The following is a 230,686-nucleotide window of genomic DNA, read 5'->3' as shown; positions in this document are numbered from 1 at the left end:
CCTATTACACGATGACATGGAACGATAATTGAAATTGGATTCCGGCTATTTGCCCCTCCTATCGCTCGTACAGCTTTCGTATTCCCAACCTTATCTGCAATATCTAAATATGAAGCACTTACGCCATACGGTACGGTGTAAAGTGCTTCCCATACATTCTTTTGGAATGGTGTTCCTTCAGCAGACAATGGAACTGTAAACTCTTTTCTTTTTCCTTCAAAGTATTCATCTAATTCATTTATACATTGTTCAACAAGTTCATTTTTATGTTCTTCTTTTCTTTCTTCAACAAATATAACAGACGTAATCCCTTTCGTATTCGCTGTAATTTCCAGCAAACCTAATTCACTTTCATAATAAGCCTGATACATATGTCATCCTCCAATTCAATTCATATTAGCCATTGTAACACGAATAGACAAAATTTTTCGTATAAGCGTTTTATTAGGGAAACAAAAAAGAGGATGATACAATGTAAGAAAATTCAATCAAGGGGGATATTTGATGGAGCTTCAACTTTTTTCACCTTATACAATTAAGGACGTTACGCTAAAAAACCGTATCGTTATGTCGCCTATGTGTATGTATTCATCAGAGAATGAGGATGGCCGAGTAACCAATTTTCATCTCATTCATTATGGAACCAGGGCTGCTGGCCAAGTAGGCTTAGTTATGATTGAAGCAACAGCTGTGTTACCTGAAGGACGTATTTCTAACAAAGACTTAGGCATTTGGGATGATAATCTAATTGAAGGCTTACATAAGACGACAGCATTTATACATGATAACGGCGCAAAAGCTGCCATTCAACTCGCTCATGCCGGAAGAAAGGCTGAATTAGAAACGGACGCTTTAGCTCCTTCAGCAATTCCGTTTAACGATGGAATGAAAATACCCGTGGAAATGAGTAAGCAACAAATTAAAGACACCGTATTAGCTTTTCAAAAAGCTGCGTTACGTTCAAAACAAGCGGGATTTGACGTTATTGAATTACATGGTGCTCACGGTTATCTTATTAATGAATTTCTTTCTCCGCTTTCCAATAAGCGGACTGATGAATACGGGGGCTCACCTGAAAATCGCTATCGTTTCTTACGCAAAATCATCGATGCTGTAAATGAAGTTTGGAACGGACCGTTATTTGTTCGTATTTCAGCAAATGATTATCATCCTGACGGGTTAACGGTTCAAGATTATGTGCAGTATACAGGATGGATGAAAGAACAAGGGGTAGATTTAATCGATTGTAGTTCTGGTGCTGTTGTACCCGCACATATTGATGTGTATCCTGGTTACCAAGTACAATATGCTAAACATATTAAGGGGCATGTTGACATCGCGACTGGTGCGGTAGGATTAATTACAACCGGATCACAAGCAGAGCAAATTTTAAATAATAGCGAAGCAGATTTAATTTTTATCGGACGCGAGTTACTTCGTAATCCATACTTCCCAAGAATAGCTGCCAATGAACTTGGCTTTGAATTAAAAGAACCATATCAGTACCGACGAGCACCCGGGAAAATTAAAACTAATAAATAAAACCGAGAAATTATTCTTCTCGGTTTTACTTATTTTATTTCTATAATATCGTTTGAACTATAAATATGAATACCAGATTCTTCACGTAGCGCTGTTATATACATTCCTTTCGCCACATCTTTAGCTGAAATTGGTTTATACTTTTTAAAAGCCCCTTTAAATATAAACGGAAGAATACGAGATAATTTCTCAGCCATTCTTTCTCCAAAACGATATTCTTGTCGATTTCCAACTAATAATGACGGCCTGAAAATATGTATGCCACCAATAACTAGCTTTTTCAGCTCCTCTTCCATTTTCCCCTTCACTTGCGAGTAAAAGAAAAATGATTTAGGTTTTGCTCCCATTGATGAAATAACAAGAAAATTTTGCACGCCTTGTTTTTCAGCTAAGCAGGCAGCTCGTAATGTATATTCATAATCTACTTTTTTAAAATTCGACTTCGACTTCGCTTTTTTTATCGTTGTTCCTAAGCAACTAAAAACATCATCTACTGCAAAAAATTCTTTGTATTCCTCTAATACTGAAAAATCCACCTGTTTCTGTTGCAATTTCTCATGCTGTAATTGTAATGGTTCCCTTACAAAAATAGTAACCGAATCGTAGTAATCTGAGTCAAGTAATAGTCGCGTTATTTCTTGTCCAACTAACCCACTTGCGCCAAGTACTAACGCTGTTCGCTTATTCATATATGTGTATACCTCTTTATTTACTATTCTCTCCTATAGCTAATCGTCGCTAACAGGAGTTTCCGTTCTCCCATTTTACCATAAGTAAAGCACTATGCGTATGCATAGTGCTTTACTTACTCTTTTCTCTTCTTTTTCTTCTGCTGGCAATTTTGTAATTGTTGTAGCATCCCCTAAATTACTTATTAGTCTTCTTAAAAAAATTAAAACAAAAGATAATGGCAAAACAACCGCAAGTATTAATAAGATAGCTTCCATGAAGTAACCCAAGCGCTCATCCCCTTTTTTCTGCTCCCTCCCAATATATGAAAGTAACATTGTCACATATGCACCAATCATAAAATTTAATACCTTTCTTTTTGACAGATTTATTACAAAATCAAATCGTAATGATTATTATTTATTGCAACTTTCATAAAGATGTATTATACTAGGTTCGCAAACTAAAACGTAATTATTCCGTTTTGTATCAAAACGATATTTTCTTCTTATATTTGGAGAAAATATAATTGTAAAAAAGAAAAGAGGAGAATTATATGCCTAAAAAATTAGCTCTATTTTCATTTATACTTATTTTCACACTCATCTTTGCTGGATGTTCTAACAACAAAGAAGGTGCAGCGAAAAAAGATGGGAAACTTTCTGTTTATACAACCATTTTCCCACTCGCTGACTTTGCAAAAAAAATCGGTGGTGATTATGTAAATGTAGAAACAATTTACCCACCTGGTGCGGATTCTCATACATTTGAACCAAGTCAAAAGCAGACTGTACAAGTGGCGAAAGCCGATTTATTTGTTTATAACGGCGCAGAATTAGAACCATTTGCCGAAAAAATGGAAAAATCATTAAAAAAAGAAAACGTAAAAATTGTAAATGCATCTAAAGATATCGAACTTCGTGCTTCATCTGAAGAAGAGCAGCACGATCATGGAGACGGTCATAAAGAAGCTGAACATCATCACGATAAAGACCCACACGTTTGGATAGATCCTACTCTTGCGATGAAACAAGCAGAAAAAATTAAAAATGCACTTGTAGAATTACAGCCTGAACATAAAAAAGAGTTCGAAAAAAACTTCGCGGCACTACAAACAAAATTTACTGATTTAGATGATCAATTTAAAGCAGTTGTTGCAAATGCAAAAACGAAAGAAATATTAGTTTCACATGCAGCTTATGGCTACTGGGAACAACGATACGGTTTAAAACAAATCCCAATCGCTGGAATTTCAGCATCTGATGAACCATCTCAAAAACAGCTTGCTGACATTACAAAAACAGTAAAAGAGCACGGTCTAAAATATATTTTATTTGAAACATTCTCTACTCCAAAAGTAGCATCCGTTATTCAACAAGAAACTGGCACAAAAATTTTACGTTTAAATCACCTTGCTACTATTTCTGAAGATGATGCAAAAAACAATAAAGATTACTTCACTTTAATGGAAGAAAACGTAAATACTTTAAAAGAAGCAACAAACTAATCAACTATATTTTCTAGGCAGCTGAATATGTCATTCAGCTGCCTTTTTATGTATTTATCCTTGACTTGATCGAAATAACAAGTAGAATTATCCATATTAGCTTGTAAGCTATACTAATTTAGAAGGTGAGTTGGAACTATGAATCTTCACATTTGTGAAGTAACAGCAAATAATTGGCGTTCAGTTGCTGCTTTAGACGTAGCAAAAGACCAACAGCAGTTTATTGAAAGCAATGCGTTTTCTTTAGCGGAATCATTATATGAAGAAAACGGAACGTCAGTAGGCTTATATGACAAAGAAACACTCGTTGGATACGCAATGTACGGTTGGTATTCCCAAAAACATGAAAATGTATGGTTAGATCGTTTTATGATTGACCAACAATTTCAAGGAAAAGGATACGCAAAACGCTTCCTTCGCTTACTAATTCAATTCTTGCAACAAAAATTCGAATGTAAAATAATTTATTTAAGTTTACATCCTGACAACAAACACGCAATGGGACTATATGAGTCATTTGGCTTCCGTTTAAATGGGGATATTGATGACGAAGGTCCAGTTGTAGGTGTTGTAATGGAATTACTTATAGATGAAAATACAAGCCTGTGAAAACAGGCTTTTTATTATGCATTTATCAATGTTATGTTTTCTATTTTTAGTTTCTTTCCCTTATATACTTCATTTTTGTAATCTAGTATTACCTCATTAAAATGCTCATAAAAAATAAGCCTGCGATTTACGCAGACTTATTTCACACATTCTTCAAAATGTTCTTGGAACCATTCTTTATTAATATCTCTTCCGATGAAAACTACTTCGCTTACTCGCTCTTCGCCCTCTTGCCACTCTCTATCGTACGAAGCAGCAAATAACGTATGCACACCTTGGAAAACAATACGTTTATCTACTCCATCAATAGATAAAATTCCTTTGTAGCGATATAAATGCTCCCCTAGTTCCTGAACGACAGCTGACATCCACTCATTCAATTTTTGTAAATCTAACGGACGTTCTTCACGTAGTACAAACGATTTTACACCTTCTAGATGGTTATGTTCTGTATGAGGGTAAATTTGCAGCGTATCTTTCGTTTTAAACGTTTGAATTTGTAATAACGATGGAATATCTACCTCACAGTTAGTCGCCTCGATTAACTTTGCAGTCGGGTTAATTCCTTGAAGTTCATGCAAGAGATTTTCTTTCTCATTTTCTTCAATTAAATCTAATTTATTAACTAACACAACATCAGCAAAGGCAATTTGTTCTTTTGCTTCTAGTCCCTTTTCAAAATGTTTATGTATATGATAGCTATCTACAACTGTTACAACACCGTTAATTTGGTATGCAGATTGAATAACTGGATCTAAAAAGAAAGTTTGAATAATCGGACCTGGATTTGCAAGACCTGTTGTTTCAATTACTAATCCATCAAAGTCCATTTTCCCTTCTGCTTTCACATCCAGTAATTGTTTTAAAGCAACAAGTAAATCTTCACGCACAGTACAGCATAAACAACCGTTTGTCATTTCCATAATTTCTTCTTCAACGTTCATAATTAATTGATTATCGATACCAATTTGTCCTATTTCATTTACAATCACTGCTAATTTCTTGCCGTGATCCTCTGATAAAATTCGATTTAATAATGTCGTTTTCCCTGATCCAAGAAAACCAGTTAATATTGTTACTGGAATCATTCCTTACATCTCCTTATAGCTATATGTTTCTACATTATAGCATATAGAGAAAAACGTTTTTGTAGCAAAACATATTTATTGTATGTACGACCCTGTAACTATATAATAATACGTAGTAAGAAAGCCTTTTCAAAAATATTATTCATTCATATAGGGGGTACTTATAGTGGAACGAGTTCAAATGGCCGAAACGCTAGAATTTTCTCGTATTATTCAAGGTTTTTGGCGTTTAGCAGAATGGGATATGCCAAAGCAAGAGTTACTTTCTTTTATTGAAGACTGTATGGATTTTGGGATTACTACTTTCGATCACGCTGATATTTATGGTGGGTATACGTGTGAAGGATTGTTTGGAGAAGCGTTACAATTAAAGCCTTCCTTACGCGAAAATATGCAAATCATCACTAAATGTGGAATCGCTCCCCCATCACCGAAATTTCCAGAACGATATGTTGCTCACTACAATACGAGTGCTGAACATATCATAAAGAGCGCGGAGGATTCATTACAAAACTTACATACAGATTATATTGATGTATTGCTCATTCATCGTCCTGATCCATTCACGGACCCAAACGAAGTGGCAGAAGCGTTCTCACGCTTAAAGCAAGAAGGAAAAGTTCGTCACTTCGGTGTTTCTAACTTTTTACCTTCTCAATTTAATATGTTAAGTTCATATTTAGATTTCCCGCTCATTACAAATCAAATTGAAGTATCTGCGATGCAAATGGAGCATTTTGAAAAAGGTACGATTGATTTATGCCAAGAAAAACGAATCAATCCAATGATTTGGTCACCTCTTGCTGGTGGAGAAATCTTTACTGGCCAATCAGAACGCGCCGTACGTGTACGTGAAACTTTACAAAAAATTGCTACTGAGCTCGGCGTTGATAGCATCGATACTGTTATGTATGCATGGTTACTTGCTCATCCAGCTAAAATGATGCCAATCGTTGGCTCTGGTAAATTAGATCGAGTAAAAACGGCTGCAATGGCAACAAAAGTTAATTTAGACCGCCAACAATGGTTTACAATTTTCGAAAGCTCTAACGGTCATCCTGTACCATAATAAACAAAAAGAAGAGCTGTTGTATTTTATCAAGACCTAATTTTAAAAAAGATAGAAAAATTAAAGGGTTCTACATATTAGATATGACTAATATGTAGAACCTTTCTTCTTTTACTAAAGCCCCCGTTAGTTGAATAAGTAATTTATCACTTTCGAATATATTTATATACGATATAAAAAAACACCTATTAGAAATATATAAGTCATCCCTAATGATTCTTCAACTTCTTTAAAGTCTTTATATTTCAATAGAATCAATTATTCCCCATTTTATTTGGTTAGAAATGCAGTACACAAGTGTCCTGTTTTTACTTTTAAATAATCAAAAAAAGCGAGTATTTTCTACTCGCTAGTTACCTCCACTGTTGGTTTCTGATTTTCCTCTTCCCTTATGCCCATATCAAATTGAATTTTTTTAGATGCCTTGGTATTACATAAACATATTCCAAAATTATCTCTGTAAATTTGAATAGGGAACTTACTAATTGTTGATCAAATTCCACATCATCACCGTGTGCAGCTTCGTTGCCAATATCTTTGATGATAGAAGACATTACTGAAAGAATCGGTGGGATTACACCATTATCTGATAAATATTTCAATTTACGATATAGATCTTTCCCTTCCGCACCTTTATCCTTACACATTCTTTCAAATGTTCTCCTTAAAGCCAGAGATGTTATAGCTCCATCAATATTTCTCACTTTATGTGCTGCTTCAAAAGCCTCTTTCACTCCGGAGGGAAACTTTATTACTTGAGATTCTATTAGAGGATATAATACCTTTTCGCTCCAATATTCTGTTCCATCTGGTCCGCACTCAAAAGTACTTGAGGATTTCAGTTCTAATGTAACTTTCTGACATACTGGACAAAGAAAAAGGTTATAAACATCCCAATATTCCCCGATTTGTATTTCTCCGTAACCTGGTTCATATTCAACTTCAGGAATATTATGTTTATACGTAGTCACTAACTCCATCTGTGTTTTATTTCCACAATGAAAACAAAGTCTAACTTCTTTCATTCCTCCTCACTCTCCTCTCATAAAATTTCTACAATAGGATAGTTTTCCTCTTTAAATATAAAAAAACGAGGAGACACCTATTTTTAGGTCAGTTAACTTGAACGTATCATAATAAAAGATACCCACAAATTAGAACATATCTAATATGTGGGTTATTTTCGGCTTTAAAATTCAACTAAAGCACTCCGTTAGTTGAATAAGAGTTGTAATATCATTACTAATCAAATTTATCTTTATTTAGAAAATACAATTAAATCATTCAATTACAATTACTTCTCCATCCCTTTCCCGTTTATTTGTAAGAGCCCCTCTTATTGGTTATACTAACTTTATTAGGGAAAGTAGTGTTGAGAATGAAAAGAAAAATCTTATTCGGTTCTGCTGCTATTGCCGTTATACTTATTGCCACACTTGGAGTTCGTGAATATGGGGCTCTTAAATATTCAAGCGACAAAGATGACTCAACAAATAGCAACATTGTAGAAGCATCTGAATCCCAAATTTATAATGCTGAAATCGGAGAATGGGTTTCAAAGATGAACGTATTACTTTCCGAACCGATGAACGACCCAAAATTGAAAAAAGCTAGTAACGATGAAGGTTTCGAGTATTACTTGAAGTCACTAGTAGTCAATGATGAATCACCAATCCATTTAATTAAAGGAAATAAAGAATTGGAAAAAGATTATATAAATTTGTTCCTTTTAACAAGTTATATATCTAATAAGCAAGTTGCCCGTACGGTACATTTAGATCCTAATGGTGAAGCAATGGAATCAACAGATTTAGTTAATCAATGGGCACCTACTGATGAAAATACGCGTATTGCATTCGAATACATGAAGCAAATTATCAATGATTTAGACGTTGCAATTAATCATAATGGAAAAGGTGAACTATATGGTGTGACGCATGTATTGAACACGCGTTTGGCTTCGCAACAAACGAAAAAAAAGCCAGTCCTATTCGCTGTAGGACTGGCTTTCGTGTTGTCTTGCTAAATTTCATAACGTTTCGCACTTAAAGTATATCATGATTTAATTTCTCAATCAAAAGTATTGAGTATTCTTTTATCATACTTGTTACGTAAAAAAAGAACCTCTAAGCATACAAGACTTGAATAATATTTTTGTATATGAAAGATTAGTTCTTTTGAAAAGTTTTTTTAATGTATCATCATATTGTGTAGTGTAGAATGAAAAGAAACCTTATCTAAGGAGAACAAAATGAAAATAGAACGTATGTTAACCATTATTGTGATGTTACTTAATAGAAATCGTATAACAGCCAATGAATTGGCTCAAAAATTTGAAGTGTCGGTTCGGACTATTTACCGAGATATTGAAACAATCAATCTAGCCGGAATTCCTATCATTTCCCACTCTGGAAACAATGGTGGATTCAGCATTTATGAAAATTATAAATTAAATCATCAAGTACTGACTCTTAATAATCTGTCCTCCCTTCTTTCTGTTCTCAAAGATATTAATTCCACGGTTGACGACATTGAGCTAGAATCATCCATAGAAAAGTTAGAAAATATCATTCCTAAAAACAAGGCAGATGAACTAAAGCTGCATATGGAACAAATCATCATTGATTTACATCCTTTTGGAGAATCTCTAGAACAAAAGTCATTAGTTAAAACGCTAAGAAAATCTATTACACAGACTGATATACTGACGATTGACTACAGAAATTATAATAATATTGTCAGCAAAAGACGAGTTGAACCTATGTCACTCATATTTAAAAATTATACTTGGTACTTATTTGCTTATTGTCTTTCAAAAGAAGATTTCAGAATATTTAAAGTTTCCCGTATAAGTGATTGTTATATCGAAAATCAATCATTTGAACGTCGAGAAAAATCGTATCATGAGATTAGGACATTATTAAATGAGCAAACAATAATGACAACAATTGTCTTAAAGATTTCCTCCATAATGCAGTCTCGTGTGGAGGATATTTTTAATAAAGAAGATATTTCGGTGTTAGAAACAGGTGAACTTCTTGTTAAAGCTACACTCCCCGAAAAAGAATGGTTGTTCTCTCTCATATTTAGTTTTGGAGAGCATGTAGAGGTCTTAGCTCCAAAAGAAATGCGTGAAGCAATTGCTTCAAAACTCAGATTGATGGCTGAAAAATATCGTTAATTGCGTTTCTCAAAGTTGACAGACTGTTGTCAAATCATCGTGATAATATTGTTGTTATAAGACACATTTATTTTAATTAGGAGGAACATTAAATGACAAACAATTATGAATTTCCAACACCAACACTTATCTCAGTTAACGGTGTGAAACTAGAAGTTTTTGAAGCTGGACAAAAAAATTGGGGGCGACCTATCGTTCTCTGCCACGGATGGCCAGAACATGCCTATTCTTGGAGACATCAAGTGACTCCTCTTGTAGAAGCAGGTTATCACGTTATTATTCCCAATCAACGGGGATATGGAGAATCTTCTTGTCCCAAAGAAGTTACAAAATATGATATTAAACATTTAACCGGTGATCTTGTTGCTCTATTGGATCACTATCAGTACAAAGATGCCATTTTTATGGGGCATGATTGGGGTGCAAGTGTTGTTTGGAGCATGGCTTTGCTGCACCCAGAACGTGTTCGTAAAATGATTAACTTATGCTTGCCCTATCAAGTTCGTGGAGAGAAACCTTGGATTGATTTTATGGAAGAAGTTTTTGGAGACGATTACTATTTTGTTCACTTTAACAAACAACCAGGTGTTGCAGATGCTATACTAGATGAAAATTCATCACAATTTCTTAATAACTTATATCGAAAGAATGCTCCATCACAAGTTCCTGGTAAAGGAATGGAAATGATTAATCTAGCTAAAGCAACCAAGCCATTAGGTAAACCTGTTATGAGTGATGAAGATCTTTCTGTTTATATCTCAGGGTTCAATAAGACAGGTTTCACTCCAAGCATCAATTGGTACAGAAATCTAAATCGTAATTGGCATTTATTAGGTGACGTCTCTCCTATTATTCATCAGCCAACATTGATGGTATATGGCGAGAAAGATATTATTCCGCCACTTCAAAATATAAAAGATTTTGTACCTAATATAGACGTTAAGAGTTTGGACACTGGTCATTGGATTCAAGAAGAAAGACCTGAAGAGCTTAATCAAATGATTTTAAAATGGCTGATAAAATGAGTGAAGCCTTATTTTTTATTAATCAAACAGAATTTATTGATTGGTTAGATATTCATCACCAAACAGCTAGTGAGATTTGGGTAGTTTTTTCAAAAAAAAAGACCAATAAAGCTAGTCTTACTTGGTCAGAATCAGTAGATTGTGCACTGTCGTTTGGTTGGATTGATGGGATACGAAAAACAGTTGATGAAGATAGCTATAAAATCCGCTTTACTCCACGTAAGTCTAATAGCCTCTGGAGTAAAGTTAACGTGCAAAAGGTGCATAAATTAATAGAACTTAATCAAATGAAGCCTGAAGGATTGACTATTTTTAATCAAAGAAATGATCAAACAGGTTATTCTTCCGCTAATAGGAACGTTACTTTAATAAAAGAATATGAGGATGAAATTAAAAAAAATCAAAATTCTTGGAAATTCTTTAATCAGCTTCCGGATTCTTACAAAAGAGATTCTATTTGGTGGGTAATGAGTGCCAAAAAAGAAGAAACTAGGCTAAGAAGATTGAATCGATTAATCGATTCATGGAAAGAGGGAGACATGTTAAGACCGTAGTTTTATCAATCAACAGCATTAATTTATATATACCTGGATTGTTTAGAGAGAAGAATATGTAGCTTTTGAATAAAGTTCGATTAAAAGTAAGTTGCAAACGCTGATTTTATACAGAAAGAAACCAACTGTTTTGAAACAAAGTTTGATCAAAACAGTTGGTTCTTTATTTATCTAGTTTGGTTTTTATAATAAAGATTGATTATTTCTGGTTGCGAATCTTCAATTAAAGCACCCTATAGTTTAAGTAGATTTCTTCACAAACTTGTCTTTTTTAAGCCTAATTAATTATTACTATCTAATTAACGAATATAATATGCATAGGAAAAGAGGATATATGCTCATATATTGAACATAATATCCTCTTATTAGTTTAGTCTATATAGTTCTTTACAGCTCTTCTTTTTCATACGTATTTCTCGTCATTGCAAATACACACATATCCCTTAATCCATTTCCATCCACCGCAACACTTGCGCTTTCTAAAGTACCCTCTAATTTAAAGCCTAATTTCTCTGGTATCGCTCTACTCTTCTTATTTAGAGAATCACAACGAATTTCTACCCGGTTTGCTTTCAGTTCAGTGAAAGCATAATCCGTTATTCCTTTTGCAGCCTCTACCATATAGCCCTTTCCACTAAACCTTGAATCAATCCAATACCCGATTTCAAATTGAGGTATATCCCAATTAATACGATGTAATCCGGCAGATGCAATAAATTCACCTGTTTCGTTCGAAAAAACTAGTAATCTCAAATCCTCACGCTGCAAAAATTGAATATGCGATTTTCTAATACTCTCTTCTATTTCTTCCTCTGTTTGCTCTTTTTGTGCAAAGACCATCCAAGGTTTTAATTCTTGTATTGAAGCTTGAATTGCGTCATATACAACTTTACCATCACCTGGTTTTGGCATTCGAATAAAAAGCCTGTCAGTATAAAATTCAGAAGGAAAATCGAATAATAACGGATTCACTGTAAACACTCCCTATAATTCTTTTATATATAATAATATCCATCTCAAGTTATACAGTAAAGAAATTTCTGAATTTTAAACTTTTTGATCATTCACTTCCATCGCCACACGCACTCCAGATTCAATCGCACCTTGAATCCATCCGTGATACAGCGTTGTATGATCTCCGGCAAAGTATATTCTCCCCTCAGGTTTTACAATGACTGGCTGTAATTCTGATTCTTGGCCAGCTTGAAATAGTGCAAACCCTCCAAGCGCATATGGATCTAATGTCCAACTCTTTGATATTCCAGACATGAACTCATCATATACTTGACCACCTAATATTGTTGCTAAATTTTGTAGTGTGTAATAGATACGATCCCCCTTTGATAACCCATCCCATAGTAATGCATCGTATGACCATGTATAACTCCCTAGCATAATGGCTGGTCCTTTTGAACCGATTCCATGACTTGGATAATACGCATAACGTATAGGAAGATCTGTTATAATTCTCCCACCTAATTGCCCTTGTTCCTCCCAAAAACGACTTTTAAATTGAATTCCTATTTTTGTAGCTGGCATATAATGCAATTCGCGAATTGTTTTCCACTTCGCATGAGATATCGAATCAAATGGATCTACTTCTACAAATCGCATTGTTGAAAAAGGAATTGTAACAATAACTAAATCCCCTGTAATACTACTATATTCAAAAGTTTCCTCGTTCCGGTAATAGGCTGTTACACCATTGGCTTGTTGATGAAGCTTCATTAATTTTTGATTATATATAATATTTTCTTCTAATTGTGGTAAAAAAGACTTTGGTAATCTATCATTCCCACCTATTATTTCACAAAATCCGCTCTCCTCTTGCATAATATATAAAAAACGTAACGTCTCAACGAATGACCTTTCTAAAAAACCTTCTAAATCTAATAGAACACCTATCATCTCAATCGTTACTGGCGAAAAATACGTATTATATTGATAAGGATGATATTTTAAAAATTGACCTGTAGAATATCTCCCAAAATCCTTTACTACAATATCCCAATTTTTCTCTGGGTTCTTTTTTATAAAATTTATAATGGGCTGTACCGCTAACATTAAGAGTTCCTCAGACGTTTTCCCAACTTCATTCATTTCCACAGGATATCTTAAAATACTTGGATCTTTTTCGTATTGTTTTAATGTCGTTTTCCGACCATTTACGTATATAATATCTGTCTCATTCCTATTAATAAAAGGGCTCACCTGTAGCCCAAACTTTCTTATATATGCCATCGTTAATGTATGCGAATACGGAATTCTCATCGCTCCAACATCTAAATATAATCCAGTATATTCCATCCTAACTGTCTCTATGCGGCCACCTACACGGTTGTTCGCTTCAAAAACCTTTACTTCATGCCCTGCTGCTTTTAATAAAGATGCCGAAACTAATCCAGCCATACCAGCCCCTACTACAATGATTTGTTTCGGACGTGTCGTCTTCTTCAATCCCTTATTTATAACTTTTAACGTTTCACCCATCTCATTGTTAAACATTATATCTTTCTGCACAATCCCACCCCTTACTTCATGAAATACAAATTAGTGGTTTAGTGCATTTTATTCATAAATTCACTTAAACATAACACCACCACAATTTGAAAATTCACTAAAAATACATAAGGTGCAGCTCTCCCCCTTCCACATGCTTCATATGATAAACATACAGATAGTAACTGTATGGAAAGGGTGGATACGCATGAAACGTACTTACGATTATCAGGCTACAAAAAAACATTTAGAATTAAAGAAACAGCAGTTATGTAAAAAACTCACTAGCGTTAAACTAACTGAAGAAGAACGCAAGCAAATACATTTAGAAATTGATAACTACGAATATATATTAAACTTAGTCGAAATGAATCATTATGAACGAGGGTTTTCTCATTAAAAGCGGATAAAAAATTATTCACTTTTCCTTTTGAGCATTTCATTACGCATTTTTCGTAAGTAAATATATAATAGGATGTACATTAAGATTGAGAGGTATATTCTATGATCAAATTAAGTGTATTAGACCAATCACCTATTTCAGATGGTAGCACAGCAGCCCAAGCTATTTCGCATACAGTTACGCTTGCACAAGAAGTTGAGAAACTCGGATTCACACGTTTTTGGGTATCCGAGCACCATAATTCAGTTAGCTTAGCTGGTTCAAGTCCAGAAATACTCATTTCACATATTGCCGCGAAAACTGACTGTATTAGAGTTGGTTCTGGTGGTGTTATGCTGCCACATTATAGTCCATATAAAGTTGCCGAGAATTTCCGCGTTTTAGAAGCACTTTATAAGGGCCGCATCGACCTTGGTGTCGGGAGAGCGCCTGGTGGTATGCCGATAGCAACTCGCGCACTTCAAGAAGGTAAAATGGTCTCACTTGATCAATATCCAGAACAAATTGCAGATGTTGCTATGTACTTACATGATCAAGTACCAGAAAACCATCATTATGCAAACTTAAAGGCTACTCCAGTTATCCCAACATCTCCTGAAATGTGGATGCTCGGATCTAGCGGAGAAAGTGCAATGATTGCCGCAAAGCAAGGCGCTTCTTTTGCATTTGCACAGTTCATTAACGGATACGGTGGCCCTGAAGTAATGAAGGCTTACCAAGAACAATTCCAACCTTCCTATTTAGGTGATAAACAAAAATCAATCGTATCTATTTTTGTTATTTGCGGAGAAACAAATGAAGAAGCGGAGAAGATTGCATCAAGCCTTGATTTATCGATTTTACTATTAGAACAAGGAAAACGGACTACTGGTACTCCTTCTATTGAAACTGCTCAAAATTATTCGTATAGTGCTTATGATCTATTCCGCATAAAAGAAAATCGTCAACGTATGATTGTCGGTGATCCGTCTTCTGTGAAAGAAAAAATATTAAACTTAAGCAAAGCGTATAATACTGACGAATTTATGATTGTCACGATTACTCATCAATTTGAACATAAATTAAACTCTTATCGCCTATTGGCAGATGCTTTTAATTTATAATAACGAAAAAGAGATGCATCACATATGATGCATCTCCTCAGGCTGTGGAGAAAGCCTTCTCCACAGCCTATTTTTGTGTCTGAACCTCTTTTTATGTGTCAACACTGATAAAAAAGAGGAAAAGGAGAGATTTCTTATGATGGGTGCTTTAAAAAATCATCGCGACGAGCGTGTATCTGTTTCTGTAGAAGAATTGGTTCCACAAGATCATTTCCTTCGTGCGATTGAAGCGACAATTAGTTTTGATTTTATTGAGGAGAAGTTACGCCCTTATTATTGTGAAAACAATGGCCGTCCGTCAATCCATCCTATCGTTTTATTTAAGATGATGTTTATTGGATATTTTTATGGTATTCGTTCTGAGCGTCAATTGGAAAAGGAGATTAAAACGAACATTGCCTACCGTTGGTTTTTAGGGTTCTCTCTATCAGATACAATTCCAGATCATTCTACAATCAGTTGGAATCGCCGTACTCGTTTCGTTCATACAAATATTTTCGAAGAAATTTTTGATGAGATTGTGAGACAAGCGACGGAGCGCCGTATGGTAGGAGGACGTGCGTTGATGACAGATTCCACACACATTAAGGCCAATGCCAATAAAAATAAATTTGTACATAAATATAAAAAAGAAAAGGCAAAGTTCTATATAGATGAACTAGAAGCTGCGGTAATCGAAGATCGTGAGGCGCACGGAAAAAAGAATTAAAACCTAGAAAGGAAAGTGATACCCCTACTAAAAAAACTCGGATAAGTACAACGGATCCAGATAGTGGATTTTTAATGAGAGATGGAAAACCGAACGGTTTTCATTTTTTAGATCATCGTACGACTGATGCGAAGTACAATATTATTACAGATACCTATATAACGGCTGGAAATATGGCAGATTCCGAGCCGTATTTAGCACGTCTACAAGCTCAAGTTGATAAATTCGGGTTTGAAGTGGAAGCTGTAGCTCTTGATGCAGGCTATTTTACAGGATATATCTGTAAGAAGTTATCAGAAAGAAATATATTTATGGTGATGGGGTATCGCCGATTTGGAAAGAGAAATAAAGAAGTACCGAAAAGCCAATTTAAATATGTAGAAGAAATGAATGCATTTGCTTGTCCGATGGGATGTATTTTAGAATATGCGACAACGGATCGCGAAGGATATCGTCAATATAAATCGAATCCAGAAGACTGCGCTGTTTGTCCGCTACGTGAGGTATGCTTTTCAAAGAAACAAAAACAAAAAGTTATCACCCATCATATATGGGAGAAATATAAAGATATCGCTAGAAAAAACAAACTAACAGCTACAGGGAAAAAGTTGTATAAAGTACGATGTTCAACTATAGAGCGAAGCTTTGCGGATGCAAAAGAACTACATGGCTATCGATATGCTCGGTTTCGAGGGCTGAAATCTGTCCAAATGCAGGCTTACCTCACCGCCGCTTGTCAAAACATGAAAAAAATAGCCCTCCATCTAACCAAAAAGGGGTTGGTGGAGGGCTATTTTTCTAAATTCTACTATTTTTTGTTGTTTTCTTTCGCTAAAATCAAAAAAGATTCCAGAGTGTTGGGAACCCTAAAGGGTTTCCCAACACTCTGAAGAGATGCATCACATATGATGCATCTCCTTTTCTTACTACCAATCAATTGTTTTTGCTTCCTATATATTCAATAGCTTCTTTTAATAACTCATCAAAATTATGAGGGTAATCATGATTTAAGTTAGGCACAACTTTATACTTATGTTCTATATTTTTATCCTTTAATAACTTTACAAATTGCTGTGTACCTTCAAAACAATCTTCATCTTGATCCCCACATATTATATATCCTTTTATGCTTTTATCATGCAATATTCCAATCATTTCTTCCCATTCTTCCATTTCCGGGAGCCACGGTGCCACAAAAATAAAACCGTTCACTTCTATTTCACCTTGTAACATGAAATGTAACGCTACTCTTGCCCCAGCAGAAAAGCCACCAATAATAATATTCTCAAATGGTTTATTCACTTTAATCTTATTGTAATGTCCTTTTAACTCTTCTCTTCCTCTTTCGATATTATCCCAAACATATCCATCTGAAAATTGAATTTGGGAAGATTGAGGCAATGCTAGCATAAAACCTTGTTCCATTACAGAGTTCCAATATGGTTCTATTATTTGTATATTTTCTTGATCCCCATGCAGTGTTATTAGTAGATTTTCAGTTTGTTTGCTGTATTTATATTTCACGTCTGCTTGTTCCGATTTCTTTGCTAATTCTTCTCTTTCTTTACATAATTGAACCATTCTATGAAACTCTTCAAATTTATGTAGTGGTTTTAAATCATCATCGGAAATTAAATACTCACTTCCGTACCAAAATCCATTTTCTATAATTGCTTTCTTCATTAAATGCAACGCTTCTTCTTCAAGTCCTGCTGCACTTGCTAATGCATATTTAAAATTATATATTTGCGCTTCATTACCCATTACATCTTTAGCATTATTCATTATATAAGAATACGCTTCAAAACTTCCTTTATTTGCATAACAATGTAACGTTTCATTTAATAACTTAATATAAGTCATATTATTTTCCATATAGGAATTCCCCCGTAACCTTTTATAATAATTGCTTCTCCAATCTTCCTATCATTCTAGGGTCACGGTATAAATAGTTAAATTCTACAATTTAACTTAACAATACCTGATTCTCAGAATGATATTTAATAGTTAATGTATGTATACGCATAATACACCACTCCTTCCTATCCACTAGTTGTAGTATAAAGCTGAATAAACTGAAAAATCAATATTTTAATAAAAAAAAGACAACAATAATATTATTGTTGTTCTCATAACATCTGCCCACTATTCTTTTTTTCTTATCTGGTTTACTTGAAACTAAATAATGCTTTTCTGAAATATATAAGTTTCTTTTTAATATACGATTTAAATATGGTCCTAGCTTCACTCCGCATATGAGGCGATCTTCGCTATCTTCAACAATTGGGAACATTTCTTTTTCTGTTACATATTGATCTACGGCCTTTTGTACGATATCAATTTCTTTAACTAGGTTTAAATTTTCTTCTGTATGTTCAAATACTTCAAGCGTTTCCTTCGTTATCAGAAAAAAATTTGTTGGAAATGCAGGTAAATAGGGCTTTAACAAATCATAATTTACTGTGTAATCATCATTTACTAAAACTGTATAAACGATATTAGCATTCGTTTCTAGAAACTTCGCCATCGCTTGTTCTAATTCATCTTTCGTAATTTCCCTATCTTCTTTTCCAGTTCTGAAAAAGCGAAACATTGTATCGCCTCCTTTTTACTATATTATAGCATAAAAGAAAACTGAAAAATTATAAAAAACTCTATTGAAAGAATTTTTCAATAGAGTTTTTCTTTAATCCATTTATGTTTATTTTAAGAATGCACTTAACATCCATACATGTTGTTCTAATGTCGTATGAATTGCTAATAGCATATCAGCCGATGTTTCATCATCAGCTTCATCAGCTACTTCCATACCTTCTTTTAATTCTTGAATAAGTGCAGAAAAATCGTTTACTAAAATTTGCACCATTTCTTCTGCAGACTCTTTGCTTGTCCCTTCGATTACAGTTGAAGTTGCTAAATACTCTTTCATTGTCGCTAACGGTTTTCCTTCTAACGCTAAAATACGCTCTGCTAACTCATCAATGTATGTTCCTGCTTCATTATAAAACTCTTCAAATTTCTCATGTAATGTAAAGAAGTGCGGTCCTGTCACATACCAATGATAATTATGCAGTTTGACATATAATACATTCCAGTTTGCTACCTGCTTGTTTAATACTTCAACAACATTCGTTTTCGTACTCATACAATCCACTCCTCTTATCATGTTACTATCTTTTAATGACCTAACTTCATTTTACCATACATTCCCTATTCTTTTGAATGAACAGCTTATATGTAACAAAGTTTTAACAACCTTAATATTTCCCTAATATCATATAATTCATGTATCCTTTCAACTACTTCATATGTCTAATTGTCCAAGCTCACACATATGCATAATAGTAAGTCAAGCTCATCATAGAAGAAAGAGGGATAACATGGACAATCAACAATGGCAAGTAGCAAAGAAAGTCGCTGCTACTTATATCGGAACGGTCGTTGGAGCTGGATTTGCTACTGGGCGAGAAATTGTCGAATTTTTTACAGTTAACGGATTGTACGGAACCATTGGCATATGTATAAGTGGATTTTTTTTTATTTGGCTCGGTACAAAAATGATGTTACTTTCATCACAAATCGGGGCATTTTCAGCGCAAGAATTTAATAAATATTTATTTGGGGATGTATTTGGAAATGTCGTAAATACTTTATTATTACTCGTATTATTTGGCGTAACTAGCGTTATGTTATCAGGAGCCGGGGCAGTATTTGAAGAACAACTTCGTCTCCCGAGACAACTTGGTATTTTCATCACAGTCATCGCCTGCCTCATTATTGGGAGCCGGGGATTACAAGGTGTTTTTGAAGTGAATACACTTGTCGTACCTATTATGATGATTTTCATTATCGGACTTGCTATTACAACCTTTATTCATGGTACAACTCCTATTATTGACACCGTTCCTACAGAAAGTTGGAATATGAAATGGATTACTAGCCCTATTACATATGTTGCATTAAATCTGTCTCTCGCCCAAAGTGTTCTCGTCCCATTGGCCAGTGAAGTAAAAGATCGAAAAGCTATTTTATGGGGTGGTATTTTAGGCGGCGCGGGGCTTTGCTTTATTTTATTATGTAGCCATCTAGCAATATTATCCGTTGAACAATTTTATCAATATAACATCCCAATGGCTGAAGTTGTAAGAAGGTTTAATGCAACTTTCCATTTTTTCTTTGTTCTTATCATTTTTGGTGAAGTATTCACAACATTAGTTGGGAATATATTCGGAATGACAAAACAAATGCAATCCATTACCGGATGGAAAAGTAATAACATTATTTACTTCATATTACTAATTAGTTATTGCTTTAGTTTCATTGGATATAGTGAATTACTTCATATTCTATACCCAATTATCGGTTGGGTGAGCATCATTTTACTACCGATTATTGCCTTTAAACAACTTCAAAAAACATAAAAAAACATCCGTGTATACGGATGTTTTTCATCTTCATTCACAGTCTTCACATACTTCCCAGTACGGCCCCATTTCTACTGCAAGATATGGCTTTAATTGCAAACGAATCATTCGACTTGGCATGCGTTCCAATACGAATTGAATGCCGTCTTCCTCTTCATCCAACTCAACTTTTGAAATAGCAATTCTTTGCATAGTAGTAATAGGGCTTCCATCTTTATATAAAGTGATTTTCACCTCATCATACTCATTAAAATACAATTCAACATTCATTTGCTTTTTTAACATTTCATCAACAATTTCATAATTATCATTTTGTTCCTGGATTATATATTTCCAGCCGCCTCTATCCAATTCTATCGGAGCAGCTTGGAATAATGTCATCAAATCCTCGTATAGCATAAGATAACCCCTCTCTTACTAAAAAAACGATGAGTATTTTATATACCCTTTATCTCTATCACTATCCATGTTTATTGTACCATATATCACGAATCTTACTGCATTCATTTGCTTTATATACACATACAAAACATATAGTATTTTCAGTTCACTCTCTATTCACTAGTACGTCCTCTTACTGATAACTTATCACTTTCCTTATTTCCTACACACTACTTATAACTCTTAAAAAACCACAAAAAAGAAGAGTAATTTATATCACTCTCCTCATAAGACTTTTCCTGTAGCTACTAATGCTAACACTATAATTAAACTTGCAAATAATAGTGATACAATTAAACTAAAAATCGGTAATATTTTCTTTTCATTCTTCTTAAATAATAACCTTAAACTAAGAATGATATTTAATGGAACAAATATAAAATAAAAGTATTTAACGATTTGTAATGAGCTATTTGAAAGTGTTTTAAATACAAACACTTCAATTAAAAAAGCAACAAAGAATAAAATGCTTAACCAAAACGAGACATAGCTAAGCCAAGAATGTCTTTTCGTTCCCCAATACACTCCCATACTGATCTCCTTTAAACGTAGTCTATATTATATTAATTATACACCCGCTTAACAAATTCCTCTATTTTTCGACAAACATTAAATACATTGAACCTCTAATCCGTTTATCAGCTAAAAGACTGTCTCTAATAGCACTAATGCTATTTTGAGACAGCCTCCCCTTTTTATACTTTAAATCTTTCAATTAATACTTGTAACTCTTCAGCCATTTGAGATAGTGTACCAGCCGCAGAACCAATTTCTTCCATAGAAGCTAACTGCTCCTCAGCTGACGCTGCAACACTTTGTGTACTCGTCGCATTATTTTGTGCCGTCATAGCAATTTGACCAACCGAAATAGATACTTCATTTGCACCTTTTGACATCCCATTAGCTGTTTCAACCATCGTTTTAATTTGGTCAGCAATTTCATTTGTAGATTGTAAAATTTCAGTGAAATTTTGTTTTGTTTCATTTGCAATAACAAGTCCAGATTGCACTTCTTCATTTACATTATTCATAGATTTTACTGTCTTACTCATATCATCTTGTATTTCACAAATTAATTTACTAATTTCACTTGATGATACACTAGATTGTTCTGCTAATTTTCGTACTTCATCAGCAACAATTGCAAAGCCTCTTCCATGCTCACCAGCTCTTGCAGCCTCAATTGCTGCATTTAAAGCTAGAAGATTTGTCTGATCTGCAATATTTTGAATAACTTCTAAAATATCACCAATTTGCTTTGATTTGTTATTCAACAACTGAATAACAGCATCTGACTGTGAAACAGATTCCGCAATAGATTGCATTTGATTTACTGTTTTTCCAACTAGCTTTCCACCATCTTCTGCTTTTTCGCGAGTGTGAGCAGAAGCAGTATTAATAGATGATGAGCTATTTGCTACATGCTGAATCCCTTCTGTTACATCAAACAGTAACATAGCACCATTTTCTACGCTTGCTGTTTGCGTCGTTGCACCACTTGATATTTCATCCATTGCTGATGTAATTTGTTCAGTCGCTTCACTCGCTTGTCTCACACTTGCTGTTAACTCTTCAGATGCAGCTGCAACATGCCCTGCTGAAGTATTAATTCTTCCAATTAACGTTCTTAGTGAATCTGTCATTTCATTAAAACCTTTTGCAAGTTGACCGATTTCATCGTTTGAATGAATTTCAATTGTTTGCGTTAAATCTCCTTCACTTATTTCTTTAGAAGTGGCAACTAATCTCTTTAAAGGTTTTGTAATAGAAAGAGTTACGAAATAAATAAGTGCCCCTCCTACAACTAATGAAATAAGCATAACAATTAACATATTATAAAATACAGGCTGAGCAGCTTCAATTACTTCATTTGAGTACATCGTTCCACCGATTTTCCAACCTGTTTTTAAGTTTGTAGCAAATACCATTTTCTTTTCACTACCATCATACGTGTATGAAAAAGTGCCTTGATTATCTTCGTAAATTCTCTTTGCCCAAGAATCAGCTGCTTTATCTCCTGGTTTTTCTTGAGGATGCGCAATTATTTTTTGTTTTCCATCTAAAATGAAAGTATATCCTTTTTTACCAATATTGATTAACTTTGTTGTTTTCAATAAATTCTCTAAACTTAAATCTACCGCAACAACACCATTTTTATCTTCTGTTTGTTTCGCAATCGTTACGACAATATGTCCATTTCCTTTCGCCTTATACGGTTCAGTGACCACGATTCCACCTTGTTTACTCACTGCATCTTTATACCAAGAACGAGTTGTTGGATCATAATCTGCTGCCATTTGTATATTTGGTTCTTGCACAAACTTCTTATCATTGCCGGCAACATATACTTGTTCAATATCTTTATTTAAATTAATATATTGAGATAATACCTTTCTTAATTCATCTTGATTATCTCCTTGATACATATCACTATGAATCACTCGTGCAAAGTTATTTACTTCGTTAAATTTCGCCTCAATCATTTGATTGATTAAATTATCTAATATTTTTATATTATCGTGAGCACTACTCGTAATTTGTGATTCAAAATTCTTTTTAGCCGTTTGATAAGACATTCCTCCAATAATAGAGACAGCCGCAATTAAAATTATCAAAAATGAAATTAATAGCTTTTTTGCTACTTTTATATCTCGAAACCACCTTAACAGTTTACTCATTATAAACCTCCTGTATTTAAATATTAAGTTTTAAAGATAAATAACCAATTATGAATATATCCCATTCCCTATCCTCTATTTTTACAATTCGTTTTTGATAAACACCTTGTAAAGTTTAAACAAATATCCCCCCTTTGTCTATATATATGAATAATATTATTATAAAATTTACAAATACAAAAAACCAAAGGAATAGTCCTTTGGTTTTTTACATTTTTTTATGTTGTTTAGAAATCTTCTTCCATCTATCTCGTTCCGCCCTTGCCAGAGTAATGTTTTGTTTTCTCATAACATATGCCAATTCTCTTTGCAGCTTTTTATAGCTTAGTAAGCGCTCTACGGGTATAGTTCCGTTATCTATAGCATTTCGCACTGCACATCCTGGTTCACCTTCATGTTTACAATCTCGAAAGCGGCAAGTATTTGCAAGATCTTCAATATCGGAAAATGTAGTTTGAATTGCCGTGCTTCCTTCCCAAAGCTGAAGTTCCCTCATACCAGGCGTATCAATTACTAAACCGCCACTCGGTAATTGGAACAATTCACGGTGAGTTGTCGTATGCCTTCCTTTACTATCTTCTTCACGTATATCTCCGGTTTTTGCTACATCTGTTCCTATTAATGCATTTAATAAAGTAGATTTCCCTGCACCTGAAGATCCAACTAAAGCAATTGTTTTTCCTGGTGAAACAAATTGTTGCAATAATTCTATTCCGACGTACACTAAGCTATCAACAACAAATATAGGAACACCGATTGCTACCGCTTCAGTTTCTGCAATTTTCTGTTCCACATCTTCACATAAACTACTCTTCGTTAAAACAATAACAGGCATTGCACCACTCTCATAAGCCACCAGCAAATAACGTTCCATCCTTCTTACGTTGAAATCATGGTTAAGTGCATTCACTAAAAATAGATAATCTACATTTGTTGCGATAATTTGTTCTTCAGTTCTGTTACCAGCTTCTTGTCTTGAAAAAGAACTTCTTCTCGGAAAAACACGGTGAATAATTGCCTTTTTCTCATTTTCTATTTTCTTTATATACACCCAATCCCCAACTGCCGGATAATCTCCCTTCGTTAACGCTTCATGACGAAACTTCCCAGACAGTTCCGCTACATATTCACCATCATTACAAATAATCCGATATATATGCTTATGCTCAAGTAAAATACGCCCTACTTCATAGTTCTCTACAGCTTGTTCTTCAAAAAAAGAATCCCATCCGAAAGATTCTAAAATATTTTGATCCAAATTGATATCCTCCCTAGTTTGAACTTAGTGGAAGGATTGTGCGCTCACTTATAGAGTATCGCCCTTTCCGTCCACCTTTGTATTTGATTTATTATTCATATAAGTTAATTTCGCCATAATACATCACCCCGTTCTAATTTTAATTACTCTCATTATATGGAATATCCCATTAAAAAGCTACCTTATTTAACGTAATTTTCAAATAACTTATTTTTCAGCATTTTAATTTGTCCGCGATGACTAATTTCATCTTCTAGCACATGAAACCAAAGGTAGTACTGATTATACGCTACGCCATTAGGCCACTTTCTTTCTGACATTAGCCATTCGTCATCCTGTTCACTCAAACACTTTAGTGTTTCTTCTCTCACTTTTTGCAAAAGTTGTACATAATACGGTATGTCATAGCCACGAATAGATTTCCCTGCTTCCCCTAAATACAGTGCATCTTCCCATATTTCTAATTCTTCTTTTGTAAAGTCACGCTTTTGAAATGAAATAAGCTGATGTGCTTTTTCAATAGCTGCAATATGCTTTAGTAACGCTCCGATGGAATTCCCTCCACTCGGCATAATTAAATCTAATTGCTCAACTGATAGATCGTTTATTTCCTGTAATGTTACAGCCCTCGTATGTTCCAGCATGCTTACTAATTCCCCTATATTTTTTGTATAACCATCTACACTTCTTATTCGATAATCTATATTCATATCACGCACCCCTTTCTACATTCATATTAAGGAATAACCGCTTCATATAATAGACTGAAATATATCAGATTTTTCTGTTAAAATTAAATTGAATACGGAATAAACCTAAACAAACTTTCTCAATATGCTTATATGAAATATTAAAAGGAATCAATATAAAATTATCGAATCTTATTCACTAAAAGGAGTGGATTCGATGGAAATGTATCAATGGCTAACCGCTGTTCTCGTTGGTGGCATTACTGGCTTCGTTTCCCATCTGATCAATAACCAAGGCAAGTTATTGCTTCCACGCCGTTTAAAAACTTTTTTTCATTTTGGATTTTTAACTGATATTTTTACAGGTAGCCTCGCCGCACTTCTTGGACTCGTTTTATTCGATGTCACCTTAATAAAAGAAATTATAAAAGTCTCCATTGTGACCGCTATTTCCGGTCAAACGTTTTTACTTCACCAAGCTCTTGGTGGTGAACAGGCTAAAAATACGCAAATTGGGAAAGCTGATGAGAAAATCCAAGAAATTGACAAACTATTACGACGTTAGTCTATACTTTCTCTAAAAATTATTGTTATAATAAAAAATAAATATTTTCTATTGCGTCGTTTGTCAGAAGAAAGGGTGTTTCGTATGACAAAAAAGAAAATAGAAGATTTCTTAACAAACACCGAAAAAGAGAAACTGCTAGAAAACTATAAATGTTTACGAGAAGCCCGCACAAAAAGCGAAGCTAACTATTTTGGTGAAGCAGTAAACCATCTATTAAATAAAGCAAAACAACGAATTATTAATGATGCAGGCATACATGATGAAAATGCAGCAACTGTTCAATCAAAGAGAAAAGCACTGTTTTAGCTAAAACAGTGCTTTTTATTACGGCATTTTTCACATTACTTTCACATCTATTTCACAAATATAAGTAGTCCTATATGTTAAACTAAGTATATCCTTTTCCAAGGAACTATATGCCGATATATAAATCCCTATCTCTTTAGGGATTTTTTATTTTTTGGGATTTCCCCGATTTATTTTTAAAGGCTTTATGATGCAATTCCTGTTTCACTATCTTCACTAAGCTTTTCACTTTTTCTAAACAAAAATAAAGCTCCTATATATAGTAACGCAGTAAAACTACCTACAAGTATAAAATTGTGAGATGCTGCAAATAACATTCCTGCTATTGCCGCTCCAATCATTTGGCCAATATACATAGAAGCATTAGCAAGAGCGGCTCCTGTTCCTCTTGCTATACTAGACATATTTTGTAAGCGCCCCATCATCAATACAAACAAAATTCCTGTCACAAAAAATAAAACAAAGAATAATAACTCCACAAATATAATGTTCTTTACATGAGGAAGTAATACATATAGCACAGCTGTAAATACAATTCCACCATAGAAAGAAAGGTTATAACCAATTTTATTTACGATTCTTGGGCCAAAAATATTCCCTGTTAAATTTCCTAACCCTAATACGAGCATAGCTGTTCCTATTTCATGAACTTGTAAGCCAAATTGAATGGAAAGCCATACACCAAAAAATGAAAATGCAGCAAAATTACCAGTTTGAAAAACAAAATATGCAAAATAAGAAAGTGAAACCTTTGAATCTGTAAGTAATTGTTTATAGCGCTTTAAGATGTTTGTTTTACTTCCACCTATATGAACCGGTTGTATTTCTGGTAATACTACATAAATAAGAACGACAAGTAGTGCTGATAATATACCAATGACGAAGAATGGTGTTGTATAATGTATCGTTGCTAAATATGCTCCAATTGGCAGACCTAAAATTTGGGAGATTGATAACCCTGCTGTTGCAATTCCAATTGCTTTTACAATTTGCTTCTTCTCTATAAGGAGCGGAATAGATGCCCATACTTGTGGAGATACAAAAGCTGCACTTACACCTGCTAAAAATCTAAATGTTAGCATCCATAAAAAACTCGGTGCCATTCCACACAAAAATGTACTTAATGCAAAAAAACTCATTCCTAATACCATCACTTTTTTTCTGTTTAAGCCATCTGATATAGGACCAGCGATAAGCGCAAATCCAGCGTATCCTAAAGCATATGAACTCACCATCCATCCTGATAATTCAGTTGATACATGATACACCTGTTGTAATGTCGGCAAAAGTGGTGAAATTAAGAAAGTATCTGTACCAATCATAAACATTATCGTAAAGAATACAGCTAGCACTCTTTTCATTTAAACCTTCTCCTTTTATATAAAAAGAGGGAACTATCCCTTTTTTCAACTAATCTTCTAAAATAGATTCAATCTCTTTCATAACTTTTTCATTCAATGAAACATCCACTGCTCTTACACTTTCTATTATTTGCTCTGCCCGCTTCCCGCCAGGAATAACAGTATCAATTCCTTTTTTGTTTAATAACCACGCTAAAGCTAAATGCGATACTTCGAGATTCTTTTCTTTAGATAAATCTTTTAACTTCTCAACTTTCTTAAAGTTACTCTTATATTTATTTTCTTCAAATAGATTTACACTTTGACGCCAATCCCCTTCATCCAATTTGAAATATTCTGTATATTTACCACCTAGTATCCCAAAGGCAAGAGGCCCGTACGGAATAAATGAAATACCTGATTCTATACAATATGGCAAAAGTTCTTCCCCAGCAGCACGATCCAACATATTATACGGTGATTGTACAACATCTATATGTCCGTGCTGATTCGCTTCTTTTAGTTGCTCTACATTTACATTAGATATTCCAATTGAACGAATTTTCCCTTCTTCTTTTAGGCGAGTAAGTTCTCCAATTGAATCTATGTAACTTGTTTCAGGATTTGTAAAATGTAAATAATATAAATCAATATAATCAGTTTGTAATCTTCTTAAGCTATTTTCCACAGCATTTCTTAAATAGCTTCGTTCATTATTAATATGAACCTCTCCATTTAATAAAGGCTGAATTCCACCTTTTGTAGCAAGTACAAACTCGTGGCGTTTTCCTTTTAATACTTCTCCTACCAATTCCTCTGATCTACCGAAACCGTATGAATCTGCTGTATCAAAAAATGTAATCCCTTGCTGAATTGCTTCTTCTATTAATCTTTTTCCTTCTTCCTCATTCACATCAGCATATAAATTATGTCCCCCAACAGCGTTTGTTCCTAACCCCAACTTCGAAATATTTAGTCCTGCCTTTTGTAATTTTGTATACTTCATTTTTTATCCCCCTATATTTCTATTGTTCGATTATATTCGAACAATAGAAATATACCACTTTATATGTTATAGTGCAAATATATTAACTTATACAAGTAGGTGAAAAAATGCGTACTCTCTATCATCCTAAACGAGAAGAAATTCAATTCTCTTCTGTCTTATACGCACTTAGCGATCAAATTCGTTTACAAATTGTAACTATGCTACTAGAGAAAAATGAACAATCTTGTGGCGCGTTAAACATTCCAATTGCGAAATCAACTTTATCTCACCATTTCAAAGTGTTACGTGAATCTGGTGTTATGTATACACGCCTTGAAGGCACACAACGTTTCATTTCAATTCGTGAAGATGACTTAAATGCTAGATTCCCCGGTTTATTAGACGTCGTAATACATGCAACAGAACCATACTAAAAAACATCTCATATAAATATGAGATGTTTTTTAGTAATTACTATTCTTTTAATAAATCTATTAATCCATTCCCCTCAGATGTACGTTCATACCCTAAAGGTACGGTCCTTTTTATAAGTTGCGCATATATTTCCGGCTCTGATAATTTTCTACCATACTCTCTCTCACACTGCTTTATGAGAAGTGCTAGCGCCCCAGCGACATGCGGCGTCGCCATTGAAGTACCACTTAATACCGCATATTTCCCCTCTGGATACGTAGACAGTATTTCATCACCCGGCGCTACTAAATCAATTTCTTGATTTGAATTACTAAAGCATGAAATTTTCCGCTCTAAATTAACAGCACCTACTTCAATTACTTCAGAATAAGCACCTGGAAAATCTAATTCTTCAGTATCATCGTTACAATCTCCATCATTTCCTGCAGCGCACACGACAAGTACGTCTTGTTTTACCGCATTTTGAATAGCTTCATGTAACTCTGGTACATCTTGCGGACCACCAAGTGACATTGAAATAATTCTCACTTTCTCTTTATTCGGTCCTCTCCAATTTACAGCATAATGAATGGCCTCAATAATTTGCTCATAACTTCCAGAACCATCTCCAGCTAATACTTTTAAAACTAACATTTTAGAAAGTGGTGCGACTCCTAGTACACCCACTCCATTTTCAGTCGCTGCAATTGTCCCCGCTACATGAGTACCATGCCCATTATTATCAAGATAAATATTGGGATTTCCTTCATAATCTTTTGTGAAATTTCTCCCACCAATAATACGATCTTTTAAATCTACATGATTTACATCACAACCTGTATCTAAAACAGCAACGACAATGTCTTTTCCTTTCGCGCTCTTTTCCCATACTTGCGGAGCATGAATCAATTGTACACCTGGTGGAATTTCATTTACTTGTTCAACCACTTTATTTACAGTAAACGGAATTAATTTAATGCCTTTTTGTTTATTCGCTGTACTACTATTCATCGTAATCCCTCCTGAAAATATATTATTTTCATTTCAGACCACTATTGAATGCGTTTAGATTTAACATTCGTTTTATTCGTTCCATTTCCCTTCCTCTCAAATATTTCTCAATAAACAAAAGAAAAGGACCCATTATGGTCCTTTTCTTTTCAGGCTGTGGAGAAAGCCTTCTCCACAGCCTATTTTTGTGTCTGAACCTCTTTTTATGTGTCAACACTGATAAAAAAGAGGAAAAGGAGAGATTTCTTATGATGGGTGCTTTAAAAAATCATCGCGACGAGCGTGTATCTGTTTCTGTAGAAGAATTGGTTCCACAAGATCATTTCCTTCGTGCGATTGAAGCGACAATTAGTTTTGATTTTATTGAGGAGAAGTTACGCCCTTATTATTGTGAAAACAATGGCCGTCCGTCAATCCATCCTATCGTTTTATTTAAGATGATGTTTATTGGATATTTTTATGGTATTCGTTCTGAGCGTCAATTGGAAAAGGAGATTAAAACGAACATTGCCTACCGTTGGTTTTTAGGGTTCTCTCTATCAGATACAATTCCAGATCATTCTACAATCAGTTGGAATCGCCGTACTCGTTTCGTTCATACAAATATTTTCGAAGAAATTTTTGATGAGATTGTGAGACAAGCGACGGAGCGCCGTATGGTAGGAGGACGTGCGTTGATGACAGATTCCACACACATTAAGGCCAATGCCAATAAAAATAAATTTGTACATAAATATAAAAAAGAAAAGGCAAAGTTCTATATAGATGAACTAGAAGCTGCGGTAATCGAAGATCGTGAGGCGCACGGAAAAAAGAATTAAAACCTAGAAAGGAAAGTGATACCCCTACTAAAAAAACTCGGATAAGTACAACGGATCCAGATAGTGGATTTTTAATGAGAGATGGAAAACCGAACGGTTTTCATTTTTTAGATCATCGTACGACTGATGCGAAGTACAATATTATTACAGATACCTATATAACGGCTGGAAATATGGCAGATTCCGAGCCGTATTTAGCACGTCTACAAGCTCAAGTTGATAAATTCGGGTTTGAAGTGGAAGCTGTAGCTCTTGATGCAGGCTATTTTACAGGATATATCTGTAAGAAGTTATCAGAAAGAAATATATTTATGGTGATGGGGTATCGCCGATTTGGAAAGAGAAATAAAGAAGTACCGAAAAGCCAATTTAAATATGTAGAAGAAATGAATGCATTTGCTTGTCCGATGGGATGTATTTTAGAATATGCGACAACGGATCGCGAAGGATATCGTCAATATAAATCGAATCCAGAAGACTGCGCTGTTTGTCCGCTACGTGAGGTATGCTTTTCAAAGAAACAAAAACAAAAAGTTATCACCCATCATATATGGGAGAAATATAAAGATATCGCTAGAAAAAACAAACTAACAGCTACAGGGAAAAAGTTGTATAAAGTACGATGTTCAACTATAGAGCGAAGCTTTGCGGATGCAAAAGAACTACATGGCTATCGATATGCTCGGTTTCGAGGGCTGAAATCTGTCCAAATGCAGGCTTACCTCACCGCCGCTTGTCAAAACATGAAAAAAATAGCCCTCCATCTAACCAAAAAGGGGTTGGTGGAGGGCTATTTTTCTAAATTCTACTATTTTTTGTTGTTTTCTTTCGCTAAAATCAAAAAAGATTCCAGAGTGTTGGGAACCCTAAAGGGTTTCCCAACACTCTGAAAAGAAAAGGACCCATTATGGTCCTTTTCTTTTTCAGTTTTTCAAAAGAATAATATAAAGTGAAACTATAATCAGTGGGGGGGGGTTCATCCCCCACTGATTATTAGCCCTCACCAATCGGGCTTTTACGGGCAGCCCGACTCCCACCCAACTTCTTTTCTTCAGCCGAGTTTTGAGGTGGGAGTTTTACTGCCCACAAATAGCTGGATAAATTAAGACTAAATCTTACTCTTGTTCAAAAACTGCTCAATTTCTTTTATTACATGTTTTGCGCCTTCTATACTAACAGTAATGTTTCCATTTGCTAATGAAATATTTTGGTCTGAAACATCACCTGTTATTTGACAAGCATTGTAAGGTTGATATTTTTGTAAAATGACTTTGTCTTCTTCTACAAAAATTTCAAGTGGTGATTTGATTTGTATTCCTAATACATCTCGTAATTCTTTAGGAATAACTATCCGTCCCAATTCATCTACTTTTCGAATAATTCCTGTTGCTTTCATGTTACTCCCCCCTTACTCTCTATTATTTTTTTCACCTCGCTATTTTCATTTTATCACTATACATTTGGTAATGCCTTACTCTTTTTAGAAAATATAGTACAAAAGTTAAAAAAACACATTTAACGAATATTCAATCTTTCTTTCAATTGTTTTAAATAACGCGATCTTATAATTAAGAAGTATACAACTTGAATACCTACGAAAATACTTAATACAATTGTATTTTCTTTAAACAGTGAGTACTCAAACATTTGTCCTAACGCAGTTAATGCTACTGCCCCGTGTAATGTTGCAACTCCAACTGGAACGAAGAATAAAAGCGCTAAGCGGATTGTGACTACTTTCGATAATTCCCCTCTCGTCAATCCAACTTTTCGAATCATTTCAAATAAACGAGTATCGTCCTCCAAATCTGAAAATAAACGGAAGTAAAGGAAGCTTCCTGCACAAACGAAAAATACAATACCAATAAAGAAACCTACAAATAAAATGGGTCCTGCGATTTGTAGACTTTGATTTTGATCGTACTCTTCTGCACTAAACGTTGAATGTTCTTCATAAGGCTTCATCTGAAGCGTAAGTTCCTTACCGACCTCAATTTCATCTTTCGCGGATTGTGTTTTATACATATAATCTTTTTCTTCTTTAAATCCATCTTGTAATGAATCATATTGATTTTTAGAGATTACATACACATTACCTCTTAGTATTTTACTTAATGAAGAAGTATTAACTTTTTTCACATTTAAAGGTTCATTCATATTTGGTAAAGTAATTTCTTTTCTTTCTTTCATCGGTGGTCCGGGTATTTCGACTGACAAAAATAAAGCCTCTTTATTTGATACACTATTAAATGGTTCTCCTGTTAACTTTGCATATTCTTTATAATCTAATTCTTTTATAAAAATGGCGCTTCTTAACGACTGCTCCTCCGTTTTCTTCGATGAAATATTTATTTTTGAAGCTGCTATATTATGTTTCTTTAATCCTTCGTCAATGATTTTCAGATGCTGTGACTCATTGCTATTACCTTGCTTAGACTGATAGTGAAACGCAATTGGTCTGTCCATAATTTCTTTCGTCATCGAAGCAAACCCAACTAATGTACCTATTGCTGAAAATGCTACAGTTGAAATAATCGTTACAATAAAGAACATCCTTGCATTATCTCTCATACGGTATGCTAAATCTGACAAAGTAATAATATTTGTCTGTGTCCAATAGAAACGTTTACTTTTTTTACATAATCGAATAATAAAGACACTCAACTGCTTGTACAGCAAATACGTACCAATAATGACTACCGTTGTAACAGGAATCATCATTATAAATACCATTGCACCATGTGACATAAGAGCTCCTGCATAACCAGCACTAAGCAATACTACTGCTAATATAGAAGAAATTATAGATGCCTTCGGTTCTGGCTTCGCCTCTGCTGATCCTCTAAACAATTTCATAATTTTATTTTTACGAACCATTCCTGCACTAAACAATGAAATGATCATAAATAATACGAAAAACATAATACTCGTTACCACAATCGCTTTCATCGGTATGTAATAGGATAAAGAGATATCTAGTTTTAATATCATCGGAGCTACAAATATTAATATCCCTGAAAACAACATACCTGAAAGAATCCCAAAAATTATTGCCCCTATTCCAATCATTATATTTTCAAAGAAGATAAGACGCTTTAATTGATATTTCGTCATACCTAGCATCATTAAAATTCCTAGTTCACGCTTTCTCGTTTTTAAAAACATTCCCATTGAATATAAAATAAAGAAGAATGTAAATAAGTAAATAATAGACTGCGCAAAAGACATACTTACGAATACGTACTGTCCTAATTCTCCAGCACTTAATGCCGGATGAAACGCAAAAAATGAATACACAAAAAAGGCCATAATTGCAAATGCACTACTCAAAAAATAAGCTGAGTATGTTCGTCTATTTCGCGTTACATTTCGAAATGCGAGTTCTCTAATGTTCATACTACTTCTCCGCCCTTCTACTAACTATACTTTTATATTAGTAAAGTTCGGAAATACCTTCCATCGATTCAAATGACAAAAACCTTACATTATTGAAAGGTTTTAAACAATTGCTTATATAAAACAGTTTCATTATAATGACTACATTCATACACGCATCCTATTGTATATTCGTTAGTTTTGCGAAATAATAAAGGATAGAAGTATGTACCAATATACATATAAACTTATTTACCGCTTTAATATGAATAGGAGGAAAACATAATGACATTACAAGAACAAATTATGAAAGCATTACATGTTCAGCCTGTAATTGATCCGAAAGTAGAAATTCGTAAACGAATTGATTTCTTAAAAGATTATTTAAAAACTACAGGTGCAAAAGGATTTGTACTTGGAATTAGCGGCGGACAAGACTCTACACTGGCAGGACGTTTAGCACAGCTTGCAGTCGAAGAAGTTCGTAATGAAGGTGGTAACGCAACGTTTATCTCCGTACGTCTTCCATACAAAGTACAAAAAGATGAAGATGATGCACAATTAGCATTACAATTTATTCAAGCTGATCAGTCTGTTGCTTTCGATATCGCTTCAACAGTTGATGCTTTCTCAAATCAATACGAAAACTTATTAGACGAATCATTAACAGATTTCAATAAAGGGAACGTTAAAGCGCGTATCCGTATGGTTACACAATACGCAATCGGCGGACAACAAGGGCTACTCGTTATCGGAACTGATCATGCTGCTGAAGCTGTAACAGGTTTCTTCACAAAATTCGGAGATGGCGGTGCAGATTTATTACCATTAACGGGATTAACGAAACGCCAAGGACGTGATTTATTACAAGAATTAGGTGCAGACGAGCGACTTTACTTAAAAATGCCAACAGCTGATTTATTAGATGAAAAACCAGGTCAAGCTGATGAAACAGAGCTAGGCATTACTTACGATCAATTAGATGACTATTTAGAAGGTAAATCCGTTCCAGCTGACGTTGCTGAAAAGATCGAGAAGCGTTACAAAGTGAGTGAACATAAAAGACAAGTACCAGCGTCAATGTTTGATGATTGGTGGAAATAGAACATAAAAAAGAAGCTAATCTCATTTAGCTTCTTTTTTATACGTTAACGATATACCCCTACTCTTTTCTCTAATAAATCCTGCAAGCAATCTTCATGTTGTTTATTAAACAATGGCGGCATTTTGTCTAAAGGGAAAAACTGCAAATCTAACGTTTCATCACCGTCTATTTTTGTATTCCCTCCAACGATTGAAAACTTAAAGAATATTACAATTGCCTGTGCCTGATCTCCATTCGGATATGTTTGAAAATATTTCGTATACACACCAATGAGCTCATCAATTTCCACATCATATCCTGTTTCTTCTTTTATTTCTCGAATCGCAGTTTCTGCCGCAGATTCCCCGACTTCCATTGCACCGCCCGGAAATCCCCAGGCATTAAAGTCTCCTCTTTTTTGTAGAAGCACTTCACCAAATTCATTAAATACACAACCACCTGCAAAATTCAAAATAACATAATCATGCCCTATTTTTTCACGTAATTCCTTTATATAATTCGCCATCTGCTTCTCCTTTTTATCCATCTTCCATTATTCTTTTTTATCTTTTTCAAGCAATTCAATAATCCGATCTAACTTCTGATTCATATTAATCACATGTTGTTTTTTCATAGTGTTTTTTTGCAATAATCTTTTAATGAATAGAGTAAATGATACAAAAAACAAAACGATAAGCCCGATTACTAGACAAAAATATATCAATGCAAATATATTATTTTCGAACAAATTCATTCAGCTATCACATCCTCTATTTTCAATTATTTTATCACGCAATTCTAAATAGTCAACGATATTATAAATCAAACACAAAAAGAGCACCTTTTAAAGATGCTCTTTTTCATTAATACGTAAATGTAATTGTCGCTAATGAATAACCTGCCATTGCACTATATGGCGCAACTTGATAAGATACACGCTTTGCACCTTTTGGCCAAGCTATTTCATCTAGTACTTTCTTTATATCTTGCATCGTTCCATCCATTGACTGCTTATATCGTACTTCTACTTTTTCTGGCCTGGAAGCAAATTGTTGCTGTAATTTTTTCTTAAACTCATTGTAATTTTCCGCTCCGTATTGTGCAGATAAATACTTTAAATTTGTTTCTTTTAACATTTGTTCATATACAGCAGTTTTTGAACTACCGGCTTTTATTTTGCTTGTTAATTCGTTGAAGTAGCTTGTAGTTGCCGCTGGATATTCACTACGATCCCATTCATGGTCTTTGCTTAATTGTTCATCAGACATATTAAAATATGAATATGTTACGCGCCCAGCTTTATCAGGTACTGGATCATCGAATGTAGTATCTAGATGGTACCACCTGTTATCAATGTTCACTAAATTCCATGCGTGAGCTTGTCCATTCCCTGTACCTGTTACAATATGATTTTGAATACCTGCTTCTTGCAATAATTGATATGTTAATAATGTATATCCTTGGCAAACTGCAGAACGATTCGCTAACGCTTCATACGCTGTATACGCTTGATAAGACGTATCATAAGATACATATTTTACAACGTAATCATGAATAGCTTTTACTTTCTCATGTTCATCCATACCTTGTTTAATGATAGAATTTACAATTGCTTTCGCCTGAGACTTTACATACTGTGTTTGCTCTTTTGATTCACGATACTCCACTTGTAATGTAAACGTATAATTCCCTGGCATCCCTTTTATAGAATACCTAGTAGATGCTACATTATATTTTACATACTCATCAGCATCTACCATTTTATTAAACTCGCCGTACAATTGGTCCATAATCTTTCTAGCATCTCTATCTTTTGTTTTATATGCGATTGTAATATTTTCTTCACGATTATCAATCTGTTTTTTTAATTCTTTTCTGAAATCATTTAACAACTTTGCATCTGATTGTGTTGTCACTGTAGTCGGATTCGTAGCCGCATAAGATACAGATGACGCTTGTAAGCCTCCCATTACTATAGTTGAACAAAGTGCGGCAGCTGTCACATACTTACTTGTCTTTCCCATCTTGTCACTCCTTACATTCTATAACTATACGAAAAAGTATCGTATAGTTTCAGAGTATACAATACTTTTCAAAATAGGTCATATGAGATTATGCATATTTAACATTGTAAAAAGGTTGTTCTTTTTACAAGAACAACCTTCTTCATTAACAAGTTTGTAACACACAACATGTATTTTCAAAACGTCGATTTTTCAAATCTTCATTACCAATACAGAAATATAGCATTCCTAATTCTCCCCAAACCATATTACAATTTTTATGATCTGAATCAATTTGGAATAAAAGCGTCATTTGCTGTGGATCTATCCCCATATATTGTCCAGTCTCGTACAATACCTCATCTTGTACAGAGAATGGTTCTCCAAACATTTGATGATTATCATAGTTGTCTGGGATTAGCTCTTCAAGTAATTGCAAGAAACGATCTGAATCCGCCTCATCTTCAATGAAAAGCTCCGGTAATTTATACGTCAGTTCAAAAGTAATTGCACACTGGTTATATTTCGCTTGTATTTCATCTGCTCTACGTAATTGCTCTACAGGGATATCATAATAAAGTACACGTCCAGCTTCGGTTGGATCCACATCTTCTTCAAAGTAATTTTCAATACTAAAGAAATATAACATCCCTGTCTTAGGAAGATTATGATCCATACCAACGTTTTGTAAATCACTTAAATTAAATTGTGCGATAAAACGTAACGGATTCTCTTTGTATGTTGGATATTCAAATGTATTTGGCAAATCAGGAACTCCGCCCATTTTCGAACTGCCTATCGCAATTATTTCCTGTTGTTTTGGCACAACTTTTACACAAGGAAATACAGTATTAATAAGTTCCTGTTTCAAATGTGTTAGTTCATATTTATCAATTAATATTTCAATTTTCTGTTCCATAAATTCTCCTTACATTTACATACTTATTTGTATCATAGCACAAAGATTATACTTCATTCATTGTAAATTCAACAAGCCCTCCAAAAAACGGGCTTATCCCTCGTACGCGAACAAGTTTAAAAAAGCATAGTATACATTGTTCCTACAAACACGATAGTTCTTTATTTCTTCCAGTACATTTTCCCCTCGTTCATTTTTATTTTTAATTTAAGGAGGAATTCCACATGGGTTACGGATATAGTTGCGGCGGTTACGGCGGTAGTTGTGGTGGCGGTTGTGGTTATGGAGGTTTCGCTTTATTAATCGTTTTATTTATCCTTCTAATCATCATCGGAGCTAGCTGTTGGGGCGGCTTTGTAGGCTGCTAGTAAACTTAAAAACTATTGTAAAAAAGCACGTACAATACGTGCTTTTTTTCCATTTTCATTTTTTAGAAAGGAAGTATGTTCAATGAAAATTGATGGTGTTTTTGAAGGAGGCGGTGTACGCGGAATTGCTCATGTAGGGGCAATTTGCGCGTTAGCCGAAAAAGGATATGAATGGGAACGTTTAGCTGGAACATCAGCCGGCGCTATTATTGCAGCTCTTCTAGCAGCAGGATATTCTTGTTCCGAATTAAAGACGATTGTAACAGACATTGATTATGAAAAATTCACTAAAAAAACTTTTCTTGATAGAATCCCCTTTATTGGTAAAGGATTAAGCGCTTGGTCTACTCTAGGTATTTATTCAAATGTATTTCTCGAAGAATGGCTAGAAGACCTGCTTAGAAAAAAAGGAATTCATTTGTTTACAGACTTACCCGATTTGAATAAACTCAAAATTATTGCTTCAGATATAAGCAATGGTAAAATGGTTATTTTTCCCGATGACTTACCAAACTACGGATTTTTAAATTATCGCTTCTCTATCGCTAAAGCAGTAAGAATGAGTAGTACAATCCCTTTCTTCTTTGAGCCAGTGAAATGGAGAACACCAAAATGGAAGCAGCCTTGTTATATGGTTGACGGCGGTATTTTAAGTAATTACCCAATTTGGATTTTCGATTCACCGACTTCTCCTCGCTGGCCTACCTTTGGATTTCATTTTGTAAAAGATGAGATTCAAGCTGATCCCGCCCACTATGACGAACCTATTTCCATGTTCAAAGGATTATTTAAAACGATGATGCAAGCTCATGATTTACGGCATTTAGATAAAGAATCAAAGGCTAGAACTATTACAATTCCAACAGGAAGCATTACCAGTACTAATTTTCAACTAACTAAAGAAGAGAAAGAATGGCTCTATAACTCTGGTTATAATGCAGCTAATAAGTTTTTACAATCTTGGAACTTCAGACAATATGTTGATGAATATAGAAATGGAAATCAAGATCGCAAAACCAATCGATTTTTCCGTCAACTTGACTCATAATACTTTTATTTTCATACGTGAAGACTTGACGCTTTAATAGTAAATAAGCCTAGTAATTTCATATATTACTAGGCTTATTTATCTCCTACGTACCACACACATTACTTAAGGATAAGTTAACCCTTCAGCTTCTTCCGCGGTAATTACTATGTAACGGTTTCCGGTTCTTAATCCTAACAGTTCTGCTTTTTCAATTGCATCCTGTTTTGTTTCCGCATAAGCAGCTAAATACTTATCTCCATCAATCATTTGGCAAATCACATATTGTTTCATGTTTTTCTCCTTTTACCCTTTAATTAATTGCGCGATCTTTTTTATTCCAACTTCAATTTCTTCTACAGTTGCATAGGAATAAGAAAGGCGCAAAAATTGGTTTGCACTTCTATCATACAAAGTACCCGGATTTAATAAAATCTTTTCTTGCAAAGCTTTGTCAAATAAACTACGATTCGAAATTGATAGATTTATATGTAGCCAAATGTAAAAGCTTCCTGCTGGCTCATGCCAAGTTGCAATGCCACTACAATACTTTTCTAAAATACTTATCATAAAATCTCTACGTTTTTTCAATTCACTTCTTACAAACTGTAAATGTTCATCATACAATCTATTTTCAAACCACTCCGCTGCAATCTGCTGGGATATAGAACTTGAACCATAATCAGTTTGCATTTTTATATCTGCTAATCTTTGAATAACTGATTCTGATCCAACAATCCACCCAATTCTTAAACCAGGACTAATGACTTTGGACATACTTCCAATATGTAGCACGATACCATTTTTATCATATGCCTTTAAAGGCTTTGAAACTGGTGCATCGAACCATAAATCTTGATATACCGCGTCCTCAATAATAGGTAATCCAATTTCATTACATATCTCCATCACTTCTTCCCTCTTCTTAGCGTTCATACTAAAATTGGTCGGATTATGAAAAGATGGGATTGTATATAAAATAGATGCGTTAAATTGTTTTTTATATCTTGTAATGTATGAAGTATTTATACCATTCTCATTCATTGGTATTCCAATCAAGCGCATTCCTGCTGATTGAAATACATTAAGCGAATATAAATATGATGGTTTTTCTAATAAAATTGACGCTCCTTTCGGAAGAAGCCCCATAGAAATAAGCTGCAATGCTTGAATTGCCCCTGAAACAATTAAAATAGAGTCAGGAGATACATATACCCCATGCCCTTTTAAATATTCCGCAATTTTTTCTCTTAAATGGAGATTCCCTTTCGGTTCCTCATACCCAAGTGGAACATTTGATTGTAAAATTTTATTAATAATACCCTTCATCTTTTTCTCAGGCAAGAGACTCGGTGAAAGTTCACCTGTTCCTAATCGAATTACATTAGGAGTAAATTCAGCTTGATTAATCTCTTGTACAGCGGGAAGATTCGGATAATGAAGTCCTGTTTCTACGTAAGACTGCCAGTTTGGAGGCGGGGCATATGTTGAAGTATTCTCACTATTTTTTATAACAATTGTTCCCTTCCGTCCATTCCCCTCAATATACCCTTTTGCTATTAACTCATCGAAAGCCATTACAATTGTACTTCGGTTCACTTCAAACGCATGCGCCAAAGCTCTTTGTGAAGGTAATTTAGTTCCAATTGTCCATTCCCCATTAACAATTCTCTCTTTTATATAAGATTCTATTTGTTTATACAAAGGAATAGATGAAGACATATTAGGTTTCCAAACGAGCCTTTCCATTATATCACCTCACATATTTTATGGTTGGTAACCTATCCAACCATATGGATGGATACAAATTTTCATTTCTTCTATACAATATAGACTATCATAATTAATCAAATTAAGTAGGAGGTAATCTGATGAGTGAAGCAATTATTCACGGTATCATCCTTGCATTTGGTCTTATCATTCCATTAGGTGTCCAAAATGTTTTCGTCTTTAACCAAGGCGCTAGTCAACCAAATATTTGGCGAGCTGCTCCTGTAGTCTTGACTGCATCTATATGTGATACATTATTAATATTAATTGCTGTACAAGGTGTCTCCCTTGTCCTCTTAACTTTCTCTTGGTTAACAACCACCTTGTATATGATTGGATTTTTCTTTCTTATGTATATGGGCTGGGTTATTTGGAGAAGCGATCCTTCAAATGATGTAAAACAAGAAAAAAGCATGCCTTTAAAAAATCAAATTATTTTCGCCGCATCAGTTTCATTACTAAATCCACACGCAATTTTAGACACAATTGGTGTAATCGGAACAAACTCTATACAGTACATAGGAAGTGAGAAATGGGCTTTCACTTTTGCAACAATTATAGTTTCTTGGATCTGGTTTATTAGTTTAGCTTTTGCTGGAAAATTTCTTAAAGGATTTGACTCGACAGGAAAAACGATTATAGTATTAAATAAAATTTCAGGGCTAATCATATGGGGAGTCGCACTTTATATGTTAAAACAAGTTATTTTTCCTAACTAATTAAAGAGAATTGCATGTTATGTAATTGGCATGCAATTCTCTTTCGCATTATGAAGTTGGTTCCGGTTTCTGTTTTAACATCATTTTATCTTTTGCTGGTTTAATCCAAATAATTGCTATGACAGCACCAATAGCAGCGAAGATGCTTGTTAAATAAAACACTTCATGGTCTGCCCCTTTCATAAAAAAAGAATACAGGGGTGGTCCAGCTGCTACACCGATAAATCGCATTGAACTATAAAATGACGTAACTGTCCCCCTCTGCTCTTTTTCAATCCCTTGTGTAATAAGAGCATCTAGACATGGTAACGCCATACCAATTCCTCCCCCCATAATAATGAGACAAAGAAGTAGCAAATAGATTCCTTTTAGAAATAAAGGTAAGAAGACAGATGCAGCAGCCAGTAAAAATCCAATATAGATACACTTTTTCATAATATCTTGTTTATCTCCAATTTTTTTACCAGCCATATATGAGCTAAGTGATAGTACAAGTAAAGGAATAGCGAGTACACACCCTTTCCATATACCATGAATATCGTACTTCGACTCCAGTATAGTTGACAGATAAAAAAGTATTCCGAATAAAATAAGCATAATAATTGCACCTAGTATAAAAATGGCAATTAACCATCTTCCCTTTTCTCGAAACGTAGAGATAATAGATTGAATAAATTCTTTAAGTGGTGGGGCTTCTTCTTCTTGTTTCTTCGCCTTTACTAGTACCAGTAGTAAAACAATCGATATTACACATAAAACTGGAATCGCCCAAAATGGTAAGAACCATACAATAGCTGCAAGAGCTGATCCTAATATGGGACTCAATACTTTTCCAAATGTATTTGACGTCTCAATGATTCCTAAACCTGCACTAACCTGTTTTTCATCTTTGTATAAATCACCGACACATGGTATGACAACTGGCATAGCACCAGCAGCACCTATCCCTTGAATTGCTCTTCCGATAAGAATCCAAACATAAGGGTTATCAACTTTCCATGATACCCATCCCGTTATCGCTCCTCCAATAGCTGCAATTAATAAACTTGGAACCATTACCATCTTTCGTCCCCATCTATCTGATAAATAACCAGCGATCGGTATAAGTATAATTGCAATGATAGAATAAATTGTAATTATCATGGATACTTGGAAAGATGAAATATGTAATTTCTTTTCAATGGTTGGCAGGATTGGAATAAGCATTGAATTACCTAGCGTCATAACAAGTGGAACTGATGCAAGTGCAATTAAACAACAGTTTTCTTTTTTTAACATGTTGATTTCGGAACCTTTCATCATATATTTCTTACCATATAATAGCCCTGCTGGAAATTATGTTTACATTCCACCAGGGCTATTTCATCTTTACTACTTTCCATTTACAACAAAAGAAATTGGGTAAAATATAGCATTACTCCTATTCTTTGAATCCTGTTCACAATATATCCATACCAATTAATTGAAAATAAAAAAGAAAGGAAGAATCCTTCCTTTCTCCTATAACCTTCTACATTTAGCGAGTATATCCGCCACCAAGCTGCTGTTCTGCCATCGCTACAAGGCGTTTTGTAATTTCACCGCCTACAGAACCGTTTGCACGTGAAGAAGTATCAGCCCCAAGCTGTACACCAAACTCTTGTGCAATTTCATATTTCATTTGATCTAGAGCTGCTTGTGCTCCATGTGATGCTAATTGATTAGCGTTACGATTTCTAGCCATTACCGATCACCTCCTTATATATATTAAACTGTATCAAATCCGAAATTAAATACATGGTAATTTTTGGTTATTGATAAAAATAAAAAAAGAGTCTCCTAAACGAGACTCTTTCATCATTTCACCTTATGAACTTACTACTTCTAATTTTCTATTCGTTAATACTTTCATTTCTTCTTTCAATATATCTTTCGCATTATGCCCAAACCATTCAAGCGAAGCAAAATGATCAGTATCTCTCACTTCCCGGATGATTTCATCATAGTTTACAATACCTTCAAATAATGGAACCATTCCTACACGACTTCCAGCAGCGGCATATACATTATTTGGTTCAAACACGTGTAAATACTCCGCTGATGATATATTCTTAAAATGGTAATGTTGTATCCACGGCTTTAATCGATGAAAACTATCTACAGGGTCTGCACCAGACTCCCATATATGAAGAAAATCAAGGTTTATTTTTAAATATGGATGATTTACTTCTTCTAACAATTTCAAAGTAGACGGCAAAGTATCCGTTAACGTATTTGGATGTGTTTCTAATAGTATATACATATTATGCGGAGCAAATAGATCACAAATCATGCGAATTCGTTCCACATACTCTTTTCTCTCTTGTTCCGAGAAATCCTCACTACCTTTTTGCCCGGCAAACGTACGAATTTTATTTGTATTAAACCAATTAGCTAGTATTACCAGCTGTTCACATTTTTCCATCGTTTTTTGAAAATCCGCTAATAATGATATGTCCAAGTAATCACTTATCATCGTAACTTCTAAATTTTTATCCTTTAAATAATCTATTTCTCGTTCTGTCGTTTCACGCTCTTGCATATATAAATTTTGTGCATGGGTCCCCCACAACTCAATTCCTTCAAAACCGTTTTCGTATGCAAATTGAACAATATCAGTAAATGAAATTAGTTGATGGCGAAATGAAATTGTACATAGCGAATATTTCATTGGTTTGAACTCCCTTATCTTAAATTCAATGAACTTGTATTAGTTAAGAAAGACTGATTTGTTATCATTTCTTTCCATAACAGAAACTGTTTCTCTAGTTCATCCTTAATTTGCAGTTCAATTGTATTCATTTCATCAAGTTTCTCAACAATTGGTAATAACATATCTTTATTATTTGTCATTGCCATTTTAATAGCACGGTACTGTACATTTGTAAATCCTTGTACAATGTCTTCCACTCGATTACACCAATAATCAAATTCTTGCTCCGAATATTGTAAAGTTTCACGGAAGTATGCAAAGGCATGTTCATAGCTATATTTACGTATTGCCAATACGGGTATTTGCTTTACTGCCGTTACGAGCCCGGAAAGTGAATACCCATCCTCTTCGTTTACCATTTTTATTATTAATTTTTTTAATTCCATTGTTAGTTCATTATCATCTTTTTTGAATGTTTCCATGAAATAACTTTCTACCATCTCTTGTGTTGGCTCCTGAATTCCTTCTATATCAATGAAATAGCCTCCACCAAATGGGTTGTCTTTAACAGAATGGAGCACTTTTTCTCTTTCCATATTCCCTTCCCAGCGAAAATCAGGATCAAGCATGAACCATTCCTCTTCTTTCTCTGTCTTCGATATCATTAAGTAATGCGGAAACGGTTTTTGATGAAACTTATTTTCTCTCTCAGGCAATAAAGACATATCAACCATTACAATTACGTAACGATTTTCCGGCTTATTTTCTACTAATTCTAAAAATGTTTCTACATTGCTACTTTTATCTTTTGAATGATCGTACCATTCGTTCACTTTAATGCCATACAATTTTTCATACCAAAGTAAGTAGTTATCATGATTAATGTTTTCGGAATGATAAGAAATAATCCCGCCTTCTGTTATATCAAAATCTCCATCCCATAATCCGAAATAAAATGGACGGAAATCTATATCGCTACGCCTTTTTATAATTTCACAAAAACAACTCACTAAACAGTGAACTTTAATTGAAGTCATACTCTCATCCACTTTCCTAAAAGGTTAGTTATTCACATTTATTTCGTGTAACGGCTGTAACTCTTCCATAAAGTCAAGCAAAGATCCTACAGTAAGAAACGCCTTTGGGTCTATCTCATCCTCTGGAACGCATAGCTTTAAATCCATTTCTATGTATACTATAAGCTGTAACATCATTACCGAATCTATATATAAGTCTTGATTTAAACGCATCGTTTCTTCTAAATACGTTACATTTTTCAGTTCCATTTTTTCTCTCATAATACTTAAAACTGCTTCTTTTAACATTTCACGACTCATGTTGTTATCTCTCCCATCTCTAATAACTTCCGACTTACTTTCCCTGTTTTATTTTTCGGAATCTCTGCTACATTTTCAATTTCATGTGGCACTTTATAAGACGGTAAATGCTGTATGCACCATTCTCGTATTTGTACTGGTTCAATACGAGCGACTACTTTCGCTTTTACTATTTCTCCCATCACAGGATGCTTGCCCCGGTATACAATCGCCTCCTGAATACCTTCTAATCGAAGTATCGTTTCTTCCACTTCTATAGGAAATACCTTTAGACCGGACACATTAATAACATCATCTATTCGCCCCATGAAATGAAGGCCTTGCTCAGATCTATAACCTAAATCTTTTGTATAAATCTCCTTTTCAGCAATTTTCACTACGATTTCTTCAGGTTCATCTTCATTTGAACCTATGTTAATACTTACATGAGGAAGTGGCTTTCCTAAATCCAAATGTGTTTCCATAGCATGACATATACTAATGCAACCAGCTTCAGAACAGCCGTACTGCTGCATCATGTATTTCGTCATGCCCTTTAACTTATAAAATAGCGTTTCTGGCAAAGGTGATCCTGATGTCATAATTTTATGAAACTGAAAAGTCCCTTGTGGAAAACTCCCCATAATATGTAACATAAGTGGTACTGCGTATATGATATGTTTTTCGGTATTACGAACTATATTTAATGCGAATTTAGGGTTTTTATTTGTAATGATTATAGGCTTACTACCTCTCGTAATTGCTGATAACGTGCCACAAATTAATCCGTATGAATGTGAAACTGGAGCCATTACAATTGGCACTTCGTCTTCTTCACATTTTAAAGCTTCATTGTAAGCAGCAATTTCTGTTTCAATTTCCGTCCATGCTCTACGAATCAGTTTTGGCTCTCCTGTTGTACCTGAACTATACTGCAATAAAGACGGTTCTTCTTGTAATAGATTTGGAACTTCTAATTTTGTAAAGTCGTTACTTTCTCCGTATAAAAGTGCAGTACACTTTGCGCGCTTTGCCATTTCAATAGCTGTATCCTTTGGCGTATCTTCATGAATAAGTAGTACAGATGCTCTTTTTTCTTTTAGGAAAAACACAAGCGTAATAATATCGAATGGATTTTTCAGACAAAGTGCAAATCTATTTCCTTCTGCTTCTTGAAATTGTTCCACTCCCTCGTAACCTTGTAATCTCAATTCAAAATCATATTTGCTAAATTCTTGTTTATTAACGATTAGCATGATTTCCCCCTGTAACAACTGATTTTTGTATTGTAAGTTGCTTTGCTCTATACAATGGATTTGGAACTTCATGAACAAGCGATTCCACATCCATATATAAACGACGCTTCGTTAATTGCTCTGCATGAAATGTAGGTGCATATAATTGTAATGCTTCAAAACGTTCTTTCAAATGCGAAAATCTTTCAAAATGATCTTCTATTTCTTCAACAAGAATGATCCAAAATTGTTCCTCTTTCAACTGATACTCATCTGCCAGCACGAAAGCCAGTTCACCTAGATTGAATAGGAAAAGCGCATCTAAAACCATTTCTTGTAAACATTCAATACGGTCCATTTCAAAGAAATCATTCATTTGACCATTCGCATATGTTTTATGCATTTTAGTAAAGTCTGGACATTTTTCGAGTTCTTTCAAAAATGGACGATAAAACTCCAGTCCTTCATGAAAATCTTTTAGTGCAATACGAACTGGTATTCCCTCTTCATGAACTAAAATCATGTTTTGTCCATGTGATTCTAATGCGACTCCATGCTCTACAACGAGGTGTACAACTGGGATAATTGCTTTTTGAATAAGCAATTGTAACCAGCTTTCTACTCCATATCTCTTTAACCACAAGTCAATAGTTGGTGTCCCATCTTTTCCCTTGGCATATAAACCGTTAAATGGGATTGCCTCTTCTTTCTTATCTAAATATTTGTGAACGCTTTCGCGCCAAATACATCCTAATGAGCCATACGTAGCTTTTTTATTCGCATCGTACGTAACACTCGAAAATTCATTTAACAAAATTAAACGCGATTCATCCCTTAAATAAGGGTCATGATTTACTATATCTTTTAACCAATTCGATATAGCAGGTGCACTCACAACCGAATGTGGTTTTAATGTACGGATAGTTGAAGTATTGAGTAAATTCATTGATAACTTTATATATGGTTTCTCTCGATTCGTAACATTTCTTAATGTCCGCATCGACTGCTGCGCGCAATAATCATCTTCTGATTTCCCTAAATAAATAATATATTTACCCTGTATATGGTCAGTATAATTCGGAATAATAAAGTTCTCCCACTGCCAAGGATGAACAGGTATAAACATGTACTTCTTCGAATCACAGTCCATTGTTCGAATACGATCCATATACTCTTCGATTTTCTTTTCACCAATTTCTTCTTTAAAGGTACAATTATAACTCTCTTCACTTTCATATCCTACAGTCGTATATTTCTCATGAACTGCAATCCATATAATTTTCATTGGTTGCATAAATTCAAATCCATATTGAAAATTATCACGATATTGAAACCCAATGCGTGCTTTATAACTAGGATGATACGGGTGTCCATCTATTAAATGACTTTCAAGCTCATCATAAGATTTCGCAAGATAGTCTTCTTCACAACTTCTCTCATATTGTGCAATCGTATCTTTAAAGATTGTTTGTTCTAATTCTTGAATAAAAGAATCCAATTTTGTTCGATCCACTTGAACAATCCGAAAAATCTCCTGTAAAAATTGTGAAACTGATTGTATTTCTTCTTCCTCATCTTGAACTCTCATTATTAATGAGTCATGTAAACAAATACGCCCAAATGTCATACGTTCTTGCCCATAGCATTGGTACATTACATTTTGATCCTTTTCATCAAGACCTTGTATAATAAAAAGTATTTGCTCTCCCTTTTGTATACGAATCGGCGTAATGATTTCTTCATAAATTAACGATTCTACTAATTGCCGGAATACTCTTCTTCTTACTGAAATGTACTCTTTTGATTGGAGTGCCTTCAATATTTTTATGTGATAAACTTCTTCTTTCATAAATCCCTCCGCTATAATACGGAATATCAAATTCCATTATTTGTATTACGTGAAATTTTAGCACTACTTATGAACGAACAGCCACTTCTCTAACGAGTGGATTATCTACTTGTACATAAATTGCTTGCTCTAAAGGATTTGTCAGTTCATCAACATCGAAAAATCTCGTTAGCAAATTTGCTTTACATGCCAATTTATTTTCTTCCAACAATTCACTTAAAAATGTAGAAGGTTCGCGGTTATATGGAAGGAAAGCTTCAAGTACAGACCTTAATTCCGAAAGAAGAATTTCCTCCTTTATTAATCCTGCTGTACCAAAACCGTTAATTAGTCCAAACATATGATTAAAAATTAAATAGTAACGAAATCTTTCATCTACAATGTAATCGTCATATAAATTCCCAGTACGTTCGCCAATACCCGCTAGTTCATTATCTAGCACTGACTTCATTGAATTGCAGAAATAAAAACCTTGATTATCACGGAAGTAAAACTTAACTGGATAACCATCTTTCAATTGAACAACACTATTTTGTTGATGCGCTTCTAATGCAACGCCATAACGTAAATACATCCATACCATCGGCTTTAAAGAGATATTCATATATCGTCTAAACCACTCTAAACTTACTTCTTCACAGCTTCTACCTTCTAAATTCGCTAAGCGGTGGATAATATTTGCTAAACGAGTTCTTTCACCCGGAATTGCATCTTGTACTAATCCAGCGATAAGCGTTGCATCATTTTCATTTTCACTATAAAATGTGTTTTCTCGAATAATCACTTCAAATCCAGACTCTTGTGCCCCGTATTTTAAAGTAATAAAGGCCGGATCACATATAAAATCAAATCCTGGAAACTTTTCTAGCACCTCTCCAATTTTAGTATTCAATATTTCCTTACCTTCAAGTCCACTCTCAAGTTCCTTCAATTTATTAATACGCATTGAATTCGTGACCTTTACAGGGAATGAAAACTTGAACATATACTTCGAATGAGGATGATATAGCGTTCTAAGTGATGATGTCGCCATATAACACTTACCTACTGGACCGATATATTCAAGTACACCTTGATTCATCCAATTTTGCACATAAGATTGATGTAATAGCCATTCTGCTTGTAGCGGATGGATTGGAATTAATGAATATTCATCTTCTTGACAGTACTCTTCAATAAATTCTTGACCTACCTTTTCATCGTTCTTTAATTCCTTTTTTATCATCGCCGTTGTAGAATCTTGTAACAATGACTTTTCACTTACTATACTTTTATGTGCCCGAAAATAGTGAAGTTGGCACTCCCCTTTTAATTCAGGAGAATACATTGAACTTTTCCAATCCAATATACCTTGTCTACTCTTTGGTGTAGGATGAGTTAAATGTCCAAATAATAAAGATTGCTCCGCCTCTATAAAAGTCGTATGGAAACCATATAATTCAGCTGTATCCTGCTCCCTTCCTTGTATAAACTTCTCAATATTTTGACAACTACAGATAACTCGAAGCATAAGTTCATCAGGATTCGTACCTTCTCCATAGTTAATAGACATTTCCTTTATTAAAAACATAATAACCGTAATATAATCTGCTTTAATAACATTTTTATTTTCGCCAATTTGGTAATAAAATTGTTCTCCAAATAGATGACGGTCCGTTGACGATCTATATATAACTTCCCCATACAAAGTAACGTTTTGTGCCGATAAAGGGCAGCATAAATAAGTGGGGATAGCGTCTCTTTGAAATGAATGGCAGAAAATATTTTCTATCCTTTTATCCTCCGTAATCCATTCTCCACTTCCTGTTTCTCTTAAATAACAATTTAAAAAGCTTTGTATTGTTGCATGTTCCGCGATTTGTTTCGCATGCTGCATACTGCTCCTCCTCTTTTAGACGAACACTATCATTTTTTTGTGAAACTTCTGACAGTTGAATTTTATTATCAACTATGATTTTAATTGATAATGATAATCATTTCAAGATATATTTCAGAATTTTTTTATCTAGCTAAACTTTTCACCTTTTCAAAACATTTAATCCGTCAACAAAAAAATACACCAATATAATAATTGATGTATTTTTTCATTCTCGTAAATTAAGTTTACATAATAACATTATCGTTTTCTAGATTGATAGTGATTTGTATAAACAATCCATATCTCGCCAAGCATATGCTATTTCTTCTACATTTAGTCTTTCTAAAAGTTTCGTGTCAATTTTTTCCGGATTATATTTTTCATAAAACTTTTTAGAAGGGTTATTAGCAACAACCCAAACTAACAGAGATTGCATATTATCTTTTTTACATTCCGATAGCAATGCTTGAAATAATCTTTGTCCTATCTTCATTCCTTGATATTTTTGTAAAATGTATATTGCATATAATTCTCCATCACAATTATATGCACCTGTTCTTTCAACTCCTCCATCGATAAATCCAATTATTTTACCATTTAACGTTTCTGCTAAAAACCTAAATTGATGCCCGTCTTCTTTTTGAAATATACTTTCCCATAGCTTTTCTCGTTGGTCATACGTTATATTGTCTAAAATTTCATTAGAGAATATCCCCTTATACGTCGTTTTCCAGCTTTCCACATGCACTTTCGCAATTGCCGAAATATCAGCTTTCATTGCCTTTCTAATATGTATCTCCACCATACTCATCCCCCTTAGAAAATAATTATAGCAAAATGTTTTGTGTGCATTAAAAAAAGAGTGAATTTTCATCACTCTTTTTATCTACTTTCAACTTCTACTGAAACAACATGATCGATTTCTTTTAAAGAACTATATAATTCAGTTGTATATAAATCTTCTGGAGCTAAAATGACCATTTCCAATTGCTGAGATGCCCCATTATCAATATCTTTAATTTTCACTCGTTTTACTTGCATATTTAAATTTTTAATTTGCTTAAAGATCCCGTCTAACTCTCGATGTTTGTTTACGGTAATTTTTATAGATAAGTCCTTTTGTCTTAATGAATAAGGGCCTGCAATTTTCACAATTTGCGGAAGTACGTTAATCGCTAATATAATTAAAATCATAGCAACCGTCGCTTGTATATAAAACCCTGCACCAATCGCAATACCTAGTGCTGACGCGGCCCATACCATAGAAGCCGTCGTTAATCCTGAAATAACGTCATTATTTCTTCGTAAAATTACCCCTGCTCCAAGAAAACCGATCCCACTAACAATTTGAGCGGCGAGACGCATTGGGTCCATGTTTGTATGACCCGGTACAGAATAAACATTCACTGATTCAATTGAAACCATTGTAATTAAACAACTCGCTACGGAAATAACCATACTTGTTTTCACACCAAGCGGTTTATTCTTTAGCTGCCTATCTATTCCGATGAATAATCCTAAAAAGAGTGCTAAACCTAATTTAAATAAAAATTCATATGACATATTTCATTCTCCTTACTTTACAATGTTTCCCTTGGAACAATCCACTATAACTCTTTTATGATATCAATTCCAGTCTTTTCTATTCATTTAAAGTAAAAAACCGAAAAAACATTTTTGACAATGTTTCCCCGGCTTTTTATTATAATTAAGATCTTTCTTTATTTTTGTTCTTTAATTTTAATTTGTGCATCTTTATAAAATGCTAATTTATTATCATTATACTCTTTTGTATGTTTATTAAATTGTTCTTTCGCCTTTTGCGCTTCCACATTTAACTCATTAACAGTTTTAACTTTTTCACCAATTTCTTTTAACTTCGTTTCTTTTACTTTTAATTTTTCATACAGTTCTTTTTCAGTCGCTAACGCCTTCGTGTAATTCTCATTCATCTTTTGGAAGGCATCATAACGATTTTTATACGATTCTTCTACTGTTTTTGCTTGTTTTTGTAATTTCTTATCTTCGAGTTTTTCAATATTATTTTGAACGGATGTCGTTTCTTTCTGTGCTTTTTCTAACTGTTCCTTCTCGTTTTTCAATACTTTTTCACGCTCGTCTACATTTGCAGTAGCTTGCTCTATTTTCTTTGAAACTGCTTCATTATGCTCTTTACCTTCTTGTAAAATTTGAGAATAAAGTTCTTGTCCTTGCTTTTCTAACTTCTCTAATTTTTTTGTGTCATCTGCTAAAGCTTTTTCCTGTGTAGATGCTGCTTCAAAAGCCGTAAATAAATTTTCTTCTGGCTTTTCACCGAAACAACCTGATAATAATCCTACTGATAATGCTCCAACTACTGCTACTTTTCCATATTTCAACTTCAATTCCTCCATTACATACGGTTATCATGCCAGAGGTTCACGGGGAAGTGATTCTCTTCATGATATGCTTCAAACTCATAACCCTTTTCTTTTAGACCCTTTAATATTGCTGGCACAGCTGCGACTGATTGCGGATGAATATCATGCATTAAAATGACTTCTTGAGGATTTGTTGCACCAGCTAATACATTTTGAGCGATTTGTGCTGCCGCTGCATCGACTGGTACTTTGTTGTATTTCCAGTCTAAAGAATCAATTGTCCAGTCCCATACTTTAAGACCACCCTCTACTACTTTGTTTCGAAGGTCTTCATTTAAACCAGGCTTCGACCCGTATGGTGGACGTGTTAATTGAGGTGATTTTCCAATAATATTTGCGATTAAGCTTTGATCTTCTTTCATTTCATTAACATATTCACCATTTTTATATAACTTCGCAAAATTGTGTGTCATACTATGCATTCCAACATAATGACCCTCTGTATTTTGACGTTTTACTAAATCAGGAAACGCTTTTACATTCGCTCCGATTAAAAAGAATGTCGCCTTCGCATCATGCTGTTTTAACATATTTAATAATTCAGCCGTATATTTTCCTGGCCCATCATCAAATGTAAGATAAGCAACTTTTCTTTCCATTCCGTTAAAACGACTTGGCGCCGTTTTATTCATTTCAACTTTCGATTGTTCACTTGCAAGCTGCACTATATTTTCTTGCTTAGCAACAGCTTTTGCTGGTGAAGTAATAGATTGAAACATGAAATACCCAATAGCTACTATTGCAATCGCTACTGAAACAACTGCAACTCGTTTAATTTTAAAAGCCTTTTCCATTCTATCGAATTCCTCTCCCTATTAATCTTATATATAAATCACCCAATATAATTATACATCTATTTATTTTATTACACTATATAAACAATCTAAAATATGAATTATAATGGGAGTTTTATCAAAATTGTTGTTCCTGCCTCAACAAACTCTTTATTCTTTTCATACCAATTCTTGATTGCACTATGTACAACTTTCAAGAAGATTTGTTTTAACCTGTTTGATCTTCATCTTCTATCAATTCAATTCGCTTTCAACTTACAATGAGATGAATTTATTTTCTCTATTTTAGGAGTTAATTACCAAATTCTTTCCTCTAGTATATCGTACAATTACACCTTTTGTTTATATAAATTAAAATGATTTAACTGTAGACGTGAAAAAACTAGTAGCCCTTCTACTAAAAATAAATGAAGCAATCCATTTCCATAAAAAAAGATTGGCTGGGGCCAACCTTTTTTTATACTTATTCATTTCGAGTTGGTTTTGGTGTAACACCTAAATGCTCATTTAACTTAGTCGAAATATCTTTCACATTTTTTTCGTTTGGAATGTAATAATAAATACCACCAATACGTTTATCCGTTCCTTCTATTTGCATCTTTTCCATTTGCAAATCTGATCCTGCCATATTTTTCGTAATAGCAAGCATATCATCAAACGTTAAGTTTGTTTTCATATTTTTATCAACTGCATCAAGTAGAGAGCCCATTTTACTAATAGATTGAACAGACATTGCTTTTTTCGCAATTGCTTCAATTACAAGTTGTTGTCTTTGACCACGCATTGCGTCACTGTCAATTTTACGCGTTCTCGCAAGTGCAAGGGCTTGTTCACCATTTAAATGTTGGTAACCTTTTTCTAAATGGATCATACCTGCTTGGTCTTTACTATCTTGTTCTGTGAAAGTAACCGGTACATCAATATCAATACCACCAATTGAATCTACAATTTGTACAAATGACTCAAAGTTAAACTTCACATAATAATCAACTGGTACATTTAAAAATCTTTCCACTGTATCTCTTGTACTTTCAACACCACCAAATACGTGTGCGTGTGTAATTTTATCTAATTTCTTTCTAGATGGAATATAAACGCGTGAATCACGCGGAATACTTACTAATTTAACGGATTTATCATCTTTATTAATTGTCGCTAATAAAAGTGCATCTGTCCGAACTGCTTCGCCGTATTGGCTTTTTCTCATTTCACTTCCGTCTACACCCATGATTAAAATCGAAATATTATCCTTTAAAGGTTCCACTTCTTTGTCCCTTTTTGATGACTTATCAATTTTTGCATATGCATCACTTACAACCGCTTTTGCTTTGTTATATATAAACGATCCATATCCTACTCCTCCAAAAATAAGTAGGAAAAATGGAATTAAAATGAACCATTTTATTGACTTTCGTTTAGAACGTTTTTTATTGCTTCTCGTATTTTGTTCTAATTCAGAGCTCATACCCATTCGCCTCTCTTTCTCTTTCCCTAGTATAATGTAAGTCTATTAATCTTCATATTGAATTTCCTTTCAATTACCTTACATTTTTGTAAGGTTACTTCATGAATCCAACATGTATTCCATTTCACATTATACTCTTGTGCTTATTTTTGGCAAGTCACTATTTATCAACTTAAAAAATCCGATACTTCGGAATATTCGAATTTACATATTTATTATTCTGTTATTTGCAGGTAGTAAGATTTTCACCTCACAATTTAGCAAGAATAAAGAGTCAAGTTTGTGCCGTACCATCTTGATTGGTGATGACTAATAATCAGTGAGGGATAAATCCCCCACTGATTAAAGTTTCACTTTATTATTTCTCATTTGGTGTGTATATCATTTGCTTCCCATTATTATTAATTAAAGCTGACTTTGCTTTTATTTTCGTTTTTTCTATTTCTACATCTTTATTTGAGAAATTCACAATGATTTTAATATCTTTTCCATATGAAGTAGATTGTACTAGCTTATCTTCTGACAGATATGCAAAGTTCGTCATTTCTTCTTTTACTGCCTTTTCATGAACTTCATTCCAAACTTTCAGATGCTCTGTAATTTCTTTTTTATGCTTATTCCACTCTACTTCATCTAAATGGTACAACGGAGGAACATTATACAATAACTCATATAACATACGATTTCCAACCTCGTCCTTTACCTTCAAACTTCCCCATTCCCAGTGGTGCGTTGTAATAACCGAATCATTGTATACTAGTTTATATAATGGCACCGAATATACTGGATTTAAATATACTTGCTTATATTCTTCTTTTAACGGTACTTGTTTTGCATATTTTTCTGGAACATTTTGATTTGGTGACCAATATCCACCGACATAATACGGGCTTGTTTTATTTTTTCTCATATCTTCATCGTCCCACTTAATAACTGGTGTTTCAATTCCATGAGCAAATGCAATCGTACTACTTGCAAAATCATTTCCGCCCTCAGAGCCAACTACCATACCTTTTTCTTGTGCAATATAATCCATTCGTTGCAACCTTGCTTGTAAATCTTGTTCTTGTGTCGTTAAATGTTTGGCCGAATAATCATCATAAATTTCGCCCGTCGCGTCACAATCAATAAACCATGAATTATATTTAGGGCCATTTTGTAATATATCGTTCATTCGTTCTTTTACACTAGGAAGTGATAATGTCGGATTTAATTTTCGGCCTCTCCCTAAAAACCCTTGCACTTTCTCACCATTTTTCTTCGTTACAGTGGCTTCTTCATATAACGATGGGTCATTAAAAGAAGCTGTGTTCCAATTTTTATCACCTTTTTCGTGAATAGAATGGTAAGAATCATACGGACCAACTAAATATCCCATTTCCTTAGCTTCTGTAACGAAATTAGGCTGCATAAATCCTTGTTCCCAGTTCGGTAGACCAATCCACGCTTTGTCTATCCCTACTTTTTTCATTTCCTTTATTATATCCGTTCCATCTGCTTTACCCCATTTACTTACTTCTTCAACTGCATCACCGAGTACTGACTTTAATAAATGTTTATTTAAGCTATACAGCTCTGTCTTCGATAAGTGATCTACACCTTTCTTTAATAACACACTAGCTTCCTGATTAACTTTCGGGAAAATATCCTCTTTATACAATTCCTTCATAGATAATACTTCGTTTGTATAGCGTAAAATAACATTTTTTTGGTACTTATCGATAAAGTCTTGTTTACTCACCTGCTCAAATACATTCAATTCCCCAGGCTCTGAACTATTCTTTTGAATAAGGTCTTTTATATGGCTAAACACCGGGCTATTTATTTGCTCTCTTAGCTTCGGCCAATTCACGTTACTTTCTGATAAACCATTTTGATTCCAAAAGTAAAAATGAGCTGCCCCGTAAAGTTTTTCGATTTCTTTATTTTTTCTTGCCTTTTCTTGTAATGTTTTAAATTCACCTTTTCGAGCAATATTATCCTTATACAGTTTAGCAATACTTACTGCATCATTATTTGTCACATATAATTGAAATCCATATGTTTTATTTTTATTTATACTCGGGAATTCATGTGTAAAATCAAACCCTATTTTCGGATCTGAATGAAATTTCAATTCATTATTAAACATATTGTTCGCAATATATACGATCGAATATTTAGAACCATTTAATGCAAAAAACTTCATAGAAAATGATTCAGCAAATGAATATGCATCATCCTTTAAAAACTTCTTCCAATTCTCATCATTACTCGGAATTTGCTTACCTTCCCATAACGGAAGTGTATAATTTTCAGCTTGCACTTTTGGCCATGTAAAACTTTCTGCACCAGTCGATTCCACTTCAATATTTAAGTGGTCTTTTTTCTTTTCTAAATTTACTTTTACTTTTTGATCCGGATATTCCCATGATGTATGATCCTTGTCTTTTTTCAAATTCGAAACCTTCATTTTTGGTAACGGTTGTGATGCCTGTTCTTTTACACCATCATGTTCTACAGTTAACGTAAAAGTCTCAGGATTTACATCGTAAGTAAAATCTTTATACGTCGCTTTCTTTATTTTAGACTCTTGTAAAGCATCATTACCTTTTACATCACACCCGACTAAAGTCGAAAGTGACAATGTTGTAAGAAGACATATCGCTATCATTTTTTTCATCTTCTGCACCTCCACCACTGAATATACAGGAGGTTTGTTACAGGAATATGGCAAAAAATAATAGAGCTAGCATTATGCTAGCTCTATTATGAGCAAAAAAATTTACGTATTACTATAATCTGTTTAAAGAAAATATGTAATACAGGGAGACTTTAATCCTTTTTTTATTCTCACTAATAATTAGATCAAGCAAATCTAAATTCCATCAAGCTTTCCTTAACTGAAAAAGTAACTATATATAATATATCCTAAAACTAGCAATAAAATTAATATCCCTGTACCTTTCCAATTCATACCACCTGTCATATCAGCGTGGCTACCTGATTCCGCCCTGTTGAGTCCATCATTCAAAGAACCGGTAGGATTATTTTTCAATTCACTTTGTCTCATGCGTTCTCTTTTTTCTTCTGGTGACTCTTTTGAACTCATATAATCACCTCTAAAATTAATGTTTATTCCGAAAAATCCCCTTTAAAATAGATTCTCCATAACGTAAAGAAAGCTAGCGATGCTAGCTTTCTTTATAATCCAATATGTTCTTCCTTATTTACAGTAATCCCTTTATGATCAATTTCAAGCTCACATACTTTCATAGCTGCAAATACTCTCGCTAATTGGTCAGCTATTTCTTTACGCTTCTCGTACGGAGTTAAAATAAAAATGGATGGTCCCGCACCACTAAGCGCTGTTCCATATGCTCCGAATTCTTTTGCACATTTACGAATTGATGGTAATAACGGTACAAGTTCTAAACGATATGGCTCGTGGAAATGATCTCTTTCCATCATTTCACCTACAACTTCCCACTTCTTTTGACATAACGCAGCTACTAATACGTTACTTATCGCACTAGCCTTAACCGCTTCATGAAAAGGAAACATCTCTGGTAATACAGATCGACTTTCATCCGTATTTAGCTCTTCATTCGGAATAAGAGAAATTACACCTAATTCCTTACTTTCAATCCTTACAACCGAAACATTTTTTCCATCAAGTGCTCCGATTACAGTTCCACCTAAAATAGAAGCAGCGACATTATCTGGATGTCCTTCAAAGTTTGTAGCAATTTGAACCTTTTGATCAGTTGTTAAATATAAATTTCCAAGTTGATTCGCAAGCTCTATTCCTGCTACAATCGCTGATGCGCTACTTCCTAGCCCTCTTGTCAGCGGAATATTACTAGTAACTTCTATTATATGGGGTGATAAAGAAGGACATACTTTACATGCCGTGCTAACAATTAAATTTTTATCATCTTTTGGAATTGAATCGTCAAAAGAATGTATCACTTGCCACTTATCAGCTTCTTCCTTTACACTTACTTCTAAATATAATGACAAAGCTATTCCAACAGAATCAAATCCTGGTCCAACATTCGCTGTACTAGCAGGAACACGAACTCTTAATGGTATCACGACATAATCACCCCTTTAATATGATCTTTAATTTGTTCTATATCATTTGACACACTTGCAATATCAAATTTATTAGAAGAAATTGCGATATCAGGATCTTTTAAACCATTTCCAGTTAAAACTGCAACAACTGTTTCGCCTTTTTTGATTTTTCCAGATTGAACATGTTTAATTACGCCCGCTAATGAAGCATTTGATCCTGGCTCTGCGAAAACTCCTTCAGTTTTTGCTAACAATCTATACGCATGTAAAATCTCCTCATCTGACACCATATCTATTTCACCATTAGACTGTTCGGCAGCCTCTACTGCATACGACCAACTTGCCGGATTACCGATGCGAATCGCTGTTGCAATCGTTTCAGGTGCCTCAATGACATGTCCTTTTACAATTGCCGCCGCTCCTTCCGCTTCAAAGCCGTGAATTCTGGGCTTCTTATAGCCTTTTTCTTTCTCGTATTCACAGAACCCTTTCCAATATGCTGTAATATTCCCAGCATTTCCAACAGGGATAGCTAGAACATCTGGTGCGTTTTGCAACTGGTCACAAATTTCAAATGCCGCTGTTTTTTGCCCTTCAATTCGGTAAGGATTTACTGAGTTTACTAATGTAATCGGCTCTTCTGCAGCAATATTTCTTACAGCCTTAAGTGCATCATCGAAATTCCCTTCTATTGAAATGATCTCCGCTCCATAAGCAACTGCTTGCGCTAATTTCCCATGCGCAATCTTTCCTTCTGGTATTACGATAATACATTTCATTCCGAGGCGTGCCGCATATGCGGCAGCTGATGCCGATGTATTACCTGTAGATGCACAAATAATTGCCTCTGCCCCTTCTTCTTTCGCCTTTGCAACTGCCATTACCATGCCACGGTCTTTAAAAGAACCTGTTGGATTCGCTCCTTCATATTTCCCGTATAACTGAATTCCTAATTGCTTTGATATATTTAATAATGGAATCAGAGGTGTATTCCCTTCCATTAAGCTGACATCAGGTGTGTTTTCATTCACTGGTAAATAAGAAGCATACTGTTTTAATAGTCCTTTATACATATTGTTTTTCCTCCTCAATAATGTAGTAACTGTTTATTTCACTTGCGACATCTTCTATCGCCCCTAAAACTTGTTCGAATTGATATTTTGAAGTTCGATGCGTCACAACAACGACTTCTGCAAGTTCGCGATTTAAAGGTAATTGAATAACTTCTTTTAAACTTACAGAATAATTAACGAAACATTCCGTTACTTTTCGCAACATCCCTGGCTCATCTCGTAATGAAATACGTAAGAAATATTTCGAAACTACTTCTTCATCTCCTTGTAATTCGTAAGGCTCTGGTTCTTTTAACGCACTTTTATTTTTCGGAACTTGATTCATATTTTTAACGATTGAAATAATATCACTTACTACAGCAGAACCAGTTGGTAACTTCCCAGCTCCAGGTCCGTAAAACATCACTTCCCCTACTGCTTGACCGTGAACATACACCGCATTGAATTCATTATTTACATTCGATAACGGATGATGCCTTGGTAATAAAGTCGGTTCTACACTTAAATGAATGGCTGATCCTTGTTTCTCTGCTTTACCAATTAATTTCATTGTAAATCCTAATTTTTCGGCCATCTCTAAATCTTCTTTTTCAACCTTTCGAATACCTCTAACTTGAACATCATCTAAAGAAACATTCATCGAAAAACCTAAGTTTGCAAGAATTGCTACCTTTCTCGCAGCGTCTAGTCCATCTACATCCGCTGTCGGATCTGATTCTGCAAACCCTAATTTTTGCGCTTCCTGTAAAGCCTCTTCATACGACCATCCATTTTGACTCATCTTTGTTAACATATAATTTGTTGTTCCATTTACGATTCCCATTATTTTTTCAATTTGATCTGAAGCTAGCCCGTCTGATAATCCTCTTAATATTGGAATCCCACCGGCTACACTCGCTTCGTAACATAGGTCACATTCATTTTTATTTGCCAGTTGCAAAAGCTCCGCACCGTATACGGCCATTAAATCTTTATTTGCTGTTACAACATGTTTTTTATTTTGTAAAGCCGTAACAATATGCTGTTTTGCTTCTTCAATTCCGCCCATTACCTCTACTACAATATCAATATTTGAATCATTTAGAACTTCATCTACATTACTTGTTACTACGATTCCATCAATGCAAACATCACGTTCCTTTTCCAAATCACGTACAACGACTGTCTTTACCTTTACTTCATATCCTGTATCAAGAGCGATCTTTCGATAATGTTCTTTCAAAATATGGACAACACCACTTCCGACAGTACCTAATCCTAATACCCCAACATTAATAACGTTATTCATTTTCTAATCTCCTCCTAAATAGTTTAATTGTTACACCTGTGAATCACCTTACTCTGCTTTTTAATCATGCAGATGGTGGTTATTTCCGTACGTACTAATCGTTTCATGTTACCGCACCTCCTTTCAAAGTAATAAAGTGAAACTTTAATCAGTGGGGATTTTGTCCATTCCTCACTGATTATTAGTTGAACCAATCGGGCTTTTACGGACAGTTGATCTCCCGTCTTACTCCCTCGCATCCGCCAAATTTTGAGATGGGAATCTTACTGACCGTTAATGCGGGATAAAAAAACACACTCATCCCTAGGAAAGGGACGAATGTGTTTTCGTGGTTCCACCCTTGTTCCAACCTAGACTTACTTTCTTCTAGATTGCTCAAGTTCAGATAACGGCTGATACCGTCAATAATTACTAGATTACTCGTTCACTATTGAAGTTCAAAGGTGGTAAGATCATTTCTCGTGTTAGGAAGCTCACAGCCTTGGCCTCCCTCTCTGTAAACCGTAAAAATGTTCTCATGTCCTTATCGTTACTTTTTCGCTCATGTTTATTTGTTAACTCATTATACTCGCATAAAAAACAAAATCAATGCTATTTTTTAATTATTTTAAATTTTCAATCTTAAAAACTATAAAAAACACACTCATCCCTAGGAAAGGGACGAATGTGTTTTCGTGGTTCCACCCTTGTTCCAACCTAGACTTACTTTCTTCTAGATTGCTCAAGTTCAGATAACGGCTGATACCGTCAATAATTACTAGATTACTCGTTCACTATTGAAGTTCAAAGGTGGTAAGATCATTTTTCGTGTTAGGAAGCTCACAGCCTTGTCTTCCCTCTCTGTAAACCGTAAAAATCATCTCATGTCCTTATCGTTACTTTTTCGTTCATGTCTATTTGTTAACTTATTATAGTTATCAACTTTTTAAAAAGCAAGCCTATTTTTCTTCACAATTTTTAAGAATATGAATAATTATATTTTAAAATAATAAATCATCTAATACAGATGTATTCTCTTGCACATATATTCATCACATACAAATTAACAATATTCATAGTTAAAGTCTCACTCTAAAACGTTTAGAGTTTCATACTTCAACACTATATTTAAAAAATAATTTTTAATACAATCTTTCCCTATAACTTTCTTCTAAAGAACGTGAAACTTCCTCTTCTGAAGCATTCACTTTCGCATGCTCCATTAACATTTTCGGTGCTGAAGGTAGCTCTGTTTTATTTAACCATGACTCTGGATCCCACATTTTTGAACGAATAAAAGCTTTTGCACAATGAATATAGCATTCTTCTATTTCAACAACAATTCCAAGTAACGGATTGCGTCCATTCGCCTGCATTTCTTTCAAAATTTCTTCATCGTTCGTAATATATGCTTTACCGTTTATTCGGAGTGTTTCCCCAAGACCCGGAATAAAAAAGATTAACCCTACGTGCGAATTTGAAATTATATTTAAAATAGAGTCTATACGACGATTACCCGGTCTTTCTGGGATGATAATTTTATTTTCATTTAATACATATACAAATCCAGGTGCGTCTCCCCTCGGCGAAGCATCACACTCTCCGAATTTATTTGCAGTAGATAATACTAGAAAAGGCGATTTAGACAGGAAATCTACACAATGGTGATCAAGTGATGAAATAACTTTTTTCAAAGCCCGTTCACTTGGTTGCCCCAATATTTGTCGTAATTCTTCCTCAGTTGAAATTATTGATTTTATTTCCTTATTCTCTATCTTCACTAATAATCACTCCTTTTTCTTTATTTTCCCAAAATTCAATACAAATATTGTATAATAAAATTTGCAGAAAGGGGAATTAAAATGACAGAGTGGTTAACAATATTTGATCCTGAAAGAAATACACTTGGAAAGAAATTACGTGATGACGTGCATCGTGACGGTGATTGGCACGAAACATTTCATTGCTGGTTTGTAGAAAAAGATGCTGAGGATATGTTCTTATATTTCCAATTACGCTCTAAAAATAAAAAAGAAGCTCCGAATATATGGGATATTACATCAGCTGGACACATTATGCATGATGAAGATGTACAAATTGGCGGTCTTCGTGAAATTGAAGAAGAATTAGGACTTTTCTTTCAAACTACTGATCTAACATACAAAGGAATCTATAAAATAGATTATGAAATTTCAAATCTTACTGATCGTGAATTTTGTCATATGTATTTTCACAATGTAATAAAGCCACTTCCATTTGCACCAGGTGAAGAAGTAGACGATGTGATGAAAGTACATGCAACTTCTTTTCTACAACTATTAAGAAGAGAGATTTCATCTTTAACGACTAATTCTGTTTTAAACAGTAATCCGATAACGATAACATTTGAAGATATTTATCCTTATGCTCTTGAATACTATGAATTTGTTATAGTGCAAGGACAAGAATTGCTAAACAAAAATAGTTTATAAAAAAATAGGACTCCCAGCTTACTTTATTCGGGAGTCTTATTTTTTTATTGCTCAAGTATCTTTAATTTTTTCTCTACTCGTATAAATAATCGTATAATTAACAACAGCATAACAATCATAATCGCTATCATTGTATGTGGATATCTAAACAGTATACTAATAACACTTCCAATTAACATCATAATGAATCCATTTTGTTTCATCACTTCTGCACTATACTTGTTACCTGCATCCCATAATTCCTTATTTTTCATAGACCGTTTCGTACGGTAACCATATGCTGCGTTAATATCCGTCGGTGGATTTTTTTGAAGAATAAGTGCCGCAAGTATAAATATAATACCAATCAATATGCTCATTCCTACGTTTACTAGTGCATCCATCAATTATATCCCCCCTAACTTACACCTTCATTATACTATACAACTCTTAAAATCCCAATTATTAACATTTTCATTTTCTCTCTTTAGATGTCTGGAACATACTTGGAAGTGTTACAAAACGTGCCCCTTTCGTTTTTAACTGCGGAATGATTTTGTCTAGTGCATCGACAGATCCTTGCAAATGTCCACCTGGAGTCGAATGTTGAAGTATGACACTTCCTGGAAATGAATTCCCTAGCACATTATTTGTAATCGTATCCGCACTTACCCCTTTCCAATCAACTGTATCAACACTCCACTGTACAATCATAAAATTTTGCTCCGTCGCCCACTTCAATTGATTTTCAAGTATTTCACCATACGGTGGACGTATAAATTTAGGAGCATAACCAGCTAAACGATTTAATATTTCTTCCGTTTTTATAATTTGATTACGGTACTCAGCCTCATTTACTTTCGCTAAATTCGGATGATTATACGTATGATTACCAATTACATGCCCTTCATTCGCGATACGCTTTACTACATTCGGAAACTTTTCTGCATTTTCACCAAGTAAGAAAAAAGTAGCTTTTACATTATATTGTTTTAACTTATCTAAAATTTTTGGCGTAAATACTAAATCTGGTCCATCATCAAATGTAAGAGCTACTTCCGCTTTATTGTATGGTCCTGAAAATGCATACGCATATTTTTCAACCCATGAAAAAGGTGTCCATGACCCCCGATTCTCTTCCTTCACTTTGACTTGATCATTTTGCGGAACATTTAATACATACGGCACTGCGTCTATATAGTTTCCATAATAAAATGAATGATATGGCATATAAGCATACGAAATATTGCGTTCTAGCCCCAAAGGAAATGGAACGAACATTTCTGGCGCATAAAAATAATACATGATAAAAACCTCCCTAAAATTTCATATGTGATTCATCTGCACTTTGTTAGAGAATTTCTTATTCATGAACAAAAATAAGACTGTCCGTAATTAGGACAGTCTTACTGCTTTATACAATTAATAAAGTGAAACTTTAATCAGTGGGGGTTTTACTGCCCGTTTATGCGGGATAAATCGATGTACTATCTTTCGGCAAAACTTTCACATGTTTTAAATAGCTTGTCACTTTGTCATCATCATCTTGCGGGTATTGATATCCATATGTGTTAGCAATTTCGTTCGCAACTTCCCTAAATAAATCACCCATTACAAAGAATGACTCCCATATATTTTCATATTCTGCATTTGAAAATGTCTTTCTAAATTGCTCCCACGTATCTTTTTCAACATATTGCTCGAAATGCTTACCAAACTTTCCGGTATTCACTGTAAAATTTGTTTTCATGCCAATATGCCATTCTATCATTACGATTAACATATCTCGCATTGGGCCTTCCAGCATTCCTTTCGCATAAGAAAGTTCCTCTCTCCATAACCCTTTCCCTACATTTGTGCTGCACCACCAAAATTCATTACAGCAATCGAAAAACTCTTTTTCTGTAGGATTTTTTATAACGTAATCTTTATCACTTGCTGGCGGAAATTCTCCAATACAATTGTCTTTATCCAGTAGTAATTCACTTAAACTATCCTGTCCAATAAATTTATTTATTAAATCAACTGGAACTAGCATTAAATCAATTCGATTCCCATCCATGAACTGCATTAAATACGGAAATTTCCCGTCTTTATCAGCTGGAAGTAACGACATTTCTTCCGGCATTTGCACAATCATTATTTCTCCAAATCTATTAATCCAACTATGATTACACGTAAAAGATTGTATATCTTTTACAACATAAATAATATCATAGTCTTGAAAACAATCTTTTTTCACATTTGGATTCACACGTGACCCATTCATGATGACAGCTCGAATTCTTTCATCCTCTTTTGCTGTATTTATAATTAAGTCTAACATTTCTTTTTCAGTTCTCATCTTCTTATAGCCTCCAAGTTTTTAATATATAATATAAAGCTATGTAAATTGGAGGTCCACGAGCTAAATTCGTTGTACAAGATACACGTTATAATTTTTGAAACTTCTTTTTCATCCCTTTTTCCTCCTTACATTACTCTGTTACGACTGCCATTACAAACCCATCGTACCCTTTACTTCCTACAGTTTGAAGCGCAGTAGCACTTACACGCGGCTCAGCAGCTATTAGCTCATAGAAATGGCGTATCCCTTGTACACGAGGGTCATTACTAGTATTGTCAATAACTTCACCTTCACGTACTACGTTATCCCCAATAATTACAGTACCAGGGCGTGATAGTTTCAGTGCCCATTCAAAATAAGCAGGGTTATTTTGTTTATCCGCATCTATGAAAATAAAATCAAATGGTTCATACTTCTCATTTTCTATTTGTTTTAAAGAATCTAACGCTAATCCTAATCGTATTTCAATTTTATCATTCAAATTGGCACGCTCAATATTGCTCCGTGCAATTTCAGCATGCTTTTCACTTGCTTCTAATGTAACAATTCGCCCTCCAGATGGCAATGCTCTTGCAAGCCATATTGTACTATATCCGCCTAGAGTGCCAATTTCTAATATGTTACGAGCTCCTTGGATTTGTACTAATAGTTGTAAAAACTTCCCTTGCGTTGGCGATACATCATGTGCCGGCAAATTAGCTGAAGCATTTGCTTGAAGAACTTCTTCTAATGTAGAGTCTTTCGGTATTAATACATCACTCATATATTGATCAACAGCCGTCCATTTCTCAATCGTACTCATGGAAATACCATCCCCTTCAAGTTTTTCATGCTTTTCTACCATTCACTTCACATTATACCGACAATTCTGCTTTACATACAAAAAAATAAAGAAGGGACACCCATTCCATTACAGAATAGATGTCCCTTCTTTGTTTATAAATTTACCCCTTACGGATTAGTAGACCAAAGTCCTGCTGATTTAATAAATGTACGTTTATTTAATTTCAGCTGCGCTACGATAAACTCTGCAATATCTTCCGCTTGCATTACTTTATCAGGGTTTCCATCAGTTAATCCTAAGTCTACAGCCATGTCAGTTGCTACTGTACTTGGTGTTAAAGCTGTTACACGGATATTATGTTTACGAACTTCCATCGCTAACGATTCTGTTAAACCAAGAACACCAAATTTAGAAGCACTATATGCACTTGTTACAGGTGCACCTTTTTGTCCTGCTGTAGATGAAATATTAATAATATCACCAGATTGTTGTTCAATCATACTTGGTAAAGCTGCACGAGTTGCATAGTATACACCCATTAAGTTTACTTGAATGATTTTTTCCCAATCAGCAACTTCTAATTCTAAAAACTTACCGAATTTAGAAATACCAGCGTTATTAATTAAAATATCGATAGATCCTAAACCGTTTTTTAATGTTTCAATTGCAGTAGTTACCTCTTCATATGAAGATACGTCAGCAGTCGCAATAACAGCTTTTACGCCTTCTGCTTCTACTTCTTTCGCAACTGCTTTTAAGTTTTCTTCTGAACGAGCTAAAAGACCAACATTTACGCCTTCTTTCGCTAATGCGATCGCTACAGCGCGACCAATCCCTCTACCTGCTCCTGTAATTAAAGCATTTTTTCCTTGTAATAATTCTGCCAAGTGTAACACTCCTTAATCTTCTCAGTTGTTTATTATATTAAAAGTGTAGCTATGTTTATGTAAAAAGGCAATGATGCACTTTTATGTGCGTAGGTTACTTATAGGTAACTATAGTAATGGTAAATGCATTTTTCTTCATGATTTGGAATACGCACAATAAATTCTGTACCATTTCCTTCTACACTCTCAACTTTTATTTTTCCTTGATGAAGGTCGAGTACTTTTTTTACAATTGCTAGACCTAATCCACTTCCTCCATAAGCACGGTTTCGTGAAGAATCCGCTTTATAAAAACGTTCAAAAATATGTTGTTTCTGTTCTTCGGATATACCAATTCCCGTATCATGAATACTTACTTCCAGGAATTCTTTATGTTCTTTTAAATGAATTGTAATCGTGCCACCATTTGGTGTGAATTTAATACTGTTATGAATTAAATTAATCCATACTTGGCTCATACTTTCTTTGTCTGCAGTAACACACACTTTATCCATATCCAGATCTAGCTCAAGTCCTTTTTCATCCCAAAGAGGCTCACTATTTAACACAATTTGTTTCAACTGTTGATCTAATCGATAAGTAGCTCTTTCTGGTGAATACTCCTCTGACTCTAAAAGTGTTAGCTTCAATAAATTTTGACTCAATTTAGATAATCGCGTTGTTTCAGTTTCAATAATAGTAAGATAATGTTTTCTTTTTTCAACTGGTAGATTATCATCTTGTAGCGCTCGAGCAAATCCCTTAATAGATGTTAATGGCGACTGTATTTCATGAGAAACATTCGATACAAATTCTTGTCTCATTTTCTCCATTGCATTAAGTTCATCCGTCATATCGTTAATACTTTTTACAAGCACACCAATTTCACCATCATACTTTTCTTCATTCCGTATTTTTACAGAGAAGTCCCCTTTTGCAATTTTTTGTATCGGTTCAATGATCGTCCAAATCATCGCCTCTCGCTTCGGTCTCATTAAAATTCCGATTAATGTCCAAATAAGAACGATAAAAACAAAGCCGACCATATCACTAATTAGAAAAGTAATAAAAGGCGATACGTTTATTTCAAAAGCTTTCATTACACTAGACGATACAAAAAAGGCTATTGACCAAATTATAGTAAGAAAAGCAAAGAGCGCTACTATCGCCCCCATTACTTTTAACATCTTCATCTTACTCATTCTTTCTCTTTTTCTCATTTACTTACCTCTAAGCGATACCCTAAGCCCCTTATCGTCCTTATACTAAACTTTGATAGCTCTTCTTGAAACTTTTCACGCAACCGATTAATATGAACGTCTAGCGTGCGTTCATTCCCTTCAAAATCATATCCCCATACGTCTTCTATTAATTGCTCTCTTGAACAAGTTCTTCCCGCTTTAGATCCTAATGTAAAGAGCAACTCAAATTCTTTTAGCGGCAGCGTCACCGTTTGTTCTCCAACGTTAACTTCAAATGTTTTACGATTTAACAGTACATTCCCAACTTGAATAGATTGCGATACTGTAATTTGGTAACGTTTCAATAATGCCTTCACTCTCACAACTAATTCTAAAGGATCAAATGGTTTTACAAGATAATCATCTGTTCCGAGGTGAAATCCTTTTACTTTTTGAGATGTTTCACCTTTAGCAGTCAGCATAAGAATTGGGATATCATAGTATTTTCTTAATTCATAACATAAATCAAACCCATCCATATTTGGCATCATAATATCAATAATCGCCATTTCGACTTTCACTTCTTCTATTTTTCGAAGAGCATCTAATCCATCAACGGCCTCATATGTTTGAAAACCTTCTCGTTCCAAAAATACAGAAACAAGTTCTCTAATGTGCGGATCATCATCTACAATTAAAATTTTGGGTATCAAGGAATCATATCCTTTCTGCTTAACATACTTTTTAGCACTCTAAAATCAACAAACAGTGAAGTGCCCCTTCACTGTTTGTTTTCATTCTATAATGCTCCTTCTTTAATTTTCAATTGTTGCATTGCAAATTCACGGTACATGTCATGTGTCCGTAATAACTCATCATGTGAGCCACTTCCTGTAAGATTCCCTTTTTCAATAAAGATAATTTTATCTGCATCTACAACAGTAGAAAGTCTATGCGCAATAACTAAAGTTGTTCTACCTTTCATTAAGTTATTTAACGCCTTCTGAACAACCGATTCCGATTTACTATCAAGACTTGAAGTCGCTTCATCTAACATAAGGATTTGCGGATTTCGTAGTAACGCTCGAGCAATCGCAATTCGTTGTCTTTGCCCTCCAGAAAGCTTCACACCACGCTCTCCAACTTCTGTTGCGTATCCACTTGGTAAATCATGAATAAACGCATCAACATACGCCATCGCTGCTACTTTTTCAATTTCTTCATCCGTCACTTCACCCTCAACACCGTAACAAATATTATCACGAATCGTTCCATCAATTAACGGACTATCTTGTGAAACGTAACCAATTTGACGTCGCCATGATTGTAATGAATATGCTGTAATTGGTTCTTTCCCTAATTTTATGAAACCACTAGTTGGCTCATAAAAACGTTCTAACAGCGAGAATAAAGTTGTTTTTCCGCTACCACTTGGTCCTACAATCGCCGTTACTTTTCCAGATTCAATCGTGAAGTCGATATTTTTCAAGATTTTCTCTTCTTCGTTATACTCAAAATGTACATTTTCAATAACGATCGGCTGCTTCGCATTTGTAACATTCATACCTGTTTCATGATCTTCTACTTCATATTCTAAAATCGTATTAATTCTTTCGGTTGCACCAATTGCTTTTTGGAACTGAGTAAAGAACATAGATAACTGACTCATCGGCATAATAATTTGAACTAAATACAAAATAAATGCTACAAGTTCACCTGTTGTTAATGCACCACTAGAAACTCGCATTCCACCATACCCTACGATAATAACAAGCAATGCCATTAAAACAAACGACATAACAGGTGAAATTAATGCTTGCACTTTTCCTTCTTTCAAACCAAATTGCAATAATTTTTGGATACCTGTATTACCTGTTTCATATTCTTTTTTTTCCGTATTTGAAGATTTTACTAAACGAATTTCTGATAGTACTTGTGTTAATACACTAGTAAAAGAAGCCGTTTCATCTTGAAGTGCTTTTGAAATCTTATACATTTTCCGTCCAAGTGGAACTAAAATTAGTACCGATAATGGAATAACCGTTAAAAGTAAAATTGTCATTTTCCAGTCTAAAACAAATAATACAATTAATGACCCAATAATTGAGATACCGCCTGTTAATAAGTTTGACAAATGCTCAGAAATTAATGTTTTAACAACACCTGTATCATTTGTCATACGACTAATTGTATCTCCCGTTCTGTTTTGATCATAATAAGACACTGGTAAAATAAGTACCTTTTTCCACAATCGTTCTCTAAGTCCAGCTACAATTTTTTGTCCAATATAATTCAGTAAATAAATTGACAATCCTGCAGCAATTGTTTGAATAATAAAGAATGCAATTAATCCAAAAATTTGTCCCGTACTAATTGAAGAAAGTGAAAAATTATCAACTAAACCTTTTGTCAGCATTGGAATAAACAAACTCGCTCCAGTAGAAAGTAAGCTCATTATTAATGCAAAAATAAGAATGCCTTTCGGTGGATTTGTATCTTGAATGAGACGTAAAAACTGCCTCCAATTCCCTTTTTTCTTTTCTGTATTCCTAACTTCCATTGTCGTTCATCTCCTCGTTATAAACAAAACTATTCTTTCTAAAACTAGAATACGCTATAAATGTAAACTGAATGTAAACACACTTTTTTCTAATTTTACAAAATATACATATAAACTCATCTTTACAACAAGTATAAATATCTGATATTATTACCTGGTACTTATTATTATTCTATGTAAATTATAGACTACGCATAGAAAATATATAACTAATTTTATTAATTAGCTAATTTAAAACACTATATAAATCTCCAGCATTGAAAGGAGTATCCTTTTTGCAAACAAATAAACATTCCGAAAAGGAAACAATCATTTTTATTCATGGATTAGTTGGAAATCGCCGCGCCTTCAAAAAAGAGCATAAACGATTTTCTGCCTCCTACAACATTATAACTTATGATTTATTAGGTCACGGCGACGATAAAGGAGAAGCTATCGACTTTTCAATACAGCGCCTCGTAGATCAATTATTGAACTTGTATGAAAAAGAGGGAATTAAAAAGGCTCATATTTGTGCTCTAAGCTATGGCTGTTATATCTCTACGACATTTGCACAAATGCATCCAGAAAAAGTATTGAGCATTTGTCATATTGGTGGACATTATAATAACCCTTCTCGTTTATATAATGTTTTTCAGAATTTTTGGGAAAAACGTGGTGATGAATATTCATCTTGGCTTTCTCAGTATGCTAGTACTATTTTTCCAAGTGGAATACTAAGGGCAAATCCGTTCGCTGTTATTTCCCGAAATATTTATTACCGTTTCGGATTACAATTACACTCGTCCATTATTGCTGAGTCATTACGACACCGCTTAGAATTCGACTTAAAATCTAAATTAAAAGCACTTCCCCATCCTATATTATGGGTGATGGGAGAACATGATCATCTCTATAAATCGTGTCTCTTTGATTTGAAGTCCATTCTTCCGAACGTTTTATATAAAGAAATTCCATTAGCAGGTCATGCAGCAAACTTATTCCGTCCAAACTATTTTCATGATTTATATGCTAAGTTTTTGCACGGGAAATTGACATAAAGTCAATCTTTAATGAGTGGGATTATCCACCCCCACTCATTATTTTCCCGAACCCCAATGAACTTTGAAGCGTGATAAACACTACTATACTATTAGTTTATCTAAATATGAAAAAGGCTTCCCAAGTTTCCCTGGAAAGCCTTTTCTCTATACGAAAAGTAGTATATAAACTACTTTTTCTTAGTATGCTTTTGTGTAACCTGTTAGGTGTTTAGCCCAGTAAGAGTTATTAATTGAACTAATTCTTACACCAACATTTTCATTCTCTGCACTAATGAACTGACCGTTTCCTAAGTAAACACCCATGTGAGAAAGACCTGATTTATAAGTGTTAGAGAAGTATACTAAATCACCTGGTTGTGGATTGCTAGTTTTTGTTTTAGAGCTCCAGTATCCAGCAACTGTTTGACGAGCGCCTTTATGACCAGTTTGATTTAATACGTAGTGAATGAATCCACTGCAGTCAAAACCAGCAGGTGTTGTACCACCAAATACATATTTTGAATTGTTTAAAGATCTAGCGAATCCAGCGATTGAAGATGTATCTCCACCTGTTGGTGCTGTTGGTTTTTGTACTTGATTAGTACCTTCGTTACCACCAGTAACTACATTGTTCACTCCGCCTTTTACAAACTTCACAAAGTCTGCACTTACGTAACCTGTACGGCCGTTATGGTTAATTTTATACCAACCATTTTCAGCGCCAGTAACGTTTAATACTGTACCGTTTGTTACCCCACCAATTACAGGGTTATATGTAGCTGGACCTGTACGTACTTTTAAAGCTCCTGTATTAACAACATATGAACCACCAGTTTGAACTGTAGTAGTATTGTTGTTGTTGTTTGTAGTTGGTTGCTGTGTTTCGTTAGATACAGCTGAACCACCTTTTGTTACGAAGTCTTTACTTACGTATCCAGTTCCACCATTGAAGTTAATTTTAAACCAATCTTGAACTTCACCTACAACTTGAACTGTTTTCCCTTTATTTACAGAACCTAAAACAGTATGAGATGCACTTGGGCCTGTACGTACATTTAGTGAAGAAACGTTTACTGTGTAAGTACCTGTTCCTTGTTGAACAGTAGTTCCTTTATTGCCACCAGTTGTTACGAAGTCCCCACTTACATAACCTGTTTGACCATTTACACTAACTTTGAACCAACCGTTTTCTTGTCCAATTACTTGAAGTACTTGACCTGCTTTTACTTTAGAAATAACGTCATGTCCTGTACCAGCACCTGAACGTACATTTAATACATCAGCTGTTACCGTGTATTTTAATTCAGAAGTTGTTTCTACCTTTTTTGTTTCAGTTACAGTCGTTTGAGTTTGAGTTTGAGTTTGAGTTTGTGTTTGTCCATTAATTTCTTTTAGCGCATCATTTGAAACTTGTGCATGAGCAGAATCCATTCCAGGAACTGCTACACCTACTACAGATGCTGCTGCTAAACCTGCGATTACTTTTTTCATAAGTTGTCTTTACTTCCTTTCCCTACTATCCTCTTGAGAAAACTATAAACTTAGTACTTTACAATATTATCAAAGTAAAATATTCATCCAGTTCCATTTTTTAGCAAGAGTTTTATTTTTCACACATCGTTTATTTTAAACGATTGAAGTGAATTTAGTGTGAACTTCATGTGAACTTTATCATTAAACAGTGTGTTTTTGCAACGATTTTTTCAAATTCCTTATGTATTACATCAAAATTTAAAATTTCATACGTTATTTCAATATAGATTTTACACTTTCTATCTAATCTGAAAATTCCATTAATCTAATACATAAACACAATATATTTTTCTAGAAAGTTCTTTTTCATGAGGCACACTCTTATCATGACAAAAAACACTTTATTAATCAATAGTATAATATTTTAAGAAAATGAATTCTCTATACTATGTATGATTTTAAACAACGCGATGATTTGTAAGATTTCACGCCCCCTCGAGAGCACTCCCATCCTAAAAACACAATTGACTATTTCGTTTCTCTACTAAATATGGAATTATTAGGGTTTTATTGATAGAATATGTATAATCACATAAAAAGAGGAGTTGCATTTGTGGAAAAAATAATAGACGATTACATGAATAATAATATCGAACTTTACTCTGCTCTTACTCACTTATTATCGCTTACAACGTTTAAAAAGGTAACAATCATTGAAACAAAGAAAAACGAACTAAAAGAGCAAATGAAAACAATTCAGCATAAAAACTCATACCATGTATAAAAAGGTGAACAGATTATATCTCTGTTCACCTTTTATTTTTTATTTTATTTATAAATTTTCACACGAGTTTCTAATGGCTGATATTCTTTATCTCCTGCAGAAACTACTGGTTTACCAAATGGCATTTGCGCAGTTAACTTCCAGTTTTCAGGTACATCCCATTCTTTTTTTACTTCCTCATCAATCAACGGATTATAATGCTGTAGTGTAGCACCAAAACCTTCAATCTCTAATGCTGTCCAAATCGCAAATTGCAACATTCCAGAAGATTGCTGAGACCATGTAGGAAAATTATCTTTATATAGTGCAAAGTTCTCTTGCAAACTTTCTACTACTTTACTATCTTCGAAATACAAAACTGTTCCATAGCCACTTTTAAATGCATTCATTTTCTCTTCAGTAGGTGCAAAATTATTTTCAGGCACAATTTTTCGTAACGTTTCTTTCGTAACATTCCATAATTTGTCGTGTTGTTCACCTAGTAATACAACAACTCTTGCACTTTGAGAATTAAAAGCCGAAGGTGTATGTTTCACAGCATGATAAATCACTTCTTGAATTCTTTCATCAGAAACTACTTGCTCTTTACTAATCGCGTAAATAGATCTTCTGTCTTCAATTGCTGAGTAAAAATCTTTTGCCATTACAATTCCCTCCAATTTTCATTTGAGGCAGTATCATATGTACGAAGCATATAATGCCTCTCAAACTTATTATTAATAAGTTCTTAACTTAATAATATCAACAAACAAAAACAAACTCAAATGATATCACTTGAGTTTCCCCCCCATACTCCCAAAATTTAAAGAACAGCTTATTATCACCAAAATCAAGGTTCAAATAAACTGTCTGTCTCTTTTTATAGCAATTAACTTAATTCTTCACCTAATTAACCAATTGAAAAGCATAGGACATCAGCTTCTGTGTTTCTGTAAAACGTTTTGTTTTACTTTTTGTCCCCATAACAACTGTAATAATACGATTATCGCCTTGTTTTGCAGTACCTGCAAAACAATACCCTGCGCTATCTGTAAATCCTGTTTTTAATCCGTCTATTCCTTCTATATATAAAGCTTTATTATTTTTGTTTAACATCTCATTTGTGCTTGTAACATTAACATTATTAAATGCTAACTGACTTTGACGTAAGTGAGTCACTTCTAATATCTCTGGATAGTCTTTTATAAGATGATACGCTAATTTTGCTACGTCAGCTGCTGTCATTTTTGTTTCACTTCCGTCGGGCTCCTGCAATCCGGAAGCATTCGCGAATTTAGCTTTATCTGACATTTCTAACTGCTTTGCTTTTTCATTCATAAGTTGAACAAAGTTTTTTTCTGTCTTAGCTACATGTTCCGCTAAAGCGACAGCCGAATTATTAGCCGATTCAATCATTAACGCATGATATAAGTCCTTAACAGTTAATGTATCATTTGCTTGCATCGGGATTTTTGCACCCTCTGTTTGTGCCGACTTTGCACTTATTTTCACTGGATCTTCCCAGTGGACTTTCCCATTATGTATACTCTCTAAAACGAGATATGCTGTCATCATTTTTGACATACTAGCAGGGGCAACAGCTTCATTTTCATTATTTTGATAAATAACTTCTCCATTACTCGCATCGATAATAATAGCTGCTTTTGCATCAATTTCTGGTGGTATATATTTTGGTGGAACTACTTTTTCAGATAGCCCTGTTTTAGGTAGCTCTGCCACTTGTAAAGGCTGAGTATCTACTTTTGTTTCACTCTTTTGAACCCCTTGGAAAAAGAACCAACATATACCCAGAATTACTACTAATAGGATTGTTAATCTTCCCCATTTTAACCGCTTCATTCTAAAACTCCTTTAGCAAACCTTTTATACACTCATGTTTAACCATAACAACAATTACTTTATATCGTCAAGGTAAAAAGTATATTTATTCATCTACAGCAATTATAATTTCAACCTCGTTCTCTTTTTCATATGTGTTACACTAAAAACAACGAAATATAAGAATATTCAATTACATTTAAACACAAAAACACTATATAATAGAAAGGATTTATACAAATGATACTTCCAAAAGCATTAAAATATGGCGATACCATTGGCATCTACTCTCCCTCTTCACCAGTAACCTATACTTCTCCAAAGAGATTTGAGCGCGCAAAATTATACTTACAAAAGAAAGGATTTCATATATTAGAAGGTTCACTAACAGGTCAATATGATTATTATCGTTCCGGGAGCATTAAAGAGCGTGCTGAGGAATTAAATGACTTGATTAGAAACCCTAACGTCTCTTGTATCATGTCGACAATTGGGGGACTGAATTCAAATTCATTATTACCTTATATTGATTATGAGACTTTTCAAAAGAATCCTAAAATAATGATTGGCTATTCAGACACAACAGCATTATTACTAGGTATTTATGCAAAAACAGGAATTCCTACATTTTATGGTCCAGCACTTGTTCCTTCTTTTGGTGAATTTGAGCCTTTCGTAGATTGCACGTACAAATATTTTGCGGATACTTTATTAACTGATCAACACCTTCCTTACAACATAAACCAGCCGTTATTTTGGTCAGATGAATTTATTAATTGGGAAGAAAAAACGAAAGAAAAAGATCTTCGACCGAACAATTGGATTTCAGTAATGGGCGGAAAAACTACTGGACGTATTATTGGTGGGAATTTAAACACTATACAAGGTATTTGGGGTAGCCCCTATATGCCACTTATTCAAGATGGTGACATTCTCTTTATTGAAGATAGCTCAAAAGATGCAGCTACTATCGAAAGAAGTTTTTCATTACTTAAAATTAACGGCGTTTTTGATAAAATTTCAGGTATCATCCTTGGAAAACATGAGCAATTTGATGATTGTGGTACAAATAGAAAACCTTACGAAATATTATTAGAAGTATTACAAAATCAAAAACTTCCTTTTCTAGCCGATTTTGACTGTTGTCATACTCATCCAATGATTACTTTGCCAATAGGTATTCAAGTAGAGATGGATGCAACAAATAAAACGATACAAATTATAGAACAGTGGAAAATCTAACTCTACTAGCTCTATTATTTTCAGCTCTAAAGCTACGCATTGCCTTCTATTGTTTTACATTAGAAGACATGATACTATATATTTTGGAATGTGAAGAAATAAACAAAAATCATTTCAATATGCCTTTTATATATAATAAGAAGCTATTGATTATATACATCGAGTTTACATACGTGTATATAAAGTAAAAGAGAGTGAATATATGAAACCAACTATTAAAAACTATGTATTTTTACATGTGGCCTTCTTGATATATTCTATCATTATGGTTTACATGAAATGGGCATCTCAATTCCCTATTGCATCAATTTCATTTTTTATTGCTTACTTCGGACTTGTTGTACTTTTATTCGGATATGCAATTCTATGGCAACAAGTCATTAAGAACTTTGAAATTTCTAGAGCATATTCACACCGTGGGATTATCATACTATGGTCAATGCTTTGGTCAGTATTCCTGTTTGGAGATACGATACAGTGGAATCACATACTTGGCGCAGCTATTATTATCGTCGGAATTGTGGTGGTGACAAAAGATGAATAGTTATATGTTATTATTGATATTTGGGATAATTTTAGCCAATTACTCACAAATATTATTAAAAAAGGCTACTTTACAACAATACGATTCTAGAATAAAAGAATATGTGAATCCTTATGTTATCATCGGCTACTTTTTATTTGTAATTAATGCCGGATTAAATGTGATCGCCTTAAAGGGCATGGCATTAAAGCAAGCATCTGCATTAGAATCATTAAGTTATATCATCATTTTAATTTTCAGTTGGTACTTCCTAGGGGAGAAAATCACGAAACGAAAAATCATTGGCAACATTATTATTATCATTGGTGTAATCATCTATTGTATACAATAACAAAAAGATCCGTTTATGATAAACGGATCTTTTTGTTATTGCCCTAAATTTTGAACCTTATCTTTCAAATCACGAACTTGTTCTATCGTCTGCATAAGCTCAGAGTTTTTAAACTGCTCTACATTCATTTTCCCTTCCTCTATCTTTGTCATAGATGTATCAATTAATGTATTTAACTTTTCATTATACCCGACGATTTGCTGGTGAAGATCCTTCGCTACATCTGGTGGTGTTAATTCATTAAAAGCTGGTATATCTTGTTTAATTTCAGTAAGTTTCGTTTCTAGTTCTTTCCGGGCTTCCCCATCATTAACGGCCTTTTCTGCTAATGCTGGCGCTTCATTTGCAAATGCACTTATTTCATTTACATAGTCTGTCGCTTTTTGAGCGTAATCTATGGAGTTCTTCCCTTCCTCTACTAGCGAACATCCCATCAAACCAATTGAAACTACAATTGAAAGTAACATTGTTTTTGTAAACTTCATTTTTACCTCCTAAATAATTGCCATACTTTTATTCATTTATAAACACTTTATTTTCTTCTTATACACTTTATCACATCATATCTTATTTTTTTTAACCTTCCTCTTATACATTCTAGAAAAATCATTATTATCCTGTTCAACATGTACCTCGAAACTATCTTCATTTAAATATAAAAACAGACATACTTATTTTAAGTACGTCTGTTTTCCAGGTACGTATAGCTCTCACTAATTAAAGTTTCTCTTTATCCTCTCACATGCCCTATTACTGTTATAATATCTATGTCTATATGTACACTAATAATATCTTCTATAATGTCCGTATATCCTTGACCTAAAGGTGTTCCGTAATGTAATAAAATTTCTTTTTTTTCATAAACTGACTTCGGTACTGTAAAAATAAATTTCCTCATATTCCGCTCATCAGCAGGCTCCAGTATTAAAACAATGCCATCCTCTTCAAACATATAATCACGCCTTCCAACAATCCATTCACTATGGCTCAAGTATTGCCTTGAAAGGATAGGTTTTAAACACCCTTTCTAACAATATATAACCATTTCATGATCAAATAGCTTATACGGCTTATATGATTTCACCACAAATACAAAAAAACACAAACCTTGAACTACCAAGAATTTGTGTTTTTTGGCATTTCATTCTTATATACCTTTATCAAGCTCATATAACCTACGATATTTCTCATTTTCTTTCAGTAGCTGTTCGTGACTACCTTGCATAGCGATTTGGCCACTATCAAGGAAAATAACTTCATCTACATGTTCAATTCCTACAAGATGATGTGTAATCCAAATAACAGTCTTTTCTTCTGTTGCAGAAAACATTGTTTCTATTAAGGCTAATTCCGTTTTAGGGTCTAAACCGATAGTCGGTTCATCAAGTACAATGATTGATGTTTCTTGCATAAGAGTTCTTGCAAATGCTACCCTTTGCCTTTCTCCGCCAGAAAACCTCTTTCCCATTTCATGCATTTTTGTTTGTAATCCATCAGGAAGAGAAGCAATGTGCGGTGCTAGCTGTACTTTCTCTAAAGCTCTCCATATCTCTTCATCATTAGCCTCTGGTTTACCGATCCGCACATTATTTCCAATTGTCGTATCGAATAAATGTGGTTTTTGGTTTAATACAGAAATATATTTTGACAAAAAATCCGTATGAGCTTGTTCACCATTCAATATAATTTGGCCACTTACCGGACGTAATGCCCCAGTTAACAGTTTTAGTAAAGTAGATTTTCCTGTTCCACTTCTACCTAAAATAGCAATTTTCTTTCCTGCCTTTATTTGCAATGATACATCTTTTAATACAGGTTCATTACTATCCGGGTAATTATACGACACATTACTCAGTTCAATATCTATATGTTTTAGTGCAACGTAATCTTTATCTCCAGGTAACTCATTTCCATCTTGCAAAATGCTATCACTTTCTACGCTTTTAAGCCTATGAGCAGATTCTACATAAGATGGAATTCGATCAATAGCATCTGATATAGGGATAAGCGCATTTGTCACAGATAATGTCATTAATACGAACGCTGCAATAACTGTAGGTGCAATCTGTTCACTTGCTGCTTGATTTCCAGTCCACATAATCATTGAAATAACTACAATGCCGACTATTAAATGAATGATACTGTCTCGAATATGGTACCAGCGTTTCACTCTCTTTTCTGTCTTTAACAGCTGGACATTTTGCTCTACATATGCATTAATAAATTCATCTTTTCTACCACTCGCCTGCCAATCAGATAACCCAAATACAGCATCTGTCAATTGTTGATACAAACGATTTCTTCCTCGCTTCAAAGCAACATGATGTCGTTTCATCAAAAGTAGTGATACGAATGGGAGAAGAAAAACAATAACAGCTAACATACAAGCTGCGATAAGTGCAAATACTAAGTCAAATGCACCGATAACAATTACGAAAATGCTATATACAACTAACGCTAATATACTAGGGAATATTGTACGTAAATATAGATTCTGTAAATGTTCTATATCATCAGACAATACACCTAGTACATCACCAGTTTGAAAGCGTGAGCGGAAAAATAACGCCTGTGGTTCTACAATTCTATATAGTTTTGTTCTCATTTTTTCTAAAATTCGTAGAACGACGTCATGCCCTACTAAACGCTCTAAATAATGAAAGACAGCTTGCCCTATACTAAACGCACGCGTTGCAACTATAGGAACATATACAGCCATTACATTTTCTGGTCTGAGAGCAGATTTAGAAATTAAATAACCTGAAATGAAAAGTAGCATCGCACCTGAACTAACTCCAAGAAGCCCGAGGAAAATAGTCAACGTCATTCTACCTTTATTTTGCTGTATATAAGGTTTAATCCAATTACTCATCGCTCTCCCCTCTCTTCCCTATGAAAATGTAATGTCTCATTCTTTAAAAGTTCTTCATATGTTCCACTTTCTTTAATTTCCCCTTTATTTAAAATAAGAATATGATCCATTTGCTTCATCCAATGTAGACGATGCGTTGCAAGAAATACTAACTTACCTTCAAACAGACGTAACATCGATTGCTTTATTTCAAATTCAGTTTCAATATCAAGATGTGCTGTAGGTTCATCTAATAAAATGATTGGCTTTTTACTTAAAAGTGCACGTGCCATAGCGACACGTTGTTCTTGTCCGCCACTAAGCATACGTCCACCTTCTCCAATTCTTTCGTACATCCCATGTGGTAATGATGCAACGAGCGAACGAAGACCAACTTCATTAATAACTCTCTCAACTTCTTCATCAATTGTATTCGTTTCATAGAAACAAATATTATCTTTTAATGAAAGCGGAAAAATATAAGGTTGCTGCGGAATATAAGCAATATTTTTTTGCCAATCTTCTCGAGTAGATTCACCAATTTCCACACCATTTACTAACATCTTCCCACCCGAAGGCGGTAGAAATCCTGCTAACACATCGATTAACGTTGATTTCCCTGCCCCACTTTCACCAATAATGCCTATAGCACCGTTACCTTGCCAAGTAAAATCAATTCCCTCTAATATAGCCTTTTCAGATTCATCATTATTTACCTTTACATCTTGTAATTTCAAACTACTAGAAGAATTCCATACTATATCTACATTTGAATCTTTCTTTTCTATTTCTTTTTGTTTCTGTAAAATTTCTTCTATTTGCTCCATTGCAAGTTGTCCATCTAATGTAGCATGATAATTCGCTCCAACTTGCTTAATCGGCAGAAAATATTCCGGCGCTAAAATTAAAATCGTAAGAGCTGGCAACAGTATAATTGTCCCATCTATTAACCGTATCCCTAATCCAACTGCTACAAATGCAATTGATAAACTCGTAAAGAAATCTAATGCAAAAGAAGAAAGAAAAGCAACTCGCAAAGTACGCATCGTTGCTTTTCTATATCGTTTACTTACTTTTTCAATCTTTTCTTCGTGCTGTTTACTTTTCCCTAAATACTTTAATGTTTCTAATCCTTTTAACGTATCTACAAAATGATTAGAAAGTACACGATATGTCTCATATTGGCTATCCGCCATTTTCTGCGCTGCTAATCCTAGAAGGATCATAAATATGATCACAATTGGAATCGTTACAACTAAAATGATTCCAGACTTAATGTCCAGTGTAAAAACATATAGAACAATTAGCCCCGGTACGATACTACTTCTAATCATTTTAGGAATTGTCAATTCAATATATGTTTTAAATTTCTCAATACCTTCTATCGATAAAGTAACCAGATGACCAGTCCCATTCGTTTGGACAAATCTCGGCCCTAACGTAAAATATGCTTCTATTAACTGTTTACGTAATGCAAATCCTGTTTTTTCAGCGAAACGCTCAACCAATATTTGCGATGTTCGCACTAACATTTGGCGTGCTGCAAACGTGATCCCAAAATAAACAGTTTCATTTAGCACAGCTTGCACTGTTTCTCCATGAAATAAAAATGTGATTGCTCGTGCTAAAAATACTGTCTGCGCAATGATACTACACGCCTCTAAAATGCTAATAAGACTTAAAGTTACATATAAAACTCGGCTACCAGGATACGACGGAAGTCCTCTTTTTCTTTTCATTAGTACTCCAAATCTTTGTCTGACTTAACAGGTTGTCTAAATACATAGAAACTCCATATTTGACTACCGATAACAAACGGTAAAATAGCAAGAGAAAAATAGCTCATCAATTTTAATGCATAAGGTCCTGATGCCGCATTATAAATTGTCAAATCATTTACCGCTCCTAATGAGCTAATCATGACACGCGGGAACATACCGATGAACACACTTGCACTTAACAAAATGATTGTTAAACTCGTCATAAAGAAAGCCCAGCCATCTCTTCTTCTTTTATTTAATAAAGTAGAAACAAATAGCGCTACAAAAGCTCCAATTGGAACCATTAGCCACTCTGAACCATGTGCGGTGAAAATATCTGTTTTCCATAACCCTACAGCTGCAAAAACAAGAAGTGTTATTAATGCAAAAGGTGCAATCTTTGTCGCGGCAATACGTGCGCGTTCTCGTAATTTTCCTGTTGTACGTATAGTAAGGAATTGCAAACCATGAACAATACATAGAAGAAGAAACATAACTCCCCCAAGTAACGCAAATGGGTGAAGTAATTTCATAAATCCGCCTACCATATTTTTACTTCCATCAATTGGTACACCTGTCATAAAGTTTGCGATTGCAACTCCCCAAAGTATAGGAGGTAGCAAACTTCCAATAAACATGCCCCAATCCCAGAAACTCTTCCATTTATGATTTTCTATTTTCGCACGGAATTTAAAGGAAACACCTCTTATAATTAATGCAAGAAGCATAAACACAAATGGAATATAAAACCCACTAAATAAAGTTGCATACCAGTGCGGGAATGCCGCAAACATAGCGCCACCAGCACAAACAAGCCATACTTCATTTGCGTGCCAAAACGGCCCAATTGTATTTAAATATATACGTTTTTCCAAATCGTTTTTCCCTAAAAACCTTGAAACGATTCCTACACCAAAATCGAAACCTTCAAGTACAAAGAAGCCAACGAATAAGGTTGAGATAATTAGAAACCACAACTCATTAAGAGATAACATACTCTTCCTCCTTATCAAATGGATCATGGCTTTGATAATCCTTTTTCGTTTTCTTATTCGCATGTCCTTTAATGATACGAACGAATAAGTAAACAGTAATTCCTCCAACAATTAAATATAGTGATGTGAATGAAACAAGAGAGAATAATACTTCTCCAAATGAAACGTTTGGAGATACAGCATCTTCTGTTTTCATAACACCGAAGACAACCCAAGGCTGACGTCCCATTTCAGTCATAATCCAACCTACTGTATTACCGATAAACGGTAGTGCAATTGCATATACCATTATTTTTAAATACCAAGGGTTTTCAGTTAAGCGATCTTTTCTTGATAAGAACCAGCCGTACATTCCTAAAAGAAGCATGAATGTTCCACTCATTACCATCGCTCTAAAACTCCAGAACATAGTATGTACTGGCGGAATATAATCTCCAGGTCCATATTTTTCTTCATATTGTTTTTGAATTTGATTCATCCCTTCAACTTGACCGCTAAATTTATCGTATGACAATAGACTTAGCATATAAGGGATTTGAATTTCAAACGAATTTTCTTTCTTCTCTGTATCAATTTTTGCAAATACTGTAAATGGAGCTGGATCCTCACTCGTATTCCATAACGCTTCAGCTGCTGCCATTTTCATCGGATGTGTCTTAATTAAATTTTGTGCTTGTGCATGACCGAAAAATAATACTAATGCTGTTGTAATTGTTCCAACAACGATAGAAACTCGGAACGATTTTTTAAACACCGCAGTTTCTTGACCTTTTGATATTTTCCATGCACTTACACCTGCAATAAAGAATGCACCAGTTGCAATTGCCGCTGTAATTGTATGCGGGAATTGCACCCATAATTGTGGATTTTGAATAATCGCCCAAAAATCATTCATCTGTGCACGTCCATCTGCTGCCATTTCATATCCTACTGGGGCATGCATAAATGCACTTGCAGTTAAAATCCAAAATGCTGATAACATTGTTCCTATTGAGAGGAGCCAAATACATAAAAGGTGAACTCGCTTCGGAAGTTTATCCTCACCGAATACCCATAAACCTAGGAATGTAGACTCAATGAAAAATGCTAATAAACCTTCAATTGCAAGTGATGGTCCGAAAACATCACCAACAAAACGTGAATACGTTGACCAGTTCATACCAAACTGAAATTCTTGTAAAATACCTGTTACAACACCTACCGCGAAGTTAACAAGGAATATTTGTGTCCAAAACTTTGTCATCTTCTTATAAATTTCTTGTCCCTTTACCACATACAACGTTTGCATTAACGCAATGATAAAAGCTAAACCTATAGACAGCGGAACGAAAAAGTAATGAAAAATCGTTGTTGATGCAAATTGTATTCGTGCCAATTCGAGCGTTTCCATGCTAAAGTCACTTCCTTCATATTTTTTTATATCGTAATATCGATTGAATTGTATGAATTCACTTCATAACGAACAATTCAATCATTTGGAAATACAAAAAGATAAATTCGTTTATGTACTTTCTGAAAATATAGATTGTCAGTTTTTTAGATAATTACAAAAGAACTTTCTTCATACGATTTACCTTTTCACTATTTCAGTAGTGTTTTATTCGTTAATCGAATTGTATAATATACTTACATAATAAATTCAGGTGATTTTTGACGTATTATTGACAGGATTTTGTCTGAAATATGTCTTTTGTAATTTTTTTGAATTAGATTTCTCACATTTTAAAAACGTACTTTTCAAACATACAACACACTCTTATATCAATTGTTATTATGTTTTTCTCTTCATACGCTTGACTTTCCCTTTGAAAAATGTCCTCGAACCAAACCTAAAAACACGTTACATTTTTGTCAAGAGAAAAATGTATTTCCAAAATTCAAATCAACAATATTGTTATTCACAAATAGAAAAAAACTCCCCTTTCTCTAGACATAAAATTCGTTTTTTTGTCATTTTTCAAACTGACTAAATAAAAAAGTACCGAGAATAGATTATACTCCCGGTACTTTTTTCATTATTTCGTTGTATATTTTCTAACAGCCGGCATAATTTCAGTAGCAATTAATTCAATGTTTTTCTCAATCTTATCAAATGGTACACCGCCAAAATCAATCTGTGCCATAAAACGTTGCTGTCCAAATAATTCATATTGATAAAGCATTTTTTCAATAATTTGTTGCGGGCTACCAATCATTAACGCATCACGGTGATCTACTGCGTTAGTAAATTGTTGTTTTGGATACCCACCACCGCGTAGCGCAAGCATACCAGCATTAATATGAGGATAATATTCACTAAGTGCATCTTGTGAATTTTCTGCTGTATAAAATAAACTTGTTGTCGCAATTGGTAATGTTGCTGGATCAAAACCACTTTGCTCAGCTGCTTCACGATATGCATCAACCGAAACTTTAAAATTAACAGCTGGGCCACCAAGTGTCGTAAGCATCATTGGTACACCTGCGCGTCCTGCCTTAATTGCACTAGCAGGTGGCCCTCCAACAGCACGCCAAATTGGCATATTGTTATTTTTAGCTCTCGGTATAATTGCCGCATGTTCAAGTGGCGTTCTAAACTGCCCTTTCCATGTTACACTTTCTTCTTTATTTATTTTTAATAAAAGATCCATCTTCTCTTCAAATAGTTCTTCATAATAATTTACATCGTAACCAAGTAAACTATATCCCCCAATACGAGATCCACGACCAGCAACGATTTCAGCACGACCATTAGAAATTAAATCAATTGTGGCAAAATCCTCATATACACGAACCGGATCTGACGTGCTTAATACTGTTGCAGAACTCGCGATTTTAATGTTTTTCGTAGCTTGCGCAATAGCTCCTAAAATAACTGTATGAGCTTGCGTTGTAAAATGCGCTTGATGACTTTCACCGACAGCAAACACATCAATTCCAGCTTCATCTGCTAACTTAGCTGTTTCAATTAGTTCATGAATTCTTTTTTCTGCACTTATTTTCGAACCATCATGCGGATTTAAAATATGATCTCCAATTGAATATAATCCAAATTCAATTCCCTTACTTGTATCAATACGGTATTTTTCCATAGTTGCTCTCTCCCTTTTAATAAAGCGGTATTAATTTCTCTTCAATCTCTTTTCTTCTCTCTTCTAAAAATGGTGGTAAATCCAGCTCTTTTCCTAATTCTTCAACTGTTGAATCTACTGTAAATCCTGGGCCATCCGTCGCAATCTCAAATAAAATGCCATTTGACTCACGGAAATATAAACTTTTAAAATAAAAGCGATCGATAATCCCTGTTGATTGGAACCCTTTATCTTTCACCGCTTCATTCCAATAACTCAGTTCTTCATCATTTTTCACACGAATAGCTATATGATGAATACTTCCTTTTCCTGGTCTTTCACTCTCTCCATCTTGCTGTTTCACCAAAATTTCTCCAAAAGATTGACCATCGATAGATTGATAAATCCCCTCATCGTCTGAACGAGATACTTCTTTATAACTAAACAAACCTGTTAATGTTTTTGATAATTTATTTAAACTGCGCACTGTCATTTCAACTGTTCCCATGCCTAAAATACGATGATTCTGCTCTACAGAAGATTCATCCCATGCAGTCCAATATTCAGGCACCTCTTCATCTTTATTATTTAACAGCACTAACCGTAGACCATCTGGATCTTCAAAGTGCAGTGCGTCTCTTCCGGCGTAAGTTGTAATTTCCCCATGCGCCACCTGGAGTGACTCAAAACGTCTCTTCCAAAATGTAAGACTTTCTATTGAAGGTACGAGCAAGCCTATTTGTGTTATTGCATTTGTACCACGGATTGTTCTACCTACATTCGGCATTTCAAAAAATGATAATTCAGTTCCGGCACTCCCTGTTAAATCACCATAAAACAAATGATACATAAATGGATTATCTTGATTGACTGTCTTTTTCACCCGGCGTAATCCTAAAACATCTCGATAAAAATTATTATTCGTTTTCGCATTTTTAGTCACCATAGAAATGTGGTGATGTCCTGGAATTGTATACATAAAACTTCCTCCTCTTTATCACTTGATTAGTCAATTGATTAAGTAAAAAAAATTACTCATTCGGTAATTCTTTTTTTTCACTATGCTTATGAACTTTTGACATCAACTCGTATAGTATTTTCTGCTCTTCTTCATTTAATACATCATCAAAAAATGATGATTGAAATGCAAGTTGCTCTGGCAATGCTCTTTCTAAAGCCGCTTCCCCTTGCTCTGTAAGACTAATTGTTTTCGTTTTCCAATCTTGTTTTCGTATAATATATCCTTCTTTTTCAAGACGTGTTAACATTCGAGAAATACCGCCTTGTGTAACGGTAACCTTTTCTGCTAACTCCATTTGTGTTAATGGCTGATAAGTCCGTATTTGCAAAAGCACATCAAATTGGGCTGTTGTTAAATCAAAACGTTTTAAAAACTCATTTGACATTTGATTACTTTGGTTCGTAAATCGTATTAAACGTAGCCATATTAACGATCCTATCGTATTTTCACGCATGTTTCATCACTTCCTAGCGTTGATCTTACTATCACTTTACCACTCAAGTGATAATAATGCAAGTAGAAATATGTTAAAAATGCCTCCCAAAATCATTATTCTTAACTTTCCATTTCACTCATTGCTATATTTAAAGCTGCCACAGCTTTTGGCCAACCAACGTAAAAAGCCATATGTGTTATTAATGCAACTAATTCATTCTCCATTATCCCATTTTGTTTAGCTAGCTTCAGATGAAATGGTAATTGTTCTGTATTACCAAGACTGATTAGTGCCGACAATGTACATAAGCTTCTTTCTCTTAATGTTAAAGCGGTATCCCGCCACACTTCCTCAAATAATATATCTTCACTATAATGAGAAAATACAGGTGCTACTTCTCTCATTTTCTTTGGAATATAGAATTCAATTGGTTCATTCATCATTTTGCTCCCTTCATTTTTACCAATTGTGCCATCCCTTGACCAAATGACCAGTTTTCAGCAGCTATCTCATGTAATGTAATAAAAATGTCAGTAACTTTCACATTAGAACATGCTGAAATTTCAAAGGATATAGATTGATACAAACCTTTTTTCTGTTGCACTGTTCTTCCAGGTCCACATGTAATAGAAACATGAATCATATTCTCAGTTCTCATTTCTCCTCTTTCCAACAAATAATATGGATTATACAAAAATTGATTTTGTTGATAAGGTAAAAATATTTGAAAATAATCATTTTCAGGGATGTCGAAATGTTCAATTAATGAAAGATGGATACATTCACCTATCTTTTTCAACTCTTCTTTATTTAATATATCTTCATGATAATAAACGTTCACAAAAGGCATAGATTTTCATTCCTTTTTCTTAATTTAGCATTCAACAACATATCCTCGTGAAATATGTAAAATCTCATAAATAGTAACATCGTCCATTACATCTATTTCAGGCTTTTCCTTATAAAAACTGAATTGACTATATCCCCACTTATCCGGATTATAAACTATTACATTCCCTAAACATTTTTCTATGTTTTGCACATTTTCATTTACTTTATTTAATTGCGTCCCAATCAGCGATTTACTTTGAGAAATACTCCCTGCATATTCAACAGCATATCTACTTTTTCTAAAATCATTACTTAAATTAACAACTAATGGAACACCTATATTTATTTGTTGCCACCCAAACGATTGCAAAATATTATCGTAATACCCTTCAAAGATAAATTTATTCATCCCTTCATGACCATTCCAAATATATAAAGGTGCATAACAATTATGGAAACACCCATCCTTACCTGCCTCAGCAATTAAATAAGCCTTAAAATTCAACCCTTGAAAACCATCCGTTTTATAACCATTCTTTTTCACCCTTTCTCTAATAGTCCCCATATCATAATCTTTTGGCAAAATGACCTTATATTGCATACCAATCATGTTTATCACTCACTTTCGATCTTATATATATAATGATAAACCGATGATCGGCTGACGTAAAATAGGTATAAATTATGTTTGATATCATTTATAATGATACCGTATAAGGAGCTGAAATGAATGGAAATAAATGATCTTATCATATTTAAAACTGTAGCTAACGAAGGATCTATTAGTAAAGCCGCTAAAGAGCTAGGCTATGTACAACCAAATGTAACTGAGCGAATCAAAAAATTAGAACAAGAATTAGAAACGCCTTTACTACATAGAGATAACAAAGGTGTCTCCCTGTTACCTTCTGGTGACATTTTATTAGACTACACGAATAAAATATTAGCTCTTTTAGAAGAAGCCAAAGATGAAATTAAAACAAGTGCATCTTCTTATGTAATAGCGACGTCACAATCTATTTTGACTAATTATTTAAGTATGCGTATTAAAGAAAATTTCAGGAATTATCAAATATATATAGAAAGTAGTAGCCATTTACAAAAACTACTACAGCAACAAAAAGTTGATATGGTCATAACTTATGAGGATTATCCCGACGCAGCGTTTAAAAAAGTATTCACCACTTCAATTTCTGTAGGCTTATTAAAAGCGAAAGAACAGTGTAACCTTGACTTTTCAAAAGAACTTTTCTTTGTTAGTAACGATAAAAAGTGCCCTTTTAGAAATATGACAATACAATTTCTAAAAGAAAACAATCTATCTCAGCATCAACTTCAACAGTTAGATTCTTATTCGCTTATTGAAGAGTTTATTGTTGAGGGAAATGGGATAGCTTTTTTACCGATTAGAAATGATAAATTAGTTCCAGTTGAAAATGTCGCGGTTGAAAAACTACCTATTAACTTCTTTACAACTCGAGACTTAGATAAAGTGATTCCAGGTGAACTATTTAATTAATAAAGAGGCTACACTTGTCGTATTTTACGGGTAAATAGATATCCCTTGTCGAATCGCTAATATAACTTCATATACTATCGTACGGCCTAATAAAATAAAAAGGGATGTTACCTAGTTAATATGTTTAACTACTAGGACATCCCTTTCCATCTTGAAGACTTATTTCACACGTTCTGCTCCACCCCTGTGCTCTTCTCCTTCTTGCCCCTTTTAAAATTCTTCAACTTCTTAACTGTTCCAACTAACCCTTTCGGAAAAACTAGAAGCACGATAATGTATAATAAACCAAGAATGATCGTCCATCGTTCAAAAATCGGATATTCCGTCGCTAATTCGGATAAATAATATTTCAATGATTCAATAATCCCAGCTCCAGCGATTGCTCCGATTAAAGTTCCAACTCCCCCAATCATTGTCATCAATAATGCATTTAATGTCATTTCAATTGAAAATACAGTTGTATTAACAAAGCGTAAAGTGATAACAAATAAACCACCGCTAATCGCTGCAACTACTCCTGCAACAACACTAGCAATAATTTTATAATGAAGAACTTTATAGCCAAGTGCTTCAACTCGTTGTTCATTTTGTGAAATCGCCTTTAACACTTTCCCAATTGAAGATTTTGTGAAAAGACGTAACAAAATGAAAATACTGATTAGACATATAAATGTTATATAATAAAATGTAAAACGATCACGGAATATATCTGGTACACGAAATGTAAATCCATCTCCTCCATGAGTCAGTGAACGCCATTTTTCAGCAAGTACAAAAAACAGCTGGGAAATAGCGAGCGTTAACATTGCATAAAAATGACTTTTCAGCCGTAAAGAAAGCAAACCGATTATATAACTAACGATGGCTGATACAATAATTGCGGCTGCTATTCCTATAAAAAAGTTTGTGATAGACACCCCTTGTCGATCAAATAAAAGTGCTACCCCATACGCCCCTATACCAAAGAACATACAATGACCGAATGAAACAATACCTGTATATCCAAGGAGAACATCAAAACTCATAGCGAAAATAGCAAAGATGAAGATTTGAGTGAACAAAATTAACAAGCTCCGTGAATCATTTACGAATGGAAATACACTTAAACAAATGAGCATAAATACTCCGAAGTATACTTTAATTCGATTTGATGTGCTGTTCACCATTTCACCCCTTTTCACCAACAAGTCCCGTTGGCTTCACTATTAAGAAAAATAGTAACATTAACATATTGATTGCAAGAGATAAATCTGGCAAAAAATACGCTGTAAAAGCACCGGCTAATCCGACAATTAAAGATGCTAGCGCTGAACCTTGTACGCTACCTAATCCGCCAATAATAACTACTATAAAAGCTAAAATTGCGTACTGCATACCCATCTCAGCAAAAATAACTCCTGAATATGGTGCTAGTAGAAAACCACCTAACGCCGCCATCCCTGCTCCTAATAAAAAAACAAACGAGAATATCGCTTTTACGTTAATTCCGAGAGCTTGAACCATCTCTTTATCCATTACACCAGCGCGAATCATAAGTCCTATCTTTGTTTTTTTCAGCAGCAATAGTAAAGCGATGTAAATTAGTATCCCAACTAAAATAACGAATAGGCGATATTTTATTAAGATAACTCCTCCAAATGTAAAACTGCCTTGAAGCCATAACGGTAATTTTGCAGCAATTGGATTAGGACCCCAAAATATTTTGATGCACTCGCTAAGAACGAGCATTCCTCCGAGTGTCACGAGTAGCTGCCGCACATGGTTTCCATACACTGGTCTAATAAGAAATCTTTCTAAAATGAAACCGAGGAACATACCCATAGCGACTGCCCCAATTAGCGCTAATAAATAACTATCTGTCATATTAAATAACCAAACGCCTGTAAATGCTCCCCATGCAAATAAACCGCCATGCGCAAAATTTAGTACGCTCATTAAACCGAAAATAAGTGATAGACCAGACGCTAATAAAAAAATAAGCATCCCTGTCGAAACGCCATTTACAAATAAGTTAATTAGCACATCCACGTTCTATCCCCCCGTATCAATGTTAAGAAATACCTAAATATTTATGACATGTTTCCTTATCCTCTCGCAGTTCCTCCATGAAACCGTTATGCACAATGCGCCCATTATCCATAATGTAAAAATAATCACCGATTTGACTAGCCATCATAAAATTTTGTTCAACAAGTAAAACAGTCGTTTTTTCCTTCATTTTCAAAATGGCTATCATTAATTTTTCTATCATAATGGGCGACAAGCCTTTACTCGGCTCATCAATAAGTAATAAACCATCACTATTAATAAATGCTCTTGAAATTGCTAGCATTTGCTTTTGCCCTCCGCTTAAGAGTCCGCTTTTTTTGTGCCAAAATTGCTTTAAATCTGGAAATAATTCAAGCATCCAGTCTATTTTTTCTTCCGCTTCTTCTCCCTTCCCCCTAGCAAGAGCGAATGTTTCTTCTACTGTCAGGTCGTGAAAAATACCTTGATTTTCTGGTACATACCCTATTCCTTTCCTTGAAATTAAATGTGTAGATAATCCATTTACTTGTGTACTATCATAATAAATTTCACCATGTGCGATATGGTGAAATCCCATAACCGAACGTAATGTCGTAGTCTTCCCTGCCCCATTTCTTCCAAACAGTACAGTAATCGTTCCTTTCTCAACAGTAAGAGATACCCCTTGTAAAATATGAAACTGATCTAAATACGTCTCTATATTATTCACTTGTAATAGTGCCACTATATAATCCCCCTAAATAAGCACTTTGTACACGCTCATCTTTCATCATTTCTTCGGGCAAACCTTCAGCCAATAACTCTCCATGGAATAAAACGATAAGATGGTCTGACAAACCTAGTACCATATCCATTTTGTGTTCAATAAGTACAATTGTACTCTCTGGATGTTTCTTAATATTTTCAATCACTTGTAAAATAGCCGGTACCTCCTCAACTGATATACCTGCCGTCGGCTCATCAAGTAGTAACACATCCGTTTTTAAAGCTAATAACATCGCAAGCTCTAACTTTCGTTTTTCCCCATGCGCTAGATCTTTCGCTAATACATGTTCTTTCTCGTGAAGTAATACTGTTTTTAAGAAACGTCTCGCCTCTCCAACTTGTTGCTTAAATTTTGCCGAACTCGGAAAAAAACTATAGTAATCTTGCACAAATGATTGAACACTTAAACGAACATTTTCAAGTACCGTTAACTCTGGGAATATATTTGTAAGTTGAAAAGAACGACCAATTCCTAATCGAGTACGATCCGAAATTGATAAATTTGTAATCTCTTGTCCTTTAAAATATACTTCACCCTTTGTTGGAGAAATTTGTCCACTTAGTAAATTGAATAGCGTTGTCTTTCCAGCACCATTCGGTCCAATTATTGAAATGAGCTTTCCTTTTTTTACCGTTAAATTAACATCCTTAATAACATGATGATCCCCAAAAGATACACAAAGATTTTTTGTCTCTAACAAATGTGTCATAAAATCCCTCCCACTGAAAGCCATGTTTATGAAAGAAACAAGTATAAAGAGGGTATTCCCTCTTTATACAAAGACAACAGAAAATTCAGTCTATTTATTCTGAATTGATGGTTCTGTCTCTTTCATCGTTAATTCTCTCTCTAACACTGGTACTGGATAATCAACACCATCTTGCTTTTTCAGCGTTATAGAATATAGAGTTTGTAATGCTTGATGATCCTTCTCTCTAAATTTCATCTTTCCTTTCGGTGTCTCAAATTCCATTCCTTCCATTTTCTTAATAAGTGTATCTACATCTGTATCGCCCTTCGTTTTCTTTAAAGATTCGACGATAGAAATTGCCGCTGACATTCCTCCTGCTGTAAACAGATCTGGAACAGCACCATTAAAACGTTTTTTATGTTCTTCTACTAGCCAATCGTTCACCTTATTCTTTGGAAGTGAGTGATAATAAACAGAAAACCCTTGCATCCCTATTAGCGCATCCATCGTTTTTAATGCTGGTATATCAGGTGCACCAGTAGAAATTTTAATACCTTGCGCTTCCACATTCATATCTTTCAACTGTTTCCATGGTGAATTCGCACCTGCCCAAACGATAAATAAATAATCTGGCTTTGAGCTAATAATATTTTGAATATTTGCAGTGAAATCAGTTGAATTCGTATCCGCGTATTGCTCGTTTACAATATTCGCACCTAATTTCTTTGCTCCCGCTTTAAATGCTGCAATCCCTTCACGACCGAAAGCATTATCTGGAGCAAACGTCGCAATCTTTACATCTTTTTTAGCAATTGAGGCAGCCCCAGCAATCGCATCTTGCGAAGAGTTTCTTCCTGTTCTAAAAATATATTTATTCCAGTTCTTCCCGGTAATACTATCAGCAACTGCCGGTTCTACAACCATAATTTTTTCATATTCTTCAGCTAGTGGTAAAACTGCTAATGTATCACTTGAACTAGATGATCCGACTAAAAAATCAACCTTCTCTTCTTCTAATAATTTCGTAGCTTTCTTAACCGCTACATCGGCTTTCGTTTCCGTATCTTCTACAACAAACTTAATCTTCTTCCCTTCCACTTTCCCAGTTCCACCAGTTGCATAATCTAACCCTAATTCAAACCCGTTCACTGTTTGTTTTCCATACGATTCCAATGGACCTGTTAACGAAGCAAGAACCCCTACCTTAATCGTTTTTTCATCTTCTGTACTTGTCTTCTTTCCCGAACAAGCTACTGTTACTAATAATGACCCTAAAACACAACCAGTAACCACCGTTCTTAGCCATTTACGTTTTTTTATCGACATTGTGATCCTCCCCATACTTTACTTTCTGATAGAATCAAACACGCCAAATTCCCCTGTCCGTAATCATGACTTTAAAATTGGTAATGGAAAACTCTTGTAGTAACCTCTACATTCGGCACAAATCTATAATCACCTTCCTATTAAATGGAAACGGACATACAATCAATATATATTCCGTTGTTCAAATGAAATTACTGTTTCATTACAGTAATCATCACGCAAAAAGCTGCAAATAATTAACTTAATTCATTAAGTCAATTATTTGCAGCTTACCTAAAAAAATGATTAGAAAAACCGATTAATTATTTTCGACTTTCTCTAACCCCTCAACCAATTGCTTCTTATCTAATCCTTCCCCTATTACTACCAAATTTGTCGGGAAACCGAAGTCTTGTTCCAGTAAAGTTGGTACGCCAAATGAATATTGGAATAAGTGAGGGTATTTATCTCCATGGAATTTCACAAATCCTTTTACACGATAAATACTATCTGGTAAATTCCAAAGCCATTCGTATAATTTATCTTGATCAATCGATTTCGTAAATTGATACGTCATCGTTTGTATATGTAAATGCTGTTTGACATGTAGTGTCTCATGTTCCCCATCATTCGTAAATTCAGCTTCTTCTATGTCTTCTAAAGATATATTACAATATTTTGTTTCAAACAATTTCGCATGATTATTTATTGCTTTCACGTCTTCAAGTACTTTGTTCTTATCCGAATCTGTTAATAAATCTGATTTATTAATAAGAATATGACTTCCATATTTCATTTGCTCATGTAATAGCTGTTGTACATTTGCACTTAATATACTTCGGTTTAACCATCTTACTGCATCTAAAACGACGACAATTGATTTCACTTCAAGGAAAGGAGCTAAAATTGGTGATACACATGCATCTAACACTTCAATTGGATGTGCGACACCTGTTGTTTCTATATAAATTACATCTGGTCTTTCTTGTTGATATAAAGAATGTAATTGAATTTCAAGCTCTTCTTTTAACGTACAACAAATACATCCTTTCAGAAGTTCCCTTAACACATTCTCTTTTCCAATAATATCTGTATCTACCGAGTATTCACCGATTTCATTCATCAAAACTGCAACTTTTCGATTTTTCTTCTTTTCTGCTAATAATAAATTTTGCAGCAATGTTGATTTTCCGCTACCTAAAAAACCACCTAATATATGAATTTCCACTTTACTCATTCGACCGACCATCCATTTCTCTACTTCAAATTTCTTCAAAGCGTAATTATTACGATTTATATTTATCATTTTATTAAAAGAATACCTATTTGTAAACAAAAATGCTAGATTATCGTTTCATTTTCCATTCACTTCATGAGCAACTCTAATTCCAGACTCGATTGCCCCTTGCATCCATCCATGTGTTAATGTCGTATGTTCTCCTGCAAAGTGCACTCTACCCGCTGGCGGCGTAATATATGGAAACAATTCAAGCTCTTGCCCTGGTTCAAAAGCTGTAAATGCTCCGCAAGAATACGGATTTTGACTCCAGCTAAAAGATTCTCCCGCAACATACTCACTATAAACCACATTTCCATATATTTGCGCTAAATTTTTCAACGCATAACGAATACGTTCTCTATTCGAGAGACTATCCCACGTTAACGCCTCATCTGCCCACGTATAACTCACTAAAACGATAGCCGCCCCTGGTGTATGAATGCCGTAGCTCGGATAATATGTAAAGCGGATAGGTAAATCTGTAATTGACTTACCACCATATTGTCCTGCTCTTTCCCAAAATCTACTTTTAAACTCTATCGCAATTTTAGTTGCAGCAATATAATTTAATTCACGAATTGCCCGCCTTTTATAATAAGAGAATAAATGATATGGCTGAACTTCTACAAATCGCAAAGCTGAAAATGGAATTGTGACAATAGCGATGTCACCAGTTACTATAAATGAATTTAACGTTTGTTCATGTGTTACTTGCATCATTACTTTATTATCTTCCTGTATAATTTTTTCTACTTTATACGACATAAAAATATTATCCTTTAGCTCTGGTAAAAATGAATTTGGTAATTTATCCATTCCGCCCGTTATCTCATAATATTTCGTCGTTGAAGTGAAAAAGATCATTTCGCGTAATACTTCAATTAATGACATTCCCATGTATGCTTCCATATCAAGAAGTACTCCGATCATATCTATTGCCCCATCTGAATAATACTCGGTTAAAAATGAACCGAGCGAATATGTTTTATACTTTTTTTCAACAATAATCCAGTTTTTATTAGGATTTTTCTTAATATAATTTAGTATCGGTTCCAATACCTCTAACATTAACCCTTCTGCTGTTTTCCCTCTTTCTTTATCTAAAACTGGATATCCAAGTACACTTGGATCCTTTTCAAACACATCCAATCTCGTTCTTTTGTTATTCGTATAAATTATATCTGAAGAAGTTTTATTAATAAAAAGGTTTAACGGTAGTTTAAATTTATGAATGTAGGCTAAAGTTAAATCATGAGTATCCGGAATACGCATAGGGCCTGCGTTAAAATATAACCCTGCGCTAAATGGTTCACGAATCGTATACACCCTGCCACCTATTCTGTTATTCGCTTCTATAATCGTTACCTCGTGTCCAGCCTCTTTTAATAAAGATGCTGCAACTAATCCAGACATCCCTGCACCGGCAATTGTAATCCGTTTGGGGTTATTTGTTTTGGCAAGCCCTTCATGAATAATTTGAAGCATTTCTTCCATCGATAATGGATTCCCCATGCCAATTCCCCTTTTATGAAGGATTTTACTGAATTATATTCGTTTAACAGGATTCCTATGTTTCATTCAAGTAATTGAGCGGATACATTTTCAATTACTTGAATATCTTTTATAAAATGTAATAAAATAGATATGAAACTATAGAAGTAAGACGTATTATCTTACATAATAAAATTAATGAAATTGCGAGGAATTTTGAAATGAAAAAAGGTATTAACCGTGTTGTATTAGTAGGAACAGGAGCAGTTGGGTGTAGTTATGCTTACTGCATGATTAACCAAGCTGTAGCTGAAGAATTTGTTTTAGTGGATGTAAATGAAGCAAAAGCTGAAGGAGAAGCAATGGACTTAAGCCATGCCGTTCCTTTCGCACCAGCTCCAACAAAAGTTTGGAAAGGTAGTTATGAAGATTGTAAAGACGCAGATCTTGTTGTAATTACAGCTGGATTGCCACAAAAGCCAGGTGAAACACGCTTAGATTTAGTTGAGAAAAACGCTAAAATTTTCAAGCAAATTGTTCGTAGCATTATGGATAGCGGCTTTGATGGCATCTTCTTAATCGCAACAAACCCTGTAGATATTTTAACTTACGTAACTTGGAAAGAATCTGGTTTACCGAAAGAACGCGTAATCGGTTCTGGTACAACTCTTGACTCAGCTCGTTTCCGCTATATGTTAGGTGAGTACTTCGATATTGGACCTCATAACATTCACGCTTATATTATCGGAGAGCATGGTGATACAGAACTGCCTGTGTGGAGTCACGTATCAATTGGTATTCAAAAACTACAAACGCTTCTTGAAAAAGACAACACATATAACCAAAAAGATTTAGATGATATTTTCGTAAACGTTCGTGATGCAGCTTATCACATTATTGAACGAAAAGGTGCTACATACTACGGCATCGGCATGTCACTTTTACGTGTTACGAAAGCAATCTTAAGCAATGAAAACAGCGTATTAACTGTATCAGCATATCTTGAAGGTCAATACGGCCAACAAGATGTTTATATCGGCGTACCTGCTGTTTTAAACCGCGGCGGTGTTCGTGAAATTTTAGAAGTTGAACTAAGTGAAGAGGAAGAATTAAAATTCGATCACTCTGTTCAAGTGTTGAAAGAAACAATGGCTCCTGTTCTTTAATCATATTTTTCAATCAAAAAAGCAATCCGATTTATATTGGATTGCTTTTTTATATTTTTATAGTTCCCCCTCAATTTAAACGGTAATATTATCTATAAAAAGGGGTGATTTCATGAATGATTCTTTGACGATTGCAATCCTCTTGCTAGCTGTAGCATCCTTAATACTTTTCCTCTTCTTAATCATCAGAACGCTATTTCCAACTAAAAAATATGATAAGAATCTCGGATTGATTCTAATTATTTTAAGCTTGTTAGCAATACCGATAAGTATCTTCCTTGTAGGAGGATGGGCAGGTATGGGAGTTAGTGTAATCGCAGTCTTTATTTTTGCTGCTGTTATTATAGCTTTAATTGCAAATACCTTCATTAAACTACCTCCTCCAAAGAAAAAATAATAAATGACCGATGTTTTCATCAAGAGAAAACATCGGTCATTTTCTATCACTTATTATCTTTAATCGGTTCATCATTATTTACATCAAGTACATCTAATAAAAAGATAAAGATTGGAATCCCAATAATAAGCCCCCATATTCCGAGGAAATGCTCTGAAAAGATAAGAATCATAAATGTATAAAAAACAGGTAAATTCGTTTTTGCAGACATAAATTTTGGATTTAATAAATAACTTTCAAGAGCGTGGATTACTGTAATGAACACTAGTATGTAAACAACATACACAACCCCGCCGACGTTATAGGCAATGATACAAAGTGGAAACAAGGAAATAATAACACCAGCAACCGGAATCAAACCGAGTAGAAAGACCATGACAGCCAATACAAGAAGCTGTGGAAATCCTAAAATGACAAGTGCAATTACAGTGAGTACACAATTTACAACCGCAATTAAAAACTGTGCTTCAATCACTTTTCCGAACGATCTCGCAAACCTTTCACCGAAATATGCAATCTCCTCATAAAAAATTTTCAGCTTACTATCTTTAAATTTCGAAGTAAATGCTATAATGCGTTCTTTTTCTAATAGGAAAAATAAGCTTAAAATAAGAGAAAGTAGTATTTGTAAACTGACTTTTCCTATGTTTGCTATCGATTGATAAATGACATCTACACCTTGTTCGATATATTTCGATACTTCCATTCCATTAATTGTCGAAAGTGCATATTTAATTATCTCGTTATCAGGTGGGTTTTGAAAAAACAATTTAAATTGATAAATTAATTGTGAAATTTGTATCGTTAGTACAGGCAAATATTTATATAGTGTAGTTACAATAAACGTCACTAACACAATATATAAACAAGCAATAACCACTTTCCTATTTACTTTCAATTTTTTTGAAATAAACTTTTGAAATCGATCCATCAAAAACGTGAGAATAAACGTAATTAATATTAAATTAATCATACTTTTTAATCCATACAATACAAGCACTAATATTATTAAAACGAGAAACCGTTGAAACCCTCTGCTTCGAAAGAAATTTTTCACTTCATTCATTAAGAATTAACCTCCCCCTTCAATGGATGGAAATTGGATATATTACATTTTATGAACTTCTATAGACAATCTTTCTTACTAATTGGAAAGAATCCTTTTTTTCTTTTTTATTGTCGGATTTTTTTATCTACTACTTTTCTAAAAACTACTTTATCAACTCTATATTTTAGGAGATCGTCTATTTTTAGATTGCTGTTCATACGCATATCCAATATTAAAAAGTTCTTTTTCACCAAACTGTTTCCCAACAAACACTACACCTACCGGCTGACCATCAGAATCATATCCTGCCGGCACTGCTAATTCTGGATAACCAGCCACAGCTGATAGAAGAACTTCATCGTTATTAATCATCACAAGAGCATCCAAACCTTTTTCTACTAAATACCTATCAAGCTCTTTTCTTGCATTTTCTTGACTCGTTTGAACTATTTTTTCAAACTCATCTTTCGTTATAGCAGATTTCTCAGAACCCTCAATTAATGTTTGTCCATACTTTATTCGTCGTTTACTATCCTTTTTATTAAACGCTATAATCTCTTCTAACGATTTTACTGGCACATTTTTTTGCCGTGAAAGATAATCGTTAACATTATGCTTGAACTCATATTCTAATGTTTGCAGATTATCTACACCCTCGCTGTTTAACTGAACATCATCAGTCAATATTGCACCTGCATCTTCAAGGTCCTTTCTAATCTTTTTCGCTACTGCTTTTCTAATTTCATCTTGTTGTTCTATAGAAAAAAGAATCCCTATCTTTTTCCCTTTTAATCCATCTATCGATAACTCCTTCGTATAATCCATTCTATCTCTATCTTTCATTTTTTCTATCATAGCATCTTTTCCATCATAACCTACCATTGAATTAAATAGCGTTGCTGCATCTTTGACCGTTCTTGCCATTGGCCCTGCTGTATCAAGTGTTTCAGCTAACGGGATAATTCCTGTTCTGCTAACCATACCTAAAGACGGACGTAACCCAACTACTGATTGTTGCGTTGCCGGTGCTACTATGGATCCCGTCGTTTCCGTCCCGATTGCAAGCGGTGCAAAATCAGCTGCAACTACTGTAGCAGATCCTGAACTCGATCCTGATGTATCAAATGTAATCGGGCCATATGGATTTAAATTTTGTCCTTTCTTCCCACTATATCCACTTGGCATTGTAAAAGATAAATAATTTGCCCATTCAGACATATTCGCTTTTCCTAAAACAAAAGCACCTTCTTCTTTCAACTTCTTCACGATCGTCGCATCTTCATCTGCAATCCAATCTTTTAATACATAAGTTCCTGCGCTTGTCGGCATCACTTTTTCCGTTTGTATATTATCTTTTACAATGAAAGGAATGCCATATAAGTTCGATTTCTTCTTTAACGCTCTCTCTTTATCTAACTTTCGTGCTACTTCCATCGCATTAGGATTAATCTCTGTAACAGCATTTAATGTCATTCCATTTTGATCATGTTCTTGTATTCTAAAAAGATAAATACTCGTTAATTCTTCATATGATAATTTCCCATCATCAACCATTTTTTGAAGCTCATCCACAGTCGCATTTACAACTTCTTTTTCTTTTATCTTTATATTATCTATGTCGATCCCTTCAAGCTGATTATGTATCGGTTTTAACACTCTGTCTTTATCATATACAATACGCTCAGGTTCCTTTGGAAAATAATTTTTATACACGTAATATCCTCCGGCACACGCCAATAGAACAATACCTCCGGCGATAGACAACGTTATCTTTACCCATTTTTTCATGTTGCTTCCTCCACTCTAAAAGTTGCTCATTTATATAAAAAAGAGAGTTACCTTTTACTTAACTCTCTCCAATCAAAATGCTAAATGAAAAAATGAAAGATTTCAATCTAATTACTTTTTTTTTGCATTTGCTTTGCTAACAATTCCTTCACCTGATTATATGTTAATCCTGAATTTTTATTTAAACGTTTCACTTCATCAACATCAGTACCTACCACTGTATATTTTTTCTCATCATTCATTTTTCTACTTCCTTTCTCACCGGATTATTTCTTATATTTCTTCCCTAAACTCTTATAAATTAACACAAATACAAATAAGGAAACTACACTAAATTCAATAACTAAAAGGAGTTCTGTTGCGTAAGAGGAATAGATAAAAATATGTCGAATTTATATACTTATTGAATTTAAGGACATGGAGGATGCATTTTGAAAACATATGAGTTTAAACATAACATTCCAACATTGGAAGAGTACAAATATTTGTGTGATTCTGTTGGATGGACTAATTATATGAATTTTGAAGTAGCGGATACTTCACTGAAGCATTCTATTCACTGCATCACGGTCAAAGATAATGAAAAAATTGTGGGCATGGGGAGAATTGTTGGTGATGGATCTATCTATTTCTATATTCAAGATATAGTGGTTCATCCGGATTATCAGAAACATGGTATTGGGAAAAAAATAATGCATCTTTTGGTTGCATACTTAAATGAGAATGCCCCTGATAAGGCGTTTGTCGGTTTATTTGCATCACAAAGTAAAGAATCGTTCTATGAAAAATTTGATTTTAAAAATTACTCACCAAACATGACGGGGATGTTTACTGTCATTTCAAAAACATGATAGATTTTTAATTGTAGGGAAAACTTCGATTCATATGAAAGAAATTATTCTTGCAGTAACCTTTTCCACAATCGCATTTAAACATTACATACGAAAGGAGAGTACATATATAGCTATATATGTACTCTCCTTTCATTTATTTAACTCTGTATATATTAAATTTCTTAATAAAATTTCACTACATCTTCAGTAGGTAAGAATGTTCTTTCCCCTGGTTGTTCATTTGGCTCACCAAATGGCATTTGTCCTACTAAACTCCACTCCGCTGGAATATTCCATGTTTCTTTCACTTCAGCATCTACGATTGGATTGTAATGTTGTAATGATGCGCCAATTCCTTCAGCTGATAATAACATCCATACAGTATGTTGTAGCATTGCATTTCCTTGATGAGACCAGAATGGGAACTGATCTTTATATAATGGTGCATTTGCTTGCATTTTTTCTACTGTTGCTTGATCTTCAAAGAATAGAACTGTTCCTACACCTGCATGGAAGCCTTTTAGTCTTTCTACTGTTGCTTCAAAATTTTCTGCTGGCACGCGTGATCTAAGTGTTTCTTTTACGATATCCCAAAACTTTTCATGCTCTCCATCCATTAATACGACCATACGGCCACTTTGCATATTGAAAGAAGTTGGTGCGTGTAAAGCTGTTTTTAAAACTTCTTCAATTCTTTCTTTTGTTATTGTAGCACTTTTTGTTACTTTACGAATTGAACGACGGTTCACGATTGCTTCTTTTAAATTTGTTGTAGTTGCTGACATTTTAATTCCTCCAAATATATGTTTTATTATTTTTATTTAAACAAATAAACTTGAGCCTTTCATGCAAGACGAATTAGCAATATCCATCCGTCTTACATTGCATACCTTCAAATGAATTTGTTTTATCCTTTTCGATTTCTTTATCAATTACTCTTTCTAGCGTTTCTTTACTAGCAAGTCCTTGAATGACTTCATCTCCAATCATGACAGTTGGAACAGCCATAATATTTGCTTCATCATATGCATGCTGAATTGCTTCTTGATGTTTTTCTTTATATTTACGATTTACTAAAGCATCTTTAAATTCAGCTTCAGGAAGCCCTACTTCTACCGCTAATTTCGTTAATACATCAATATCTTCAATGTTTTGCTCTTCTTGAAAAAACGCAGTAAATACTCGGTGATGATACTCATTTCCAAGTCCACGCTCTTTCGCGAATTGGCACCCTTCAAAAGCTAAATGTGTATATGGATGCGGAGAAACGCGTGGCAGACGCATTTCAACCCCTAATTTTTTTGCAGTAGGAAGAATGAAAGAATCCCATGAGCCTAACTTATCTGGCTCGTTCCAAGGATCTATTTTAGAATATGGACTTGGACGCAATTCAAATGGCATCCATTCGATTTCTACATCTTTCTCTTTCGCTACTTCATCTAATGGGCCTTTTGCTAAAAAGCAAAACGGGCATATAAAATCTGAGTACACTTTCATTTTTACAGTCATATCTTTTACACCTTACCTTCTTTTTATTTTTAGATGTAACCAAAACAGTTACAATTTTAAGAAAAAAATATGCATTCTCTTTTAGAGACTTGCAATTATCATATTATGCTTTCATTTTTTGTTGTAAAGATTCAAATAACTGCCCCATCGTAATATTTCTCAACACTTCTTCCATCGCAGATTGCGCCTGAACTAAAATAACCTCTAAAACAGCTTGAATATTCGCCCCAATTGGACAGTCTGGATTCGGTTTTTCATGAATGTGAAATAGTTTGTCTTCTTCCACTACATTCACTGCATGATACACATCTAATAATGTGATTTCATGTAAATCCTTTAATAATCCCGCGCCACCTGGTCCGCGATTTACGTAAACAAATCCAGATTGTTTCAAGTAAGACATTATTTTACGAATGACTACCGGATTTGTATTTACACTTTCGGCCATATAGTCCGAAGTACAAACTGAAGATGGATTGTTTTTCAAAATAGATAAAATATGAACAGCTATAGAAAAGCGGCTACTAATTTTCATTGTGATTACCACCTCGATGTAATCATTATAGTTACAACGTGAATATAAGTCAATCCTTTTTACAAATTTTTTAAAGCAAATAAAAAAGTGCCCCATTACAATATATGAGACACCTCTTCTTATTCTGCAAACAAGTCTTGAAATTCTTCAATAAATAGCTGCACAGCGATTGAAGAATCCTTTAATGAAGGAACAGCTAAAGCAATCTCTCTCCATACTTGTGGTTCCAATTCTCTCGTTTGTATATTCTTTGGTAAACTCGTTAAAGATAACTCAGCCAAAATTGCGATTCCTAATCCTTCTTGAATCATATTTAAAGCTGTTGTAACTGTGGAAATTATATATTCAGCCCGAAGTGGTACGTTCGCTTGTTTAAACATATCGATAATGGGTGGTTCGTACCCACCCTTACATAATATGATTGGTTCATTCTCTAAATCACCTATTGTAATAGAATCGTTCTTACAAAGAGGATGATCCTCTCTTAAGACGACAACCATTTTCCCCTTCGTTAAGGGCACGATCTCCATATCTTTATTAGGCAAAATAACAATTCCTATATCAACAACCCTCGATACTAACCAATCTTCAACTTCTTTAATCGTGCCTTCACAAAGAACGACTTCTAAGTTCGGATACTTCTCCTTAAATAGATTTATCATTTTGGGTAAGAAATGTGCAGAAGCACTCGGAAAACTCCCAATTCGAATCGTCCCAACTTCGTGCCCTTTCTCCATCGCTACTTCTTGTTCAATCTTCTCAACGCCGTTTAAGATTTCTCTAATATGTACAAGAATTCTATTTCCAACATCCGTAACGATTAGCCCTTTTCGTTTATCGCGTATAAGAATGGTAACTCCTAACTCGGACTCAATGCTTGAAATCGCATGACTTACAGCTGGCTGTGTCATATTTAACATCCCAGCAGCCTTCGTAAAACTCCCTAATTCAACCGTTTTAATTAAAACTTGAAGTTGTGTAATGGTCATAACTAATCACTTATACTCCTTATAAAAAATATTCATTTTATTTATCATAGTCGATATCATATCATAGTGAAATGGAATACAACAAGGAGGGATTACAGTGACACAGCTTTCTCGAACTAAGACGGCCATAATCCTTACATTTCTCGTTATTATGTGGGGAATTAATTGGCCGTTATCAAAATTCGCTCTGCATTACACACCACCCCTACTCTTTGCAGGGATTAGAACATTAATAGGAGGATTTATCTTACTTACTTTCGCATTACCGAAATACAAACAATTAAATTTAAAGGCAACTTGGCATTTATACTTTATTTCATCTTTACTCAATATTATTTTGTTTTACGGACTACAAACTGTCGGACTTCAGTATATGCCCGCCGGACTCTTCTCCGCAATCGTATTTCTCCAACCTGTCTTACTCGGCATTTTCTCATGGATTTGGCTTGAAGAATCTATGTACGGCTTGAAAATTTTCGGACTTATTCTTGGATTTATTGGTGTTGGGGTTATTAGCTCTAGTAGTTTAACTGGACATATTTCTATTATCGGTGTACTACTTGCTTTAGGGTGCGCTATCGGCTGGGCACTCGGCACAGTATTTATTAAGAAAACTGGACACCGCGTTAATGCCATTTGGATGGTAACACTTCAGCTTATTATTGGCGGACTTTGCTTAATCGGATTTGGTTCAGAATTTGAGAGCTGGTCTAACATCGCTTGGAGTATACCATTTGTAAGTGTACTACTATTCATCTCGTTCTTTGTTATTGCAATGGGATGGCTCGCTTACTTTACACTTGTAGGAGCTGGTGAGGCAAGTAAAGTTGGGGCTTATACGTTCCTTATCCCACTGATCGCTATTATTGTAAGCTCTATTTTCTTACATGAGGCCATTACAATTAGCTTATTCATCGGACTTTTATTTATTATCGTAAGCATTTGTTTTGTAAATATAAAGCCGAAAGCACTTGCTGTAAGGCAGCAAGTTGAAGTGAAATAAATAGATATGAGAAAGAGTCTACCACTTGTAGGCTCTTTCTTTTTTACCATTTTATGAGTACAGTCACTTAACATCTTAGCAAAAGGAAAATTTTTCTTTTTTATTGTATGATGATAATTAAGTAGAAAATATTATCTCTAATACATATGTATGGACTAACAATTCTAATCATAAGGGGGAATTATATGGTTTTACAGTATAAAGAATTTGGAGATTCAAGCTCTCCACTTATGGTTTTTATTCATGGGGGCGGAGTCAGTGGATGGATGTGGGACAAACAAATTAAACATTTTACTAACTTTCACTGCCTTGTTCCTGATTTACCCGAGCAAGGGAAAAATAGTAGTAAGGATCATTTTTCAATACACTTTAGTGCTGAAAAAATCATTGAATTAGTTGAAGAAAAAGGACAAGGTAAAACTGTTATAGTAATCGGTTTTTCGTTAGGTGCTCAAGTATTAATTGCAATGCTCAGTATGAAACCAAACTTAATTCAATACGCTATGATAAATAGCGCATTAGTTAAACTAATTCCTTTCGCTAAAACATTAATAAGATCCCTTGGCTTAACCTATCCACTTATAAAGAGTAAGACGTTTTCCAAAATACAAGCAAAATCAATGTACATAGATGAAACACAATTTGATAACTATTATCATGAAAGTTGTCAAATAAGTAAAAATACATTTGTGAGGATATTAGAAGAAAATATGTCGTTTACAATACCAAAAGGTTTCGAGAATGCTAGTAGCAATATATTAGTGACTGTTGGAGAAAACGAAAAAAGAATCATGAAAGACTCGATGACTGCAATCCTTGAAAGCAATCCTAATTGCACAGGTATTATCATTCCTAAAATCGGTCATAGAATCCCTTTAGCAAATCCCCAACTATTTAATACTTTAATTGAAAACTGGCTTAAGCATGATAACCTACCAGAAGAAGTAATGACAGTCAATTGAGTTCCTTATCTTAATAAACCATGTTGTATTTGTAGCTCTAATCCCCCTCGAAGCTGCTTAATCTCAAAATTTTATTAACAAAGGTCTCATTACTTTCAATGAGACCTTTCAATGTTCCCTACTTTTTACGACGTACTACAAAAACACACGTACCTACGGAAGATACAATCGCTAAAACTGATAAGACAATTGCTATTGTTTGCATATTACTTGTACCTTCATTTTTTTCCACACTAGATACTTCACCATGTTCTCCTGTTAATGATGTACCTTTTGCAATCGTAGTAAGTGAGTGGGGCTTTTCAGCTTTCTCATCGCCTGTCCATTCAACAATTTCTCCATCTTTATATTGTTGATATGCATTCCAAGCTATTTGTTGCTCTTTATCTGGATTTTTAGCAACGAAAGTAAATCGTTGGAACTGACCAGGTAAAATCCCTTCTCCTGTTGCTTCCCATATTACAGTTTTAACTTTTCCAGCTGCATCTTTTTGTTCTTCCACTTTCCACCCTGGCACTGGCTCGTACTGTTGAAACTCGACTCCAGACGGTATTTTCAGTGTGACTTTTGTTGTTGCCATATTCTTTTCAACAGGTACCTTTATTGTATAAGTCTCCCAAGAGCTAACGTCAGAAGTTGCTGGTTTCACAGTTACGTGAGCACTAACAGGTAACGAAAAAATCCCCATTGCAATTATTGTTGCGATCATTGTTGTTCCTAATTTTTTTATACGTTTCATTTTCTATAAACTCCTTTTCATTTATAACTTCTTTTTTATCTGCCACCTACAATAAATTTATAATCCGTATCGAAACTATCAAGAGATTTTGTTAATCCGTGAACTTGTATATTCCAGTTTCCTGTCATGTTAATATACATACCTTCCGCTTCATATTCTCCCGGTGACACTGCCGAAACTTTAAATGAACCTTTGCCCATATTCATATCTAAAGATTGAGTCGTCAATACAATTTGTTCCATATCAGTAACAGGCTGTCCATTCTCATCCTTCAAAGTAATATGAAATGTATTCTGTCCTACCTTATTAGGACTTACATGTAAAGTAAGTTCATATCCACTATCTAATTGTTTGCTCTCTGTAAAAGGTCCCGTAGGAGGCATCGGCGGCGTTTGTACATTTGTCATAAAAGCTACGATTACGAAAACGATAATTCCAATGATAAACTCTACTTTCACCGTAGCTCCTAACCTTTGCTGCGCTCGCATTCTCCCTTTCACATAATGAATAATTCCCAATATCCCCATACACACGAATAAAAGTATCTTTGCTAATAAGGCCAATCCATACTTCGTATCAAATAAGGAATGGATCGTGGGAATAAAAAATGTACTGTTAAAAAGACCCGTTAATAAAATCACAATGACAGCACCTGTTGCCCATGGCGAAAAACGCTTAATCGCATCCCAATACATAGTCCACTTGTCATCCTCTTTACGTAACAGAAGAACAATCGATGATAGCCCCCCCATCCATAACGAAGCTGCGAATAAATGCAGAAAGTCCATAACGACAGCAATTTCTTTAAACTTTAATCCATATGCATGACTATTGAAGGCTTTCATAACAAGTAACCCAATAAATAATACAATTGGAATGCTCCATACTTTAAACGACGAAAGCCTCTCACTCTTCACTGCAAAATATGTAACAATCATAAGCGTACTAATAAGAGCCATTTGAGTGATCCATACATAACCAAAAACAGATAGCTGTAATGTTTCTTTTAATAATAAAGGATCGAATGCTTCTAGCCATGAAACATCAGCATTTATTTTCGCTTGCAACGGTAAATTGAAAAGTAAACTAATGAATATCCCAAATAATGATATCCATATTATTTTCTTACTCCTCGACTGAACTTGACTTGCACTTCCTTTATAAAGGATAAGATTAAATAATAGAACACCGATAAATAGAGAAAAATTTGTATATAAAATTCCGCGTTCCATAATCATATCGATTTGGGGAACATAGCCCATCTCTTCTACTTTTATATCATCTGTTCCCGCTTCTGCTAATCCAATACGGAATGGAATAACTCCTTGAATCGGATGTCCATCAGCTGAAATAGCTTTCCACTGAATAGAGTAGAGACCATTTTTGAGATTCTCTTTTAACCCAGCCTCTAATATTTTTTTGTTTTTCTTATCAATATGAGCATCTTTTAAATCTACTCTTTTACCTGAGGTGTCTCTTACGAACAATGTATTAAAACTTGAAACTTGTATGTCCTCATCGAATTCAATTTTCACAACAGATGGTGCTTTCTTTAACGTTTCATTTTCAGCAGGATTTGATTTCACAACATACGCATGAGCAGATGCGCTTTTTGGTATCAATATGATAAACACGCACGCTATTAATAGCCATGCCCCTAACCTTCGTATTACTTTCACAATCATTTCACTTCTTTCTTTTTCGTCACTACACTTTCATTACTTTTTACTTCCCAAGTTTTATTTCTTAATAAAATATTAACCTGATTAAGTATAAGGATCTATTTAGTATCACTCTCTATTTATTCCTCACCTCTACACTTCTAACAAAATAGTAGCTACTTATATATATATTACTTATATTTTTAAAGTAGATTATCATTATAGCATAAAATATATTTATGTAAGTTTCTAAAGAAGAAAAGTTATCGTGAATCATTTATGAAGAAAATGTGAAATACATAAAGTGAAACTTTAATCAGTGGGACTTTTACGGGCATTCGATCTCCCACCTAAATCCCTCGCATTCTCCGACTTTTGAAGCGGGAATCTTATTGCCAACAAATAGCGGGATAAATAAAAAAGGTATTACGTTATTACGCAACACCCTTTCTCCATAATACACTTCCTTTACTTCTCTTCCGGATAATCACAGTAATTAATGATCGTGCCCTCTGTATCCGCTAGGTTAAGATAAATTAATCTTCTACCATGCTTATTCATTCGAAGTGTATGCTCTTCCATTCAAATACCTTGTTCTTTAAATATGTTGTGTTTCAACACATTCTTTCCCTATTTTTAAATTTCATTTTCTTTTTTAGGGTTCATTTCAATTATTTTTAACAGCTGTTGTACCCTTTTATCATATGTATGTTCGATTAGCGTTCTCTTCAGCCCTTCCATCGCAATTTTCTTTCTTTGTGCCGGGTTCGATAAATATCTTTCAGCTTTCTCTATAAAATCAACCGCTGAGGTAAATGTCTCAATTTGTACCCCTGGAATATAACACTTTTCTAAATCTGAACGAATATCCGTCATTTGAAAAGAACCTGTACTAGCTATTTCGAATGTACGATTATTAATAGAACAAGCATTTACTTTTACTCTATTTCTATTAAATGTTAAATCCTCTATCGAGCGATGTATATTCATGTTGATTTTACTTTTTTTGTAATATCCTATACTGTTTTCGTAAACCAAAAATGGTAAAAGTAAAATTTTATCTTTCAATAACTCATAACTTTTTAGTCTATCCCAATTACAACCTATAATTAGAGTGTTTTTAGTCACTAAGTACTCTGCAATTGAATCAATAAATGCGAGCCGATTATCAAAAGCAGTCCCTATGAAACTAATATCAAATATGTATTCCTCTTCCCTAAGTATCGGTGTATATACAGGAGGTTCTGCTGCTAAAGGCAAATAATATACATTATCACAACCTAAATCTTTATAAAAATCAATACATCCTGTATCTTGCGTAAACACATAATCATAATCAAGCACTAAGTTTTTCGTCACATCTGTAAAGTAAGGGTCATCTGTAAGCCAGAGTGCAGTTTTAAAGTTGTATTGTTTTAAATCTTGAATTCCCTTAATTATCCCTTCTTCAAAACCATGAAATACAATAATGAGTGCCGGTTTTATCTTTAAAGCCGTTTTCACCAAGTTTTCGTATGTTACCATCGTTACATTACGAATTGCCTTTTTCAAACTATTATATATAGATTCCTCTAGCACCGGAAAATAGACAGGAACACTAGATGTAACAAATAATACATTAAAATTTTCAGCACTATTTGAAATCTCCACAGATAACCACTCTCCAATACATGAAATTCACAATTTATATTATATGTATTGCATAAAATATATAGTTGGTTATAAAGCACTCTTTTTCTTTCATATATTACTGTGCAAAATGAGGATTGCTTACCCTATAGTCGGCTCCATTTGCTCGCAAATACTAAAAAAAATCATGCCCACTCCTACAGGATAGTGGATAGCTTCTCATAATATATATTCAACATTCCGAAATACTTTCGTCGAAATATTGAAAAGTATACAAATAAAAAGGCGTTACATTAGTACGTAACACCTTTCACAAAAATACACTTCCTTTATTTCACTTCCGGATAATCACAATATTCAATAATCGTCCCTTCCGTATCCGCTGGGTTAAGATAAATTAACCTTCTACCATGTTTATTCATTCGAAGCGTATGTTCTAACGTTCGAATACCCTGTTCCTTTAATTCTTCTAAAGCTACATCTAAATCATCTACACGATATGCAACATGATGGACACCTTTCCCTTTTTGCTTTATAAATCGTGCTATTGGAGAAGTTGTGTTATTCGTCGGTGCAAGTAATTCGATTCTATCACCATCAACTTCAAGAATGGCTACTTCGCTTTCAACACCGGGTGCTTCACTTACGTATCGATCTATTAAAGTCCCTGATAAAACCTTTTCATAAAAATGTATCGTACTATCTATATCACGAACTGCGATCCCGATATGGTCAATTGTTTTTTTCATTTTATTTCCCCTACTACTTTATTTTTTCTATTCTTATCAATAGTAACAAAAAAAGTTATAGAATCAAATTCTATAACTTTTTTCATTTAACTTATTTTCTTATTTGCATCAGCTGCTGGTTGCACTCCATTTTTCGTTTTTACAACGCTAATACCATAGCCGATAAATCCACCGATAATCGCTGGGAAGATCCATCCTAATCCTACTTCCTGCATCGGAAGGAATTTAGTGAACACTTGGCTTACTACTTCAATGTTAACTCCAGCTGCACTTAATCCATCGAATAAGCTGATGATAAATGTTACGATTAAGCTCACTTGATAAACTTCAGCTCTACCTTTGAATAACGAGTGGAAGAATGTTAAGAAAATCAGCACGATTGCTAGTGGATAAATTGCTGTTAATACTGGAACAGAAACTGCGATTAATTGTGTTAATCCTACGTTTGCAACAATAGCACTAAACACACATAACGTAATTGCAATTACCTTGTAAGGAACATTTGGGAATAGCTTATGGAAAAATGAAGAACACGCTGATACAAGTCCCACACTTGTTGTTAAACAAGCAACTGTAATCATTAACCCTAATAATACCCCGCCATATGATCCGAAATAGTAGTTAGAAACTTTTGCTAATACTTCTCCGCCGTTTTCTAAATGTCCAAGCTTCGCAACGCTTGAAGCTCCCATATAAGAAAGAGCTGTATAAATAATTGCTAAAATAGATGCAGCGATCAGTGTTGCTTTTGCACAAACAACCATAATTTGTGTTTTCGTTTTCGCACCTTTTTCTTTAATTGCATTAATAATGATGATCCCAAATACGAACGATGCAAGCGTGTCCATTGTTAAGTATCCTTCTTGGAATCCTTTGAAAAATGCATGTGATGTATATCCTTCAACTGGTGCTTGCATTTCTCCAATCGGATGAATAAAAGCAACGATTACTAAAATACCGATGAATGTTAATTTAATTGGCGTTAAAATTTTTCCAACAATATCGACAATTTTCGCAGGATTTAGCGAAAAAAAACAAGTAATACTAAAGAATATAATTGTAAAAAGAATTAACGGTGTAGAACCTAATCCCTCTGGCATAAACGGCTTAAGACCAATTTCATAAGAAACATTTCCCGTTCTTGGTATTGCAAATAACGGACCGATTGCTAAGTATAAAACTGTTGTAAATACAATCCCAAACACTGGGTGAGCACGACTTGCTAATGACTGTAAATCATCTTTACCTGAAAAACCAAATGCTAATACACCTAGTAATGGTAAACCTACTCCTGTTACTAAAAATCCAGCGTTAGCAATCCATACATTCTCTCCTGCCGATTGACCAAGCATCGCTGGGAATATTAAATTTCCTGCTCCAAAAAATAGTGCAAATAACATTAATCCGATAACTACTATGAACGAAAACGGTACTTTATTCGCCATAATATAACCCCCATTCAAATTTCCTTATCTTATTTCCAATTTTAACTAATTGAATTTTCTGAATATTTAATTTAAGTATCAACTATTCTTGAACTCATTATAGTTTGATATATAATATTTTGCAATACTATTTTCAAACTTTTCATTTATTTTATGAATATACATTTTTTAACATGGAAACCAGACTAAAAAACCAACATGGTCATCCATGTTGGTTTTACATTTACTATCATTAATTAAAATTTCGCCGCTACTTTCTTAACGTTCTCTAAACCTTCTTCAACAATTTGCTGTGAGCGATCTGGATATTGATTGTGTCCTTCAATTACAACTGTCTCTGGATTTGCAATTCCCCAGAACCCAAGTACGTTTGTAACGTAATTAACAGCCATTTCCATAGGAGCCATTTGTTCAGAAGAGTAATCTGAACCACGAGCACCTAAAACAACTACTTTCTTATCACCAACTAAACCTTCTGGACCGTTCGCTGTATATTTAAACGTTTTTCCCGCTTGAGAAAGATATGAAATATACGTGATTAATGGTGCTGGTACTGTAAAGTTCCATAATGGGAATGCAAATACTACTTTTTCAGCTTCTAAAAACTGGTTTAAGTACTTATCCACTGTAGCAACTGCCTTCTCTTCTTCAGCTGTTATCTCCATTCCTTGACTACGTTTATATCCACCTGAAATAGCGATATTTCCGTAATACGGAAGATCTAATGCGAATAAATCTAACTCCGTAATTTCTGTATTCGGATTTGCTTCCTTATAAGCACTTACAAATGTTTCATACATTTTTGAACTAATTGCTTGCTCCGCTGGACGATCGTTTGCTTTTACAAATAATACTTTTGACATTGTTTTATTCCCCTCTACTTTTGTATTTTCTTCTTTTTTACCAAATAACGAGCTAAATAATCCCATTTTCTTCACCTAAACTTTCTTATCATATTCATTATTCATCATCATAAAAATTCTTATTCTAATAAAAAGTTCCAATAGATACCTTAACCTAAGTAACTCAAAACTTTTTGTTATTTAATTACCTTATGTAAGTGATTGTAATATATCTACTTACTTTAGTCAAGTAACTTTTAAAAAATAAAAAAATCTTGAATTAAAAACATTTAACATAGATATTTCCTCAGTCAAAATGATTAATTCAAAAACACATAAGGGAAATACCTTGTATAATACAACTAGAGAGGGATATTCATCTATAGAGAGGATTAGTTAATGAGTACTTTAGAAAAGATTCAAACCTTTATCATTCTTGCAGCTGTTATATTCGGGGTTATATTAGGACAATTTAATATGATACATATGTATTCGGAAAAATTTATTGTTCCCTTCTTATTTTTCATGCTTTATGGATTATTCCTCAGCATCCCATTAAAGGAAATAAAAAATGGATTCCGCAACTTAAAATTCGCTGGAACAAGCCTAGGTATTAACTTTATATGGACACCTTTTCTTGCTTGGGGATTAGGCGCGTTATTTCTTTCAGATCACCCAGCACTTTGGGTCGGCTTTATTATGTTAATGGTTACTCCGTGTACAGATTGGTACTTAATCTTTACTGAAATAGCGAAAGGAAATGTAGCACTTTCTACTGCAATTTTACCTGTAAATTTAATATTGCAAGTACTACTCCTTCCCATTTATTTATTTTTATTTGCTGGTGTCATGAAGACTGTAGCGGTTTCTGTTTTAGTGGAAAGCATTGTTATCGTAATCGTCTTACCATTTGTACTTGCACACGCTACAAAATTCATTATGCATAAAATGAAAAAAGTTGAAACACTGGAGAATAAACTCATTCCATTTTTCAGCTCTGCTCAAATTGTATTTTTAAGTTTAGCAATAGTAGCGATGTTTGCCTCACAAGGTAAGTACTTATTACAAAATATGAATGTTGTTTTATTGTTACTTATACCAGTATTACTGTTCTTCATAATTAACTTTATACTAGGACAGTTTGTAGGACGTATGATGCATTTATCTTATGAAGACACTGTAAGCCTAAGCTTAACAACATTAGCGAGAAACTCGCCTGTTGCACTCGCAATTGCTGTAACAGCTTTTCCAGACGAGCCTCTTATCGCACTTGCGTTAGTCATTGGACCTTTAATAGAACTACCAGTACTAGCTTGTGTGTCACAGGTGTTGTTGCTTATTAAGAAAAAACAGCAATACACATAATAAAAAACGTCCTACTTTGGGACGTTTTTTATTTTCGAGAAATTATAGAAGTAACGATAATTATCCGCTCTAAGGATTTTATACATTATAGAAAATTAACTTGTCGTTAGATTAACAAAGCCTTTCTATTTAAACATTATAGGAAAAGTAAATATAACGAAAGCTGCCCAAAGTCCGTAGATTGGCAAATACTTCGTAACGGCATCTTGGATAGCTGTCGGTCCTGATTTGTTTTGTAGAAAACGCATATAGGAGAACATAATCCAAATGAGATTTGCCCAAATCAGTATGTTTACGCCTAAAACAGCAAGTCTATTAGGTGTAATCCCGTAAGAAGAAAGTCTGAATACGATAGCTGATAAAGCCACAGTGTCAATAATAAGCGCAAGAACAATTAAGGCAAAATTGATATAATCTGAAATGTTCTTTCTCTCGTCTGAATCACTCTCAACAATGGAAAATATGGTAACAGCCAATACACCAAGGAGTATTCCGTTGAAGGCCATTAGGAAATTGCGGTCCAAGAACGGATTTTTCCCGACCCATATAACCGTTATAAGATAAATCAACAATGTGATCAGTACGAGAGGACTAAAAATTTTAGATATGTATGGTGTAATATTCTTAGCAAGTTTAAGATTCATTGATGCCAAGTATGCAGCCACAATAGCGAGAGCGGCAGCACCAAATAAAATAACATTACTAAAATAGAAGTCTTCTATATTCAAGTCAACAAACCTAAATAACTGCATGGTTAATGCCGCTAGTATCATTCCGCTCACTGCCATGCTCGCGTAGAGAAGACAATATTCTAAATTAAATTTAATATACGCTAATCTTGTACTGCCTTTTGAATATTCATTTCCTGTAAACGCAAGTCCCAATAAGACCCATAACAATATAGGAAGATGTAAATACGCAAGGATACTGCTGTCTTTATAATTTAATGGCAACATATTAAGATACAACCCGGCAATTAAGAACAACGCTGCAAGAAAATAAATAATACTTTTTTTCGGAGTATTATTGTAAATAAAATAAGCAGCAATAAAGGGAATTACACCAAAAGCCAAGTTAATTGGAGCAATTGCTTCCTGCTCGACAAAGTGGAAAATGATTCTAGTGCTTAGCCCAGCTAGAATAGCTAACATGCCCATGAATAAGAATCCTTTTTGAAACAGCGATATTTTTTCTTTATTTGCCGTCTCCTTGAAATTCAATCTTTCATACCAAGCAGCTAGAAGCTGAGAATCAGGGTTTTCATCCCATGCTTGTGAGAATGACTTTTTAAAAGCATTCGGGTCTTTTCTATACATTCTCTCCAACTCATGAGGGTTATCCATATTTTCAATAATCAAATTGTTAATGTCCATAGTTATACCTCCTCTAATTTTAAAAATAACGTTGTTACCTTTTCAATAAAAAGCATCAAACTTATTTATTCTGTTTTTGATTTTAATATAAATTTTATCGTTTTACAATAAAATTTTATTATTTTGAGCGATATTTTTATTGCGTGTTTTTTATACAAAAGAAATAACACAGATAATATCACCGTCGTATTTAATACTACCTTTTCAAATATTTTTTATCGTTTGTGTAGCTTTAAAATAAAGTTTGATTAAAAAATACCTTTCAATCCCTATTTAATAACAAATAGAAAAACTCCATTTTGAAAAAAGATTAATCAAAATGGAGTTTCTTTTATAACTAGGAGGCAACTAGATACGATTTTTTCATAAAAAAGTTTGATCCAAAACAGCTTGCAAACCAATATGTTACTGTAATTAAAAAAGCATCCATTTAGAAAAAAGTTGATTAAAATGGATACCTTTCCAGCAGGTTTTAATTGGATTTTCATAAAAAAATTTGATCATTTTATACATGTGTATCTTCCTCAATTGCGCCCAATTGTTGAATAATGAAATATGGAAAAATCTTTATAAATAAAATCTCAGTTATTGACGTTAGATAATTCTCTTTCAACTATCCCTCCTTCCTAAAAAAACGTTTAAATATGCTAAACTCTCCTGTAAAAAAGTTTGATGCTTTTCAATACCTCTTCTTTTACACCAACCAATTGCATTAAACGCATCGGTAAAGCGATAAAACGGTAAAACTTCTTGTAAATCAATCAGTGGACGAATGGACTCATAGCCTTTTTTATACGCATCCCATGTTCCAGGATATTTCATTAAAATATCACTATTAATTTTTATAAAATCCATTTCGGTTGCACCAATTCGTGCACTTTCAAAATCAATGATGCCGACTACTCGATTTTCATGAACTAAAATATTACCTGATCGAAAATCCATATGTATATAACTAGGTCCATCTGGAGATGGAAGTAATTTCACTTGACGGTCAAAATGCTTCAATGATTGTTCGTATAAACAGGGATCAATCACTTCTTTTACATCTTCTGCAAAGGAATAAAATTGTCGCTCAATAAACTCAGACCGTTGACCATATACATTGGAAATGGCACTTTTGAAATCCTGCTCATTTGGAATGATTGCATGCAGCATTGCGTGGTGTACTCCGATATCATAAGCTAAAGCTTTATCCACCTTCTCAGTAATTGGCACACCGTTGATTTCGGATAATAATAAAGCTCCAGTGACATCTTCATTACCTTCCCAATAGTCTAATATTTCTGGTACGGGTAGCTCATTGCATAATCGTTTAAGTACAGTATACTCACGTTCAAGTTTCACTTTGGAATAAGGAATTTATATATATACCGTACGATGATCAATTAGCTTGATTTTATATACAATCGAACTAAAAGACTCAGGAACGTTCTCAACTGCTAACACATTCAACTTAAATTTATCTATTACTTGTTGCAACATATCCATTTAAAAAAACCATTTCTGTACAATTTATCCTCTTCACTATCTCTAACAATATAATATATATTCATTATTTTTTGAAGTCTTACTCCATTACATGTCCCGTTTTCGGGGTTCACTTCATAGAACAGTGCGCTTTTCATTTTAAATAATAATTCCATAAAAACATTTAAAAGTTCTTTCATTTGTTGTTTAAAAACAATACTTATGAAAACAAATAAGTTTCTTGTGCCATACCGCTCATTCAAATGTCAATCTCTAATACGACCTCCAATAATTTTTTCACTTTCCGCATCCACATATACACCTATATTTCCCAGGATTTCACTCTTTTTAGATTTATAATTAATTAAGTAAACTTCTTCATTTAAATATGATTTATCTTTTATACCTCTCATCATTTCTTCTGTTAAAACCACCTTATGTATTTCTGCTTTCTTCCATCCTCCTATCACTTCACTTTTTTGAGAATCAGTTAATTGATCCCACACTCTTTTTTTAGTTGAATTTCACTATCATTTGTATCAACATTACATCCAGATAAAATAAATATCACTGCCCCTAAAGTTAAAAATATAAATTTCAATTTTTCCATTTATATCTTCCTTTCTTTTATTCCAATCATACAATATATTTTTACTTTATATACACGCAATTTGATTCTGAATGTTAAAATATTATTAAGAAATATAAGGTGAGTTTTACACCTATATACTTTATCTTAAATTTCAGTTATTATAATATATGAATATATATTTCATTCTATTTTCTTACACTTTATTACAATTTCAGGAGGTTTTTGTGTGAAAAAGATGAAAAAGTTGATTGGTTTTTCTTTGGCATTAATTTCTGCTGCAGCTATCACTCTACCATCCTCTGCTTCGGCGGGCACCCATTTTGGAACATTCGGTTTCAGATTAACAAGCGGAGTTGGAGACTGGGGAAACTCGACTCAGTATTATTGGATTGATAGTTCCGCATCTGGAGAAACATCTAGAATTAACGATTCTATGAGTGCTTGGGTGCATACAGGTCACATTTTGTCTACACCTATTTCATTTAGAAAAACTACTAACAAGCCTTCCAGTGTAATGGATATTTACAAAAGGAATTATTTCCCATATTCAGAACATACACTAGGAATAGCAAGGTTTTACAAAAGCGGGAGTGAAGTTAAACCTTATGAAGAAAACTATTCTTGGACGAAAATATTGATAAATGCACCAAACTATAATGAATTCAATGATTTTTATAAAAGAGGTACTCTTGCACATGAAATGGGACATGCTTTTGGTCTTGCTCATAATAATGCGGAAGGTGACTCTATTATGTGCCAGCTAGATTCTGGTGAACCTGGTGATGCAAAAAGATATGTGAATACACCAGACTTAGGCTCACTGTACGGGATCAACTCATTATATTAATTTTTTTATTATCTTACGGATGGAGATGTATATATGAAAAAGAAAACTATTAGTGCAGGAATAATAACTGCTGTAATAACTTCAGTAGCATTTTATATTTATAGTGGCAATGAAACTAAATTTGAACAGCCAACAATAAAAGCATCCGCCAATACAGTAAAAAATGTTGAGCAAGTTATTACATCTGCTGATTTCGCCAAAGGATTCAGAGATGCAAAAGCATTAACAATAGAGTCTGATGTGATTGTTGAAGGGAAAGTTTTGGATTCCGAATACTTTGACTTTAATACGAATACATTTACTCGTTCGAAAATTCAAGTTTCAAAGAGTTTTAACGATGCTGTTAAAGCTGGAGATATAATTCAAATTGTTGAAATCGGTGGAAAAACAACAAAAGGAAAATTACAAGAGTATGATCCTGAAAAATTAAAAATACCTAAAGATGAATTGAACACAGAAGTTGAAGTTCTATTTGATGGCGCTCCAACTTCTAAAAAGGATGACGAGGTTTTAATATTCGCTAAAGAGGATAAAGAGGACTTTTTTGGTCTTAAGGAAAAAGTATTTATTACTTTAAACTCTTATCAAGGTAAATTTACAATTGATAAAGATAAAAAAGTTAAACGCTATGCTCCAAAACATAATTTGATCCCAATCAAAAACGGAAATAAGAATAATCCTAATAATGCTAGCCCTATAAAAAATGAAGAGTTCAGTTCTTTAGAAACTACATTATCTGACATGGAAAACCAAATTATTAATAATTTAAAGAAATAGGAAGAGTTATTCGAACTCTTTTTCGAAGCTTGTAAATTAGGGTGTTGCAAGACAATAAAAAGTACAAATTAAACACCAACTAACGGTTTGTTTTTAAAATAGAAAGCACTCTATTAATTAGAGTGCTTTTCCAGGCTGTGGAGAAAGCCTTCTCCACAGCCTATTTTTGTGTCTGAACCTCTTTTTATGTGTCAACACTGATAAAAAAGAGGAAAAGGAGAGATTTCTTATGATGGGTGCTTTAAAAAATCATCGCGACGAGCGTGTATCTGTTTCTGTAGAAGAATTGGTTCCACAAGATCATTTCCTTCGTGCGATTGAAGCGACAATTAGTTTTGATTTTATTGAGGAGAAGTTACGCCCTTATTATTGTGAAAACAATGGCCGTCCGTCAATCCATCCTATCGTTTTATTTAAGATGATGTTTATTGGATATTTTTATGGTATTCGTTCTGAGCGTCAATTGGAAAAGGAGATTAAAACGAACATTGCCTACCGTTGGTTTTTAGGGTTCTCTCTATCAGATACAATTCCAGATCATTCTACAATCAGTTGGAATCGCCGTACTCGTTTCGTTCATACAAATATTTTCGAAGAAATTTTTGATGAGATTGTGAGACAAGCGACGGAGCGCCGTATGGTAGGAGGACGTGCGTTGATGACAGATTCCACACACATTAAGGCCAATGCCAATAAAAATAAATTTGTACATAAATATAAAAAAGAAAAGGCAAAGTTCTATATAGATGAACTAGAAGCTGCGGTAATCGAAGATCGTGAGGCGCACGGAAAAAAGAATTAAAACCTAGAAAGGAAAGTGATACCCCTACTAAAAAAACTCGGATAAGTACAACGAATCCAGATAGTGGATTTTTAATGAGAGATGGAAAACCGAACGGTTTTCATTTTTTAGATCATCGTACGACTGATGCGAAGTACAATATTATTACAGATACCTATATAACGGCTGGAAATATGGCAGATTCCGAGCCGTATTTAGCACGTCTACAAGCTCAAGTTGATAAATTCGGATTTGAAGTGGAAGCTGTAGCTCTTGATGCAGGCTATTTTACAGGATATATCTGTAAGAAGTTATCAGAAAGAAATATATTTATGGTGATGGGGTATCGCCGATTTGGAAAGAGAAATAAAGAAGTACCGAAAAGCCAATTTAAATATGTAGAAGAAATGAATGCATTTGCTTGTCCGATGGGATGTATTTTAGAATATGCGACAACGGATCGCGAAGGATATCGTCAATATAAATCGAATCCAGAAGACTGCGCTGTTTGTCCGCTACGTGAGGTATGCTTTTCAAAGAAACAAAAACAAAAAGTTATCACCCATCATATATGGGAGAAATATAAAGATATCGCTAGAAAAAACAAACTAACAGCTACAGGGAAAAAGTTGTATAAAGTACGATGTTCAACTATAGAGCGAAGCTTTGCGGATGCAAAAGAACTACATGGCTATCGATATGCTCGGTTTCGAGGGCTGAAATCTGTCCAAATGCAGGCTTACCTCACCGCCGCTTGTCAAAACATGAAAAAAATAGCCCTCCATCTAACCAAAAAGGGGTTGGTGGAGGGCTATTTTTCTAAATTCTACTATTTTTTGTTGTTTTCTTTCGCTAAAATCAAAAAAGATTCCAGAGTGCTTTTCATATACAATACTAATCCCGTTAAAGCACATTAAAAAAACTTGTCATGGGCAATAAAAGATTTGTTATTTCTTACACAACATTTACCATCCTTGAACATACACGTTCTCATCAATCTTTTTTACAAATCAACAGTTTGCATATAAAATAAAAAAGCATGACATAAAATTGTCATGCTTTTTCTTTTCTATCTATATTTTCAAACCTAATACAGCACATTTTACTCGGGAAAGGGCTTTTTCATTTGTTAAAACCACTTAATTCTCAAACACAAAATTAATCTTATTATCTTTCCACTCTAACTTCGCATCAAACGTTTTCTCGCCTTTTTTAAAGCCTTTAATTAAATCGGTCTTCTCACCTTTTAATAGTTTCGTCATGTTTTTTTGCGAAATAGCTTTGCTTAAAATCTTCTTCGAGATGGTAAAGTCACATTGTGTTGTATTGTAGTTAGAACAACCGTAAAACGTCGACTTATCAATAACATCGCCATCGCATTTTTTACAGTTCCCGACCTTTTTACCTGTTGTAAATTTCGATCCTTTTCGCTCAATCGATTCAACATGTAATCCGGTGAAATCCCATTTCTCCGACATTTCTACCGCGTCTTCAATAATTTTAGCTGATAGCTTTTTCGTTTGCTCCATAAATGTCGCTGGTGAAGCTGTACCTTCTCCAATTTCCGCAAGGCGTTGCTCCCATTTTGCTGTCATTTCTGGTGAAGCTAGTATTTTATCACCGATTGCTGTAATTAATACTTTCCCTTTGTCGGTTGCGTACACTTGGTTTTTCTGTACATCTATATATTTACGGTCTTTCAGCATCGTAATGATACCGGCACGAGTCGCTTCCGTACCTAAACCTTCTGTTTTCTTCAATACTTTCTCAAGCTCTTCATTCTCTAAATACTTACCGGCCGTTTTCATTAACGTAATAAGTTGTCCTTCTGTATAACGTTTCGGTGGTTGTGTTTTCCCCTCTTTCACTTTCACCTTTACAACTTTCCCTTGTTCACCTTCAGCTACAATTGGAAGAATCGTTTCGTCATCTTTATCGTCTTGGAAAATGACTTTACGCCATCCTTCTTGAATTTGTTGTTTTCCTTTCGAAATGAACGCAGCACGTTCGTCTACAAGAGTTGTAATCGTTGTGTAGTCAAAGATTGCTACTTCATAATGCGCCGCAATCAGCCTTCTTACGATCATATCGTAAATTTTCTTTTCATCACCTGATAGTTTGCTTGGATTTGTAACTTGCTCTGTCGGTATAATTGCGTAGTGATCTGTAACTTTCTTTTCATTCACATAACGCTTATTATTCATAATCGATTCAATTGGTGCTGGCAATAAACCTTTATATTCATCAAACTGACTTAACTTCTGTAAAATATCAGGGAACGTCGCTGCCTCTCCTTGTGTAACATAGTTAGAATCCGAACGAGGGTAAGAGACAATCCCTTTTTGATATAGTGCTTGCGTTATATCAAGTGTCTTTTTCGGTGAAAATTTAAAGGCTTTATTCGCCGTTGCTTGCAGTGCTGATAAATTAAATAAAAACGGCGGCTGAAACTCTTTACGCTCCGTTTTCATTTCTTTTACTACAGCCGGTTTGTTTTGACAAAACGCTGCAATTTTATTTGCCAAATCAGGGTCATTTAAGCGGGACTCATTATCTTTCTCCCATTTCCCCTCATATTTCTTTCCTTCTATATTAAAGGTTGCGAACACTTCCCAAAACGGCTCTGACTTAAAGTTCTCTATTTCTTTTTCACGCTTTACAATGAGTGCTAATGTTGGTGTTTGTACACGACCAGCGGAAAACACATCATTCATTCCTTTTTTCTTTAGCAAAATACTAAAGACACGCGATGCATTCATACCAACGACCCAGTCAGCGCAAGATCTTGTATATGCTTCGTAATACGTATTAATCGTATCTGCTTCATCTAGTAAGTTTTTAAATCCTTGATAAATAGCTTGCTTCGTTAAAGATGAAATCCAAAGACGCTTCATTGGCTTTTGCACGTTGCAAAGATTAATAATATTTCTTACAATCAGTTCCCCTTCACGCCCAGCATCGCCCGCGTGAATAATTTCTGTTACCTGTGGATTATGTAACAGCTGTTTCACAACGTTAAATTGCTTATACTTTGACTTTGTTACCTCAAATTGAAAACGCTCTGGAATCATCGGCAATGTATTAAGTGACCATTTCTTCCACTCAGCGTGATAATGTTCTGGATTACATAACTGCGTCAAATGACCAATTGCCCATGTACAGTACGCTCCATTTGGAAATAACTCATTTGCTTCTACTTCTAAATACCCATCTTTCCGGCGATATTTAAACTGTGAAACAAGAGCCAAACCTTGATCTGGTTTCTCGGCAATAATTAATTTCATCTTCTAACTCCCTATCTGTATTCCAGTGTTACTTTCATTGTCTATCTGTTTAGAAGCGATGATAAAACAACCATCTTATTTATCATTCGCGGTTTGCCTCACAAATGAGAGACCTATAATATTATACGCTTATTCTTTATGGCTTCACAATAGAAACTCATTATATAACACTTTCTTTCTCATGCTTATAGACAAAAAAGACGCTCAAAAATCGAACATCTTTTCCATTCACTACTACTTGCTTACATATATTCTTTCAAAATATAAATACAACAATTCTTTATGAAGCATCGTCCACTAAGAGAACCATCATTATTTGAAAATTATATTGAACTTACCTTTTTTAAATTGTGCAGATAATTTGCAGATATATATTAGCATAAGTACTCTCCATTTGAACATATGATGAAGTGAATGATAGGACAGGGAGGTATCATGATGTTCGCTTATACGTTAACTGCCTTAACACTTTGTTGTATCTCGATTATTATTACATCATATATTTCTAAACGTAAGGGTACCCTAATGGAGTATATGGTATTTATTATGTCTTTTAGTATGTGTATCGGTTTAAGTATAGGTTTTTATTTAGGGATTCTCTTCAAAGGAGAATTACTATATTCTACTTTGCTTGCTATTTTGATTAGTGGGTTTATCGGTTTTTTAGTCGGTCTACGTTTTCACCTATATACTGCTTTAGAAGGACTGTTCTCTGGATTAATGGCAAGTATGATGGGAGCTATGATTACAGAAATGTTAAACGCTCAACAAGCCCACAGTATACTGTTCATTAGTCTTTTACTTACTATAACAATAACTATGTCATGTATAATTCAACTTTTATCAGAAACCTTTTCTACTTTTATCCAACGGCGTTTTTTATTATTACTTTCAATTAGTGTGGTAATTATCGTTGCCGTGTTCGTGACATTCCCCGATCATACTCCCCCATCTTCATCCGGGCACGATCAACATATGCATTAACACTTGCAACGAAAATAAATAAGCAGCTATCCATAGGATAACTGCTTCATATTATTCTGGCTTATTAGGAATGTTAGGGTTTGGAACATAATCAGATTTATAATCTGTATATTTCACTTCTGTTACCATCCCCGCTGAAGCATGGTGTAAATCATGACAGTGGAACATCCATTCACCCGGATTGTCTGCTACAAAGGCTACTTCATATTCTTCTCCTGGTTTTAAGTTCAAAGTATCTTTCACAATTGGAGAACCTTCTACCGGTTTTCCATCTTTACTTAACACCTGGAAGAAATGACCGTGTAAATGCATCGGATGATCGTCCACTTTAGAGCGATTTACTAATTTTACTTTTACTAAGTCACCCTTTTTCACTGAAATTGGGTCAATATCTGGGAATACCTTTCCGTTAATTGTATATACCATTTCATTTCCATTCATTTGCGTATTCAAGTCCATATTATATGTGGCAATATACTGTTGATTTAACGTGAAACTACCTGGTTTTTTAGCACCATATTTCGTCATATCTAATTTCGGTAATTTTTCTTTTTCATCTGCTTTGTCTTTCATCTCTTTGCTGCCATCATATTCAATAACAGCTTTCATTCCTTTTGCACCTTTACTTTCTGAATGGTCTTCAACGTACCATTTTCCAGTATTATTAGCAGTAAATTCAATATCATAACGTTCACCCGGTGCGATTGAAATTACTTTGTCTTTTATAACTTTTGGATCGTTAATTGGTTGACCATCTGTCGCAATTACTTTTATATCATGACCGTGAACATGTATATCATGTGATAGATAACCAGCATTAACGAGTCGAAGACGAACTTTATCCCCTTCATTCACTTTTAACAGCTCTACTAAATCTCCGCTTTTACCATTGATTGTGAATAAGTCATACATACTCATATCATGACCTTCCATCTTCATATTTCCATGGTCCATTCCTGCCATATTACTAGAGTCTTTTTTATCACTGTCCATACCGGAATGATCCATACCTTTCATATCATCATTCTTTTTCGTATTTTCATTACCCTTAGATTTATTACCTGTTGGCCCTTTTGTCATTTCTTTTAACTGCTTATTAATTTCTTCTTTATCTGTAACCCATTCATCCAACATTAATGTGTAATCTTTATCATATTTTTCATTAGTATCTTCTACAATGAGAGCACCATATAAACCTCTATCTAGTTGATTCACAGAATCTTGATGCGAATGATACCAATATGTTCCTGGTACGTTCGCTTCAAATTCATAGGTGAAACTCTTTCCAGGTTCAACCGCATCTTGCGTCACACCTGGAATTCCATCCATGTTATTTGGGACAGGATACCCATGCCAATGAATAGATACTGGTGCAGATAATTCATTTTTTAATGTCACTTTAACCTTTTCACCTTTTTTCACTCTGATTTCTGGACCTGGGGATGAGCCATTAAATGTCCAGACTGGAACAATAACACCGTTACTTAGCTTTTGCTTTTCTTCTTTCGCTACTAAAGTAACTTCTGGCCCTTTTACAACTTTCAATGGTTTTGTAGCCGTTTCAGTCTGTGTTGTTTTTTTATCGTCCATATTTTTATGATCATTTGTTGTATTTGTGGTCGCAGAACATGCAGCAATTAAAGATATTACGGAGACTGTAACTGCTGTTAATACAAATCTCTTCATCGAAAACCCCTCCCTTTTCTTTTTCAAAATCATTATAAAAGATGATTTTCAAGAAAATATGGAGATGTGCAATGGATCAAATAAAAAAACGCCCAAAATTGAGCGCCTCTACTAATGATTATTTCGTAACAACTTCATCTTCTTTTACATTCACATTATTTTCACTCATAAACTCTTCAATCTCTTCAACTTCTCTAATAATATCTTTTGACAAGTTTTCATACCCATCTTTTGTTACAAGGATATCATCTTCAATACGAATTCCAATTGATTCTTCTTCAATATAAAGACCAGGTTCGATTGTTATAACCATACCTTCTTCTAACACTCTATCTTTGTATGTTCCTACATCGTGAGTATCTAAACCAAGGAAATGGCTGACGCCATGATAATAGTATTTTGATAACTCTTCATCTTCTTGAATTAAGCCAATTTCTTTACACTCTTCTGCTAGTACCTTTTTTGTATGCTCATTTAATGCAGCAAAATTTAATCCTGGCTTAATAAGCTCCGTTGTTTCTTTCAATGCTTTTAACACGATATTATATATTTGTTTTTGGCGACTAGAGAATGTTCCACTAGCTGGGAATGTATAACTAATATCAGCGTTGTAGTAATCTTTTTGAGCACCTAAATCGAGCAGCACTAAATCACCATTTTGAATTTGTGCATCATTATCTTCATAATGAAGGACTGTAGCATTTTTACCACTCGCCAAAATTGTATTGAATGCATGATGTTTAATTCCAGATGATTTAAGCGTAAAATCAAAATGAGCTTCTAATTCATATTCCATCACATCTGCTTTTGCATGCTTCAGCACGTTATAAATACCCTCTTTAGTTACAGCAATCGCCTCTTTAATGATTTCAATTTCTTCTTCCGTTTTAAACACTCGTAATTCACAAATATGCGGATATACATTACCAATTAAAACGTGTGGATACTGTTCTCTTACATATTTAGCAAACGCTAACGTTTTCGTCTCAGTACCCTTCCACTCACGACGCTCTAAATCTAAATACAGATGCTTCACATTTTCTGTGAAAAGTGTATTTGCCATTGTCTTCTCAAAGCTTTCTATATATACAACTTTTTTTATGCCTGAAATTTGTTCTGCATCTTCTTTAGAAACTGTTTTACCGTCCCATTTTTCCATTACTGGATCTGATTTTTCAATGAAAAGAGTTTCTTCCACACTATTTCCAAACTTTTTCAACATGAAAATAACATTTGGCTCATCGATTCCCGTTAAATAGTAAAAATTTCGATTCGGCACAAATTTATAATGTGCATCGGCTGACATATGAGGTGCTTGCCCAGCAAATAAAATAGTAATAGATTCATCCGGTAATGTGTTTACTAATCGTTCTCTATTTTGAGCAAAAAATGTTGATTTCATAATAATCCCCCTAGCGTTCTATGTATAATTTTGAAACTGATTATCCAATATAATTCATTCTATTATTGTTATAATTTTTCGTCAATTAATAGTACTCATAGAGAAAAGAAAATCTTCATTACTAGGGCCCCTTCCACTCTAAATTATGCATACCACTCCACAATTTCTTGACATTTATTCCATATACTTAAAATCTCATATATATGGAAAGGAGTCTACAAAAGTGAAACATTATGTAGCAACAGGGTTAGCAATTACTTCTTTATTCATAATTTCAGGATGTTCTAGCAATGCTGAAACAGCACCAGCTAAAAAAGAAACCGTGCAATCTCAACCCAAAAATAAGGAAACAGCAAATACGATTCCGCAAAACTTTTATAAAGAAATTACATCTGGAAAAATCGAACACATTCATGGAATTGGCTACGCGGGAAATATGCCTGGGGTTTCTATCGCAACTCACAGTGGTATAAAAGTTTATCAAAATGGTAAATGGTTTGAAACTACTACACAGTTACACGATTATATGGGCTTTCAGACAACAAAAAATGGATTTTTTGCTAGCGGGCATCCTGAACCAGGAGCAAACTTAAAAGACCCTTTAGGATTAATGAAAAGTTCTGATGGTGGTAATACCCTTGAAAAGCTAACCTTTTATGGAGAATCTGATTTTCATAACCTTGCTGTCGGATATAATACGGAAGCAATTTATTTATACAATGAGCGTCCAAATTCTAAATTACAACAAGGTTTTTATTTCAGTACGAACAACGGACAAGATTGGAAAAATAGTAAATTAAACGGTCTTTCAAGTACAATCCATTCCTTTTCAGCACATCCAGATCAATCTAGTGTAGTCGCGGTAAGTGCTAAAGACGGTGTATATTTGTCTACAGATTATGGAAATACATTTGAACTATTTTCTAAACCAGTTGAATCGACCGCAGTTACATTAAGTAATGAAGACATTATCTATGCCTCTATTAATAAGCAAACTGAGCAACTGATTACGAAGAAATCAATTGCTACAAATGAAGAAACAAACTTACAGATTCCATCTTTAGATTCTAAAGATACAATTATGTACATATCACAAAATCCTCAAAATTCAGCTGAAATAGTTTTTGCTACAATGAAAGCAAATGTGTTCCTCTCTACAGATGACGGTAAAACGTGGAAACAGCTTACTAAAAATGGAACTTATCAGGTATTATAAAAGGAAGAAGTTTCTTCTCTACCATCTTCCCTATCAAATTTATACGAAAACAAAATGAAGTCAGCTCATTTTCACTTGGGTTCTTCTTTTCTTTAGCTTTCTGTCCGACTATGTTTGTGCTATTTTTCGGAACGTTAATCCCTTTATCTTTATCATATAATTATGGGTACTTATTTCCGACATTCTTTTCAATAGGAACCGCTCTACCTATCGTTGTACTTATGTTCATCATCTCCTACCTTGGATTAAATGGAGCACTACTTAAAAAGAGCCGAAAAACAGGAAAAAACATTCAGCGTATAGCAGGGGTACTACTCATTTTAATCGGACTTTATGATATATCCTTATATTGGGTATAAATAAAAAAGGCAAGTTCAAGTGAGTCGAACTTACCTTTTTTACAAACATGTTATTATTTTTTCTTTTTTTGTAACTGCGCTAATAAATTCATAGCAAACGTCAGAAACAATGGGTCATTTTCTTTTTTAGGTGACCATTGCATAATAAGTTGTCGTGGAATTTTAATTTCTATCGGTTGCACGATGAAGTCATGAATAATTTGTTTATGAAGTCCTGATAATGGAACGATTGTTATTCCTTTAACTTGTAAAGCCAGTGCTAACGCCGAACTAATTGTCTCTGATTCCATCACTTTATTAACTACTATTTCATTTTTCGTCAAATATGGTTCAAGTACTTCTTTACAACCAGAGAGCGGCATTATAAAAGGATAATTTTTCAACTCTTTCATTGTAAGACCAGATGGAACTGACTTAGAAGAAACCATAACATACGGATCTTCACCAATTACATCATAATGAAATCCTGGTATTAAATTTTCTTTTATAGAAATAGAAAAATCTGCACTTCCAGAAGACAGCCAATCTAACACTTCTTGATAGCTTCCTTCTCGAACTGCAAGCACATACTGACTTTGATCAAAATTACCTAGTTCGATACACTCCGCCAAACAATATACAGTAACTGAAGGATATGTAGCTAATACAATCTTATACAAGTTATTATTTTTTAATTGTAAAGCTGTTTCTTCAAGGTTTTCATACTCCATTAGAAGTCGATCTACACAAACTAAAAATTCCTTTCCATTTTCAGTTAACATCGTTCCTTTTCTAGAGCGATCAAATAAAGTTAAAGCATATCGTTTCTCTAATTTGTTTATGATATGAGTTATAGCCGGCTGTGTCATATGTAATTCTTTCGCTGCTAAACTAATGCTGTTCAACCGAGCCACATTTTTAAAAACTTTAAAATCAAAAACGTTCATTCTGTTCTCCTTATATAAAAGATATTTATATCATCTATAAATAACCTTCATTATATTTATCAAACCACTTCCTATACACTAAGTATACATCATCAATATCACGAAAGAATAAATCTTATAATCATTAGAGGAGTGTTGGTTAAATGAGTACTTACGTTTTAGTACATGGAGCATGGCAAGGCGAATGGGCATGGGAATTTGTAAAACCTCAACTAGAGGCTTTCGGACATACAGTTGTTACACTAGACTTACCTGGAAGTGGAAAAGATATGACTCCATCACAAAATATAACGTTAGATTCTTATGTTAATGTAGTAACAGCTACTATAGATCAACAAAATGAAAAAGTTATTCTTGTTGGACATAGTATGGGTGGAATTGTGATCACTCAAACAGCTGAACTTATACCAAATAAAATCGATAAATTAGTATATCTTTGTGCATTCTTACCACAAAGCGGAGAAAGTCTTGGTAGTAAATTAGATGGTGAAGCTGGTCCACAATTCTCAATTAATGAGAATGACATGACTGCAGAACTTATACCAGAGTTGACTGAACAAACATTTTTAAATGCTACAGAAGATGCAGCTATTAAAGAATCTTCTTTCAAACAAATGCGTCCTCAACCACTAGGACCATTCCAGCAAGAGATAAAAATATCTGAAGAAAACTTTGGAACTATAGATCGTATTTATATCGAAACGACTCTAGATAGAGCAATTCCGATTGATTTTCAGCGCCGAATGAATACAGAAACTCCTTGTGTGAAAATCATTACTTTGGAAGCTGATCATTCTCCATTCTTTTCTAAAACAGCAGAACTTGTTAGTCACTTACATGAATTAAGCTAAACCTTATATTTTCCTTGTAGACACCCACTTACTGTAATACGGGTGTCTACTTTTCTTTTACCCTTCTTGACATATTCATATGAAAAAGTTAAAATAACTATAAATTAGTAAGTAACTAATTTAATTTAAAATAAGAGGTGAACAAAATGCAAAACATTTTATTCCGTATTAACGAATTATCAAAAAAGAAAGAACATCTGGATTAACAGTTGATGAAAAACAAGAACAACAAATGTTGCGTCAAAACTATACAAAAACATTTCGCGGGAGCTTAGATTCCATTTTATTAAACACAAAAATTGTTGATCACAATGGTCTTAATGTTACACCAGTTGCATTACAAGATGCTCAAATACGTTTAAAATTAAGCAAATGAAATCAAAGCTAAAAAAACAATCGTATAAAACATAAAAAGAGCTGAAATTCCTATATAGAAATTCCAGCTCTTTTTATTGTCTTTTCTAATTTAGTAAACGAGCGATACATCGCAATTCTCCACGATACAATCATCGCAAATGCGAGTAAGAAAAACATCCCGCTTAATTGTGCTAAATCAATTGATTGACTTAAATATGATTTTAATGCTACCCGGACAGCTAATAAACCAACTAAAATAAATATGAACGCTTTTGATGGTTTCATATATATGTCTTCGCCTCTTATTTCGAACTTAGATGTTTTAATAAGAAATATAGAGAAAATAAGTCCTACGCTAATTGCCTCTACTATTTCTAAAGACGTTAATCGAAACTCTGGTAAGAAGTACATCATTGCACCAGTGCTCATAAAAATTGGCGGTAATATAATTTTCTTTTTCGTTACCGGTTTTTTCGCTGACTTAAAGCGAAGAAACATAACTCCAACGGCCATACAAACCGCTACTATACTTGATAAAAGTGCTAAACTCATACTCTCCACTCCTATCTATTTAAAAGATTTTTTGAGCAAAATCATAAACCAAACGAGCCCAACACTTATAATGACATGACCTAATCCAGCCATATGGCTTAAACCATTAAAGTCAGTTCCATTCACTTGTAGAATACCTCTAAATACCATTGTAGCGATTGTAAAAATAAGTCCTATGTTATAAACAACAAACCACGCACGAAAACTTTTTGTTTCACGGACATTAAATACTTTAAATAGAGCTAAAGCGATCAAAAAGAATACGAAGCCGAGCACTAATACGTGTGTATGCACTAATTGCAACATAGTGGATCCTTTAATTCCTTGCGCTTTCATATACTCTCTAGCAAATACACCTGATAATAAACCAATAATTAAGTAAATGAATGCTGCATTATATAATTTCTTCATCATATTCCTCCTGCTGTAGAACGACAATTCATATTGTCATTTTCTTTATTCACTGCAATCATTTTACGCAAAGTTTATGAACGGAATATGAACAGATTATTACATTCTATTATTGAAAATAAAAAAGGCCATTCCACAACTATTAATTGTGGAATGGCCTTTTAACTTATTTTAAATCTTCAATTGAAAAGGCACCAGGCAGTAACTGCTCTACAGTCACTTCTTTTTCATCGCCTTTTACATTTGTTAGTAAAACTGGCATTTTCGGATTACAAAATTCAGCAATAACTTGTCTACATGCACCACATGGTGAAATCGGTCCGTCTGTTTCGCCTGTAATGACTAAGTAACTAAAATCGCGCTCACCTTCTGATACTGCTTTAAAGATCGCTGTTCTTTCTGCACAGTTACATAAACCGTAAGAAGCATTTTCTATATTACAACCAGTATAAATTTTACCTTCTTTCGTAACTAATGCTGCGCCAACAGGAAATTTAGAATACGGAATATACGCTTTCGATAACATCTTATTTGCTTCTTCGATATATTTTTTCTTATCCATATTATTTCCTCCTCAAAGTAAATGTAATTATGATTAGTCAGTAATAACTGTATGAACTAATTTAGGAGCCACTGCTGTTTCAGCGATAGAAATGTTCTCATAGATTTTTGCTTTTACATCTTCTACATTTTCGCGATTTGCATAGATCGTTACGAACGGCTCGCCTTCTTTTACTGCATCGCCAACTTTTTTACGTAACATTAATCCTACCGCTAAATCGATTTCATCTTCTTTTGTCGCACGACCTGCACCTAATAACATAGCTGCGATACCGATTTCATCTGCAACAATGTTTGAAATCACACCTGAAGTTTTTGCAGGTACATCAATTACATACTTCGCTTGTGGCATTTTTTCTGGATTGTCTACAATCGAGCTGTCTCCGCCTTGGTTGCTTAAGAACTCTTTAAATTTCTCAGTTGCTTTTCCATTTTTCATCACTTCAATTAGCATTTCACGAGCTTCTTCTAATGTATTTGCTTTTTTCGCAAGTACAACCATTTGGCTACCTAATACAAGTACTAATTCTGTTAAATCTTCTGGACCTTCGCCTTTTAAAGTATCAATTGCTTCCTTCACTTCTAGAGCGTTACCAATCGCAAAACCAAGAGGTTGTGACATATCTGAAATTACTGCCATCGTTTGACGTCCAACATTATTTCCGATACGTACCATTGCATGAGCTAATTCTTTTGCATCTTCTTCTGTTTTCATAAATGCTCCTGCACCTGTTTTTACATCAAGTACGATCGCATCAGCACCAGCTGCTATTTTTTTACTCATAATTGAACTTGCGATTAAAGGAATCGAGTTTACTGTTCCTGTTACATCACGAAGTGCATAGATTTTTTTATCTGCAGGTGTTAAGTTTCCTGTTTGTCCGATAACAGCCACTTTGTCACGGTTTACAATATCAATGAACTGTTCTTTCGTAATTTCAACGTGGAATCCTTCTACCGCTTCTAATTTATCAATTGTCCCGCCCGTATGTCCTAAACCACGACCAGACATTTTTGCTACTGGTACATCTAAAGCAGCGACTAATGGTCCTAATACTAATGTTGTTGTATCACCAACACCGCCAGTTGAATGCTTATCTACTTTAATGCCTTCAATTGCTGATAAGTCAATTGTTTCTCCAGACTCAACCATTGCCATCGTTAAATCTGCACGTTCACGATCCGTCATATCTTTAAAGAAAATTGCCATTGCAAGTGCACTCGCTTGATAGTCAGGAATACTTCCGTCTGTATAACCGTTAATAAAGAAATTAATTTCTTCAGTTGTTAATTCTTTTCCATCACGTTTTTTCGCAATAATATCTACCATTCTCATTACAATCACCATTCCTTTTTATATTATATGAATCTGTTAAAATAATAAGCCAACGATTGTTGCTGATAAGAAACTTACTAACGTTGCACCGAAAAGTAATTTCAAACCAAATCTTGCGACTACATTCCCTTGTTTTTCATTTAAGCTCTTAACTGCCCCAGCAATAATTCCAATTGAGGAGAAGTTTGCAAATGAAACTAAGAATACAGATATAATCGCTGTCGTTCTATCTGAGAAATTAAAGTTTCCTTGTGCTAAATCTGTCATCGCAACAAATTCATTTGATACAAGTTTTGTCGCCATAATATTCCCTGCGTTAACTGCTTCATGCCATGGAACACCCATAATAAATGCAAATGGTGCAAATACATAACCAAGAATTTCTTGGAATGAGATACCGATTACACCTTTAAACACTGCATTAATGAATGCGATAAGGGCAACGAAACCGATTAACATAGCTGCTACTGTAATCGCAACTTTAAATCCATCTATAATGTATTCCCCTAATACTTCAAAGAATGTCTTTTTCTCTTCTTCTTGTACTTCTAACATATCTTCTTCTTCAGTAACTTCATACGGGTTAATGATAGACGCAATAATAAAGCCACCGAATAAGTTAAGCACTAAAGCGGTTACAACATATTGCGGTTTTAATAACACCATATATGATCCAACGATAGACATAGATACCGTAGACATTGCAGATGCACATAATGTATACATTCTTTTCTCTGGCAATAATCCTAGTTGTTTTTTAACTGAAATAAACACTTCAGATTGTCCTAAAATCGCAGAAGCTACCGCGTTATATGATTCGAGTTTCCCCATCCCATTTACTTTACTTAATACTAGACCGATAGATTTCACAATAATAGGTAATACTTTAATGTGTTGCAAAATACCTATTAAAGCTGATATAAATACGATTGGCATTAATACACTTAAAAAGAATGAAAACTCTTTTTGATTTACTAATCCACCAAATACGAAATTCACACCATCAGCGGCATATTTTAATAATTCTCCAAAACCATCTGCTATTCCGCTAATTAATATATTCCCTACACTTGTATTTAATAATAAAAACCCCAAAATGAATTGTAATATAACCATCGTTATGATTGGGCGATATTTGACTTTCTTTCTATCATTACTAGCAAGCCAAGCGATACCTAAAATCAATACGAGGCCTAAAACACCGATTAAGTATTTCATAAGCCTTCTCCTCCCATTCGTATCCGCTTACATTCTTTTCAATTGTTAAAGCAATAGATACACTTTACTTTAAACGTGTATCTATTGCTTTTCACACTTTATTGATTAGTAGTTATCTGTAGCACCTTTTGCATCATTTAATACGATTGCAACACTAGCACTTGCTCCAACGCGAGAAGCTCCAGCCTCTACCATTTTGTCTGCATCTTCACGTGTACGAACGCCGCCAGATGCTTTCACGCCAACGTTTGGTCCAACTGTTTTACGCATTAACGCGATATCTTCAGCAGTTGCTCCGCCAGTTGAGAATCCAGTTGAAGTTTTTACGAAATCAGCGCCAGCTTTTACTGATAATTCACAAGCACGAACTTTTTCTTCATCTGTTAGAAGGCAAGTTTCAATGATTACTTTTACAAGAGCTTTTCCTTTTGCTGCTTGTACTACTTCATAAATGTCTTTTTCAACGAATTCGTTGTCGCCATCTTTTAGAGCACCTACGTTGATTACCATATCAACTTCAGTTGCACCTTTTGCGATAGCATCTTTTGTTTCGAATGCTTTTGTTTCAGTAGTGCTTGCTCCTAATGGGAAACCGATTACAGTACAAACGTCTACATCATGTCCAGCTAATTCTTCAGCAGCTAGCTTTACCCATGTAGGATTAATACAAACTGAAGCAAATTTGTATTGCTTTGCCTCTTCGATTACTTTCATAACATCTTCTTTTGTAGAATTTGGTTTTAAAATTGTATGATCAATTAACTTTGCAATGTTCATTATCTTCACTCCTCATATCTTTTAACAACTTCATTCTAACCCTTAGTTGAACAAATGTAAATACACTTTTGAACTTTTGTTCATTCTTTTTCAGAAGGGAATTTCTTGTAATACATTGAAAGTAGTATACGCTTGTAAATAAAGGATGTGAACCACTTGTTTAAGTCAAAATTCTTTATATTCACATTGCTAGTATGCACCTCACTATCCATATTTATTTTTTATAAAAGGGATGTTATTTTCCAAGAAGGAAACCCAGTTCCATTTGCTTTAGCTATGTCTAAGATGGTTATTCAAGATAAAGAAATGGTGGAAGTAGAACCGATAGATAATCAATACCCCTACTTAGTAAAGCGCGGAAAAATGGAACCTTTTATCGATATGATGGAGCAAGATGGATGGAGTTTTGTAGATAGAGATATTATGGCTAACTCACTAATTTTTGAAAAAGGAGATCAATCAAAGAGCGTTCCTTACAAATACTTTACAAGGTACTACACATTGATTTATTCATACTAAAAATAAAAGGCTTTCTCAAAATTAATATTTTGAGAAAGCCTTTTATTTCTAACCTTTTTGATAATGTAACAATTCTTTCGCTGTATGCTGATCTATAATTAGTACATTTGCATACCCGCCACGTAACGCACCATCAATTGCTTTTATTTTTCTATTACCACCTGCAACTAAAATAGAACGTTTCTTTAATTTAAGTTCCTCTAACTCAATTCCAATTGTACGCTTATTAATTTCTTCACTACTAATATTTCCATCTCCGTCAAAGAAACGTGAACAAATGTCACCGACAGCTTGTTTTTTCAAAATGTTCGTTTCATCCATATCTAAATATCCTAATCGGAATAATAACGCTTCATCACGCACTGTTCCGACAGTAAAAATTGCAATATTCGCTTGTTTTCCCATTTCAATAATGTGATGAATATGTCGATCCTGCTCCACTAATTCTTTTGTCACCGCATTATCAAATATAACTGGAAGAGGTAGATTTCTTGGCGTCGTTTGAAAAGCATCTGCAAATAACGCGATCGTTTCATTCGCATATGTATTTACACTTGAGTGACTAATGCCACCTTTTAACTGGACAACCTCTACACCTTTTACATGTTGCGGTACGATTTTCCTAGCGATTTCATACATCGTCATTCCCCAGCTTACACCAACGATATCACCAGTTTTCACTGTCTTTTCCATATACTCAGCTGCATATTTACTAATATACTCAGTAATCGTTGCATATTCTGGCACTGGAGAAAATACAACATGCGCCTCTAACAAGTTGTACTTTTCTTTAAGTAAGTTCCCGACGTTATCTAAATCAGCAAACGGATCAGCTATACTAATTTGAACAAATCCTTTTTCTTTCGCGTACTTTAATAATCTTGAGATTGTCGGTCTTGAGATATTTAATTTGTTAGCAATTTCTTGCTGACTATAATCTGATTGATAATATAATCTTGCAACTTCAACGCTTAATTGTTGTTTATCTTTTTCCATAGTACCTCATTACAAATCCTTTCCTGTATTTCCCTTTCGTTACAAGCATTATACAGCTTTATGCAAGAAATTTCGACTCCCTTATTTATCAACCTAAACTTCTACTCCACTTAGGATTTACAATGAAACTTTTATTTTTCAGCTTCATACACTCGATACAAATGATCTTGAATCAGATAAAGTGAAACTTTAATCAGTGGGGGTTTTGTCCATCCCCCACTGATTATTTTCCCTCACCAATCGGGCTTTAACGGGCAGTCCAACTCCCACCTAACTTCCTCGCATTCACCGAATTTTGAGGTGGGAGTCTTACTGCCCGCAAATAGCGGGATAAATCGATTCATATTTAATTCATTCTTTTTGTTCTTTCTGTAGTAACAATAACAAAACCCTCCAATAACAAACATTAAATATCGTTTATTGAACTTCCTTAACGTACGGTAAAACCAAGTTTTTTAACATAGAAATTCCTTAGCGTGCGAAATTCACGTTTTGATGGCGAGACTCCATAGCCATCAAGCTAAAATTTTATAGTACCCCCAGAACGAAATTTTGTGCTACTTGTAACAAAAAAGCACATTTTTTCGTTTTGGGGAGCAACCAAATTCTTAACTTGATGGTGATGGGATATTTACTTTTCTGAGCTTGATAGCGATGGACGATATCCCTATTACGTAATGATTGTTAGACGTCCAATTTGATTACACTCTTCAGCGAACCAAAGATCGCCATCCGGACAAAACGTGATACCATGTGGCTCTGCATTATTTGTAGGTATCGTATATTCCTTAATAACTCCTTCAACTGTAATACGGCTGATTTGGTTACCTCCCCATTCTGTGAACCAAAGATCTCTGTTCTTCCCAGGTATTATGGCATGAGGACGAGCGTTCGGCGTCGGTATAACAAATTCTTTGATCTCACCTTCGAACGTAATTCTACCAATTTTATTGCCTATGATTTGCACAAACCATATTGCTCCATCTGGTCCGCTCGCAATTCCAACTGGCCCGGAGTTGGGTGTTGGGATTGGATATTCTTTGACCTCACCTTTAGTGGTTATTCTCCCAATCCTATTGTTCTGATTCTGTGTAAACCATAATGCACCGTCTGATCCCAGAGTAATAAAAGAGGGAAATGATTTGGAGTTAGGCAATTCAAACTCGGTGATTTCCCCTGACTTTGTTATTCTTCCGATCCTACCATTATTCATTTCTGTAAACCATATTGCTCCATCTGGGCCTTCCGTTATGCCAAAAGGTGCAGCGTTCGTTGTAGGGAGTACATATTCTTCAAAAAGACCGTTCATCGACATTTTACCGATCTTGCTTGAGTTATATTCCGTAAACCATAAGTCACCGGTCTGGTCCGAGATAATTGACATAGCTCCTGCATTTGCTGTCGGAATGGGAAAAGAATTTATTTCACCAGTAGCATTTATTCTACCAATTTGATTCCCTTTCTGTTCCGTAAACCACAATGCTCCGTCTTTTCCTACGGTTATTCCATATGGTCCTGAATCTATTTCATTGACCACATATTCTTGTATCGTGATCCTCATATCATTTCCTCCCATTGAAAATTTCGAGTCTTGTTTTTCGGTATAATTTAGTTTTAAAAAGGACATTCCTGGTATTACAGTGGATGCCCTTTTTGCTAAATTATAAGATATTTTGTTAGAATTCAAAGTCTAGAATCATTTTACTGGTTTGACCTGTAAACTTATAATTATAGGACCCTTTCAGGCTTTCTAATTCACCAGTAGCTTTGATGATTGTTGCAGGGGAATCTAGATTTCCTTTATCAAATATCCCTTGCTCTATAGCTGTAAATGTCCCTCGTTTTCCCTTATAAATTCCTTCGAAATGTAAAAATCCAGAAATTTTAGCAGTAGCCAAGTGACCATCATCTATAGTTGATTCTAAATAATATAATAAATATTCAACAAAAGCTTTTCCTTTTAATTCACCGTCAATATCATATTCGACATGGGCAATATTAATAGGGAAATCTTTTCTAGTGTCATTGACTGGCTTTTCATCCCATTTACTTACTGTAAATGTTACTTCCATACGCGTAAACCTCCCTTCATCATTAGATGAGTAATCTACCTCCAGTATATCACCTAAAAAATACCATCAATAATTATATCTCATAGGAGTGTTTCTAAAGTAACGGATGCCGCTGGTAAGACCCTGTTAAGAGCAAAAGACGACTTATTTTTTGTTCTTCTTATATGACATTGAAAGTAAATTTTTATTTAACAGTTTACTTTCATTTTTATTAAAAAAGAACACGTAGAAATTACTACATGTTCTTTATGAGACGGTTCATTTTTAAATATTACGTATCTTCTAGACTTTTCTTATTATATAGTTGTGTCCTTCTATTTCTTTTCCCTCATTTCAACAGCAAAGTTCATGATCTCTTCCTCTGTTAATTTTTCTTCAGTGGTTAAGATCGGACGGATTACTCTATACGTTTCTTAATTATTTCAATTGTACTAGAAATTGTGAATTAAAAAAGAGAGCCGTAGCCCTCACTTTCAATTAATAGCAATTAAGGATGCTTCGAGGGTATTTAATAGCCTACATTTTAAGGAATGTAGGCTAAGTAATATAAGTTAATCTGTTATTAATTTTGAATAAATACTTAGATCAATAAACTTTTCACTAGATTTTTCACACTTTCTCATTGTCCCTTCGAATGTAAAGTTTAACTTTTGTAAGACTTTTATTGAATTGATGTTTTCAGATTCAACTTTTGCTTCTATTCTATTGAATTCTAAAGTACTAAACGCATAATCCATTAAAGAGAGAATGGCTTCTGGCGCATACCCCTTACCCCAAAAAGCTTTACTAATATCGTAACCAATTTCTGCTTTGGCGTTTTTGAAATCAAATGAATTATAACCACAAGAACCGATAATTTCATTTGATTCTAATTCAATTATTGAATAACGAATAGCTCTGTTTTCCCGAGATAACTTATCAAGCATTTTAATCATATCTACCGCTTGGCTTTCATCAGTAAAACTATTGATATTCATAAATTTTGTAACTTCTGGATCCGCCCAAATTGTAAACATGCTAGCTGAGTCTGATACTTTCATTTTTCTTAAAACTAATCTTTCGGTTTGTAGTTCTGTAATCAATATTTTTACCTCCATTATGTTTTTATTTTGGGGTCAAGATATTGATATCTGCGCATAGTTCAGTCCCTTCGTGTTTCAAGATAATATTATTATAAAAGCTATAAAGGATGAACCAATAAATTTCAAAAATTTGGTTATGTCACAGTTTATGCTAACTGCGTAATAAAGAAAAATGAAACAATTGTATTGTGATTTTTTAACATCTTTAATTTTATTCTTATTTACCGTTCGTTGAGAGCAATTATTTTTTAGTTGCTGTATTTCCCATTGCAATAGAAATTCTATTCCAACTGTTGATTTGATTAATTACCAGAACAAGGTCAACATATTGTTTCTCGTCATAGTGTTCACGTACTCGCTTATATAGGTCTTCAGGAACTCTTTTAGTGGGAATTAGAGTAATATGCTCAGATAGTTCAAGAGCAACTTTCTCTTCAGGTGTATAAAAATCACATTCATTCCAAGCATTCAAGCAATAAATTCGTTGTTCGGTTTCACCTATCTTACGGGCATCTGATGTATGCATATCCATGCAGAAAGCACAACCGTTAATTTGAGAGACTCTAATCTTTATAAGTTCTCTAGTAATTCGATTAATTGTAGATTTCTTAGTGTACTTCTCCATATCCATCATAATTTTCATGCCATCAGGTGCAACATCATAGTAGGAAATTCTTTGACTCATAAGGCAAGACCTCCTTTGATTTTAAGATACTTATAATTATACCTTCACACGAACATTAGTGCTATTTTTTTGTTTGTAAGGCATTCGAAATCAAAGAGAATTTCAGTTATAGACAGTGTAATTAGTTGTTTCATGGTACGTAAATATCGCAAATGAGTAAACGTATTTTCCAAACAAATATTTTCACTTTTTAATTACTTTATTATTACCGTCAGAATAAATTGAATAACTTTATTAATTTTTAAATGATTTTATTATAAATGAAACAATTTTATTATCACCAAACAACTACATAATTTTGATCAAACTTTATTCGAAAGCTACAGTGTTTTTATCTTCCTATAGTTATTTATGGGGATTTAGTTAATTTTTTCGTTTTGGAGAACAACTAATTTCTTAGCTTGATAGGCATGTGACGAGACCCCCTGCCCGTCAAGCTAAAGTTTTAATGTACCCCCAAAATAAAAATTTTCTTTCACTACAGTTAATTACTTTGAGAAGTAAGCGAATTTTAACTTAAAAAAGTCGAATTCCTGTACGTTAAGTGAAGTGGCATTTCATTCACATAATCCCTATTATCTGAAGTTAATAAAGTCTGTTACACTCTCTTCTTTAAAAACGTTTCCATAATATCCTTCTTGAATCTTTCATAATCAAGCTGAAAAGCTACATTATGCGCTTTATAGCCTGGATTAGTAGCAAAACGAAAGTCTGCAATACTTTGACCAAATCCTTCTCCTTGATCAGGAATTACTTTAATGGGTACTCTTGAAAGGCCAACAGCCTCTTGATTCAGCAAATACCACACTGTTACAAAATCATGCATAGGGCTTCCACTTATACCAGGATTAGACTTGGAGTAGAATTTATAATAATAGTCTAACATAGGTTTGATGATGAGTCCTGCAAGGTCCTGTGTATTCCGATGAAATGCATCAATTTGCTGGACCATTTCGGGTGTAACAATCGCATGTTGAGTCACATTTAAAGGAATAATTGTCAAGTTCTTTGCATGCTGCAGAATTAAGTTTGCTGCATAAGGGTCTGAGTAAAAGTTAGCTTCAGCCACAGCAGTTACGTTACCTGGATAGAAAAAAGCTCCCCCCATGCAAATGCATTCTCTTACGTTTCGCATTGTTTCTAAATTCAACACAAAAGTCGTAGCTAGCGAAGAAAGTCTTCCTAAATTGATAATTGTAAGATCTTCTAAATTTGATTCTATAATTTGATAAATATCATTTAAAGGATAAACTGGATATGAAATTTCAGGGGGAATGATAGGTCCTAATCCGACTTTTCCATGTACCTCAGGGAAATACTGAATCAATATACCTGTCAACGGTACAGAAGCACCAAGGAATACGGGTATCTCTTCTCTTCCCGCAATGTACTTCAAATAGTTAATATTTCTTATTGCATTTTCTCTGGATACATTTCCATAATCGGCTACAATTCCTACAAGTTGAATGTCTTTACGAAAAAAAGTGTACAGTATAGCAAACGCATCATCAATCCCCAAATCTGTAAACAGGAGAACCTTTTTTTTCATATCTCTTCCTCCAAAATCTATAGAATCCTACTTTCACTAATGATGTAGTGATCAGACTAAGCTTGTATGTATATATTTTATGTATTCTTAAAGAGTGGATTCTATTCACTTGAAATAGCTTTGCTCATCTAAATTTGATATTATGTTCAAGCGTAAGTTTCTGTTCTTAAGTTCATAGGCATGGTGTGCTATCCCATGCCCATCAACTTAAGAATTTTTTAACACCCCAAAACGAAAAAACAAGTTAAATTCTCATAGATAACTATCTTATAATCAATTATATAATTTATTTTTCAGATATAATGATATGAAGATATTACTCTTAAAAGGGGGGATTCAAATTGGTTAAAAACTTACCTTTATACTAATAGTTATTTTAATACTAGATGTAAGTTCTTCTACATTAAGTACGAACGGATACTTTTCTCCAGTTATAGAATGGTCTTTAATGATTATAAGTATTATTTTAAACATTACTGCAGTTATAGGCTTATCACTACACGTCTTTGTATATCAACCTATGAAAAGATTTGAAAAAATTAAAATGAAATCTTCAAATAAAATAATTATATTTGAGGTAACACCACCTCGCCATCGAGTGTTGATTTAGAAAAAAGTTTAATTATAAATATTTTATGATATTCAATAAATTTAACTTATAAAAATATTTTTATTCAACTATCCTGCCCCGTTAGTTTAAGTACATTTCTTCACAATTTTTACAGTGATAGTAACATAAATACCCAACAAAAAATCATCTCACCTCTAGAAATCTATAATGGTAGTTTTAGAATAAGTGAATAAGAGAAATAACCACCATTGATTATTTCTCTTTTCATATACATATTTATTTTTGGAAAAACAATCTAACTCCAAATACTAATAATACTGTGCCAGTAATACCTTCTATTGTACGGTTCACTTTTTCTTTTCTTAAAAAAGTTCTTAATTGACGTATTAGTGAGATATAAAGTAAATACCATATTGCTGTCAAAGTCGTAAATGTGAGTCCTAACAAAAGAAATTGGAAGAGATGACTTTGATTGCTCACAATAAATTGGGGTAGAAAACTTAGGAAAAACACAGCAGTTTTTGGGTTTAAGATTGCCGTGGTAAATCCTTGTCTAAAACTTTTAATCGTTCCAATATCCTTAGAGTTCATTTCCACTGAACCTGACATATCTTCTTTTTTATGTAAGGCACTTTTAATTGACTTTACAGCTAAGTAAATTAAATAAAAAGCTCCAGCATATTTTATAAATGTAAATAACATAGAGAATTTCATTAGGATGGCAGAGAGTCCTAGCGTAGCCATTATTGTATGAATCATCATTCCAGATACCGTTCCTAAGACGGTCTTTATCCCACCATTTTTACCATGCGAGATAGTGTTTTTTGTAACTAAAGCAAAACCGGGACCAGGCATTATTATGATTAGGATTGCTGTAAGGATAAATAACAAATAATTTTCCATGTTCTAGTATTTCCTTTCCAATTTTTAGTTTTGCCTATAGTATAGCTTTTTTACTTAAAATATTAAATATAAAAAGCGTGATCAAGAGTTTATCAAGGTTATTAGTATCAATTTGACCAAACATTATCCTAAAGTTACATTGATAAAATGCACGGCAAACTTATGGGTAAAATTACAAGCTCTCTCTCACAAAAAACGGGATAAAAAATAAACAGCGGAACTAGTCCACTGTTTATTTCGTCACACCCTCATGTAATTTTTCTGTATAATCTTTTACATCCTTCCAGCTATCTTTCGCTGTATTTAAATCTTCTTTTATAAACGTAAATTCTTCTGGACTCATTCCTTTTACGTTTTGTAGTAAATTATTATATTTCGCACCTACCGTATACCACTGATTTGATATGTTTTGCAGTGCTGTAATTGCTGCATCAATTGTTTCTGTCATATTAGTCGTTTTATTTTTCACATCTGTCAAAATTGCCACTTCTGCTTGTGCTCCTGAAATTCTATTCTTTAAACTGGCTATTTCTCGTTCTGCATTTGCAATATCTTTTTTCGCAATCGCAATCATCGGTCCGCCAGCAAGACATGTTATTAGCGCTACGCAAAGTACACCACCAGCGATAACCATATCATTACTCTTTTTAATCGAATCATTATATGTATTTATTTGTTGCTCTAATGCTGGAATACCAGCATTCGTACTTGCCAAAATCGCTGTTAATTGATTTGTATCCTCTTTAAAACTATTTGTGTCTTTCGCCATTCTATCGCGAAAAGCTTTCAAATTCCCTAATAATACATCTACCTCATTTTGATTCTTTAAAATGTCCGCATACAACTTTTCTAAATCCGCTTTTAACTTTACGCTATCTTTTTGATCAATCGCTAATAGCATGTCACTATAGTACGCTTGAAAAGTATTGTTGTAATCAATAATATTTTGATCCGTTTTCATAATTTGAGGCTTCATATTATTTAACCAATATGCCGCATTAATTTTTGCATCTTTTTGATGCTGAATCATATTCCCTCTTAAATTACCATTAATTGAACTTATTTTACTCAAATCAGTCTCTTGTTGATTTTGAATTAATTTTGCATATGAATCCATTGCGAATATGCTCGATGTCGTTTGCCCCATTACATCTTGGAACCCTGCTGGTCCGAGAGAATAATTTTTCGCATTTTCTTGCAATGTTTTTACGTTTTGTTCCGCTGCAAAAGGATGTAAAGGAAGCACATTACTCGTTGCCACTCCAGCAATCATTATTGCTAAAAGACATTTCTTATAAAATCTTTTCTCCATACTTTTCACCTATTCTCTTTAAAGGATATCAAAAGCTCCTGCTCACAACTGAACAGGAGCTTCAACTCATTCATTAATACTTAACGCTCTTACGATTCTTATTCAATTATGCTTTTTTCGTATCTACTACTTTAATATCTTCAGCATAAATCTTTTCTGCATAGTCTTTAATGTTTTTCCAGCTATCTTTAGCTATATTCAAGTCTTCCTTAATGAAAACAAGGTCGTTTGGACTAATAGAGTCTACATTTTGAAGTAATGAATTATATTTCGATCCCATTGTATACCATTGGTTTGAAATATTTTGCAACGCTGTAATTGCTGTATCAATTGTGTTTGTTAAATACTCAGTTTGTGTTTTAATGTTCGTTAGTCCTGCCACTTCTAATTGGGCAGTTGTAACTTGTCCTGTTATCTTTTGAATTTCTGCCTGTGCATTATCAAGCTCTTTCTTCGCTAATACGATTCCAGCTGTTCCACCACCTACAGCTGCTGCACCACCTGCAATTAACGCGACTCCTAGCGGCGTTCCTGCACCTGTAGCAATAACTACTGCACCACCGATAATTGCAATTGGCCCTAGAGCTGTCGCAACTGATGAACCGATAATAATTGCATTATATTTACTAATCGCTTCATTGTACGTTGTAATTTGATTTTGCAGAAGCGGAATTCCAGCATCTTGACTAGCTAATATAGATGTAATTTGATTTGCATCTCCCTTGAAATTTTGAGTATCCGACGTCATTTTATTTCGGAATTTCTTTAAGTCTTCTACTAACTGATCTACTTGCGCTTTATTTTCAGTAATACTACTTGATAATCTAGTTAGACCTTTCGTAAGAGTTGCTTTATCCTTTGCATCAACCGCAGCAACTAAAGTATCATAATAGTTTTGGAATTTCGTATTGTAATTAATAATATTTTGATTCGTTGAAATAAGCTGTGGTTTTAATACATCTAACCATTGCTTCGCATTTCCTCTAGCTGTATCCTGGTGCTGAATCACTTTCCCTTTTAAAGCCGCATCAACAGACGATACATTACCAAAGTTAACATTACCTTGTTTAATAATTGTTAAAGCGTACAGATCCATTACTAAAGCGTTTGAACCTGTTCTTTCCATTGCATCTTTCAGGCCTTCTGGTCCTAATGAATATTCTTCGTAGTCATTATAAGCTTTTGCTACAGCATGAACTGGAGCTTGTTTCACTGTACTTTCAGCTGCATACGTATGGGCCGGCATAATATTCCCTGCTGCAAATACTGCCATAAGTGCTGATAGAGCCATTACTTTATATGGTTTTTTTGTCATTTTTCTTCTCTCCCTATATCGCTAATTATTTTTCTGTTTAATGTACTTCAACGTTTGTAACGTAATCTTCAAATTGATTTGTTTGCTTATTCATTTCATCACTTACTTTTTTAAGTTGATTGAAATGTTTTTGAAGTAAACTACTGTCTGTATACGTGCCTTCTTCAATATTTGTTTGAATTTGGATCATATTATTATTTAAAACTTTCCAATCCGTTAATAACGTTTCTAAAGTTGTAATTTGGCGATCAATTAGTTCTGTAAAGCTGCTTACTTGATCTTCAACAAATGTAATTTGAGTCGCCTCTAATTCAGTTTGTGATAACTTCTGAATTAGCGGTAATAACTCTTTTTGCTTTTGTTGAATACGAAGAGCTGCTTCCCTCGTTTGACTATCTGCAGCATTTACAATTTCATTACTTAAAGTACCGATAGAAACAAAGTCGATTGTTTTCGTTTGTGCAGTTTGATTTGTAATTGTAAATACTTGTTTACCGATATTAATAGAACCTTTAATAATTTCTTGTGGTCTATTCAAAATAGTAGTTAGTTCAGCTTGAATTTCCCCTTGAATTCTTTTTATGTCTTCTCTTAATTTCACAATATCTCCACTTGATCCTTGCAGTGTTTTTATTGCTTCATCAGCTTTAGTTGATAAGTTATTACTATCTTTGTCTAATACCGTTTTAAATCGATTTAACTCTAATAAATCTTGCTCCATACTCTCTTGAATGCTTTGGACTTGCAATTGTAATTTTCCATATGCGTTTGTAAAATCTGCTTTTGCCTGTTCATCTTCATTTACTTTTCCTGCTAGTTCATAGAGCTTACTATAATAGCTATTAAATCTAGTGCTGTATCTCATCATCTCTTGATTTAAGTCGATTAGCTTCGGATTATATTCATCAATCCACTCTCGTACATTCGTTTTTGCAAATTTTTGATGATTCGTTAAACTACTCATAGCGTTTACCTTAATGTCTGGCTGTTGCAAAATAACTAATCCGTATGCTTGTATAAGCGGTGACTGTGATCCTAACATTCTAATTGAATTGGATAATGTATTTGGAGCAATTACATTTTGCGCATATACTGTTTTCACTTCTGTTTGCCCCTCCTTAGCGTAAGCGCTTACAGGAACGAAGCAACTCGTAGATACTGCTGTAACCAATAACCCTGTAATTAAAGTCTTTTTCACTTTAACTCCTCCTATGTATTAGCAACTATTACTATCGCATTTTAGTATTCTATTTTCTTGCAAATGATTTGAGATGGTTAAAAATAGAGAACGTTCTCACCGTGAGTTATGTACGAACCACCTCTCTCAAACTTTATTTCTACAGTACTTACTTATTGTTATAAAACACTTCATAACTTTTCATATGTGCTTAGTATGAATAAAACTGTATAAATTTTCTATTTTATTGCGATTTCCACATTCACACAGTGAATATATTACATGAAAATATTATTCATTTTAAACTAATTAACGTGTGAAAGTATGAAATTTCGTTTTGTTTTCATGTAAGTTTTGTACTGTAAGGTCATTTAAACACAGCTATTTATATAACGTAAAGAAGTATTTTAATTCCCTTTATTTTCAAGCTCTCATGTCCTTATCCCAAAATAAAATTCAATTCACTTTCTCGATTAAACTATCTATATACCACAACAGGAAACACTACATATTCATAGCTATTAAAATTATACTAATATATTTTTTAAATCCATATGCAATTATGCATAGCATATACACAAAAAGGATAACTTCACTTTCGTGAAGTTATCCTTAAAAAATTCCCTTACTTTTTCAAATGATACGGTACTGTCGTAATAACAACATTTCTTTTATAGAGTAAATACGCACGAATGAGTAAACTAGACTGATTATGAAGAATGTTATGCCAACCTTTTTTCGGAATAAACTGTGGTATAACGACCGTAACTCGGTAATTTGATTCACTCGCTTTATATTGCACTGTGTCAATAAATTTTGTAAGCGGCTGAATAATGCTTCTATAATGAGAATGTAATGTAACAAGCCTTACTTCAGGTTGCCACTTCTCCCATTTCTCTTCAAATTTCTTTTCCTCTTCTCTGTCAAAAGCAACATATACAGCGATAACTTGATCTGCAGAAAGAGCCTTAGCATAGTTCAATGAATTTTCTACTACATGAGTCATACCAGCTACTGGAACGACAATTACATTCCCTTTAATCGGAACAAGTGGTTCACAAGTTTTTAAACTTAATTGATCGCCCACTGCATCATAATGCTTCTTAATTCGATGGAACAAGAAGATAATGAAAGGTAAGAAAATAAGGATTGACCAAACTTGTGCGAACTTAGTTAAAAAGAACATGCTCATAACGATAAAACTAATGACTGCACCAATTAAATTAACCGTTAATCTTAAAGCCCATCCTTCAGGCTTTTCACGAAGCCATTTTAGTACCATTCCAGTTTGAGAAAGTGTAAACGGAATAAATACCCCTACTGCATATAGCGGAATCAAGTGTTCTGTTTTCCCCTGAAAAGCTACAATTAAAATAATCGAAGAAATCCCAAGTATAATAATACCGTTTGAATAACCTAGGCGGTCTCCTCTAATCGTAAACATTCTCGGTATGAACTTATCTTTTGCAAGATTAACCGCTAATAGTGGAAATGCAGAATAACCTGTGTTAGCCGCAAGAATTAATATTAAAGCTGTTGTACCTTGTATGAAATAGTACATGAAATTACGTCCAAAAGTTTGTTCAGCAATTTGTGAAACGACTGTTACTTCCTTACTTGGATTAATTCCGTAATAATAAGCTAAAAAGACAATTCCAGAAAATAAAACTGCAAGTAATGCACCCATTGCAAGCAATGTTTTCGCTGCATTGTTAGGTGCAGGATCTTTAAAGTTTGGAATTGCGTTAGATATCGCCTCAACACCCGTTAAAGCAGAGCTTCCTGAAGCAAATGCTCGTAACAGTAAGAACAAACTAATTCCCGCAACTGGTGTTCCAATTGGCGAATGCAGCGTGGGTGAAACGTGACCAGTCAAAATATTATATATTCCTACACCAATTAATATAAATAATGCTACAACGAATAAATAAACCGGATATGCTAAAACGGAAGCTGATTCCGTTACGCCTCTTAAATTTAAGATGGTAATCAATATGACAAATATAATCGCAATGATTACATTATGTGCATGTAAACTAGGAAAAGCTGATGTGAGCGCATCTGTACCTGCGGACACACTTACTGCAACAGTTAAAATGTAATCGACTAATAAAGATCCTCCAGCTATTAATCCCGGATTCATCCCTAAATTTTCTTTTGATACAACATATGCTCCGCCGCCATGAGGGTAAGCAAAAATAATTTGTCGATAAGATAAAATAAGAGCTGTCAATAATACTAATACCCCAACAGCTATCGGAATGGAATACCAATAAGCTATTGCTCCAAGACCTGCTAGTGCAATTAATATTTGCTCTGGTCCGTATGCAACCGATGACAATGCGTCAGAAGATAAAATGGCTAGCGCCTTCGTTTTATTAAGCTTTTGCTCTCCTAACTCAGTTGATTTTAACGGTCTTCCAATTAAAAATCTTTTAATAGATGAAACCAATGCTGTCCACTCTCCAATAATTTTGTACGAACGATTCTGCTAGTTACAGCGATAAACTATTTCTTCAGAAAACAAAAATGTCTACAAGCCATAACGAAATAGACTTGTAGACATTATTTTTTTTGTCGCACAAGCTCCACCTTCCTTCTCAATATAACGCTTACGAGGTTAGCTGTCGGATTCGGGCCTATGAGTAGCCCTACCTTTTTCAAGGATTCACCCCATTGGATTATGTACTAATCCATAAGAACGGGTCCCCCGCACCATGCGGCTTCAGCGATTTAGAAAATTGAAACTGTGGATTATAATACTCCTTTATTTTCAAAAAGTAAACAAAAATTTTAAAAAAGAAAAAAATTAAAACGATTGCGCATAATCCACCGAAAAATATACATAATGAATACTAAAAATCCACAAAGGAGTCCCGTATGTCTAAAGAAAAGAAGCCACTTTTTTCCGATTCCTATTTAGATGCAGTAGCAAATGAAATTAATCAGCTATATGGTAAACGTGAAAGAGAACGAAATACGACAGATAAACCGAAAAGAAACGAATAAATTGTCAAAAAGAAACAAAAAAAGGATAGCAACATTTATATTTTGCTATCCTTTACTCTTTTTCATACCATTTCTTTAGTAAAAATCATTTTTTCATATACCTTTAAATTTTGATACACAACACTTAATAAAGGCACATCTATAGACATTTCCTCTGCTAATTTCAATAAGTATCCTTGTAAATGCTTCCCTTCAATGAGCGAACCTTTTTCCATATCCCGTTGCATCGATGACTTCATGTCATACGAAATTTTATCAATCGTTTTCATATGTTCCTGGGCGATATTGTCCTTAACTGGAGCCCCCATAGATTTCATGATTTGCACTGATTCTTCAAATAAGTTCCTAATAAATTCTCGGCCTCCATCACTCTCACGAATCGGTCCTATCGGCGCACGCATTAATGTTGTCACACCTGACATTACGGTGATAAATAAATATTTATGCCACATATCTTGCACAATATTTTCACTTAAAACAAAACTAGCTTTTGTATCTGCAAATGTTTTAGAAATAAGCTTTATTCTCTCTGAATCTTGAGGCTTAATTTCCCCAAATACAAGTCTGTTGGCAGCACTCGTTTGTACAATTTCTCCCTGATCGTTTAATGTCGTCTCGATAAAGCATAGACCGCCAATTACTTTCTCTTCACCGAATTCCTTTTGTAATAGTGATAAATGAGCGATACCATTTAACAATGGGATTATTACAGTATTTTTACCTACAAACGGCTTTAAATCTATGGTCGCCTCGTGTAAATGATACGCTTTTGTTGAAAATAAAATCACATCAAATGGAGTCGTTCTATCTTCTTTCGTTACCAATTTCGGTTGAAATGAAAAATCTCCATTAACACTACGAATAACAAGGCCTTTTTCTTCTAATTGCTGTTTTCTTTTGCTGCGAACGAGAAATGTAACATCTTCTCCCTTTTCTACTAATCGGCCACCGAAAAATCCGCCAACGCCCCCAGCTCCTAATACTAAAATACGCATACAACATCCCCCTTTTTCTAACACAATTATACTAATTTTAGTATACATAACATTATACATGTCCCTTGTTAAATAAGCTGAATTTTCATTCTTAATCTAATGAACAAGAGAGGTTATTTTCAAGAAAAATTGGGCATGTTGTTTCTATAGCTTATACGGAAAGGAAACAATGTAAATGGAGGCAATACAAACAATCGAGGAAAAAGATGTAACAACAGCTATATTTCAATTTATATTCCCGTTTTCGTTTAAAACTGGATATGAACAAAATATGTTCCCTTTCTTACAAAAAAATGATTTTCGACCTTTTCGACTCGATCATCTTGAAGATGAAAATACATATTACGGGAAATTTCAAGTTTCACATCAAAATATGGAAGCATACTATCTTTCCTTTACAAATAAAATTCTCTTTCCTCATTCAGAACATCAAAAAGGATTACAGCGCTATTCTAAAGACCTTAATTTAAATGGACATTTAACAACTAACCTTATTTCCGTTCCATTCAAGATACATTCTATTGATGTAACACTTTGTCCTTATGAGCTTGGGTTCTTAACAATTCGGACAGAAATAAAAACCGCTCCTAACATGACATTATCAGAAGCAATTGAATTCGCGGCTCGCTTCCGTGTACTTGAAACTAAAAGTGATACGACTGAGACTATTTGTATTGAATGTGATGGAAAAAAATATTCACAAGTAGAAAAACTTATATTCGGTGATTTATTTCATGGTTTAACAGACTTCTTTGAGAACAAGAGATTGCGGAGTTCTTACTTTCAAACATTCCCTTTCTTTGAAGACCAGCGAATGTATGTACAAACTCTATTATCCATAAACAAAGAGTCAGACCTTCATATAATCGATGTATATCGAGCTTCCAGTCTTTCTGGATTATCAGATGATGGTAAGCCATATATTAGTGCAAATAATGTTCCTTATATTCACAATTATTTAACAAAACATTCTTATCAAAGATGGGCTCCTAACCGTTACTTTATTATGGAAGAACATATTTTCACATGTATTACAAATGAAGGTGAACAAGCAGTCACTAAACTTGCTAGCCAAATGTACGGGGAGTTTTATTACGCTTTATTATTAAATTTATTTCATAAAGTTGTTTTATTAAAGATGGCAAACGCCTATGCTGAATTAAATATTGAACAAGATACAAATGAGATAGAGAAATTAATTTATTCAATAAATTCGTTTACAGCTAATTATTTTTCTTTAGAATTAGTATCCCAATCACAAAGTGAAGATATTTTCTTTCGTCTAAGAAAACTTTTTAACATTGAAGTACTGTACACGAACGCGAAACAAAATCTCGATAGTTTATTTAAATATCAAGAAAATGTTGCTTCAAAAAAAGATAGCCTCTTATTATTAATTTTAACGCTCTATTCTGTTGTAGGCCAAATGTTAGGGTTTACTATGATTGACCTTTTAAGAAACACCGATTCAAACAAAATATCATCGCCTTTTGAATTTTTCGCTCTATTAATAGCGATTAGCGGTATAGTCATTTCACTTATTTTAGGTATACAAAGTTTATACCAATGGAGTGTACAACATAAAAGAAGAAAAGCATGGGTAAAACAAACTGTACTTTCTGCTGTGAAAGAGAAGGATAGTACAAAGTAACTAAAAAACAGATGGCAGCACGATAATCTGTACCCTTTGTAAAGGACATTTTTAAAAAAGTTAGGCAACATCAAGAAGATGATTTCTGTATCCAACAGGAGTCATCTTTTTTAAATTCCATTGATATCTATAGTGATTATAGTACGTCATATATTTCTTAATCTCTTGTTTCAACTCAGTAAAAGACTCGCAAGGTTTTATATGTGCTTCATCTTTCAGATGACCAAAAAATGATTCTTGTGGAGCGTTATCCCAACAGTTCCCTCTTCTTGACATAGATTGTCCGAGCTTTAGCTTTTTGACTAATTTTTGGTAGGTAGGGCTTGTGTAGTGGGCTCCTTGATCTGAATGAATATATGCACCTTCAGTCAATCGAATCCTCTTATTCCGTTTTAGTTTATGAAGAGTTGTTGTTACGAGGTCTAATGTCATCTGTTCTGAAACATGGTAAGCTAAAATTTCATTGGTTGAGCCATCTAAAATTGTAGATAAATAAGCTCTTTTATTCTTACCGTAAACTAAATAAGTGATATCTGTAAGAAGCGTTTTTCCTGGGGTGTTTTGTTTAAATTCTCGATTTAATTGATTCGGCACTACTCGATGTTCTTTTGAAGCTTTCAGCATTCTTTTATAAGGATTTGCTTTCCGAATCGGACAGACAATCTCATATTTTTTCATGATTCTACGGATACGCTTTAAATTGTAGACAACTTGAAAATGACCCACCAATGTCATTTTTATTTGACGAGCCCCTTTCTTTCGATTTCTAAATCGAAGTGCTTTTAATATGATTTCTTTCACGATTTCATCTTGATTGTTCTTTTGTTTCCGTTGTTCTTGAGATGAAATGGAAAAATAATTATAGTATCCCGAACGGGATACACCAGCTACTTTACACAAATAATTCACCATATTTCTTAAGTTATATTTTATGATGACAGAACGAATCAGGATATATTTCTGACTAGGTGATAACGTTATTTCCTTCTCATCCTCCCTTCCATAAGTTTGATCTTTTTTAACAATTCATTTTCTGCCTTTAGTAAGTTCCGTTCGGCTTCTAAACGAGCATACTTCTCTTCTAACGTAAGCTCTCTCTCAAGAGTTCTTCCCGCGCCCGCGTTTTGGGTGCGTGTATCTCGCAAACCAAATACACCATTTTTTCTGTAAGCAGCACGCCACCTACTTCCTGATGACATAATTCGTTTCATTCCAATCATATCTATATCAAAACCACATTCTTCAAAAATATTTCGAGGTAGTTTTCCTTTCTCATTTTCCTCAATAAAAATACGCTTAAATTCATCTGTATAAGTGATACCTTTCTGACTTACAGATTTTATGTAGGGGTTATTTGATAGAATTTGAATGTCTCTTTCTGTAAATAGCTTTTTTGTCATTTTGAACTTTCTCCGATCCCAATTTTCTCTCATTATACAAGAAATACCCTATAGAATAGACTTTTTTTTCAGTGTCTATTCTGTAGGGTACATTTTACGATGCTACCATCTGTTTTTTTATTAAGCTAATTTTGCTTACTTACCTGCTTCGATTTTTTCTAATGTAGCAGCTACTTGCTCTTCTGTTAATTCGTGTTGCACGATGTAACGGTTACGTGGGTGTACACGACATTCATGAGAACATGCACGTAAATGTTTTGCTTCACTTTCTTCAGAACATAAAATTTTCTTGTTACATTCAGGGTTTGCACAGTTTACATAGCGCTCACAAGGTTCACCTGTAAAGTGATCTTTACCAACGATAACATGTTCTCTTTGGTTTACTGGTACAGCGATACGCTCATCAAATACGTAACATTGACCATCCCAAAGTTCACCTTGTACTTCTGGATCTTTTCCGTACGTTACAATTCCGCCATGAAGCTGACTTACATCTTCATAACCTTCACGAACTAACCAACCAGAGAACTTCTCACAACGAATTCCCCCTGTACAGTACGTTAAAATCTTTTTACCTTCAAGTGTTTCTTTATTTTCTCTAATCCAATCTGGTAATTCACGGAATGATTCAATATCTGGTTTAATCGCACCTTTGAAGTGTCCTAAATCAAATTCATAATCATTTCGTGCATCAATGATAACTGTATCTTCTTGTTTCATTGCCTCATAAAAATCTTTTGGTTCTAAATACTTCCCGGTAATTTCTTTCGGGTTAATGTCGTCTTCTAGACGAAGTGTAACTAACTCTGAACGAGGACGTACGTGCATTTTCTTGAATGCATGTTCATCCGCCTCATCAATTTTAAACACGATTCCAGCAAAACGTGGGTCATTGTTCATCGCTTCCACGTATTTTTCTGTTTGCTCAACAGTACCAGAACAAGTTCCGTTAATTCCTTCTGTCGCTACAAGAATTCTTCCTTTTAACTCAAGTGATTTACAAAATTCTAAATGCTGTTCAGCAAATTCTTCTGGGTTTTCAATTGTTGTGTACATGTAATATAGTAATACTCTATATGGTTTTGTAGTTGCCAATGTATTTCTACCACCTATCTAAATTTTAAAATCATGTATAAGTTAACGTTCATATCAAAACATATATAATAAGAAAATATATACAAAATTATACGTAGCCTATTTTCTTCTATTTACAATTTTTTCTATAAGTTAACAGAAATAAAAACAAGATTACAGAACAAAACACTACGGTTAGGTTGTAATCCCAATATATTATATATCATACAATTTCATTTCCATCAATTAATATGCTGTAATATAGGCTGTATGTTCACATAAATTTCAAAAACAACCCTATAATTTATTATCTTCTCCCTTATTCAGCAACCATAAACTCCCAAAATATTTTTGTATCGTCACACCATTCATTGCACACAGTCATATAATTTGCATTAAGGAAACTTTTATGTTCAAATGAAATTGCCACATCATATATCTAAACGTATTGAAATAACGAGTAAGAATAAAGTGAAACTTTAATTAAGTTAAGATTTCAAAGGGGAATACTAATATGAATAAAGATATAACAAAAAATGAACAAGTCCCTTCTCAAAGTACAACAGTTCAATCAGCCCATTTAGCGTTAAGTGGACAAACAAAAGGCTTTAAAAGACTGTTACCATTCTTAGGACCTGCTTTCATCGCATCAGTTGCTTATATTGATCCTGGGAACTTCGCTACAAATATCGCAGCTGGATCACAATATGGGTATTTATTGCTTTGGGTAATACTCGCTTCTAATTTAATGGCTGTATTAATTCAAACTTTATCAGCTAAATTAGGAATCGCTACTGGGAGAAATCTTCCTGAAGTAGCTCGCGAAAACTTCCCCAAACCAGTTTCCATCGGTTTATGGATACAAGGGGAACTCGTTATTATGGCTACAGATTTAGCTGAATTTATCGGGGCAGCACTTGGCTTATACTTACTATTTGGAATTCCGATGTTACCAGCTGCTTTAATTACAGCAGTTGGATCATTTATTATTCTTGAATTTCAACGCAGAGGCTTTCGTCCATTAGAAGCTATCATAACAGGTATGATTTTTATCGTTGTTATCGCTTTTGGTATCCAAGTCTTTTACGCAAAACCGGAATTAAGCCCTCTACTCTCCGGACTTTTCACTCCAAAATTCCAAGGTGTAGATAGCATCCTTTTAGCAGCTGGAATTTTAGGTGCGACAGTGATGCCGCACGCGATATATTTACATTCGGCCTTAACGCAGCGCCGTGTAGTCGGAACAAATGATGAACAAAAGAAAAAGATTTTCCGCTTCGAATTCATCGATATTATTATTGCAATGGTTATCGCTGGAGCAATTAATGCAAGTATGTTAATTGTAGCAGCTGCACTATTCTTTAAAAACGGCTTGCACGTTGAAGACCTTGATGTTGCTTTTAACCAGTTCAGTAATTTAGTCGGTCCTGTATCGGCTGCATTATTTGGGATTGGACTTTTATCAGCAGGTTTATCTAGTTCTTCTGTTGGTACGATGTCTGGTGATATTATTATGCAAGGATTCATTCGAATGCATATTCCGTTATACTTACGCCGATTTATAACAATGATTCCGCCTCTCGTTATTATCGCTTTAGGTGTAAATCCAACTTACGCTCTCGTTATGAGTCAAGTTGTCTTATCTTTCGGTATTGCCTTTGCATTAGTACCACTTATTATGTTTACAAGTAATAAGAAGATTATGGGTGCACTCGTCAACCATCGCATTACAACATTTATCGCGTGGTTAATCGCTGCACTTATTATCGTTTTAAATATTTTCTTACTGTATCAAACATTTGTAGGTTAATAAAAAAGGGTATTCCAAATTTGATTTGGAATACCCTTTTTGTATGAAATGATTTCCTTCTACTTACCACTTATGTATGTCCCTCTTTCCGGCATTATCGCACCTTTTTCAGTTCGAAAATAAAGTGGTAAGCCTTCAGTGAAAAACATACTCACCTTGGATGGATCCTGCCTTTGATGATGGATATGTAAATGTGGTTCACTTGAACTTCCTGAGTTACCGACTTGTGTAAGAAACAAAAATACCCCCGATTCATCTAGTCGTAAATAAATATGATTAACAGCCATAGATTCAAAATCATCCTTACCCCTTGAATAATCTTTATTTTCAGATTAAATTATATAATAACAAATACATTCTAGTTTCATAAGAAATGGAGTGAAAGCATGTTTCCTATATTAAAAACCAACCGACTCATTTTACGAGAACTTACCGACGAAGATGCACCGAGTATATTACAGTGCTTTTCTAATACCGATGTCCTGCGCCATTATGGCCAAAAACCATTGCAAAATTTGGATCAAGTAAAACAAATCCTTACTAATTTTAAATTGGGGTACAACGCAAGAAGCGGCATTAAATGGGGAATCGAATTAAAAGACAAGAAAGGGCTCATCGGAACAATTGGTTTTCATGATTGGTCTTCCGAACATAAACGAGCAAATATAAGTTATGCCTTTTTGCCTGAACACTGGGGAAATGGATATGCTACTGAGGCAGTTTCTGAAATTATATCTTATGGCTTCCATACGCTTCATTTAAAACGTATCGGGGCAATTGTATTTCTTGAAAACGAAGCTTCAAATAAAGTGCTATTAAAATTAGGATTTGAAAAAGAAGGGATTCTAAAAAACTATATGTATCAAGATGATATCCCATATGATACGAATTTTTATTCTTTATTAAAATCCGTTTAATAGATATAATTCCAAAAAAGAAACCTCACTTTTAAAAGTAAGGTTTCTTTTTTGATTAATAGTTTTACTTATTATCGATATAAGCATTCTTATAAGTATAAACGCCACCAAATTGATGCTTTTCAATTCCTTTTACATAATCCTTTTGTACATAAGCGGAACCAATATGATAAAGCGGTGCTACCGCAGCGTCCTCTAATATGACCTGCTCAGCTTCTCGCAACGCTTCCCATCTTTTCTTTTGATCTAGTATAAGATCATTTTTAGCTTTTTTATTAGCTCATCGTAATGAGGATTAGAATAATTCATTTTATTATTTGGATTATTTGTCGTAAATAGCTCTAAATAACTAATTGGATCTTTATAATCTGGTCCCCAATTTACCATAGATATATCGTAATCACCTGTTTGTTCTAATTGTAATTTCTGCTTAAATGGCTGTTGTTTAATTTGTATCGTTAATCCATGCAAATTCTTCTCTAAGTCACCTTTTATATATTCCGCCATACGTTTTGCGTTATCTTGTTCAAACGTTAAAAACTCGAGTTTTATTTGTTCTACTCCAAGTTCTTTTTTCGCTTCTTCCCAAATCTTTTTCGCATTTTGCAAATCATATGGAGAAAGATCTCCGTTTTCTTTTCTAAAATCTTTACCAGTCTCTTCATTTACATGACCAACTGGTACAAGTCCACTTGCAGGTTTTGCCCCGTTATTAATAAAGTGAGTAACAAAATCCTTCTTATTTAACGCTAATGAAATAGATTGACGTACTTTCTTATTTGCTAACGCATTATTTTTCTCATTAAAACGTAGCATAGCAATTCCAGGATCGCTTGACATATGTAATTCCTTATTCCCTTTATACTTGTCTACAAATTGCGAATTAATAGGCACTCGATCCAAATCACCAGCTTCGTATAAATTAACAACCGTCATTGTATCTTTTACAATTTGAAAGTTTATTTCGTCTAATTTCACTTTCTTTTGATCCCAATATGTAGCATTCTTCTTTAATTGAAACTCTTGTTCATGCTTCCATTTCTCTAATACAAATGGCCCATTATATATGAGATTACTAGGTTCCAATGCATAATTCTTTCCTTGTTCTTTCAAAAATGATTCATGCTGTGGTAAGTAAATAGGTAGTGCTAACAACTGTAAAAAATAAGGAATTGGCTGTTCGAGTTCCACTTCTAACTTATAATCATTTATAACTTTAACCCCAAGTTCATCAAGAGGCATTGTTCCCTTATTTATCTCTTTCGCATTTTTCACGTAAAAGAGCATGTACGCATATTGAGACGCTGTTTCAGAATTAATTGCACGTTTCCATGCAAACATAAAATCATTTGCTGTCACACTGTCTCCATTTGACCATTTTGCATCTTTACGCAAATCAAATGTATATTTTTTACCATCTTCACTTCTTTTAAACGATTTTGCTACTGCTGGAATAGGCTGATCTTGATCATCTAATACATACAACCCTTCAAATATGTTTTGCATAACATGTGCTGATGTACCATCCATCGTTTTCGCAGTATCAAGAGAAGGAATTTCTTCTGATACTGTTACATTTAATACTTGTTTTTTTGCCTCTGTTTCACTTTTATTCGCTTTATTATTACAAGCTGTTAATAATAAAGCGGTAACAAGTGCCATTACCATTAAACGGCTCTTCTTTCGCTTCATGAGTTGTTCTCCTTAAGTATAAAATATTATAAAGCGTTATATATTATAGCAGAAATATGAATAGAAAGATGCGACATTCTTTTGAATATTTATTCGTTCAAGAAAAAAAGCTATCCTTTTAAAAAAGGATAGCTTTTCCAGGCTGTGGAGAAAGCCTTCTCCACAGCCTATTTTTGTGTCTGAACCTCTTTTTATGTGTCAACACTGATAAAAAAGAGGAAAAGGAGAGATTTCTTATGATGGGTGCTTTAAAAAATCATCGCGACGAGCGTGTATCTGTTTCTGTAGAAGAATTGGTTCCACAAGATCATTTCCTTCGTGCGATTGAAGCGACAATTAGTTTTGATTTTATTGAGGAGAAGTTACGCCCTTATTATTGTGAAAACAATGGCCGTCCGTCAATCCATCCTATCGTTTTATTTAAGATGATGTTTATTGGATATTTTTATGGTATTCGTTCTGAGCGTCAATTGGAAAAGGAGATTAAAACGAACATTGCCTACCGTTGGTTTTTAGGGTTCTCTCTATCAGATACAATTCCAGATCATTCTACAATCAGTTGGAATCGCCGTACTCGTTTCGTTCATACAAATATTTTCGAAGAAATTTTTGATGAGATTGTGAGACAAGCGACGGAGCGCCGTATGGTAGGAGGACGTGCGTTGATGACAGATTCCACACACATTAAGGCCAATGCCAATAAAAATAAATTTGTACATAAATATAAAAAAGAAAAGGCAAAGTTCTATATAGATGAACTAGAAGCTGCGGTAATCGAAGATCGTGAGGCGCACGGAAAAAAGAATTAAAACCTAGAAAGGAAAGTGATACCCCTACTAAAAAAACTCGGATAAGTACAACGGATCCAGATAGTGGATTTTTAATGAGAGATGGAAAACCGAACGGTTTTCATTTTTTAGATCATCGTACGACTGATGCGAAGTACAATATTATTACAGATACCTATATAACGGCTGGAAATATGGCAGATTCCGAGCCGTATTTAGCACGTCTACAAGCTCAAGTTGATAAATTCGGGTTTGAAGTGGAAGCTGTAGCTCTTGATGCAGGCTATTTTACAGGATATATCTGTAAGAAGTTATCAGAAAGAAATATATTTATGGTGATGGGGTATCGCCGATTTGGAAAGAGAAATAAAGAAGTACCGAAAAGCCAATTTAAATATGTAGAAGAAATGAATGCATTTGCTTGTCCGATGGGATGTATTTTAGAATATGCGACAACGGATCGCGAAGGATATCGTCAATATAAATCGAATCCAGAAGACTGCGCTGTTTGTCCGCTACGTGAGGTATGCTTTTCAAAGAAACAAAAACAAAAAGTTATCACCCATCATATATGGGAGAAATATAAAGATATCGCTAGAAAAAACAAACTAACAGCTACAGGGAAAAAGTTGTATAAAGTACGATGTTCAACTATAGAGCGAAGCTTTGCGGATGCAAAAGAACTACATGGCTATCGATATGCTCGGTTTCGAGGGCTGAAATCTGTCCAAATGCAGGCTTACCTCACCGCCGCTTGTCAAAACATGAAAAAAATAGCCCTCCATCTAACCAAAAAGGGGTTGGTGGAGGGCTATTTTTCTAAATTCTACTATTTTTTGTTGTTTTCTTTCGCTAAAATCAAAAAAGATTCCAGAGTGTTGGGAACCCTAAAGGGTTTCCCAACACTCTGAAAAAGCTATCCTTTTAAAAAAGGATAGCTTTTCCTTAATAAAATCAAAACTAATTGTCGCCTTAATTGTATGAAGGAAATGTTCTTTCGGAATTAAATCTTACATAGAAAAAGATACGCTTTCATCACAATGATTTTTAAAGCATCATCCTAAGAAATTTTTCCTTTTCTCTTTTTTATCTGTGTTGACATATAAAAAGTAGTTCGGATAGAAAGTGTTATTTTACAAATCTTATATACTTAAGGATTTTGTAAGGTTCAAGTAAGAAAAACGAGAGCTTTGTTTCGTATAGTCAAAATATGAAGTGAAGGAAAAGAGGTTAAGAGTTTCCAGAGCGATTAAGACAAAGTCAGTACTGTTGGTTTTAGATGAACATATCAATGGTTCAGACGTTTTTACACCAGAACCCTAATTACCATACCTGTTTTTTACCATCACATATTGGAGATTAAAACATGAATAAAAAAAAGAAAATACAAAAATCAGTACTTACCTTTACCCTACTCTTTTCTTTAGGTGTTTCATCTTTCCCGCTTACAACAGCTATTCACGCAGATACATGCGAGGAGCAATCTGCAGAAAAGAAACGAATCTCTTTAACGGAGCGTACATCATTATTTTTTGAATATCTCCAGCAAGGTAAGTATGCAGAGGCACTTCAGTTGACGTCTGCTGCTTTTCAATCCAAGTTTACAGCAAGCACATTACAAAACTGGTGGAAACTAAGTGACTGGAGCGGGATAAAAAGCATGGGAACCCCGGTGATAAAAGAACGAAACTTGGTCCATCAGACGGTGGAAATTCCAGGAACTACCCAAGGAACTACGATACCGTTACTCCTTAAATTCACACCTGGCGGGAAAGTAGATGAAGTTGGGGTAAGGATGCCTCCGGAACCTTATATTATCCCGCATCCTAGCTATGATCAACCTACTTCCTATCAAGAACGTGAAATCGTCATTGGAAATTCTACCTATCCGTTACCAGCCACATTAACGGTTCCGAAACATAAGCCTGGTGAAAAGGTACCCGTAGTTGTTCTTGTTCATGGTGCTGGCATCCATGATCGCGATAGTACATATCTCGGGACAAAAATCTTACGAGACATTGCGGCGGGCCTTTCGTCCAACAGAATTGCGGTGTTACGCTATGAAAAACGCACCTTTGAACACGCATTAAAGATGAGTACAGAACCTGTTACGTTAGACCGTGATACTACAGATGATGCCATATATGCAGCAAAATCAGCAGCGCAGCAGGAAGGCATTGATCCAAATAATATTTTCATTCTGGGACATAGCCTAGGAGCTGGCACAATGCCTCGTATACTGAGCAAAGCGCCTTCCTCACTTGTCCGAGGAAGTATCTTGCTTGCACCACCTGCTCGCCCTTTGACTGACATTGCCATTGATCAGTATCAATACCTTGGGGCGTCAAAGGAAGAAATCGATGAACTAAAAAGACAGGTCGCTTTTATCCAGGATCCTACGTTCAATCCTGACCATCCTCCAGCTGGCTACAATTTTGGGTCGCCTCATTTTATGTATGATGTTTCTAGGTGGCGTCCAGTTGAAGAGGCAAAATCACGAAAAGAGCCTTTACTCATTCTGCAAGGAGCACGCGATTATCAAGTAACAGTAAAAGATGAATATACTAAATGGCAGGAAGGACTTTCAAACCGCAAGAATGTCCAGTTCAAAGAATACCCGAAATTGAATCATTTTTTCACCGAGGGTGATGGGGAATCAAGTCTTCCTAGTGAATACGAAATCCCTGCTAATGTTCCCGAGTATGTCATCCGGGACATTATTACATGGGTCAATGAGACAAGAAAATAAGAAAACATCAAAATCCTTCATGCAATAATGATTGCATGAAGGATTTTTTGAAACTAGTGATTTTATCTAAACCATTCTCTTCTGTTTTATTAATCAACACTAATAAAAAATCTCTCCTTCTCCTCTTTTTATCAGTGTTGACACATAAAAAAGATTCAGACACAAAAATAGGCTGTGGAGAAGACTTTCTCCACAGCCTGAAATTACCTATCTTTGTAAACCTCGTTTATAACGACTTGCTTCAAATATAATACGCTCTTCATCTAACGTTTTACATTCACCATTCCAAACGACACGTTTACCATTAATAATTACATCGCTTATATCTTTTCCACTAGCTGCATACACAAGATGTGATAACACTTCATCTGCCGGTTGTAAATGTGGCTTATTAGATGGATCAATCGTAATAAAATCAGCACACTTACCAACCTCAAGTGATCCCGTTTGTTTCATACCAATTACTTCCGCAGCTCCTTTTGTCGCAAGAGAAAGAGCTGTTTCAACTGGTAATGCTGTTGCATCTTGATGAATACCTTTTTGTAATAATGTTGCAATGCGCATTTCTTCAAACATATCTAAATTGTTGTTAGACGCCACACTATCTGTTGCAATTCCTACTTTCATCCCTGCTTCTAGCATCGCTTTTACATTCGCTATACCAGAACCTAGTTTTAAATTACTATTTGGGTTATGTGCTACTCGAACATCATGTTCTGCTAAAAATGCACGCTCATTTTCATTTAATACTACACCGTGTGCAATAACCGTTGGACGTTTAAACAATCCACAACTTGCTGCATATTCTACTGGACGCTTCCCATACTGTGCTTCAATATCACGTACTTCACGCTCTGTTTCAGAAAGATGAATATGAACCATCGTTTGATTTTCTACTGCAATACGAGCACACTCTTCTAACAGTTCTGTGGAACATGTATATGGACTATGCGGCGCAACCATCGTAGTTAACATACCACTTTCTTTATAGTAGCGCTTCACATATTTCTCAGCTTCTTCTATCGCTTTCTTTTCATCGTCTTTCGTTCCGAAGCTAAATAAAGTTCTTGAAACAGCAGCACGCATTCCACTCCTTGATACCGTTTCCATAATTGCATCTTGGTCTACTCCAATAGGATTAAACATATCAGAGAATGATGTTGTACCACTTTTCACCATTTCAAGTAATCCTAATTCCGTGCTAGCGACCGCAAGCTCTGGCGTAAACTGACTTTCAAGTGGCCAAATTCTCGTCTCAAGCCATGGCTGCAATAACATATCATCGCCAATACCTCTTAAGAGACTCATTACAACGTGTGTATGTGTATTGACAAGCCCTGGTAAAACCCACTTTCCTTCCATGTCAATTACTTCATCTACTTCAAAATCGTTAGCGAATTCTCCGCTATTTATATCTATAATTTGATCATTTTCTACAATGATATATCCATTTTCTATCACTTCATTTTGTTCATTCATCGTTGCAATTGTAGCGTTTACATAAGTTGTTTTCAAAAGTATTTCCCCTTTCAACTCTATGAAGTTCCCTTTAATTAGTTACCACCATTATAGTAACTTATTGAAGATTAAGAGTCAAAAGATAATTTTAATTCTTTCGTTGTCTTTTCCTTCAAAATGCTATATTGTTTTTCATTTGTATCTGCAAATGCTTCTTCACGGCTCGACTTCATGTCCATATAGTTTAATGTTTCATGAAATTGGGTCCTAGTAAAATCATACCTTTTCCCATCTACTTTATTGTAGAAATGCCATACTTCCCCTATCTTCGTCTTTATTATCTCTCCCCCACACAATTCTTGGACAATAAGGGCCGTTACACCACATTGTCCCTTTGCTGGGCTTTCGCTCGTCCACTTAGAACTCGTTTCTATTGACCAAGATTTTCTTAATGCTTCATATAGTTGTTTAATCTTTATGCTATCCATATTCAGCATCTCCTGACATTAGCAATTTCACACATCATATTATAAAAGCGGTAAAAGGCAATCTTTAAAAATCATTACTATTTGTAACACCGTTCAATATATTGAACGGTGTTACAAATGATTTAATTCACCTTTGCTCCATAACATCTCGCAACTGCAACCGCCTGCGCTATATCTAATTTCACGTTTTTTAAATCAAAAGCTTTAAAATCAACTCTATCAACTACAGCTCCTCTTAAATCCGCACCACTAAGTTTCACCTTACCTAATTGTGCGCCCGTTAAATCCGCTTCACGCAAATCTGCTTTTTCTAAATTACATTCATATAGGTCAGCTTCAATTAAACGAATACCGATACGATAAACTTAACTAAATCTATACAATTCAATCAAATTTACACAAGTTAGTGCTTCAAAGTGTTCTCGCAACCCCGAAGGGACGAGGGGTATAACACTCCACACGAGGCAGTATCGTTACCTCCTATTATCAAGCATTTATTTTGCCCATCTTGATAAATTTATCGCAGCATTTAAATCCCTCTCGTGATGGCTATTGCACCCAACACAACACCACTCACGTATTTTTAAACTCCACTGCCCTTCTGGTTGAACTGAATGGTCGTATTTAACGCCACAACATGAGCAAATCTTGCTTGAGGCGAACCATTTATCAGCTTTTACATACTCAATGCCATACTTATCGCACTTGTATGATAAACATTGAAAGAAGAAGTTTAATTTTTGAAATGAAAATGCTTTCGATAGTTTTTTGTTTTTTAACAGGTTTGAGATAGGTAAGTCTTCCACAACGACCCTCATTGGTTTGGTTTTCACCAATTTAGCTGTTGCTTGATGGATATGGTTATTTCGGATATTCGTAATTTCCCTAGATAACCGCAGGTGCTCAGTTTTAGCTTTTTCATATCCGGCAGACTGAATTTTTACACCTTTTTTAAATCTCCTAGACATATCTCTTTGTGCTGACTTTTTCCTTTTCAAAAGCTTTTTAACCTTGGCATCTTTGTTTATATTTCGTTCTTTCGTACCATTAGAAGCTACAAACAACTCTTTTAAACCAACGTCCACACCAATCGACTCATTGGTTAGTTCTGGTGGTTCGAATTCTTCTTTGAACCCTACACTAATCCACCAGTGACGACCATCAAATGTAACTCTTGGATTTGATGGTTTTTTGTTTCTTGGTAGTTGTTGGCTTGTTTTCACTTCTCCAATAGACTGAATATCAACTACTTTCTTTCCTATAATCAGTCTTTCATAATTGGTATAAAATCCTTGGATTAAATCTTTTTTGGTTTTATAAGAAGTGTGATAGCCATTTTTGTACTTTTTGAACGAATTTTTTCGCGCCTTGTCAAAATCTTTTGAAGCCTGTTTTGGAACTTATGCGTTGATGTCATTTAACCACTCATATCGCTTTCGCTTCTTGATCTTTGTAAATCGTTTCTGTAAAGCTAACTGTGAAACAGATTTTCCAAATAGCTTATAGTATCTATCACTCATTCTTTTACAATAGTTATAAGCGAATCTTGAAGCTCCAGCATGGTTTCTAAGCACTTTTTCTTGTTCAGACGTTGGAATCAATCTGACTTTCTTCGCCAATATCATCAGAAATCAACTCCTTGATTATCTGTTTGGTCTTTTTAGAGCGCTTGCCTTGAAGTTTACAACTAAATACTGTAATGATCTGAACAAGGTCTTCTACGACCTCCTGTTCTTCTGTCTTAGTAGTATTGTCAATTACTTCAATCGCTGTTCCGTGTAGTTGACAAATCTTTTCAACCAACTCATGACCGAACCTCACAAGTCTATCTTTGTGCATGACAACAATTTTTCAACCTCATTGTTCTCAATGCGTTCAATTAACTTGTTAAAGCCTTTTTTCTTATAGTTGATTCCAGAACCAATATCTTCGATAATTTCAAATTGATAACCTCGCGCGATAAGATATTGCTTCATTCTATCGACTTGTCTTTCTAGGTCGTTTTTTTGACTCGAAGAACTGACTCTACAATAGCCAATTACTGTGCGATTATTTGGGCGCTCCCCTTTTAGATAATGAAAGATTTGCTCTTCTGAATAGTAGCGTGTCCCACCAGCAGTCACCTTTTCAGGTACTAATTCACCGCTTTTGTGCATTCTCCTAAGACTACTAGGATGCAAACCTGTTAATTCCGATACTTGACTAACTCGTAAAAATTTCATTATTATTCTCACCTCATTGAATCCGCAATAGTACATACATTCGATAGATTCAATGAAGTTTGATAGATTTAATTAGATTTATCTTGTTCAACTAAGGGCGCAATTCCTTAGCCAGTTCTCTTATGAACTTCTCATGTTTTCACATGAGCGCAGACTATATGTTTATCTACTTAGAGATAAAGGATTTTTCCACCACCATAGGCTTGTGATGTACTCTCGTCAGTTATACGAGATAGTCGTTGAACGTTCATCTTATCAATTTTAACTTAGATGATTCGATGCGGAAGACCCATTGTTCTAATGTTTAGGATTTAACCTTGCACCATCTGATTGATTTTTTCTGCTTTCGCAACATTCACGCTCACCATTTCTAGCCACGTTGTAGTTCAATCAGCTTTAGGGATTGCCCGCAGTTAACCCTCACTACTAGCCAATCACTTGACTAGCAGGGCTTACTGATATATTTAATTAACTTTAGTTATAATTGGTTAAATAAATCGTAACAGTTAGTTACCCTTTAACATTTGTTTACTTAAGTTCGCAAACCTTAAATTCGTATATGACCAATCGCCTGATATAATTGTTATTCCGTCTAAATTCGCCTCTTCGAAATCCGAACCAGTCATTTTACATTCTTCAAACTTAGATACAAATAAATTCGCACCAAAAAACCTACAATTAGCAAACGTAGTTCCTTGATGGATAGAAGCATTAAAAAGAGTACCAGTAAAATCACATTCTATGAAATTACAGTTTTCGGTAAAAACTTCTGATGCATCTATCCCTCTAAAACGGCATTTTATGAAGGTACAATTTTTCAATTCCTCTTCTTTTATCCAGACATCTTGAAAATCTATTTCTACATATTCTTTATTTACAAATTCACTCATAATCAATCCTCCAATTTTTCAAAAAACCTCACTTCAGCATGAAGTGAGGTTTCTTCTTATACAATATGCTCATCTAACCATGAAATCAAATCTTGAAATACATCTTCTCTATTCACTTCATGGAACATTTCATGTCTACCATTTTCATATAAGCGAAGTGTTACATCTTTCACACCACATTTTTTATAGTTTTCGTATACTTCTTTTACACCTTTCCCCATATCCCCAACAGGATCACGATCACCAGAGAATATATGTATTGGAAGATTTTTTGGTGTCTTCTTGTATTCTTCTATTTTATTTACTTCTAGAACTCCATGAAACAATTCTCGGTAAAAACTAGTCGTGCAAATAAATCCACATAACGGATCCGCAATATATTTATCAACTTGATTAATATCTGAAGATAACCAATCAAATTTCGTACGATTTGGCTTAAAGTGCGAGTTGAAGTTTCCGAAAGATAAGAAGTTCAGCATCGGACTTTTCGTTTTGGGCCCGCGTAGTTTCATCTCAATTGTGGCTACTTTATGACCGATACTTCCTAAAAGCCCTGGATTTCCACCAGTTCCTGAAATAAGGAATCCATCATATAATTCACCTTTAAATTGTACAGCACGTCTTGATAAAAAAGAACCCATACTATGTCCAAGTAAAAATAACGGGCATGTCTGCTCTTCTTTTATCATTTCCGAAACAAAGATAACATCAGACACAGCCTGATTCCAACCTACATTTGGTTCAAAATGACCATAGTCTTCTTCTCTTTTTACTGTTTTTCCATGCCCTTTATGATCATGAGCATAAACACCATATCCTGCTTCTAATAAGGCATCAATAAATTCTGTATAAACACCTGCATGTTCTGTCATACCATGTGCAATTTGAACAATTCCCCGCGGATTTCCTTCTGGTAACCATTTACGCAAGTAAATTTCCGATTTATCCAATGCCGTAACGAAATTTTCCTGTATGCTCATTCCGACAGCCTCCAAATCTATTATGTATATCTTTTTTTATAATGAATAAACATTCATTATTCTTATTATGTATTATATGCAATTGCTTTCATTATGACAAATGATCTATTTTTCCGATTACATATTAAACTATTATCTTGACGAATTTAAAATAAAATTATATAGTTACTTACATAAAGTAATTAATATATTTTTAGGAGGTTTTAATCATGATGCCCTCACTATTTTTAGCACATGGATCACCTATGCTTGCTATTCAAGATACAGACTATACACGCTTTTTAAAGACACTTGGAGAAACATATAAACCGAAAGCTATTGTTATTTTTACCGCTCACTGGGAAAGTGAAGTATTAACGATCTCCTCTTCAGATGAAGTATATGAAACAATTTATGACTTTGGAGGTTTTCCTCCTGAGTTATACGAAATCAAATATCATGCGAAAGGCTCTTCTAGCATTGCGTCTATGCTAGAAACAAAATTTAAAAACAAAGGCATTCCAGTCCATCATAATATGACGAGAGGTTTAGATCATGGCTCATGGACACTCCTGCATCGTATGTACCCAGAAGCCAATATTCCTGTCGTACAAATATCAGTAAATCCATTCCTTCCTGCAAAAGAACAATTTGAAATTGGAGAAGCACTAAAAGGACTTGGACAAGAAGATATTTTAGTAATCGGCAGCGGAGTTACTGTTCATAATTTACGAGCATTAAAATGGAATGAAACAACTCCGGAACAATGGGCGATTGAATTTGATGATTGGATTATAAATCATATGCATACTAGCGATAAAGATGCATTGTTTAACTGGGAAAGAAATGCTCCTCATGCACAATTAGCTGTACCAAGAGCGGAACATTTTGTTCCTCTATTTATCGCGATGGGTAGTGGTGAGAACGACGGTACGGTCATTCACCGTAGCTACGAGCTTGGTACATTAAGTTATCTTTGCCTTCAATTTTAATGAAAAAGGATGAAGCAATATTGCTTCATCCTTTTTCTGTTTTTCATTCACATAGTTAACTAACTTCCAAATGTCGTTTCTCTGATACCTCTTCGTTCTTACTATGAAAATAAACCCAAATGCACGCAATAAATAATAGTGATGATGTAGAGAAGAAAACATATTGGAAGCCTGCATGAGCTGCAATTTGTCCACCAAGTACTGGCCCAATCATATTTCCTAAAAACTGAAATGATTGATTATATCCAAATATTCGTCCCGTTACATGGGTTGGCGTATGTTGTTTTAGTAGAGTTTGTACGGAAGGTAATAGTCCTGCTTGTGCAATACCTAATAAAAAGCGAAGAATTAATAGTTGCCAAGCTGAGGTTACAAATGCTTGCGGAATAAAAATAATTCCTGCAGCAAACAACGCTACAACTAACGTTTTTTGAGGTCCAATATGATCTGATAATCTTCCTAGCTTAGGAGCTGCTAAAATAACTGCTAATCCTGTCGCAGACATGACTGCACCTGCAAGCATTTCAATATGATCTGTTCCTGGTCCTGCCAAATGCTTTACGTACAACGTAATAATAGGTTGAATCGACATATTTGCAAGCTGAATAATAAACGTTGCTACAAATAAACTTATTATTAAATGTTTTGCAGGGACCATCGTCCATACTTTTTTCGGCTGTGCCTTTTTTTCTTTAGCAGAATGTTTCTCCTCATGTAAGAAGAAAAAGACGATAAGAAAGGACAGGAATAAGAAAGCTCCTGTAACTAGAAAAACATGGCGCATTCCGATTAACTCTGACAAATAACCTCCGAGTATCGGCCCAAGTAACGAACCGCTCACGCCTCCAGTTGAGATTGTAGAAATTGCCCAACCTGAATGTTCTTGCGGAGTTTCTGCAGCAATAAGTGTCATCGCTGTAGAAAGGAAACCTGATACCGATCCCATTAAAAACCGAAGTGCGACTAATTGATACACATCTGTCACAAACCCCATAAGCGTCATAATTATCGCCATACCAAGGCTAGCACGTATAAGCATCAATTTCCGTCCATGTATATCACCGAGCTTTCCCCATATCGGTGATACAATCGCACCCATTAAAAATGTTACACCAAATGCAAGTCCCGACCACTGTGCAATACTAGAAGTGCCGGTCACCCCTAATTCCTCAATATAAAAAGATAAAAAAGGAATTACTAAACTCATACCGGCTGCAGTGGTAAAACAACCTAGCCAACAAATCATTAAATTTCGTTTCCAGCTGGCCATTTTCACACCTTCTTTCATTAGATACCCATTCTACACCGTTTCCTGGAAAAAGTTTAGTAATTTGATTTATACATAATTAACTCTATCCCTTTGTATTCTTTGCAAAGGGATAGAGTTAATTATCTCCTATGGGTATTAAACGTGCATTACAGCACCTCTCATAAAACTCAATCGGACCTGCTTGTCCTATAATTGCATACTCATATCCGCTTTTCTTCATGTTATATAAACAATGATTCAATACCGTCTTCCCAACACCGTTCACACGATTATGTTTCGCTGTACCCATCGGGCCAAACAACCCTTTTTTTCCTCTCACAACATCGTAACAAGCGAAACCAATGATTGCTCCTTCCTGCTCAGCAATAAAAATAGGTAACTCCTCTTTATATGTCCGAAATCCATAATCTAAAGATTTTAACCAACGTTCACCAAATTCATCCTTAACAAAACGTGCCAACTTTTCAAAATCAGAAAAGACAGCTCTTCTAACATTAAAATTAAAATTATTATAAATAGGATTAAATCTTTTTAAATCAACGGTTAAGTCTCTTGACTCAGATGTAATACTCAACAGCTCTTTTTGCACGTTTTTACTTATAACCTTTTCAATAACTGTATCCCCTTGAAAAATTGCATATAAAACATGCCCTTCATTTATTACTATTTGCTGAAAACGTTCCATCCGTTTCTTCGCTACTTTTAAAACTTCTATCGTCTTATTTGAAACTTTAAACTCCCCAACATTTATGTATTCTATTTCATTTGCATAATATTGTTGGAGTAACGATATCTTTGCTAAAAAATCCATACCCACCGTGTGAAATAAATACATATGTAACTCCGCGCAAACTCCAGTACCTTCCTTACAAGCTCCTATAAATAGATGAACTGGATGGATAATACCTTTACTACACTCAGCCTCTTCTGCTGCAATCTCCAATATTTTATATGCACGTTTTGTAAATTGGAATTCCATCATCTATATCCCTTCCCCTAATGACTTATTATCAAACCATAACCGTATATAATAGAAACAATTACTCCAACCATTAATATGCCTGGAAGTAAATTTGCCACTTTAATTTTAATAAATCCAAGTAAGTTTAATCCGATTGCGAATATCATAATACCGCCAGTAGCCGTCATTTCCACTATAAATTGATTCATTAATTCTTTTGGAACAAAACTATTAATTTGTGTTGCAAAAACTGCAATACCTCCCTCATATAAAATCACTGGAATCGCTGAAAATACTACGCCAATTCCTAGAGTTGTCGTTAATATAATAGAAATGAATCCATCGATAATCGCCTTTGTAAATAAAATATCATGATTTCCGCGAATCCCACTGTCCAATGCACCAAGTATCCCCATCGCTCCGATTGCAAAAATAAGCGTGGCTGTTACAAAGCCTTCTGATATGCTCCCTTTCCCTTTCGATCCAACTTTATTTTCTAGCCAATCCCCTAACAGTTTTAACCTTTCTTCTAATTGTAGCCATTCTCCGATTACCGTACCAATAACTAAACTTAGTATGACAACAAGAAAATTTTCACTTTTTAATGCCATTTGAAGTCCAAGTACAGTAACCGCTAAACCAATTGCATGCATAATTGTTCCCTTCATACTTTCTGGAATCGCACTAAATAATTTACCAAGTAAAGTACCAAATATAATACAAATCCCATTTACAACTGCTCCTAATATAACCATTTCTCATTCTTCACCCTTCGAATTCTTTATTTCTATATTTTGGTTTATACATTGATTTACAGGTTACCTATATGTTAACGTAATATTGTGAATATTAACAAACGTTTTTCACTACATAACCCGCTATTTTTTTGTAACTATACAAAGACCGATTGCCTTTAGTAGATTCATTGTTAATCTAATTGCGGGATAAACTCAAAAGGGAAGGTATTTATGAAAACTTTACTAAAACGATTTCTGTTAATAGCCTTTTTCATTACACCAATTGTTTTATTAATCAACTACTCTTTTATTTCAAAAGCGAAAGACAAACCTGATATGCAAAACAAATCTAGTAAAACAGCTTCAAAAAGCGAAAAGAAAACCGAAGACCCTGAAATCACACTCACCTTCTCTGGTGATACAATGTTCGATTGGCAATTACGTCCCGTAATCGAAAAAAATGGGGCTGATTATCCATTCCAACACGTAAAAGAAGAAATAACGAAAGCTGATATTTCTTTTGTTAATTTAGAGTCAGCATTTACAACGAGAGAAAAAAAAGTACCTGGGCAACAATTTTGGATTAAAAGTGATCCATCCACACTACAAGCCATTAAAAACACCGGATATGACATCGTGAACATTGGCAATAACCATACGCTTGATTATGGGCAAGATGGACTACTAGACACCATTTCTCACGTCGAAAAATTAAAACTACCTTACACTGGAGCCGGAAAAAATGCTGAAGATGCTTATACTGCTCGTGAACTAACTGTAAAAGGAAAAAAGTTTAAATTTCTTTCCTTTGTACGCTTTATGCCCAACTTTAATTGGGTAGCTGGTGACAATAAACCCGGCGTTGCAAACGGATATGACCTAGATCTTGTAACAAAAACGATTCAAGAGCAAAAGAAAGATGCTGATTATGTAATCGTCTATATGCATTGGGGCGTCGAAAAATCTAATCGCCCAATAGAATACCAGAAACAATATGTTCCGAAAATGGTAGAGGCGGGTGCTGATGCAATCGTTGGAAGTCACCCGCATTGGTTACAAGGATTTGAGTATTACAATAAAGTTCCTATCGCATACTCGTTAGGAAACTTTTTATTCCCGAATTATGTAAATGGAAAGAGTGCCGAAACAGGCGTATTAACTTTAACCTTTAAAGGTAAGGATGTCCAAATGTCATTCAATCCTTACATCATTCGCAACAACCAAGTTTCTCCTGTAAATGAAGAAGAAAAGAAAAAAGCACTGCAATATTTACAAACGGTTTCAACTGATGTAGAAATTGATGACACTGGGAAAATAATAAACAAACGCAACTAAACAGCACGAGATTCATTTCTCTGTAACATACATTACGGGATAGGTGATGAATATGCTGAAAAACTTATTAGAAAATATAAGTCTGTTAGAAAACGTGTATAAAATATCTATAGCGATCCTGCTTTTATGTTCATTTTTTTCTGTTAGACTTCTAAGAAAAATAAAGCGAGAGAGAAAACTTACTCCCTTTGAATTTACAATGTATGTAATCATTCGTATTGCAATACTTTTTTGGTTAACTAGCTTTATCCTACTTGAATATGGAACGTATTTCGTTTAACTTTCAAAGAATAAAAAAGATAGAACAAGCAGGATTTCCCTCCTGTATCTATCTTTTTTATTTCAAGTAGAATTGTATGTTAACTCTTTTCTTTTATTAAATAAGTAAATCAAACAGCACAGGATTTTTATTAAGCTCCACGAATTGAATGTTATTTTCTTGAAAACGAGTAATTAAAGCTTCATAGTCTTCCTTATGCTTTAATTCTACCCCCACTAAAGCTGGACCATTTTCTTTATTATGTTTCTTAATATACTCAAAGCGAGTAATATCATCTTCCGGTCCTAATCCTTTATCAAGAAACTCTCGTAGTGCTCCTGAACGTTGCGGAAATTCAATGATGAAATAGTGCTTTAATCCTTCATGAATAAGGGATCGTTCTTTCATTTCTTGCATTCTATCAATATCATTATTTCCACCACTTAACATGCATACAACTGTTTTTCCCTTTATTTCATCTCTGTATAGATCAAGTGCCGCAATAGAAAGCGCACCAGCTGGCTCTGCTACAATCGCATTTTTCTTATACAGTTCTAAAATCGTTGTACAAACCTTTCCCTCCGGTACTAAAACAATATCATCAATTACATCTTTACATGTTTCAAAAGTTAACTTTCCTACCTTCTTAACAGCTGCTCCATCAACAAAACTATCAATCTTTTCTAATGCAACATTTTCATTTTGAAGAAAAGCTTCTTTCATAGATGCAGCTCCCATCGGTTCTACACCGATTACCTTTGTAGTAGGACTAACCCCCTTTACATATGTACCAATACCAGATGCTAATCCACCACCGCCAATTGCTGTAAATATATAATCAACTGGTTTCTCCATATCATGCATAATTTCAACAGCGACTGTTCCTTGACCAGCAACGACATACGGATCATCAAACGGATGTACAAATGTCATCCTATTTTCTACACAATAGCGCTGCGCCTCTTGGAAAGAACTATCAAATGTATCACCAACTAATACAATGTCTGCGAAATCACCACCGAAAAATTCAACTTGTGATACTTTTTGCTTAGGTGTCGTTGTCGGCATGAAAATTTTTGACGGAATCTTCAATAAATTACACGTATAAGCAACTCCTTGTGCATGATTACCAGCACTTGCACAAACAACACCATTTTGTAACTTTTCTTTCGGTAAACTTTGAATTAAATTATACGCACCACGAATTTTGAAAGAACGAATAACTTGTAAATCTTCTCGCTTAACATATACGTCACATTCATATTTCTCAGATAAAACTGAATCTCGTTGTAACGGTGTTTTAATAACGATATCTTTCATGCAATTATGAGCCATTAAGATATCTTCAATTTTCACTCTCTCCTTTACATTTTGCACCATTTTATATCATCCTTATCTCTTTTTATATTGGCTCAATCAAAATTCGGGATTTTCAGAACTGCACCTGTATTCGCCGATGTTACCATTTGTGCATAACGTCCAAGCCACCCAGTTTTCACTTTTGGTTCTGGTCGTTTCCACCCTTTTTTACGCTTCTCTAATTCCTCATCACTAACTCTCACTTCTAACAAGCGTTCCTCAACATCAATACATACAATATCTCCTTGTTCAAGAAGTGCAATCGTTCCGCCAGCTGCTGCTTCTGGTGAAATATGCCCTACCGAAATACCACGTGAAGCACCAGAGAAGCGACCATCAGTTAAAAGTGCAACATCTGCTCCTAATCCCATACCAGCAATTGCTGATGTTGGTGCTAACATTTCCGGCATACCAGGTCCGCCTCTTGGTCCTTCATAGCGAATAACAACTACATCTCCTTTCTTAACTTTCCCAAGCATAATGCCGGCAATCGCCTCATCTTGTGAATTAAAAATAACGCAAGGTCCTTCAAATCGTTTTACTTCTGTTGCTCCGCTTTTAATAACCGCTCCGTCTTTCGCAAGGTTTCCTTTTAATATACGTAATCCTCCTTCTTCACTATGAGGATTTTCTAGAGAATGAATAACTTCCTTATCTTGAATCTCTGCATGAGCAATGTTTTCTCTTAATGTTTGCCCAGTAGCAGTTATACGATCAAGGTGAAGTACCCCTTCTTTTCGGCTCATCTCTTTCAAAATTGCACTAATCCCGCCTGCGCGATCGATATCTTCCATATGCCAATTAGAAGCTGGACTTACTTTACATAAATGCGGTACACGTCTTGAAACTGCATCAATGCGGTTCATATCGTAATCTAACCCCGCCTCTTGTGCGAGTGCTAACGTGTGTAATACTGTATTCGTTGATCCACCCATCGCCATATCAAGTGCAAACGCATCATCAATTGCTTCTTCTGTTACAATGTCGCGTGGTTTAATATCTCTTTCAATTAAAATTTTTAATTTTTCTGCTGCTTGTTTAATTAACTCCTCACGTCTTGGATCAATCGCTAAAATACTCCCGTTACCAGGAAGAGCTAAACCTAACACTTCACATAAACAGTTCATAGAGTTCGCTGTAAACATACCGGAACAAGAACCACAAGATGGACAGCCATGATCTTCAATATCCTTTAATTCTTCTTCTGAAATTTTCCCAGATTGATAGGCTCCTACCCCTTCAAAAACAGAACTTAAATCGACAACTTCCCCTTTAGATGTTTTCCCCGCTGCCATCGGACCACCTGAAACGAAAACAGTTGGAATGTTTATTCGAAGTGCAGCCATCATCATACCTGGTGTAATTTTGTCACAGTTTGGAATACAAATCATTCCATCAAACCAGTGTGCATTTACAACCGTTTCTACTGAATCTGCAATGATTTCACGACTCGGAAGCGAATAACGCATACCGATATGACCCATCGCAATACCGTCATCTACTCCAATTGTATTAAATTCAAATGGCACCATGCCTGCCGCACGAACGGCTTCTTTTACAAGTTTCCCAAACTCGTTCAAGTGCTTATGCCCTGGAATAATTTCAATAAAAGAATTACAAATTGCTATGAATGGTTTATCAAAATCTTCATCTTTTAAACCAGTTGCTTTTAATAAACTACGATGCGGAGCTTTATCAAAACCTTTTTTAATCATGTCACTTCTCATCTTGTCAAATCCCTTCTTACACATTTTTTCTCTTACTTAATCTATTTTTTAAAATAAAAACTCTCACCTCAGCAATCAACTACTACTTAATAGTAGCTTTGATTGCTGAGGCGAGAGTTTCGCGTTACCACTCAGCTTCCTTACACTTCTCACGAAATATAAGCTTTGTAGGTCCAACCAGACCCCCGTCCTTTTACCGGAGACGATACCGCCGCCCTCTACTCAGTTTCCCTTTCGCAAGCGATGCTCCGAGGTGATATTCAATGATTCGATGCTTACTACTCTCGCAGCCTTGGAGTAGCTCTCTGAAACGATCATAATCATCTACTTTCCTCTTCTTTGCATATATATAATATAAAGTCTGAAAATTCATAATTGGCTTTTATTTGTTAAACGTATTATAGGACTTTGTTCTTTTCATTGTCAACATTTTTTTAAAAATTCATTTTTAAAGTTCAATTCATACACCAAAAGGTTGTTTATTTTTCTCAAAACAAAATTGGAATGAACTTCTTACACGTACTCATATATTACTTAAGTATGTTTGCTTTTCTACATAAAGAAAAACAACTTAAAACATATAAAAATTTCATGAGGAGATGAGAGAACTATGTTAAAAGGTAAAATAGCATTAGTTACTGGAGCAAGCCGAGGAATTGGACGTGCTATCGCAAAACGTTTAGCAAACGATGGTGCATTAGTTGCTGTTCATTATGGTAACCGAAAAGAAGATGCTGAAGAAACTGTTCATGAAATTCAATCAAATGGCGGATCAGCTTTTTCTATCGGTGCAAATCTTGAATCTTTACACGGTGTAGAAAACCTATATAATTCTTTAGATACTGAATTGCAAAAGCGAACTGGTGGAACGGAATTTGATATTTTAATAAACAACGCTGGAATTGGACCTGGTGCTTTTATTGAAGAAACGACTGAACAATTTTTTGATAGAATCGTTTCAGTAAATGCAAAAGCACCATTCTTCATCATCCAACAAGCTCTACCGCGTTTACGTGACAATAGCCGGATTGTTAATATCTCATCAGCCGCAACTCGCATTTCTTTACCTGATTTCGTTGCATATAGTATGACGAAAGGTGCAATTAACACAATGACTTTCACTCTAGCAAAACAACTTGGCGCACGAGGTATTACTGTAAATGCAATACTTCCAGGCTTCATTAAAACAGATATGAATGCGGAACTCTTGAGCGATCCAATGATGAAACAATATGCTACTAACATTTCAGCTTTCAATCGATTAGGTGAAGTAGAAGACATTGCCGACACTGCTGCATTTCTCGCTTCTCCTGATAGTCGCTGGGTTACTGGACAATTGATTGATGTTAGCGGAGGATCTTGTTTGTAAATTCATTTACAATAAAAAAGCCAGCAAAAATGCTGGCTTTTTTATTAGTGTGTAAAACGATATCCTACTCCCCAAATTGTTTCAATGTATGATTTATCAAATGGATCGAGTTCAATTTTTTGACGAATATTTTTCACATGTACAGCAACCGTTGCTGCATCACCAATTACATCCATCCCCCATACAGTTTCAAAGAGACGATCTTTACTAAATACTTGGTTTGGATGTTCCGCCATACAAGTTAATAAATCAAATTCTTTTCCTGTTAACATGACCTCAGTTCCATTTATAAATACACGTCGTGCCGATTTATAAATAAGCAATCCTCGAATACGAATTTCATCTTTTATTTTTTCTCGCTTCCCTGTTAAACGATCATAACGGGCTAGATGAGCGTTTACACGCGCCACCATTTCACTTGGGCTAAATGGTTTTATAATATAATCATCTGCTCCAAAACCTAACCCTTTAATTTTATCGATTTCCTCTTGTTTTGCGGACACCATAAGTATTGGTATGTCCTTTTTCAATCGAACTTGTTTACAAATTTCATATCCATCTATTCCCGGTAACATTATGTCTAAAATTAACAAGTCATAATCCTCCAGAAGAACTCTTTGTAAACCTTTTTCGCCAGAGTAATCAATATCTACTGTATACCCCGCAACCTCTAAATAATCCTTTTCTAACTCTGCTATAATAGCTTCATCTTCAATAATTAAAATTCTTTTCAAGATGCTCTCCTTTTTCTAATTGATTTTTTGTAATGTAAATGCCAGCGTCGTTCCTTTACCTTTTTTGCTTTCTACCCAAATATCACCACCATGTTGTGTGATAATCTGATGTGCAATTGACAAACCAAGTCCGCTTCCACCCGTTTTAGAATTTCTAGAATGATCTGCACGATAAAATCTTTCAAATATATAAGGCATCGCCTTCTCCTCTATTCCTATCCCATTATCTTTTATGTAAATCGTTACATAATCAATAGATTCGGTCATGCGAATTCCTATATATCTTTCTTCTTTATCCATATACTTCACACTATTCCAAATGATATTTGTAATAACACGACGTAATTTTTCACGATCACCTTTTACCAAAATAGAAGTATCCTTTTGAGCATCCCAACTCACTGCAATTCCCTTATCTTGCAATTCAAGCTGTAGTTCTTCTATACAATCAGATAAGTATTGATTAATTTCAACCTCTTCAAATTGAAACGGTTCCTCTTTCAAATCAAGTTTTGAAAAGAGAAAAAGCTCGTCAATTAATTGATCCATATCAAACACTTTATGATAAATAATCGTTAAATATTTATCTAATTGTTCTGGAGTTCGAGCGATACCTTCTTTAATTCCTTGTACATAACCTTTAATAGCCGTTATCGGCGTCCGTAAATCATGAGAAATATTTGAAAGCAACTCTTTACGATTCTTTTCATATTGCATTTGCAACTCGACCGATTCCTTCAACCTGCCACGCATCTCTTCAAACGATAAACTTAATTCACCTATTTCATCTTTCGCAAGCGGCTTTACTTGAAAATCTAAATCACCCTTTTGAATTCTTTCCGTTGCCTGCTTTAATGAATGTAAGGGTTTAATAATACTCCGTGATATAAAATATGTTAATATTCCATTCGTAATAATTAACCCCAGTATTAAAGAGCATACGAAATACGGGAAAAATTCTCTAATCATTTCTTCTAAAGGATTTACATACTCAAATACAAAAATACTAACCTTATCCTTCTCTTCATCGTAGTAATCAAATTGCTTATAGTAAAAAGAATTACCCTCTATTTTCACATCCATTCCCTTTCTTTGTCCTTCCGTTTCAAATGCGGGTAGGTATTTATCAAACGAAGAGATTTTAAAATATGGGGATGAATATTTAAGCTCATCATTTTTTCGAATTAGTAATCCTGCTTGATTATCGTTTAATTCTTTATCAGTTTCCTTTAAAAAATTTATATCCTCCAATTTATCTGGAGCATACGATGAAAGAATTTTCAACCTACTAAAAATATCATCTTCATCTTCTTTTGTACGAATAGCTCCCTCCTGCTCTTTATCAATGAGAGAATGACTATTTTGATTAAGACCAATGATTGCTTTTGCAATACGAATATCACCAAATAAAGTAACACTAATTAACATAACTGCTATACCGCAAAAAACGATTGGAATAATTACCATCGCAACATACGACAACAGCAATCTAATACGGATTGACATTACAGAACTCCTATGAACATTATAATTTTAGCTTGTTACAGAATTCACCGGAAACGAAACTTGACTCATCCAAATACCAGCTAATAATACGAGTATAGCTAGAACAATTTCTAAGAGCAATAAACGGCGATTAACTGTTCCGATATCGTTACCCCATGTTTTCGTTTGTCTCCATGCTACAATTGTAATTATACATACAGTAAGAATCTTTATATTTAAAAGGTTCGTCCATATTGAATTAAAATTAAAAAGTACCCAATTCCTTGTCTGTAAAAACACAATTAATTCCCCAGAAAGAAATGCTAGAATAAATGAAATACCAGCAATAATGCTAAAATGCTTACGGAAACTCTTTTGATCAAATGTAATTTTGTATAATGTTGTCCACACTATAACAAGAGCTAAATAAATAAGTGCTCCTAGCCACACTGCAATACTCATAACGTGGACCATTCTAATTATAACTGCTGCCCAATTTGGATTAGTAATCCATACATGACCTGTGAAAGAAAAACTCGCAACAAGAAATCCCCAAATTAGCGCATACCATTCGTTCCCCATATGCCGCAAAGACATAAGAACTAATAATAGCAGTTGAATCATAATAATAACTGAAAATGGCGAATGAATAAGTAAACTTCCCTTCGGAATAACTGACTTATATACTATTAATTCGGCTATTAATCCTACTACAAGTATAGAGAAAAAAATCTTTTTCATATTCTTCATTCTTTGCAATATGGAAGGTAATCTATAACGCTTTACAAACATATCGAGCCACTTTACTCCTGCTCCAATTAAAATCATTCCCTCAACAATATAGCGTAGTGTTACTATCATAACATCTGAAAATACTGAGCCACTCCCACTCGCATTTTCCTCTACCACTACATTAGTTTGTACTTCTTCTCCAATTGAAAAGGGATAGCCTCCCTCACTCGGATGTCCGTCTGCAGAAATCATAGACCACCTTACTGTGTAAGTACCATTATTTAAGTTTGGTATTTTCACTTTTATTTTTGCTGGGTTATCTAATATTTCAACCTTTGATACTTGCACTCTCTTTGCACTTGCATCTAGCAATTCAATATTAACTACATTTCCCGCAACTGGTTCACTAAATTCAAGAATAATCTGTTCCGGTTGTACTGTAAGAACCTCACCCTCTTTAGGGGTGGCTCCTACAACACTTGTATGAGCAAATACACTACTATGAGAAAATAAAAATATACTTGTACTTATTACAATAAATACTATCATTCTATAAAGCATGAAAACCTCCGTATTATTATTCTGGATGATTACCCGCGTGATTTCCTGTAGAAAACGGAGTAGTTACCCCCTCATAATTCATCATCGTATGCATTCCTTTTTCCGCATGAACGAGATGATGACAATGAACCATCCATAGTCCACTATTATTTGCCTCTAGAGCAATTTCATATTCTTCTCCCGGAAAAACATTAACTGTATCTAAGTAAATCGGACTTCCCTCCATTGGTTTACCATTTTTAGAAATAACCTGGAATGTGTGTCCATGCAAATGCATTGGATGAATTTCTTCCCCCTTATTTTTAAATCGAATCTTAACTTTATCCCCTTTCTCTACTTTAATTGGTGGAATGTCAGGTGATGTCTTTCCATTAATCGTATACACCCATTTTTCTTGTCCATTTACATCTTTCACACCTTCTGCCAAATCCATATCATAGACTTTTGTAAACTTTGAATCTATCGTAAACTTGCCAACTTCTTTTTCTCCATATTTCGTAAAGTCAAACCATGGATAACTCTTTATATCAACAGGTTTTTTCGGAAAAGAACCGTTCCCAATAGTCGTCGTTAACATTCGATTCATTTTCTTAGATGGATCAACATTAATAAGTTTTACACTCGTTGTTTCTGGCATTTTAAAAACAAGGTCATAACGTTGTGCAGCACCCATCGGAAGAATTGCTTTATCTAGCTCGTCCCCACCTTTTATGTCACGACCATCTAATGCAATAATTTGAAATGGCGCCCCAACTAATGTCATTAAATGCGTATTATTCCCAGCATTAATTAAGCGAAGGCGTACTGTTTCACCTGGTTTTGCATCCAATCGTAGTCCCTCACTTGTATCATTTAATGTAAATACATCGTAATCATCTCCATCAGATAAATCTTTGAGTTGATCATTACTTGGCATCATTAACGGTCCTTCTAAAGTTTGCGCCTTTTCATTTCGAATATGATTGCTAGGATAGCTATCCCAATTTTTATCTTGTTCGCCATTATGCTTACGGGTTTTTATGGCTCCTGTTTTCCATTCATGGATCGCCACTGTATAATCCTTTTCATATTTTACAGCTGGTTTATTCGGTTCAATAACAATGGTTCCAAATAGTCCCCGTTCCGTTTGTATTGCACTTTTTTGATGTGAATGATACCAATATGTTCCTACCTGATCAGCATTAAATGCGTATGTATATGTTTCACCTGGTTTTATAGCATTTTGCGTAACACCTGGAACACCATCTACCGCCGCAGGAACATCTAATCCGTGCCAATGGATTGTAACCGGTTCTGGTAATTCATTTTTCAAATTTACAACAATACGTTCACCTTGTTTAACTCGAATTTGAGTACCCGGTGATGTTCCATCAAAGGTCCATGCATCTACCTTTTTCCCATTCCCCAAATCTAAACTTGCTACTTTCGCCGTAATATTAAAAGTTTTTGTAACCCTATTTTCTGCATCTGAATTCGTAAGAGATGTAATTGATTCTGAAGTAGATGTTACGTCTCTTAACTTCTTTTTTTCATTTGTACCTGGGTAATTATTAATTAAAAAATATCCGAAAATAACTAACCCTAATAGTAAGCATGCCGCAATCAATATATTTCTTAAATCACTTTGTATAAATTCCTTTTTCATATTAGTCTCTCTTTCATTTTTTGTTGTAAACTATTAATTTTCATACGTGGATTCATTGCCTATCACCTCACATATTCACTTCGATTTACATCATAACACTCAGAAAAAAGAAACTTTGAAGGAATTTTAAAGACTTTATAAAGAAATATATTTCAATTTTTATTCACTTCTAAATCTTTTTTATTGCGCAATAAAACATTTTATATAATACTGTATAAAACATATATATTTAGGAGGATTACAGCAATGTCTGAAAAAACATACGAACTCGCAACCTTCGCAGGCGGTTGCTTTTGGTGCATGGTAAAGCCATTTGATGAACTTCCTGGTATTCATAAAATACTTTCTGGCTATGCAGGTGGTCATGTAGAAAACCCAACATACGAACAAGTAAAGACTGGAACATCTGGACATTTAGAAGTTGTACAAATTACATTCGATCCTTCTATTTTTCCTTATCAAAAATTACTAGATTTATATTGGCCACAAATTGATCCAACTGATGACGGCGGACAATTTTTCGATCGTGGTCCATCTTACCGCACAGCAATTTTTTATCATAATGAAACACAAAAAGAGCTTGCAGAAAAATCAAAGCAAACTCTAGCAGAAAGCGGTATGTTTAAAGATCCTATCGTGACTGAAATTCGCTCAGCTGCACCTTTTTATGAAGCAGAGGAATACCACCAACATTTCTATAAAAAGAATCCAGAGAAATATGCTACTGAGCAAAAAGAATCTGGCCGTGAAGACTTTATAAAAGAAAATTGGCAAAAATAATAATAAAAATGCATCGTACCTTTTAAGTACGATGCATTTTTATCTTTGAAAAAAGTACCATACAATGATGAGAACAACCGCTGTTAATGTCCAAAGTGCTATTTCATTTTTCACTCTACTCTTTTTCTTAGTCATTTCCTCTCCTCCTAATAGCAATACAACGTATTCAAGATTTCCTCTGTTTAATTGTCCACCTTATATACGTGAATACATCCTTACAAATTCTTATAACAAAACCACCGACGATTCCGATTGCAATTGAAATTACTAACATCTGTACAAAACTAAGAGTAGTTGTGTATGTTATGTAGATAACAATGCATACAAGTAAAACATCCGGTAAAGAAAGCAAAAACTTTTTAAGCATTTCTTCAGCTCTCCTATGCTTTATTTGTAATTTATACTTTCTACTGTAGCTTTGAAATAAAGTTTGTTCAAAAATTCCATTTAGACACTCATTTTATGGAAAAAGAATAAGAACCTCTTTTAAAAAGGGATTCTTATCTACATATCCTATTCCATAATTACTCCTAAACTAGAATAATATTACTAGTGATTTGTTGTGAATTAACTATTTGCCAGGCAATCGGATGTTACGCCAGCTACCTACATCGCATTGACCGTATGTATTATCACCTACTGCTACCACCGTGCCATCTAATTTAAGTCCGACCGTATGCGCACAACCTGCCGCTATCGCTACAATATCACGCCAATCACTTACATTACATTGGCCATACTCATTCCAGCCGACTGCCACCACGGTACCATCTGATTTCAGAGCGATTGTATGATTACTCCCTACCGCTATCGCCACAATATCGCGCCAATCGCTTACATCACATTGGTCATGTTTATTATTACCCACAGCCGTCACCATACCGTCAGATTTAAGACCAACTGTATGAAGATATCCCGCCGCTATCGCCACAATACCACGCCATCCACTTACATTGCATTGGCCATATCGATTATTCCCCACAGTGGTCACTGTGCCGTCCATTTTAAGACCGACTGTATGCCAGTCACCCGCCGTGACCACCACAATATCTCTCCAGCTACTTATATTACATTCTCCTTCTTTATTTCGCCCCACTGCTATTACTGTGCCATCCGGTTTAAGGCCAATGGTACGACGCCACCCTGCCGCAACCGCTACAACATTATGCCAATCATTTACATCACATTGTTCATGCTTATTCCAACCCACCGCTTCCACAGTATTATCACTTTTAAGAGCGATTGTATGAGCGTTCCCAGTGTTCGTCGCCATATGAACATTGCCCGCAGCGACTGCTTCAATATCACGCCAGCCGCTTACATTGCATTCACCTTCTTTATTTCGCCCCACTGCTACCACCGTACCATCCGATTTTAGAGCAACTGTATGTCCACGACCTGCCGCTATCATATCTTTAGGCCACCGTTTCACTTTTAACATTTCTTCTTTCGGTGAAATGTAATTCATGTTTTACCTCCTTCAAAATAAGCAACTGTATCCAAATAGATATTTTTATCAAATTTCATTATAAATGACCTGACTTTTTTTATAAATCTACAGCTACAAAAGAAGCCTATTATTACTTCTTCAAAAAATAAAAACCTCCAGTTTAAATACTAGAGGTTTCTTCTTTATTTCTTCAATCGTTCAATAAAATCGTTCAATTTATCAAGCGATTTCATATTATGATTACAAGCTACACCATCTTTGCAAATATAGTTTCCCTTTCTAACGAAAGTTCCTGGTACATCACCTTTAATTTCAACTAAAAACATACCTACTTCTTCATGCCCATGACATAATGAACAAATGCTTTTTTTATTTAAACTTTGAAATGTTCCTTGCAGACCAACAAACTTATTTTTATCATTTTTCGCTACAATAAATTTCCTACTTGATCCTTTGTCAATCCAACTTAAATAAGATAATTCTTTCATGTCCAGTTCTTCCATATCAGGCAGTTTTAATTTTTTTGCTTTAGGAAATAATTTTTTTAATGTTTGTGCTGTAACTTCCTGAAACGGAATGACATACGGATTTATTTTCATTAAAAACGATTCTGCATCTTCTCTATTTTGAACTGTTAATACCGTATCAATTAACTCTTTCTGTTCATCCGTTAAATTCTCAAATACATGTATTATCTTTTCAATTGCAAGTGATTTTAACGCTTGAATTACACCTCTATCATTTGCCGTTGCATGCCCATTTGCTAAAATATAAGCTTGTGACTTTATAAAATTGTATTGATCACTTCTAATAAAAGCTTCCATCTTTATCACTCCATACAAATTGTTGATCTAGTCTTACCCCGCATTAACGGGCAGTAAGACTCCCACCTTAAAATTCGGCTGAAGCAAAGAAGTTAGGCGGGAGATCGAATGCCCGTAAACGCCCGATTGGTTCAACTAATAATCAGTGGGATGAACAAAACCCCCACTGATTAAAGTTTCACTTTATTGTATACAATGATTCAGTTTTTTGATATGTAAAAGATAGTTTAGAAATGAAAATTACATAACTACATCGGTTATTTTCTACCGATTCATCTCCTGACAAAAGAATCCATCATCTGTTTTCCATTCCGCATATAGTACGTCCTCAAATTTAGTAATCCCTTTTTGCTTTATTTGTTTATAAAGCCATCCTTCATCAAATCCTGCTTCCCTCAAATTATCCTTAACTACTTTCCCATCACTAATTAATGAAATCGGTAAGTATACAGGTTTATGTTTTAAACTTAAATCATTTATAGTAGGAGATTCATATTTGCTTTTCTTCAGAACACTTATGTTTCCATTAGGTTCCAAAATCATATATTCAACTTCTCGGATTGAAAATATATCTTTTTGTTGTCTTAGCATTTGTTGTAGTTGATTAATATCCAAATGATTTGAACTTAGTTGTTCCCGGTCAATATATCCATTACGGATAATGATTGAAGGAGAGCCTTCAAAAAAACTTCTCGTCCCCCTAAATTTTTGCGTTATCACTTCTATTGTATAAATTAACACTACCCATACAAGTACTGCATATAAAATAGACCATACTTTTATTTCCGGATCATATATAGTATTTCCTACTAATTCTCCGAGAACTATGGCAGAAATAAAATCAAATGGCGTTAACTGAGATATTTGTGTCTTCCCTAATATTTTAGTAGCAATCAATAGCACAAAAAAACCAAAAAATAGTTCTATCGTTATTTGTCCTAGATGATTCATATATGCTCACCTTTCTGCTTTTCACTCAAATGCTCTATATTCTATTTAGTAAAAAGCCGGCACATTTTTTCTATTATCTTGCCCATTCATATCCAATAGATACAAAACAAAAAGAGTCTAGTTCAATTTAATAATTGAACTAGACTCTTTTATTTTCATTTAGAATACACAATCTTTTTAATCGTTTCTCCGGAAAGAAAATGCTCCTCCGCAAGTTGATGAATGGAAATTCCACTTTTAAACGCTTCTTTAATAGCTTTGTTTCTTTCATCTAGTTGTTTTCTTCCTCCAGATTGTGTACCCCATTTACAATGTTTTGTTTCTTGTTTTGGAATGTAAATTGTTTCACCTTGTATATACTTTTGAATTTCAGCAATTAAACTTTCTGGTAAAACCGTCGCAGCTTTAACGTATTTCATTTCTGCTCGCCCCTTATTTTTTATGGTTCATTTCAATAAGGTGCAAAGCCAAATATAAAAAATGATACGAGCTCATTTAGGCGATTGTATATTACTTGTCTACCCCACGCAAAGTATCGCCATTTCCATACTTGGCTTTGCATGAGACGCTGCAGTGTCTGGCAATTGAATTATAATCGCCATATAAACACCTCCTAATATACCTTTTGCATTTTATTATATGATAAATTTCTTCCCCTTGCATCCACATCCTTTTTAAAGCACGAAGTTACTTAGTTTGATATAATACTTTTTAGTCCAATCCAAAAGTATAGTGAGGTTGCGTTATGAAAAAGAATATAATCATTACAATCGTTACATTATTCATTATTACTGTAGCATTATTCGGAACATACAAATTGATGAACGCAAGAAGTTTTCAATTGTTTGGAGGTTTAACAAACCGAGTAGAAACAAATGAAAAAGTGATTGCTTTAACTTTTGATGATGGTCCTACTAACAATGTAAAACAAATATTACCGCTACTAGATCGATACAATGCAAAAGCTACTTTCTTTTTAATCGGAAATGAACTAGAGAAAAACCTATCGTTAGGAGAAGATATCGTACAATCTGGACACCAAATTGGAAACCATACATACTCTCATAACAGAATGGTTTTCAAAACTCCTTCTTTTATTAAAGAAGAAATAGAAAAAACGAACTCGATAATCCGTCAAACAGGATATACAGATGAAATTGATTTTAGACCACCTAACGGTAAAAAGCTAATTGGTCTGCCCTATTATTTAAATAAAAACAATATCGAAACAATCACATGGGACCTTGAACCTGATACTTTTTATACATCTACAGCTGATAAAATTGAATATGTTAGTAAAAATGTAAAACCAGGTTCTATCATTTTATTACACTCTATGTATGATGAGTCTAATGAAAATTTACAGACCATTGAAGGTATTTTAGACTCTTTATCTAAGAAGGGCTATCAGTTCGTAACAGTAAACGAATTACAAAAAAGAGCAAAATAAAGTGAAACTTTAATCAGTGGGGGCTTTGTCCAGCCCCCACTGATTATTAGTTGAACCAATCGGGCTTTTACGGGATAAAAAGGTAGCGTATCATAGAGCGATACGCTACCTTTCTTTTTATATAATTCCAAGTACATTTAGGAATACGATAATAATCGCAATTGGTGCAATATAGCGAAGTAAGAATAACCATAATACGAACAGTTTATAGCCTTTATTTTTACTTACACCAAGTTCTTTCATTAATACATCTTTCTTCATTTTTAAAGGGACAAAGATGGAAACTAATAAAACACCAAGTGGCATTAGTATGTTACTAACCGCATAGTCTGCTAAATCAAAAATTGTTTTCCCAAATGGTTTCACATCACTTAACAAACCGAATGATAAGGCTGATGGAACCCCTACAACAAAGATTAACAACCCAACAATTAAAGCCATTTTTTCACGTTTCCCTTTACTTTTACCTTTAGTTGTTAAAGACGCAACACTAATTTCTAACATCGAAATTGCTGATGTAATAGTAGCAAAGAAGAATAGTAATAAGAAAACAATGAAGAATAATTTCCCGAATGCCATTTTACTGAAAATAGCTGGCAGTACGATAAACAATAGCCCCGGCCCTTGAGATGGTTCCATTCCAAATGCGAATACAACAGGGAAAATCGCTAGCCCTGCAAGTAATGTAATAACAAGTGTTAAAGCTACGATAGAAAATGCTGAACGCGGTAAACTTTCTTCTTTCGGTAAGTATGAGCTATACGTTACCATAACGGCTACACCGACAGATAGCGAGAAGAACGATTGCCCCATTGCATATAAAATGATTTCTGACGTTACGTTTGAGAAATCAGGTTGTAAGAAGAATCGAACTCCTTCTCCAGCACCGTCTAAAGTAAGTGCACGAACAATTAGTACAAAGAATAATACGAATAATGCTGGCATGAAATATTTATTTACTTTTTCAACACCATTTTGTACACCTTTACTTACGATAAAAATAGTAATAAGGATGAATAATAGCTGTGATCCAACTGCTAAATATGGATTGGAAATGATTTCACCAAACGTAGCTTCGTATGCCCCATTTCCTTCCCATAGTCTACCTGTAATTGCATTCCATAAATATAGTAAAATCCATCCCCCTACAACACTGTAGAAAGAAAGTAGTATGAAACAAGTTACAATCCCTAATTTACCTAACCAAGGCCATAGTGTTTTTGGTGCGATTTCGCTATACGCCTCAACGGCCTCTTTTTGTGTACTTCTTCCGATAACGAATTCAGCTAATAATAGCGGTAAACCAATTAATAATGTGAAACCGATGAAAATAAGGAAGAACGCGCCGCCTCCTCCAATTCCGGCCATATACGGGAACTTCCAAATCGCTCCAAGACCAATCGCTGAACCTGCTGCAGCTAATACGAAACCTAATTTCGATGTCCATTGCTGTGAATTCATTTGTTAATCTCCTCTCTTTATCTTTATCTTTTTCTGTTTTACAATCCGGTATTTATATTGTTCTATCCATACTCTTTTCTAATACGTTCACTTCCTCCCTAATAAAAAACGTCCCTACGTAAATACGTAGGGACGACAAAAATATCGCGGTACCACCCTAGTTGTGAAGATACACCAAAGTTAGGACCTAAATAAAAAACGTCCCTACGCAAATACGTAGGGACGATAAAATATCGCGGTACCACCCTAGTTATGAAGCCACACCAAAATTAGGACCTAAATAAAAAACGTCCCTACGTAAATACGTAGGGACGATAAATATCGCGGTACCACCCTAGTTGTGAAACAATCTTCACCACTTTATTTGATAACGGTATAAACTACCGTCTTTCATTTCCTCATAATGTGAGATTTATGAAAGATGCTCCAGGACGAACTTCATGAATAATCTATATACTGATTCACACCAACCATCAGCTCTCTGAAATAGGGAGATATTCACTACTATACCCTTTCATTGCCCAAATATTATTTTCCGAATTGATTACTATCATTTTTATCATACATTAAAAATAGTGTCAACTTATATTTTGAAATTTTATGCATTACATTCTATTTAAAGATTCAAAATATGACTTTTGTATGAATAGTATTAGAACATTTATGGTTTATACTGTATTAACTTCTCTAGCAGGTTTATAGTAGTATACGATAAATGCAAGACAGCACGAGTAGGAGGAAAGAATTTTGTCTACTTCAAAAGTTTTAAAAGGTACCGCTTTATTAAGTGGTGCAACAATGATTTCACGAATTTTAGGTTTTATATACTTTTTCCCCTTTCAATTATTAGTTGGAACGCAAGGGGTCGCTTTATATGGATACGCATACTCTTGGTACGGTATTTTATTAAGCTTTTCAACAGCTGGTATTCCTATTGCCGTCTCAAAATTTGTTGCAAAACATAATGCACTTGGTGATTATAGTACAAGTAAAAAATTGTATAACTCGAGCGTAAAATTAATGATGTTTATGGGCTTTTTAGGATTTTTAACTTTATTTATTGGAGCACCGTACATATCACAATTTATTATTCGCTCGAAAACACCAGATCCACAATTTATCGCAGACGTAACACTTACAATGCGAGCATTAAGCTTCGCGCTTATTATCGTACCAGCTATGAGTGTTACACGTGGTTATTTCCAAGGTTTTCAACATATGAAACCAAGTGCTGTTTCTCAAGTCGTAGAACAAATCGCACGTGTCGTTTTCATTTTAGTTGGTAGTTTTATCGTCTCAAAACTATTAGGAGGTTCAGTAGCTTCTTCTGTTGCAGTTGCTACGTTTGGCGCTGTTATCGGGGCACTTGCAAGCGTCTCTATTTTAATGATGTACTGGAAAAAATATAATGGATTAAAACCTCCTGAAGGTGAGCTGAAAACGAGATCATCAAACATTCCGTTAAGAAGTATTTATATGGAGTTACTACGTTATGCAATTCCAATTGTATTTGTAGGCATTGCAATCCCGCTCTATACGTTAGTAGATCAATATACCGTAGCTGATGTCCTTAGAGCGATGGGAGAACCTTTAGAAACCGCGAATGCAGTTTTCGCTTATATAACGAACTATGCCCAAAAGTTAATTATGATTCCGGCTTCACTTGCAACTGGATTCTCATTAACAATTATTCCGGCTATAACGAAATCATTTACAAGCGGGAAACTAGAAGAATTACAAGAACAAATTTCAAAGATATTTCAAGTATTGTTATTCTTCACTATCCCAGCCGCATTCGGTCTTGCTAGTATCGCTTACGATGCATTCCGCATGGTTTATGTAAATCCTGAAATTGCACTTGGTGGATCACAATATTTAATTTCATTTGCACCTTCTGCTGTATTAAGTGCAATTTTCACAGTTTCAGCCGCTATATTACAAGGAATTGATTATCAAAGAAAAACAATGATTGCATTCTCAGCCGGTATTCTCGTTAAAATTGTGGTGAACACACCGCTCTTACATTTATTCGGTGGACATGGTGCTGTACTTGGAACAATTCTTGGATATCTCGTTTCAAATATTATTATGTTGTACTGCATCGTTAAGTTTGCGAAATTTAAAATTGGCGAAACAGCAAAAACAGTATTTCTAATTACGATTTACTCCGCAGCAATGTCTGCTGTTGTAATTGCATTAAGAGCAATTATAAGCTGGATTATTCCTGGACAATCTTATATAGAATCACTGATCATTGTGTTTACATGCGCCGCAGCAGGAGGACTTGTTTATCTTTTATTCGTATTAACAAGTGGACTTGCTTCGCATATTCTCGGTGATAGGATTCAACGATTACCTGTATTAGGTAAGTTAGTAAAATAAAAAAACAAGAGATGTAACGCGTTGTTACATCTCTTGTTTTTTTACTTCGCATATTGAATACGCTTTTGTTGTTCAGCGATATTTAACTCCGGAGCATATTGTTCTACTAAATGTAATACCTCTTCAAGTAGCACTTCTAACTCCTGTACACTATACTCCGGTTTCCCTATCAACGTATTCGCCATACGCTCATATAAATTTTCAGGTTTAATACTCATTCGTCCCACATTATATGGCATCCATTTAAACGCAGGATGGTGCACGTACATTCTATTCAAACCGAATAAAACACCAAATAAATCCCTTTGTACTTCACAAATAACATCATAAAGCATAAGCCAGTCTTTTCGTTTTCAAAGCGCCTCTCGATTATGCCAACGATTACTAAACCAAAGTTTTTCTGAAATCATCCTTTTCGCCAGTTCTTCTGGATATGCTTCGACTCTAGCTTTTAGAGCATGTACTTTTCCTTCTCCATACAAACTCCCACCATCATGAACTGATGACACAATACATTGTTTCTCATAATTTATATCATACTGCTCTATAACTTCTGAAATAATTTTTTCTACTGTCAATGTTAAAAAGTTACTAATCTCTAGTTTAATTCCTTCTTTCGTCAAATACGTTTCCGACCATTCTTCGTCCTCGTAAGGATGATATGACAAAATCGTTCCACCAATATTATTAATTGGACCTAGACGCTCTTCATCCTCTGGTGGTTCTGACCATAAAATATGTAATTCAATATCTGAATGTTCATCTTCTAACTTTCTCGCTACAGATCCTGCTAAAATAATAGCTTCGACTTTGTGGTTTTGCCTATAAATCTCCGACATCTCTATCGCTTTCTCTTTTAATCCCATTGCATTTCCCCCTAAAACTGCAGTACTCCCCTTACTTTTCATTTATCTATTTCGATATTAAACATTATATTACCTTTTCAAATTTCCACTAAATCATATTTCTACCCAATAACGCTGAACAATTTCGCCAGAATTAGAAGAAACTACTTCATTTTCTAGCACACCGCCAACCTTTTGAATCGTTTTAGCCGAACCAATATTAGCTTTATCACAAGTTATTAGCACTTTCTTCAACCCTAACTTTTGCGCTTCACTTAATGCAAGTTTCAATTGTTTTGTCGCGTAACCTAGGCGACGTTTATTCAGATGGATACTATAACCGATATGACCGCTTTCCAGCAATAATTCTGGATTTAATCGATGTCTAATATTCACAAAACCTATTATTTTTCCATTCTCAACACTAAAAAACTGACTAGATGGCACTCGATTAGATGGTAAATTTCCCCCTTCTTTTTGTGTACTTACTTTTTCAAACCATTCACCAATAGAATCGAAATTTTGTAAAGAACAACTACCGTGCGGTTCTTCTCCTGAATGTAAAAACGCCTGCCTATACTCCATAATTTGTTCGCTATATTCGTATGTTGGTTTCAATAGCTTCATTGTCATTCTCCCCACTCACCCATTATCTATTTTTCAAAAAGAAACACCTTAATAGCGGATTTTCATCCTTACTATTAAGGTGCTTCTATCACTTTTATTCAAATAGCCCCATACTTAAATAGCGCTCCCCTGTATCAGGTGCAATACATAAAACCTTTTTACCAGCACCTAAACGCTTCGCTATCATAATTGCGGCGTAAACAGAAGCTCCTGAAGATGGCCCTACTAGTAATCCTTCTTGTCTTGCTAAGTTCCTCATTGTAGTTAATGCCTCTTCATCTGCAATTTGAATAATTTCGTTATACACTTCTGTATTTAAGTTTTTTGGAATAAAACCAGGACTTGTTCCGACTAGTTTATGAGGGCCTGGAACACCACCAGATAACACTGGTGATCCTTTCGGTTCTACTACTGCAATATATAAGTTTGGTAGTTTTTCTTTTAACGTTTCACCGGTCCCTGTAATTGTTCCACCAGTTCCCGCAGTTGCTACAAATGCATCAAGCTCTCCATCCATTTGTTCATAAATTTCGAGCGCAGTCGTATAACGGTGAATATTTGGATTTGCTGGATTTTCAAATTGCTGCGGAATAAAACTATTTGGAATTTCTTTTTGTAACTCTATCGCCTTCGCAATTGCTCCTGGCATTCTTTGTTCCGCTGGTGTTAAAACTACTTCTGCTCCGTATGCTTTCAATAAATTAATACGCTCTTTGGACATATTGTCTGGCATAATTAAAATAGCTTTATATCCTTTAGCTGCTGCATTCATCGCTAAACCAATTCCTGTATTGCCACTCGTCGGTTCAATAATTGTATCCCCCGGCTTAATGAGGCCGTGTTCCTCGGCAATATGAATTAAATTATAAGCAGCACGATCTTTCACACTGCGTGACGGATTAAACATTTCCAGTTTTACATACACATCCGCTGCGCATTCTGGAATAAATTTAGATAATCGAACGACAGGTGTATCTCCTATTAATTCTGTAACGTTTTCACATAATTTCATAGCGCATCTCCTATTCTATTGTTTTCTTATCATTTGGCAGTAACAATGAAGTCAGTCCAATTAATGGTAAACAACTACATAATAGCATAATAAACTGAAGACTATACATATCAGCTAATTTCCCAAGGACTACAGCACCTAATGCTCCAAGGCCAAAAGCAAGGCCAACAATTAACCCTGATACCATCCCTACTTTTCCAGGAACAAGCTCTTGTGCATATACAACAATTACACTAAAACTACTAGAACTAATAAAACCAATACATAAAAATAATGGTACAACCCACACGAGCGAAACGTGAGGTAGTAAAAGTGCAAGCGGTGCTGAACCGAGCATTGAAAATACAATTATCTTTTTCTTACCGAATTTATCTGCTAACGGACCACCAAAGAAAGTACCTAATACACCAGCAATCATAAAAGCGAAGACGAAATACTGTGCATTTTTTATAGATAAACCGTAATGCTCTATTAAATAAAATTGATAGAAATTCCCGATACCAGCACCGTACCAAGAACGTACGAATGTTAGAAAAACAAGAAGTATAATAACAAATTTAATGTGCGTACTTACAATCGCATTTTCAGCCTCAAGTGCAGCCCTCTTTTTCCTTCTTACAGCACCAGTGGCTAATTCATTTTTATACCAATTTGATACGAAAATTAGTAATACAATTCCTACTGCTGCAAAGGCTGTAAAACCTAAAGAACCAATTTGACCGAGCGGAACGAAAATTAATGCTGTAAAAATAGGTGCTAGAGAATTCCCTGTATTTCCCCCCACTTGATAAATCGCTTGTGCTAAACCTCGTTTTGCACCGGCTGCCATGTAAGCAACACGAGCGCCCTCCGGATGAAAGACCGCGGAACCTAATCCAATAAATAAAACAGAAATAATAACAACTATAAAGTTCGGTGCAAATGCGAGTCCAATCATCCCAAGCATACTCGAAAACATACCGAGCGGTAATAAAAATGGTGACGGCTTCTTATCTGAATACATCCCAAAAACCGGCTGCATAATCGATGACGTCATATTTAACGCAAACGCAATCCACCCTACTTGCATATAGGATAAATTCATCGTTTTTTCCAAAATAGGAAACAACGCTGGCACAACTGCTTGCATCGAATCATTCAAAAAATGTCCGAAACTAATCGCAAATAATATTCGATATATTGTCGGTGTTTCTACTGTATTTTTTTGTGAAACTGCCTGCATATGTGTATTTCTCCTTCCTGTACAAAATATATATTTATTACAGTTAGTGTAATAAATTTAGACTTTAATCAGAATAAATTCTGAGTTTTGAAACATTTCTATTCTATACTGGTTTCATTTCTTTTTCCAGAAATTCAACTTCTAAAAAAATATATTTTTTCTATGTGCTTTGTCGGATTTATTTATATGAACTCTTTGTATTTTCTTTTATACTAAGGCAGGACGAAAGGAAGGCTTGCAACTATGAAGAAAAAGACGATCCTAAAACATATTAGGATCGCCTTTTTTTATTAAATAGAAAAACGCTTATATTTCTCATAATCACTCGTCTTACATTCTAGTGCCATTTTCGTACCTTCGTTTTCATAACTCGTAGATAAAACGTGTGCATGATTGTTGAAATACGAAACTACCTGTCCTTGATCATACGGAATTAACATTTCACACTTCGTATACTCTTTATAAATGTGTGAACGAACTACTTCTACAAGCTCTTCAATTCCAACATGTTTCTTCGCAGATAGATAAACGCGATCTTCTTGCACTTTCGGAATTTCAACATCTACCAAATCTGATTTGTTGTATGCATAAATCGTCGGGATATTTTCCACGCCAATTTTCTTTAACGTTTCATTTGTAATATCAATTAATTGCTCATAATTGGGATTTGAGTAATCTACAACGTGAATAAGTAAATCTGCTTCCGCCACTTCCTCTAGCGTTGAACGGAATGCTTTCACAAGGTGATGCGGTAACTTACTTACAAATCCAACAGTATCCGTTAATAAAAATGATTTATTATCCGGCAAATCAATATTTCGTACAGATGTCTCTAACGTCGCAAATAACATATCTTTTTCAAATACTTGTTTCTCTACAGTACCATTAAAAATTTCAAGCATTGTATTCATTATCGTTGATTTACCTGCATTCGTATATCCTACTAACGACACAACTGGAATTTCATTTTTCTTACGTTGTTTACGCTGCGTTTGGCGCTGTGCAACAAGTGCTTCTAATTCTTTATTTAGGGCCGCAATTTGTTCTTCAATTTTACGACGATCTAATTCCAACTTCTTCTCACCGACACCTTTATTTTTCGTGCCAACTCCCCCGCTTTGTCTTCCTAAAGATTCACGAAGACCGATTAAACGAGGCATCATGTACTGAAGATGGGCCACTTCTACTTGCAACTGCGCTTCTTTCGTTTTCGCACGTTGCGCAAAGATATCTAAAATTAAAATGGTACGATCAATTACTTTACAATCTAAATCCTCTTCTAAATTTCGAATTTGTGAAGGAGATAATTCGTCATTAAAGATGACCATATTTGCATCTGCTTCTTTCACATACGCTGCTACTTCTTCAATCTTCCCTTTTCCAATATAATGCGACGGATTTACTCGTTGTAAATTTTGCGTCACTTGACCGATTACTTCCACATCACAAGCTTCCGTAAGATTTGCTAACTCTTCCATCGAATATGCAAAATCAGCTTCCTTACCTAAATTTACTCCAACTAATATTGCTCTTTGTAATAATTCTTCCATATATTTATTCCTCCATTTCGATTACGCAAAATAAAAAACACAGGTCACTGCCTGTATTTTCGTAAACGGATAAGGGTTCACCAAAGAAATAGAAGAAAGCAGTGCTTTCGTCCTATACATGGTCAAAAAGTCCCAAGATAGTATACGTATCCAACAAGTGTTCACCTATACTATCCCATTCTATTTATAAAGGCAAAACAAAAAGAGGGCGTATTCGTCCCTCCCTCTTTTTCACATATAAGCTTAATAAAGGGTTCCTTTAAAATAGGCAGACCAATCCCGTTCACTCTGTACACAGACAGAGCCTTTGAGCGCTATTCAATTATCGGCACAAAGTATTGAGACGTAATCTGATTAAGATCAAAGGAAGCCCCTCCGTTCATTTTAAGTTACATAAAGTGTAGCATAAGTAATTCGCTTTCACAAGATTAAACCACCTATAGAAACAGAAAGAAAATCTTTATATTTTTACTTTAATCGTCATTTTTTGCGAATTCTTTTCACAATAAAAATAACCACAGCTACAATGAATAATACACCTATAACAATAACCACAACTTGCCACAAACTTAAGCCGCTCACCATATCCCCTTTTAAATTCACTTTCTTCGTTGGAACAGACTCTTTTGTAAATTGACTTAAAGCCACTTTGTCCGCCCCTGCCTCATCTAATCTCTTCGTTCTACTACAACTATGTGTGTGTAATTGTTTTTCTGATCCTCTTTGAGAAGAATATACTAAGTACTCTCCTCCCTCTACAAAGTGAAACACACAATCACCACCATTTGTATATACAATAATTTGCGAAGAACTTGTCCCTTTCCAAATATTCTTCACTTCAAATAAAACTTCAGTTCCAATCCCTTCTTTCCTTCCAACCTCAATTACTTTCCCCTCAAACACCACATCATTTTTTTGAAATGCATCCTCTGGAGATTTTTTAATACAGTCACAAGCATAAGATTTATCTGGAAAAACAATAAGAATAAAGCTACAAATAATGACAACAGGCAACATGCGCAAAATTCTTTTCAAGGAGCCCCACTCCCTTCATTATCAATTTCAAAAGCTTCTCGTATATTATTTTTACGCTACTCGCCAAATTCCTCCAGAGTAAATTAAACATTATCGTTTCCATACAATAAAAGTCTTTATTGACACTTTTATAACCTGATATTAGTATCAGGTTATAAAATAAAAATTAGGAGATGTCCCTATGAATTCTAAATCTCGTATTACCACAATTGGTACTTATGTTCCAGATCAAGTATTGTCTAATAACGATTTAGAAAAGATGGTCCATACGAATGATGAATGGATTGTACAAAGAACAGGCATGAAAGAAAGAAGAATTGCTAACGAAGACGAATACTCCTCACACTTAGCCATTAAAGCCATCGAAAATTTATGTACAACATATAAGAAAAACTTAGAAGATATTGACTGTATCATCGTCGCTACAACTACTGCTGATTATGTTTTTCCTAGTGTCGCTTGCCAAATACAACAATACTTCAACATACCTCATACACTAGCTTTTGATTTAAATGCAACTTGCGCTGGTTTCACATACGGACTGCATGTCGGTAATAGCTTAATCACTTCTGGATCACATCAAAAAGTACTCGTCATAGCGACAGAGACATTATCTAAAGTTACTGATTACACCGATAGAACGACCTGTATTTTGTTCGGTGATGGCGCTGGAGCTATTTTATTAGAAAGAGATGAAAACAAACCAAGCTTTATCGCTGCTCACATGGGAACAAACGGTGACGGTGGCATTCATCTATACAGAACAAACTTATCTACTACTATGAATGGCACACCACTACAAACAAGTGAAAAAATCGTTCAAAATGGAAGAAAAGTATATAAATGGGCTGTACGAACAGTACCATACGGCATAAAAGAACTATTACATACTGCAAATTTGCAAATAGATGATATAGACTGGTTCATACCACATAGTGCTAACTTAAGAATGATTGAATCTATTTGCGAAAAATCAAAAATATCTATTCAAAAAACATTAACGAGTGTGGAAGATATGGGGAATACATCTTCCGTCTCTATTCCACTCGCTTTAGATTTAGCTAGAAAAGAAGGAAGATTAAATAACGGAGACACACTTTTGCTATACGGATTTGGCGGTGGACTTACGCATTTAGGGCTTATTGTGGAGTGGGATTTAAGTTAAACGAATTAAAAAGAGGTTCTAGGAAATAACTAGAACCTCTTTTTAATTTCATGAATTTTTTTTACCTAACCGAGACCACATCACAACTGGAATAAGCAGTAAGGCTATAGCCCCTCCCGCTAATGATAATGCCGCATAACTTGAATTAGCTACTACCATACCTGACATCGCTCCACCAGAAGCTCCAGCTAACGCAACAAATACATCTATTTTTCCTTGTGTTTTTGCACGTGTAGAAGGTATAGTTGCATCAACAATTTGAGCTGTACCACTTATTAAACCGAGGTTCCACCCTAACCCAAGTAAAGACAGAGCAACAATTAATAATAGTAAAGAATCACTCGGCGCTATCGCAGCTATGACACCCGCCGCTAGTAAAATTACTCCACCAGCTATACTCATCGTAGTTCGGCCGATTTTATCAATTAACATTCCTGTAACGAGAGACGGAAGATACATTGCACCTACATGAAAACCAATTACAAGCCCTATTGCACTTAAACCATGACCATGATGCCCCATATGAACTGGCGTCATCGTCATAATCGCAACCATCACTATTTGAGTAAGTATCATAACGATTGCTCCAACCGTAATACCTCGTTTGTTTTCTTTCGCTTCTTCTGTTACTGGTTGCCCTTTATATGTATGTTCTCGCTTATATGTTTCTATTATGTTAGCAATAATTAACGGGTCTGGACGAAGCATAATAAAAAGAACAAGACCCGCAAGTATAAATGCCGCTGCTGATAATATGAACGGACCTGCAAGGTTAGGAATTCCAATTGAATGGGCAAAATTCCCCATTACACCTACTAAATTCGGACCAGCTACCGCACCAAAAGTCGTCATAACCATCGTAATACTAATAGCAGTTGCTCGCTGCTTCTTATCTGCTAAATCGGTACCAGCATAACGAGCTTGTAGATTCGTCGCTGTACCTGCACCGTATATGAGTAAAGAAACTAGTAAAAGAATAATACTATTTGTTAACGCAGCCAATACAACTCCAATAGCCCCTAGCCCCCCTACTATAAACCCTGTTGCAAGTCCTATTCGGCGACCATATTTTTGCGATAACTTCCCAACAAAGAAAGCCGCTACCGCAGATCCCATTGTAAACATAGCAGCCGGTAACCCTGCATACGCATCTGTTCCAAGCATTTGCTGTGCAAGTAGTGCCCCCACTGTAATTCCAGCAGCTAACCCCGCCCCACCAAACATTTGTGAAATACTTACGATTATTAACGTTCGTTTATATAATTTTTGTTGCTCTTCTTCTGTATACATGTGGTTACTTATTGAAGCATCCGCTTTATTTAACATTTTCTCACCTACTTAATAAAATACATTACTCTTATTAATGTACTATATTTTCATATCTAATGATAATTGTATTCGTTAATTTATCATAGTCATAAGTTGAATGAACTTAACTCAGATCTTCCTTCCATACTAGTGTAAAGAAAACCAGGCTAATATATTAGCCTGGTTTTCTTTACACTTCCTCTACTACTCTTTCCCTTCTCCTCTTACTTAAAGCTTTCTCTTCCCAAAACAACAAACTTACTAAAGCACAAACTAAAATAATTGGTACACTCGCTTTATATAAATCTGTAAAACTCATAGCCATCTGATTCTGAGTATAATGATTCACGTCATTTGAAAATACGAGTATTTCTTTCTTTATATTCTCTTCTTGTTTTTCAACTTCTTTTGTTACTCGATTCGTAACTTCTTCTCTTTTTATATTTCTATATTCTACTGGTACTCCACTTAATACCTCATCCACCTTTTGGTGAATTAATTCATCTTTTTTCTCTTTACTTAACCCCACAAATGTTTCATTTTGTTTCTTTTCTACATTTGTTTCTATACTTTTCTTCTCTATTTTTTCTTTTGTTACTTGTAATATCTCAGTTTGCTGAGCACTATCCACATGAATATTACGCACTTTTTCTTCTGCATAACGATATACATTCTCTTTATTTACAGATAAGTTGTGTGTTAAGTTAGATACAAATATCGCTACCGCTAATACAATACCTACTTGACGTAACATCGAGACAACACTTTGAGAAGCAGTTAATAATTCCCCTTCAAACGAAGATGCACTTAAAACTGTAATTGGACCTACTACTAAACCATATCCAACGCCTAATATCATACATGGGATAATAATTTCTGTATTTGTTGAATTGACGTCAATCATTTGCAGCCAATAGTAGGATAGCCCCATAATAAGAAACCCTGACAAAATAATAGTTACTTTTCCAAATTTTTTAATTAAAGTTGCTGCAACCGGTGAGACAAAAAATATCATCGCTGAAATAGGTGTCACTAAAAAAGCAGCTTCAATTTCCGTTCGGTATTGTATTTTTGTCAAGAATGTTGGAAGCAACACAGTTACTCCAATTAAAAACAAATTACTTAATATAACAACGATAGACGCTCCTACAAACATTCGATCTTTAAATAATTTTAAATTCACCATCGGATTATGAATCTTTCGTTCCACTAAAACAAATAGAATAAGAGAAATAGTGCTAATTGCATAACAGGACAAAGCGATATTACTTTGCCATCCCCACGTATTACCTTTCACTAATACGAGGGTAAAAGAAAAAATCGCTAAACTACTTAATATGAGTCCAATCCAATCAATTTTTGAAATAATACGTTCTTCATTTTTTACTTGTAACATAATACAGCATAAAATGATTCCAAGAATACAAATCGGAACATTGACGAAGAACACCCATCTCCATCCTACATTTTGCGTAATAATTCCGCCTATTACCGGACCAAGTGCAGCTGACAATCCTTGCGTTACTCCTAAAATAGCAAGTGCAACATGCCTCTTTGCTAACGGCATAGCTGATACACCAATTACCATACTTGTCGGAAATAAAATTGCTGCTCCAACACTTTGTATAAAACGAGAAAAAATAAGGAAGTCACCTGTATTAGCAAAAGCACAAAGTACTGACCCACCACCAAAAATCACCAAACCAAGAATATACATCTTTGCTTTTCCAAAAATATCAGCTATCCGTCCTAGCGGAATTGCGAGTACTGCAATAGTCATTGTATATACATTTAATACCCAAGACATCTTTTCTAACGAAGTATTTACACTTGATTGTATTGCCGGTAAAGCTATATTCATAATTGTCGTATCAATCATACAAAGAAAAATACCTAAGCACATTAGAAAGACGATTTTCAGTCCCCTTGCTTGCTCCATGTTCATCTACCCCTTTATTTATTTTGAACACATTTTCATTCTTCTGTTTTATTATTGTCTTTCGCTTCTAACTGCTCTAACTTTCTCTTCAGCGTTTCTACTTGCGCACTATATGTTGCAATACCTACATCAAGTGAAATTTCCTCAACGAAAGTAATACCTTCCCTCCATTTTTCATATTTCAATCGAAGATCCGCAATGTATGCTTCTTTCCGTTGAATTTCGTCTTCAATCCATTTTTTTATCGCCCTATCATCACTATAATTACCAAAATACAGCCTCATTAAAAAATCTGAACGTAAAACATCTTTCTCTACATCCGTTTGCATGTATTGATAAAACTCTTCACGCCCTTCATCTGTAATAAAGTACATTTTCTTATTTGGTTTCCCTTCTTGCATGATAACCTCTTTTTTTATTTTCCCCTCTTTTTCCAACTGACGTAATGTTGGGTAAATCATTCCAAAGCTTCCATCAAAAAAATGAGTAAATACGTCTTCAAAAACGATTTTAATATCATAACCAGATAATTCTTTTTGCATTAATAAGCCTAAAACAACATCTCTTCCCTTCAAATTAAGACCCCCGTATAGTATATAATCAACAATCATATTAACAATGTTAATATGATTGTTGATTATATACCTTTTTCAAAAATTGTAAAATGTTTCTAAATAAAAACTACCTGGTAATTCAATTAACACAAATTACCAAGTAGTCCCTATACAAACTTTACTTTTTAACCTTTACTTCTTGCACAGATTCAATTTTCTTTTTCTTTCCTTCTTTTATTTCATTATAATAAGAAGGTAATTCTATATTATGCTCTAAGAAATAATCCTCAATTAATGAAATAATTACTTTCAATGTTTTCAAACGGGCGTATAATTTATCATTACTCGCGATAATATGCCATTTTGCATTCGGCTTATTTGTATTTTCAAACATGTCTTCTATTGCTTCGACATACTCATCCCATTTTTCACGATTTCGCCAGTCTTCATCTGTAATTTTCCACCTTTTAAGAGGGTTGTTCTCTCTTTCTGTAAATCTCTTTAACTGCTCATCTTTACTAATATGATAGAAAAACTTTCCTATTATGTAATGATCATCTGTTAATAGTTTTTCGAAATCATTAATTTCACCATACGCTCTCGTCCACTCTTCGTTTGTAGCAAATCCTTCAACACGTTCAACTAATACACGCCCATACCATGAACGGTCGAATATAGTAATTTGCCCGTACTGAGGCAGTTTCCGCCAAAAACGTTGCAAATAATGATACCGTTTTTCATGAGGAGCAGGCGCTCCAATTGGATTTACTTGGAATCCGCGTGGATCAAGATGTTCAGTCACTCGCTTAATTGCTCCGCCTTTACCTGCCGCATCCCAACCTTCCATAACGAGCATAACAGCTATGTTTTCTTCTTTTAAAATCTGCTGTAGTGCCAATAAGCGCATTTGATATTTTTCAAGTTTCTTATTGTACTTAGATTTTGATTCAATTCTTTTCGTTAAATCTACTTTAGCAATATGCTCTTTTTCCATCAAACGAATCCCCCTTGTTATATGACAATGTTATTTTAACATATTTATTGGTAATATTTTCATATTAATATCTCTTTTAACTAATACTCGTACCCCTCCACCTATATCTATCTTTTATAAGTTGGACGCTACTTTATATTAATAAATTAATCCCCCTGATATGCTTTTTCGTATCCTTTAGCAAGCATTTATTATTAATCAAAAAAAACAAAATAAGGAAACTATGCCGAAAAATCTTTACATAGTTTCCTTGTTTTTTTAATGTGCGTGTGACATACTTGGGAAGATTAATAACGAAAAGATAGAAGCTCTATCGATTCACTTATACTACAAACGAATTACAGGCGGAATATCTCCTTCTCGTAAAAAGTAAGCAATCACTGTAAATCCAATAATTAATATTGAAAATAATGTTATTATAATTCCACCTGGTAGTGTTAGAAAAATAGTATTCAAGCTACTCTTCATAGAGAAAGCAATCGAGTATATTCCTAGCAGAAGACTGATTATAGCAATAGCCACATAAACCACTACCGCATACCATGGATTGAGTTCCAATAAAACAACAGAAATAAATATATACAAAAATAACAGTTGTAGAAACATGCTGCTTCCCATACTTACTAATTCTTTCAATATACCCTCCCCTAAACTACATGGTATATTATCTTAAAAAGAGAAGATAATAACAAATAAATCCATTAAAGAATGGGAGCTCTCTAAAGATGAAACGAAAAATATTTTCTCTCTTTGCACTAATCTGCTTAGCACTACCAATACAAGCTAGTGCATACACATTTCAATCACTACCAATTGCATCAAAGTCTAAACAGTGGTATATCGAAATTGACAAATCTCATAACTCAAACAAGCAAGCAGTGCAGCCAAAACAAGGTGTATATGATACGTATAGTTTACTCTTAAAAAATATTGGTAATGATGTATCAAATGTATCCGTAGAAATACTTGATAACACACCTACATCTAAAGCAACTTTTAGTCCTACTACATTAAATAACAACGTTTCAAAAAGTCATACAAGCTTTAACTACATGGTATTCCCGTTAGACTTTAATAGCCATAATTTTAAAGTCGTCATTACTTGGGAAGAAAAGAATTTCTCTTACAACGGCCATCCAGTACATGAGAGTAAAAAAATGAAACAAACATTTGTGTTTAATGAAGAGTAAGTCCTAATTTGATTAGGGCTTACTTTTCATTTACAAAACCAGATTGAATTGCTTCTGTCACTTCTTTTGCAATGTGTATTTTTGTAGCGTCTACACAGATTTTTTTGTCCCAAACATGTACGGAAGGCTCTTCATTAGACAAATGCTTAATTAAGATGAATCGATTATATGTCATTTTATTTTCTATAGGAGTAGCAATATACACCGTAAAATTCTTTGCTTCAAATACCTTTTCTCCCAAAACGTATTTACATCCCAACTCATGTACTAGTAAATCATGTAGGTTTTCTATATTCATATACCATATCCCCCCTTTTAGCCTACATAATCAATCGAACCGCCGAATACTTGGTACAGACAATGCCATTCCAATTGTTATGATTACTAAAATAGCTAGCATTATGATTGTTATCTTTCCACCTATTACAGTAGCTAACCAGCCTACAACCACATACCCTAATGGCAATAAAGCAAATGAACCTAACATATCAAGACTTGCCACTCTCCCAAATGCTTCTTCTGGTACAAGCTCTTGTAAACTTGTTTCCCAAATGAGCCCAAATATCATAATACCGAATCCTTCAATTGCCATTAATCCAATTAAGGCAGGTGCCCAAGAAACGAAAGGCATAATTAATAACGCCATTCCACTTATTAAAACACCACCATACGCAAGTAATCCTCTCTTATGCCACCGCTGCCTCCCACCAAAAATTAGTGCTGCGATTACAGCTCCAGCACCAGAAGAAGCCATACCTAAGCCATATACGTAAGCTTCAAAATGATGATGAACATTAAACAACCATGGAATTAATACAACGATAACGCCTGCATAACAAATATTAACGAAAGAAAAGACTAGAATGGTAATCCACAACCACGGATGACTTTTTAAAACTAAAATACCTTCCATAAACTCTTGTTTGTAATCGATCTTACTCTTTTCAATGGATTTTATTTTTTTAAACTTAATTTCTTTTAAAAATAATAAACATAAAAATGATAATAAATACGTTGCTGCATCTAGTCCGAAGCCTATCCCTGCAGATGTAACTGATACTATCAACCCTCCAAGAGCCGGTCCAATTAATCGTATACCCTGATTACTCATTTGCGTTAATGCGTTAGCTGCATTTCGAATTTCCGGTACAAATACTTTCGCTCTTACAGCTGAATATGCCGGCTGAAATATCCCTTCCATAAGTCCATATAACGCTACGAGTACATATAGAAGTGGAATTGTTAGAACGTCCATAAATATAAGTGTTGCAAATAAGAGCATTAATATGCAGCGGATTATATCTGTAAATAACATCAATTTCACCCGGTCAATACGATCCACGACTAATCCAGCAAACGGTAACGCTAGAATATTAGGAAGCATGTACATTCCCATAGTCATTCCCATTACAACTGTTGAACCAGTTAATGAATACACAACGACTGGCAGAATAACCATCGTTATCGAACTACCTAAAGTCGAAAGTAATTGTCCAATCCATAAAAACTTAAAGTGTGGTGACATTTTAACTGGCAATAACAATTTACCGACATAACCTGAATTTTTCTCTGTTGGTATTTCTCCTTGCACATCTCTCTCCTCTTTTCAAATTAAGTTAATACCCAAGAATAAATACAGAAAATTCAATCTTTAATGGCTTTAATTATATATGAAACTGTTAGATTATTGGTAAAAATATAAAAAAGAATATCATAATGAATCTACAAATATTACATGTTGAATATAAATAAAAAAGGTGTTTTCATATATGAAAACACCTTTCCACTTTATAATTTTAAGTTCTTCTTCAATGTCCAATATTTTTCTGGAGCATTTTCAAGTGAGAATTCTACCCAGCCATTTGGATCTTCGCGATATACATTTACTTTTGTACCATTTTCTAATTTTCCAACTTCATTTTGTGTAACGTTTGGTACACTCTTAATTGGATTGTTAAACGGGAATGGAACTTGATAGTAAGATCCTACAGTTTGAACAGTAGCTTTCGCATCTTTTGCATAATCTTTATATGGAATTGTTTCGCCTAATGCCTCTACATTTAATGTATTAGGGTTTTTCGGCAATCGGTTTATATTTTGATAATCTTTGTTATTGAAAGGCTTAATACGTTCCATAATATTAGCGATTTTGCCAGCCCATTCTTTATCAGTTGAATACATTACATTCATCGCAGGTAATGTGTAACCTTTGAAATACTTAGCACCTTGTTCTAAGTAATTCTTTCTCACATAATCAGCATTGTATGAAATACTTAATCCATAAGATGGTAAATATTTTGCATGTGCGAATGGATCCCAATCATACGCTCGTAGTCCAAATAAATTATGTTTACGATATGCAATTTCTGATTTCCCGTATCCAGATTCTAAGATTGCATGTGCTGCTAAATATAAAGAGTTCACGCCATACTCGTTTTGCGCTTTAATAAAGTCTTGTCCAACTCCAACAAGCGGACTATCGGGATGATATCTTTTAATATAATTATCAATCTCTTGAGCTGTTACATTAGAAGGTAATGTTACATCTAAATCGATATATGATGCCATGGCGTTATATAAAAATTGTGCATATTCTTCACGTGTTAAAACACCTGTTGGATTAAATGCACCTGCTCCATTACCTGCAGCAACACCGTTAGACTCTAATGCACTAATCGCTTCATTTGCCCAATGATCTTTCGGAACATCATTAAATGTATGATTAGCTTTTACTTTTAGTTTAAAGGCTTTCTGTAAAATTACAGCCATTTCAGCACGAGTTAAAGATTCTTTCGGTCTAAATGTTCCTTTACCATCACCTACGAAAATCCCCATATCTGTTAAAGCTAAAATTTCTTTTTGGAACATTGTTGTCCCTTCGTTAATATCAGAGTATGGATTTTTATATTCGCTTTTCACTTCTGCCTTTAACGCGCGATACATTAATGCGGCTACTTGCTCACGAGTTACAACATCCCCGAATCCAAACTTACCATTATCATATCCTGCAATAATTTCTTTTGACGTTAAATTAGTAATTGCTTTATACGACCAATGACCTTTTGGAACGTCTGGAAAATCTTTTTCAGCTGCAAATGAAGTTGCCGGAGCCATCACTACTTGAAGTGCGACTGTCACTGCTAACACATTAGAAATAATTTTTTTCATATTTTTTAACACGTTATGTATATGCTTGTCCCGTGTTAACTTGCCTCCCTTTATAATAAAATTTTCCCTATCAAACTAACAAACTCTTAATTAGTCAACACTAAAAGTATACGTGATACAAATAAACTAATCTACCATTATTTTATTTATAATCAGCATAATACGATATATCTTTTTATTTTGATACAAAATTATATAAACTCATATAAAAAGTCCATCATCTCTATATAGATGATGGACTTAACAATTAATATTTTTTATTTAGCTAAACGATATTTTGAAACATCGAAACCTTTCCACTCATAATAATCTAAAATCCCAGCATAAACTGCCTCTTGCAGCAATTTGTCTTCCTGATTCAGTAGCTAATTTGCCATTATCTATATTATTATCAATAAAGGCAAGCTCTGTTAAAACTGCTGGTACTGTATTTTTATTTACTACATAAAATGAATGATCATCTTTTATATCTCTATCTCTTGTATGTAGTGCCTCTACTACTCGCTTTTGAATTTTTTTCGCTAATACTTCGCTATCCTTTTCAATCTGTGTCTCTTCTCCACGCTTGGATTTTTTATAATAATATGTTTCCGTTCCATAACCATCATGATTTTGAGAAGAGTTTGCATGAATGCTTACAAATATATCTGCATTGTTCTCTTGACCAAATTTCACTCGATTCACAAGAGACTCATTCTTGTTACTTCCTGGATTCCCGTTCTCTTCACGTGTTAACAAAGCTTTTAAAGGTGTATTTTTTTCTAACAATTGCTGTAATCTTAAAGATATATCAAATACAATTTCACTTTCCTCTACACCTTGCCCTGGATTCCCTGGATCAAATCCTCCATGACCAGGATCAATAATAACTACCTTTTCCACTAATGGATTTCCAACTTGAATTGAGTCAGCCTTTGTAATAAATTGAGCTGCTTCTGCTTTAGTTAGAGTTTTTTCAGGCTCCCATTTGTTACCAGTACCAACAGAAATCCCTAATTCAACTAGGATGTTAGCTTTTGCTTTCCCCCAGCTTTTTTCTAAATCACTGAATTTAGTTACTGGAGTACCGTTTACTTTAGAATCTAATTTGTAAGCTTCTACAAGTAGAGATGCCATTGAAACGCGGTCGATTTTTCCGTCTGGATCGAATGTGCCGTTATCTTTACCTTTAACAACGCCAGCTTTTTCTACAGCTGCGATGATTGGAGTAGCCCAGTGTTTTTGAGCATCAGCGTAAGATGGTTTAGCACCTGAATCGATTGGTAAGTTTAAGATTTTAGCCATCATTGTAGCTGCTTCTGCACGAGTGATTTCTTTTTCAGGCTCGAACATTCCTTTATCATTACCTTTAACTGCACCTTTCTCTACTAAATAGTAAATAGAATCTTCTGCCCAATGTTTAGCTGGGACATCTGGAAACGTTTTTGTTTGTGCAAAACTACTAGATGAATAAGATAATATACTAGCTGCAATTACTCCTGCTGCGATTATTCTATTTTTCATAGAATATATTCCCCTCTCAAGTACAATGTTTTATGTAACAGAATAATTATAGTTCTGAAAATTAGTAATAGTCAATTGCATTTTGTATAATTTTGTATTATTATTGTATTTTTTGTCATAAATAACTATAGTAAAAAACTATAAGATTTTATAAAAGGAGATATTCGTATGAGCAAGAATTGGAAAGATATAGAACACCGTATTTATACAATGTGTATGATTCAGCATAATAATGAAGTATTACTAATACAACGCCCCGATCATCTAGGCTTCCCTGGTTACATCGCTCCGGGCGGAAAAGTAGATTTCCCAGAAAGTATCGTTCAAGCTGCTAAACGAGAAGTAAAAGAAGAAACTGGATTACTTGTTTCAAATTTAACTTTTAAGGGATTAGATGAATATGTAAATCCAAAAGAACAGGTTCGCTATATGGTTTTCAATTATTGGACAAATTCATTTGAAGGTAACCTTCTCCCTCACCCTCCAGAAGGAGAATTAGTATGGGTTCCAATTGACTCTGCGTTACAGCTTCCCATGCAAGGGTGGTTTAAAGAAAGATTCCCATTATTTTTTGAAAAAAGCACTTTCGAAATTCAACGTGTTTGGGATCGTGACTTAGATAAACAAGTTGCTATGACAATTACCCATACATAAAAAGCTTGGAATCTCTCCAAGCTTCTCTTACTTCTCCTCTATTTTCTTAATCTCATAATCAATTTCTAAAAACTTGACTCCGAATATCCACATTCTATGGTGAGCTGTTAACATTTGGTTCGCGCTCTCTTTAATGATAAATGTCTCTGCTAATGGTAAACGTATTGTAAAGAAACGAGTATATAAATAAATCCCCTCATCTCCCTTACCATTTCTTCTCAACTTACTAGTAATGATTAAATCTTTATTCTTATTACATAATTTCAAAATCCCCGTCATATTCGAATATGGTAAAGGTAATCCGATATTCATGTATTTCTCATCCTCATGGGTATGTTTTGAGTAAAGAGCTACAAAAATAGATTCTCCTGCTTCATTTTTTCTTAGCCAAGCCCTTACATTCTCTCTTCCATCCTTCTCATCTATTACCCCAATGATAGAGCCATGCATCGTTTCCCACTTACCGCCCATTCCTAAATGTATTTGTCCTACACGCTTACTCATTTTCTCATAGCAAAATGCAAGCGGGCGGAACCAACGATTCCATTTTATATGCGATTGTAACTCATACTCTTTTGTATTTTCATAGAAACGAGTAATACTTAAAGGAATCTTCGTCACGTCAAATGCCTCACTATGAAAATCATTCATTTTATCAACTAAACCTTTGTATTCCTTGCTATCTATTAAATTTCTATTATGTAAAAATGCTTCACCAACTGTCGCATTTCCTCTTAACCTGCTCATTGTTTTCCCGTAATATTTATAATTCGGAGTACTCTTTTCAATCATCCAACCAAGAAAAGCTGGTAACGCTACTCCAATTCCATTTACAACACCGTGAATCCAGACCATTTGTGCAATTGTAATCGTCATTACTTGTTTGAAATTCCCGTATGAATATATGAGTGAAAACATTATTGTTACCATAAGTATACTGGATGAAAGAGTAAGGAGAATCTTTGCACTTATAGCATTGAATTTCGTTCTCCATACGTAAATCCCATATCCATAAATGGCACATAAATATATGAACACTGCAAAAAATTCAAACACCCTCGAATACGTAATTCCTATTGCAACTGTCATTGGAGAAATGACGATGATAAACATAATAGAGTCATATAACTTACTTCCCCGCTCTCTTTTCCTTCCAAGTAAACCAGCTGATAACGGCAATAGAAATGCCGAGTAATGAAAGTGTGCCGCTGTAAGTAAAACAATGTCAGAACTAAAGTGCATAATTGAAACCTTTGCTACTGAAGCAAAAAACCAAAAACCACCTAAAAACAAATAAATAAACGCACTATCGATAGCCGTCTCTTCTATCGGTTTCCATCCTCTTTCTAACAATCTACTTACACCAAATAACGCAACGATTCCTGTATATGCAAACCAAAGTAGCGCAAAGAAATAGTGATTTGTTACGAAAGCTAGCATCGCACTGATTGCTGCGATTGGATATAAAAACGATACAAATTTATAAAATAATACATACGATCCATTTCTTTTTTTCTTATCAATAATGCAAAATGACATCGGTATAAATAACAAAATAGATAACAATATGATTGCTTCAACAGGATTTACATTCGACCACTCGCATATTAGAAATATAATATAACAAGCAAACCCAAATAGTATATTCTTCATCTCGTTTATTTCCTTTCCACAAATGTTCCCTTATATGAAAATAACGAACCAATTAACGGATTCCGTACTTGTACATGAATTCGAAAACATTGCAGTGCATCATCATAACTTTCAACAATTTTTGCCTCTCCATATAAAAATTTTGGTAACGGGAGTTTTCTACCAAACATATAAAACCATTGTTTCTTTGAGGAAATATGTATCCCGCCTTTTTCATCAATATAGAAATTCAATGTAGAAACGAGTATATGTGGCTCGCCAAAATAATCTACAATTTCATTATTCTCTTCATCCAACTTCATAACAGCGTTAAAATATCTTTTCTTATTATGAAAATAAAAAGTACGATTCCACCGTACAAATTCTTTCCCCTGTCCATCCCGCTCAGCGGTATTATGTATCACAAACGGAACTTTTTGCCCTCGCTCAGAGAAAAACATACGGAACTTCGATGTAATTTTTAATATTAATTTAACGAAAAAAGATCCTCCATAAATTTCATCCATTTCCCCTTCCCCAATAAAGCTATTTTCCTTTGTTATCGCATATCGTTCCTGCAATTTTGGATGAAGCCTTTTATAAGAATCCCCTAATAATCTTTCATAAATATTAACCATATACTTATCCCTTTCTCGTCCTCTTGCAATTTTTTGCGCTTGGCAAATTAGTGCTATTTATATAACCGACAATCGATAACCCTATTAGAAGAAAATTTAATGTAATCGGATTAAACGGTTGCGTAAAACTTGTGATATTCGTAATTCCTGCCGCAATTGTTAAGGCGATTAACATAATAATATGCCCTATAAATAATTTTCGTTTTGGAAGTGGCAATAGCCATATCACACCCAATATTATTTCTAGAAATCCAACTATTTTAAGCATAAAAATACTATTTTCATTCGATCCGATTAGTACAGAAAGCATCTTCACTTCTTCTGGATGAGTAAACATCACTTTCGGTACAATCCCTTGATATAACCATACGAAAGCAAATAAAAAGCAAACTAGCCAATACGTCATCGTTCTTCTAATTAGCAACTTAGGATGAAGTCCCTTTTCTAACCATAATTTTAAAGCATCAAAACTCCATGCAGTTGCCCAACCTAATAGTGGACGAAAAATATATAAATCCATCACATTTCCTATACGACCAAACCTTGTATCATAATCATATTGCGTTTCAAAATGAATATGTTCTCCATTCGAGGTATACTTCCAATAACCACGCCCAATTTGTATAAGTGATAATTGATTGTCTGTCCAAAATTTCAAAGAGGAAATGCGCTCCCCAGTTTCTTTTCTTATTTCACCTATCGATTCCCCTTCTCCGGCTATTTCAAGACCAAATCCGATCTTTGTTTTATATAAAAACTTCTGTGGTTCTCCCTCTTTTTTTTCTAAATACGAAATTTCAGTAAAACGAGCATCCCATTCTGTATGTATATCAGGCTCTTGTGTATATGCCCATAGTTTCTCCATTGTTGTGTTCATTTCTGTTGCTACATAAATAGGCTTTTTCTTCCCCATCCTTCCACCTCCCATGCGCTATATTTTCAATGTACATGCAATGAATTTATTTTGCTACATTTTTCACAAACTAATTTAATAAAAAGATAGAATTTCAAAAAAATACAAAAAACACTTGATTCCCTGAAAAATTTAAATTATTATAAAACAAATGTTACCAACAACTTCATAAATCATACACTCTCGCCTAAAACGTGAGATAGAGGTTGCAACGCTTATAAGTATTCTAAAGGAGACACAGAGATGTCTATGAATTTAGAGGAAAGGAAGTGTTGCCGAAATTGATAAATTTCTCTGCATTTATCAATTGGGGCTGTTTTCGAATAGAAACAGAACTGTCATATGTACAGACGTGTACGTATGAAGAGCTATCTACAAAAAAGAGATATCATTTTTATGATATTCCTTTTTTGGCGGTTTTTTTATTAGCTCCGTTTTCTGTTTCCCTTTTCCTGTAACAGCACCATCCTCACTTATTTGAGATGGTGTTTTTTGTTTTTCTCTCTGGTAACTATAGGAATATTGGGATTTGTATATGTCCTAACCTATTCTTAAAAATGGACGAAAGAAGGAATTCGTAATGGAAACGATTGTACAAAAATTTGGCGGTACCTCTGTCGGAAGCGTCGAGCGCATTCAACATGTAGCAAATTTAATTATTGAAGAATATGAACGAGGACATAGTATTGTCTCTGTCGTTTCAGCAATGGGAAAAAGTACGGATAAACTTGTAGCACTTGCTAACGCTATTACTGAAAATCCAAGTAAACGTGAAATGGATATGCTCCTATCTACAGGAGAACAAGTAACTATTTCATTATTAACAATGGCACTACAAACAAAAGGTTATAACGCAATTTCATTAACAGGATGGCAAGCTGGTATTACGACAGAATCTGTACATAGTAGTGCACGGATTACTGACATTAACACCACTCGTATTCAGTCTCACCTTACTGAAGGCACGATTGTTATAGTAGCTGGTTTCCAAGGAATAAGTGAAGAAAATGAAATTACCACACTTGGTCGCGGTGGCTCTGATACGACTGCTGTCGCATTAGCTGCTGCACTAAAAGCAAAAAAATGTGATATTTATACGGATGTGACCGGCGTATATACGACTGATCCACGAGTTGTACAAGATGCTTATAAATTAGATGAAATTTCTTATGACGAAATGTTAGAGCTTGCCAACCTCGGTGCTGGCGTATTACACCCACGCGCTGTTGAATTTGCTAAAAATCATAATGTAATTTTAGAAGTTCGCTCAAGTATGGAACAAGAAAACGGAACAATTGTAAGGGGAGAATGTAACATGGAACAACAATCAATCGTTAAAGGTATTGCATTTGAGGATAATATTACACGCGTCACAATTAAAGGATTAGAACAAGGTGCACTTTCAACAGTTTTCTCTACATTAGCAGCAGCACATATTAATGTAGATATTATTATTCAAAGTATTACAAATGAAGGAACTGTTCACCTCTCCTTCTCAATCCATTCTAATGATTTAAGAGAAACATTAGAAGTATTGGAACAAAATCAAGAAGCACTTCACTACGAATCTGTAGAACATGAAAATCATTTAGCAAAAGTATCAATTGTAGGATCTGGTATGGTATCTAACCCAGGAGTTGCTGCGAATATGTTCACTACTTTAAAAGAAGAAGATATTCATATTAAAATGGTAAGTACATCAGAAATTAAAGTATCTGTCGTTATTGACCGTCTTCATTTAGTAACGGGTGTTGAAGCACTTCATCAATCATTTATGGCGAAAATTGAACCTTTAGTGCAAATGATTTAATTTCCACCAGTAAAACTTACAACAAATTATATGAATCTATTTCCTTCCTATATAAATAGAAAGCTGTTTGCATAGTGGAAAGTGAGAAAAAGGTTATTTAGTTTAAAATAAAGTCGTTTGAAGAACAATAAAATTGTTAAAAAACGGAAGCAAGTCATTATATTCAACAATCGGGCAGTTATCTCCCACCTAACTTCCTCGCATTCGCCGAATTTTGAGGTGGGAGTCTTATTGCCCGCAAATAGCGGGATAAATTTTTACACATAAGGAGATAAAGACTATGGCAAACAACAGATTACTAAGAATGGACAATGTCAGCATCGTTGTAGAATCTCTTGATAACGCAATCTCTTTCTTCAAGGAGATTGGATTAAAACTCGAAGGGCGAGCTACTGTCGAAGGTGAATGGGCTGGTCGCGTAACTGGACTCGGTTCTCAGTGCGTAGAGATTGCTATGATGGTTACGCCAGATGGTCACAGCCGAATTGAACTTTCGCGATTTCTCACCCCACCTACTATAGCAGATCACCGGACAGCTCCTGTAAACGCCCTCGGTTATCTGCGCGTCATGTTCACCGTTGAAGACATTGACGAAATGGTATCCAGACTTACTAAGCATGGTGCTCAGCTCGTTGGAGAAGTAGTTCAGTATGAGAACTCGTATCGACTCTGCTACATTCGTGGAACCGAAGGAATTCTAATCGGTTTGGCGGAAGAAATCGGTAACAAATAATTAAGTAATTTTTTATAAAAAGTTATTGGCTTTGCCAAACAGAATTTCATTATCAATTAAACCATATTTTTAACCACGTCCTAACTTTAGAACGTGGTTATGCTTGTTTGAGCTTTTAAAAATGCATTTTCATTTTACACATAGATTTCAAGACTCTATCCAAATCGTTCTTTAACATATTATCAACATCCCAAAATCATTATAAAATAATTTAATTATTCATTTTATCCTTTCCTAGGAAATATAACTGACTCTTCTCATTTTATATCTTATCGCTCTTTCCCATGAAAAAACGCTCTATATTCATTCAAAATAACTTTCTTCACATCCGAGTAAAATACCATCATGAATAGTGCAACTCCTAATACAACCACCTGTATTTTTTCATAATCAATGAATGCAATTATAATTAGCAAACCAAATCCAATATAAAAGGAGACGAAAAAGAAACCATTAGTAAAACTCACTTTAAACTATTCGTTTACAAAATAAAAAAGAAAGAATAGCTCTATGTTTGAGCTATTCTCTCTCACTTCTATTAAAACAAATGAATGTTTTCTTTCTTGCAAGCTTCACGTAAATCATCAGGCCATACAGAAGATTGAACTTCACCGATATGTGCTTTACGTAAGAAGTACATACACATTCTTGATTGGCCGATACCACCACCAATTGTTAATGGTAGTACGTCTTCTAAAATACCTTTATGGAAATCATATTCACGTTTGAAGTCTTCACCAGTTTTCGTTAATTGCTCATCAAGTGCTTTACTATCAACACGAATTCCCATTGATGATAATTCGAACGAAGCTTGTAGTACTGGGTGCCAGAATAAAATGTCACCGTTTAATTTCCAATCATCATAATCGGACGCGCGTCCATCGTGCTTTTCACCTGAACGGAGTGCATCACCAATTCCAATAATAAAGACTGCACCGTGTTCTTTCGCAATTGCATGTTCACGATCTTTCGGTGTTAATTCTGGATATTTATCTTCCAGTTCTTGAGAAGTAATGAAAACAATTTCTTCTGGTAAATACTTTCCAAGGAACGGATACTTTTCAAATAAGTGACCTTCCAATTCTTTGAATATTCCATAAATTGTTTGTACTGTTTTTTGTAAGTAATCGATAGTACGCCATTCTTTTTGAACGATTTTTTCCCAATCCCATTGGTCAACATAAATGGAATGCGTTGCATCAAGTTCTTCATCACGACGAATCGCGTTCATGTTTGTATATAAACCTTCACCAGCTTCATATCCGTATTCATGTAATGCGAATCTTTTCCACTTCGCTAGTGAATGCACAATTTCTAATTCTTCTCCTGAATGTAACATATCAAATTCAATTGGACGTTCTACACCGTTTAAGTGATCGTTTAATCCTGATTTTTTCGTTACGAATAATGGTGCAGATACGCGGAATAGTTCAAGACGTTTTGCTAATTGATCCTCGAAAAATGTTTTAACTTCCTTAATTGCGATTTGAGTCTCTCTTACTGTCATTAATGATTGATACATGGTGGTTTCCTCCTAAAATGTTTGGATGTTGTGAAAAGAAGCCAACAAAAAAAGCCCTTCTTTCCCAAAAAACTGGGACGAAAGACTTTGGTTCCGCGGTACCACCCAAATTAGCAACAGAGGTTGCTCACTTATACAGTACGGAGATTAAAAAATCTCGATACTGTTCTTCTTGTAACGGCGAAGTTCCCGGCTAAGTCTACTTTCCTATAAAGGATTTCGGTTAGCGACTCCAGGAGGTTCTTCATAATAGGCTTCGTATCAGGCTCACACCGCCCCTGACTCGCTTAAACTACATCCTACTACTACTCGTCCTTTCATAGTCGTTTTATTGTCACATCTCTGAAACATTTTATTAATGATTATTCTATACAAAAAATCGATAAAGTCAACAAAAAGTTTTAAAAAATTTTTCAATTCTTTATTTTATGCCTTTACCGATTGTTCTTAATATAACATTTTTATTTCCTTTGTCTCTTCAATCCAAAAAACATTTCACTAATTGAAACTAACATATATACAACAACTAGTGTGATTGTTCGAAATATAGAATCCGCAGTATTTCTTATTATTTTCATTTTCTTTATAATTCCTTTCAGTTTACTCGCAATTTCATGATATACTATAGCACTCAAGCAGTTTGTTTTTATTTAAAGCAAGCATAGTCATTTATCGATAGTATTTTTCTAAAACATTGGCTATTATCAAATCAGATTTTTTATATAACGGAGTGATCATATGAGTAAAACGAAAGCAAAACCGAAAAAAGGTGTAGGACAAGGTACAGGAAGTAAAGGATGGAACCGTTGGCAATCAAGTGCGAAAAAGAAAGCTGCAAAACCATACAAAAGTAAAGGTACAAAGAAATAAAATAAATAGTGGGAGACGAACAACTCCCACTATTTAAAGTTTCACTTTATCTCTTTACTTTGTACAAAACAAAATATAATTATTACAACAAAAAAGCTATGCTTTCATCTCTATGAAAGCATAGCTTTTTCTATATTAAATCATAAGAATATCGCGGATTTCTTCCTCCGTAATAGAAGATAACTTCTCTTCTCCCGGCTCGATAATTTCAGCGATTAAATTTTTCTTACTCTCTTGTAACTCGTGCATTTTTTCTTCAATTGTTCCATGTGCTACTAACTTAATCACTTGCACTGTATTTTTTTGTCCCATTCGATACGCTCTATCCGCAGCTTGTTGTTCAACAGCTGGATTCCACCACAAGTCGTACAATATAACTGTATCTGCACCTGTTAAATTTAGTCCTGTGCCACCAGCTTTTAACGAAATAAGAAATAGATCCCCTTCTCCTTCGTTAAACCGATTGCATAGCTCTACACGTTCTTGCGCTGGTGTACTCCCGTCTAAATAAAAGTATGGAACTGCTTGACGATTTAATTCACGTCCGATTATCGAAAGCATCTTCGTAAATTGGGAAAAGATAAGAATTCTCTTCCCTGTACTTCTGCATTCCTCCAAAATTTCTAGCAGCTGATCAAATTTAGCTGAACTACCTTTATAGTCATCAACAAACAAAGCAGGATGACAACAAATTTGCCGTAGTCTCGTTAAACCAGCTAAAACCCGAATTTTATTTTTACGTAACGTATCTTTATCCAAATGTTTTAACGTTTCTTCTCTTAACTTTGCTAAATAAGCTGCGTAAAGCCTCTTTTGATCTGGTAAAAGTTCTGATGATTGTAAGTGCTCAATTTTTTCTGGGAGTTCGTGTAATACATCACCCTTTAACCTTCTTAACACGAATGGTTTTACCCGCTTCGCAATATCTTCTCGTCTTAAATCACCGAACTCTTTTCTTCCCGGTAATAATTCTGGGAAGACAACGTGGAAGATAGACCATAGCTCTTCTAATGAATTTTCTACAGGTGTTCCTGTTAATCCAAAACGGTACTCCGCCTGCACTGTTTTTACCGCTCTTGCAGTTTGCGTCGTATGATTTTTAAATGCTTGTGCTTCATCAAGAAATAGCGTATGAAATGGCTGCGCATATAACCTTATATCTCTTCTCAGTAAAGGATATGACGTAATTACTACATCAAATTTCGTTATATCTTTTAAAATTTTTCGGCGCTCTGCTTGATTTCCATCGGCAATAACTGCTCTAATATGTGGAGCGAATTTTTTTAACTCGCTAAGCCAGTTGTAAACGAGGGACGACGGAGAAACAACTAATATAGGCAGTTTCTTCTCTCGAATTTCCGGCAAAACAGAGTCTATAAAAGCAATACTTTGCAACGTTTTCCCCAGTCCCATATCATCAGCTAAAATGCCGCCAAAACGATAATAGGCAAGTGTTTTCATCCAATGGAATCCGTATGTTTGATACTCTCTCATTATCGCATCTAAGCCAATTGGCACCGCAAACTTAAGCTTTTTAGGGTTTTGAATGTTCTCTACCAATTCTTGAACAGACTCATCTAAACTTAATACGTTTCCTTCTTGCAGTGAATTCATCCATTTCACACTACGAATAAGAGGGACATCTATTTCTTCGCCCTTTAAAAATTCTTTTCGAATACTAGATTCTTTTATAAACTGATTAATATCATTAAACTCTTTACTCTCAAGTGATAGTAGAGCACCACTTGCTAAACGATAATATTTTCGTTTCTCCTCAAGAGCGACTAATACCCCTTTAATTTCTGCCTCCGGAATACCTTTTATATCAAAGCGGAATGACAACCAATCAATTCTCTCTTTCCTTCTAACTCTTATAAGAGGAGCTGTGTCTCCCTTATGAATTCGTAATTTGATTGCTGACGTCGCATAAATATCAACTAAACCTTTTAACGTTGGAACAGCATGATATAAAAAGTTATACTCAGCTTCTTCATTATGCATAAAATAACCGCCTTCCGTTTTCGCGAAGGCACTTTCACTCATAATGTCTAAAATCTCTTTTTCCTTTTTCTCATCACGATTAAAAACAGATGGCTGCCCATCCTCTTCTAACGGATTAATCACGACGTTTCCATAATGAAATTCGAGACCTGCTAACAAACGATTTTTCACTCGATCTAAATACAATTTTGCTTTTAGCGAAGGCGTTTCCACACGATCTGATATTACTTCATCAATTCGCACAGTACCAAGCTTCATTAACCCTGGTACAACTTTTGCTACAAAGTGCTCCATCTTATCTGCTGGAATATACAATTGGTTACTACTAGAACGATTCATCATTTTTTGTAATTCGATAAGCCGCTTACAATCCTCAGCGTTCAACTGATACAGTTTCCCTCCAAATAGAGCATAACTATACGTATCCATTACTTCTACTTGTTGTAAGCCGTCAATATAAAGTGTAAACCCACCGTTACTCCCTTTATTAAACTCAAAATGTAAAGGAAGTAGCCCTTTTGAAATTTGTAAACCGTGAAAAGATTTTCCATCTTGATTAAGTCCCACAAACTCAACTTTAGAAAGTAAAGATAGCATATCCTTCCATGAAGCTGGCGGTATTAAAATCATACTATCATCTTGTTTTGCATGTACTTCCAGTGTATCCTCATACATTTTTTCATTATGATAAATTTTAATGAGCTGCTGAATAATCGCATCCGTTTCTCGCTTAAAGCTATGTACATCCGGTGTATATGTAAATTCATTCGAGCAATTATAGGACTCTCTTTTCTCCACATTGGAAAGAAATTCTCTAATATGATTTACAAAATACATCTTGGCGAGTTTAAACTGAATACCTAGCAGTGCCCCACCATTTTTCGTAACTACTGGCGTACATATAAATTCAACATGAAGTATTTCACGTGTATCAAAACGGTGTTGTTTACTTTTTGGTCTTAATGGTTTTTCTGCAAATAAATGAAACATCCCGCTTGTTAATTGTTCATTTCCGCTCATGTTTCCGCTACTAATAGGCACCATTCCACCGGTTTGCTGATTATAATTTATTTGTATCAATACTGCCGCAACATGTTGACAGTATGTTTGAAAAGACGCTAACGAAGGACAACTACATTTCGCAACAACATCACCTTTTTTAGCTTTTTCTACTGTAACATGAAAATCTTCATTCCCTTTTACCGTTGCCTCGCAAATTTCTTTATTTTCATCATAATGATTTATTATTACTTTATTTGCTTTATAATAAGCTTCACCTCTTTTATATGAGGTCTCTCCGCATACTTCTTTAATAATCGATTTATTTAATGTAAAACTCATTTTTTGACACTTCCTTACTGTAAAACCATTTTCTCTTACTTAACATTTTACATGCTTCACGAGTAAATATAAAATGTTGGTTTAACAAAAAAGATACTTATTTATAAACACCTCAGACTGTAAGCAAATAGAGTTTCAGTACTTGTTAAAACTGCCTATTATGCAGGCGATTCTGAAAGCTTCCAGCGTAGTATTTAAATATCTTCTACATTATTCATGTAAAAGTTTTACCGGCCATCGCATCAATAATTTAAAAGATATGATTTTATGAAGAAGAGTAATAAAAGTTTTTCACACACACCATTGAGATGGATGTGAAAATTTTGATACAAGGGGCTTACTGTCTATAAAAGGAGGATAAAGTACGTAATTTACATATTTTCATGCGTGCCCTTATATAAGACTGTTATTGCGGCTACTATAAGGATGATCCCCATACAAGCAGGTGCGGCATGCCCAAGTGAAACATAAATTTGCCCTCCAATGATTGGCCCAATCATTCTTGCTAAAGCTTGAACAGATTGACTACCTCCTTGAATCCTTCCTTGTTCACTAGAATCGACAGACTTCGAGAGCATCCCATTGAATGAAGGTCCAAAGATGGAATCACCAAAACCAAATATAAACATTCCAGCGATAAGAAACGGATAAAATGAGAACAAAGCTGATGCTGCAATAAGACTATAACCTATAATCTCCGAAACCATTCCGAGAATTGCTATCTGTTTATCAGTAAGTTTTGTCAAAAGTTTTGGCATTATGAAACTTTGTGAAATGATATCTTGGAATCCCATAATTGAAAACATAAGTCCGATTAACGCAGGCTTCCAACTAAAAGTATCCATTGTAAATTGTGAAAAAATTGCCTGTAAAGATCCATTTGGTATCCAAAGTAAAAATGCTGAGACAAGTAGCCATTTTAAATTTTTCATGGAAAGTATATTTGCAAGCTGTGTAAATGGATTCAATCTTACAAAGGTAATCTCTTTCAATCTATTATTTTTGTCAAGGCTCTCAGGCATATATAAGATTCCATAAACAACATTTAATAAAGTTATTATTGCTCCAAAATACATAGGTACAGAATAACCAAACTTGGCAAGATATCCACCTATAGTTGGTCCAATTACAGTACCTACTCCTACAACCGCACTTACCCATCCGAAGTATTTCGTTCTTTGTTCTGGAGGAATAATATCTGCAAAATATGCGAAGATAGTGCTTATGCTCCCTCCTGTTATACCTTCTATTATGCGCCCAGCAAATAGTATCCATAGAGCTCCTCCTATGCCAAAAACTAAGTACCCGATTGCGGAACCGAAAAGGCATACTAAAAGTAATGGACGACGACCATATTTATCACTCAAAGCTCCAAGTGCGGGAGCCGCAAAAAATACGCAGACTGCATAAACAGAAGTTAATAGCGTAACGACGACCGCTTGTTCTGCCGAATTACTTGTATATGGCTGCACTAAAAATGGAACGACAGGTATTATAATACTGAATCCTATTCCGCAAAGAAACACAGAGATGAGACCGAATAGTAAGGCGTGTTTATCTATGACTCGTTCCGTATTATGTTCATTATGTGATCTGAATTTGGACATTTACATTCTCACCCCAACAGTTATTTTTGTTTCCTTATCAACAAAACAATAACTCCATTTCGTTTCCCTGTCAACAAAATTACAACAATAAAA

Annotated in this window: 215 protein-coding genes, 12 pseudogenes, 2 riboswitches and 5 other annotated features (1 of these 234 running past the window's edge); of the genes and pseudogenes, 62 read left to right on the top strand and 165 right to left on the bottom strand. The window is 34.5% G+C overall.

Going from position 1 to position 230,686, the window contains the following annotated elements; all coding sequences use genetic code 11:
• Window positions 1–371: the 5' portion of a methylated-DNA--[protein]-cysteine S-methyltransferase gene (locus tag JFU23_RS25670; RefSeq protein WP_002031467.1), read on the bottom strand. Its footprint begins 82 nt before the window's first position; only the first 371 of its 453 coding nucleotides appear in the window; it begins with the start codon at window positions 369–371; its stop codon lies beyond the left edge, outside the window.
• Between the two features lie 133 nt (window positions 372–504).
• Between JFU23_RS25670 and namA the strand changes: the two genes are divergently transcribed.
• Entirely contained in the window at window positions 505–1,542 is a 1,038-nt protein-coding gene (gene namA, locus JFU23_RS25665; RefSeq protein WP_201033032.1) for an NADPH dehydrogenase NamA, read from the top strand.
• A gap of 29 nt (window positions 1,543–1,571) precedes the next feature.
• Here the strand turns inward: namA and JFU23_RS25660 are convergent, their stop codons facing one another.
• Together JFU23_RS25660 and JFU23_RS25655 are read right to left on the bottom strand one after the other, a co-directional pair.
• Window positions 1,572–2,231: an oxidoreductase gene (locus JFU23_RS25660; RefSeq protein WP_002031464.1), complete on the bottom strand. Its 660-nt coding sequence runs from the start codon at window positions 2,229–2,231 to the stop codon at window positions 1,572–1,574.
• Between the two features lie 75 nt (window positions 2,232–2,306).
• Window positions 2,307–2,570 (bottom strand): hypothetical protein, encoded by a 264-nt coding sequence (locus JFU23_RS25655; RefSeq protein WP_201033031.1) that lies wholly within the window; start codon window positions 2,568–2,570, stop codon window positions 2,307–2,309.
• Window positions 2,571–2,767: 197 nt separating this feature from the next.
• Here JFU23_RS25655 and JFU23_RS25650 point away from each other — a divergent pair, with 197 nt between their 5' ends.
• Both JFU23_RS25650 and JFU23_RS25645 read left to right on the top strand, forming a co-directional pair.
• Window positions 2,768–3,718: a metal ABC transporter substrate-binding protein gene (locus tag JFU23_RS25650; RefSeq protein WP_201033030.1), complete on the top strand. Its 951-nt coding sequence runs from the start codon at window positions 2,768–2,770 to the stop codon at window positions 3,716–3,718.
• Between the two features lie 138 nt (window positions 3,719–3,856).
• Entirely contained in the window at window positions 3,857–4,327 is a 471-nt protein-coding gene (locus JFU23_RS25645; RefSeq protein WP_201033029.1) for a GNAT family N-acetyltransferase, read from the top strand.
• Window positions 4,328–4,464: 137 nt separating this feature from the next.
• Here JFU23_RS25645 and JFU23_RS25640 read toward each other — a convergent pair whose 3' ends face one another.
• Window positions 4,465–5,415 (bottom strand): CobW family GTP-binding protein, encoded by a 951-nt coding sequence (locus JFU23_RS25640; RefSeq protein ID WP_002086082.1) that lies wholly within the window; start codon window positions 5,413–5,415, stop codon window positions 4,465–4,467.
• Window positions 5,416–5,581: 166 nt separating this feature from the next.
• On the opposite strand from JFU23_RS25640, the gene JFU23_RS25635 reads away from it, so the two are divergent.
• Window positions 5,582–6,484 carry an aldo/keto reductase gene (locus JFU23_RS25635; protein ID WP_201033028.1) on the top strand — a complete coding sequence of 301 codons (903 nt, stop codon included), beginning with the start codon at window positions 5,582–5,584 and terminating at the stop codon, window positions 6,482–6,484.
• Between the two features lie 389 nt (window positions 6,485–6,873).
• On the opposite strand, the gene JFU23_RS25630 is transcribed toward JFU23_RS25635, so the two are convergent.
• Window positions 6,874–7,509: a DUF4145 domain-containing protein gene (locus JFU23_RS25630; RefSeq protein WP_201033027.1), complete on the bottom strand. Its 636-nt coding sequence runs from the start codon at window positions 7,507–7,509 to the stop codon at window positions 6,874–6,876.
• 353 nt (window positions 7,510–7,862) lie between these two features.
• Between JFU23_RS25630 and JFU23_RS25625 the strand changes: the two genes are divergently transcribed.
• The 4 genes from JFU23_RS25625 to JFU23_RS25610 all read left to right on the top strand — a co-directional run bounded on the left by JFU23_RS25625 (window position 7,863) and on the right by JFU23_RS25610 (window position 11,244).
• Entirely contained in the window at window positions 7,863–8,510 is a 648-nt protein-coding gene (locus tag JFU23_RS25625; protein ID WP_157404896.1) for a hypothetical protein, read from the top strand.
• A gap of 225 nt (window positions 8,511–8,735) precedes the next feature.
• Window positions 8,736–9,665 carry a helix-turn-helix transcriptional regulator gene (locus JFU23_RS25620; RefSeq protein ID WP_061675446.1) on the top strand — a complete coding sequence of 310 codons (930 nt, stop codon included), beginning with the start codon at window positions 8,736–8,738 and terminating at the stop codon, window positions 9,663–9,665.
• 92 nt (window positions 9,666–9,757) lie between these two features.
• Window positions 9,758–10,690 carry an alpha/beta fold hydrolase gene (locus JFU23_RS25615; protein ID WP_098635367.1) on the top strand — a complete coding sequence of 311 codons (933 nt, stop codon included), beginning with the start codon at window positions 9,758–9,760 and terminating at the stop codon, window positions 10,688–10,690.
• Window positions 10,675–11,244, top strand: a complete 570-nt coding sequence (locus JFU23_RS25610) for a YdeI/OmpD-associated family protein (RefSeq protein ID WP_234816581.1) — start codon at window positions 10,675–10,677, stop codon at window positions 11,242–11,244. The genes JFU23_RS25615 and JFU23_RS25610 overlap by 16 nt, the downstream gene beginning before the upstream one ends.
• 387 nt (window positions 11,245–11,631) lie before the next feature.
• Here the strand turns inward: JFU23_RS25610 and JFU23_RS25605 are convergent, their stop codons facing one another.
• Window positions 11,632–12,216 (bottom strand): GNAT family N-acetyltransferase, encoded by a 585-nt coding sequence (locus tag JFU23_RS25605; RefSeq protein WP_002126982.1) that lies wholly within the window; start codon window positions 12,214–12,216, stop codon window positions 11,632–11,634.
• Window positions 12,217–12,291: 75 nt separating this feature from the next.
• The gene (locus JFU23_RS25600) at window positions 12,292–13,764 is read right to left on the bottom strand and encodes a flavin monoamine oxidase family protein (protein WP_201033026.1); all 1,473 of its coding nucleotides are present in this window, start codon (window positions 13,762–13,764) and stop codon (window positions 12,292–12,294) included.
• A 187-nt stretch (window positions 13,765–13,951) separates the two neighbouring features.
• Here JFU23_RS25600 and JFU23_RS25595 point away from each other — a divergent pair, with 187 nt between their 5' ends.
• The 3 genes from JFU23_RS25595 (at window position 13,952) to JFU23_RS25585 (ending at window position 16,848) form a co-directional block, all read left to right on the top strand.
• Window positions 13,952–14,143: a DUF3896 family protein gene (locus tag JFU23_RS25595; RefSeq protein WP_002012420.1), complete on the top strand. Its 192-nt coding sequence runs from the start codon at window positions 13,952–13,954 to the stop codon at window positions 14,141–14,143.
• 104 nt (window positions 14,144–14,247) lie between these two features.
• Window positions 14,248–15,249, top strand: a complete 1,002-nt coding sequence (locus JFU23_RS25590) for an LLM class flavin-dependent oxidoreductase (protein WP_201033025.1) — start codon at window positions 14,248–14,250, stop codon at window positions 15,247–15,249.
• Window positions 15,250–15,385: 136 nt separating this feature from the next.
• A protein-coding gene (locus JFU23_RS25585; protein ID WP_374191743.1) for an IS1182 family transposase occupies window positions 15,386–16,848 on the top strand; the annotation gives its coding sequence in 2 pieces (ribosomal slippage) (window positions 15,386–15,947 and window positions 15,947–16,848; 1,464 coding nt in all).
• Window positions 16,849–16,891: 43 nt separating this feature from the next.
• Here the strand turns inward: JFU23_RS25585 and JFU23_RS25580 are convergent.
• The 3 genes from JFU23_RS25580 to JFU23_RS25570 all read right to left on the bottom strand — a co-directional run bounded on the left by JFU23_RS25580 (window position 16,892) and on the right by JFU23_RS25570 (window position 19,103).
• Entirely contained in the window at window positions 16,892–17,833 is a 942-nt protein-coding gene (locus JFU23_RS25580) for an alpha/beta hydrolase (RefSeq protein ID WP_201033024.1), read from the bottom strand.
• 208 nt (window positions 17,834–18,041) lie between these two features.
• The gene (locus tag JFU23_RS25575) at window positions 18,042–18,551 is read right to left on the bottom strand and encodes a DUF3939 domain-containing protein (protein ID WP_201033023.1); all 510 of its coding nucleotides are present in this window, start codon (window positions 18,549–18,551) and stop codon (window positions 18,042–18,044) included.
• Between the two features lie 108 nt (window positions 18,552–18,659).
• Complete coding sequence (locus tag JFU23_RS25570) at window positions 18,660–19,103, bottom strand: Dps family protein (RefSeq protein ID WP_002012416.1); 444 nt, start codon at window positions 19,101–19,103, stop codon at window positions 18,660–18,662.
• A 235-nt stretch (window positions 19,104–19,338) separates the two neighbouring features.
• Between JFU23_RS25570 and JFU23_RS25565 the strand changes: the two genes are divergently transcribed.
• The gene (locus tag JFU23_RS25565; RefSeq protein WP_002031445.1) at window positions 19,339–20,379 is read left to right on the top strand and encodes a YkvI family membrane protein; all 1,041 of its coding nucleotides are present in this window, start codon (window positions 19,339–19,341) and stop codon (window positions 20,377–20,379) included.
• Window positions 20,380–20,412: 33 nt separating this feature from the next.
• Here JFU23_RS25565 and JFU23_RS25560 read toward each other — a convergent pair whose 3' ends face one another.
• The 5 genes from JFU23_RS25560 to JFU23_RS25540 all read right to left on the bottom strand — a co-directional run bounded on the left by JFU23_RS25560 (window position 20,413) and on the right by JFU23_RS25540 (window position 25,469).
• Window positions 20,413–20,781: a DUF3979 family protein gene (locus tag JFU23_RS25560; RefSeq protein WP_002086098.1), complete on the bottom strand. Its 369-nt coding sequence runs from the start codon at window positions 20,779–20,781 to the stop codon at window positions 20,413–20,415.
• Window positions 20,782–21,048: 267 nt separating this feature from the next.
• Window positions 21,049–21,354, bottom strand: coding sequence for a hypothetical protein (locus JFU23_RS25555; protein ID WP_016102175.1), 306 nt, complete (start codon window positions 21,352–21,354; stop codon window positions 21,049–21,051).
• A gap of 164 nt (window positions 21,355–21,518) precedes the next feature.
• On the bottom strand, window positions 21,519–23,501 hold the full coding sequence (locus JFU23_RS25550; RefSeq protein ID WP_002012412.1) for a methyl-accepting chemotaxis protein: 1,983 nt from the start codon (window positions 23,499–23,501) through the stop codon (window positions 21,519–21,521).
• A 208-nt stretch (window positions 23,502–23,709) separates the two neighbouring features.
• Entirely contained in the window at window positions 23,710–24,759 is a 1,050-nt protein-coding gene (rsgA, locus tag JFU23_RS25545) for a ribosome small subunit-dependent GTPase A (protein ID WP_201033022.1), read from the bottom strand.
• Between the two features lie 182 nt (window positions 24,760–24,941).
• On the bottom strand, window positions 24,942–25,469 hold the full coding sequence (locus JFU23_RS25540; protein WP_137057611.1) for a DinB family protein: 528 nt from the start codon (window positions 25,467–25,469) through the stop codon (window positions 24,942–24,944).
• A 196-nt stretch (window positions 25,470–25,665) separates the two neighbouring features.
• Here JFU23_RS25540 and JFU23_RS25535 point away from each other — a divergent pair, with 196 nt between their 5' ends.
• Window positions 25,666–26,013 (top strand): DUF4257 domain-containing protein, encoded by a 348-nt coding sequence (locus JFU23_RS25535; RefSeq protein WP_000426320.1) that lies wholly within the window; start codon window positions 25,666–25,668, stop codon window positions 26,011–26,013.
• 84 nt (window positions 26,014–26,097) lie between these two features.
• On the top strand, window positions 26,098–26,322 hold the full coding sequence (locus JFU23_RS25530) for a hypothetical protein (protein ID WP_002064959.1): 225 nt from the start codon (window positions 26,098–26,100) through the stop codon (window positions 26,320–26,322).
• A gap of 185 nt (window positions 26,323–26,507) precedes the next feature.
• Here the strand turns inward: JFU23_RS25530 and JFU23_RS25525 are convergent, their stop codons facing one another.
• Window positions 26,508–27,683 carry an MFS transporter gene (locus JFU23_RS25525; protein WP_113938265.1) on the bottom strand — a complete coding sequence of 392 codons (1,176 nt, stop codon included), beginning with the start codon at window positions 27,681–27,683 and terminating at the stop codon, window positions 26,508–26,510.
• Between the two features lie 49 nt (window positions 27,684–27,732).
• A complete protein-coding gene (locus JFU23_RS25520) occupies window positions 27,733–28,668 on the bottom strand; it encodes an aldo/keto reductase (RefSeq protein WP_201033021.1) in 936 nt (311 codons plus the stop codon).
• Window positions 28,669–28,775: 107 nt separating this feature from the next.
• Between JFU23_RS25520 and JFU23_RS25515 the strand changes: the two genes are divergently transcribed.
• Window positions 28,776–29,084, top strand: a complete 309-nt coding sequence (locus JFU23_RS25515) for an ArsR/SmtB family transcription factor (protein WP_137058543.1) — start codon at window positions 28,776–28,778, stop codon at window positions 29,082–29,084.
• A gap of 40 nt (window positions 29,085–29,124) precedes the next feature.
• On the opposite strand, the gene JFU23_RS25510 is transcribed toward JFU23_RS25515, so the two are convergent.
• Window positions 29,125–30,075: a serine protease gene (locus JFU23_RS25510; protein ID WP_002012402.1), complete on the bottom strand. Its 951-nt coding sequence runs from the start codon at window positions 30,073–30,075 to the stop codon at window positions 29,125–29,127.
• Window positions 30,076–30,323: 248 nt separating this feature from the next.
• On the opposite strand from JFU23_RS25510, the gene JFU23_RS25505 reads away from it, so the two are divergent.
• Window positions 30,324–31,786 (top strand): IS1182 family transposase gene (locus tag JFU23_RS25505; protein WP_374191743.1). Its coding sequence is split into 2 segments (ribosomal slippage): window positions 30,324–30,885 and window positions 30,885–31,786, totalling 1,464 coding nucleotides; the frame shifts between segments, so codons are not numbered across the junction.
• Between the two features lie 218 nt (window positions 31,787–32,004).
• Here the strand turns inward: JFU23_RS25505 and JFU23_RS25500 are convergent.
• Together JFU23_RS25500 and JFU23_RS25495 are read right to left on the bottom strand one after the other, a co-directional pair.
• On the bottom strand, window positions 32,005–32,292 hold the full coding sequence (locus tag JFU23_RS25500; protein WP_002012401.1) for an AbrB/MazE/SpoVT family DNA-binding domain-containing protein: 288 nt from the start codon (window positions 32,290–32,292) through the stop codon (window positions 32,005–32,007).
• Window positions 32,293–32,411: 119 nt separating this feature from the next.
• Window positions 32,412–34,292 (bottom strand): FtsX-like permease family protein, encoded by a 1,881-nt coding sequence (locus JFU23_RS25495; RefSeq protein WP_002031435.1) that lies wholly within the window; start codon window positions 34,290–34,292, stop codon window positions 32,412–32,414.
• A 264-nt stretch (window positions 34,293–34,556) separates the two neighbouring features.
• Here JFU23_RS25495 and nadE point away from each other — a divergent pair, with 264 nt between their 5' ends.
• Window positions 34,557–35,375 carry an ammonia-dependent NAD(+) synthetase gene (nadE, locus tag JFU23_RS25490; RefSeq protein ID WP_002031433.1) on the top strand — a complete coding sequence of 273 codons (819 nt, stop codon included), beginning with the start codon at window positions 34,557–34,559 and terminating at the stop codon, window positions 35,373–35,375.
• 44 nt (window positions 35,376–35,419) lie between these two features.
• On the opposite strand, the gene JFU23_RS25485 is transcribed toward nadE, so the two are convergent.
• The 4 genes from JFU23_RS25485 to JFU23_RS25470 all read right to left on the bottom strand — a co-directional run bounded on the left by JFU23_RS25485 (window position 35,420) and on the right by JFU23_RS25470 (window position 38,277).
• The gene (locus JFU23_RS25485; protein WP_016094227.1) at window positions 35,420–35,881 is read right to left on the bottom strand and encodes an NUDIX hydrolase; all 462 of its coding nucleotides are present in this window, start codon (window positions 35,879–35,881) and stop codon (window positions 35,420–35,422) included.
• Window positions 35,882–35,908: 27 nt separating this feature from the next.
• Entirely contained in the window at window positions 35,909–36,109 is a 201-nt protein-coding gene (locus JFU23_RS25480; protein WP_002064945.1) for a DUF4083 domain-containing protein, read from the bottom strand.
• A 109-nt stretch (window positions 36,110–36,218) separates the two neighbouring features.
• Window positions 36,219–37,379, bottom strand: coding sequence for a transglutaminase domain-containing protein (locus JFU23_RS25475; protein WP_201033020.1), 1,161 nt, complete (start codon window positions 37,377–37,379; stop codon window positions 36,219–36,221).
• 145 nt (window positions 37,380–37,524) lie between these two features.
• A complete protein-coding gene (locus JFU23_RS25470; protein ID WP_201033019.1) occupies window positions 37,525–38,277 on the bottom strand; it encodes a YwqG family protein in 753 nt (250 codons plus the stop codon).
• Window positions 38,278–38,501: 224 nt separating this feature from the next.
• On the opposite strand from JFU23_RS25470, the gene JFU23_RS25465 reads away from it, so the two are divergent.
• Both JFU23_RS25465 and JFU23_RS25460 read left to right on the top strand, forming a co-directional pair.
• Window positions 38,502–38,645, top strand: coding sequence for a YjcZ family sporulation protein (locus JFU23_RS25465; protein WP_107887930.1), 144 nt, complete (start codon window positions 38,502–38,504; stop codon window positions 38,643–38,645).
• Window positions 38,646–38,727: 82 nt separating this feature from the next.
• On the top strand, window positions 38,728–39,693 hold the full coding sequence (locus JFU23_RS25460; protein WP_201033018.1) for a patatin-like phospholipase family protein: 966 nt from the start codon (window positions 38,728–38,730) through the stop codon (window positions 39,691–39,693).
• Window positions 39,694–39,798: 105 nt separating this feature from the next.
• Here JFU23_RS25460 and JFU23_RS25455 read toward each other — a convergent pair whose 3' ends face one another.
• Entirely contained in the window at window positions 39,799–39,966 is a 168-nt protein-coding gene (locus tag JFU23_RS25455) for a DUF3933 family protein (RefSeq protein ID WP_000816387.1), read from the bottom strand.
• Between the two features lie 12 nt (window positions 39,967–39,978).
• Window positions 39,979–41,421, bottom strand: a complete 1,443-nt coding sequence (locus JFU23_RS25450; RefSeq protein ID WP_201033017.1) for an aminotransferase-like domain-containing protein — start codon at window positions 41,419–41,421, stop codon at window positions 39,979–39,981.
• Window positions 41,422–41,543: 122 nt separating this feature from the next.
• On the opposite strand from JFU23_RS25450, the gene JFU23_RS25445 reads away from it, so the two are divergent.
• Window positions 41,544–42,161, top strand: a complete 618-nt coding sequence (locus JFU23_RS25445) for a LysE/ArgO family amino acid transporter (RefSeq protein ID WP_061689801.1) — start codon at window positions 41,544–41,546, stop codon at window positions 42,159–42,161.
• A gap of 48 nt (window positions 42,162–42,209) precedes the next feature.
• Here JFU23_RS25445 and bcbE read toward each other — a convergent pair whose 3' ends face one another.
• The 20 genes and pseudogenes from bcbE to JFU23_RS25350 all read right to left on the bottom strand — a co-directional run bounded on the left by bcbE (window position 42,210) and on the right by JFU23_RS25350 (window position 63,949).
• Window positions 42,210–43,439 (bottom strand): bacillibactin exporter BcbE, encoded by a 1,230-nt coding sequence (bcbE, locus tag JFU23_RS25440; protein WP_307873343.1) that lies wholly within the window; start codon window positions 43,437–43,439, stop codon window positions 42,210–42,212.
• Between the two features lie 238 nt (window positions 43,440–43,677).
• A complete protein-coding gene (locus JFU23_RS25435) occupies window positions 43,678–43,884 on the bottom strand; it encodes an alpha/beta-type small acid-soluble spore protein (protein WP_000113539.1) in 207 nt (68 codons plus the stop codon).
• 123 nt (window positions 43,885–44,007) lie between these two features.
• Window positions 44,008–44,850, bottom strand: coding sequence for a sugar phosphate isomerase/epimerase family protein (locus tag JFU23_RS25430; protein ID WP_201033016.1), 843 nt, complete (start codon window positions 44,848–44,850; stop codon window positions 44,008–44,010).
• A gap of 14 nt (window positions 44,851–44,864) precedes the next feature.
• Entirely contained in the window at window positions 44,865–45,869 is a 1,005-nt protein-coding gene (locus JFU23_RS25425; RefSeq protein WP_201033015.1) for a DUF6005 family protein, read from the bottom strand.
• Window positions 45,870–45,893: 24 nt separating this feature from the next.
• A complete protein-coding gene (asbD, locus tag JFU23_RS25420; protein WP_061675415.1) occupies window positions 45,894–46,169 on the bottom strand; it encodes a petrobactin biosynthesis protein AsbD in 276 nt (91 codons plus the stop codon).
• Entirely contained in the window at window positions 46,166–47,404 is a 1,239-nt protein-coding gene (locus JFU23_RS25415; RefSeq protein ID WP_061675414.1) for an AMP-binding protein, read from the bottom strand. Before JFU23_RS25415 ends, asbD begins: the two co-directional genes overlap by 4 nt.
• Window positions 47,391–49,232 carry an IucA/IucC family protein gene (locus JFU23_RS25410; RefSeq protein WP_201033014.1) on the bottom strand — a complete coding sequence of 614 codons (1,842 nt, stop codon included), beginning with the start codon at window positions 49,230–49,232 and terminating at the stop codon, window positions 47,391–47,393. Before JFU23_RS25410 ends, JFU23_RS25415 begins: the two co-directional genes overlap by 14 nt.
• Window positions 49,233–49,299: 67 nt before the next feature.
• A complete protein-coding gene (locus tag JFU23_RS25405) occupies window positions 49,300–51,108 on the bottom strand; it encodes an IucA/IucC family protein (protein WP_201033013.1) in 1,809 nt (602 codons plus the stop codon).
• 250 nt (window positions 51,109–51,358) lie between these two features.
• Window positions 51,359–51,895, bottom strand: coding sequence for a GNAT family N-acetyltransferase (locus tag JFU23_RS25400; RefSeq protein WP_201033012.1), 537 nt, complete (start codon window positions 51,893–51,895; stop codon window positions 51,359–51,361).
• A 77-nt stretch (window positions 51,896–51,972) separates the two neighbouring features.
• On the bottom strand, window positions 51,973–52,653 hold the full coding sequence (locus tag JFU23_RS25395; protein WP_002012374.1) for an MgtC/SapB family protein: 681 nt from the start codon (window positions 52,651–52,653) through the stop codon (window positions 51,973–51,975).
• A 158-nt stretch (window positions 52,654–52,811) separates the two neighbouring features.
• A complete protein-coding gene (locus JFU23_RS25390; RefSeq protein ID WP_201033011.1) occupies window positions 52,812–53,468 on the bottom strand; it encodes a YkyA family protein in 657 nt (218 codons plus the stop codon).
• A 14-nt stretch (window positions 53,469–53,482) separates the two neighbouring features.
• The gene (locus tag JFU23_RS25385; RefSeq protein ID WP_201033010.1) at window positions 53,483–54,304 is read right to left on the bottom strand and encodes a peptidoglycan-N-acetylglucosamine deacetylase; all 822 of its coding nucleotides are present in this window, start codon (window positions 54,302–54,304) and stop codon (window positions 53,483–53,485) included.
• A gap of 134 nt (window positions 54,305–54,438) precedes the next feature.
• A pseudogene (locus tag JFU23_RS31250) lies at window positions 54,439–54,705 on the bottom strand (sensor histidine kinase); the annotation flags it as partial.
• Window positions 54,706–54,767: 62 nt separating this feature from the next.
• Window positions 54,768–55,769, bottom strand: coding sequence for an LCP family protein (locus JFU23_RS25380; RefSeq protein WP_201033009.1), 1,002 nt, complete (start codon window positions 55,767–55,769; stop codon window positions 54,768–54,770).
• Between the two features lie 358 nt (window positions 55,770–56,127).
• Window positions 56,128–58,431: a glycoside hydrolase gene (locus JFU23_RS25375; protein ID WP_201033008.1), complete on the bottom strand. Its 2,304-nt coding sequence runs from the start codon at window positions 58,429–58,431 to the stop codon at window positions 56,128–56,130.
• A gap of 216 nt (window positions 58,432–58,647) precedes the next feature.
• Window positions 58,648–58,860: a DUF6366 family protein gene (locus tag JFU23_RS25370; protein WP_201033007.1), complete on the bottom strand. Its 213-nt coding sequence runs from the start codon at window positions 58,858–58,860 to the stop codon at window positions 58,648–58,650.
• Between the two features lie 92 nt (window positions 58,861–58,952).
• Window positions 58,953–59,846, bottom strand: a complete 894-nt coding sequence (gene thrB / locus JFU23_RS25365; protein WP_002189304.1) for a homoserine kinase — start codon at window positions 59,844–59,846, stop codon at window positions 58,953–58,955.
• The gene (gene thrC / locus JFU23_RS25360; RefSeq protein WP_002189302.1) at window positions 59,843–60,901 is read right to left on the bottom strand and encodes a threonine synthase; all 1,059 of its coding nucleotides are present in this window, start codon (window positions 60,899–60,901) and stop codon (window positions 59,843–59,845) included. Before thrC ends, thrB begins: the two co-directional genes overlap by 4 nt.
• Window positions 60,894–62,189 carry a homoserine dehydrogenase gene (locus tag JFU23_RS25355; RefSeq protein WP_149190403.1) on the bottom strand — a complete coding sequence of 432 codons (1,296 nt, stop codon included), beginning with the start codon at window positions 62,187–62,189 and terminating at the stop codon, window positions 60,894–60,896. Before JFU23_RS25355 ends, thrC begins: the two co-directional genes overlap by 8 nt.
• 307 nt (window positions 62,190–62,496) lie before the next feature.
• Window positions 62,497–62,728: a binding site (T-box leader), on the bottom strand.
• Between the two features lie 114 nt (window positions 62,729–62,842).
• Window positions 62,843–63,074, bottom strand: a binding site (T-box leader).
• Between the two features lie 236 nt (window positions 63,075–63,310).
• Window positions 63,311–63,949 (bottom strand): pyridoxamine 5'-phosphate oxidase family protein, encoded by a 639-nt coding sequence (locus JFU23_RS25350; RefSeq protein WP_201033006.1) that lies wholly within the window; start codon window positions 63,947–63,949, stop codon window positions 63,311–63,313.
• Window positions 63,950–64,030: 81 nt separating this feature from the next.
• On the opposite strand from JFU23_RS25350, the gene JFU23_RS25345 reads away from it, so the two are divergent.
• Window positions 64,031–64,639, top strand: coding sequence for an NUDIX hydrolase (locus JFU23_RS25345; RefSeq protein WP_002126927.1), 609 nt, complete (start codon window positions 64,031–64,033; stop codon window positions 64,637–64,639).
• A 44-nt stretch (window positions 64,640–64,683) separates the two neighbouring features.
• Here JFU23_RS25345 and JFU23_RS25340 read toward each other — a convergent pair whose 3' ends face one another.
• The 8 genes from JFU23_RS25340 to JFU23_RS25305 form a co-directional block, all read right to left on the bottom strand.
• Window positions 64,684–65,022 carry an SdpI family protein gene (locus JFU23_RS25340; protein WP_201033313.1) on the bottom strand — a complete coding sequence of 113 codons (339 nt, stop codon included), beginning with the start codon at window positions 65,020–65,022 and terminating at the stop codon, window positions 64,684–64,686.
• A gap of 70 nt (window positions 65,023–65,092) precedes the next feature.
• The gene (locus tag JFU23_RS25335) at window positions 65,093–65,923 is read right to left on the bottom strand and encodes a peptidoglycan-N-acetylglucosamine deacetylase (protein WP_088039229.1); all 831 of its coding nucleotides are present in this window, start codon (window positions 65,921–65,923) and stop codon (window positions 65,093–65,095) included.
• A 160-nt stretch (window positions 65,924–66,083) separates the two neighbouring features.
• Window positions 66,084–66,962, bottom strand: coding sequence for an aminoglycoside 6-adenylyltransferase (locus JFU23_RS25330; RefSeq protein ID WP_061674172.1), 879 nt, complete (start codon window positions 66,960–66,962; stop codon window positions 66,084–66,086).
• Window positions 66,963–67,095: 133 nt separating this feature from the next.
• Window positions 67,096–67,767, bottom strand: a complete 672-nt coding sequence (locus JFU23_RS25325; RefSeq protein ID WP_088039228.1) for an O-methyltransferase — start codon at window positions 67,765–67,767, stop codon at window positions 67,096–67,098.
• A 149-nt stretch (window positions 67,768–67,916) separates the two neighbouring features.
• Entirely contained in the window at window positions 67,917–68,636 is a 720-nt protein-coding gene (locus tag JFU23_RS25320; RefSeq protein WP_002012353.1) for a 3-ketoacyl-ACP reductase, read from the bottom strand.
• 98 nt (window positions 68,637–68,734) lie between these two features.
• A complete protein-coding gene (gene hitS, locus JFU23_RS25315; RefSeq protein WP_201033005.1) occupies window positions 68,735–69,835 on the bottom strand; it encodes an envelope stress sensor histidine kinase HitS in 1,101 nt (366 codons plus the stop codon).
• Complete coding sequence (gene hitR, locus JFU23_RS25310) at window positions 69,832–70,509, bottom strand: envelope stress response regulator transcription factor HitR (protein WP_002031358.1); 678 nt, start codon at window positions 70,507–70,509, stop codon at window positions 69,832–69,834. The genes hitS and hitR overlap by 4 nt, the downstream gene beginning before the upstream one ends.
• Window positions 70,510–70,595: 86 nt before the next feature.
• Window positions 70,596–72,356 carry an ABC transporter ATP-binding protein gene (locus JFU23_RS25305; protein WP_201033004.1) on the bottom strand — a complete coding sequence of 587 codons (1,761 nt, stop codon included), beginning with the start codon at window positions 72,354–72,356 and terminating at the stop codon, window positions 70,596–70,598.
• Window positions 72,357–72,631: 275 nt separating this feature from the next.
• On the opposite strand from JFU23_RS25305, the gene JFU23_RS25300 reads away from it, so the two are divergent.
• Window positions 72,632–73,396 (top strand): alpha/beta fold hydrolase, encoded by a 765-nt coding sequence (locus tag JFU23_RS25300; RefSeq protein WP_002135756.1) that lies wholly within the window; start codon window positions 72,632–72,634, stop codon window positions 73,394–73,396.
• Between the two features lie 180 nt (window positions 73,397–73,576).
• Here the strand turns inward: JFU23_RS25300 and entFM are convergent, their stop codons facing one another.
• A complete protein-coding gene (gene entFM, locus JFU23_RS25295; RefSeq protein ID WP_201033003.1) occupies window positions 73,577–74,869 on the bottom strand; it encodes an enterotoxin EntFM in 1,293 nt (430 codons plus the stop codon).
• A 595-nt stretch (window positions 74,870–75,464) separates the two neighbouring features.
• Here entFM and JFU23_RS25290 point away from each other — a divergent pair.
• Entirely contained in the window at window positions 75,465–75,635 is a 171-nt protein-coding gene (locus tag JFU23_RS25290) for a hypothetical protein (RefSeq protein ID WP_201033002.1), read from the top strand.
• A 44-nt stretch (window positions 75,636–75,679) separates the two neighbouring features.
• Here JFU23_RS25290 and JFU23_RS25285 read toward each other — a convergent pair whose 3' ends face one another.
• Both JFU23_RS25285 and JFU23_RS25280 read right to left on the bottom strand, forming a co-directional pair.
• A complete protein-coding gene (locus tag JFU23_RS25285; protein WP_002141347.1) occupies window positions 75,680–76,279 on the bottom strand; it encodes a nitroreductase family protein in 600 nt (199 codons plus the stop codon).
• Between the two features lie 241 nt (window positions 76,280–76,520).
• Window positions 76,521–77,474 carry a D-alanyl-D-alanine carboxypeptidase family protein gene (locus JFU23_RS25280; protein ID WP_201033001.1) on the bottom strand — a complete coding sequence of 318 codons (954 nt, stop codon included), beginning with the start codon at window positions 77,472–77,474 and terminating at the stop codon, window positions 76,521–76,523.
• A gap of 219 nt (window positions 77,475–77,693) precedes the next feature.
• Here JFU23_RS25280 and JFU23_RS25275 point away from each other — a divergent pair, with 219 nt between their 5' ends.
• The 3 genes from JFU23_RS25275 (at window position 77,694) to JFU23_RS25265 (ending at window position 79,570) form a co-directional block, all read left to right on the top strand.
• Entirely contained in the window at window positions 77,694–78,695 is a 1,002-nt protein-coding gene (locus JFU23_RS25275) for a S66 family peptidase (RefSeq protein ID WP_201033000.1), read from the top strand.
• Between the two features lie 202 nt (window positions 78,696–78,897).
• On the top strand, window positions 78,898–79,239 hold the full coding sequence (locus tag JFU23_RS25270; RefSeq protein WP_002086172.1) for an EamA family transporter: 342 nt from the start codon (window positions 78,898–78,900) through the stop codon (window positions 79,237–79,239).
• Window positions 79,232–79,570: an EamA family transporter gene (locus JFU23_RS25265; protein WP_085310507.1), complete on the top strand. Its 339-nt coding sequence runs from the start codon at window positions 79,232–79,234 to the stop codon at window positions 79,568–79,570. The genes JFU23_RS25270 and JFU23_RS25265 overlap by 8 nt, the downstream gene beginning before the upstream one ends.
• A gap of 35 nt (window positions 79,571–79,605) precedes the next feature.
• Here JFU23_RS25265 and JFU23_RS25260 read toward each other — a convergent pair whose 3' ends face one another.
• The 12 genes from JFU23_RS25260 to JFU23_RS25205 form a co-directional block, all read right to left on the bottom strand.
• Window positions 79,606–80,055, bottom strand: coding sequence for a DUF6376 family protein (locus JFU23_RS25260; RefSeq protein ID WP_002012340.1), 450 nt, complete (start codon window positions 80,053–80,055; stop codon window positions 79,606–79,608).
• A gap of 245 nt (window positions 80,056–80,300) precedes the next feature.
• Window positions 80,301–80,522: a hypothetical protein gene (locus JFU23_RS25255; protein WP_002031341.1), complete on the bottom strand. Its 222-nt coding sequence runs from the start codon at window positions 80,520–80,522 to the stop codon at window positions 80,301–80,303.
• Window positions 80,523–80,717: 195 nt separating this feature from the next.
• Entirely contained in the window at window positions 80,718–82,442 is a 1,725-nt protein-coding gene (gene cydC / locus JFU23_RS25250; protein ID WP_201032999.1) for a thiol reductant ABC exporter subunit CydC, read from the bottom strand.
• Window positions 82,439–84,160 carry a thiol reductant ABC exporter subunit CydD gene (cydD, locus tag JFU23_RS25245; RefSeq protein WP_201032998.1) on the bottom strand — a complete coding sequence of 574 codons (1,722 nt, stop codon included), beginning with the start codon at window positions 84,158–84,160 and terminating at the stop codon, window positions 82,439–82,441. Before cydD ends, cydC begins: the two co-directional genes overlap by 4 nt.
• Window positions 84,160–85,176 carry a cytochrome d ubiquinol oxidase subunit II gene (cydB, locus tag JFU23_RS25240; protein WP_002141342.1) on the bottom strand — a complete coding sequence of 339 codons (1,017 nt, stop codon included), beginning with the start codon at window positions 85,174–85,176 and terminating at the stop codon, window positions 84,160–84,162. The genes cydD and cydB overlap by 1 nt, the downstream gene beginning before the upstream one ends.
• Window positions 85,163–86,566 carry a cytochrome ubiquinol oxidase subunit I gene (cydA, locus tag JFU23_RS25235; protein WP_002012335.1) on the bottom strand — a complete coding sequence of 468 codons (1,404 nt, stop codon included), beginning with the start codon at window positions 86,564–86,566 and terminating at the stop codon, window positions 85,163–85,165. The genes cydB and cydA overlap by 14 nt, the downstream gene beginning before the upstream one ends.
• Before the next feature lie 625 nt (window positions 86,567–87,191).
• Window positions 87,192–88,247: an LLM class flavin-dependent oxidoreductase gene (locus JFU23_RS25230; RefSeq protein WP_002031331.1), complete on the bottom strand. Its 1,056-nt coding sequence runs from the start codon at window positions 88,245–88,247 to the stop codon at window positions 87,192–87,194.
• Between the two features lie 16 nt (window positions 88,248–88,263).
• Complete coding sequence (locus JFU23_RS25225; protein ID WP_201032997.1) at window positions 88,264–89,205, bottom strand: ring-cleaving dioxygenase; 942 nt, start codon at window positions 89,203–89,205, stop codon at window positions 88,264–88,266.
• A 52-nt stretch (window positions 89,206–89,257) separates the two neighbouring features.
• A complete protein-coding gene (locus JFU23_RS25220) occupies window positions 89,258–89,701 on the bottom strand; it encodes a MarR family winged helix-turn-helix transcriptional regulator (protein ID WP_002012331.1) in 444 nt (147 codons plus the stop codon).
• Window positions 89,702–89,802: 101 nt separating this feature from the next.
• Window positions 89,803–90,126: a carboxymuconolactone decarboxylase family protein gene (locus JFU23_RS25215; RefSeq protein WP_242483534.1), complete on the bottom strand. Its 324-nt coding sequence runs from the start codon at window positions 90,124–90,126 to the stop codon at window positions 89,803–89,805.
• Window positions 90,123–90,533: a tautomerase family protein gene (locus JFU23_RS25210; protein ID WP_002031325.1), complete on the bottom strand. Its 411-nt coding sequence runs from the start codon at window positions 90,531–90,533 to the stop codon at window positions 90,123–90,125. Before JFU23_RS25210 ends, JFU23_RS25215 begins: the two co-directional genes overlap by 4 nt.
• 24 nt (window positions 90,534–90,557) lie before the next feature.
• The gene (locus tag JFU23_RS25205) at window positions 90,558–91,124 is read right to left on the bottom strand and encodes a DUF4865 family protein (RefSeq protein WP_201032995.1); all 567 of its coding nucleotides are present in this window, start codon (window positions 91,122–91,124) and stop codon (window positions 90,558–90,560) included.
• A gap of 120 nt (window positions 91,125–91,244) precedes the next feature.
• On the opposite strand from JFU23_RS25205, the gene JFU23_RS25200 reads away from it, so the two are divergent.
• On the top strand, window positions 91,245–92,033 hold the full coding sequence (locus tag JFU23_RS25200; RefSeq protein WP_201032994.1) for a LysR family transcriptional regulator: 789 nt from the start codon (window positions 91,245–91,247) through the stop codon (window positions 92,031–92,033).
• A gap of 164 nt (window positions 92,034–92,197) precedes the next feature.
• Here the strand turns inward: JFU23_RS25200 and JFU23_RS25195 are convergent, their stop codons facing one another.
• The 7 genes from JFU23_RS25195 to JFU23_RS25165 form a co-directional block, all read right to left on the bottom strand.
• Window positions 92,198–93,151 (bottom strand): branched-chain amino acid ABC transporter permease, encoded by a 954-nt coding sequence (locus JFU23_RS25195; RefSeq protein ID WP_061674178.1) that lies wholly within the window; start codon window positions 93,149–93,151, stop codon window positions 92,198–92,200.
• A gap of 49 nt (window positions 93,152–93,200) precedes the next feature.
• Complete coding sequence (locus tag JFU23_RS25190; protein ID WP_002141340.1) at window positions 93,201–94,061, bottom strand: branched-chain amino acid ABC transporter permease; 861 nt, start codon at window positions 94,059–94,061, stop codon at window positions 93,201–93,203.
• 22 nt (window positions 94,062–94,083) lie between these two features.
• Window positions 94,084–94,785 (bottom strand): branched-chain amino acid ABC transporter ATP-binding protein, encoded by a 702-nt coding sequence (locus JFU23_RS25185; RefSeq protein WP_016103179.1) that lies wholly within the window; start codon window positions 94,783–94,785, stop codon window positions 94,084–94,086.
• The gene (locus JFU23_RS25180) at window positions 94,763–95,536 is read right to left on the bottom strand and encodes an ABC transporter ATP-binding protein (protein ID WP_201032993.1); all 774 of its coding nucleotides are present in this window, start codon (window positions 95,534–95,536) and stop codon (window positions 94,763–94,765) included. Before JFU23_RS25180 ends, JFU23_RS25185 begins: the two co-directional genes overlap by 23 nt.
• Window positions 95,537–95,626: 90 nt before the next feature.
• On the bottom strand, window positions 95,627–96,844 hold the full coding sequence (locus tag JFU23_RS25175) for a substrate-binding domain-containing protein (RefSeq protein WP_061674159.1): 1,218 nt from the start codon (window positions 96,842–96,844) through the stop codon (window positions 95,627–95,629).
• A 298-nt stretch (window positions 96,845–97,142) separates the two neighbouring features.
• Window positions 97,143–98,060 carry a CobW family GTP-binding protein gene (locus JFU23_RS25170; RefSeq protein ID WP_201032992.1) on the bottom strand — a complete coding sequence of 306 codons (918 nt, stop codon included), beginning with the start codon at window positions 98,058–98,060 and terminating at the stop codon, window positions 97,143–97,145.
• Window positions 98,061–98,177: 117 nt separating this feature from the next.
• The gene (locus tag JFU23_RS25165) at window positions 98,178–99,614 is read right to left on the bottom strand and encodes a flavin monoamine oxidase family protein (RefSeq protein WP_061674158.1); all 1,437 of its coding nucleotides are present in this window, start codon (window positions 99,612–99,614) and stop codon (window positions 98,178–98,180) included.
• Between the two features lie 200 nt (window positions 99,615–99,814).
• Here JFU23_RS25165 and JFU23_RS25160 point away from each other — a divergent pair, with 200 nt between their 5' ends.
• Window positions 99,815–100,759 carry an L-lactate dehydrogenase gene (locus JFU23_RS25160; RefSeq protein WP_002012312.1) on the top strand — a complete coding sequence of 315 codons (945 nt, stop codon included), beginning with the start codon at window positions 99,815–99,817 and terminating at the stop codon, window positions 100,757–100,759.
• A 112-nt stretch (window positions 100,760–100,871) separates the two neighbouring features.
• Complete coding sequence (locus JFU23_RS25155; RefSeq protein ID WP_002086206.1) at window positions 100,872–101,156, top strand: YesK family protein; 285 nt, start codon at window positions 100,872–100,874, stop codon at window positions 101,154–101,156.
• 46 nt (window positions 101,157–101,202) lie between these two features.
• Here JFU23_RS25155 and JFU23_RS25150 read toward each other — a convergent pair whose 3' ends face one another.
• The 3 genes from JFU23_RS25150 to JFU23_RS30970 form a co-directional block, all read right to left on the bottom strand.
• Window positions 101,203–102,222, bottom strand: coding sequence for an AI-2E family transporter (locus tag JFU23_RS25150; RefSeq protein WP_201032991.1), 1,020 nt, complete (start codon window positions 102,220–102,222; stop codon window positions 101,203–101,205).
• Window positions 102,223–102,381: 159 nt separating this feature from the next.
• Window positions 102,382–103,992 carry an amidase family protein gene (locus JFU23_RS25145; RefSeq protein ID WP_201032990.1) on the bottom strand — a complete coding sequence of 537 codons (1,611 nt, stop codon included), beginning with the start codon at window positions 103,990–103,992 and terminating at the stop codon, window positions 102,382–102,384.
• Window positions 103,993–104,099: 107 nt separating this feature from the next.
• Window positions 104,100–104,234, bottom strand: coding sequence for a hypothetical protein (locus JFU23_RS30970; protein ID WP_002012306.1), 135 nt, complete (start codon window positions 104,232–104,234; stop codon window positions 104,100–104,102).
• Between the two features lie 189 nt (window positions 104,235–104,423).
• On the opposite strand from JFU23_RS30970, the gene JFU23_RS25140 reads away from it, so the two are divergent.
• A complete protein-coding gene (locus tag JFU23_RS25140) occupies window positions 104,424–104,843 on the top strand; it encodes a GNAT family N-acetyltransferase (RefSeq protein ID WP_201032989.1) in 420 nt (139 codons plus the stop codon).
• 164 nt (window positions 104,844–105,007) lie between these two features.
• On the opposite strand, the gene JFU23_RS25135 is transcribed toward JFU23_RS25140, so the two are convergent.
• The 4 genes from JFU23_RS25135 to JFU23_RS25120 all read right to left on the bottom strand — a co-directional run bounded on the left by JFU23_RS25135 (window position 105,008) and on the right by JFU23_RS25120 (window position 107,858).
• Window positions 105,008–105,610, bottom strand: a complete 603-nt coding sequence (locus JFU23_RS25135) for a nitroreductase family protein (protein WP_159146463.1) — start codon at window positions 105,608–105,610, stop codon at window positions 105,008–105,010.
• 73 nt (window positions 105,611–105,683) lie between these two features.
• Window positions 105,684–106,334, bottom strand: coding sequence for a DsbA family oxidoreductase (locus JFU23_RS25130; RefSeq protein ID WP_002064866.1), 651 nt, complete (start codon window positions 106,332–106,334; stop codon window positions 105,684–105,686).
• 103 nt (window positions 106,335–106,437) lie between these two features.
• The gene (locus JFU23_RS25125; RefSeq protein WP_002186124.1) at window positions 106,438–106,869 is read right to left on the bottom strand and encodes an Rrf2 family transcriptional regulator; all 432 of its coding nucleotides are present in this window, start codon (window positions 106,867–106,869) and stop codon (window positions 106,438–106,440) included.
• A 119-nt stretch (window positions 106,870–106,988) separates the two neighbouring features.
• Window positions 106,989–107,858 (bottom strand): LysR family transcriptional regulator, encoded by an 870-nt coding sequence (locus JFU23_RS25120; protein ID WP_002012297.1) that lies wholly within the window; start codon window positions 107,856–107,858, stop codon window positions 106,989–106,991.
• A gap of 97 nt (window positions 107,859–107,955) precedes the next feature.
• On the opposite strand from JFU23_RS25120, the gene JFU23_RS25115 reads away from it, so the two are divergent.
• Window positions 107,956–108,861 (top strand): DMT family transporter, encoded by a 906-nt coding sequence (locus JFU23_RS25115; protein ID WP_137058018.1) that lies wholly within the window; start codon window positions 107,956–107,958, stop codon window positions 108,859–108,861.
• A gap of 185 nt (window positions 108,862–109,046) precedes the next feature.
• Window positions 109,047–109,823, top strand: coding sequence for an alpha/beta fold hydrolase (locus tag JFU23_RS25110; RefSeq protein ID WP_201032988.1), 777 nt, complete (start codon window positions 109,047–109,049; stop codon window positions 109,821–109,823).
• A gap of 118 nt (window positions 109,824–109,941) precedes the next feature.
• On the opposite strand, the gene JFU23_RS25105 is transcribed toward JFU23_RS25110, so the two are convergent.
• The 7 genes and pseudogenes from JFU23_RS25105 to JFU23_RS25075 all read right to left on the bottom strand — a co-directional run bounded on the left by JFU23_RS25105 (window position 109,942) and on the right by JFU23_RS25075 (window position 116,975).
• Window positions 109,942–110,562, bottom strand: a complete 621-nt coding sequence (locus JFU23_RS25105; protein WP_002126863.1) for a YcnI family copper-binding membrane protein — start codon at window positions 110,560–110,562, stop codon at window positions 109,942–109,944.
• A 35-nt stretch (window positions 110,563–110,597) separates the two neighbouring features.
• Window positions 110,598–112,247: a copper resistance CopC/CopD family protein gene (locus tag JFU23_RS25100; protein ID WP_201032987.1), complete on the bottom strand. Its 1,650-nt coding sequence runs from the start codon at window positions 112,245–112,247 to the stop codon at window positions 110,598–110,600.
• Window positions 112,248–112,691: 444 nt separating this feature from the next.
• A pseudogene (locus JFU23_RS25095) lies at window positions 112,692–112,799 on the bottom strand (glyoxalase); the annotation flags it as partial.
• Window positions 112,800–112,859: 60 nt separating this feature from the next.
• Entirely contained in the window at window positions 112,860–113,873 is a 1,014-nt protein-coding gene (locus JFU23_RS25090) for a CgeB family protein (RefSeq protein WP_033730339.1), read from the bottom strand.
• A gap of 308 nt (window positions 113,874–114,181) precedes the next feature.
• Window positions 114,182–114,601 carry a VOC family protein gene (locus JFU23_RS25085; RefSeq protein WP_085310475.1) on the bottom strand — a complete coding sequence of 140 codons (420 nt, stop codon included), beginning with the start codon at window positions 114,599–114,601 and terminating at the stop codon, window positions 114,182–114,184.
• An 86-nt stretch (window positions 114,602–114,687) separates the two neighbouring features.
• Window positions 114,688–116,046 carry a branched-chain amino acid transport system II carrier protein gene (gene brnQ, locus JFU23_RS25080; protein ID WP_085310473.1) on the bottom strand — a complete coding sequence of 453 codons (1,359 nt, stop codon included), beginning with the start codon at window positions 116,044–116,046 and terminating at the stop codon, window positions 114,688–114,690.
• Between the two features lie 236 nt (window positions 116,047–116,282).
• Window positions 116,283–116,975 carry an FMN-dependent NADH-azoreductase gene (locus tag JFU23_RS25075; protein WP_085310471.1) on the bottom strand — a complete coding sequence of 231 codons (693 nt, stop codon included), beginning with the start codon at window positions 116,973–116,975 and terminating at the stop codon, window positions 116,283–116,285.
• Window positions 116,976–117,287: 312 nt separating this feature from the next.
• Here JFU23_RS25075 and JFU23_RS25070 point away from each other — a divergent pair, with 312 nt between their 5' ends.
• Window positions 117,288–118,253, top strand: coding sequence for an arsenic resistance protein (locus tag JFU23_RS25070; protein ID WP_085310469.1), 966 nt, complete (start codon window positions 117,288–117,290; stop codon window positions 118,251–118,253).
• 125 nt (window positions 118,254–118,378) lie between these two features.
• Here the strand turns inward: JFU23_RS25070 and JFU23_RS25065 are convergent, their stop codons facing one another.
• From JFU23_RS25065 to JFU23_RS25055, 4 genes are all read right to left on the bottom strand, one after another.
• On the bottom strand, window positions 118,379–119,626 hold the full coding sequence (locus tag JFU23_RS25065; RefSeq protein WP_085310466.1) for a DUF4153 domain-containing protein: 1,248 nt from the start codon (window positions 119,624–119,626) through the stop codon (window positions 118,379–118,381).
• Window positions 119,627–120,235: 609 nt separating this feature from the next.
• Window positions 120,236–120,973: a phosphotransferase family protein gene (locus JFU23_RS25060; RefSeq protein WP_374101386.1), complete on the bottom strand. Its 738-nt coding sequence runs from the start codon at window positions 120,971–120,973 to the stop codon at window positions 120,236–120,238.
• Between the two features lie 15 nt (window positions 120,974–120,988).
• A complete protein-coding gene (locus tag JFU23_RS31245) occupies window positions 120,989–121,117 on the bottom strand; it encodes a hypothetical protein (protein WP_277956386.1) in 129 nt (42 codons plus the stop codon).
• Window positions 121,118–121,362: 245 nt separating this feature from the next.
• A complete protein-coding gene (locus JFU23_RS25055; protein WP_201032986.1) occupies window positions 121,363–121,602 on the bottom strand; it encodes a hypothetical protein in 240 nt (79 codons plus the stop codon).
• A gap of 321 nt (window positions 121,603–121,923) precedes the next feature.
• Between JFU23_RS25055 and JFU23_RS25050 the strand changes: the two genes are divergently transcribed.
• From JFU23_RS25050 to JFU23_RS25040, 3 genes are all read left to right on the top strand, one after another.
• Window positions 121,924–122,535: a hypothetical protein gene (locus JFU23_RS25050; protein WP_201033312.1), complete on the top strand. Its 612-nt coding sequence runs from the start codon at window positions 121,924–121,926 to the stop codon at window positions 122,533–122,535.
• 33 nt (window positions 122,536–122,568) lie between these two features.
• Window positions 122,569–123,312 (top strand): hypothetical protein, encoded by a 744-nt coding sequence (locus JFU23_RS25045; protein ID WP_201032985.1) that lies wholly within the window; start codon window positions 122,569–122,571, stop codon window positions 123,310–123,312.
• Window positions 123,313–123,541: 229 nt separating this feature from the next.
• A protein-coding gene (locus JFU23_RS25040; protein WP_374191760.1) for an IS1182 family transposase occupies window positions 123,542–125,010 on the top strand; the annotation gives its coding sequence in 2 pieces (ribosomal slippage) (window positions 123,542–124,103 and window positions 124,103–125,010; 1,470 coding nt in all).
• 222 nt (window positions 125,011–125,232) lie between these two features.
• Here JFU23_RS25040 and topB read toward each other — a convergent pair.
• Entirely contained in the window at window positions 125,233–127,377 is a 2,145-nt protein-coding gene (gene topB, locus JFU23_RS25035) for a DNA topoisomerase III (RefSeq protein ID WP_002012275.1), read from the bottom strand.
• Between the two features lie 438 nt (window positions 127,378–127,815).
• On the opposite strand from topB, the gene JFU23_RS25030 reads away from it, so the two are divergent.
• Complete coding sequence (locus JFU23_RS25030; RefSeq protein WP_002141309.1) at window positions 127,816–128,361, top strand: hypothetical protein; 546 nt, start codon at window positions 127,816–127,818, stop codon at window positions 128,359–128,361.
• A 51-nt stretch (window positions 128,362–128,412) separates the two neighbouring features.
• Here JFU23_RS25030 and JFU23_RS25025 read toward each other — a convergent pair whose 3' ends face one another.
• On the bottom strand, window positions 128,413–130,047 hold the full coding sequence (locus JFU23_RS25025) for a multicopper oxidase family protein (protein WP_201032984.1): 1,635 nt from the start codon (window positions 130,045–130,047) through the stop codon (window positions 128,413–128,415).
• Between the two features lie 118 nt (window positions 130,048–130,165).
• Window positions 130,166–131,449 carry an aminopeptidase P family protein gene (locus JFU23_RS25020; RefSeq protein ID WP_201032983.1) on the bottom strand — a complete coding sequence of 428 codons (1,284 nt, stop codon included), beginning with the start codon at window positions 131,447–131,449 and terminating at the stop codon, window positions 130,166–130,168.
• A 223-nt stretch (window positions 131,450–131,672) separates the two neighbouring features.
• Here JFU23_RS25020 and JFU23_RS25015 point away from each other — a divergent pair, with 223 nt between their 5' ends.
• Both JFU23_RS25015 and JFU23_RS25010 read left to right on the top strand, forming a co-directional pair.
• A complete protein-coding gene (locus tag JFU23_RS25015) occupies window positions 131,673–132,665 on the top strand; it encodes a F510_1955 family glycosylhydrolase (protein WP_201032982.1) in 993 nt (330 codons plus the stop codon).
• On the top strand, window positions 132,659–133,024 hold the full coding sequence (locus JFU23_RS25010) for an urease accessory protein UreH domain-containing protein (RefSeq protein WP_307838355.1): 366 nt from the start codon (window positions 132,659–132,661) through the stop codon (window positions 133,022–133,024). Before JFU23_RS25015 ends, JFU23_RS25010 begins: the two co-directional genes overlap by 7 nt.
• 53 nt (window positions 133,025–133,077) lie before the next feature.
• Here JFU23_RS25010 and JFU23_RS25005 read toward each other — a convergent pair whose 3' ends face one another.
• On the bottom strand, window positions 133,078–133,950 hold the full coding sequence (locus JFU23_RS25005; RefSeq protein ID WP_201032981.1) for a LysR family transcriptional regulator: 873 nt from the start codon (window positions 133,948–133,950) through the stop codon (window positions 133,078–133,080).
• A 143-nt stretch (window positions 133,951–134,093) separates the two neighbouring features.
• Here JFU23_RS25005 and JFU23_RS25000 point away from each other — a divergent pair, with 143 nt between their 5' ends.
• Window positions 134,094–134,801 carry an alpha/beta fold hydrolase gene (locus JFU23_RS25000; protein WP_201032980.1) on the top strand — a complete coding sequence of 236 codons (708 nt, stop codon included), beginning with the start codon at window positions 134,094–134,096 and terminating at the stop codon, window positions 134,799–134,801.
• A gap of 146 nt (window positions 134,802–134,947) precedes the next feature.
• Window positions 134,948–135,177, top strand: a pseudogene (locus JFU23_RS24995) (DUF896 domain-containing protein).
• A 50-nt stretch (window positions 135,178–135,227) separates the two neighbouring features.
• Here JFU23_RS24995 and JFU23_RS24990 read toward each other — a convergent pair.
• From JFU23_RS24990 to deoC, 6 genes are all read right to left on the bottom strand, one after another.
• Window positions 135,228–135,710: a CcdC family protein gene (locus JFU23_RS24990; RefSeq protein ID WP_060751261.1), complete on the bottom strand. Its 483-nt coding sequence runs from the start codon at window positions 135,708–135,710 to the stop codon at window positions 135,228–135,230.
• Window positions 135,711–135,725: 15 nt separating this feature from the next.
• Complete coding sequence (locus JFU23_RS24985) at window positions 135,726–136,121, bottom strand: DUF2871 domain-containing protein (protein WP_201032979.1); 396 nt, start codon at window positions 136,119–136,121, stop codon at window positions 135,726–135,728.
• A gap of 166 nt (window positions 136,122–136,287) precedes the next feature.
• Window positions 136,288–136,683, bottom strand: coding sequence for a cytidine deaminase (locus JFU23_RS24980; protein ID WP_002158324.1), 396 nt, complete (start codon window positions 136,681–136,683; stop codon window positions 136,288–136,290).
• Between the two features lie 33 nt (window positions 136,684–136,716).
• Entirely contained in the window at window positions 136,717–138,018 is a 1,302-nt protein-coding gene (locus tag JFU23_RS24975) for a pyrimidine-nucleoside phosphorylase (protein WP_002165965.1), read from the bottom strand.
• 36 nt (window positions 138,019–138,054) lie between these two features.
• Window positions 138,055–139,236 carry a NupC/NupG family nucleoside CNT transporter gene (locus JFU23_RS24970; protein WP_002035026.1) on the bottom strand — a complete coding sequence of 394 codons (1,182 nt, stop codon included), beginning with the start codon at window positions 139,234–139,236 and terminating at the stop codon, window positions 138,055–138,057.
• Between the two features lie 105 nt (window positions 139,237–139,341).
• The gene (gene deoC, locus JFU23_RS24965; RefSeq protein ID WP_002012110.1) at window positions 139,342–140,013 is read right to left on the bottom strand and encodes a deoxyribose-phosphate aldolase; all 672 of its coding nucleotides are present in this window, start codon (window positions 140,011–140,013) and stop codon (window positions 139,342–139,344) included.
• A gap of 156 nt (window positions 140,014–140,169) precedes the next feature.
• Between deoC and JFU23_RS24960 the strand changes: the two genes are divergently transcribed.
• Window positions 140,170–140,532, top strand: coding sequence for a hypothetical protein (locus JFU23_RS24960; protein ID WP_002086260.1), 363 nt, complete (start codon window positions 140,170–140,172; stop codon window positions 140,530–140,532).
• 48 nt (window positions 140,533–140,580) lie between these two features.
• Here the strand turns inward: JFU23_RS24960 and JFU23_RS24955 are convergent, their stop codons facing one another.
• The 6 genes from JFU23_RS24955 to JFU23_RS24930 all read right to left on the bottom strand — a co-directional run bounded on the left by JFU23_RS24955 (window position 140,581) and on the right by JFU23_RS24930 (window position 146,916).
• Window positions 140,581–141,528: a DNA-binding transcriptional repressor DeoR gene (locus JFU23_RS24955; protein WP_201032978.1), complete on the bottom strand. Its 948-nt coding sequence runs from the start codon at window positions 141,526–141,528 to the stop codon at window positions 140,581–140,583.
• A gap of 670 nt (window positions 141,529–142,198) precedes the next feature.
• Window positions 142,199–143,089, bottom strand: a complete 891-nt coding sequence (locus JFU23_RS24950) for a Vgb family protein (protein WP_201032977.1) — start codon at window positions 143,087–143,089, stop codon at window positions 142,199–142,201.
• Window positions 143,090–143,204: 115 nt separating this feature from the next.
• The gene (locus JFU23_RS24945; protein WP_078174465.1) at window positions 143,205–143,600 is read right to left on the bottom strand and encodes a DUF3224 domain-containing protein; all 396 of its coding nucleotides are present in this window, start codon (window positions 143,598–143,600) and stop codon (window positions 143,205–143,207) included.
• A 551-nt stretch (window positions 143,601–144,151) separates the two neighbouring features.
• Window positions 144,152–144,682 carry a GNAT family N-acetyltransferase gene (locus JFU23_RS24940; protein WP_201032976.1) on the bottom strand — a complete coding sequence of 177 codons (531 nt, stop codon included), beginning with the start codon at window positions 144,680–144,682 and terminating at the stop codon, window positions 144,152–144,154.
• Window positions 144,683–144,923: 241 nt separating this feature from the next.
• Window positions 144,924–145,367 (bottom strand): carboxymuconolactone decarboxylase family protein, encoded by a 444-nt coding sequence (locus JFU23_RS24935; protein ID WP_000083030.1) that lies wholly within the window; start codon window positions 145,365–145,367, stop codon window positions 144,924–144,926.
• 598 nt (window positions 145,368–145,965) lie between these two features.
• Window positions 145,966–146,916 carry a nucleoside hydrolase gene (locus JFU23_RS24930; RefSeq protein WP_002158329.1) on the bottom strand — a complete coding sequence of 317 codons (951 nt, stop codon included), beginning with the start codon at window positions 146,914–146,916 and terminating at the stop codon, window positions 145,966–145,968.
• A 341-nt stretch (window positions 146,917–147,257) separates the two neighbouring features.
• On the opposite strand from JFU23_RS24930, the pseudogene JFU23_RS24925 reads away from it, so the two are divergent.
• A pseudogene (locus JFU23_RS24925) lies at window positions 147,258–147,526 on the top strand (hypothetical protein).
• A gap of 237 nt (window positions 147,527–147,763) precedes the next feature.
• On the opposite strand, the gene JFU23_RS24920 reads toward JFU23_RS24925, so the two are convergent.
• The 5 genes from JFU23_RS24920 to JFU23_RS24900 form a co-directional block, all read right to left on the bottom strand.
• A complete protein-coding gene (locus tag JFU23_RS24920; RefSeq protein ID WP_201032975.1) occupies window positions 147,764–148,390 on the bottom strand; it encodes a LysE family translocator in 627 nt (208 codons plus the stop codon).
• 232 nt (window positions 148,391–148,622) lie between these two features.
• The gene (gene nheC / locus JFU23_RS24915; RefSeq protein ID WP_201032974.1) at window positions 148,623–149,702 is read right to left on the bottom strand and encodes a non-hemolytic enterotoxin subunit C; all 1,080 of its coding nucleotides are present in this window, start codon (window positions 149,700–149,702) and stop codon (window positions 148,623–148,625) included.
• Window positions 149,703–149,808: 106 nt separating this feature from the next.
• Window positions 149,809–151,017: a non-hemolytic enterotoxin NHE subunit B gene (gene nheB / locus JFU23_RS24910; protein WP_201032973.1), complete on the bottom strand. Its 1,209-nt coding sequence runs from the start codon at window positions 151,015–151,017 to the stop codon at window positions 149,809–149,811.
• 37 nt (window positions 151,018–151,054) lie between these two features.
• Window positions 151,055–152,215, bottom strand: a complete 1,161-nt coding sequence (nheA, locus tag JFU23_RS24905) for a non-hemolytic enterotoxin NHE subunit A (RefSeq protein WP_201032972.1) — start codon at window positions 152,213–152,215, stop codon at window positions 151,055–151,057.
• 604 nt (window positions 152,216–152,819) lie between these two features.
• Window positions 152,820–154,646, bottom strand: a complete 1,827-nt coding sequence (locus JFU23_RS24900; RefSeq protein ID WP_201032971.1) for an APC family permease — start codon at window positions 154,644–154,646, stop codon at window positions 152,820–152,822.
• A 142-nt stretch (window positions 154,647–154,788) separates the two neighbouring features.
• Window positions 154,789–154,935, bottom strand: a riboswitch (cyclic di-AMP (ydaO/yuaA leader).
• A 139-nt stretch (window positions 154,936–155,074) separates the two neighbouring features.
• Here JFU23_RS24900 and JFU23_RS30965 point away from each other — a divergent pair.
• The gene (locus JFU23_RS30965; protein ID WP_002086273.1) at window positions 155,075–155,203 is read left to right on the top strand and encodes a hypothetical protein; all 129 of its coding nucleotides are present in this window, start codon (window positions 155,075–155,077) and stop codon (window positions 155,201–155,203) included.
• Window positions 155,204–155,265: 62 nt separating this feature from the next.
• Here JFU23_RS30965 and panE read toward each other — a convergent pair whose 3' ends face one another.
• Entirely contained in the window at window positions 155,266–156,198 is a 933-nt protein-coding gene (gene panE / locus JFU23_RS24895; RefSeq protein ID WP_061675695.1) for a 2-dehydropantoate 2-reductase, read from the bottom strand.
• Window positions 156,199–156,373: 175 nt separating this feature from the next.
• On the opposite strand from panE, the gene JFU23_RS24890 reads away from it, so the two are divergent.
• Entirely contained in the window at window positions 156,374–157,849 is a 1,476-nt protein-coding gene (locus JFU23_RS24890) for a hypothetical protein (protein WP_078185667.1), read from the top strand.
• A gap of 60 nt (window positions 157,850–157,909) precedes the next feature.
• Here the strand turns inward: JFU23_RS24890 and JFU23_RS24885 are convergent.
• Window positions 157,910–159,249, bottom strand: a protein-coding gene (locus JFU23_RS24885; RefSeq protein WP_201032970.1) for an IS3 family transposase whose coding sequence is annotated in 2 segments (ribosomal slippage) — window positions 157,910–158,856 and window positions 158,856–159,249 — 1,341 coding nt in all. Because the reading frame shifts where the segments join, the coding sequence is not laid out codon by codon here.
• Window positions 159,250–159,384: 135 nt separating this feature from the next.
• Complete coding sequence (gene trhO / locus JFU23_RS24880) at window positions 159,385–160,344, bottom strand: oxygen-dependent tRNA uridine(34) hydroxylase TrhO (RefSeq protein ID WP_201032969.1); 960 nt, start codon at window positions 160,342–160,344, stop codon at window positions 159,385–159,387.
• A gap of 493 nt (window positions 160,345–160,837) precedes the next feature.
• Here trhO and JFU23_RS24875 point away from each other — a divergent pair, with 493 nt between their 5' ends.
• The gene (locus tag JFU23_RS24875; protein ID WP_016103141.1) at window positions 160,838–162,133 is read left to right on the top strand and encodes an Nramp family divalent metal transporter; all 1,296 of its coding nucleotides are present in this window, start codon (window positions 160,838–160,840) and stop codon (window positions 162,131–162,133) included.
• 59 nt (window positions 162,134–162,192) lie between these two features.
• Here the strand turns inward: JFU23_RS24875 and JFU23_RS24870 are convergent.
• A pseudogene (locus tag JFU23_RS24870) lies at window positions 162,193–162,465 on the bottom strand (M23 family peptidase); the annotation flags it as partial.
• A gap of 54 nt (window positions 162,466–162,519) precedes the next feature.
• Here JFU23_RS24870 and JFU23_RS24865 point away from each other — a divergent pair.
• A complete protein-coding gene (locus tag JFU23_RS24865) occupies window positions 162,520–163,050 on the top strand; it encodes a GNAT family N-acetyltransferase (RefSeq protein WP_002126807.1) in 531 nt (176 codons plus the stop codon).
• Between the two features lie 64 nt (window positions 163,051–163,114).
• Here JFU23_RS24865 and JFU23_RS24860 read toward each other — a convergent pair.
• Window positions 163,115–164,742, bottom strand: a pseudogene (locus JFU23_RS24860) (peptide ABC transporter substrate-binding protein).
• Between the two features lie 236 nt (window positions 164,743–164,978).
• On the opposite strand from JFU23_RS24860, the gene JFU23_RS24855 reads away from it, so the two are divergent.
• Window positions 164,979–166,441 (top strand): IS1182 family transposase gene (locus JFU23_RS24855; protein ID WP_374191743.1). Its coding sequence is split into 2 segments (ribosomal slippage): window positions 164,979–165,540 and window positions 165,540–166,441, totalling 1,464 coding nucleotides; the frame shifts between segments, so codons are not numbered across the junction.
• A 455-nt stretch (window positions 166,442–166,896) separates the two neighbouring features.
• Complete coding sequence (locus JFU23_RS24850; RefSeq protein WP_201032968.1) at window positions 166,897–168,279, top strand: alpha/beta hydrolase; 1,383 nt, start codon at window positions 166,897–166,899, stop codon at window positions 168,277–168,279.
• Window positions 168,280–168,486: 207 nt separating this feature from the next.
• On the opposite strand, the gene JFU23_RS24845 is transcribed toward JFU23_RS24850, so the two are convergent.
• The 7 genes and pseudogenes from JFU23_RS24845 to JFU23_RS24815 form a co-directional block, all read right to left on the bottom strand.
• Window positions 168,487–169,812: a bifunctional S-methyl-5'-thioadenosine deaminase/S-adenosylhomocysteine deaminase gene (locus JFU23_RS24845; protein ID WP_201032967.1), complete on the bottom strand. Its 1,326-nt coding sequence runs from the start codon at window positions 169,810–169,812 to the stop codon at window positions 168,487–168,489.
• Window positions 169,813–169,865: 53 nt separating this feature from the next.
• A complete protein-coding gene (locus JFU23_RS24840) occupies window positions 169,866–170,225 on the bottom strand; it encodes a YunG family protein (RefSeq protein WP_002086281.1) in 360 nt (119 codons plus the stop codon).
• Between the two features lie 122 nt (window positions 170,226–170,347).
• Window positions 170,348–170,578 (bottom strand): annotated as a pseudogene (locus JFU23_RS24835) (pentapeptide repeat-containing protein); the annotation flags it as partial.
• A gap of 141 nt (window positions 170,579–170,719) precedes the next feature.
• Window positions 170,720–171,850: pseudogene (locus JFU23_RS24830) on the bottom strand (RNA-guided endonuclease InsQ/TnpB family protein).
• Window positions 171,810–172,447 (bottom strand): annotated as a pseudogene (locus JFU23_RS24825) (IS607 family transposase). The pseudogenes JFU23_RS24830 and JFU23_RS24825 overlap by 41 nt, the downstream one beginning before the upstream one ends.
• A gap of 512 nt (window positions 172,448–172,959) precedes the next feature.
• Window positions 172,960–173,337 (bottom strand): annotated as a pseudogene (locus tag JFU23_RS24820) (pentapeptide repeat-containing protein); the annotation flags it as partial.
• Between the two features lie 56 nt (window positions 173,338–173,393).
• Window positions 173,394–174,317 carry an alpha/beta hydrolase gene (locus JFU23_RS24815; protein WP_002186154.1) on the bottom strand — a complete coding sequence of 308 codons (924 nt, stop codon included), beginning with the start codon at window positions 174,315–174,317 and terminating at the stop codon, window positions 173,394–173,396.
• A gap of 209 nt (window positions 174,318–174,526) precedes the next feature.
• Here JFU23_RS24815 and JFU23_RS24810 point away from each other — a divergent pair, with 209 nt between their 5' ends.
• On the top strand, window positions 174,527–175,288 hold the full coding sequence (locus tag JFU23_RS24810) for a DODA-type extradiol aromatic ring-opening family dioxygenase (RefSeq protein WP_002012144.1): 762 nt from the start codon (window positions 174,527–174,529) through the stop codon (window positions 175,286–175,288).
• Window positions 175,289–175,343: 55 nt separating this feature from the next.
• Here JFU23_RS24810 and JFU23_RS24805 read toward each other — a convergent pair whose 3' ends face one another.
• The 3 genes from JFU23_RS24805 to JFU23_RS24795 form a co-directional block, all read right to left on the bottom strand.
• Entirely contained in the window at window positions 175,344–176,558 is a 1,215-nt protein-coding gene (locus tag JFU23_RS24805; protein WP_002086285.1) for a multidrug efflux MFS transporter, read from the bottom strand.
• 115 nt (window positions 176,559–176,673) lie between these two features.
• The gene (locus tag JFU23_RS24800) at window positions 176,674–177,540 is read right to left on the bottom strand and encodes a GNAT family N-acetyltransferase (protein ID WP_201032966.1); all 867 of its coding nucleotides are present in this window, start codon (window positions 177,538–177,540) and stop codon (window positions 176,674–176,676) included.
• A 14-nt stretch (window positions 177,541–177,554) separates the two neighbouring features.
• Window positions 177,555–178,274 (bottom strand): DUF554 domain-containing protein, encoded by a 720-nt coding sequence (locus JFU23_RS24795; protein ID WP_000236011.1) that lies wholly within the window; start codon window positions 178,272–178,274, stop codon window positions 177,555–177,557.
• A 213-nt stretch (window positions 178,275–178,487) separates the two neighbouring features.
• Between JFU23_RS24795 and JFU23_RS24790 the strand changes: the two genes are divergently transcribed.
• Window positions 178,488–179,591, top strand: a complete 1,104-nt coding sequence (locus JFU23_RS24790; protein ID WP_002126792.1) for a CapA family protein — start codon at window positions 178,488–178,490, stop codon at window positions 179,589–179,591.
• 52 nt (window positions 179,592–179,643) lie between these two features.
• Window positions 179,644–179,871 (top strand): hypothetical protein, encoded by a 228-nt coding sequence (locus tag JFU23_RS24785; RefSeq protein ID WP_201032965.1) that lies wholly within the window; start codon window positions 179,644–179,646, stop codon window positions 179,869–179,871.
• Window positions 179,872–179,967: 96 nt separating this feature from the next.
• Here the strand turns inward: JFU23_RS24785 and ilvA are convergent, their stop codons facing one another.
• Window positions 179,968–181,230 (bottom strand): threonine ammonia-lyase IlvA, encoded by a 1,263-nt coding sequence (ilvA, locus tag JFU23_RS24780; protein WP_201032964.1) that lies wholly within the window; start codon window positions 181,228–181,230, stop codon window positions 179,968–179,970.
• Window positions 181,231–181,262: 32 nt separating this feature from the next.
• Window positions 181,263–182,936, bottom strand: a complete 1,674-nt coding sequence (ilvD, locus tag JFU23_RS24775) for a dihydroxy-acid dehydratase (protein WP_201032963.1) — start codon at window positions 182,934–182,936, stop codon at window positions 181,263–181,265.
• A gap of 103 nt (window positions 182,937–183,039) precedes the next feature.
• Window positions 183,040–183,285: a binding site (T-box leader), on the bottom strand.
• 261 nt (window positions 183,286–183,546) lie between these two features.
• Here ilvD and JFU23_RS24770 point away from each other — a divergent pair.
• On the top strand, window positions 183,547–184,305 hold the full coding sequence (locus tag JFU23_RS24770; protein ID WP_002141274.1) for an SDR family oxidoreductase: 759 nt from the start codon (window positions 183,547–183,549) through the stop codon (window positions 184,303–184,305).
• A 44-nt stretch (window positions 184,306–184,349) separates the two neighbouring features.
• Here JFU23_RS24770 and JFU23_RS24765 read toward each other — a convergent pair whose 3' ends face one another.
• The 4 genes from JFU23_RS24765 to JFU23_RS24750 are packed head-to-tail and all read right to left on the bottom strand — an operon-like array spanning window position 184,350 to window position 189,462.
• Window positions 184,350–185,039 carry a response regulator transcription factor gene (locus JFU23_RS24765; RefSeq protein ID WP_201032962.1) on the bottom strand — a complete coding sequence of 230 codons (690 nt, stop codon included), beginning with the start codon at window positions 185,037–185,039 and terminating at the stop codon, window positions 184,350–184,352.
• Between the two features lie 15 nt (window positions 185,040–185,054).
• Window positions 185,055–186,545 carry a sensor histidine kinase gene (locus JFU23_RS24760; RefSeq protein WP_201032961.1) on the bottom strand — a complete coding sequence of 497 codons (1,491 nt, stop codon included), beginning with the start codon at window positions 186,543–186,545 and terminating at the stop codon, window positions 185,055–185,057.
• 27 nt (window positions 186,546–186,572) lie between these two features.
• On the bottom strand, window positions 186,573–187,817 hold the full coding sequence (locus tag JFU23_RS24755) for a copper resistance CopC/CopD family protein (protein WP_201032960.1): 1,245 nt from the start codon (window positions 187,815–187,817) through the stop codon (window positions 186,573–186,575).
• A 16-nt stretch (window positions 187,818–187,833) separates the two neighbouring features.
• Window positions 187,834–189,462 carry a multicopper oxidase family protein gene (locus JFU23_RS24750; protein ID WP_201032959.1) on the bottom strand — a complete coding sequence of 543 codons (1,629 nt, stop codon included), beginning with the start codon at window positions 189,460–189,462 and terminating at the stop codon, window positions 187,834–187,836.
• A gap of 246 nt (window positions 189,463–189,708) precedes the next feature.
• On the opposite strand from JFU23_RS24750, the gene msrA reads away from it, so the two are divergent.
• Window positions 189,709–190,242: a peptide-methionine (S)-S-oxide reductase MsrA gene (gene msrA / locus JFU23_RS24745; RefSeq protein ID WP_201032958.1), complete on the top strand. Its 534-nt coding sequence runs from the start codon at window positions 189,709–189,711 to the stop codon at window positions 190,240–190,242.
• Between the two features lie 166 nt (window positions 190,243–190,408).
• On the opposite strand, the gene JFU23_RS24740 is transcribed toward msrA, so the two are convergent.
• From JFU23_RS24740 to JFU23_RS24720, 5 genes are all read right to left on the bottom strand, one after another.
• Window positions 190,409–190,609 (bottom strand): hypothetical protein, encoded by a 201-nt coding sequence (locus tag JFU23_RS24740; protein ID WP_002141267.1) that lies wholly within the window; start codon window positions 190,607–190,609, stop codon window positions 190,409–190,411.
• 204 nt (window positions 190,610–190,813) lie between these two features.
• Complete coding sequence (locus JFU23_RS24735) at window positions 190,814–191,710, bottom strand: RCC1 domain-containing protein (RefSeq protein ID WP_201032955.1); 897 nt, start codon at window positions 191,708–191,710, stop codon at window positions 190,814–190,816.
• A 164-nt stretch (window positions 191,711–191,874) separates the two neighbouring features.
• Window positions 191,875–192,516, bottom strand: a complete 642-nt coding sequence (locus JFU23_RS24730; RefSeq protein WP_201032950.1) for a FusB/FusC family EF-G-binding protein — start codon at window positions 192,514–192,516, stop codon at window positions 191,875–191,877.
• Window positions 192,517–192,780: 264 nt separating this feature from the next.
• A complete protein-coding gene (locus JFU23_RS24725; RefSeq protein ID WP_201032948.1) occupies window positions 192,781–193,467 on the bottom strand; it encodes a DUF421 domain-containing protein in 687 nt (228 codons plus the stop codon).
• 155 nt (window positions 193,468–193,622) lie between these two features.
• A complete protein-coding gene (locus tag JFU23_RS24720; RefSeq protein WP_002031213.1) occupies window positions 193,623–193,886 on the bottom strand; it encodes a CD3324 family protein in 264 nt (87 codons plus the stop codon).
• A gap of 326 nt (window positions 193,887–194,212) precedes the next feature.
• Between JFU23_RS24720 and JFU23_RS24715 the strand changes: the two genes are divergently transcribed.
• Window positions 194,213–194,917: a polysaccharide deacetylase family protein gene (locus tag JFU23_RS24715; RefSeq protein WP_016119999.1), complete on the top strand. Its 705-nt coding sequence runs from the start codon at window positions 194,213–194,215 to the stop codon at window positions 194,915–194,917.
• 117 nt (window positions 194,918–195,034) lie between these two features.
• On the opposite strand, the gene JFU23_RS24710 is transcribed toward JFU23_RS24715, so the two are convergent.
• Complete coding sequence (locus tag JFU23_RS24710; RefSeq protein ID WP_061675714.1) at window positions 195,035–196,378, bottom strand: sodium-dependent transporter; 1,344 nt, start codon at window positions 196,376–196,378, stop codon at window positions 195,035–195,037.
• A gap of 304 nt (window positions 196,379–196,682) precedes the next feature.
• Window positions 196,683–196,905 (bottom strand) — a binding site (T-box leader).
• Window positions 196,906–197,125: 220 nt separating this feature from the next.
• Here JFU23_RS24710 and JFU23_RS24705 point away from each other — a divergent pair.
• Window positions 197,126–198,760, top strand: a complete 1,635-nt coding sequence (locus JFU23_RS24705) for a putative polysaccharide biosynthesis protein (RefSeq protein ID WP_201032946.1) — start codon at window positions 197,126–197,128, stop codon at window positions 198,758–198,760.
• A 41-nt stretch (window positions 198,761–198,801) separates the two neighbouring features.
• Here JFU23_RS24705 and JFU23_RS24700 read toward each other — a convergent pair.
• From JFU23_RS24700 to JFU23_RS24675, 6 genes and pseudogenes are all read right to left on the bottom strand, one after another.
• Window positions 198,802–199,626 (bottom strand): annotated as a pseudogene (locus tag JFU23_RS24700) (DUF4037 domain-containing protein).
• A 93-nt stretch (window positions 199,627–199,719) separates the two neighbouring features.
• Entirely contained in the window at window positions 199,720–200,232 is a 513-nt protein-coding gene (locus tag JFU23_RS24695; protein WP_307838463.1) for a GNAT family N-acetyltransferase, read from the bottom strand.
• Window positions 200,233–200,326: 94 nt separating this feature from the next.
• Complete coding sequence (gene cysK, locus JFU23_RS24690) at window positions 200,327–201,244, bottom strand: cysteine synthase A (RefSeq protein WP_201032942.1); 918 nt, start codon at window positions 201,242–201,244, stop codon at window positions 200,327–200,329.
• Window positions 201,245–201,254: 10 nt separating this feature from the next.
• Window positions 201,255–202,466 carry an MFS transporter gene (locus JFU23_RS24685; RefSeq protein ID WP_002086309.1) on the bottom strand — a complete coding sequence of 404 codons (1,212 nt, stop codon included), beginning with the start codon at window positions 202,464–202,466 and terminating at the stop codon, window positions 201,255–201,257.
• Window positions 202,467–202,756: 290 nt separating this feature from the next.
• Window positions 202,757–204,016: a GTPase HflX gene (gene hflX, locus JFU23_RS24680; protein ID WP_002012171.1), complete on the bottom strand. Its 1,260-nt coding sequence runs from the start codon at window positions 204,014–204,016 to the stop codon at window positions 202,757–202,759.
• A 480-nt stretch (window positions 204,017–204,496) separates the two neighbouring features.
• Complete coding sequence (locus tag JFU23_RS24675) at window positions 204,497–205,051, bottom strand: cobalamin biosynthesis protein CbiN (protein ID WP_137057473.1); 555 nt, start codon at window positions 205,049–205,051, stop codon at window positions 204,497–204,499.
• 181 nt (window positions 205,052–205,232) lie between these two features.
• Between JFU23_RS24675 and JFU23_RS24670 the strand changes: the two genes are divergently transcribed.
• Complete coding sequence (locus tag JFU23_RS24670; RefSeq protein WP_201032940.1) at window positions 205,233–206,216, top strand: ketoacyl-ACP synthase III; 984 nt, start codon at window positions 205,233–205,235, stop codon at window positions 206,214–206,216.
• Between the two features lie 48 nt (window positions 206,217–206,264).
• On the opposite strand, the gene JFU23_RS24665 is transcribed toward JFU23_RS24670, so the two are convergent.
• The 5 genes from JFU23_RS24665 to JFU23_RS24645 form a co-directional block, all read right to left on the bottom strand.
• Window positions 206,265–207,542, bottom strand: coding sequence for an MFS transporter (locus JFU23_RS24665; protein WP_201032939.1), 1,278 nt, complete (start codon window positions 207,540–207,542; stop codon window positions 206,265–206,267).
• A gap of 172 nt (window positions 207,543–207,714) precedes the next feature.
• Window positions 207,715–209,463, bottom strand: a complete 1,749-nt coding sequence (locus JFU23_RS24660) for an MFS transporter (RefSeq protein ID WP_201032937.1) — start codon at window positions 209,461–209,463, stop codon at window positions 207,715–207,717.
• Between the two features lie 35 nt (window positions 209,464–209,498).
• Complete coding sequence (locus JFU23_RS24655; RefSeq protein WP_085310361.1) at window positions 209,499–210,038, bottom strand: PadR family transcriptional regulator; 540 nt, start codon at window positions 210,036–210,038, stop codon at window positions 209,499–209,501.
• A gap of 157 nt (window positions 210,039–210,195) precedes the next feature.
• The gene (locus JFU23_RS24650) at window positions 210,196–211,011 is read right to left on the bottom strand and encodes a polyphosphate kinase 2 family protein (protein ID WP_201032935.1); all 816 of its coding nucleotides are present in this window, start codon (window positions 211,009–211,011) and stop codon (window positions 210,196–210,198) included.
• 327 nt (window positions 211,012–211,338) lie between these two features.
• On the bottom strand, window positions 211,339–211,647 hold the full coding sequence (locus tag JFU23_RS24645) for an alpha/beta hydrolase (RefSeq protein ID WP_085310357.1): 309 nt from the start codon (window positions 211,645–211,647) through the stop codon (window positions 211,339–211,341).
• 89 nt (window positions 211,648–211,736) lie between these two features.
• Between JFU23_RS24645 and JFU23_RS24640 the strand changes: the two genes are divergently transcribed.
• Window positions 211,737–212,201, top strand: coding sequence for a hypothetical protein (locus JFU23_RS24640; protein ID WP_201032934.1), 465 nt, complete (start codon window positions 211,737–211,739; stop codon window positions 212,199–212,201).
• A 19-nt stretch (window positions 212,202–212,220) separates the two neighbouring features.
• Here the strand turns inward: JFU23_RS24640 and JFU23_RS24635 are convergent, their stop codons facing one another.
• The 4 genes and pseudogenes from JFU23_RS24635 to JFU23_RS31090 all read right to left on the bottom strand — a co-directional run bounded on the left by JFU23_RS24635 (window position 212,221) and on the right by JFU23_RS31090 (window position 216,872).
• Window positions 212,221–212,499, bottom strand: a complete 279-nt coding sequence (locus JFU23_RS24635; protein WP_098776980.1) for a hypothetical protein — start codon at window positions 212,497–212,499, stop codon at window positions 212,221–212,223.
• A 30-nt stretch (window positions 212,500–212,529) separates the two neighbouring features.
• Entirely contained in the window at window positions 212,530–213,792 is a 1,263-nt protein-coding gene (locus JFU23_RS24630) for an MFS transporter (RefSeq protein ID WP_201032932.1), read from the bottom strand.
• Between the two features lie 197 nt (window positions 213,793–213,989).
• Window positions 213,990–215,369 carry an S-layer homology domain-containing protein gene (locus JFU23_RS24625; protein ID WP_201032930.1) on the bottom strand — a complete coding sequence of 460 codons (1,380 nt, stop codon included), beginning with the start codon at window positions 215,367–215,369 and terminating at the stop codon, window positions 213,990–213,992.
• A 257-nt stretch (window positions 215,370–215,626) separates the two neighbouring features.
• Window positions 215,627–216,872 (bottom strand): annotated as a pseudogene (locus tag JFU23_RS31090) (N-acetylmuramoyl-L-alanine amidase).
• 168 nt (window positions 216,873–217,040) lie between these two features.
• Here JFU23_RS31090 and JFU23_RS24615 point away from each other — a divergent pair.
• On the top strand, window positions 217,041–217,526 hold the full coding sequence (locus JFU23_RS24615) for an 8-oxo-dGTP diphosphatase (protein WP_201032928.1): 486 nt from the start codon (window positions 217,041–217,043) through the stop codon (window positions 217,524–217,526).
• A 27-nt stretch (window positions 217,527–217,553) separates the two neighbouring features.
• Here the strand turns inward: JFU23_RS24615 and JFU23_RS24610 are convergent, their stop codons facing one another.
• Genes JFU23_RS24610 through JFU23_RS24600 form a run of 3 tightly spaced genes read right to left on the bottom strand, consistent with a single transcriptional unit; the run spans window position 217,554 to window position 220,709 of the window.
• Window positions 217,554–219,179 (bottom strand): YndJ family protein, encoded by a 1,626-nt coding sequence (locus tag JFU23_RS24610; protein WP_201032926.1) that lies wholly within the window; start codon window positions 219,177–219,179, stop codon window positions 217,554–217,556.
• A 5-nt stretch (window positions 219,180–219,184) separates the two neighbouring features.
• Window positions 219,185–219,796, bottom strand: a complete 612-nt coding sequence (locus tag JFU23_RS24605; RefSeq protein ID WP_113769384.1) for a DUF4166 domain-containing protein — start codon at window positions 219,794–219,796, stop codon at window positions 219,185–219,187.
• Window positions 219,797–219,800: 4 nt separating this feature from the next.
• Window positions 219,801–220,709, bottom strand: coding sequence for a DoxX-like family protein (locus JFU23_RS24600; RefSeq protein WP_201032924.1), 909 nt, complete (start codon window positions 220,707–220,709; stop codon window positions 219,801–219,803).
• A gap of 192 nt (window positions 220,710–220,901) precedes the next feature.
• Window positions 220,902–221,088: riboswitch (Lysine riboswitch) on the top strand.
• Between the two features lie 201 nt (window positions 221,089–221,289).
• Between JFU23_RS24600 and JFU23_RS24595 the strand changes: the two genes are divergently transcribed.
• Window positions 221,290–222,519: an aspartate kinase gene (locus JFU23_RS24595; RefSeq protein WP_002126737.1), complete on the top strand. Its 1,230-nt coding sequence runs from the start codon at window positions 221,290–221,292 to the stop codon at window positions 222,517–222,519.
• Window positions 222,520–222,799: 280 nt separating this feature from the next.
• Window positions 222,800–223,252: a VOC family protein gene (locus JFU23_RS24590; RefSeq protein ID WP_002165992.1), complete on the top strand. Its 453-nt coding sequence runs from the start codon at window positions 222,800–222,802 to the stop codon at window positions 223,250–223,252.
• A gap of 269 nt (window positions 223,253–223,521) precedes the next feature.
• Here the strand turns inward: JFU23_RS24590 and JFU23_RS30285 are convergent, their stop codons facing one another.
• The 3 genes from JFU23_RS30285 to JFU23_RS30280 form a co-directional block, all read right to left on the bottom strand.
• On the bottom strand, window positions 223,522–223,719 hold the full coding sequence (locus tag JFU23_RS30285; RefSeq protein WP_080020880.1) for a hypothetical protein: 198 nt from the start codon (window positions 223,717–223,719) through the stop codon (window positions 223,522–223,524).
• A gap of 71 nt (window positions 223,720–223,790) precedes the next feature.
• Complete coding sequence (gene asnA / locus JFU23_RS24585; RefSeq protein WP_201032922.1) at window positions 223,791–224,774, bottom strand: aspartate--ammonia ligase; 984 nt, start codon at window positions 224,772–224,774, stop codon at window positions 223,791–223,793.
• A gap of 70 nt (window positions 224,775–224,844) precedes the next feature.
• Window positions 224,845–225,104, bottom strand: a binding site (T-box leader).
• Window positions 225,105–225,235: 131 nt separating this feature from the next.
• On the bottom strand, window positions 225,236–225,409 hold the full coding sequence (locus JFU23_RS30280; protein WP_207200017.1) for a hypothetical protein: 174 nt from the start codon (window positions 225,407–225,409) through the stop codon (window positions 225,236–225,238).
• Window positions 225,410–225,512: 103 nt separating this feature from the next.
• On the opposite strand from JFU23_RS30280, the gene JFU23_RS24580 reads away from it, so the two are divergent.
• Window positions 225,513–225,644, top strand: a complete 132-nt coding sequence (locus JFU23_RS24580; RefSeq protein ID WP_000047589.1) for a DUF3934 family protein — start codon at window positions 225,513–225,515, stop codon at window positions 225,642–225,644.
• A gap of 135 nt (window positions 225,645–225,779) precedes the next feature.
• On the opposite strand, the gene JFU23_RS24575 is transcribed toward JFU23_RS24580, so the two are convergent.
• Both JFU23_RS24575 and JFU23_RS24570 read right to left on the bottom strand, forming a co-directional pair.
• Entirely contained in the window at window positions 225,780–228,986 is a 3,207-nt protein-coding gene (locus tag JFU23_RS24575; RefSeq protein ID WP_201032920.1) for a DEAD/DEAH box helicase, read from the bottom strand.
• Between the two features lie 371 nt (window positions 228,987–229,357).
• Window positions 229,358–230,593 carry an MFS transporter gene (locus tag JFU23_RS24570; protein ID WP_033730545.1) on the bottom strand — a complete coding sequence of 412 codons (1,236 nt, stop codon included), beginning with the start codon at window positions 230,591–230,593 and terminating at the stop codon, window positions 229,358–229,360.
• Between the last annotated feature and the right edge of the window lie 93 nt (window positions 230,594–230,686).

Origin of the sequence: Bacillus sp. TH50, from assembly GCF_016650565.1 — a bacterium.
Lineage (GTDB): Bacteria > Bacillota > Bacilli > Bacillales > Bacillaceae_G > Bacillus_A > Bacillus_A mycoides.
This window is presented reverse-complemented; position numbering and strand designations above follow the sequence as displayed.

What these genes read in the sequence shown, in the direction of transcription:
- namA (WP_201033032.1), top strand. Translation starts at nt 505, where the DNA reads ATGGAGCTTCAACTTTTTTCACCTTATACAATTAAGGACGTTACGCTA.
- JFU23_RS25660 (WP_002031464.1), bottom strand. Translation starts at nt 2,231, where the DNA reads ATGAATAAGCGAACAGCGTTAGTACTTGGCGCAAGTGGGTTAGTTGGA.
- JFU23_RS25655 (WP_201033031.1), bottom strand. Translation starts at nt 2,570, where the DNA reads ATGATTGGTGCATATGTGACAATGTTACTTTCATATATTGGGAGGGAG.
- JFU23_RS25650 (WP_201033030.1), top strand. Translation starts at nt 2,768, where the DNA reads ATGCCTAAAAAATTAGCTCTATTTTCATTTATACTTATTTTCACACTC.
- JFU23_RS25645 (WP_201033029.1), top strand. Translation starts at nt 3,857, where the DNA reads ATGAATCTTCACATTTGTGAAGTAACAGCAAATAATTGGCGTTCAGTT.
- JFU23_RS25640 (WP_002086082.1), bottom strand. Translation starts at nt 5,415, where the DNA reads ATGATTCCAGTAACAATATTAACTGGTTTTCTTGGATCAGGGAAAACG.
- JFU23_RS25630 (WP_201033027.1), bottom strand. Translation starts at nt 7,509, where the DNA reads ATGAAAGAAGTTAGACTTTGTTTTCATTGTGGAAATAAAACACAGATG.
- JFU23_RS25625 (WP_157404896.1), top strand. Translation starts at nt 7,863, where the DNA reads ATGAAAAGAAAAATCTTATTCGGTTCTGCTGCTATTGCCGTTATACTT.
- JFU23_RS25620 (WP_061675446.1), top strand. Translation starts at nt 8,736, where the DNA reads ATGAAAATAGAACGTATGTTAACCATTATTGTGATGTTACTTAATAGA.
- JFU23_RS25615 (WP_098635367.1), top strand. Translation starts at nt 9,758, where the DNA reads ATGACAAACAATTATGAATTTCCAACACCAACACTTATCTCAGTTAAC.
- JFU23_RS25610 (WP_234816581.1), top strand. Translation starts at nt 10,675, where the DNA reads ATGGCTGATAAAATGAGTGAAGCCTTATTTTTTATTAATCAAACAGAA.
- JFU23_RS25595 (WP_002012420.1), top strand. Translation starts at nt 13,952, where the DNA reads ATGAAACGTACTTACGATTATCAGGCTACAAAAAAACATTTAGAATTA.
- JFU23_RS25590 (WP_201033025.1), top strand. Translation starts at nt 14,248, where the DNA reads ATGATCAAATTAAGTGTATTAGACCAATCACCTATTTCAGATGGTAGC.
- JFU23_RS25580 (WP_201033024.1), bottom strand. Translation starts at nt 17,833, where the DNA reads ATGGAAAATAATATGACTTATATTAAGTTATTAAATGAAACGTTACAT.
- JFU23_RS25575 (WP_201033023.1), bottom strand. Translation starts at nt 18,551, where the DNA reads ATGTTTCGCTTTTTCAGAACTGGAAAAGAAGATAGGGAAATTACGAAA.
- JFU23_RS25570 (WP_002012416.1), bottom strand. Translation starts at nt 19,103, where the DNA reads ATGAGTACGAAAACGAATGTTGTTGAAGTATTAAACAAGCAGGTAGCA.
- JFU23_RS25565 (WP_002031445.1), top strand. Translation starts at nt 19,339, where the DNA reads ATGGACAATCAACAATGGCAAGTAGCAAAGAAAGTCGCTGCTACTTAT.
- JFU23_RS25560 (WP_002086098.1), bottom strand. Translation starts at nt 20,781, where the DNA reads ATGCTATACGAGGATTTGATGACATTATTCCAAGCTGCTCCGATAGAA.
- JFU23_RS25555 (WP_016102175.1), bottom strand. Translation starts at nt 21,354, where the DNA reads ATGGGAGTGTATTGGGGAACGAAAAGACATTCTTGGCTTAGCTATGTC.
- JFU23_RS25550 (WP_002012412.1), bottom strand. Translation starts at nt 23,501, where the DNA reads ATGAGTAAACTGTTAAGGTGGTTTCGAGATATAAAAGTAGCAAAAAAG.
- JFU23_RS25540 (WP_137057611.1), bottom strand. Translation starts at nt 25,469, where the DNA reads ATGAATATAGATTATCGAATAAGAAGTGTAGATGGTTATACAAAAAAT.
- JFU23_RS25535 (WP_000426320.1), top strand. Translation starts at nt 25,666, where the DNA reads ATGGAAATGTATCAATGGCTAACCGCTGTTCTCGTTGGTGGCATTACT.
- JFU23_RS25530 (WP_002064959.1), top strand. Translation starts at nt 26,098, where the DNA reads ATGACAAAAAAGAAAATAGAAGATTTCTTAACAAACACCGAAAAAGAG.
- JFU23_RS25525 (WP_113938265.1), bottom strand. Translation starts at nt 27,683, where the DNA reads ATGAAAAGAGTGCTAGCTGTATTCTTTACGATAATGTTTATGATTGGT.
- JFU23_RS25520 (WP_201033021.1), bottom strand. Translation starts at nt 28,668, where the DNA reads ATGAAGTATACAAAATTACAAAAGGCAGGACTAAATATTTCGAAGTTG.
- JFU23_RS25515 (WP_137058543.1), top strand. Translation starts at nt 28,776, where the DNA reads ATGCGTACTCTCTATCATCCTAAACGAGAAGAAATTCAATTCTCTTCT.
- JFU23_RS25510 (WP_002012402.1), bottom strand. Translation starts at nt 30,075, where the DNA reads ATGAATAGTAGTACAGCGAATAAACAAAAAGGCATTAAATTAATTCCG.
- JFU23_RS25500 (WP_002012401.1), bottom strand. Translation starts at nt 32,292, where the DNA reads ATGAAAGCAACAGGAATTATTCGAAAAGTAGATGAATTGGGACGGATA.
- JFU23_RS25495 (WP_002031435.1), bottom strand. Translation starts at nt 34,292, where the DNA reads ATGAACATTAGAGAACTCGCATTTCGAAATGTAACGCGAAATAGACGA.
- nadE (WP_002031433.1), top strand. Translation starts at nt 34,557, where the DNA reads ATGACATTACAAGAACAAATTATGAAAGCATTACATGTTCAGCCTGTA.
- JFU23_RS25485 (WP_016094227.1), bottom strand. Translation starts at nt 35,881, where the DNA reads ATGGCGAATTATATAAAGGAATTACGTGAAAAAATAGGGCATGATTAT.
- JFU23_RS25480 (WP_002064945.1), bottom strand. Translation starts at nt 36,109, where the DNA reads ATGAATTTGTTCGAAAATAATATATTTGCATTGATATATTTTTGTCTA.
- JFU23_RS25475 (WP_201033020.1), bottom strand. Translation starts at nt 37,379, where the DNA reads ATGGGAAAGACAAGTAAGTATGTGACAGCTGCCGCACTTTGTTCAACT.
- JFU23_RS25470 (WP_201033019.1), bottom strand. Translation starts at nt 38,277, where the DNA reads ATGGAACAGAAAATTGAAATATTAATTGATAAATATGAACTAACACAT.
- JFU23_RS25465 (WP_107887930.1), top strand. Translation starts at nt 38,502, where the DNA reads ATGGGTTACGGATATAGTTGCGGCGGTTACGGCGGTAGTTGTGGTGGC.
- JFU23_RS25460 (WP_201033018.1), top strand. Translation starts at nt 38,728, where the DNA reads ATGAAAATTGATGGTGTTTTTGAAGGAGGCGGTGTACGCGGAATTGCT.
- JFU23_RS25455 (WP_000816387.1), bottom strand. Translation starts at nt 39,966, where the DNA reads ATGAAACAATATGTGATTTGCCAAATGATTGATGGAGATAAGTATTTA.
- JFU23_RS25450 (WP_201033017.1), bottom strand. Translation starts at nt 41,421, where the DNA reads ATGGAAAGGCTCGTTTGGAAACCTAATATGTCTTCATCTATTCCTTTG.
- JFU23_RS25445 (WP_061689801.1), top strand. Translation starts at nt 41,544, where the DNA reads ATGAGTGAAGCAATTATTCACGGTATCATCCTTGCATTTGGTCTTATC.
- bcbE (WP_307873343.1), bottom strand. Translation starts at nt 43,439, where the DNA reads ATGTTAAAAAAAGAAAACTGTTGTTTAATTGCACTTGCATCAGTTCCA.
- JFU23_RS25435 (WP_000113539.1), bottom strand. Translation starts at nt 43,884, where the DNA reads ATGGCTAGAAATCGTAACGCTAATCAATTAGCATCACATGGAGCACAA.
- JFU23_RS25430 (WP_201033016.1), bottom strand. Translation starts at nt 44,850, where the DNA reads ATGAAATATTCGCTATGTACAATTTCATTTCGCCATCAACTAATTTCA.
- JFU23_RS25425 (WP_201033015.1), bottom strand. Translation starts at nt 45,869, where the DNA reads ATGACTTCAATTAAAGTTCACTGTTTAGTGAGTTGTTTTTGTGAAATT.
- asbD (WP_061675415.1), bottom strand. Translation starts at nt 46,169, where the DNA reads ATGAGTCGTGAAATGTTAAAAGAAGCAGTTTTAAGTATTATGAGAGAA.
- JFU23_RS25415 (WP_061675414.1), bottom strand. Translation starts at nt 47,404, where the DNA reads ATGCTAATCGTTAATAAACAAGAATTTAGCAAATATGATTTTGAATTG.
- JFU23_RS25410 (WP_201033014.1), bottom strand. Translation starts at nt 49,232, where the DNA reads ATGAAAGAAGAAGTTTATCACATAAAAATATTGAAGGCACTCCAATCA.
- JFU23_RS25405 (WP_201033013.1), bottom strand. Translation starts at nt 51,108, where the DNA reads ATGCAGCATGCGAAACAAATCGCGGAACATGCAACAATACAAAGCTTT.
- JFU23_RS25400 (WP_201033012.1), bottom strand. Translation starts at nt 51,895, where the DNA reads ATGGTGGAGATACATATTAGAAAGGCAATGAAAGCTGATATTTCGGCA.
- JFU23_RS25395 (WP_002012374.1), bottom strand. Translation starts at nt 52,653, where the DNA reads ATGTCATATGAATTTTTATTTAAATTAGGTTTAGCACTCTTTTTAGGA.
- JFU23_RS25385 (WP_201033010.1), bottom strand. Translation starts at nt 54,304, where the DNA reads ATGGAAAAGGCTTTTAAAATTAAACGAGTTGCAGTTGTTTCAGTAGCG.
- JFU23_RS25380 (WP_201033009.1), bottom strand. Translation starts at nt 55,769, where the DNA reads ATGAGCTCTGAATTAGAACAAAATACGAGAAGCAATAAAAAACGTTCT.
- JFU23_RS25375 (WP_201033008.1), bottom strand. Translation starts at nt 58,431, where the DNA reads ATGAAAAAAATGATAGCGATATGTCTTCTTACAACATTGTCACTTTCG.
- JFU23_RS25370 (WP_201033007.1), bottom strand. Translation starts at nt 58,860, where the DNA reads ATGAGTTCAAAAGAGTCACCAGAAGAAAAAAGAGAACGCATGAGACAA.
- thrC (WP_002189302.1), bottom strand. Translation starts at nt 60,901, where the DNA reads ATGTATAAAGGACTATTAAAACAGTATGCTTCTTATTTACCAGTGAAT.
- JFU23_RS25355 (WP_149190403.1), bottom strand. Translation starts at nt 62,189, where the DNA reads ATGAATAACGTTATTAATGTTGGGGTATTAGGATTAGGTACTGTCGGA.
- JFU23_RS25345 (WP_002126927.1), top strand. Translation starts at nt 64,031, where the DNA reads ATGACAGAGTGGTTAACAATATTTGATCCTGAAAGAAATACACTTGGA.
- JFU23_RS25340 (WP_201033313.1), bottom strand. Translation starts at nt 65,022, where the DNA reads ATGGATGCACTAGTAAACGTAGGAATGAGCATATTGATTGGTATTATA.
- JFU23_RS25335 (WP_088039229.1), bottom strand. Translation starts at nt 65,923, where the DNA reads ATGTATTATTTTTATGCGCCAGAAATGTTCGTTCCATTTCCTTTGGGG.
- JFU23_RS25330 (WP_061674172.1), bottom strand. Translation starts at nt 66,962, where the DNA reads ATGAGAACTGAAAAAGAAATGTTAGACTTAATTATAAATACAGCAAAA.
- JFU23_RS25325 (WP_088039228.1), bottom strand. Translation starts at nt 67,767, where the DNA reads ATGAGTACGATTGAGAAATGGACGGCTGTTGATCAATATATGAGTGAT.
- hitS (WP_201033005.1), bottom strand. Translation starts at nt 69,835, where the DNA reads ATGAGAAAAAGAGAAAGAATGAGTAAGATGAAGATGTTAAAAGTAATG.
- JFU23_RS25305 (WP_201033004.1), bottom strand. Translation starts at nt 72,356, where the DNA reads ATGGAAGTTAGGAATACAGAAAAGAAAAAAGGGAATTGGAGGCAGTTT.
- entFM (WP_201033003.1), bottom strand. Translation starts at nt 74,869, where the DNA reads ATGAAAAAAGTAATCGCAGGTTTAGCAGCAGCATCTGTAGTAGGTGTA.
- JFU23_RS25285 (WP_002141347.1), bottom strand. Translation starts at nt 76,279, where the DNA reads ATGGCAAAAGATTTTTACTCAGCAATTGAAGACAGAAGATCTATTTAC.
- JFU23_RS25280 (WP_201033001.1), bottom strand. Translation starts at nt 77,474, where the DNA reads ATGAAGCGGTTAAAATGGGGAAGATTAACAATCCTATTAGTAGTAATT.
- JFU23_RS25275 (WP_201033000.1), top strand. Translation starts at nt 77,694, where the DNA reads ATGATACTTCCAAAAGCATTAAAATATGGCGATACCATTGGCATCTAC.
- JFU23_RS25270 (WP_002086172.1), top strand. Translation starts at nt 78,898, where the DNA reads ATGAAACCAACTATTAAAAACTATGTATTTTTACATGTGGCCTTCTTG.
- JFU23_RS25265 (WP_085310507.1), top strand. Translation starts at nt 79,232, where the DNA reads ATGAATAGTTATATGTTATTATTGATATTTGGGATAATTTTAGCCAAT.
- JFU23_RS25260 (WP_002012340.1), bottom strand. Translation starts at nt 80,055, where the DNA reads ATGAAGTTTACAAAAACAATGTTACTTTCAATTGTAGTTTCAATTGGT.
- JFU23_RS25255 (WP_002031341.1), bottom strand. Translation starts at nt 80,522, where the DNA reads ATGTTTGAAGAGGATGGCATTGTTTTAATACTGGAGCCTGCTGATGAG.
- cydC (WP_201032999.1), bottom strand. Translation starts at nt 82,442, where the DNA reads ATGAGTAATTGGATTAAACCTTATATACAGCAAAATAAAGGTAGAATG.
- cydD (WP_201032998.1), bottom strand. Translation starts at nt 84,160, where the DNA reads ATGAAAAGAAAAAGAGGACTTCCGTCGTATCCTGGTAGCCGAGTTTTA.
- cydB (WP_002141342.1), bottom strand. Translation starts at nt 85,176, where the DNA reads ATGTTATCTCTTAATGAGTTGTGGTTTCTAATTATCTCAACCTTATTC.
- cydA (WP_002012335.1), bottom strand. Translation starts at nt 86,566, where the DNA reads ATGGAAACGCTCGAATTGGCACGAATACAATTTGCATCAACAACGATT.
- JFU23_RS25230 (WP_002031331.1), bottom strand. Translation starts at nt 88,247, where the DNA reads ATGGAAAAATACCGTATTGATACAAGTAAGGGAATTGAATTTGGATTA.
- JFU23_RS25225 (WP_201032997.1), bottom strand. Translation starts at nt 89,205, where the DNA reads ATGTATACAATTCCAGGACATCACCACATTTCTATGGTGACTAAAAAT.
- JFU23_RS25220 (WP_002012331.1), bottom strand. Translation starts at nt 89,701, where the DNA reads ATGCGTGAAAATACGATAGGATCGTTAATATGGCTACGTTTAATACGA.
- JFU23_RS25215 (WP_242483534.1), bottom strand. Translation starts at nt 90,126, where the DNA reads ATGATGAATGAACCAATTGAATTCTATATTCCAAAGAAAATGAGAGAA.
- JFU23_RS25210 (WP_002031325.1), bottom strand. Translation starts at nt 90,533, where the DNA reads ATGCCTTTTGTGAACGTTTATTATCATGAAGATATATTAAATAAAGAA.
- JFU23_RS25205 (WP_201032995.1), bottom strand. Translation starts at nt 91,124, where the DNA reads ATGATTGGTATGCAATATAAGGTCATTTTGCCAAAAGATTATGATATG.
- JFU23_RS25200 (WP_201032994.1), top strand. Translation starts at nt 91,245, where the DNA reads ATGGAAATAAATGATCTTATCATATTTAAAACTGTAGCTAACGAAGGA.
- JFU23_RS25195 (WP_061674178.1), bottom strand. Translation starts at nt 93,151, where the DNA reads ATGCTCATTTGTTTAAGTGTATTTCCATTCGTAAATGATTCACGGAGC.
- JFU23_RS25180 (WP_201032993.1), bottom strand. Translation starts at nt 95,536, where the DNA reads ATGACACATTTGTTAGAGACAAAAAATCTTTGTGTATCTTTTGGGGAT.
- JFU23_RS25175 (WP_061674159.1), bottom strand. Translation starts at nt 96,844, where the DNA reads ATGTCGATAAAAAAACGTAAATGGCTAAGAACGGTGGTTACTGGTTGT.
- JFU23_RS25170 (WP_201032992.1), bottom strand. Translation starts at nt 98,060, where the DNA reads ATGAGTAAAGTGGAAATTCATATATTAGGTGGTTTTTTAGGTAGCGGA.
- JFU23_RS25165 (WP_061674158.1), bottom strand. Translation starts at nt 99,614, where the DNA reads ATGGGGAATCCATTATCGATGGAAGAAATGCTTCAAATTATTCATGAA.
- JFU23_RS25160 (WP_002012312.1), top strand. Translation starts at nt 99,815, where the DNA reads ATGAAAAAAGGTATTAACCGTGTTGTATTAGTAGGAACAGGAGCAGTT.
- JFU23_RS25155 (WP_002086206.1), top strand. Translation starts at nt 100,872, where the DNA reads ATGAATGATTCTTTGACGATTGCAATCCTCTTGCTAGCTGTAGCATCC.
- JFU23_RS25150 (WP_201032991.1), bottom strand. Translation starts at nt 102,222, where the DNA reads ATGAATGAAGTGAAAAATTTCTTTCGAAGCAGAGGGTTTCAACGGTTT.
- JFU23_RS25145 (WP_201032990.1), bottom strand. Translation starts at nt 103,992, where the DNA reads ATGAAAAAATGGGTAAAGATAACGTTGTCTATCGCCGGAGGTATTGTT.
- JFU23_RS30970 (WP_002012306.1), bottom strand. Translation starts at nt 104,234, where the DNA reads ATGAATGATGAGAAAAAATATACAGTGGTAGGTACTGATGTTGATGAA.
- JFU23_RS25135 (WP_159146463.1), bottom strand. Translation starts at nt 105,610, where the DNA reads ATGTCAGCAACTACAACAAATTTAAAAGAAGCAATCGTGAACCGTCGT.
- JFU23_RS25130 (WP_002064866.1), bottom strand. Translation starts at nt 106,334, where the DNA reads ATGACTGTAAAAATGAAAGTGTACTCAGATTTTATATGCCCGTTTTGC.
- JFU23_RS25125 (WP_002186124.1), bottom strand. Translation starts at nt 106,869, where the DNA reads ATGAAAATTAGTAGCCGCTTTTCTATAGCTGTTCATATTTTATCTATT.
- JFU23_RS25120 (WP_002012297.1), bottom strand. Translation starts at nt 107,858, where the DNA reads ATGACCATTACACAACTTCAAGTTTTAATTAAAACGGTTGAATTAGGG.
- JFU23_RS25110 (WP_201032988.1), top strand. Translation starts at nt 109,047, where the DNA reads ATGGTTTTACAGTATAAAGAATTTGGAGATTCAAGCTCTCCACTTATG.
- JFU23_RS25105 (WP_002126863.1), bottom strand. Translation starts at nt 110,562, where the DNA reads ATGAAACGTATAAAAAAATTAGGAACAACAATGATCGCAACAATAATT.
- JFU23_RS25100 (WP_201032987.1), bottom strand. Translation starts at nt 112,247, where the DNA reads ATGATTGTGAAAGTAATACGAAGGTTAGGGGCATGGCTATTAATAGCG.
- JFU23_RS25085 (WP_085310475.1), bottom strand. Translation starts at nt 114,601, where the DNA reads ATGAAAAAAACAATTGACCATATCGGGATCGCAGTTCGTGATATAGAT.
- brnQ (WP_085310473.1), bottom strand. Translation starts at nt 116,046, where the DNA reads ATGGCGAATAAAGTACCGTTTTCGTTCATAGTAGTTATCGGATTAATG.
- JFU23_RS25075 (WP_085310471.1), bottom strand. Translation starts at nt 116,975, where the DNA reads ATGGGATTATTTAGCTCGTTATTTGGTAAAAAAGAAGAAAATACAAAA.
- JFU23_RS25070 (WP_085310469.1), top strand. Translation starts at nt 117,288, where the DNA reads ATGAGTACTTTAGAAAAGATTCAAACCTTTATCATTCTTGCAGCTGTT.
- JFU23_RS25065 (WP_085310466.1), bottom strand. Translation starts at nt 119,626, where the DNA reads ATGGACATTAACAATTTGATTATTGAAAATATGGATAACCCTCATGAG.
- JFU23_RS31245 (WP_277956386.1), bottom strand. Translation starts at nt 121,117, where the DNA reads ATGGATATGTTGCAACAAGTAATAGATAAATTTAAGTTGAATGTGTTA.
- JFU23_RS25050 (WP_201033312.1), top strand. Translation starts at nt 121,924, where the DNA reads ATGAAAAAGTTGATTGGTTTTTCTTTGGCATTAATTTCTGCTGCAGCT.
- JFU23_RS25045 (WP_201032985.1), top strand. Translation starts at nt 122,569, where the DNA reads ATGAAAAAGAAAACTATTAGTGCAGGAATAATAACTGCTGTAATAACT.
- topB (WP_002012275.1), bottom strand. Translation starts at nt 127,377, where the DNA reads ATGAAATTAATTATTGCCGAGAAACCAGATCAAGGTTTGGCTCTTGTT.
- JFU23_RS25030 (WP_002141309.1), top strand. Translation starts at nt 127,816, where the DNA reads ATGTTCGCTTATACGTTAACTGCCTTAACACTTTGTTGTATCTCGATT.
- JFU23_RS25025 (WP_201032984.1), bottom strand. Translation starts at nt 130,047, where the DNA reads ATGAAGAGATTTGTATTAACAGCAGTTACAGTCTCCGTAATATCTTTA.
- JFU23_RS25020 (WP_201032983.1), bottom strand. Translation starts at nt 131,449, where the DNA reads ATGAAATCAACATTTTTTGCTCAAAATAGAGAACGATTAGTAAACACA.
- JFU23_RS25005 (WP_201032981.1), bottom strand. Translation starts at nt 133,950, where the DNA reads ATGAACGTTTTTGATTTTAAAGTTTTTAAAAATGTGGCTCGGTTGAAC.
- JFU23_RS25000 (WP_201032980.1), top strand. Translation starts at nt 134,094, where the DNA reads ATGAGTACTTACGTTTTAGTACATGGAGCATGGCAAGGCGAATGGGCA.
- JFU23_RS24990 (WP_060751261.1), bottom strand. Translation starts at nt 135,710, where the DNA reads ATGAGTTTAGCACTTTTATCAAGTATAGTAGCGGTTTGTATGGCCGTT.
- JFU23_RS24985 (WP_201032979.1), bottom strand. Translation starts at nt 136,121, where the DNA reads ATGAAGAAATTATATAATGCAGCATTCATTTACTTAATTATTGGTTTA.
- JFU23_RS24980 (WP_002158324.1), bottom strand. Translation starts at nt 136,683, where the DNA reads ATGGATAAGAAAAAATATATCGAAGAAGCAAATAAGATGTTATCGAAA.
- JFU23_RS24975 (WP_002165965.1), bottom strand. Translation starts at nt 138,018, where the DNA reads ATGAGAATGGTAGATATTATTGCGAAAAAACGTGATGGAAAAGAATTA.
- JFU23_RS24970 (WP_002035026.1), bottom strand. Translation starts at nt 139,236, where the DNA reads ATGAAATACTTAATCGGTGTTTTAGGCCTCGTATTGATTTTAGGTATC.
- deoC (WP_002012110.1), bottom strand. Translation starts at nt 140,013, where the DNA reads ATGAACATTGCAAAGTTAATTGATCATACAATTTTAAAACCAAATTCT.
- JFU23_RS24955 (WP_201032978.1), bottom strand. Translation starts at nt 141,528, where the DNA reads ATGGAAAAAGATAAACAACAATTAAGCGTTGAAGTTGCAAGATTATAT.
- JFU23_RS24950 (WP_201032977.1), bottom strand. Translation starts at nt 143,089, where the DNA reads ATGAGGATCACGATACAAGAATATGTGGTCAATGAAATAGATTCAGGA.
- JFU23_RS24945 (WP_078174465.1), bottom strand. Translation starts at nt 143,600, where the DNA reads ATGGAAGTAACATTTACAGTAAGTAAATGGGATGAAAAGCCAGTCAAT.
- JFU23_RS24935 (WP_000083030.1), bottom strand. Translation starts at nt 145,367, where the DNA reads ATGAGTCAAAGAATTTCCTACTATGATGTTGCACCTGATGGCATGAAA.
- JFU23_RS24930 (WP_002158329.1), bottom strand. Translation starts at nt 146,916, where the DNA reads ATGAAAAAAAAGGTTCTCCTGTTTACAGATTTGGGGATTGATGATGCG.
- JFU23_RS24920 (WP_201032975.1), bottom strand. Translation starts at nt 148,390, where the DNA reads ATGGAAAATTATTTGTTATTTATCCTTACAGCAATCCTAATCATAATA.
- nheC (WP_201032974.1), bottom strand. Translation starts at nt 149,702, where the DNA reads ATGGAGAAAAGATTTTATAAGAAATGTCTTTTAGCAATAATGATTGCT.
- nheB (WP_201032973.1), bottom strand. Translation starts at nt 151,017, where the DNA reads ATGACAAAAAAACCATATAAAGTAATGGCTCTATCAGCACTTATGGCA.
- JFU23_RS30965 (WP_002086273.1), top strand. Translation starts at nt 155,075, where the DNA reads ATGTCTAAAGAAAAGAAGCCACTTTTTTCCGATTCCTATTTAGATGCA.
- panE (WP_061675695.1), bottom strand. Translation starts at nt 156,198, where the DNA reads ATGCGTATTTTAGTATTAGGAGCTGGGGGCGTTGGCGGATTTTTCGGT.
- JFU23_RS24890 (WP_078185667.1), top strand. Translation starts at nt 156,374, where the DNA reads ATGGAGGCAATACAAACAATCGAGGAAAAAGATGTAACAACAGCTATA.
- JFU23_RS24875 (WP_016103141.1), top strand. Translation starts at nt 160,838, where the DNA reads ATGAATAAAGATATAACAAAAAATGAACAAGTCCCTTCTCAAAGTACA.
- JFU23_RS24865 (WP_002126807.1), top strand. Translation starts at nt 162,520, where the DNA reads ATGTTTCCTATATTAAAAACCAACCGACTCATTTTACGAGAACTTACC.
- JFU23_RS24850 (WP_201032968.1), top strand. Translation starts at nt 166,897, where the DNA reads ATGAATAAAAAAAAGAAAATACAAAAATCAGTACTTACCTTTACCCTA.
- JFU23_RS24840 (WP_002086281.1), bottom strand. Translation starts at nt 170,225, where the DNA reads ATGGATAGCATAAAGATTAAACAACTATATGAAGCATTAAGAAAATCT.
- JFU23_RS24815 (WP_002186154.1), bottom strand. Translation starts at nt 174,317, where the DNA reads ATGAGCATACAGGAAAATTTCGTTACGGCATTGGATAAATCGGAAATT.
- JFU23_RS24810 (WP_002012144.1), top strand. Translation starts at nt 174,527, where the DNA reads ATGATGCCCTCACTATTTTTAGCACATGGATCACCTATGCTTGCTATT.
- JFU23_RS24805 (WP_002086285.1), bottom strand. Translation starts at nt 176,558, where the DNA reads ATGGCCAGCTGGAAACGAAATTTAATGATTTGTTGGCTAGGTTGTTTT.
- JFU23_RS24800 (WP_201032966.1), bottom strand. Translation starts at nt 177,540, where the DNA reads ATGATGGAATTCCAATTTACAAAACGTGCATATAAAATATTGGAGATT.
- JFU23_RS24795 (WP_000236011.1), bottom strand. Translation starts at nt 178,274, where the DNA reads ATGGTTATATTAGGAGCAGTTGTAAATGGGATTTGTATTATATTTGGT.
- JFU23_RS24790 (WP_002126792.1), top strand. Translation starts at nt 178,488, where the DNA reads ATGAAAACTTTACTAAAACGATTTCTGTTAATAGCCTTTTTCATTACA.
- JFU23_RS24785 (WP_201032965.1), top strand. Translation starts at nt 179,644, where the DNA reads ATGCTGAAAAACTTATTAGAAAATATAAGTCTGTTAGAAAACGTGTAT.
- ilvA (WP_201032964.1), bottom strand. Translation starts at nt 181,230, where the DNA reads ATGGTGCAAAATGTAAAGGAGAGAGTGAAAATTGAAGATATCTTAATG.
- ilvD (WP_201032963.1), bottom strand. Translation starts at nt 182,936, where the DNA reads ATGAGAAGTGACATGATTAAAAAAGGTTTTGATAAAGCTCCGCATCGT.
- JFU23_RS24770 (WP_002141274.1), top strand. Translation starts at nt 183,547, where the DNA reads ATGTTAAAAGGTAAAATAGCATTAGTTACTGGAGCAAGCCGAGGAATT.
- JFU23_RS24760 (WP_201032961.1), bottom strand. Translation starts at nt 186,545, where the DNA reads ATGTCAATCCGTATTAGATTGCTGTTGTCGTATGTTGCGATGGTAATT.
- JFU23_RS24755 (WP_201032960.1), bottom strand. Translation starts at nt 187,817, where the DNA reads ATGCTTTATAGAATGATAGTATTTATTGTAATAAGTACAAGTATATTT.
- JFU23_RS24750 (WP_201032959.1), bottom strand. Translation starts at nt 189,462, where the DNA reads ATGAAAAAGGAATTTATACAAAGTGATTTAAGAAATATATTGATTGCG.
- msrA (WP_201032958.1), top strand. Translation starts at nt 189,709, where the DNA reads ATGTCTGAAAAAACATACGAACTCGCAACCTTCGCAGGCGGTTGCTTT.
- JFU23_RS24740 (WP_002141267.1), bottom strand. Translation starts at nt 190,609, where the DNA reads ATGCTTAAAAAGTTTTTGCTTTCTTTACCGGATGTTTTACTTGTATGC.
- JFU23_RS24735 (WP_201032955.1), bottom strand. Translation starts at nt 191,710, where the DNA reads ATGAATTACATTTCACCGAAAGAAGAAATGTTAAAAGTGAAACGGTGG.
- JFU23_RS24730 (WP_201032950.1), bottom strand. Translation starts at nt 192,516, where the DNA reads ATGGAAGCTTTTATTAGAAGTGATCAATACAATTTTATAAAGTCACAA.
- JFU23_RS24725 (WP_201032948.1), bottom strand. Translation starts at nt 193,467, where the DNA reads ATGAATCATCTAGGACAAATAACGATAGAACTATTTTTTGGTTTTTTT.
- JFU23_RS24720 (WP_002031213.1), bottom strand. Translation starts at nt 193,886, where the DNA reads ATGAAATACGTTAAAGCTGCGACGGTTTTACCAGAAAGTTTAATTGCT.
- JFU23_RS24715 (WP_016119999.1), top strand. Translation starts at nt 194,213, where the DNA reads ATGAAAAAGAATATAATCATTACAATCGTTACATTATTCATTATTACT.
- JFU23_RS24710 (WP_061675714.1), bottom strand. Translation starts at nt 196,378, where the DNA reads ATGAATTCACAGCAATGGACATCGAAATTAGGTTTCGTATTAGCTGCA.
- JFU23_RS24695 (WP_307838463.1), bottom strand. Translation starts at nt 200,232, where the DNA reads ATGAAGCTATTGAAACCAACATACGAATATAGCGAACAAATTATGGAG.
- cysK (WP_201032942.1), bottom strand. Translation starts at nt 201,244, where the DNA reads ATGAAATTATGTGAAAACGTTACAGAATTAATAGGAGATACACCTGTC.
- JFU23_RS24685 (WP_002086309.1), bottom strand. Translation starts at nt 202,466, where the DNA reads ATGCAGGCAGTTTCACAAAAAAATACAGTAGAAACACCGACAATATAT.
- hflX (WP_002012171.1), bottom strand. Translation starts at nt 204,016, where the DNA reads ATGGAAGAATTATTACAAAGAGCAATATTAGTTGGAGTAAATTTAGGT.
- JFU23_RS24670 (WP_201032940.1), top strand. Translation starts at nt 205,233, where the DNA reads ATGAATTCTAAATCTCGTATTACCACAATTGGTACTTATGTTCCAGAT.
- JFU23_RS24665 (WP_201032939.1), bottom strand. Translation starts at nt 207,542, where the DNA reads ATGTTAAATAAAGCGGATGCTTCAATAAGTAACCACATGTATACAGAA.
- JFU23_RS24660 (WP_201032937.1), bottom strand. Translation starts at nt 209,463, where the DNA reads ATGGAGCAAGCAAGGGGACTGAAAATCGTCTTTCTAATGTGCTTAGGT.
- JFU23_RS24650 (WP_201032935.1), bottom strand. Translation starts at nt 211,011, where the DNA reads ATGGAAAAAGAGCATATTGCTAAAGTAGATTTAACGAAAAGAATTGAA.
- JFU23_RS24640 (WP_201032934.1), top strand. Translation starts at nt 211,737, where the DNA reads ATGAAACGAAAAATATTTTCTCTCTTTGCACTAATCTGCTTAGCACTA.
- JFU23_RS24635 (WP_098776980.1), bottom strand. Translation starts at nt 212,499, where the DNA reads ATGAATATAGAAAACCTACATGATTTACTAGTACATGAGTTGGGATGT.
- JFU23_RS24625 (WP_201032930.1), bottom strand. Translation starts at nt 215,369, where the DNA reads ATGAAAAAAATTATTTCTAATGTGTTAGCAGTGACAGTCGCACTTCAA.
- JFU23_RS24615 (WP_201032928.1), top strand. Translation starts at nt 217,041, where the DNA reads ATGAGCAAGAATTGGAAAGATATAGAACACCGTATTTATACAATGTGT.
- JFU23_RS24610 (WP_201032926.1), bottom strand. Translation starts at nt 219,179, where the DNA reads ATGAAGAATATACTATTTGGGTTTGCTTGTTATATTATATTTCTAATA.
- JFU23_RS24605 (WP_113769384.1), bottom strand. Translation starts at nt 219,796, where the DNA reads ATGGTTAATATTTATGAAAGATTATTAGGGGATTCTTATAAAAGGCTT.
- JFU23_RS24600 (WP_201032924.1), bottom strand. Translation starts at nt 220,709, where the DNA reads ATGGGGAAGAAAAAGCCTATTTATGTAGCAACAGAAATGAACACAACA.
- JFU23_RS24595 (WP_002126737.1), top strand. Translation starts at nt 221,290, where the DNA reads ATGGAAACGATTGTACAAAAATTTGGCGGTACCTCTGTCGGAAGCGTC.
- JFU23_RS24590 (WP_002165992.1), top strand. Translation starts at nt 222,800, where the DNA reads ATGGCAAACAACAGATTACTAAGAATGGACAATGTCAGCATCGTTGTA.
- asnA (WP_201032922.1), bottom strand. Translation starts at nt 224,774, where the DNA reads ATGTATCAATCATTAATGACAGTAAGAGAGACTCAAATCGCAATTAAG.
- JFU23_RS24580 (WP_000047589.1), top strand. Translation starts at nt 225,513, where the DNA reads ATGAGTAAAACGAAAGCAAAACCGAAAAAAGGTGTAGGACAAGGTACA.
- JFU23_RS24575 (WP_201032920.1), bottom strand. Translation starts at nt 228,986, where the DNA reads ATGAGTTTTACATTAAATAAATCGATTATTAAAGAAGTATGCGGAGAG.
- JFU23_RS24570 (WP_033730545.1), bottom strand. Translation starts at nt 230,593, where the DNA reads ATGTCCAAATTCAGATCACATAATGAACATAATACGGAACGAGTCATA.